This is a genomic window from Pseudomonas sp. LS_2 (assembly GCF_042709235.1).
In the GTDB taxonomy this organism is placed as follows: Bacteria; Pseudomonadota; Gammaproteobacteria; order Pseudomonadales; family Pseudomonadaceae; genus Aquipseudomonas.
In genome coordinates this window covers 57672-229115 of the sequence record NZ_JAVAYC010000007.1, presented here as the reverse complement: position 1 = coordinate 229115, position 171444 = coordinate 57672, and the positions used below count along the sequence as shown (strand labels likewise).

136 protein-coding genes and 1 pseudogene (1 of these 137 cut by a window edge) are annotated in these 171444 nt (G+C 64.3%); 56 read left to right on the top strand and 81 right to left on the bottom strand.

Going from position 1 to position 171444, the window contains the following annotated elements; translation table 11 throughout:
- Positions 1-373 precede the first annotated feature (373 nt).
- Positions 374-1261, top strand: a complete 888-nt coding sequence (gene rhtA, locus RAC97_RS09330; RefSeq protein WP_375100662.1) for a threonine/homoserine exporter RhtA — start codon at positions 374-376, stop codon at positions 1259-1261.
- Between the two features lie 185 nt (positions 1262-1446).
- Positions 1447-1728: a hypothetical protein gene (locus tag RAC97_RS09325; protein WP_375100661.1), complete on the top strand. Its 282-nt coding sequence runs from the start codon at positions 1447-1449 to the stop codon at positions 1726-1728.
- 45 nt (positions 1729-1773) lie between these two features.
- Here RAC97_RS09325 and RAC97_RS09320 read toward each other — a convergent pair whose 3' ends face one another.
- The 5 genes and pseudogenes from RAC97_RS09320 to RAC97_RS09300 all read right to left on the bottom strand — a co-directional run bounded on the left by RAC97_RS09320 (position 1774) and on the right by RAC97_RS09300 (position 8733).
- Entirely contained in the window at positions 1774-3582 is a 1809-nt protein-coding gene (locus tag RAC97_RS09320; RefSeq protein WP_375100660.1) for an aminopeptidase P family protein, read from the bottom strand.
- A gap of 105 nt (positions 3583-3687) precedes the next feature.
- A pseudogene (locus RAC97_RS09315) lies at positions 3688-3798 on the bottom strand (transporter); the annotation flags it as partial.
- Between the two features lie 81 nt (positions 3799-3879).
- Positions 3880-6942: an efflux RND transporter permease subunit gene (locus RAC97_RS09310; protein WP_375100659.1), complete on the bottom strand. Its 3063-nt coding sequence runs from the start codon at positions 6940-6942 to the stop codon at positions 3880-3882.
- Entirely contained in the window at positions 6939-8030 is a 1092-nt protein-coding gene (locus tag RAC97_RS09305) for an efflux RND transporter periplasmic adaptor subunit (protein ID WP_375100658.1), read from the bottom strand. The genes RAC97_RS09310 and RAC97_RS09305 overlap by 4 nt, the downstream gene beginning before the upstream one ends.
- Positions 8031-8094: 64 nt before the next feature.
- A complete protein-coding gene (locus tag RAC97_RS09300; protein WP_375100657.1) occupies positions 8095-8733 on the bottom strand; it encodes a TetR/AcrR family transcriptional regulator in 639 nt (212 codons plus the stop codon).
- A 77-nt stretch (positions 8734-8810) separates the two neighbouring features.
- Between RAC97_RS09300 and RAC97_RS09295 the strand changes: the two genes are divergently transcribed.
- Genes RAC97_RS09295 through RAC97_RS09285 form a run of 3 tightly spaced genes read left to right on the top strand, consistent with a single transcriptional unit; the run spans position 8811 to position 12247 of the window.
- Positions 8811-10319 (top strand): efflux transporter outer membrane subunit, encoded by a 1509-nt coding sequence (locus RAC97_RS09295; protein ID WP_375100656.1) that lies wholly within the window; start codon positions 8811-8813, stop codon positions 10317-10319.
- A 49-nt stretch (positions 10320-10368) separates the two neighbouring features.
- Complete coding sequence (locus RAC97_RS09290) at positions 10369-11493, top strand: DUF3182 family protein (RefSeq protein ID WP_375100666.1); 1125 nt, start codon at positions 10369-10371, stop codon at positions 11491-11493.
- Positions 11477-12247 (top strand): alpha/beta hydrolase family protein, encoded by a 771-nt coding sequence (locus tag RAC97_RS09285; protein WP_375100655.1) that lies wholly within the window; start codon positions 11477-11479, stop codon positions 12245-12247. The genes RAC97_RS09290 and RAC97_RS09285 overlap by 17 nt, the downstream gene beginning before the upstream one ends.
- On the opposite strand, the gene RAC97_RS09280 is transcribed toward RAC97_RS09285, so the two are convergent.
- Positions 12226-12606: an antibiotic biosynthesis monooxygenase gene (locus tag RAC97_RS09280; RefSeq protein WP_375100654.1), complete on the bottom strand. Its 381-nt coding sequence runs from the start codon at positions 12604-12606 to the stop codon at positions 12226-12228. The two genes, RAC97_RS09285 and RAC97_RS09280, sit on opposite strands and share 22 nt — an antisense overlap.
- An 87-nt stretch (positions 12607-12693) precedes the next feature.
- On the opposite strand from RAC97_RS09280, the gene soxR reads away from it, so the two are divergent.
- Positions 12694-13161, top strand: coding sequence for a redox-sensitive transcriptional activator SoxR (soxR, locus tag RAC97_RS09275; protein WP_375100653.1), 468 nt, complete (start codon positions 12694-12696; stop codon positions 13159-13161).
- 9 nt (positions 13162-13170) lie between these two features.
- Here soxR and RAC97_RS09270 read toward each other — a convergent pair whose 3' ends face one another.
- Positions 13171-14154, bottom strand: a complete 984-nt coding sequence (locus RAC97_RS09270) for a GlxA family transcriptional regulator (RefSeq protein ID WP_375100652.1) — start codon at positions 14152-14154, stop codon at positions 13171-13173.
- Positions 14155-14238: 84 nt separating this feature from the next.
- Between RAC97_RS09270 and RAC97_RS09265 the strand changes: the two genes are divergently transcribed.
- On the top strand, positions 14239-14796 hold the full coding sequence (locus RAC97_RS09265; RefSeq protein WP_375100651.1) for a cysteine hydrolase family protein: 558 nt from the start codon (positions 14239-14241) through the stop codon (positions 14794-14796).
- Between the two features lie 2 nt (positions 14797-14798).
- Here the strand turns inward: RAC97_RS09265 and RAC97_RS09260 are convergent, their stop codons facing one another.
- Positions 14799-15362, bottom strand: coding sequence for a helix-turn-helix domain-containing protein (locus tag RAC97_RS09260; RefSeq protein ID WP_375100650.1), 564 nt, complete (start codon positions 15360-15362; stop codon positions 14799-14801).
- An 85-nt stretch (positions 15363-15447) separates the two neighbouring features.
- Here RAC97_RS09260 and RAC97_RS09255 point away from each other — a divergent pair, with 85 nt between their 5' ends.
- The 7 genes from RAC97_RS09255 (at position 15448) to RAC97_RS09225 (ending at position 22597) form a co-directional block, all read left to right on the top strand.
- On the top strand, positions 15448-16398 hold the full coding sequence (locus RAC97_RS09255) for a DMT family transporter (protein ID WP_375100649.1): 951 nt from the start codon (positions 15448-15450) through the stop codon (positions 16396-16398).
- A gap of 150 nt (positions 16399-16548) precedes the next feature.
- Entirely contained in the window at positions 16549-19461 is a 2913-nt protein-coding gene (locus RAC97_RS09250; RefSeq protein WP_375100648.1) for a monovalent cation/H+ antiporter subunit A, read from the top strand.
- Positions 19461-19805, top strand: a complete 345-nt coding sequence (locus tag RAC97_RS09245) for a Na+/H+ antiporter subunit C (protein ID WP_375100647.1) — start codon at positions 19461-19463, stop codon at positions 19803-19805. The genes RAC97_RS09250 and RAC97_RS09245 overlap by 1 nt, the downstream gene beginning before the upstream one ends.
- Positions 19802-21478: a monovalent cation/H+ antiporter subunit D gene (locus tag RAC97_RS09240; protein ID WP_375100646.1), complete on the top strand. Its 1677-nt coding sequence runs from the start codon at positions 19802-19804 to the stop codon at positions 21476-21478. The genes RAC97_RS09245 and RAC97_RS09240 overlap by 4 nt, the downstream gene beginning before the upstream one ends.
- Entirely contained in the window at positions 21475-21963 is a 489-nt protein-coding gene (locus tag RAC97_RS09235) for a Na+/H+ antiporter subunit E (protein ID WP_375100645.1), read from the top strand. Before RAC97_RS09240 ends, RAC97_RS09235 begins: the two co-directional genes overlap by 4 nt.
- Positions 21960-22238 carry a K+/H+ antiporter subunit F gene (locus tag RAC97_RS09230; protein ID WP_375100644.1) on the top strand — a complete coding sequence of 93 codons (279 nt, stop codon included), beginning with the start codon at positions 21960-21962 and terminating at the stop codon, positions 22236-22238. Before RAC97_RS09235 ends, RAC97_RS09230 begins: the two co-directional genes overlap by 4 nt.
- Positions 22235-22597 (top strand): Na+/H+ antiporter subunit G, encoded by a 363-nt coding sequence (locus tag RAC97_RS09225; RefSeq protein WP_375100643.1) that lies wholly within the window; start codon positions 22235-22237, stop codon positions 22595-22597. Before RAC97_RS09230 ends, RAC97_RS09225 begins: the two co-directional genes overlap by 4 nt.
- A gap of 15 nt (positions 22598-22612) precedes the next feature.
- Here the strand turns inward: RAC97_RS09225 and RAC97_RS09220 are convergent, their stop codons facing one another.
- From RAC97_RS09220 to RAC97_RS09210, 3 genes are all read right to left on the bottom strand, one after another.
- Positions 22613-22816, bottom strand: coding sequence for a hypothetical protein (locus RAC97_RS09220; protein ID WP_375100665.1), 204 nt, complete (start codon positions 22814-22816; stop codon positions 22613-22615).
- Entirely contained in the window at positions 22816-23286 is a 471-nt protein-coding gene (locus RAC97_RS09215) for a hypothetical protein (protein ID WP_375100642.1), read from the bottom strand. Before RAC97_RS09215 ends, RAC97_RS09220 begins: the two co-directional genes overlap by 1 nt.
- A 448-nt stretch (positions 23287-23734) precedes the next feature.
- Entirely contained in the window at positions 23735-24139 is a 405-nt protein-coding gene (locus RAC97_RS09210) for a TraR/DksA family transcriptional regulator (protein ID WP_375100641.1), read from the bottom strand.
- A 361-nt stretch (positions 24140-24500) separates the two neighbouring features.
- Here RAC97_RS09210 and RAC97_RS09205 point away from each other — a divergent pair, with 361 nt between their 5' ends.
- Entirely contained in the window at positions 24501-29087 is a 4587-nt protein-coding gene (locus RAC97_RS09205) for a hypothetical protein (protein ID WP_375100640.1), read from the top strand.
- Positions 29088-29138: 51 nt separating this feature from the next.
- Here the strand turns inward: RAC97_RS09205 and RAC97_RS09200 are convergent, their stop codons facing one another.
- The 8 genes from RAC97_RS09200 to RAC97_RS09165 all read right to left on the bottom strand — a co-directional run bounded on the left by RAC97_RS09200 (position 29139) and on the right by RAC97_RS09165 (position 39580).
- Complete coding sequence (locus RAC97_RS09200; protein ID WP_375100639.1) at positions 29139-29912, bottom strand: enoyl-CoA hydratase; 774 nt, start codon at positions 29910-29912, stop codon at positions 29139-29141.
- A 13-nt stretch (positions 29913-29925) separates the two neighbouring features.
- Positions 29926-31053 (bottom strand): acyl-CoA dehydrogenase, encoded by a 1128-nt coding sequence (locus RAC97_RS09195; RefSeq protein ID WP_375100638.1) that lies wholly within the window; start codon positions 31051-31053, stop codon positions 29926-29928.
- Between the two features lie 8 nt (positions 31054-31061).
- Complete coding sequence (locus RAC97_RS09190) at positions 31062-32255, bottom strand: acetyl-CoA C-acyltransferase (protein WP_375100637.1); 1194 nt, start codon at positions 32253-32255, stop codon at positions 31062-31064.
- A 12-nt stretch (positions 32256-32267) separates the two neighbouring features.
- Complete coding sequence (locus RAC97_RS09185) at positions 32268-33035, bottom strand: SDR family NAD(P)-dependent oxidoreductase (protein WP_375100636.1); 768 nt, start codon at positions 33033-33035, stop codon at positions 32268-32270.
- A 13-nt stretch (positions 33036-33048) separates the two neighbouring features.
- Complete coding sequence (locus tag RAC97_RS09180; RefSeq protein ID WP_375100635.1) at positions 33049-33186, bottom strand: hypothetical protein; 138 nt, start codon at positions 33184-33186, stop codon at positions 33049-33051.
- Positions 33187-33273: 87 nt separating this feature from the next.
- On the bottom strand, positions 33274-37800 hold the full coding sequence (locus tag RAC97_RS09175; protein WP_375100634.1) for an NEL-type E3 ubiquitin ligase domain-containing protein: 4527 nt from the start codon (positions 37798-37800) through the stop codon (positions 33274-33276).
- Positions 37801-37840: 40 nt separating this feature from the next.
- A complete protein-coding gene (locus tag RAC97_RS09170) occupies positions 37841-38902 on the bottom strand; it encodes an AraC family transcriptional regulator (protein ID WP_375100633.1) in 1062 nt (353 codons plus the stop codon).
- A 117-nt stretch (positions 38903-39019) separates the two neighbouring features.
- The gene (locus RAC97_RS09165) at positions 39020-39580 is read right to left on the bottom strand and encodes an NADPH-dependent FMN reductase (protein ID WP_375100632.1); all 561 of its coding nucleotides are present in this window, start codon (positions 39578-39580) and stop codon (positions 39020-39022) included.
- Between the two features lie 158 nt (positions 39581-39738).
- Between RAC97_RS09165 and RAC97_RS09160 the strand changes: the two genes are divergently transcribed.
- On the top strand, positions 39739-39957 hold the full coding sequence (locus RAC97_RS09160) for a hypothetical protein (protein ID WP_375100631.1): 219 nt from the start codon (positions 39739-39741) through the stop codon (positions 39955-39957).
- 6 nt (positions 39958-39963) lie between these two features.
- On the opposite strand, the gene dnaQ is transcribed toward RAC97_RS09160, so the two are convergent.
- The 3 genes from dnaQ to RAC97_RS09145 are packed head-to-tail and all read right to left on the bottom strand — an operon-like array spanning position 39964 to position 42017.
- A complete protein-coding gene (dnaQ, locus tag RAC97_RS09155) occupies positions 39964-40719 on the bottom strand; it encodes a DNA polymerase III subunit epsilon (RefSeq protein ID WP_375100664.1) in 756 nt (251 codons plus the stop codon).
- A 45-nt stretch (positions 40720-40764) separates the two neighbouring features.
- Complete coding sequence (rnhA, locus tag RAC97_RS09150; RefSeq protein WP_375100630.1) at positions 40765-41211, bottom strand: ribonuclease HI; 447 nt, start codon at positions 41209-41211, stop codon at positions 40765-40767.
- Positions 41212-41258: 47 nt separating this feature from the next.
- Complete coding sequence (locus RAC97_RS09145; protein ID WP_375100629.1) at positions 41259-42017, bottom strand: class I SAM-dependent methyltransferase; 759 nt, start codon at positions 42015-42017, stop codon at positions 41259-41261.
- A gap of 87 nt (positions 42018-42104) precedes the next feature.
- Here RAC97_RS09145 and gloB point away from each other — a divergent pair, with 87 nt between their 5' ends.
- From gloB to RAC97_RS09100, 9 genes are all read left to right on the top strand, one after another.
- A complete protein-coding gene (gene gloB, locus RAC97_RS09140) occupies positions 42105-42884 on the top strand; it encodes a hydroxyacylglutathione hydrolase (RefSeq protein WP_375100628.1) in 780 nt (259 codons plus the stop codon).
- Between the two features lie 100 nt (positions 42885-42984).
- Positions 42985-44418, top strand: coding sequence for a transglycosylase SLT domain-containing protein (locus RAC97_RS09135; RefSeq protein WP_375100627.1), 1434 nt, complete (start codon positions 42985-42987; stop codon positions 44416-44418).
- A gap of 227 nt (positions 44419-44645) precedes the next feature.
- On the top strand, positions 44646-46472 hold the full coding sequence (locus tag RAC97_RS09130; protein ID WP_375100663.1) for an extracellular solute-binding protein: 1827 nt from the start codon (positions 44646-44648) through the stop codon (positions 46470-46472).
- Complete coding sequence (locus RAC97_RS09125) at positions 46469-48304, top strand: extracellular solute-binding protein (protein ID WP_375100626.1); 1836 nt, start codon at positions 46469-46471, stop codon at positions 48302-48304. Before RAC97_RS09130 ends, RAC97_RS09125 begins: the two co-directional genes overlap by 4 nt.
- Position 48305: 1 nt before the next feature.
- Entirely contained in the window at positions 48306-49379 is a 1074-nt protein-coding gene (locus tag RAC97_RS09120; RefSeq protein ID WP_375100625.1) for a microcin C ABC transporter permease YejB, read from the top strand.
- 1 nt (position 49380) lies between these two features.
- Positions 49381-50400 carry an ABC transporter permease gene (locus tag RAC97_RS09115; protein WP_375100624.1) on the top strand — a complete coding sequence of 340 codons (1020 nt, stop codon included), beginning with the start codon at positions 49381-49383 and terminating at the stop codon, positions 50398-50400.
- Position 50401: 1 nt separating this feature from the next.
- The gene (locus tag RAC97_RS09110) at positions 50402-52012 is read left to right on the top strand and encodes an ABC transporter ATP-binding protein (RefSeq protein WP_375100623.1); all 1611 of its coding nucleotides are present in this window, start codon (positions 50402-50404) and stop codon (positions 52010-52012) included.
- A gap of 326 nt (positions 52013-52338) precedes the next feature.
- A complete protein-coding gene (locus RAC97_RS09105) occupies positions 52339-52575 on the top strand; it encodes a hypothetical protein (RefSeq protein WP_375100622.1) in 237 nt (78 codons plus the stop codon).
- Between the two features lie 155 nt (positions 52576-52730).
- Positions 52731-53000 carry a DUF3077 domain-containing protein gene (locus RAC97_RS09100; RefSeq protein WP_375100621.1) on the top strand — a complete coding sequence of 90 codons (270 nt, stop codon included), beginning with the start codon at positions 52731-52733 and terminating at the stop codon, positions 52998-53000.
- A gap of 75 nt (positions 53001-53075) precedes the next feature.
- Here RAC97_RS09100 and RAC97_RS09095 read toward each other — a convergent pair whose 3' ends face one another.
- A complete protein-coding gene (locus tag RAC97_RS09095) occupies positions 53076-55280 on the bottom strand; it encodes a TonB-dependent receptor (RefSeq protein ID WP_375100620.1) in 2205 nt (734 codons plus the stop codon).
- Positions 55281-55516: 236 nt separating this feature from the next.
- On the opposite strand from RAC97_RS09095, the gene RAC97_RS09090 reads away from it, so the two are divergent.
- A complete protein-coding gene (locus tag RAC97_RS09090; protein WP_375100619.1) occupies positions 55517-58066 on the top strand; it encodes an HWE histidine kinase domain-containing protein in 2550 nt (849 codons plus the stop codon).
- A 141-nt stretch (positions 58067-58207) separates the two neighbouring features.
- On the opposite strand, the gene RAC97_RS09085 is transcribed toward RAC97_RS09090, so the two are convergent.
- A complete protein-coding gene (locus tag RAC97_RS09085; RefSeq protein WP_375100618.1) occupies positions 58208-59128 on the bottom strand; it encodes a LysR substrate-binding domain-containing protein in 921 nt (306 codons plus the stop codon).
- 195 nt (positions 59129-59323) lie between these two features.
- On the opposite strand from RAC97_RS09085, the gene RAC97_RS09080 reads away from it, so the two are divergent.
- The 4 genes from RAC97_RS09080 (at position 59324) to RAC97_RS09065 (ending at position 63325) form a co-directional block, all read left to right on the top strand.
- The gene (locus RAC97_RS09080) at positions 59324-60073 is read left to right on the top strand and encodes an SDR family NAD(P)-dependent oxidoreductase (protein ID WP_375100617.1); all 750 of its coding nucleotides are present in this window, start codon (positions 59324-59326) and stop codon (positions 60071-60073) included.
- A gap of 85 nt (positions 60074-60158) precedes the next feature.
- Positions 60159-61457 carry an MFS transporter gene (locus RAC97_RS09075; RefSeq protein ID WP_375100616.1) on the top strand — a complete coding sequence of 433 codons (1299 nt, stop codon included), beginning with the start codon at positions 60159-60161 and terminating at the stop codon, positions 61455-61457.
- Positions 61458-61481: 24 nt separating this feature from the next.
- Positions 61482-62330, top strand: coding sequence for a transketolase (locus tag RAC97_RS09070; protein ID WP_375100615.1), 849 nt, complete (start codon positions 61482-61484; stop codon positions 62328-62330).
- Entirely contained in the window at positions 62327-63325 is a 999-nt protein-coding gene (locus RAC97_RS09065) for a transketolase family protein (RefSeq protein WP_375100614.1), read from the top strand. Before RAC97_RS09070 ends, RAC97_RS09065 begins: the two co-directional genes overlap by 4 nt.
- 54 nt (positions 63326-63379) lie before the next feature.
- Here RAC97_RS09065 and RAC97_RS09060 read toward each other — a convergent pair whose 3' ends face one another.
- Complete coding sequence (locus RAC97_RS09060; RefSeq protein WP_375100613.1) at positions 63380-65233, bottom strand: ABC transporter ATP-binding protein; 1854 nt, start codon at positions 65231-65233, stop codon at positions 63380-63382.
- A 74-nt stretch (positions 65234-65307) separates the two neighbouring features.
- Complete coding sequence (locus tag RAC97_RS09055; protein ID WP_375100612.1) at positions 65308-66237, bottom strand: DMT family transporter; 930 nt, start codon at positions 66235-66237, stop codon at positions 65308-65310.
- Between the two features lie 137 nt (positions 66238-66374).
- Here RAC97_RS09055 and RAC97_RS09050 point away from each other — a divergent pair, with 137 nt between their 5' ends.
- The 3 genes from RAC97_RS09050 (at position 66375) to RAC97_RS09040 (ending at position 69731) form a co-directional block, all read left to right on the top strand.
- A complete protein-coding gene (locus RAC97_RS09050; RefSeq protein WP_375100611.1) occupies positions 66375-66863 on the top strand; it encodes an Lrp/AsnC family transcriptional regulator in 489 nt (162 codons plus the stop codon).
- Positions 66864-67161: 298 nt separating this feature from the next.
- The gene (locus RAC97_RS09045) at positions 67162-68352 is read left to right on the top strand and encodes an MFS transporter (protein ID WP_375100610.1); all 1191 of its coding nucleotides are present in this window, start codon (positions 67162-67164) and stop codon (positions 68350-68352) included.
- Between the two features lie 68 nt (positions 68353-68420).
- Positions 68421-69731 (top strand): ATP-grasp domain-containing protein, encoded by a 1311-nt coding sequence (locus RAC97_RS09040; RefSeq protein WP_375100609.1) that lies wholly within the window; start codon positions 68421-68423, stop codon positions 69729-69731.
- Positions 69732-69882: 151 nt separating this feature from the next.
- Here the strand turns inward: RAC97_RS09040 and RAC97_RS09035 are convergent, their stop codons facing one another.
- From RAC97_RS09035 to RAC97_RS09020, 4 genes are all read right to left on the bottom strand, one after another.
- Positions 69883-71235 carry a spinster family MFS transporter gene (locus RAC97_RS09035; RefSeq protein WP_375100608.1) on the bottom strand — a complete coding sequence of 451 codons (1353 nt, stop codon included), beginning with the start codon at positions 71233-71235 and terminating at the stop codon, positions 69883-69885.
- A 110-nt stretch (positions 71236-71345) separates the two neighbouring features.
- On the bottom strand, positions 71346-72599 hold the full coding sequence (locus tag RAC97_RS09030) for an OprD family porin (protein ID WP_375100607.1): 1254 nt from the start codon (positions 72597-72599) through the stop codon (positions 71346-71348).
- Positions 72600-72661: 62 nt separating this feature from the next.
- Positions 72662-73966, bottom strand: coding sequence for a CitMHS family transporter (locus RAC97_RS09025; RefSeq protein ID WP_375100606.1), 1305 nt, complete (start codon positions 73964-73966; stop codon positions 72662-72664).
- 155 nt (positions 73967-74121) lie between these two features.
- Positions 74122-75201, bottom strand: a complete 1080-nt coding sequence (locus tag RAC97_RS09020) for a 4-oxalomesaconate tautomerase (RefSeq protein WP_375100605.1) — start codon at positions 75199-75201, stop codon at positions 74122-74124.
- Between the two features lie 147 nt (positions 75202-75348).
- Here RAC97_RS09020 and RAC97_RS09015 point away from each other — a divergent pair, with 147 nt between their 5' ends.
- The 3 genes from RAC97_RS09015 (at position 75349) to RAC97_RS09005 (ending at position 79533) form a co-directional block, all read left to right on the top strand.
- Positions 75349-76242 carry a LysR family transcriptional regulator gene (locus RAC97_RS09015; protein WP_375100604.1) on the top strand — a complete coding sequence of 298 codons (894 nt, stop codon included), beginning with the start codon at positions 75349-75351 and terminating at the stop codon, positions 76240-76242.
- 103 nt (positions 76243-76345) lie between these two features.
- A complete protein-coding gene (locus RAC97_RS09010; RefSeq protein ID WP_375100603.1) occupies positions 76346-78031 on the top strand; it encodes a hypothetical protein in 1686 nt (561 codons plus the stop codon).
- Positions 78028-79533, top strand: a complete 1506-nt coding sequence (locus RAC97_RS09005; RefSeq protein WP_375100602.1) for a hypothetical protein — start codon at positions 78028-78030, stop codon at positions 79531-79533. The genes RAC97_RS09010 and RAC97_RS09005 overlap by 4 nt, the downstream gene beginning before the upstream one ends.
- Before the next feature lie 41 nt (positions 79534-79574).
- Here the strand turns inward: RAC97_RS09005 and RAC97_RS09000 are convergent, their stop codons facing one another.
- The gene (locus tag RAC97_RS09000; RefSeq protein ID WP_375100601.1) at positions 79575-80504 is read right to left on the bottom strand and encodes a carbon-nitrogen hydrolase family protein; all 930 of its coding nucleotides are present in this window, start codon (positions 80502-80504) and stop codon (positions 79575-79577) included.
- A 29-nt stretch (positions 80505-80533) separates the two neighbouring features.
- A complete protein-coding gene (locus RAC97_RS08995; RefSeq protein ID WP_375100600.1) occupies positions 80534-81856 on the bottom strand; it encodes an MFS transporter in 1323 nt (440 codons plus the stop codon).
- An 80-nt stretch (positions 81857-81936) separates the two neighbouring features.
- Here RAC97_RS08995 and RAC97_RS08990 point away from each other — a divergent pair, with 80 nt between their 5' ends.
- Positions 81937-82872: a LysR family transcriptional regulator gene (locus tag RAC97_RS08990; protein ID WP_375100599.1), complete on the top strand. Its 936-nt coding sequence runs from the start codon at positions 81937-81939 to the stop codon at positions 82870-82872.
- 88 nt (positions 82873-82960) lie between these two features.
- Positions 82961-83932 carry a D-2-hydroxyacid dehydrogenase family protein gene (locus RAC97_RS08985; RefSeq protein ID WP_375100598.1) on the top strand — a complete coding sequence of 324 codons (972 nt, stop codon included), beginning with the start codon at positions 82961-82963 and terminating at the stop codon, positions 83930-83932.
- 106 nt (positions 83933-84038) lie between these two features.
- On the opposite strand, the gene RAC97_RS08980 is transcribed toward RAC97_RS08985, so the two are convergent.
- Complete coding sequence (locus tag RAC97_RS08980) at positions 84039-85166, bottom strand: DSD1 family PLP-dependent enzyme (protein WP_375100597.1); 1128 nt, start codon at positions 85164-85166, stop codon at positions 84039-84041.
- Positions 85167-85304: 138 nt separating this feature from the next.
- Between RAC97_RS08980 and RAC97_RS08975 the strand changes: the two genes are divergently transcribed.
- Positions 85305-85934 carry a transcriptional regulator gene (locus RAC97_RS08975; protein WP_375100596.1) on the top strand — a complete coding sequence of 210 codons (630 nt, stop codon included), beginning with the start codon at positions 85305-85307 and terminating at the stop codon, positions 85932-85934.
- Positions 85935-85959: 25 nt separating this feature from the next.
- Here the strand turns inward: RAC97_RS08975 and RAC97_RS08970 are convergent, their stop codons facing one another.
- From RAC97_RS08970 to RAC97_RS08960, 3 genes are all read right to left on the bottom strand, one after another.
- Positions 85960-86925, bottom strand: a complete 966-nt coding sequence (locus tag RAC97_RS08970) for a threo-3-hydroxy-L-aspartate ammonia-lyase (RefSeq protein ID WP_375100595.1) — start codon at positions 86923-86925, stop codon at positions 85960-85962.
- A 20-nt stretch (positions 86926-86945) separates the two neighbouring features.
- Positions 86946-87917 carry an ornithine cyclodeaminase family protein gene (locus RAC97_RS08965; protein ID WP_375100594.1) on the bottom strand — a complete coding sequence of 324 codons (972 nt, stop codon included), beginning with the start codon at positions 87915-87917 and terminating at the stop codon, positions 86946-86948.
- Positions 87918-88010: 93 nt separating this feature from the next.
- Positions 88011-88943, bottom strand: a complete 933-nt coding sequence (locus RAC97_RS08960) for a LysR substrate-binding domain-containing protein (protein ID WP_375100593.1) — start codon at positions 88941-88943, stop codon at positions 88011-88013.
- Positions 88944-89107: 164 nt separating this feature from the next.
- Between RAC97_RS08960 and RAC97_RS08955 the strand changes: the two genes are divergently transcribed.
- Complete coding sequence (locus RAC97_RS08955) at positions 89108-89971, top strand: pirin family protein (protein ID WP_375100592.1); 864 nt, start codon at positions 89108-89110, stop codon at positions 89969-89971.
- A 10-nt stretch (positions 89972-89981) separates the two neighbouring features.
- Here the strand turns inward: RAC97_RS08955 and RAC97_RS08950 are convergent, their stop codons facing one another.
- The 13 genes from RAC97_RS08950 to RAC97_RS08890 all read right to left on the bottom strand — a co-directional run bounded on the left by RAC97_RS08950 (position 89982) and on the right by RAC97_RS08890 (position 103720).
- Positions 89982-90683: a response regulator gene (locus RAC97_RS08950; protein WP_375100591.1), complete on the bottom strand. Its 702-nt coding sequence runs from the start codon at positions 90681-90683 to the stop codon at positions 89982-89984.
- Positions 90680-93334 carry a DUF4118 domain-containing protein gene (locus RAC97_RS08945; protein ID WP_375100590.1) on the bottom strand — a complete coding sequence of 885 codons (2655 nt, stop codon included), beginning with the start codon at positions 93332-93334 and terminating at the stop codon, positions 90680-90682. The genes RAC97_RS08950 and RAC97_RS08945 overlap by 4 nt, the downstream gene beginning before the upstream one ends.
- A gap of 140 nt (positions 93335-93474) precedes the next feature.
- Positions 93475-94038: a potassium-transporting ATPase subunit KdpC gene (kdpC, locus tag RAC97_RS08940; RefSeq protein WP_375100589.1), complete on the bottom strand. Its 564-nt coding sequence runs from the start codon at positions 94036-94038 to the stop codon at positions 93475-93477.
- An 11-nt stretch (positions 94039-94049) separates the two neighbouring features.
- Entirely contained in the window at positions 94050-96101 is a 2052-nt protein-coding gene (gene kdpB / locus RAC97_RS08935; protein WP_375100588.1) for a potassium-transporting ATPase subunit KdpB, read from the bottom strand.
- Between the two features lie 10 nt (positions 96102-96111).
- On the bottom strand, positions 96112-97806 hold the full coding sequence (gene kdpA / locus RAC97_RS08930) for a potassium-transporting ATPase subunit KdpA (protein WP_375100587.1): 1695 nt from the start codon (positions 97804-97806) through the stop codon (positions 96112-96114).
- 9 nt (positions 97807-97815) lie between these two features.
- Positions 97816-97905, bottom strand: coding sequence for a K(+)-transporting ATPase subunit F (gene kdpF, locus RAC97_RS08925; protein WP_082421007.1), 90 nt, complete (start codon positions 97903-97905; stop codon positions 97816-97818).
- A gap of 194 nt (positions 97906-98099) precedes the next feature.
- Positions 98100-99149 (bottom strand): AI-2E family transporter, encoded by a 1050-nt coding sequence (locus tag RAC97_RS08920; RefSeq protein WP_375100972.1) that lies wholly within the window; start codon positions 99147-99149, stop codon positions 98100-98102.
- A gap of 13 nt (positions 99150-99162) precedes the next feature.
- Positions 99163-99954 (bottom strand): DUF4892 domain-containing protein, encoded by a 792-nt coding sequence (locus RAC97_RS08915; RefSeq protein WP_375100971.1) that lies wholly within the window; start codon positions 99952-99954, stop codon positions 99163-99165.
- A 106-nt stretch (positions 99955-100060) separates the two neighbouring features.
- Positions 100061-100915, bottom strand: coding sequence for an alpha/beta fold hydrolase (locus RAC97_RS08910; protein ID WP_375100970.1), 855 nt, complete (start codon positions 100913-100915; stop codon positions 100061-100063).
- Positions 100912-101703 (bottom strand): alpha/beta fold hydrolase, encoded by a 792-nt coding sequence (locus RAC97_RS08905; protein ID WP_375100969.1) that lies wholly within the window; start codon positions 101701-101703, stop codon positions 100912-100914. The genes RAC97_RS08910 and RAC97_RS08905 overlap by 4 nt, the downstream gene beginning before the upstream one ends.
- 128 nt (positions 101704-101831) lie before the next feature.
- The gene (gene sixA / locus RAC97_RS08900; RefSeq protein ID WP_375100968.1) at positions 101832-102290 is read right to left on the bottom strand and encodes a phosphohistidine phosphatase SixA; all 459 of its coding nucleotides are present in this window, start codon (positions 102288-102290) and stop codon (positions 101832-101834) included.
- Positions 102287-102634, bottom strand: coding sequence for a DUF4389 domain-containing protein (locus tag RAC97_RS08895; RefSeq protein ID WP_375100967.1), 348 nt, complete (start codon positions 102632-102634; stop codon positions 102287-102289). Before RAC97_RS08895 ends, sixA begins: the two co-directional genes overlap by 4 nt.
- A gap of 60 nt (positions 102635-102694) precedes the next feature.
- A complete protein-coding gene (locus RAC97_RS08890) occupies positions 102695-103720 on the bottom strand; it encodes an NAD(P)H-dependent glycerol-3-phosphate dehydrogenase (protein ID WP_375100966.1) in 1026 nt (341 codons plus the stop codon).
- 152 nt (positions 103721-103872) lie between these two features.
- On the opposite strand from RAC97_RS08890, the gene RAC97_RS08885 reads away from it, so the two are divergent.
- The 5 genes from RAC97_RS08885 (at position 103873) to fabB (ending at position 110786) form a co-directional block, all read left to right on the top strand.
- The gene (locus RAC97_RS08885) at positions 103873-106020 is read left to right on the top strand and encodes a TonB-dependent receptor plug domain-containing protein (protein ID WP_375100965.1); all 2148 of its coding nucleotides are present in this window, start codon (positions 103873-103875) and stop codon (positions 106018-106020) included.
- The gene (locus RAC97_RS08880) at positions 106017-106907 is read left to right on the top strand and encodes an ABC transporter substrate-binding protein (protein WP_375100974.1); all 891 of its coding nucleotides are present in this window, start codon (positions 106017-106019) and stop codon (positions 106905-106907) included. Before RAC97_RS08885 ends, RAC97_RS08880 begins: the two co-directional genes overlap by 4 nt.
- The gene (locus RAC97_RS08875; protein ID WP_375100964.1) at positions 106904-108832 is read left to right on the top strand and encodes an ATP-binding protein; all 1929 of its coding nucleotides are present in this window, start codon (positions 106904-106906) and stop codon (positions 108830-108832) included. The genes RAC97_RS08880 and RAC97_RS08875 overlap by 4 nt, the downstream gene beginning before the upstream one ends.
- A 206-nt stretch (positions 108833-109038) precedes the next feature.
- Positions 109039-109554 carry a 3-hydroxyacyl-[acyl-carrier-protein] dehydratase FabA gene (gene fabA / locus RAC97_RS08870; protein WP_042123398.1) on the top strand — a complete coding sequence of 172 codons (516 nt, stop codon included), beginning with the start codon at positions 109039-109041 and terminating at the stop codon, positions 109552-109554.
- A gap of 11 nt (positions 109555-109565) precedes the next feature.
- Positions 109566-110786 carry a beta-ketoacyl-ACP synthase I gene (fabB, locus tag RAC97_RS08865; RefSeq protein WP_375100963.1) on the top strand — a complete coding sequence of 407 codons (1221 nt, stop codon included), beginning with the start codon at positions 109566-109568 and terminating at the stop codon, positions 110784-110786.
- Between the two features lie 112 nt (positions 110787-110898).
- Here fabB and RAC97_RS08860 read toward each other — a convergent pair whose 3' ends face one another.
- A complete protein-coding gene (locus RAC97_RS08860) occupies positions 110899-111903 on the bottom strand; it encodes an amidohydrolase family protein (protein WP_375100962.1) in 1005 nt (334 codons plus the stop codon).
- 114 nt (positions 111904-112017) lie between these two features.
- On the opposite strand from RAC97_RS08860, the gene RAC97_RS08855 reads away from it, so the two are divergent.
- The gene (locus RAC97_RS08855) at positions 112018-112881 is read left to right on the top strand and encodes a pirin family protein (RefSeq protein WP_375100961.1); all 864 of its coding nucleotides are present in this window, start codon (positions 112018-112020) and stop codon (positions 112879-112881) included.
- A gap of 32 nt (positions 112882-112913) precedes the next feature.
- Here RAC97_RS08855 and RAC97_RS08850 read toward each other — a convergent pair whose 3' ends face one another.
- The 4 genes from RAC97_RS08850 to RAC97_RS08835 form a co-directional block, all read right to left on the bottom strand.
- A complete protein-coding gene (locus RAC97_RS08850; RefSeq protein ID WP_375100960.1) occupies positions 112914-113639 on the bottom strand; it encodes a dienelactone hydrolase family protein in 726 nt (241 codons plus the stop codon).
- Positions 113640-113711: 72 nt separating this feature from the next.
- Positions 113712-115619 carry a molecular chaperone HtpG gene (gene htpG / locus RAC97_RS08845; RefSeq protein WP_375100959.1) on the bottom strand — a complete coding sequence of 636 codons (1908 nt, stop codon included), beginning with the start codon at positions 115617-115619 and terminating at the stop codon, positions 113712-113714.
- A 111-nt stretch (positions 115620-115730) separates the two neighbouring features.
- A complete protein-coding gene (locus RAC97_RS08840; RefSeq protein WP_375100958.1) occupies positions 115731-116189 on the bottom strand; it encodes a PaaI family thioesterase in 459 nt (152 codons plus the stop codon).
- Positions 116186-116662 (bottom strand): PaaI family thioesterase, encoded by a 477-nt coding sequence (locus RAC97_RS08835; protein WP_375100957.1) that lies wholly within the window; start codon positions 116660-116662, stop codon positions 116186-116188. The genes RAC97_RS08840 and RAC97_RS08835 overlap by 4 nt, the downstream gene beginning before the upstream one ends.
- Positions 116663-116819: 157 nt before the next feature.
- On the opposite strand from RAC97_RS08835, the gene RAC97_RS08830 reads away from it, so the two are divergent.
- Entirely contained in the window at positions 116820-117110 is a 291-nt protein-coding gene (locus RAC97_RS08830) for a hypothetical protein (protein ID WP_375100956.1), read from the top strand.
- 67 nt (positions 117111-117177) lie between these two features.
- On the opposite strand, the gene RAC97_RS08825 is transcribed toward RAC97_RS08830, so the two are convergent.
- From RAC97_RS08825 to sdhC, 11 genes are all read right to left on the bottom strand, one after another.
- Entirely contained in the window at positions 117178-117927 is a 750-nt protein-coding gene (locus RAC97_RS08825; protein WP_375100955.1) for a DUF599 domain-containing protein, read from the bottom strand.
- A gap of 201 nt (positions 117928-118128) precedes the next feature.
- Positions 118129-119442, bottom strand: a complete 1314-nt coding sequence (brnQ, locus tag RAC97_RS08820; protein ID WP_375100954.1) for a branched-chain amino acid transport system II carrier protein — start codon at positions 119440-119442, stop codon at positions 118129-118131.
- A 344-nt stretch (positions 119443-119786) separates the two neighbouring features.
- Positions 119787-120671, bottom strand: a complete 885-nt coding sequence (gene sucD, locus RAC97_RS08815) for a succinate--CoA ligase subunit alpha (RefSeq protein ID WP_016393102.1) — start codon at positions 120669-120671, stop codon at positions 119787-119789.
- Positions 120671-121837, bottom strand: coding sequence for an ADP-forming succinate--CoA ligase subunit beta (gene sucC, locus RAC97_RS08810; protein WP_375100953.1), 1167 nt, complete (start codon positions 121835-121837; stop codon positions 120671-120673). The genes sucD and sucC overlap by 1 nt, the downstream gene beginning before the upstream one ends.
- Positions 121838-122008: 171 nt before the next feature.
- Positions 122009-123445 carry a dihydrolipoyl dehydrogenase gene (gene lpdA, locus RAC97_RS08805; RefSeq protein ID WP_375100952.1) on the bottom strand — a complete coding sequence of 479 codons (1437 nt, stop codon included), beginning with the start codon at positions 123443-123445 and terminating at the stop codon, positions 122009-122011.
- A gap of 95 nt (positions 123446-123540) precedes the next feature.
- Entirely contained in the window at positions 123541-124755 is a 1215-nt protein-coding gene (gene odhB / locus RAC97_RS08800; protein WP_375100951.1) for a 2-oxoglutarate dehydrogenase complex dihydrolipoyllysine-residue succinyltransferase, read from the bottom strand.
- A 42-nt stretch (positions 124756-124797) separates the two neighbouring features.
- Positions 124798-127629, bottom strand: coding sequence for a 2-oxoglutarate dehydrogenase E1 component (locus tag RAC97_RS08795; RefSeq protein ID WP_375100950.1), 2832 nt, complete (start codon positions 127627-127629; stop codon positions 124798-124800).
- A gap of 242 nt (positions 127630-127871) precedes the next feature.
- The gene (locus RAC97_RS08790; RefSeq protein WP_012315348.1) at positions 127872-128576 is read right to left on the bottom strand and encodes a succinate dehydrogenase iron-sulfur subunit; all 705 of its coding nucleotides are present in this window, start codon (positions 128574-128576) and stop codon (positions 127872-127874) included.
- Positions 128577-128587: 11 nt separating this feature from the next.
- Complete coding sequence (sdhA, locus tag RAC97_RS08785; RefSeq protein WP_375100949.1) at positions 128588-130360, bottom strand: succinate dehydrogenase flavoprotein subunit; 1773 nt, start codon at positions 130358-130360, stop codon at positions 128588-128590.
- A 3-nt stretch (positions 130361-130363) separates the two neighbouring features.
- The gene (gene sdhD, locus RAC97_RS08780; protein ID WP_375100948.1) at positions 130364-130732 is read right to left on the bottom strand and encodes a succinate dehydrogenase, hydrophobic membrane anchor protein; all 369 of its coding nucleotides are present in this window, start codon (positions 130730-130732) and stop codon (positions 130364-130366) included.
- Entirely contained in the window at positions 130726-131112 is a 387-nt protein-coding gene (gene sdhC, locus RAC97_RS08775; protein ID WP_375100947.1) for a succinate dehydrogenase, cytochrome b556 subunit, read from the bottom strand. Before sdhC ends, sdhD begins: the two co-directional genes overlap by 7 nt.
- Before the next feature lie 351 nt (positions 131113-131463).
- On the opposite strand from sdhC, the gene gltA reads away from it, so the two are divergent.
- On the top strand, positions 131464-132753 hold the full coding sequence (gltA, locus tag RAC97_RS08770) for a citrate synthase (RefSeq protein ID WP_375100946.1): 1290 nt from the start codon (positions 131464-131466) through the stop codon (positions 132751-132753).
- Between the two features lie 66 nt (positions 132754-132819).
- Here gltA and RAC97_RS08765 read toward each other — a convergent pair whose 3' ends face one another.
- From RAC97_RS08765 to RAC97_RS08725, 9 genes are all read right to left on the bottom strand, one after another.
- Positions 132820-133425 (bottom strand): START domain-containing protein, encoded by a 606-nt coding sequence (locus RAC97_RS08765; RefSeq protein ID WP_375100945.1) that lies wholly within the window; start codon positions 133423-133425, stop codon positions 132820-132822.
- Between the two features lie 32 nt (positions 133426-133457).
- Positions 133458-133712, bottom strand: a complete 255-nt coding sequence (locus RAC97_RS08760) for a YkgJ family cysteine cluster protein (protein ID WP_375100944.1) — start codon at positions 133710-133712, stop codon at positions 133458-133460.
- Between the two features lie 104 nt (positions 133713-133816).
- Entirely contained in the window at positions 133817-134284 is a 468-nt protein-coding gene (locus RAC97_RS08755) for a hypothetical protein (protein WP_375100973.1), read from the bottom strand.
- A gap of 96 nt (positions 134285-134380) precedes the next feature.
- Positions 134381-135823: a PLP-dependent aminotransferase family protein gene (locus RAC97_RS08750; protein WP_375100943.1), complete on the bottom strand. Its 1443-nt coding sequence runs from the start codon at positions 135821-135823 to the stop codon at positions 134381-134383.
- Between the two features lie 216 nt (positions 135824-136039).
- Positions 136040-136849, bottom strand: coding sequence for an OmpA family protein (locus RAC97_RS08745; protein WP_375100942.1), 810 nt, complete (start codon positions 136847-136849; stop codon positions 136040-136042).
- Positions 136846-137199 (bottom strand): DUF4398 domain-containing protein, encoded by a 354-nt coding sequence (locus tag RAC97_RS08740; RefSeq protein ID WP_375100941.1) that lies wholly within the window; start codon positions 137197-137199, stop codon positions 136846-136848. The genes RAC97_RS08745 and RAC97_RS08740 overlap by 4 nt, the downstream gene beginning before the upstream one ends.
- Positions 137200-137208: 9 nt before the next feature.
- Entirely contained in the window at positions 137209-138030 is an 822-nt protein-coding gene (locus RAC97_RS08735) for a substrate-binding periplasmic protein (RefSeq protein ID WP_375100940.1), read from the bottom strand.
- Positions 138031-138121: 91 nt separating this feature from the next.
- Complete coding sequence (locus RAC97_RS08730; protein ID WP_375100939.1) at positions 138122-139051, bottom strand: electron transfer flavoprotein subunit alpha/FixB family protein; 930 nt, start codon at positions 139049-139051, stop codon at positions 138122-138124.
- Positions 139052-139801 (bottom strand): electron transfer flavoprotein subunit beta/FixA family protein, encoded by a 750-nt coding sequence (locus RAC97_RS08725; protein ID WP_375100938.1) that lies wholly within the window; start codon positions 139799-139801, stop codon positions 139052-139054. It abuts the gene before it with no gap.
- Positions 139802-140330: 529 nt separating this feature from the next.
- On the opposite strand from RAC97_RS08725, the gene RAC97_RS08720 reads away from it, so the two are divergent.
- Positions 140331-141995 (top strand): electron transfer flavoprotein-ubiquinone oxidoreductase, encoded by a 1665-nt coding sequence (locus RAC97_RS08720; RefSeq protein ID WP_375100937.1) that lies wholly within the window; start codon positions 140331-140333, stop codon positions 141993-141995.
- Between the two features lie 84 nt (positions 141996-142079).
- Here RAC97_RS08720 and RAC97_RS08715 read toward each other — a convergent pair whose 3' ends face one another.
- On the bottom strand, positions 142080-143390 hold the full coding sequence (locus RAC97_RS08715) for an MFS transporter (protein ID WP_375100936.1): 1311 nt from the start codon (positions 143388-143390) through the stop codon (positions 142080-142082).
- Positions 143391-143456: 66 nt separating this feature from the next.
- Positions 143457-143942: a histidine kinase gene (locus RAC97_RS08710; protein WP_375100935.1), complete on the bottom strand. Its 486-nt coding sequence runs from the start codon at positions 143940-143942 to the stop codon at positions 143457-143459.
- A gap of 283 nt (positions 143943-144225) precedes the next feature.
- Between RAC97_RS08710 and RAC97_RS08705 the strand changes: the two genes are divergently transcribed.
- Genes RAC97_RS08705 through RAC97_RS08695 form a run of 3 tightly spaced genes read left to right on the top strand, consistent with a single transcriptional unit; the run spans position 144226 to position 148779 of the window.
- Entirely contained in the window at positions 144226-145404 is a 1179-nt protein-coding gene (locus RAC97_RS08705) for an efflux RND transporter periplasmic adaptor subunit (protein WP_375100934.1), read from the top strand.
- Positions 145405-147369: a MacB family efflux pump subunit gene (locus RAC97_RS08700; protein ID WP_375100933.1), complete on the top strand. Its 1965-nt coding sequence runs from the start codon at positions 145405-145407 to the stop codon at positions 147367-147369.
- A 3-nt stretch (positions 147370-147372) separates the two neighbouring features.
- On the top strand, positions 147373-148779 hold the full coding sequence (locus tag RAC97_RS08695) for an efflux transporter outer membrane subunit (protein ID WP_375100932.1): 1407 nt from the start codon (positions 147373-147375) through the stop codon (positions 148777-148779).
- 100 nt (positions 148780-148879) lie between these two features.
- Here the strand turns inward: RAC97_RS08695 and RAC97_RS08690 are convergent, their stop codons facing one another.
- From RAC97_RS08690 to RAC97_RS08675, 4 genes are all read right to left on the bottom strand, one after another.
- Positions 148880-150502, bottom strand: coding sequence for a twin-arginine translocation signal domain-containing protein (locus tag RAC97_RS08690; RefSeq protein ID WP_375100931.1), 1623 nt, complete (start codon positions 150500-150502; stop codon positions 148880-148882).
- A 121-nt stretch (positions 150503-150623) separates the two neighbouring features.
- Positions 150624-152024 carry an aspartate aminotransferase family protein gene (locus RAC97_RS08685; RefSeq protein WP_375100930.1) on the bottom strand — a complete coding sequence of 467 codons (1401 nt, stop codon included), beginning with the start codon at positions 152022-152024 and terminating at the stop codon, positions 150624-150626.
- Positions 152025-152296: 272 nt separating this feature from the next.
- Positions 152297-153613 (bottom strand): ATP-binding protein, encoded by a 1317-nt coding sequence (locus RAC97_RS08680; protein ID WP_375100929.1) that lies wholly within the window; start codon positions 153611-153613, stop codon positions 152297-152299.
- On the bottom strand, positions 153610-154293 hold the full coding sequence (locus tag RAC97_RS08675) for a response regulator (protein WP_375100928.1): 684 nt from the start codon (positions 154291-154293) through the stop codon (positions 153610-153612). The genes RAC97_RS08680 and RAC97_RS08675 overlap by 4 nt, the downstream gene beginning before the upstream one ends.
- Positions 154294-154483: 190 nt before the next feature.
- Between RAC97_RS08675 and dsbD the strand changes: the two genes are divergently transcribed.
- From dsbD to dsbG, 3 genes are read left to right on the top strand one after another with little or no spacing between them, the layout of a single operon-like run.
- On the top strand, positions 154484-156211 hold the full coding sequence (gene dsbD / locus RAC97_RS08670; RefSeq protein WP_375100927.1) for a protein-disulfide reductase DsbD: 1728 nt from the start codon (positions 154484-154486) through the stop codon (positions 156209-156211).
- Positions 156211-157047, top strand: a complete 837-nt coding sequence (locus RAC97_RS08665; RefSeq protein WP_375100926.1) for a prolipoprotein diacylglyceryl transferase family protein — start codon at positions 156211-156213, stop codon at positions 157045-157047. The genes dsbD and RAC97_RS08665 overlap by 1 nt, the downstream gene beginning before the upstream one ends.
- 1 nt (position 157048) lies before the next feature.
- A complete protein-coding gene (dsbG, locus tag RAC97_RS08660; protein WP_375100925.1) occupies positions 157049-157807 on the top strand; it encodes a thiol:disulfide interchange protein DsbG in 759 nt (252 codons plus the stop codon).
- 87 nt (positions 157808-157894) lie between these two features.
- Here dsbG and RAC97_RS08655 read toward each other — a convergent pair whose 3' ends face one another.
- Complete coding sequence (locus RAC97_RS08655) at positions 157895-170845, bottom strand: non-ribosomal peptide synthetase (RefSeq protein WP_375100924.1); 12951 nt, start codon at positions 170843-170845, stop codon at positions 157895-157897.
- Between the two features lie 360 nt (positions 170846-171205).
- Here RAC97_RS08655 and RAC97_RS08650 point away from each other — a divergent pair, with 360 nt between their 5' ends.
- Positions 171206-171444, top strand: the start of a protein-coding gene (locus RAC97_RS08650) for an RNA polymerase factor sigma-70 (protein ID WP_375100923.1). It continues 289 nt past the right edge of the window; the window shows 239 of its 528 coding nt (coding positions 1-239); its start codon is at positions 171206-171208; the stop codon falls past the right edge of the window.

Below are 171444 nucleotides of genomic sequence, written 5' to 3'. Positions count from 1 at the left end.
TTCCTCTAAGCCTGTCAAGTGTTTATTTTGAAGTTTTCTGCGAGAAACTCGTTCAACTTCAACCACTTGACTCGCTGCGATCGCTCGTAGCGGGAGGCGAATCATACAGCGTTACAACCTGCTGTCAACTGCCTTTTCACCGCTTCCGACTCCAGGATCGAAGCCCTTCCGATACCACCTGAAGCATTCAACTCATTGATATTCAAGAAGTTTTGCGCTTCGACTACGTCGGAAGTGGGGCGCATTATAAGGGCCTCAGAAACCCCGTCAAGCCTTTATTCCAAATAAAACAGCCGGTTGTAGCCAAACCGTGTGATTGCGCACTATAGTGCGCAACTCTCTCCCATTGCCTTTACAGGATCGCCGCGCCGAAATGAACACCCAGCCCCGCAGCCTGGCCGCCACGCTCTTTCCTATCGGCCTGCTGCTGATTGCCATGGCCTCGATCCAGTCGGGTGCCTCGCTAGCCAAGAGCATGTTCCCCCTCATCGGCGCCCAAGGCACTACTACCCTGCGCCTGGTGTTCGCCAGCGTCATCATGCTGTTGCTGCTACGCCCATGGCGCGCACGCCTGAACAGCAGCACCCTACGCAGCGTGATCATCTACGGCATGGCCCTGGGGGGCATGAACTTCCTCTTCTATATGTCGCTGCGCACGGTTCCGCTGGGCATCGCCGTCGCCCTTGAGTTCACAGGGCCCCTGGCAGTGGCGATATTCGCCTCGCGCCGGGCAATCGACTTTCTGTGGATCGCGCTGGCCATCGTCGGCTTGCTGCTGCTCATCCCCGTCGGCCAGACCGGCCAGTCGCTGGATCTGGTGGGCGCAGGCTATGCATTGGGTGCGGGCGTCTGCTGGGCTCTCTATATTCTCTATGGCCAACGGGCAGGTGCGGAAAACGGCATCCAGACCGCCGCCCTCGGAGTAGTGATCGCCGCCTTGTTCGTCGCCCCCATCGGTATCGTCCATGCCGGCAGTGCGCTGCTCAACCCGGCACTGATCCCGCTGGCCTTGGGCGTTGCCATCCTCTCCACCGCCCTGCCCTATAGCCTCGAAATGGTGGCCCTGACCCGCATGCCTGCGCGCACGTTCGGCACCCTGATGAGCATCGAGCCGGTCTTTGGCGCACTGTCAGGCCTCCTGTTCCTGGGCGAAGTGCTGAGCCTGACGCAATGGCTGGCGATCCTGGCCATCATCACTGCCTCGATCGGCGCCACGCTGTCCATGAGAAAGGAAGCCAACCCTCCCGTTGCTGCCGACTGATATGGGAAATACTTTCATTTACAGGAAAAGCAACCTTGTACCTGCCAGCCTGGCACCTTAAGCTGTCACAAAACCATAATCTTCAAGCTGTCTACTGACCCGACATGGACGCCGGAGAGATCAAGGAAGCACGAAGTGACTAGACCGGGGGTGAGCCCGTATTGCCCCTTCATTTAAGGACAGGAATGAAACGTATTTTTCTCATCCTGGCCATCTTGGCCATAGCTGGATGTGCCGCGACGGCCAAGACCGAGGTCAAGCGCGGCAAGAAGGGCCTGCATATCAACTGTTCGGGCCTCTCCTCCTCCTGGGACAAGTGCTACAACATGGCCGCCGCCTCTTGCGGCAGCAAAGGCTACAAGGTGATCGCGCGCTCCGGGGACAGCGAGGAAGAACCTGGCGATTACGTCTTCGGAATCAATCCGGCGGGCTACACGAGCCGCAGCATGATCGTCATCTGCAAGTGAATGAAAAAGGGCAGCGCGAAGCTGCCCTTTTTCATTGTCCATGGATCAAAGCGCCACGGTACGCTGCTCCAGCCAGGCCAGCGCATCCCCTTTGAGCAAAGGCGACAGGCGTTCGCGCACGGTCCGGTGGTAGTCATTCAGCCACGCGGTTTCCTCTGCATTGAGCCGCTCCGGCAACAAGCAACGGGTATCGATCGGGCACAGCGTCAAGGTTTCGAAATTCAGGAAGTCGCCGAAAGCGCTTTGGCCCAGCTCACGGTTGACCACCAGGTTCTCGATGCGCACCCCCCATTGCCCTGGACGATAGGTGCCGGGCTCGATGGAACTGATCATGCCCGCCTGCATCGCAGTCTGCGGGGTGGTCGCCGCCTGGTAGGCGATGACCTGCGGCCCCTCGTGCACGTTCATGAAATAGCCTACACCATGGCCCGTGCCATGCCCGTAGTCGACCTGCTCAGCCCAGATCGGCGCCCGGGCGATGGCATCGAGCAACGGCGAAAGGATGCCGCGTGGGAAGGCTGCCCGTGACAGCGCAATCATGCCCTTGAGTACCCGAGTGCAATCCTGTTTCTGCTCAAGCGTCGGCGTGCCGATCGGCACCATCCGAGTGATGTCGGTGGTCCCGCCCAGGTACTGGCCGCCGGAGTCGATCAGCAGCAAGCCGTCACCTTCGATCAGCGCATGGGATTGTTCGGTAGCGCGGTAATGCGGCATGGCGCCGTTGGCATTGAACGCCGCAATGGTCGAGAAACTCAGCGAGACGAAATCCGGGCGTCGGGCACGCGCGGCGCTCAACTGCTCATCGATGGTCAGCTCGCTGATAGGCTCCTGGCCCAGGCGGGCCTCCAGCCAGGCGAAGAACTCGCACAGCGCGGCGCCGTCCTGCTCCATCACCTGGCGGATGTGTACCAGGTCGTCTGCACCCTTGCGCGACTTGCTCAAGGTGGTCGGATTGAGGCCCTCGACCTTCTGCACCCGGCCATCGAGGTGATCCAGCAAACCACAGGTGACACGTGCCGGGTCGATCAGCAAGCGTGCGCCGGCAGCGATGCCCGCCAGCGCAGCGCCGACATCGGCGTAGTCGCGCACCTCGATACCGTCGATAGCCAGTACCTCGCGCAGGTGCGCATCTATCTTGTCGCGTCCGACGAACAGCAAGGCCTCATCCTGGCTGACCAGCGCGAAGGAAACGAACACCGGGTTGTAGGAAACATCGCTGCCACGCAGGTTGAACAGCCAGGCGATGTCATCCAAGGTCGCGATGAAGTGCCAGTCGGCGCCCTTCTCGCGCATAGTCCGACGCAACTCGGCGAGTTTTTCTGCACGGTTGACCGTGGCATAGGGTGGAAGGTGCTGGTAGACCGGGTTGCTTGGCAACGCGGGGCGGTCTTGCCAAACCTGGCCAAGCAGGTCGATATCGGTGCGCAAACTCACCCCACGCGGTTGCAGGCGCTCCCCCAGCTGGCGTGCCGAAGCGCTTGCCATCACAGCACCATCAACCGCGACTACGCCGCCCGCGCGAACGTGCTCGCCCAGCCACTCCAGCGCACCAGGCTGGCCCGGGATCAGCTTCATCAGCTCGACGCCACTGCCGGCCAACTCTTTATCGGCTTGTTCCCAATACCGGCTGTCGGCCCACAGGCCAGCGAAGTCCGCCGCCACCACCAAGGTACCGACCGATCCCTGGAACCCCGACAACCATTGGCGCCCCTGCCAGAACCCCGGCAGGTACTCCGACAGGTGCGGGTCCGCCGAGGGCACCAGCAAGGCATCCACGCCTTCCCTGGCCATGGCCTCGCGCACGCGCGCCAGTCGCGCCGGCACGGTTTCCAGAATGGGGGACTGACTGTTCATTCGCACTCCTGCGTTGAAATCTTCGGCTGTTCCAAAGCGCGGATAATGGAACAGCCCGCAGGCGCCAGCAATCCCCCGGGGTGATTACCCTTCCAGGGGTCCAGCGCGCGAACGTCGTGCCTGGTACAGCGCATAGCCGCCCACGCCGACCACCCAGCCATTGCCCAGCCCCCAACCGACGGCGTAGTCCAGGTGCAGTTCCCCGGACAGAACGTCTCGGAGGCGGCACGCCCGCTGGGCACGACTCGCCCAGCGCGGGCCTGCCGCCTGAAGAAACTGCCGGACGAGGCATGAGGTTCACGCTGTAGCCTTTGGCAACCCAATGCGGTACCAGATGGCATACAACGCCGGCAGGAACATCAAGGTCAGCAAGGTGCCGCCCAGGGTGCCGCCGATCAGCGTGTAGGCCAAGGTGCCCCAGAACGCCGACTGGGTCAGCGGGATGAACGCCAGCACCGCTGCCAGTGCGGTGAGCAGCACCGGCCGGGCACGCTGGAGGGTAGCCTCGACCACCGCGTCGAAGGGTGTCAGCCCGCTTGCCTGGTTGGTATGGATCTGCCCGATCAGGATCAGGGTGTTGCGCATCAGGATCCCTGCCAGGCCGATCAACCCGACCAGGGCGTTGAAGCCGAACGGCTGCTGGAACAGCAGCAAGGTCGGCACCACCCCGACCAAACCCAGCGGCGCGGTCGCCAGCACCATCGCCAGGGCCGACAGCGAACGCACCTGGAAGATGATCACGATCATCGTCAGGATCGCCATGATCGGGAACAACGGTGCCAGCGCCGCATCGGCCTTGCCCGACTCCTCGATGGCCCCGGCCAGCTGGATGCGATAGCCGCTGGGCAGTTGCCCGATCAACGGTTGCAGGTCCTTCCACACCTGCAGCGAGACATCAGGTGGTTGCAGGCCCTCGGCGATATCGCCGCGTACCGTGATGGTCGGTTCGCGGTCGCGCCGGCGCAGCAACGGGTCTTCGGCACGCACCTGGAGGTCGGCGACCTGCTCCAATGGCACGCGTCGACCATCGCTGGCCACCAGGCTGAAATCGCCAATACGCGCGGGGTCCAGCCGGGTATCGCCGCCGCTGCGGGCGATCACGTCGACCTTGCGAATGTCTTCGCGTACCTGGGTCACGGCACTGCCCTTGAGCAGGAACTGCAACTGCTCGGCCACCTGCGCCGAGCTAAGGCCGAACGCTTGAAGACGATCCTGGTCAAGGCTCAGATGCAGGCTCGGCACGCGCTCCATCCAGTCGGTGTTGACCGTACGCATGTGCGCGTTGGCCTGCATCTGCACGCGTACCTGCTCGGCGATCACCCGCACCTTGTCGGCATCCGGCCCGACCACACGAAATGCCACCGGGAACGGCGAGTACGGGCCGAACACCAGTTGCGTCACACGCACTCGCGCTTCGGGCGCCAGGCCCTGGGCCACCGCCTCGCGCAGGTTCAGCTTGAGCGTGTCGCGGTCCTGCTCACTCGCGGTAAGTACCACCACCTTGGCAAATGAAGGATCTGGCAGCTCCGGCGCCATGGCCAGGTAGAAGCGCGGGGCGCCCTGGCCGATATAGGAGGTGATGATCTGGCTTTGCGGCTGTTTCGCCAGCCATTTCTCCACGGTTTCGGTGGCCGCGCGGGTCTGCTCGATGGCGGTGCCGTAGGGCATCTGGATTTCCACCAACACCTCGGGGCGGTCCGAGGACGGGAAGAACTGCTTGCGCACCACACCCATGCCCAACACCGCCACCACGAAACTGATGACCACCAACGCCGCCACCCACCACTTGCGCTGGATCACCACGCCAAGCAGGCGCCGGAACCGCTTGTAGTTCGGCGTGGCGTAGATAGCGGCGTGGCCGCCTTCGACCGGCACGATGCGCGGCAACAGCTTGACCCCCAAATACGGCGTGAACACTACCGCCACCAGCCACGAGGCCAGCAACGCGAAGGCGACGATCCAGAAGATGTTGCCGGCGTATTCGCCCGCGGTGCTCATGGCAAAGCCCACCGGCAGGAAACCGATGATGGTCACCAGCGTGCCCGACAGCATCGGTGCCGCTGTGTGGCTCCAGGCGTAGGCCGAGGCGCGCAGGCGGTCGTAGCCCTCTTCCATCTTCACCACCATGGTCTCGATGGCGATGATCGCATCGTCCACCAGCAAGCCAAGTGCGAGAATCAGCGACCCCAGCGTGATGCGGTCGAAGTCCCGCCCGGTGGCCAGCATGATCACGAACACCGCCGACAGGGTCAGCGGCACGGCAGCGGTCACCACCAGACCGACCCGCCAGCCGAGGCTGAGCAAGCACACTGCCATCACCACGCCCAGGGCGACGAAGAACTTGAGCATGAATTCGCCCACCGCCTCCTGGATGTTCACCGACTGGTCAGTAACCTTGCTCAGCGACATGCCCAGCGGCAGTTCGGCGGTGATTCCCACTCGCGCCTGCTCCAGCGCCTTGCCCAGTTCCAGCCCGTTCCAGCCCTCACGCATCACCACGCCCAGCAGCAAGGCCTCTTCGCCGCCGTTGCGCACCAGGAAGCTGGCCGGGTCTTCGTAGCCGCGGTGCACCTGGGCGACATCCCTCAACTTGATGACCCTGCCATTGACCTCGATGGGCGTCTGGCGAATCTGCTCCAGGCTGTTCAGCGCGCCATCCAGGCGCACCTGCACCTGCGGGCCGTGGCTTTCGATGGAGCCAGCCGGGGTGACGGCGTTCTGCCGGTGCAAGGCGGCGAAGATATCGTTGGGCGACAGGCCAAGGGTGGCCAGGCGGTCATGGGAGATATCGACGAAGATGCGCTCGGGCTGCTCGCCGATGATATTGACCTTCTTCACCCCCGGCACGTGCAGCAGGCGCTGGCGCAGCGTCTCTGCCTGGCGGGCCAGCACCCGCTGCGGTTCGCCCGGTGCCTTGAGGGCATAGAGAGCAAAGGTGACATCGGAATACTCGTCGTTGATCTGCGTACGCAATACTCCGGCAGGCAGGTTCTGCTGTTCGTCGCGCACTTTCTTGCGCGCCTGGTAGAACTCCTGCTGCACCTCCTTGGGTGGCGTGCTGTCGCGCAGTATCAGGGTGGTGAAGGCCAGCCCCGGACGGGTGAAGGTTTCCGTACGGTCGTACCAGCGCAACTCTTGCAGGCGCTTTTCCAGCGGCTCGGCTACCAGGTCCTGCATTTCCTGGGCGGTTGCGCCGGGCCAGGCGGTGACCAGGGTCATCTGCTTGACGGTAAATGCCGGGTCTTCGGCGCGCCCCAGCTTGAGGAACGCCAGGGTGCCGGCCGCAAAAATAGCGAGCAACAGAAACAAGGTGACCGCGCGCTCGCGCACGGCCAGCGCAGAAAGGTTCAAGCCGGTCATGGTTGCTGCCCGTCCTGTACCCGCACTTGCTGGCCCTCATGCAACTGGTGCACGCCCAAGGCGACCAGCCGCTCGCCGACCGCCACGCCGTCGCCGACCAGCGCCTGTTCGTCCTCGATGCGCAGCAGCTTCACCGCCCGGTAATGCACGGTGTTGTCTTCCGACACCACCCACACCCCCGGTCCGTTACCACGGTCATGCAACCCGGCCAGCGGTACCTCGCGCACCTCGGAGGCACCCGCGATGGGAATGTCGATGACCACCGTGGCGCCCAGCGGCAACTGGCGAGTATCGCCTTCGAGCACATAGCGAGCGCGGTAGGTGCGGCTTTTCGGCTCGGCCGCGCCGGACAGCTCGCGCAAGCGTGCATCGAACTCGACACCCGCCTGGCCGAACAGCCGGGCACTGGCAAGCGAGCCCAAGGCCGGCCGCAGGTTTTCCGGCAGGTCCAGCACCGCCTCGCGGGGCCCCTCCTGAGCCAGCACCACTACCGGCTGCCCGGCGCCGACTACCTGGCCAGTGTCGGCCAGGCGCTCGACCACGATGCCATCACTGTCGGCACGCAGGTCGCCATAGCCCAGGCTGTTGCGGGCCAGTGCCAGCTGGCTGCTGGCGGCCTCCCAAGCGGCGCGCGCAGCATTGCGCGCGGCCTGGAACTGGTCGAAGTCCTTGGCGGAAATCGCCCCCAGCTCGACCAGCCCCTGCATGCGGGTGAAGTCCGCCTCGGCCCGCACCTTCGCCGCGAGGGCTTGGTCCAGCTGGGCCTGGCGGTTGCGCACGTCGAGGTCGAAATCACTGACGTCCAGGCGCATCAGCGACTGGCCTCGCTTGACCCGCTGGCCGACATCGACCAGGCGCTGGGCGACCTTGCCGCCGACCCGAAATCCCACCGGGCTCTCGACCTTCGCAGCGATCACACCGGTGAAACGGCGCTGCTGGGCACTGGTCTCGGCACTGACCCTGATGGTACTGACCAAAGGGGGGTGATCGACCCGAGGGTCGGGTAATGCCGCGTCGCCGCAGCCGCCAAGCAGCAGGCCGGCAGCAACGGGCGCCAGGATGACACGCAGATGAGCATAGGTTGACATGAACGCCTCCTCGTTTGGAGGCATTCTGTTTACAGGTTACGAATGTGTCAACATGAAAACAAAACTAAGGGGCCAGACTCCGCAACACCAAACCGGTGACAGCTTCCATTCCCGCCTCGAGTTGCGCGAGGCTGCGCTGCTCCATGCTTAAGGGGTGGGTGTAGGGAATCAGCGCTTCGTGGATACCCAGTACCACTTCGTCCAGGGGCGTCTTGCGCTCGAATTCGCCGCTGGCCCGACCCTCTTCGATGATCGCCTTGATCATGTCGTCCAGCGCCTCCCAGTGCCCGGTAGCGGTGCACCAGTGCTCCTCGGCGGCCACCGCCACCAGCTCGAACAGCTTGTTCTGGTTGATGAACAGGGCATGGCTCAGCAGCAGCGCCTGGCGGGTGAAAGCCCTGAATTTACGGGTGGCCGAGGGCTGTTCGGCGATCTGTCGGCGCAGCTCGTTATCCAGCTCGCCCAGTACCATGGCCACGATCGCCTCGCCAATCGACTGCTTGGACTCGAAGAAACGGTAGATGTAGGCAGTGGTGATGCCAATTGCCTTGGACAGGTCGGCCACGGAGGTCTTGCGATAGCCGAACTGACGGAAATGCTGGTCGGCCACCTGTAGGATCTGCAAGCGGCGGTCGTGGTCGACAGGGCCGCGCTGGCCGGAGGACGGCAGTTCGATCTCGAGCGGGTCGGTAGACGGGTTCATAGGCGGGCAGGTCCATTGACAGGCAAGTAACGATTTAAGAATACTGTAAACAAATTCGCTTTCCTGAGGATACGGCAATGACTCGACTGCGGTTCAGGCGCACGCACAGTGTACTCGTGCTTGCAGCGCTCGCGGGCATGGGCGGCTGCATGGTCGGCCCCGACTACCAACGACCCGAGGTGCAGCACAGCGAACGCTTCGTCGGCTCTCGCGCCCTTGAGGCACGCCACAGCCTGCCGTCGAACGCCCCGTTCGAGCGCTGGTGGCAAGGTTTTGGCGACCCGGTGCTCGATCGCCTGGTGGACACCGCGCTGCGCCAGAACCTCAGCCTGGAACAGGCCCTGGCTCGCCGCACCCAGGCCCAGGCATTCGCCCAGGGCGCCCGCGCCCAGTTGTTACCCGAGGGGCATGCCGACGCCGGCGCCAGCCGCGCGCGGCGGTCGCTGCAAGACCCGCAGGTGGCCACCGAACGTAGCGTGCTGCCTGGCTTCGAGCGCAGCGGCACGCTGTATGACGCGGGCATCTCGAGCCTTTGGGAGCTGGACCTGGCCGGCGGCCTGCGCCGTGGTGCCGAGGCCGCGCTGGCCGAGTACCAGGCGGCACAGGCCGACCAAGCAGCGGCACGCATCCAGGTAGCCGCTGGCGTCATCGATGGCTACCTGTTGGTCAGGCTGCTGCAAGCGCGCCTGGGTGTCGCCGAGGAACAGGTGGCCACCCAAGGCGCTATCTTGCGTTTGGTAGAGGTGCTGAAGAACCGTGGCCTGGCGCCCGACCGCGAGCTGCAGCAATCGCGCGCCGAACTGGCCCTGGCCCAGGCATCGGTCCCGGCGCTACGGACGCGCCTGAGCGCAGCGCGAAACAATCTGGACGTGTTGCTCGCACGCCTGCCCGGCACCCCGGACGCAGGGCTGGATGCCCCCGCGCCCCTGCCCACGGCACCGCGCATCGAAGCGGCCGGCGGCACTGCGGCCCTGCTGCGCGGGCGCCCGGACCTGATCGTCGCCGAGCGGCGCCTGGCAGCGGCCAATGAGCGCATCGGCCAGGCGCTGGCCGAGTACTACCCCAAGGTGTCGCTGTCGGCGCTGATCGGCAGCACCACCCCCCACGCCGGCGACCTGTTCAGCGGCGACAGCAAGCAGGCCGCCGCCACCCTCGGACTGCGCTGGCGCCTGTTCGACTTCGGGCGTGTGGATGCCGAGGTGCAAGGCGCCAAGGGTGCCTACGCAGGCCTTCTGGCCAGCTACCGGGAACAGGTTCTGGAAGCCAGCGCCGAGGTGGAAAACTCGATCAGCGCCTTGCTCGAAGGTGAGCGCCGCGCCCATCTGCTGGGCAACAGCGAACGCGCCAGGGCGCAGGCCCGAGACGCGGTGCTGGCCGGCTACCGCCAAGGCAATGCCAGTCATATAGAACTGCTGGAAACCCAGGCGCGCCTGCAACAGGCGCAGGCCGACCGACTGGACGCCGCCTATGACGCCGCTGCGTCGGCGGTCACCCTGTACAAGGCACTGGGTGGCGGCTGGAATGGCAGCATCGAGGCCGACACCACTACCTCGGGCAGCCACCACCGATCCATTGCACTGAACTAACCTCGGGCAGGCGGCTTCACAGTCCCATATACGCCACCAAGCGGACGGGATCACCATGGCCTCAGCCCCAACGCCGAAAGCCGCCCTTGTCCTGCTCGACAACCGGGAGCAGGTACCAGACCACGAGCGCGTCGCCCAGCGCAAGCTTGCCGAGCACCTGGCGCGCCTGCTCGGGCTGCCGCTCGCCGAGCTCGCGCCGGGCCATACGCCCACTGTCGACGACCACTACTATTACCTGCCCACGGAAACCCTGATCGACCCGTTGCGCTATGCATCGATGGGCATTAATGACGAGCACGACCTGTTCGGTGGCGTAGTCAGCGTGCCCTACATGGCTACCAAGGCGATCTCCCACCCGTTGCCCGCCGATGCCCGCTTTCCACCGGGCTGGACCGACGCATTCGCCCTGCAAGCCAGCGATGCCTTGCTGCGGGGCTACACGGTGTTCGCCAAGGACGACGCTCGACGGGCCGCCGAGCTGCTGCTACGCGGGGGCGCGGTCCGGCTCAAGCCGGTCCAGGGCCGAGCCGGACGCGGGCAAGAGGTGATCGAGCGCCTGGATCAACTGGAGCCGATGTTGGCCGCCATGGACGACCAGACACTGTCGTTGTGGGGGTTGGTGCTCGAGGAAGACCTGCACCAGGTCGAGACCTTCAGCGTGGGCCAGGTCCGCGTCGCCGGGCTTACATGCAGCTACTACGGCACCCAACAGCTGACCCAGGACCACCAAGGCAACGAGGTTTATGGCGGCTCCGACCTGGTAGTGGTACGCGGCGACTACCAGGCCCTGCTGCAATTGCCACTGCAAGACCCTCTGCGCCTGGCGGTCAACCAGGCCATGCTCTACGAGCGGGCCGCCGAACGGACCTTGCCCGGTTTCATCGCCTCGCGCCGCAACTACGACATCGCCCGCGGCCTTGACGTCCGCGGCCACCTGCGCAGCGGCGTGCTCGAGCAATCCTGGCGCCTGGGCGGTGCCAGCAGCGCAGAGATTCTCGCCCTGCAGGCGTTCGCCGACGACCCCGCGCTGCAGCGCGTGCGCGCCTCTACCCACGAAGTATTCGGCGCACCCGAGCTGCCGGACGATGCCACGCTCTTCTATCAAGGGGATGACAGTGAACTCGGACAATTCAGTAAATTCGCGCGGATACGCGAGCATGGCCATTCAGAGTGAAACCGTGGAATTGCAGGTGGCTGGCGAAAGCATCGCCGGCACCCTGGTCAGCCCAGGCAGCCGGATGCCGGGGATATTGTTCGTCCACGGCTGGGGCGGCAGCCAGCAGCGCGACCTGGCCAGGGCCAGGCAAATCACCGGGTTGGGTTGCGTGTGCATGACCTTCGATCTGCGCGGCCATGAAAAGACCGAAAGCCAGCGCCTGACCGTGACCCGCGAGCACAACCTTGCCGATTTGCTCACCGCCTACGACCGCCTGGTCGAGCACCCTTCGGTGGACCCTGAGGCCGTCGCCGTGATCGGCAGTAGCTACGGCGGCTACCTGGCAACCCTGCTCACCACCCTGCGCCCGGTGAAGTGGCTGGCCCTGCGGGTACCGGCACTGTACTGGGACGACGAGTGGGACAGCCCCAAGCAGGCCCTCGACCGCCAGCGCTTGAACGCTTATCGCCTGAGCCCCCTGGGGCCCAGCGACAACCGGGCGCTGGGCGCCTGCGCCGAATTCAGCGGCGACGTCCTGTTGGTGGAGTCCGAGCAGGACGACTATGTACCGCACAGTACGCTGATGAGCTATCGCTCTGCGTTCGTCGGTGCCCACTCGCTCACCCACCGTATCGTCGACGGCGCCGACCATGCATTGTCCAGCGAAGAAAGCCAGAAAGCCTACAGCTCGATACTCACCGCCTGGGTCAGCGAAATGGTCATCGGCGCGCGCCTGGACCGCTACCCGCATTATGCACCCTGGTATGCCTGAGCCCCGCCGACCTGGCAGTGCAAACCACCATCACGACCTCGCACCAGACTGCGCAAGGCCTGGTAGGCGGTGAAGTTGACACTCCGCGCCTGGTGCCGCTGCAGCAGCTCGAAAAACGGCTCCTCGGCGAAGCGTGGCGCCGCTGCAGCCCATTCGTGACGCGACCGCCATTGCAAACATTGCAGTACGCGGCTGCCATCCTCGCTGGCTTGGACGCTCACGCCCAGCAGCCCCTCGCAACGCGTGGCAATCTGCTCGGCGCGCAGCACCAGCGCATCTGCCAGCGCCTGCTGCCGGGTCGTCGGCACTTCGTACTCGATCATCTGGGTGAACCACAGGGATTGGGGGTTGGCTGGCATCGATAATCTCCTGAACGGCAGTTGCTTGCAGCGGGATGGCGAGCAGGGTAAAACCTCGAGTTAACTCAAGGTCAAGGAGTTTTTCCCATGCCTTCCAACGTACCGACAGCCAGCGATCGTCTGCTCAGTGTCGGCCAGCTGGCAGCGCGCAGCGGCGTGGCCGTCACGGCTCTGCACTTCTACGAAACCAAGGGGTTGATCTACAGCACCCGCAACGCCGGCAACCAGCGCCGCTACGATCGCGCGATGCTGCGCCGGGTGGCCGTGGTCAAGATGGCCCAGCGTCTGGGTGTGCCCTTGGCGCAGGTCGCCGAAGCGCTCAATACCCTGCCCAAACGGCACACCCCCACCGCCGAGGACTGGCAACGCTTCTCAGCGCAGTGGCGCGACGACCTGAGCCGACGTATCGATGAACTGTTGATGCTGCGCGACCAGTTGGACGGCTGCATCGGTTGCGGCTGCATGTCGCTCAAGGAATGCCCCCTGCGCAACCGCCAGGACCACCTGGCAGAGGAAGGGCCAGGGCCTCACCCACCCGACCAGCCGGCGCCTTGAGCAGGCCAGTCAGCCGCTGACGGCGAAGCGCTTGCGGTAGTCGCTGGGGGTTACCCCGGTCAAGCGCTGGAACACCTTGCGAAACGCCCCTGGGTCCTGGTAACCGACGCCCCATGCGATCTGGTCGACACTGCGCCGGGTGAACTCCAGCAGGCGGCACGCCCGCCCTACCCGCACCTGCTGGCAGTATTCGGTGGGGCGAAGCCCGGTCGCGGCACGAAAGCGCCGCAGGAAGGTGCGCTCCTCCAGGCCAGCGCATTCGGCCATGCTCGCCAGGCTCGCCTCGCGAGCGCCGCTGCCTTGCAGCCAATGCTGCACCTTCAGCACCGCTTCGTCGCCGTGGTCCAGGCAAGGGTTGAACAGTGCCCCCGGCAGCGCAGTCGCCACTGGCGCCACCGCCAGGTAGCGTGCGGTCTCGCGCGCGACGGTCGCACCCAGGTAGCGTTCCAGCAAACGCAGGCCCAGGTCGGTCCAGGCCATCAGCCCGGCCGAGGTCACCAGGTCGCCGTCGTCCAGCACCGGCTGGCTGGCCTCCACACGCACCCTGGGAAAACGCTCTGCCAGTGCCTGCGCGTAGTTCCAGTGGGTGGTGGCCGGGCGCCCGTCGAGCAGCCCGCTGGCTGCGATGAAGAACACCCCGATGCACACCGAGGCAAGCACTGTGCCTCGGCCGTGCCATTTGCGCAGCGGGGCGCGGTACAGCTCGAGCAGTTGCGCGTCCGGCGCCTGCCCAAGGCTTGGCGGCACCACCAGCACCCGCACGTCGTTGGGCGAATGCGGCTGGGTGTCGTGAATCACCTGCAACTGCCCCTGCACGTCGGCCTGCCAGTGACTGACACGTATCGTTGGCAACTCGTCCGCCCCGAGCTCGTTGGCCACCTGGTTGGCTATCGCGAACAGGTCGCTCAACCCGTGCACAGCCGCACTCTGCGCGCCAGGGTAGACCAGCACGCCAATCTCAAGGCATGTAGGGGTGTCAGTTTTTGCCGTCATTGTGTCGGTCGCGCCAATCCTCAAGCGGGTCGCCCAAGCCTATAACTATCTCCACACCACGACCACTGCCCGAGGAGGCACGCAATGAGCAAACAGGCCCTGATCATCATCGACATCCAGAACGACTATTTCCCAGGCGGGAAGTGGACCTTGGACAACGCCGACAACGCCGCCGACAACGCTGTCCGCCTGCTCGCCGCGGCACGCCTGCGCGGCGACCTGGTGGTGCATGTGCGTCATGAGTTCGCAAGCGAAACCGCACCCTTCTTCACCCCTGGTTCCGAAGGCGCGCGCATCCATCCCAAGGTCGCCCCGGCTGCCGATGAACAGGTGATACTCAAGCACCAGGTCAATTCGTTCCGCGAAACCGAGCTCAAGGCGCTGCTCGACCAGCACGGCGTGCAGGCGCTGACCATCGTCGGCAGCATGAGCCACATGTGCATCGACGCCGCAACCCGCGCCGCTGCCGATTACGGCTACCAGGTCACGGTGGCCCATGATGCCTGCGCCACCCGGGATCTGGAATTCAATGGCAAGACGGTACCTGCGGCACAGGTGCATACGGCCTTCATGGCCGCACTGGCCTTCGCCTACGCACGAGTGGAGAGTACCCAGGTACTGCTCGCCGAGTACGCGCGCTGAGCCTAGATCACTACATTGCGCACGAAGCGTGTCGGCACGTCGCCATCATTGCGATAGGCGTAACGACAATTGCTGGGGAAGATGTGGAACTCGCCGGCGTCCAGGCGCAGTTCACCCCCTTCGATGACCAGCGTCAGGCACCCTTCGGTGACATAGATCTGCTCGCTCCAGCCCTCGGCATCGGCTTCGCTGCGATAATGCTCGCCCGGGGCCAGAGTCCACGCCCACAACTCCACCTCACGCCGCGCCGGGCTGCTGCCAAGCAGCACGGCCTGGCTGTCAGGGTGCTCGCCGGCCCAGGCCAGTTCGTTGATGCGGCCTGGGTCGCGTTGGTCCGGCGCCTGGATCAAGGTGCTGAACGCCACGCCCAGGGCTTCGGCGATCAGGTCGAGGGTGGTGAGGCTGACGTTCTTTTCTCCCGCCTCGATCGCCACCAGCATGCGCCGGCTGACACCGGAGCGCTCGGACAACGCGCTCTGGCTCAGGCCTCCTGCCGTGCGCAGGCTGCGGATATTCTGGCTGACGTGCTGCAGCACCGAGGCACGGTGCGAGGAATCTTTGTGCACTATATTGCTCACTGGGTGGGGTTGCGCAGTATACTGCCCACATTTTGCGGCGATTGTGCGCCGCCCCTTCCGAGTGCGCAAGACCATGAACCAGTCCCCCCATCACCCTCGGCCTTCCGTTTCCTTTCGCCTGAGCAAGGCTGAACTGGTGCTGGTGTTCATCACCATGCTGTGGGGCGGCACCTTCCTGCTGGTACACAACGTCATGACGGTCAGCGGGCCGATGTTCTTCGTCGGCCTGCGCTTCGCAGCTGCCGCACTGTTCGTCGGCATCGTCTCGGCGCGCGCGCTGCCGGGGCTGACCTTCACGGAATTGAAGGCCGGGGTGGTGATCGGGGTGTCGATCATGCTCGGCTACGGCTTGCAGACCATGGGCCTGCAAACCATCAGCAGCAGCCAGTCGGCGTTCATCACCGCGCTCTACGTGCCGTTCGTGCCCCTGCTGCAATGGCTGGTACTCGGGCGCCGCCCAGGGTTGATGCCGAGTCTGGGTATCTGCCTGGCGTTCATCGGCCTGGTGCTGCTGGCCGGGCCTGAAGGCGGCGCGCTGCACTTCAGCGAAGGCGAGCTGGTGACCCTGGTGAGCGCGGTGGCGATTGCGGTTGAGATCATCCTGATCAGCCGCTACGCAGGCAAAGTCGATGTGCGTCGGGTAACCGTGGTGCAATTGGCGACGGCCTCGGCACTGTCGTTCCTGATGATCGTGCCAACCGGCGAGGCCCTGCCGGGCTTCTCCTGGTTGCTGCTGACCAGCGCCATCGGCCTGGGTGCGATGAGCGCGATCATCCAGGTGGCGATGAACTGGGCGCAGAAATCCGTCTCGCCAACCCGCGCCACCCTGATCTACGCCGGTGAACCGGTATGGGCCGGCATCGTCGGGCGCATCGCCGGCGAACGCCTGCCGGGGGTGGCGCTGCTGGGCGCACTGCTGATCGTGGTCGCCGTCGTGGTCAGCGAACTGAAGTTTCGACGCAACAGGGAACCCCTGCCAGGACTGGCAACCATGGACGCGGGCGAAGGCGAGCCGGGACGCTGAATACGTCGCCAGTGACTATGCTTTGAAAGAAGATGTTATAAAAAAGCCGCGTGTCACATCGTATTTGTAGGATTCTGCGACAGCTTGCGGGTTGGTGATCCACCCTGCGGCACGTATGATCCTTGGCAAACTCCCGCAGATTAGAACGCTATGTCATTGATAGTGCTATTGCTTCTGCCCTTCGTGGGCAGTTGCCTGGCAGCCGTCCTGCCGCACAACGCACGCAACACCGAGTCCATCCTTGCCGGGCTCGTCGCCCTGGTCGGCACGGTTCAGGTCGCGTTGCTGTACCCGCAGGTCGCCCAGGGCGGCGTCATCCGCGAGGAGTTCCTCTGGCTGCCAAGCCTGGGGTTGAACCTGGTGCTGCGCATGGACGGCTTCGCCTGGCTGTTCTCACTGCTGGTGCTGGGCATCGGCACCCTGGTGTCGCTGTACGCGCGCTACTACATGTCGCCACAAGACCCGGTACCACGCTTCTTCGCCTTTTTCCTGGCCTTCATGGGCGCCATGCTCGGCCTGGTGATCTCCGGCAACCTCATCCAGATGGTGTTCTTCTGGGAGCTCACCAGCCTGTTCTCCTTCCTGCTGATCGGCTACTGGCACCACCGTCATGACGCCCGTCGCGGCGCCTACATGGCGCTGATGGTGACCGGTGCGGGCGGGCTGTGCCTGCTGGTCGGCGCGCTGCTGCTCGGTCACGTGGTCGGCAGTTACGACCTGGACAAGGTCCTCGCCGCAGGCGACACCATCCGCCAGCACGCCCTGTACCCGGTGCTGCTGCCGTTGATCCTGATCGGCGCGCTGACCAAGAGCGCGCAGTTCCCGTTCCAGTTCTGGCTGCCCCATGCCATGGCGGCGCCCACCCCCGTTTCCGCCTATCTGCACTCGGCGACCATGGTCAAAGCCGGGGTTTTCCTGCTGGCACGCCTTTGGCCGGTGCTGTCTGGCAGCGAGGAATGGTTCTGGATAGTCGGCGGGGCCGGGGCCTGTACCTTGTTGCTGGGCGCCTTCGCGGCAATGTTCCAGAACGACCTCAAAGGGCTGCTGGCCTACTCGACCATCAGCCACCTGGGCCTGATTACCCTGCTGCTGGGCTTGAACAGCCCGCTGGCGGCAGTGGCGGCGGTGTTCCACATTCTCAACCACGCCACTTTCAAGGCCTCGCTGTTCATGGCCGCCGGCATCATCGACCACGAAAGCGGCACCCGCGACATCCGCCGCCTCAGCGGCCTGGTGCGCATGGTGCCCTACACCGCCACGCTGGCCATGGTGGCCAGTGCCTCGATGGCCGGGGTGCCGCTGATGAACGGCTTCCTGTCCAAGGAAATGTTCTTCGCCGAGACGGTGTTCATCAGCGCCACCGCCTGGGTCGAAACCGCGCTGCCGGTGATCGCCACCCTGGCCGGTACCTTCAGCGTGGCCTACGCTCTGCGTTTCACCGTCGACGTATTCTTCGGCCCCACCGCACAAGACCTGCCACACACGCCCCACGAGCCGCCGCGCTGGATGCGCGCGCCGGTCGAACTGCTGGTACTCACCTGCCTGGTCGTGGGTATCTTCCCCGCCCAGTCGGTCGGCCCGCTGCTGGCCGCCGCGGCCTTGCCGGTGGTAGGAGGCACGCTGCCCGAATACAGCCTGGCTATCTGGCATGGCTGGAATGCACCGCTGATCATGAGCCTCGTGGCCATGAGCGGCGGCATCCTGCTTTACCTGCTGCTGCGCAAGCAACTGCGCCTGGGACGCTTCCCGTACCCACCGCTGATCGAACGCTTCAACGGCAAGCGCTTGTTCGAACACGGCCTGGTGCGCCTGATGCTGCTGGCCAAGCGCATCGAGTCACTACTGACCAGCCGCCGCCTGCAAACGCAGCTGTTCATGGTGGTGCTGGCTGCTTTCCTCGCGGGCCTCACGCCGCTGCTGTACAGCGGCATCAGCTGGGGCGACCGCCCGAAGATCCCGGGTTCCGGGGTATTCGTCGCGCTCTGGCTGATCGCCATCGCCTGCGCCATCGGCGCCGCCTACCAAGCCAAGTATCACCGCCTTGCCGCGTTGATCATGGTGAGTGTTTGCGGCCTGATGACCTGCATCACCTTCGTCTGGTTCTCCGCCCCCGACCTTGCCCTCACCCAGCTGGTGGTCGAAGTTGTCACCACCGTGCTGATACTCCTGGGCCTGCGCTGGTTGCCGCGGCGTATCGAAGGCGTCTCGCCAGTGCCGGGCAGCCAGGACCGCGCCCGCTTGCGGCGCCTGCGCGACCTGCTGCTGGCGGTGCTGGTCGGTGGCGGCATGGCACTGATGTCCTATGCCATGCTCACCCGGCCAACCCCCAACGACATTTCATCGTTCTACTTGAGCCGCGCCCTGCCCGAAGGCGGCGGTACCAACGTGGTCAACGTGATGCTGGTGGACTTCCGCGGCTTCGATACCCTGGGCGAGATCACCGTGCTGGTGGCCGTGGCCCTGACCGTTTTCGCCCTGCTGCGCCGCTTCCGCCCGCCGAAGGAAAGCATGCAGTTGCCGTCTCAGCAGCGCCAGTTGGCCCCGGACGTGGTCACCGACCTGATCAACCCGCGCCATGCCACCGATACCGCACTGGGCTTCATGATGGTGCCGGCCGCACTCGTACGCCTGCTGCTGCCAATCGCCCTGCTGGTGTCGATGTACCTGTTCATGCGCGGCCACAACCAGCCCGGCGGTGGCTTCGTCGCCGGCCTGGTGATGTCGGTGGCGTTCATCCTCCAGTACATGGTCGCCGGCACCCAGTGGGTCGAAGCGCAGATGAGCCTGCGCCCGCTGCGCTGGATGGGCACCGGCCTTTTGTGCGCCACCCTGACCGGCATCGGCGCCATGACGCTGGGCTACCCATTCCTGACCACCCACACCGCGCACCTGGACCTGCCGCTGCTGGGTGACGTGCACGTGGCCAGCGCATTGTTCTTCGATATCGGCGTGTACACCGTTGTGGTCGGCTCGACCCTGCTGATCCTCACCGCCCTGGCGCACCAGTCGGTACGTGCCTATCGCCCGGGTCACCCGAAATCCAGCCAAGCAGGAGCCGCCTGATGGAAGAAGTCATTGCAGTCGCCATCGGTGTCCTTGCCGCCTCCGGCGTGTGGCTGATCCTGCGCCCACGGACCTACCAGGTGATCATGGGGCTGTGCCTGCTGTCGTATGGCGTCAACCTGTTCATCTTCAGCATGGGCAGCCTGTTCATCGGCAAGGAGCCGATCATCAAGGACGGCGTCCCGCAAGACCTGCTGCACTACACCGACCCGCTGCCCCAGGCCCTGGTACTTACCGCGATCGTCATCAGCTTCGCCATGACCGCCCTGTTCCTGGTCGTGCTGCTGGCCTCGCGCGGCCTGACCGGCACCGACCACGTCGATGGCCGGGAGCGTGAGGAATGAGCTGGATGAACCAACTGATCGTCGCGCCGATCCTGCTGCCACTGATCACCGCAGCGTTGCTGTTGCTGGCGGGCGAGAAACACCGGCATCTCAAGGGGCGCATCAACCTGCTGTCGACCTTGGCGGGCCTGGTCATCGCCATCACCTTGCTGATGTGGGTGCGCACCCAGGGCCAGGCAGAGTCGATCGGCGTTTACCTGCCAGGCAACTGGCCGGCACCTTTCGGCATCGTGCTGGTGCTCGACCACCTCTCGGCACTGCTGCTGACGCTCACCGGCATCATCGGCGTCTGCGCGCTGATCTTCGCGCGCGCCCGCTGGGACGGCGCCGGGGCCAGCTTCCATGCGCTGCTCCAGATCCAACTGATGGGCCTGTACGGCGCCTTCCTCACCGCCGACCTGTTCAACCTGTTCGTCTTCTTCGAAGTGCTGCTGGCCGCCTCCTACGGCCTGATGCTGCATGGTTCGGGACGTGCGCGGGTCAAGGCCGGGTTGCACTACATTGCGGTCAACCTGTTCGCCTCGTCGCTGTTCCTGGTGGGTGCCGCCATGCTCTACGGCGTGACCGGCACGCTGAACATGGCCGACCTGGCCTTGAAGATCCCCCTGGTCACGGAGGCCGACCGCGGCCTGCTGCATGCCGGCGCGGCGATCCTGGCCACGGCCTTCCTGGTCAAGGCAGGTATCTGGCCGCTGAATTTCTGGCTGGTACCGGCCTATTCCTCCGCCAGCGCCCCGGTCGCGGCTCTATTCGCCATCATGACCAAGGTTGGCGTGTATGCCGTGCTGCGCCTGTGGAGCCTGCTGTTCTCCGGGCAAGCCGGGGCTTCGGCGCACTTTGGTGGGGAGTGGCTGGTGTACGGCGGCCTGGTCACCCTGGCGGTGGCGGCCGTGTCGATCCTCGCTGCCCAGCGCCTGGAGCGCCTGGCGGCACTGAGCATCCTGGTGTCGGCGGGCACGCTGCTGGCCGCCATCGGCTTTGGCCAGCCCGTGCTGACCGGCGCTGCCCTGTTCTACCTGGCCAGCTCCACCCTGGCGCTGTGTGCGCTGTTCCTGCTGGCCGAACTGGTGGAACGTTCACGCTCGGCCAACGAAGCACCGCTGGACGATGAAGACGATGCGATTCCTTCGCCACTGGAGACGCTGCACCCACCCAAGGGCATCAACCTCGACGACGAACAGAAGGCGGTGATCGGCCAGATCATCCCTTGGACCATGGCGTTCCTGGGTCTGAGCTTCATCGCTTGTGCCCTGCTCATCATCGGCATGCCGCCGCTGTCGGGCTTCATCGGCAAGCTCAATCTCATCAGTGCGCTGTTCAACCCGCTGGGGCTGGGCGTAGCCGCCGAGCAGCCGCTGTCGGCGGCTGGCTGGGGGCTGGTGACGTTGCTGGTGTTGTCGGGGATGGCCTCGCTGATCGCCTTTGGCCGCGTCGGTATCCAGCGCTTCTGGAAACCCGAGGAGCGCCCCTCGCCGCTGCTGCGTCGCTACGAGTACGTGCCGGTAGCGGTACTGCTCGGGCTGTGCATTTTCCTCAGCCTGCGTGCCGAACCATTGCTGCGCTACACCCAGGATACCGCCGCCGGGCTGCAATCACCGGACACCTACATCGAGGCAGTCATGTCGACCCGTGCCCTGCCCGGCCCTACCACGCGGGTGGAGGTGCAGCCATGAAGCGGTTCTTCCCTGCCCCGCTGCTGTCGGTGTCGCTGTTCTTCCTGTGGCTGCTGCTGAACCTCTCGATCAGCCCCGGCAACCTGCTGCTCGGCGCCCTGCTCGGCGTGCTGGCGCCAATACTGATGGCACCTCTGCGACCGCAACACGCCCACGTGCGCCGCCCACTGGCCATCGCCAGGCTGATCGGCCGTGTCGGCATCGACGTGATCGCCTCCAACCTGCAGGTTGCTCGCACCGTGCTGTTCATGGGCAGCCACCCGCCGCGCTCGGCCTTCGTGCACATCCCGCTGGACTTGCGCGACGCCCACGGCCTGGCCGCGCTGTCGATGATCACCACGGTGGTACCCGGCACGGTCTGGTCGGAATTGGCCCTGGACCGCAGCGTCCTGCTGCTGCATGTATTCGATCTAGAGGACGAGGCGGCTTTCATCGAGCACTTCAAGCACACCTATGAACGTCCGCTGAGGGAGATCTTCGAATGACTGGGGTACTTGCCTACGCCATTCTCGCCAGCCTGTTCATCCTGGTCATCGCCATGACGCTGTCGCTGGTGCGCCTGTTCCGCGGCCCGTCCGCCCAGGACCGGGTGCTGGCACTGGACTACCTGTACATCCTGGCCATGCTGACGATGCTGATACTGGGCATACGCTATGGCAGTGATACCTACTTCGAAGGCGCCTTGCTGATCGCCCTGTTCGGCTTCGTCGGCTCGTTCGCCCTGGCCAAGTTCCTGTTGCGAGGGGAGGTGATCGAATGAGCGATACCATCGAACTGCCATTCTGGCTGGAGCTGGCCACCGCCATCCTGCTGCTCGTCGGCAGCCTGTTCGCCCTGATCGGCGCCGTAGGCATGCTGCGCTTGAAGGACTATTTCCAGCGCATGCACCCACCCGCCCTGGCCTCGACCATCGGCGCCTGGTGCGTGAGCCTGGCGTCGATCCTGTACTTCTCCTGGCTAAAGCAGGAAGCGGTGTTGCACGCCTGGCTGATCCCCATCCTGCTGTCGATCACCGTTCCGGTGACGACCTTGCTGTTGGCCAGGGCAGCGCTGTTTCGCAAACGCATGGCCGGGGAAAATGTACCTGAAGAGGTCAGCAGCGGTTGTGACAAAGGCTGAGGGGTAGCGCCAGCCTCAGTTGCCCGTCTGCGCAAGCCGTTGCAACTCACGCCGTACCATGGCCGCGAACGGCGCCGGCTTGAGCTGGTAAAGCTCGCCGGCCACCCAGCTGAGCCAAGCACCCTGCAATTGTTCACGCCGCGCCAGCAAGCGCTCTGCCTGGGCAAGCGCCTCGGCATGGTGCTGGCGATGAAAGGCCTCGCGGCCACGTTCGCCAATCACTCGCTGGCCTTGAAGGTGGTCAACTCGCCTTTACGCCATTTGGCGACCTTGCCAGTCACCGCCTTGAGCAACTTGCCCAGCCCCTGCGCCACCTGCTCGCGCGCGGCAAATACCAACATGACGCCGTGACCATCACGAAACACGATGCCGTCGCCTTCGGGTACCGAGACAAAGGCATAGTCACCAACGCCATAGACATTCAACTTGATCTCGCGAAAGCGCAGCTCCAGCTTGCCGCCTTCACGGCTCGGCAGTACCGCTGCCCGGAAGTGGTCGCCCACCTTCAGCTCCAGGCGCTGCTTGTCATCGACCACCAGCGCGCTGTCGGTGTCGATTTCGGCCATGTACAAGCCTTCAGGGTTCTGCTCGGTGACATAGATGAAACGGCCGTGGAACAACTTGACCAACCTGGCCCGCAAATCGCCCAGGGCGAACAGGGCATGGGTATCCAACGTACTGACTGCCAATGAAAGATCCTCAAACCGGTTAAACCCCCCGTCGCCAGGCGCCGACAGACGCAGGCCAACGGTTCGCTCAATGCGAAACCCAGAAAGGTTAATGAAACGCTGTACGAAGCGTCTGCGGAGGTTGGCGATGCAACAAACAGGAAAAGTGATTCCGGCTTGCCAGCCAGACCTCTCGACAGTTTCAGGCTCGGACCCCAATGGGGAAGCGCAGGCACCCTGAACCGTCGGAAAACATCCGGCAGATAACGTCAGGCCCAAGGGACAGGCAGGGCCCCGTTATTCAACCGCAGATTGCAAGAGGACGAATATGCCCGAAAACAACGAAAGCCGTCGAGAGGCGATACGTATTTCTTGCACATAAGACGTTACAAACATTCCGCCGCACCACCGTGGAAAACGCGAAAGGCCCCAGGAATCACTTCCTGGGGCCTTCTGCCGAGTTCGCGTGTCAGATCTGCCGCTGGTGGCGATCGAGCTGCTCGTGGCGCTCCTGGGCTTCGATGCAGTACTTGGTGGTCGGGCTGATCAACAGGCGCTTCAGGCCGATCGGCTCGCCGCTGTCGTCGCACCAGCCGAAGCTTTCGTCGCCAATGCGGTCCAGGGCCATCTCCAGTTGCGGCAGCAGGCGCTGGTCACGCTCGATGGCATTGACCAACCAGGTGCGCTCTTCCTCGACCGACGCCACATCAGCGGGGTCCGATGGGCTGTCCAGGCTCTCGATGGAGTTGCGGCTGAGTTCGATGCGCTCGTGCGTTTGGACTTTCATCTCTTGCAGCAGCTTGGTGAAGAACGCGAGCTGTTCTGCGTTCATGTAGTCATCGGCCGACATGGCCAGCAACTGTTCCTTGGTCATCGATTTCTCTATGAAAAATGTGCATTTGGGCGATTCGGGAGCCGTCAGCGAACAGGCGCCGCCGGCGGAATTCTTCAAGCGCCAACCGGCACTCTTTTACAGGGGGCGGAAGTCTAAGTCGCCACGCGGCATGGGGCAACCTAAATGACGGAGGAATTGACCGAAACCACCAGGAATCCGCCCGTCGGCGCCATTGCGCCTCTCCCAGTACAGGCAGCGGCGCAGTGCCCTAATATGCCGCAACTGCCGCCACCTCGCCAGTCTGCACGGATGTGCCGGTTGCCAGAAGGTGGCAGGCCGCTACCACCCATGCCCACGCGCCGAGGTGCCTGATGCGTTTTTGCACATCGGAGGCCAGGACATGGACCTGCATCAGAACATCGCCGCATTCACCCGTCTGGACTGCGTAGTCGCCCGGCGTTTCAAGGGCCGCCCCCTACTGTCCCAAAGCGCCAGCGACCTGCTCATCGAGCAATGGCACGCGCGCCACTTCGACAACGCGCTTGACCCAACCACCCTCTGGCTGGTCAGCCAAGGCCCTCAGGGCGCCCCGGCCTGGCTGCGAAGGTTGCCCGCCGCGCTGATCGAGCGCTACTGCCTGCGCGCAACGCTCAACCTCACGCCTGGGGAAGACTTCATCAGCCAGCGCGACGACGGCGACCCGGCCGGCGCAGTGGTCATCGACTTGCAGGCGATCGAATTGCTGATAAACGAATGCGGGCCCCTATTGCTGGAACGCTACCTGCAAGACCTGGCGGCCTACTGGAGCAGTTCCGACCTCAGTGGCCAAACGCCCTGGCAATGGTATGCCCAGTTCCTGCAGCGCCAATTCGCCACGGCGCTCGACATCCGTAGCAAGGACCACGGGCTCACGCCCCTGCAGATGGAAACGGCAGGCCACCTGAGAAACAGCGCCACCGCAGCCCCGCCAGGCACGCAGATGCCCTCGATCGCCCTGCTCAGCACCGATTTGTCGGCCAGTGCCAATATCGACATCGACCTGGCCAGCGCGCTGTTGATCGAGCGGGCAGCCCACTCCGATGGGCCTTCCGTGACATTGCTATACACCCTGCAGGGCAAGCTTCTGGCCTTCCCGTCGCGCCTGACCCTGCTCGGCATATTGGGACGGCTTTGGCCTCGGACACAGGTTCCCGTCGACCGCGAGGTGCACCTGGTCCCGCTCAACGACGGGTGGTTCCAGGCGCAGGCGCTGCAAATGCTGCACCAGCAAATACAGGTCGCCCGGGTCATCGCCGATGGCTACCAGCAACAGGACCAGGCAGCACTGCTTAGCCAGGACCTGGACCGCCTGACGTCGATGGTCGAACTGTGCGACCGTGAAGAGCGTACCCAGCGCCAACGCTTGAGCGAGCACCTTCCCGACTGGTTGCGCAACGCCGCGGCCAGCGACCAGCAGCTGTACGCAGGGATGCTGATCGACACCGCCCAGGGCTACCAGTCGTCGTCGGGCAGCGCCTGGCTGGACGGTGTCGAGACGGCGCAGGGCTTCGCCAACCGCCTGCTGACGCAACGCATGAGCGCCGACCATCCCGGCACCGTGCTGCTGCCCGAAGATGTGCGGGTACTTAACTTCCAGGTCACCGGCGCCGCCTCGGGACAGGACTCTCTGGTGATCAGCGGGGAGGAGCATCTGGTCGAGTACAGCCTGGCCGACATTGCCATCGGCAATATCGGCCTGCTCAGGCCAGGCAGGGTCGAGCTGCGCTCGCGCACAGACGCGCCCCTGCCGTCATGGATGAGCGAAACCTACCTTCGCACCCTGGCCAGCGAGCTGGACGTCGCCAGCGCCTACCCACGGATGCTGGAGGATAAACTGTTGAACGATCCCGACCAGAAACAGCGGCGACAGGAACTGCTCGGCACACAGCTGCGTTACCAGCTACCGGCCCTGGCCATGGAGCTGCATCTGCGGGGCGAAGGCCTGGACGAGCAGAGTGTGAAGCACCTCCAGCAAATACTGACCTGGCCTCAGCCACGCGATGAAAGCCGCTGGGTTATGCGTCCTCTCGGCCTGCTGCGGCGGCCCGACGCAAGCCCCGACCGGCCACTCAACACTTGGTTGTTCGAGGCGCTCCGGCCCGGCGCCGGCGCCTGCCTGCTGTACCGCCCACTGCATGCCCAGTCGCTGTTGCAGTTCGACGACCGTGTCGCGTTGCTCACCGCCCTCGCTACCCCAGGCGAGCTGCAGGACGATATCCTGCAACGCTTGCCCGAGGCGGATCGCAAGGTCTATGCCCACGGCGGCTTTCTCGAGCCCCACGTGTTCCATCCCCTGGACGACCCGTTCGCCGTACCGTTCGGCATTCCGCGCCCGGTGACCTTGAGCGTCGAGCCGGCCGAAGATGACATCGAAGAGGCGATCTACCTGGCCAGCATCCAGGAGTCCATCCAGCGCTTCCAGGCGCATGCCCACACCACCGCGCAAGCGCGCTGGGAAAGCTGGAAGGAACTGGGTTGGCTGTTGTTCAACACGCTGCTGCCACTGGGTGGCAGTACGCTGGGCAAGGTGGCCTGGTTGGTGCAGATGGAAGTCGCCCTGGCCGAATTCGTCGAGACCGACAGCATCCGTGACCCCGACGACCATCGCACCGCGCTGGTCAACCTGCTGGTGGACATCGCCCTGTTGCTGCTGTCCAACTTCACCTTGGAAAAGCCGCTGGAGGAAGGTGCCGAGCCTGCCTTGGCGCAGCAGGTCGTGATAGGACCCAAGCCACTCGAGTCTCCCCCCCTCCCGGTGACGGCCCTGCCATTGACAAGCCGGTTGGCACTCGACTGGGCCACCCCCACCCATACCTTGTCCGCCGCCCAGCAGGCTGCACTGGAGGCGCTGAGCGTCGATCGACTGCCGGGTGAGTTGGGTCCACCGATTCCCCACGGCCCGCTGGCGGGCTTGTACATGGCCGAGGATCAATGCTGGATCTACCTGCGAGGGAGGGTCTACAAAGTGCTGCTGGATGGGCTGAACGACCAGCCACGCATCATCGCCGACACCCCGCAAGGGACGCCTGGCCCCTGGCTGGTACGTGACGAGGCCGGCCGTTGGCAACTCGACCTGCACCTGCGCTTGCGTGGTGGCATGCCGAGCGGTTCACGCATCGCCAAGCTGCGCGAGGAGAGACGTCAGCGCATACAAGCGCTCGATGAGCAGATCCGCCAGGATTATGCCCAAGGCTTGGCGGCACTGGAGCGCATCAAGGTGCAAGTCGAACAGTTCGATGCCAACGTGTCAGACCGAGAACTGAGCACTCAGCGTGAAAGCGCCCAGGCTGCCGCTGCCCACTGGAAAAACCACTTGCAGCGCCTCAAGGAACGCAATGCCCTGGAACCGCTGGAAAAGTTCAAGCTCAGGCGGGCCAGCGCCCTTTGCCAGCATGCCTACAGCGAACAACTGGTCCATCTGGTGACACAACGTCGCTATGAACCCCGACGTGCACAACTCGAGCAGTTCCTGGCGCAATTCAAAGGCGAGAGCGGACGCCTCAAGGGGGACGTGAGCCAATATGAAGGCCAGATCTCGCCAGAGGACCTGAACGTGTACAAGACGCGCCTGGCCGCGCTGGCCTCGCTGCTGGACGACCAACTGCTCAACACCAAGGCCATGCTCCAGATCCGTCAGGAACTGGCGATGCTGTCCATCCGCGAACCGGCCAGTCTCAAGCATTCGATCGAGAAACTCCTCGGCGTCTTGCCCGAGGCAAATGCCCAGGAGCAACTGCACTACCGACGCCTGGACGTAAGCTTCAACCGCTTGTTCGCCCTGTACAGCACCGACGACGAGCCCGGCTCGCACTTCTTCTGGCTCAACCTGGCGAACAAGACCTACTACCGCGTCTACAGCCAGCGCAAACAACTGGCCGAGCTGGCCAACCCCAGCCAAGAGATAAGCGTACGCCTGCTCAGGGGTATCGATGACTGGCTGCGCGAGGCGAACCGCCAACTGCAGAATTTCGCCGCGCTGCTCGACGAAGCGCCGGCGCAAGAAATACTCGCCACGCTCAACGAAGACCTGGGCTTCATCCAGACCAGCGTGCGCAGCGAGTTGGCGCAATACCCGGACATTGCACCAACAGCCTCCTTCAAGCAACTGCGCCAGGAGGCCCCTGGGCTGATCGAGGTGGAGAACGAAGGCCTGCTGCTGGGCGTACCCAGCGCCGACGACGCGACCCTGGTGGTGATCCCCGACCACGACCCGAACCGGCCACCGAGGACCTTTCGTCAGCAAGACGCCGCCTGGGTTGAGCTGCCAATACCCCACACCGCCCCGCGGCACGCCAAGACCAAGCTCAAGCACTTGCTCAAGGACAGCGAGCAGCTCATGGCCCGGGCGCGACAGGCACTCGAACGCCTGGCACGTCAGCCCAACGACAGCTACCTGCCGGTGGAGATCCAGGAGCTACTGGCGTTCCAGCAACGCGACTTGCTCGAACGCTCACAAGCCATAGAGCGCCACCTGATTGCCGACAATGAAGTCGACGAAAACGCTGGCAGTCGTGATGCAGTGCTGACCAACCACAGGCTGGTCGAGCTGGCCGAACAGCTCGGGAGAGCCGGCATCGACCTGCGCATGGAGGCTGCACTGCGCCAGCCCCCCCGAATGGGCGAAGTGCAGTACCTGCTGGACAACCAACGGGTCACGGTGCATGCCCGCCCGCCTCGCACCAAGCTGGCGAAGATCAAGGGCCGCGCCGACGACTACCTGGACGAGTACGTCATCCGCCATCAAGGCCAGGACCTGTGGTACGCGCACTTCCACTACCCCGGTCCCGAGACGCCCAAGGACCAGTTCAGCGCGGGCCACCTGAAGACCCGCGCCCAGCGTCATGCCGCAGGAAGAACCCTGTTCGACCTCGCCACGGGCAAGGAGGTGGAGGTCTACCGAGCCCCCATCACCGTGGCTTCGGCCGTACGCTATTTTTTCACCGCCTGAACGAACGAGGGGCGCCGATATGGCGCCCCTCGTCGTCGTCCACGACTACCGTCAACGGTCCTTGAACTGCGCCTCGCGCTTGGCGACGAACGCCGCCATGCCTTCCTTCTGGTCCTCGGTGGCGAAGGCAGCGTGGAACACCCGGCGCTCGAAGCGCACCCCTTCGCTCAAGGTGACCTCGAAGGCGCGGTTGACGCTCTCCTTGACCATCATGCTTACCGGAATCGACTTGGCGGCAATGGTCGCGGCCACCTTCAGCGCTTCGTCCACCAGTTCGGCCTGCGGCACCACGCGCGCCACCAGGCCTGCGCGCTCGGCTTCCTCGGCGCCCATCAGGCGGCCGGTCAGGCACAGCTCCATGGCCTTGGCCTTACCCACCGCCCGGGTCAGGCGCTGGGTGCCGCCCATGCCCGGCAGCACGCCCAGGTTGATTTCCGGCTGGCCGAACTTGGCATTGTCGGCAGCGAGGATGAAATCACACATCATCGCCAGCTCGCAGCCTCCGCCCAGGGCGAAACCAGACACCGCCGCGATGATCGGCTTGCGCCGAGTGGCGATACGGTCGGCATCGCTGAACAGATCTTCTACATAGATCTGCGGGTATTGCAGCTCGGCCATTTCCTTAATGTCGGCGCCGGCGGCGAAGGCCTTGGCCGAACCGGTGAGCACTACGCAGCCGATGTTCGGATCGCGCTCGAGCTGGTCCAGCGCCTGGTTGATCTCGCCGACGATCTGCGCGTTCAGCGCATTGAGCGCCTGCGGACGATTGAGGGTGATCAGGCCGACCTTGCCGTGGATATCCAGCAGGATTGTTTCGAATGCCATGCAAGCTGCTCCTTCAAAGGTTGCGCGCAATGACCATGCGCTGAATGTCGCTGGTGCCTTCGTAGATCTGGCAGACCCTGACGTCGCGGTAGATCCGCTCCAGCGGGAAGTCCTTCAGATAGCCATAACCGCCAAGCGTCTGCAAGGCGTCCGAACAGACCTTTTCGGCCATTTCCGAGGCGAACAGCTTGGCCATCGAGGCCTCCGTCAGTGCCGGGCGCCCGGCATCGCGCAAGGCAGCGGCGTGCAACACCATCTGCCGGGCCACGGCGATGCGCGTGGCCATGTCGGCCAGGCGAAACGCCACGGCCTGGTGTTCGATCAGGGGCTTGCCGAAGCTCTGGCGTTCGTTGGCATAGTCGCGGGCGACTTCGAAGGCTGCGCGGGCCATGCCCACCGCCTGCGAGGCGATGCCGATGCGCCCGCCCTCAAGGTTGGCCAGGGCGATCTTGTAGCCCTGCCCCTCCTCGCCCAGGCGGTTGGCCAGCGGCACGCGCACATTTTCGAAAACGATCTGGCAGGTGTCGGAGGCGTGCTGGCCGAGCTTGTCCTCGACCCGTGCCACTTGGTAGCCGGGCGAATCGGTGGGCACGATGAAAGCACTGATGCCACGCTTGCCGGCGTCCGGGTCGGTGACGGCGAAGACGATCACCACCCCGGCGTTCTGCCCGGAGGTAATGAACTGCTTGCTGCCATTGAGCACGTAGTGGTCGCCCTCCAGCCGCGCGCGGGTCTTCAGGCTGCTGGCATCGGAGCCGGCCTGGGGCTCGGTGAGGGCAAAGGCACCCAGCATCGCACCACTGGCCAGCGGCGCGAGGAACTGCGCCTTCTGCTGCTCGCTGCCGAACTTCAGGATCGGCACGCAGCCCACCGAGTTGTGCACGCTCATGATGGTCGAACAGGCGCCGTCACCGGCCGCAATCTCCTCCAGGGCCATGGCGTAGGCCACATAGCCGGTGTCGCTGCCGCCGTACTGCTCCGGCACCAGCATGCCAAACAGACCAAGCCCGGCCATTTCCTCGATGGCCTCGCGGGGGAAGCGGTGCTCCTGGTCCCATTGCTCGGCGAAAGGCTTCAGGCGCTCCTGGGCGAAGTCGCGCACCGCATCGGCGATCTGTTGTTGCTCGTCAGATACCAGCATGGTTCACCTCAGTACAGGCACTCGACCGCCATCGCCGTGGCCTCGCCACCGCCGATGCAGATGGCCGCCACGCCGCGGCGCAGGTTGTTCTGGCGCAGGGCCGATAGCAGGGTCACCAGGATGCGCGCGCCGGAAGCGCCGATCGGATGGCCCAGGGCGCAGGCACCGCCGTGGATATTGACTTTGTCGTGGGGCAGATCCAGTTGCTTCATGGCCGCCAGGGTGACCACGGCAAAGGCTTCGTTGATCTCGAACAGGTCGACCTCGGCCAGGCTCCAGCCGGTACGCTGCATCAACTTGTCGATGGCGCCGATGGGCGCTGTGGGGAACAGTGCCGGGGCGTCGGCGAAGGCCGCGTGGCCGTGGATCAGCGCCAGGGGTTTGAGGCCACGCTTGCGGGCTTCGGAACGGCGCATCAATACCAGCGCGGCGGCGCCGTCGGAGATGGAGCTGGAGTTGGCCGCAGTGACGCTACCGCCTTCGCGGAAGGCCGGCTTGAGCTGCGCAATCTTGTCCAGGCGCGCCTTGGGCGGCTGCTCGTCATCCTTGACGATGCGCGTCTGCTTGCCCTCGGTGACTTCCACGGGGACGATCTCCGCGGCGAAGCGGCCGTTGACGATCGCCTCCTGCGCACGGGTCAACGAGGCGATGGCGAAGGCGTCCTGCGCCTCGCGGCTGAAGGCGCCGGCCTGGGCGCAGTCTTCGGCGAAGGTGCCCATCAGGCGGCCCTTGTCGTAGGCGTCTTCCAGGCCATCCATGAACATGTGGTCGACGAGCTTGCCGTGGCCCATGCGGTAGCCGCCACGGGCCTTGTCCAGCAGGTACGGGGCGTTGGTCATGCTTTCCATGCCACCGGCGACAATGACCTCGGCACTGCCGGCCAGCAGTTGGTCATGGGCCATGATCGCCGCCTGCATGCCCGAGCCGCACATCTTGTTGAGGGTGGTGCAGGTGGTCGTCTTGTCCAGCCCGGCGCCCAGGGCAGCCTGCCGCGCCGGGGCCTGGCCGAGGCCGGCGGGCAGTACGCAACCGAACAGCACCTGTTCGACGCTAGCGGCCTCGATGCCGGCACGCTCGACCGCGGCGCGAATGGCCGCTGCGCCCAACTGCGGCGCGGTGAGGCTTTTGAGGTCGCCCTGCAACCCGCCCATGGGCGTGCGTACGGCACTGACGATAACGATTGGATCGTTGGCAAGGGTCATGTTCGCTTCTCCTTACTTGGCAGCCATGCGCAGCGCACCGTCGAGGCGGATCACCTCGCCGTTGAGCATGCTGTTCTCGATGATATGGCGGGCAAGCGCGGCATACTCCTGCGGGCGCCCCAGACGGGGCGGAAACGGCACCCCGGCGCCCAGCGAGTCGCGCACTTCCTGGGGCAGGCCGGCCATCATCGGTGTTTCGAAAATGCCGGGGGCGATGGTCATCACACGAATGCCGAAGCGCGCCAGCTCACGGGCCGCCGGCAGGGTCAGGCTGGCGATCGCGCCCTTGGAAGCGGCGTAGGCGGCCTGGCCGATCTGCCCGTCGTAGGCGGCGATGGACGCGGTATTGATGATGATCCCGCGCTCGCCGCCCTCATCGGCGGAGCCCTCGGCCATGGCCGCAGCGGCCAGGCGCAGCAGGTTGAAGCTACCGATCAGGTTGACGTTGATGACCTTGGCAAAGCTGCCCAGGGCGTGCGGACCCTGCTTGCCCAGCACCTTCTCGGCACCGACGATGCCTGCGCAGTTGACCAGCCCGTGCAGGCTGCCGAACGCCGCCATGGCCGCGTCGACGGCGGCCTGCGCGGCGCTTTCGTCACTGATGTCGGCGACTGCGAAACGGGCCTTGGCGCCCAGCTCGCGGGCCTTGGCCTCGACGGCCTGGGCATTGAGATCGACCAGCATCACGCAGGCGCCGGCCTCGATGAGCATCTGTGCGGTGGCGGCGCCAAGCCCGGAGGCGGCGCCGCTGACGATGAAGTGTTTGTCATGGATGTGCATGGGTGGTTTTCCTTCAGGCACAGGCAGCCGGGTCGGCCAGTTGGCTGACACGTTCGGCTGGGTGGGAATAGACCGGGGTCGTGCGGCGCGGGCGCACAGGATCGCTGCTTGCAGGGATGAAGAAATGGGCAGCCTCGATATCGGCGCGCATCGTCAGACTCCTGGCTTCTTGTTGTTGGAGTTCCATGGGTCTGACGATGTTCGCGCCGGACGGCTCATCCGGCAATGGCCAAAGCTGTCAATCGGTCTGAGCGGATTCGCCGCTCACCAGCGTCTCTCCAGCCTTGGTCCTGCCCAGTGCCTGGCGGGTCAGTTGCAGGAACAGGTCGTGCTCGCGCTGCTCGCGTCGACTTTTCAGGAGATCCCACTGGCGCAGGTACGCGTCACTGGTGAGGGTCGCCTGGCTTGCCTCGAGCGCGTCCTGCTCAGGCTCCAGGTCCGTGAGCACGGCTGCGAAAAGGCCCGCGTGGCGCTTCTCCAGGTAGGTGCGCCAGAAATCACGCCCCGCGATGCTATCGGCCAACGCATCGCTGGCCTCACTTGCCGTGACCGCCAGCAGCGCCGCATCCCGGCGTGCGTCGGTGATGCCTGCAAGACTGGTGAAGCGCATGGTCTTCGGCTGGCAGGGAAGATCCAGCGCCGGGGCCAAGGCAATGCGGTAGCCAATCACCACCTCCAGCACGTCGACAGGCGCTGCCTCGCGCCTGCCCACCGCATCCGCCAAGGCCAGCTGTTCCAACTGCTCCAGGCGAAACAGCTGGCGTGCCAACTGCAACAGCGCATCGCCTTGCTGGCCTTTGGCAGCGTGCAGGTTGGCCTGGTGTACTAGCCGCTGCACCAGCAAGCGGCTGAAACGGTCGGCGACGCGGTCGACACAGTCGTCAGCCTCGCTCGAGTCGGCGAAGACCAGCTCGCGCAAGGCAGCGTCTTCATCGAGCGCGCGCAGCAGCTCCCACAACTGCCCAGCCAGGTAGTCGCTGGCCGCAGTGAAATCGCTGGTCTTGGTCAACTCCGCCAACAGCTTGAACAACTCGCCTCCCCCCTGCTTGGCCGCCAGGCGTGTCCACAGGGCGCGGTTGCTCTCGTGCTCGGCCTCGGGAGTGAGTGCGACCCAGCGCGCCTGGACGCCTTGTACCTCGCTGCTCGCCACTGCCGGGTGACGGTGCGGGCCGAGCCGGTAGAGGTCACGGCGTAACTGGGCCGGCAGCGCGTTGTGCTCCAGGCGCAAGCGGTAGCGAAACTCCACCGGCATCGCCAGCACCTCCTCCGGTACGCTCGAGATCTGGTTGCTGCTGAAATCGGCGAGGGACAACAAGCCGCAGTGATGCAGCCCGACAGGGGTGCTCTGCAACCGACAGCGGCTCATGTACAGACGTTGCAATTGCGGTATCTGGTCGAACCGCAGGCGCATCGTGCGAATTGGGTTGCGGCTCAGGTCCAACGTCGTCACTTGCCACAATCTCGCCAAGCGCCCTTCATCCGTATCGTCCATCTCGATGCGGTTTCCCGCCAGGCGCAGTTCGTCCAGGTGTTCGAGCTCGACCAGGCCCGGCGGTATCTCGACCAGTTGGTTGCCATTGAGGTTCAAGACCCGCACGTTGTCGAAGCTCGCCAGGAAACTCGCAGGTAGGTTGCGCAGGCCCATGCGGCACATCACCAAGCGGGTGATGTGCCCGAAGTCGACCCCGCCGGGCAACACCGGCAGCACCTCGACAGCACAATTGCTGACATCCAGGCCGCGGCCCGAGGTCTGGCCGTGGACATCGAAAAACTCCTCGCAGTGATAACGCCAGGCATTGCACAGGCGATGGGCGAACTCGCGTCGCGCCATGCGCAACGGCCCTGCAGCCGTTGCCTCCACCCAGGACATGACCGTACGCTCGAGCCGTACCAGCTCGTTTTCCTCGTGCAGTAGCGCCTGGAACGGCGATCGACCGTCCGGATCATGCTGCAGCTCCTGCACCTTGGCTTCGATCTGTGTATCGGTCAACGTCGGGTACAGCGCACGTACCCGCTGCCTGAGCACCCCGGTGGCGTCGCTTGCTCTGCCGCGGGAGGCGCCACCGCCCAGCCGGTAGCCGACGCGACCGTCTGGCAGGCGCTGGCCTGGGTTGAACCAGGGCGTGCGTGACGATCGCCAGCCCAAGCGCTTCAACAGCTCGCTGCGCTGACCCGGCAGTCGCGCCACCAGGGCCTGGCGCAATGACCGCGCCGAATCGCCCGGGTCCAGGGCCATGGCGGCCCGGCTGGCATCGTCGAGCAACGCAACCACGGCCTCGAATATCCCCTGTGGCGTCAGCACCTCCTCCTCGCGCTCATGCCCTTGCGTGTCGTACAGCCGGAACTGCCCATCACGCCGTACCAGCACCACCTGCGCATCGGGTGCGCCCTGCGGGTCGATGATCGCCAGGCGTCGACCAAACTCGCTGCCTTGGCGCAATTCGAGGTTGAGGCGGCTCGGCCAGTGCTGCAGCCGTCCGAGCTGCGCAAGCACCAACTCGCCCGTGGTGTCGGAATAGGCGCTTTGCAGGTACAGCCCCTCCAGGCCACGGTTGAGCCGTGCCAACTCCAGCAACGAACGGGCACGGGTAGCGATCGAGTAAGGCACCCGAGACTCGAGCCTGGCCATTGCCAGCAGTTCTGGCTCGGCACCGCGCACCACTTCTTCGACATAGGCGTCCGGCAAGCCGGGGAAGTCGCGCTTGACCAGCACGAACAAGGGGTTGTCAGGCGGCGTGATGCGCGCCAGGTGCTCCAGCAGCTCGCCTTGCAACTGGCCTCGACGCTCCTGCAACCAGAGCGCGGCGGCGCGGGCATCCTGGTTCGGTACGCCAGAGCGCGTCTGGCACCACCGCAGCACTTCGGTATCGGTCAAGGTCGCATCCGCTGCCTGGAGTTGCTCGAACAGCGTGGCGATTCGTGCGTCGGCTTCGAAGCGGCGCAGGGTATCGCGCAGGTTCACCGGCGCCGGGCGGTTCTCCACGAGGATGCCGCGCAGTTCATCCTGGTCGAGCCCCGCCACCGTCAGTATCTGTTCGGCACGCTCGGCATCCAGGGCGGGCTGGTGGGGCCACAACCGATCGAGCATGGCACACGTATCGTCCCACTCCACCGGGCGCTCCAGGCACACGCGCCAGAAGCGCTCGCCATTGTGCTCGAGACGCGGGCCGAACGCCTGTTCATCGCCCGGGTGACGCAGTCGCCACGCCTTGCCCGGTGCCTCTTGGGCGGCCTCGTAGTAACGCCTGTCGATACGCAGGTAGTAGCGCCCGCCGGCCTTGAACAAACCATTGTCCTGGCGCAGCGGCTGCTCGGGCATTACCTCGTAGGCTTGCAGGTCGGCGCTCCACAGGCGCTGCTTGTCGTCCTCCAGCGTGACCGGTTCAAGCGCATCGACGAACGTGCTCCCGGTGAAGGCACGTGCGACCAACGTGCCCACGGCCACCGTACCGGCAGCGGCGGCTACAGTCCTGGCCACCTCGAGCATGTGCCCCAGCGCTTCGTGCTGATGGCCTTCGTGCCAGTCCACCACCCCCGCATAGACCTCACCCAGGGTGTCGACCAGCATCTCGGCGAACAGCACTACGCCGATCGTCGGCACGGCCAGGCCCGCCAGGCCTAGCACCGTCAGGCCCACACCCTCCCAGAGCCTCAGGCGCTCCTCGGCGGCCTGGCGGTCGGCATCGGCCGAAGGCACCAACAACGCGCGACCGTCTTCCTTGAACCGCGCCACCTGGGCTCGCGCCAGGGCATCGAACACGTTCGCGCCGACCGACGTGCTGTCAGGCTTCAGGTCAGGGTGGTCGTCGAGCAGGCGCTTGCTCAGGGTAGTGCGGAACGTTGGCCGGTCATGCAGGCGAACGGCGTCGTACCAGCTTTGCAGGAAGGGTCGGTCGAGCAATGCCACCGACAGGTGGCTGGTCATCCGGCCAAGGGTTTCGAAACAGCGTATCGGTTGCCCATGGTCCAGAGGCAGGTACAGCACCACACCGGCGTCATCCCCGCTGGCGTTGCGCAAGCGGATCAACAGCGCATTGGCGATGGTGCACCCCAGCAAGGTCAACTGCCCGGCCTCGGCACGCAGGGTTGGGGGCGAGTCATCAGCCCGACGGCCACTCAAGGCCATCAGCGCGGCATGTTCGTCCGCCCCCAGATGCGCCTGCATCAAGGCCCGCTGGCAGGCCACCGCGAAGCCTGTGCGATGGTGGTCGGCCAGCAGCGCCAGCGTGGCGTCCGGGAACTGGCGATCAAGCAGCTCCTGGTACTGCTGGCCCGCATCCAGCGCCCGACAGCGCTCGGCGAATGCGCCTGGGGCGCCGGACAACACCCGGGTGCTACCAGGCAGCACCACGCCGGTGCCTTCGAAGAACGAACTGCTCGCAGCGAAGCCCTGCATCAAGCGCAATACCGCAGGAAAGCGCAGTTCATGGCGGACCGGCTCGGGAATGGACACGCTGGGCGGTGCGCCGTAGCGAATTTCCAGCCATTGCAAGGTGTCGGGGGCATGTGCGCCGAGGTCCAGCGTGTCCAGTATCGGCTGGAAAACCTGGCTGGCGAACTGCTGCGGCGACAGTAGCCCGCGGGTGGCTTCGGCCACGCGCTTGCCACTGACCTGATGGGCCTTCAGGCAAGCGCTGAAGGTGTCGATCTGCGGCACGCTGGCATGCCTGAGCCAGCCTGGCAATTGGGCAGCGATGAAGGCGTCGGTGACGGATTTGGCATCAGGCACCGCCACAGGCGGCTTGATTGTGGCTTTCTCGGTCATGGTACGGGCGTCCTGCGCTGGGAAGGGCGCTCGACACTAGTCAGTCGTCCGGCCGACTTTCAGAGGGAAGTGACACTGCCTGCGCCAAGACCGCCTCTTGCAGGATCAGGCTGCGGTAATGCCCAGGGTTGCAACCGAACCACTTCCTGAAGGCCTTGTAGAACGAGCTGCCATCGGCGAACCCAAGGCGCTCGGCGATCTGCGCGAGGCTGGCGTCCGCCTGGGCCAGCCAGGCAATCGCCAGCTCCCGGCGTACGCTGTCCTTCAACCCTTGGTAGCTCTGGGCTTCTTCGGCCAGGCGCCGGCGCAGGGTCGAGGCGGACATATGCAGGCCGCGCGCCAGGCCTTCGGCATCCGGCCAACGAGCGGGGTCGATGGCGCCAAGCTGGCGACGAATGCGCCGGGCAAGGCTTGCGGGGTCGCGGTATTTCACCAGGATATTGGCTGGCGCACCGGCCAGAAAACGCTGCAACTCCTCAGGGGTGCGGCGCAGCGGTACATCGAGGCAATCGGCGGCAAAGATCATGCGGGTACGTGGGCGGTCGAACTGCAGGTTCTCGGAAAACATCACCCGGTAGTCGTCGCAGAACGGTGGCTCGGTGCAGCGCAGCTCGATGGCCAGGATGGGAATGCGTCGCCCGGCCAGCCAGCAGGCCAGGCCGTGCACCAGCATCCAGAAGGTGAAATAGGTGAATGCGCGGCGCGGTTGTTCCCGAGGCTCGCCGATGACGATCTCGGCCAAGCTCTGCTGACGCACCAGGCTCGGTTGCAGGTCTTCGAGCATCAGCGCCAGGAAGCCGAGCGCGGTTTCCAGGCCCTGGCCCAAGGTGGGTTGCGCCATGCTCGCCCGGCACATGAACGCCAGGCTACCGTTACGCAGGCCGCGCGGGTCCATGGCGAAGAACTCATCGTTGCAACGACGCGCCAGCAAACGCCAGAGACGTGCATAGGCCTCGGCGCTTACACGGGCCTCGGGCAGGTCGACCTCGGCGCTGTCGATACCGGCACTCGCCAGCAGGTCGGTATCGACCTCACCGCCCGGGCAGGTTTGCAACAAGGCTTCGCGCACCAGTTGCATGGAGATGGTGTCTTTTTCGCTCATTGGCCACTCAAATTGCGTTGTGGCGGCCATCTTAGGGAGGCGGGGAAAAAATGCCAGCCTTGCAGGCGTGATCATCGGCCGGACCGCGCCCACACCCGCGCAGGCAAGACAGCGCCGTCAGACAGCCCGGTTGAGCTTCACCCAACTTGCGAAGCGATCGATGAAGCCTTGCAGGAACGGGCGGGTCTTGTCGCTGAGCTTGCCACTGTCGTCGAACAGTGCTGCTACCCCGCCAATATAGGCTTCGGGCATCTGCATGCATGGCATGTCGAGGAACACCAGCGACTGGCGCAGGGCATGGTTGGCGCCGAAACCACCGACAGCCCCCTGCGAAACGCTCGCCACCGCGGTCGGCTTGCCCCCCCAGGCGCTCTGCCCGTAGGGCCGCGAGCCGACATCGATGGCGTTCTTCAGGCACCCCGGTACCGAGCGGTTGTATTCCGGGGTCACGAACAACACCGCATCGCTACGGCGGATCTCGTCGCGAAAGCGCCTCCACGCCTCGGGAACCGCCTCGGCCTCGACATCCTCGTTGTACAACGGCAGGTCGCCGATCTCGACGATCTTCAAGGCGAGGCTGGACGGCGCCAGCTCGCTCAGGGCGCGGGCGACTTTGCGGTTGTAGGAATCCTTGCGCAAGCTGCCGACGACGACGGCTACGGAATAGACCTGGCTCATGGCGTGTGCAACCTCTAAGGGAAAAGGGAGAGTTGTAGTTATAGATGACCGATCCGCGATGCCGAGGTTTTTTTCCACCGGTAGGAAAACTTACTTCGGGCTTCGCTGGTCTATGACCTCAGAACAGTTCCCAAATATTTCAGAGGTTTCAACCCAAGATGGCAGCAGTAATGGTCGGCCAATTCCACGCCCGCGACGCCGAAGGCCGTGTCTACCCGGTGCATGAGTTCCAGGAATCCACCTTGCAGGCCGATGGCAGCATCAAGGGTTCGCCTGTCACCACCTATCGCCTGGCCATTGGCGACCGCGTCAACCACCTGGGCGAGGACCGCTTCGAGCTGGTCCAGAGTGGCGTGGAGATCATCCGCATCCCCTGAAGCAGCTCAGCCTGCCGATGGCTCGGTGAGCGTCTGCCACATCGCCGGAGCCCCCGCCGACTTGGCAATCGCCGCCAGGCGTTCGGCATGGGCCTCCAGTTCCTCGGCCGAAGCCAGCAGCACCGGCCCAGGTTGGCGTCCGACGATACGCCGGATCTCGCTGCCGCCACTGCCCTGCCCCGCGTCATCCTCGCCCCCATGCCCAGCCAGCGACAGGCTGGTCTGACCGCCGGTCATCGCCAGGTAAACGTCGGCCAGCAGTTCGGAGTCGAGCAAAGCGCCGTGCAGGTCACGGCCGGAGTTGTCGATGCCATAGCGTTTGCACAAGGCATCGAGGCTGTTGCGCTGGCCCGGGTGGCGGGCCCTGGCCATCATCAGGGTGTCGAGAATGGTGCAGTGCTGCGAGATGTCGGCGCGGTCGTGCTGGCCCAGCAGGGCGAACTCGTTGTTGATGAAGCCAACGTCGAACGCCGCGTTGTGGATGACCAGCTGCGCGCCCCGGATGTATTCGAAGAATTCCTCGGCTACATCGGCGAAACGCGGCTTGCCGACCAGGAACGCATCGGTGATGCCGTGCACGCCGATCGCCCCTTCGTCGCTTTCGCGGTCAGGTTGCAGGTAGACGTGGAAATTGCGCCCGGTCAGGCGCCGGCCAATGACCTCGACGCAACCGATTTCGATGATCCGGTGGCCTTCGCTGACCGGCATACCTGTGGTTTCGGTATCGAGGACGATCAGGCGTTTATCTTGCTGCTGCTCCACGCGGGCGGCTCCAACTGGCATCTGTGAAAAGGTCCGCAGTATACCTCAGCGCTTGCCACGCTGCTCATCGACACCACGGTTGGCCAACTGGTCGGCACGTTCGTTGCCCGCGTGGCCGATATGCCCGCGCACCCACTTCCAGGTGACCTTGTGGCGGTTGACCTGCTCGTCGAGCTGCTGCCACAGGTCGGCGTTCTTCACCGGCTCCTTGGCGGCGGTCTTCCAGCCGCGCTTCTTCCAGTTGGCCATCCACTCGGTGATGCCTTTCATCACGTACTGCGAGTCGGTGGTCAACACCACCTCGCATTCACGCTTGAGCGCCATCAGGCCCTGGATCGCGGCCATCAGTTCCATGCGGTTGTTGGTGGTTTCGCGCTCGCCACCCCACAACTCCTTCTCGACACCTTTGTAAACGATCAACGCACCCCAGCCGCCCAGGCCAGGGTTGCCCTTGCAGGCACCATCGGTGTAGATCTCGACGCTTTCGCTCATGTACCGCCTTCGTTCGCTTGCAGGTTGTTCGAGGTGTATGGCGGGGGTCAGAGCTCACTGCGCCGACGATTGACCTTGGCCAGCGGCAGCGGCAGCAGCTTGCCCATCGGCTCGCGCCGCTCCTGGCGCAGGGGCCGCAGACCGACCACCATCTTGCGCGCCACCAGCAGGTAGACACCGCCACCGGAGGTCTGCCAGCCCCCGGCCATCCGCTCCCAGCCAGCCAGGCGCTGTTGCCAGACCGGCGAGGCAAGCGGCGGACGATAGCACCCGAAGCGGCGTTTCTCCAGCGCGAAGCCCAGCAGGTTGAGCCAGTCGCCCACCCGCGACGGCGAGATGCAACGCGCCTTGCGCAACACGCCGCGGCCGAAGAAGTGGCGCATGCCCCAGCTGCTCCAGGGGTTGATGCCGACGATCAGCAAATGCCCACCAGGGCGCACGGCACTGGCCGCTTCGCGCAGCAGGCCATGGGGCGACAGGCTGAAATCCAGGCCATGTTGCAGTACCACCACGTCGGCGGCGTGCTCCGACAGCGGCCAGGCCTGCTCCTCGCAGACGATCTCCACGCCCGGCAACGGCGCGCCGAGGCGCACGTTGCGCTGCACTTGCGGCGCGTTGGGCGGTGGCTCGGCGCAGGGGCCATAGTGCACCAGAAAGCCGCCGAAGAAACGCGCCAGCTCCTCGTCCAGCAGCCGTTCCTCTTCCTTGAGCATGAGTTGCCCGATCGGCCCGTTGAACCAGTCACGGGCCAGGCTTGTCAGCTCGATCCACTCCGGGTCGGCCTGGGCGAAAGCTTGGTCAGTCATTGCGCTCTCCGTGTGAAGGTTTATCCGGTCGCGCCATCACGGCTAAGATGCATTCATGTGCCACGCTTGGCGACTCGGATCCGCATCATGATACAGATCGTTGCCCTTCCCGCTTTTTCCGACAATTACATCTGGTTGTTACAGGATACTGCCAAGCACCGCTGCGCGGTGGTCGACCCCGGGGACGCAGGGCCGGCGCTGAAGTGGCTCGACCAACACCGCGGCTGGGTATTGGAGGACATCCTGATCACCCACCACCACAACGACCATGTCGGCGGCGTGCTGGCCCTCAAGCAAGCGACAGGCGCGCGGGTCTGCGGTCCGGCCGGAGAAAGCATCCCCTGCCGCGACGTGGCGCTGGATGACGGCGACGCGATCACGGTGCTGGGCCTGGAGTACCAGGTGTTCGCGGTGCCCGGTCATACCTTGGGCCACATCGCCTATTACACTGCGCAATCAGCCACGCCGCTACTGTTTAGTGGCGATACGCTGTTTGCCGCCGGCTGCGGCCGCCTGTTCGAAGGCACGCCCGAGCAGATGCACGCCTCCTTGCAACGCCTGGCAGCCCTGCCCGAGCAAACCCAGGTGTACTGCGCCCATGAATACACCTTGAGCAACCTGCGCTTCGCCAAGGCAGCAGACCCTGAAAACCCGCATGTTCTCCAGCGCTTCGACGACGTTACCCAGGCCAGGCGCGAAGATCGCATCACCTTGCCGTCGAGCATCGGCCTCGAGCGTCTCACCAACCCCTTTTTACGCACCGCTGAAATATCCGTTAAACAAAAAGCAGACGAATGGAAGGGACATTCCAACGACACCCAAGCCGCTGTTTTTGCTGCCTTGAGGTCTTGGAAGGACCGCTTCTGATAACCCCAAGATATATCGCACGCCTAGCTCAATGGTTGACCCGGCCGGGACCGGTTTCTAGAATCGCCCAACTTTTTTGCCCGGAAACGCTTCCCAGCCGATGTCTTCCCTCAGCCGCAGAACCTCTCATTCCGTCGCCCTGAGGCGCCTGGCGCACGCCAGTGCGCTGGCCCTGGCCGCCACCTTGGTGGGCTGCCAGAGCACCCCTCGGGTCGACGACTCCGAACAGGTTCGCGCGCAGAATTACCAGGCTCGGTTCAAGTACAAGCCCGCACCGCTGGCAGCCAAGCAAGCGGAGCAGGCGCCGCAGGATGTGTGGGAACGCATGCGCGGCGGTTTCACCCTGCAGGGCAGCATCGACGTCAACCCGCGCATCGAACAGCAGCGCCTGTGGTTCGCCAGCAACCCGTCGTTTCTCGAGACCGCTGGCGAACGCGGCAGCCTCTACCTGCACTACATCGTCGAGCGCCTCGAAGAACGCGACATGCCGCTGGAGCTGGCACTGCTGCCCGCCATCGAAAGCGCCTACAACCCGATGGCCTACTCCCACGCCCACGCGGTTGGCCTGTGGCAGTTCATTCCCTCCACCGGGCGTCACTTCAACCTGCGCCAGACCAACTTCTACGACGGTCGTCGCGACATCACCGCGTCGACCAACGCCGCGCTGGACTACCTGACCCGCCTGCACGACATGTTCAACGGCGACTGGCTGCTGGCCCTGGCGGCGTACAACGCTGGCGAAGGCACGGTCAGCCGGGCTATCGAGCGCAACGAGCGCCTGGGCCTGCCGACCGACTACTGGAACCTGCCGCTGCCCCAGGAAACCCGCGACTACGTGCCCAAGCTGCTGGCCCTGTCGCAAGTGGTCATGACCCCGCAGGCCTATGGCGTAAACCTCAGCCCGATCGCCAACGAACCCTACTTCGAGGCCGTTGCCATCAGCGACCGCCTCGACCTGTCGCGAGTCGCCGCCTTCGCCAATATCGACGAAGACGAACTGATCCAGCTCAACCCGGCTTTCAAGAAGCGCATGACCGTGGACGGCCCCCAGCAGTTGCTGGTGCCGACCGCCAAGGCGCAGCTGCTGTCCAGCAGCCTGTCCAACCTCAAGCCCGAGGAACTGGTCAGCCTGCAGCCGCAAAAGGCCGTGTTCGAAGCTGCCCTGGCCGAGGCCAAGGCGCCGGCTGCCGGCACTCGCAGCTACAAGGTCAAGCGTGGCGACAACCTGGGCAGCATCGCCAAGGCCAACCGGGTGTCGGTCAAGGACTTGCAGCGCTGGAACCGCATTCCCGGCAACCGCCTGCAAGTAGGCCAGGTGCTTGCCCTGCGCGGCGGCAACGCCCCCAGCGCCGCCGCCAACCGCGTTGCCGCGGCCAAGCAGCGCGCTACCCAGTACAAGGTGCGCAAGGGCGACTCCTACTACCTGGTCGCCAAGCGCTTCAATGTCGAGATGCAACACCTCAAGCGCTGGAACCCACGCAGCGGCAAGGCGCTCAAGCCAGGGCAAACCCTGACTGTCTACCTGGCGCACTGAGCCTAAAGCCTCTGCGCCACCCCTATAGGCGCGGGCTTGCCCGCGAATACCGGCCACGACGGTGCCATACACTGCGGTGAGGGGTTGCGGGCAAGCCCGCGCCTATAGGGGTTGCGTTGTTCCCGAAGCCTTCGCTCCCCCTTTTGAACGGTCCCTTTTTCCATCCCAGACAAGCTGTTACTGTACCCGGAACCTAGCCCAACGCCCGGACCGGATCGCCAACTTTGATACGCCCCCTGCTCCTGTCTCTGACCCTGGCCTTGAGCTTTCCCGCAGTCGCGATGGTGAGCGAAAGCCACGGCTACGCGCAGTTCGGTACGCTCAGGTACCCGGCCAGCTTCACCCACTTCGACTGGGTCAACCCGCAAGCCCCCAAGGGCGGAACCCTGCGGGCCATGGCGTTCGGTACCTTCGATACCCTCAACCCCTACACCTTCAAGGGCACCAGCCCCGTCAGCACGCCGAACTTCCAGCAATACGGCGTGAACGAGCTGAACGAAACGCTGATGGTCGGCACCGGCCAATACGACCCCTCCGGCGACGAGCCCACCTCCAGTTATGGGCTGATCGCCCGCTCGGTGGAGTACAGCGAGGACCGCAGCTGGGTGGTGTTCAACCTGCGCCCGCAAGCGCGCTTTCACGACGGGCACCCGATCACCTCGGCCGACGTTGCGTTCTCCTACCGCACCCTGCTCAAGGAAGGCCACCCGATCTACCGCACCAACCTGCAGGAAGTGCAGCGGGTGGACATTCTCGGCCCCTTGCGCATCCGCTTCGTCTTCAAGCGCGCCGGCAACCCGCTGTTGATCCTGCGTCTGGGCGAAATGCCGGTGCTGCCCAAGCACTATTGGCAAGGCCGCGACTTCAAGGCCACCACTTTCGAGCCACCGCTGGGCAGCGGCCCGTACCGCATCACCCAGGTACAACCGGGGCGGCGCCTGGTGTTCGAGCGGGTCAAGGACTACTGGGGCAAAGACCTGCCGGTGAACCGCGGCAAGTACAACTTCAACCGCGTCGAATACGAGTTCTACCGCGATGCCGTGGTGGCGTTCGAAGCATTCAAGGCCGGCGAATTCGATATCTACATCGAGCACCAGGCCAAGAACTGGGCCAACGGTTACAACTTCCCGGCCATCCGCCGGGGCGAGGTGATCAAGGCGCAGATCCCGCACCGCATTCCTACCCAGACCCAAGGCCTGTTCATGAACACCCGCCGGTCCACCTTCGGCGACCCGCGGGTACGCCAGGCACTGGGGCTGATGTTCGACTTCGAGTGGACCAACCGCACCCTGTTCAGCGGCGCCTACCGCCGCTCCACCAGCTACTACCCCAACAGCGAATTCACTGCCAGCGACCTGCCTATCGGCAAGGAGTGGTTGCTGCTGGCACCGCTGCGCGAACAACTCCCGGCGAAGCTGTTCACCGAGCCCTTCAAGGTCAGCCAGACCGATGGCAACGGCATCGGCCGCAACACTTTGCGCCAGGCCCTGGCGCTGTTCGCCGAGGCCGGGTGGAAGCTCGACGGCCAGCGCCTGGTCGACGCCAAGGGCCAGCAACTGCGCCTCGAGCTGCTTCTGGTGAACCCGAACCTTGAGCGCATTCTCCAGCCCTACATGGAGAACCTCGCCAGCATCGGCATCGACGCCCGCCTGCGCACGGTCGACCGCGCCCAGTACAAGCAGCGCCTGGACCACTTCGATTTCGACATGATCCTGATGACCCTGGGCCAGACCCTCAGTCCGGGGCTGGAGCAATGGCTGTACTTCCATTCCAGCCAAGCCTCGATCAACGGCAGCAAGAACTACGCAGGGGTCAAGGACCCAGTGGTCGACCACTTGCTCGACACCCTGCTCGCCGCGCAAAGCCGCGACGACCAGGTCGCCGCCACCCGCGCGCTGGACCGGGTGCTTTCGTGGCACTACTACATGATTCCCAACTGGTATCTCGACAATCACCGCCTGGCCTACCGCAACCGGTTCGCCTTCGTCACCACGCCGCCCTATACCCTGGGCCTGAACAGCTGGTGGCTAAAGTCTTCGGAGAAAGCCAAATGATGCCACTGCACCGCCTGGCCGCGGGCCTGCTGTTCGCCTGCCTGAGCCTGCCCGCGCTGGCCGCGCCGCAACATGCCCTGACGCTCTACGATGAGCCGCCCAAGTACCCGGCGAATTTCAAGCACTTCGACTACGCCAACCCCGACGCGCCCAAGGGCGGCACCTTCCGCCAGTCGCTGTACGGCAGCTTCGACAGCCTCAACCCCTACATCAGCAAGGGCGTGCCGCCCGACGACATCGGGCTGATCTACGACACCCTGACGCGCCACAGCCTGGACGAACCCTTCACCGAATACGGTCTGGTGGCCGGGAAGATCGAAAAAGCTCCCGACAACAGTTGGGTACGCTTCTACCTGCGCCCCGAAGCGCGCTTCCACGATGGCCACCCGATGCGCGCGGAGGACGTGGTGTTCACCTTCAACACCCTCCTCGAAAAAGGCGCCCCGCTGTACCGCGGCTACTATGGCGATGTCGCCGAGGTGGTGGCGCAGAACCCTCTTACCGTCTTGTTCAAGTTCAAGCACAAGAACAACCGCGAGTTGCCGCTGATCCTCGGCCAGCTACCGGTGCTGCCCAAGCATTTCTGGGAAGGCCGCGACTTCACCCGTGGCAGCCTGGAAGTGCCGCTGGGCAGCGGCCCGTACCGCATCAGTGAGGTCAAGGCGGGCCGCTCGATTCGCTTCGAGCGGGTCAAGGACTACTGGGGCAAGGACCTGGCGGTCAACCGCGGCATGTACAACTTCGACGTGATGAGCTACGACGCCTTTCGCGACAACACCGTCGCCCTCGAAGCGCTCAAGGCCGGGCAATTCGACTTCTGGCAGGAAATGGCCGCAAAGAACTGGGCCAACGCCTACAACGTACCGGCGGTACGCGAAGGTCGGCTGATCAAGGAAGAAATCCAGAACGGCAACCCTACCGGCATGCAGGGCTTCATCTTCAACCTGCGCCGCCCGGTGTTCCAGGACGTGCGCGTGCGCCAGGCGCTGAGCCTGCTGCTGGACTATGAATGGACCAACAAGCAGCTGTTCAGCGGCGCCTACACCCGTACCGACAGCTACTTCGAAAACTCCGAGATGGGCGCCACCGGCCTGCCGACCCCCGATGAGCTGAAGATCCTCGAGCCGCTGCGCGGCCAGATCCCCGAGCAGGTGTTCACCGAGGTGTTCGCCAACCCGGTCAGCGACGCCAGCGGCATGATTCGCGACCAGCAACGCAAGGCCTATCGCCTGTTGCAGGAGGCGGGCTGGAAAATCGTCGACGACAGGATGGTCGACGCCCAGGGCAAGCCCGTGGCCATCGAATTCCTGCTGGCCCAGCCCGAGTTCGAGCGGGTGCTGCTGCCGTTCAAGCGCAACCTCGCCGACCTCGGCATCGAACTGACCCTACGCCGGGTAGACGTGTCGCAGTACATCACCCGCCTGCGCTCGCGCGACTTCGACATGATCGTCGGCAACTTCCCGCAGTCCAACTCGCCCGGCAACGAGCAGCGCGAGTTCTGGACCACCACCGCCGCCGACAAATCCGGTAGCCGCAACTACATGGGCCTGCGCGACCCCGCCGTCGACCAACTGGTGGAACAGTTGATCAACGCCGACTCGCGCCAGAGCCTGGTCGCACATACCCGTGCCCTGGACCGCGTACTGCTGTGGGGCTACTACGTGATTCCCAACTGGCACATCAAGACCTGGCGCGTCGCCTACTGGAACCACATCGGTCACCCGAAGGTCTCCCCGAAGTACGACATCGGCATCAACACCTGGTGGATCAAGCCCGACGTCACCCCCGCGGTGAGCGAGCCAGCCACGCCGGCCCAGGACGAGGCGAACTGACATGCTGGCTTACATCCTGCGACGCCTGCTGCTGATCATCCCGACGTTGTTCGGCATCCTCATCATCAACTTCATCATCGTGCAGGCTGCGCCCGGCGGGCCGGTCGAGCAGATGATCGCCAAACTCGAAGGCTTCGAGGGCGCCACCAGCCGCATTGCCGGTGGCGGCGCCGAGGTGTCGGTGGCCGGCTCCAACTACCGCGGCGCCCAGGGCCTTGACCCGGCCCTGATCGCCGAGATCGAGCGCATGTACGGCTTCGACAAGTCGGCCCCCGAGCGCCTGTGGATCATGGTCAAGAACTACGCCCAGCTGGACTTCGGCGACAGCTTCTTCCGCGACGCCAAGGTCATCGACCTGATCGCCGAGAAGCTGCCGGTGTCGATCTCGCTGGGGCTATGGAGCACGCTGATCATGTACCTGGTGTCGATTCCCCTTGGCATCGCCAAGGCGGTACGCCATGGCAGCCACTTCGACGTCTGGACCAGTTCGGCGATCATCGTCGGCTACGCCATCCCCGCCTTCCTGTTCGCCATCCTGCTGATCGTGCTGTTCGCTGGCGGCAGCTACTTCGACTGGTTCCCGCTACGGGGCCTTACATCGAACAACTTCGAGGAACTGTCGGCCACCGGCAAGGTGCTCGACTACTTCTGGCACCTGGTACTGCCCATCACCGCCCTGGTGATCGGCAACTTCGCCACCATGACCCTGCTGACCAAGAACAGCTTCCTCGACGAGATCAACAAGCAGTACGTGGTCACCGCCAAGGCCAAGGGCCTGAGCCGCCCACGGGTGCTGTACGGCCACGTGTTCCGCAACGCCATGCTGCTGGTGATCGCAGGCTTCCCCTCGGCGTTCATCGGCATCTTCTTCACCGGTTCGCTGCTGATCGAGGTGATCTTCTCCCTCGACGGCCTGGGCCTGATGAGCTTCGAAGCGGCGATCAACCGCGACTACCCAGTGGTATTCGGCACCCTGTTCATCTTCACCCTGCTGGGGCTGGTGGTGAAACTGATCGGCGACCTCACCTACACCCTGGTCGACCCGCGTATCGACTTCGCCAGCAGGGAGCACTGACATGGCCCTCTCTCCCCTGAACCGTCGGCGTTTCGAGCGCTTCAAGGCCAACCGCCGTGGCTGGTGGTCGTTGTGGTTGTTCCTGGTGCTGTTCGGCCTGAGCCTGGGCGCCGAGCTGATCGCCAACGACAAGCCCATCGCCGTGCACTATGAAGGCGAGTGGTACTTCCCCGCCTTCAAGCGCTACCCCGAGACCACCTTCGGCGGCGAATTCCCGCTGGAAGCCAACTACAAGAGTCCGTATATCCGCGAGCTGCTGGCGCAAAAAGACAGCACGGTGATCTGGGCGCCGATCCCCTACAGCTACCAGAGCATCAACTACGACCTCAAGGTGCCCGCCCCTGCGCCGCCCTCGGCGGACAACCTGCTGGGCACCGACGACCAGGGCCGCGATGTACTGGCCCGGGTGATCTATGGCTTCCGCGTGTCGGTGCTGTTCGCCCTGACGTTGACCGTGCTCAGTTCCATCGTCGGCGTCATCGCCGGGGCCTTGCAGGGCTTCTATGGCGGCTGGGTCGACCTGGCCGGGCAGCGCTTTTTGGAAATCTGGTCGGGCCTGCCGGTGCTGTACCTGCTGATCATCCTCGCCAGTTTCGTACAGCCGAACTTCTGGTGGCTGCTGGGCATGATGCTGCTGTTCTCCTGGATGAGCCTGGTGGATGTGGTACGCGCCGAGTTCCTGCGTGGGCGCAACCTCGAATATGTGCGCGCCGCACGCGCCCTGGGCATGAGCAACGGCCCGATCATGTTCCGGCACATCCTGCCCAACGCGATGATCTCCACCATGACCTTCATGCCGTTCATCCTGACCGGCGCCATCGGCACCCTCACCGCCCTGGACTTCCTCGGCTTCGGCCTGCCCGCCGGCTCTGCCTCGCTGGGCGAGCTGGTCGCCCAGGGCAAGTCCAACCTGCAGGCGCCGTGGCTGGGCATGAGCGCCTTCGCCGTGCTGGCGTTGATGCTTAGCCTGCTGGTGTTCATCGGCGAATCCGCCCGCGATGCCTTCGACCCGAGGAAATGACATGAGCCAAGACACCCTGATCGAAGTGCGCGACCTGGCGGTCGAGTTCGTCACCGGCGACCAAGTCAACCGCGTGGTCGACGGCATCAGCTTCGACATCCGCAAAGGCGAGACCCTGGCGCTGGTCGGCGAAAGCGGCTCGGGCAAGTCGGTCACCGCCCACTCGATCCTGCGCCTGCTGCCCTACCCGCTGGCCCGCCACCCTTCCGGTTGCATTCAGTACGCCGGGCAGGACCTGCTGCACCTGGGCGAGAAACCGATGCAGCGCATTCGCGGCAACCGCATCGCGATGATCTTCCAGGAGCCGATGACCTCGCTGAACCCGCTGCACAGCATCGAAAAGCAGATCAACGAAATCCTCCTGCTGCACAAGGGCCTGACCGGCAAGGCCGCCACCGCGCGCACCCTGGAGCTGCTGGCGCTGGTGGGTATCCCTGAGCCGAAGAAGCGCCTCAAGGCCCTGCCCCACGAGCTGTCCGGCGGCCAGCGCCAGCGGGTGATGATCGCCATGGCCCTGGCCAACGAGCCGGAGCTGCTGATTGCCGACGAACCGACCACGGCGCTGGACGTGACCGTCCAATTGAAGATCCTCGACCTGCTCAAGTCGCTGCAAGCGCGCCTGGGTATGGCCCTGCTGCTGATCAGCCACGACCTCAACCTGGTGCGCCGCATCGCCAACCGTGTGTGCGTGATGCAGTGCGGCAAGATCGTCGAGCAGGCCGACTGCACCACGTTGTTCAAGCAGCCCAAGCACCCCTATACGCAAATGCTGATCAACGCCGAGCCCAGCGGCGAGCCTGCCGCCACCGACATCGGCAAGCCGCTGCTGAAGGTGAACGACCTGCGCGTGTGGTTCCCGATCAAGAAAGGCCTGCTGCGCCGCACCGTGGACCATGTGAAAGCAGTGGACGGCGTGAATTTCAGCCTGCCCCAGGGGCAGACCCTGGGCATCGTCGGCGAGAGCGGTTCGGGCAAGTCGACCCTGGGCCTGGCGATTTTGCGGCTGATTTCCAGCCGGGGCGGCATTCATTTCCATGGGCACGACCTGGAAAGCCTGAACCAGAAACAGGTGCGCCCGCTACGCCGGGAAATGCAGGTGGTGTTCCAGGACCCCTTCGGCAGCCTGAGCCCGCGCATGTGCGTGAGCGAGATCGTTGGCGAAGGCTTGCGGATTCACAAGATCGGCACGCCGGAAGAGCAGGAAAAAGCGATTATCGCGGCGCTGGAGGAAGTTGGGCTGGACCCGCGCACCCGCCATCGCTACCCCCATGAGTTCTCCGGTGGCCAGCGCCAGCGCATCGCCATTGCCCGGGCGTTGGTGTTGAAGCCTGCGTTGATCCTGCTGGATGAACCGACCTCGGCACTCGACCGCACCGTGCAGCGCCAGGTGGTGGAGCTGCTGCGCTCGTTGCAGCACAAGTACAACCTCACCTACCTGTTCATCAGCCATGACCTGGCGGTGGTGAAGGCGTTGAGTCACCAGCTGATGGTGATCAAGCATGGGCATGTGGTGGAACAGGGGGAGGCGTCGGGGATCTTCCATGCGCCGCAGCATCCGTATACCAAGCAGTTGCTGGAGGCGGCGTTCCTGGAAGTGGAGCCTGCCGTGTAGCGGGTTACTCCGCCTCGAATGCGGGGCGGAAAATCGGATTTGTCCGCTTCCTTGTAGTACGTTTCCCAAACATTCTTCTACCGCCTTTTTTCCGTTGCAGCCGCTCTGGCACCGCTCTAGTCTCGGCGGGTCGCTGCTCATCAGCGATACAGCTTTGACAGGCTGTGACGGTAAATAGTGATGGCTAGCCTTTATGGCGGCTGTACGTGCGGGCACGCTTGCGTGCGCCGGGATTTAGCTATTTACCTCCGGTCTGTCAACCCACGTACAGCTGCCACCCTTCTGTTTGACAGCAGGTGGGCGGCCGCACTTGAAGGTAAATAGCTATGTTGAAGATTGTCCCCGATCCACCTCACGACCACCATTCCCTCGAAGACACCCTCATCCAAGCCACCGATTACGCCTTGTGCGCGCAAACCGTGGCTCATCAGGCGATGTTGCTTTTACCTAAATCCCCTGGCGCAATTTTGGTGATGGCCTCGATCCATGAGATCGAGTCGCTGCGGGTGTTGCTTGAGTCGGCGTTGATTCAAGTGCAGATGCCGACGCAGGCAAAGCACTAGGCCTCAAGTTTTGTAGTGGCTGAACTGGCCCTTTCGCGGGTAAACCCGCTCCCACAGGTTCACCACTGCTCTTGAGTACAGCACTGTACCTGTGGGAGCGGGTTTACCCGCGAAAGGGCCGGAACAGGCACCACACTTTTCAGGGAAAGATCATCATGCCAATAGACGACACCCCCACCAAAACCACCGTCGGCAAAACCAAGTTCTACCAAGGCGAAGGCCAAACCCACCCGCTGTTCTGCATCGAACCCGGCATCCCCTGCCAGCACGCCCGCGAGCAGGCCTCGGAACTGATGGGCTACGTCCGCGACATGACCCTCTCCGGCCTGATGGACGAGAACCCCCAGCTGATTTGGGCCTCGCACTACCTCAGCGCCCTGGCCAAGGCGCTGATGGACGATGCGGAACTCGGCATGTGCCATTAAGGGCCGGGCCAAAAAACAACGGGGGTGGCCTGTGAGACACATGCCACCCCCGTGTTGCCACCACCTCGACAAGAATCAGAAGTCGATGGTGCCGGAGAACTTCACCAGGCGCGGATCGCCCTGGGTCATGTAGCCGCCGTTGGCCGAGGCCCAGTAGTTCTTGTCGGTGATGTTCTCGACGTTCACTCGCAGGGTCAGGTCCTTTTCGGCCAACTTCAACTTGTAGCGTGCACCGGCATCGAAGCGGTTCCAGGTGGGCAGGCTGAGGTTGTTCGCCGCATCGACGTACTGGCCACCGGTTCGCAACATGCGCGCGCTGAGCGCCAGGCCATTCACGCCCGGTACGTCCCAGTCGACACTGGCATTGAGCTGGAAGGTCGGCACGCCGATAGCGTCGTTGCCATCATTCAGGCCATTGAGGGTCTTCTTCTGCTCCGAGCTCATGCGCGTGCCGCCAGCCATCAGGCGCAGGCCGCTGATCGGCTCGCCGTACACGCTCAGCTCGATGCCCTTGTTCACCTGCTCGCCATCGCGGATGAAGCGCGTCCCCTGGGTGTAGCCATCCGACGGTTTCTCGATACGGAACACGGCCAGGTTGGCACCGTAGGTCTGCTTGTCGAGCTTGATACCCACCTCAAGCTGCTTGGTACGACCCGGCGGGAACATCTCACCCGCGTTCACCACATTCGCTGGTGCAGTGGGGCCTTGGGCGAGACCTTCGATGCGGTTGGCATACAGCGAAACACTGTCGGTGGCCTTGAACACGATGCCGTACACCGGGGTGGTGATGCTCTCGCTATATGCCGGGCCGTTGCGGCTGCCATCCCGGAATGGGCTGGTGGGGGTGACCGGGAAGGTACCGTCGTAGAAGTAGTTTTCTATCCGCAACTGCTGACGGCGCACGCCGTAGGTCAGCAGCAGGCGGTCGTCGAATACGCCGATGGTGTCGGAAATGGCGACGCTACGGTTGCGGGTCTTGCCAGTCACGCCGGGGTCGCCCATGTCGCCGCCGGTCAGGGTGATGTCGGTAGGGCGTGGCAACGGCAGCGGGTTGTAGATGTTGCTGTTGCCTGGTGTGGAGCGATAGAAGATGTAGGCGTTTTCCGCCTGGGTCCACATGGTGTTCGCGCCAACGGCGATCTGGTGGCTGAGCGGGCCGGTTTGCAAGCGGCCATTGAGGCCTGCGCTGAAGCTGGTGTTGTCTTCGCCGTGGACGATGTCCGAGCCGCCCAGGGTCGCCGCGCCGCTGTTACCTACCAGCACCGGGGTGCCGTAGGTGCCGTGCTCGCGGGTATGGCGGGCGCCGCCGGCCAGGTAGGCAGTCCAGCTTTCGCTCAAGTCCCACTCACCACGGATCATGCCGAAGGTGTCTTCCGACTCGCTGTAGGACCAGTTCTGGCCGTAGTTGCGGCTGGCGTCCGGCGCGGTAGGCACCTTGGTAGTGAGGCCGGCGCCAGTACCTGGACGCACCGAGTTACGCAGATGGTTGATGCGCTGCTTCTGGTAGCCGAAGTCGGTTGAAACGCGGAAGTTGTCGCCGCGGTAGTCCAGCCCGGCAACGAACAGCTTGGTGCGCTGGTCCTGGTCGTCGACGGCGGTTTCGCCCTCGCGCTGGCTCAGGTTCAGGCGAACGCCGAAACGGTTGTCTTCACCGAAGCGCTGGCCGATATCCAGGTGCTCGCCGATCCGGCCATCGGTGCTGATGTCCTGGGTGTAGCGCCGCGTGGGGGTGTCCTGGGCGCGCTTGGGCTGCAGGTTGACGTTGCCACCAAGGCCCGTGCCGGTCGGGCTCACGCCATTGAGAAAGGCGTTGGGCCCCTTGAAGACTTCTACCCGCTCCACACCGTCGGTGGACATGATCTGGCGCGGCAGGATGCCGTACAGGCCATTGAAGGAAATATCGTCGCCGTTCAGCGGCAGGCCACGGATCACGAAGACCTTCGACTGGTTGCCGAAGCCGAACGACTCCCGTACCGATGGGTCGTTGGCCAGTACATCGCCGATGTCCTCGGCCTGCTGGTCCTCGATCACCTTGGAGGTGTAGCTGGTCATGGTGAACGGCACATCCATGTTGTCCTGGTTGCCCAGCACCCCCATCCGCCCGCCCCGCGCAACCTGGCCACCGGCGAATTCTTCGGTCAAGCCGTCGGTACGGGCCTTGATCGCGTCGGCATTGATATCGGTGGCATCGAGCTGGATAGGCTCGGCGGCGTGCGCCATGAAGCCAACGGAGCAACAGAACGCCAGCGCGGCTGGTCGAGAGGGGAAGCGAGACGACATTTGGCGAACCCTGACATGAAATGAAGATACGAAAAAACGCGCAAATGGTAATGCTTTGCATCTTCAAACGCCACTGAAGGTTGCAGCTTTTTGCCACCACCAAAAAATGTTACGTTTCCACCGGCTCGGCCTTCGAAGAGACCGCCCTGCTAGACTCACCTCACTCGCCTCGCCGCCTGCACACCACAGCCAACGCCTGCGCGCGTATGCACACTCATTCCCAACAGGCAGGGCCGATGACCTTCAGACACGGTGTCAACCTCACCAATTGCGACCGCGAGCCCATCCAGATTCCTGGCAGTATCCAGCCCCACGGTTGCCTGCTTGCCTGTGACGCCTACGCCAACCTCGTCCTGCGCCATTCGGCCAACACCTCGGGCATGCTCGGCTGCAACGCCGATATCAACGGCCAGAAGCTGCATGCGCTACTGGGCGACGAAGCCGCACACGCCATTCGCAACGCGTTGGCGCGCACCAAGGAAGCCTCTCGCCCCGCACTGCTGTTCGGCGTGCAGCTGGCATCGGGCAAGGTCTTCGACATTTCCGCCCACCTGTTCAAGGGCACCGCGATCATCGAATTCGAGGCGGCCGGAGCCAGTGTCGCCGAGCCCGTCGAGTTGGCCCGCGCGCTGATCGCCCAACTGCGCGAGATCGACCAGAACGCCAAGCTGTTCCGCGACGCCGCGCGCTTCGTGCGGGCGGTGCTGGGTTATGACCGGGTGATGATCTACAAACTGGACGCCGATGGCGCCGGCAAGGTGGTGGCCGAAGCCAAGCGTGGCGACCTGGAAAGCTTCATGGGGCAGTACTTCCCGGCCTCCGACATTCCCCAGCAGGCCCGTGCCCTGTACCTGCGCAACCCGATCCGGGTGATCTGCGACGCCGCCTGCAAGACCGTGCCGCTGGAGCCGGTGCTGGACCTTTCAGGCGAACCGCTGGACCTCTCCTACGCACACCTACGCAGTGTCTCGCCCATTCACTGCGAATACCTGACCAACATGGGCGTGGGCGCCTCGATGTCCATTTCGGTCATCGTCGACGGTGCTTTGTGGGGCCTGGTCGCCTGCCATCACTATGCGCCACGCGCCTTGCCCATGGGCCAGAGGGTGGCCGCCGAGATGTTCGGCGAGTTCTTCTCCCTGCACATCGAGCGCCTGCGCAGCCGCCAGCAGCTCGAGGCCGCCCAGCACGTCCAACAGGCGCTGGATACCCTGCTGCGCAACGCCAACCAGGCACCGGACATGGCCGAGTTCTTCCATGCCCGCCTGGGCGAATTCAAGGCCCTGGTGGCGTGCGACGGTATCGGCATGTCGTTGCACGGGCGCTGGTCCTCCTTGGGCCTTACCCCTCCCCCGGCGGCCATCGCCGAGCTGCTGGCCCTGGCGCAGCGCGTCGCCGAGGGCCAGACCTGGGCCTCCCACCGCCTTTCGACCGTGCACCCGCCAGCCCAGGCCTACGCCGCGCAGGTTTCGGGCGTGCTGGTCATTCCCATGTCGCAGCACCCTCGAGACTACCTGCTGCTGTTCCGCAAAGAGGTGCTGGAAACCCTCGACTGGGCCGGCGACCCGAACAAGACCTACGACACCGGCACCCACGGCGAGCGCCTGACGCCGCGCAAGAGCTTCGCGATCTGGAAGGAAACCGTGCACCAGCAGTCGCTGCCGTGGACAGAGCAGGACCGCCAGTTCGGCGAGGCCATTCGCACCGCCGTGGTGGAGGTGGCGCTGCACAACAGCGAATTGCTGGCCAGCGAGCGTTCCAAGGCCGACGTACGCCAGCGCATGCTCAACGAGGAGCTCAACCACCGGGTCAAGAACATCCTCTCGCTGATCGGTGCGCTGGTGGCGCACCCCACTTCCGAGGGCCAGCCGCTGAAGGACTACGTGGCCAAGCTCATGGGGCGTATCCAGGCGCTGTCGCTGGCCCACGACCAAGTGGTGCGCGGCGATGGCGGTGGGCGTCTGTCGGCGCTGCTGGAGGCGGAGCTTTCGCCCTATAGAGGGTCTGCCGAGGTGATCGCCCTGGCAGGGCCAGAGGTCATCCTCGATGCCCGTGCCTATTCGGTCATGGCGCTGGTGCTGCATGAGCTGGCGACCAATGCAGCCAAGTACGGCGCCTTGTCGCGGGCCGGTGGCAAGCTGACGGTCAGCTGGTCGCTCGACGCCGGCATGGCCTGCGACATCAACTGGGTCGAAAGCGCCGGCCCACCGGTTCGCGCCCCCAGCCGCAGCGGCTTTGGCTCGGTGCTGATCGACCGCAGTATTCCCTTCGACCTGGGCGGCACCAGCCATGTCGAGTACCTGCCAGAAGGCGTACGCGGGCTATTCCGGATTCCGGCCAAGCACATCACGGTGGCCGAGGCCGAAGCGCTCGGTGCCCCGCAGCCGCCTGCCTTGCCAGGCGCGGGCAGCTTCGAAGCACTGCAGCCTCTGGCCGTGCTGATCGTCGAGGACCAGCTGGTGATTGCGGTTGGCCTGGAGCAGATTTTGTCCGATGCCTTGATAAAGGATGTGCGCTCTGCCAGTTCCGAGGTCGAGGCCCTGCGCCTGATCGCCAGCCGCACGCCCGACCTGGCGGTGCTGGATGTGAACCTGGGCAGCGGCACCTCGGTGGCGGTGGCTGACGAGCTGGCCAGGCGCAGTATTCCCTTCGTATTCGCCACCGGCTATGGCGACAACGCGAGCCTGCCAGACCATTTGCGCGGTGTGCCGGTGGTGCGCAAGCCCTATGATGCCGTGTCCATCCTGTCGAGCTTGCAGCGGTTGGTTGCGAACGGCGCGCTGTAGGGCTTCGGTGTAGGGCACCGGCTGGGCCGGTGTTCACGGCCAAGGCCGCGCATACAGAAGTCGAGTTGCACTCGAAAGCCGCGCTGCACCTCTAGGAGCGTGCTTGCCCGCGAACCTGGGCGAACACCTGCCGCACACCGCTCAGTAATTGAGATCGTGCCCAAGCTGCCCCTGCACCCATTCGAGAAACAGCCGCACCCGCGGCGCCTCGGCATGCCCGCGTGGAAATACCAGGTGATGGGCACTCACAGGGGTCGCCAGCGCCTCGGCGAACACCGGCACCAGCTCGCCGCGGGCGATGTAGTCCTGCGCCAGCAGGGAGCTTTCCAGCGCAAAGCCATAACCATGGCCAGCGGCTTCCAGGCTCATGTACGAGCGGTCGAAACTCAGCGAGAACGGCGCCTGCGGCAAGGTCACGCCTTGCTGGGCAAACCAGTGGGGCCATTGCACCAGCGCAGCTTCCGAAAGAATCAGGTTCTCGCCGAGCAGGTCGCTGGGCTGGCTGATCTGACGACGCGCCAGCAACTGCGGCGAAGCCAGCACCGTCGCGCGCTCGTGGCGAATGGTACGTACCTCGAGGCTCGGCCAGTTGGGGTAGCCGTGGCGAATGTCCAGGTCGACCTGATGGCGGCCGAAATGCAGCGACTCGTACGAGCACGACAGGTTGATCTGAATTTCCGGGTGGCTGTTGCGAAAGTGCTCGAGCCGCGGCAACAGCCACAACAGGCCAAAACTGGGCGCTGAGTGCAAGCGCAGACAATCGAAGCCTACCGCGCTGCCTGCCCGTTCCGTGGCAATGGCCAAGCTCTGCAACACACCAGCGACCTCGCGCAGGTATTGCTCGCCCGCCGGCGTCAGCGATACGCCCCGGGCCTCGCGGATGAACAGCGGCCGCCCGATCATCGCCTCCAGGTTGGCGATCTGGTGGCTGACGGCCGACGGCGTGAGGTTCAACTGCTCCGCCGCGCGGGCAACATTTCCGAACCGAGCCACTTGCTCGAAGGATTGAATTGCTTTCAGCGCAGGGATCTGCGGCGGCTTGCGGATGCTGTCCTGATTCATGCTTGAACCCCGGAAATTCTCACGTGTTGGGCGTTTTTACGCCCACAGTCGCCCCATTCGCAAGCGAGGGCTGAATTTTTTTCAGCACCGGGTGAAGCGCACTGCGTTGCTGAACCCTCGCCCGCGCAAGAAAGTGTACCCATCGGACGGGTCGCGAACCGCCGCTCACAAGAACAATCAACTGGAGTGCCCCTCATGCTGCTCACAGACAAAATCGCAATCGTCACCGGTGCCGCCTCTGCCCGTGGTATCGGTCGTGCGACCGCCCAACTGTTCGCCGACCACGGCGCCAAGGTGGTGATCCTCGACCTGGATGCCAACGCCGCCACCCAAGCTGCCGCTGACTTGGGCGAAGGTCACCTGGGCCTTGCTGCCAACGTTGCCGACCAAGCCCAGGTGCGTGACGCCGTGGCGCAGGTGCTGGCCCGCTTTGGCAGGGTCGATGTGCTGGTCAACAACGCCGGCATCACCCAGCCGGTCAAGACCCTGGAGATCACCGGCAAGGACTACGACCGTATCCTCGACGTCAACCTGCGCGGCACACTGCTGATGTCCCAGGCGGTGCTCCCGACGATGCGCACCCAACGCAGCGGCAGCATCATCTGCATGTCGTCGGTGTCCGCCCAGCGTGGTGGCGGCATCTTCGGTGGGCCGCACTACAGCGCCGCCAAGGCTGGCGTGCTTGGCCTGGGCAAGGCCATGGCCCGCGAGTTCGGGGCCGACAACGTGCGCGTCAACTCGATCACCCCGGGCCTGATCCATACCGACATCACCGGCGGCCTGATGCAGGACGAGCGCCGCCACGCCATCATCGAAGGCATCCCCCTGGGTCGCCTCGGCGAGGCACGCGATGTGGCCAACGCCGCGCTGTTCTTGGCCAGCGACCTGTCCACCTACCTGACCGGTATCACCCTGGACGTCAACGGTGGCATGCTGATCCACTGAGTGGCAGCCGCGACCGTCATACGATGTTTTGCATCTGAGCCCTGCGCGAGCGGGGCAATCGATAACAACAAGAGATCAGATCGACATGACCACCCTAGCCCTCGACGCGGCTTCGGCCGCGCGCACCTCTGCCTACCGCAAGACGGCCTGGCGGCTGATGCCGTTCCTTATGCTGTGCTACCTCTGCGCCTACCTCGATCGCGTCAACGTAGGCTTCGCCAAACTGCAGATGATGGACGACCTGGCGTTGTCCGAAGCCGTCTACGGCCTGGGCGCCGGGATGTTCTTCATCGGCTACTTCCTGTGCGAGGTACCCAGCAACATCATCCTGCACAAGGTCGGCGCCAGGCGCTGGATCGCTCGGATCATGATCACCTGGGGCATCATCTCGGCGCTGTTCGCATTTGTCGAAACCGCCTGGCAGTTCTACGTCCTGCGCTTCCTGCTGGGCGTCGCCGAAGCCGGCTTGGCACCCGGGCTGCTGCTGTACCTGACCTACTGGTTCCCGTCGTATCGACGGGCCAAGATGACGGCATTGTGGTTCATCGCCATCCCGCTGTCGGGCATGGTCGGCGGGCCGCTGTCGGGCTGGATCATGGAGCGCTTCGCAGGTGTGCATGGCTGGGCCGGCTGGCAATGGATGTTCGTGCTGGAGGCGCTGCCCACGGTCGTGGTGGGCTTGCTGGTACTGAGCTACCTGAAAGACGGGGTCCACCAGGCCCACTGGCTCAGCGACGAGGAAAAAGCGCTGGTACGCAAGGAGCTGGCCGAGGACGAACAGCACAAGGTGCAACACAGCTCGGTGGGCGACTTCATCCGCGACCGCCGCCTGTGGCTGCTGGCGGGCATCTACTTCTGCGTGGTCATGGGGCAATACGCGATCACCTTCTGGTTGCCCACGCTGGTCCGCAACGCCGGCGTCAGCGAGCCACTGCACATCGGCCTGCTCACCAGCCTGCCCTACTGCTGCGCAATCTTCGCGATGCTGCTGGCCGGACGGAGCGGCGACCGTCACCGCGAGCGCCGTTGGCACCTGGCGATTCCGATGCTGGCCGGCGCCTTGGGCCTGAGCCTGGCGGCACTGTTCGCCAGCCACCTGAGCCTGTCGATTCTCAGCCTGTGCCTGGCAGCCGCCGGCATCCTGTCCGCCTCTTCGTTGTTCTGGATGCTGCCCACCACGCTGCTTGGCGGGGTATCGGCCGCAGCCGGGATCGCAGCGGTGAACAGCTTCGCCAACCTGGCCGGGTTCTGCTCGCCTTTCCTGATCGGCTGGGTCACCACCACCCTGGGCAGCAACGCCATCGGCATGTACCTGATCACCGCCGTGCTGATGTTTGGCGCGCTACTGGTGTTCCGCGTCCCGGCCAACCTGGTCAACCGTTAATTTCTTCTAGGTAGGAGCTCCCTCATGAACGCCGTACCCGCTACCCCGGGTGCGCGGCCACTGGCTGCGCGCGCCCACAATATTCGCCGCCATGCCCTGCGCATGGGTCAAGTCCAGGGCCAGGGCTACATTGGCCAGGCCCTGGGCGTCGCCGACGTGCTGGCGGTGGCCTATTTCCATGCCCTGCGCCTGGACCCGGCCAACCCCGAATGGGAGAAACGCGACCGTTTCTACCTGTCCATCGGGCACTACGCCATCGCCCTGTACGCCGCGCTGATAGAGGCCAAGGTCATTCCCGAGGACGAACTGGAAACCTATGGCAGCGACGACAGCCGCCTGCCAATGTCCGGCATGGCCGCCTACACCCCCGGCATGGAAATCACCGGCGGCTCGCTTGGCCATGGCCTGGGCATCGCCGTGGGCGCCTGCCTGGGGCTCAAGCGCAAGGGCTCGGCCAGCTGGGTGTACAACCTGCTGTCCGATGGCGAACTGAACGAAGGCTCCACCTGGGAAGCGGCGATGTCCGCCAGCCACTGGCGGCTGGACAACCTGATTGCGCTGGTCGATGTGAACAACCAGCAGGCCGATGGCCACGCCAGTGAAGTGCTGGCGTTCGAGCCGATCGTGGAGCGCTGGGCGGCATTCGGCTGGTTCGTGCAGCGGGTCGACGGCAACGACCTCGACGCGTTGGTCCAGGCCTTCGACCAGGCCCGCGCCCACACCGGGGCACAACCTCGGGTAATCATCTGCGACACCCGCATGGGCAAGGGCGTGCCCTTCCTCGAAAACCGCGACAAGACCCACTTCATTCGCGTGGACGACCACGAATGGGACCTCGCCTTGCAAGCGCTGGACGCTGGGAGCCAAGCATGAGCACCGTGAACGCACCAAAGAAACGCCTGACCACCTCAGCGATGATCGCCTCCATCGCCGCCGAAGGGCAGGCAACCCGCCCTGCCCCATTCGGCCACGCCTTGGCAGCGCTGGCCGAACAGCGCCAGGACATCGTCGGCCTGAGCGCCGACTTGTCCAAGTACACCGACCTGCATATCTTCGCCAAAGCCCACCCGGACCGCTTCTACCAAATGGGCATGGCCGAGCAACTGCTGATGAGCGCTGCGGCAGGCATGGCCCGCGAAGGCCTGACACCCTTCGCCACCACTTATGCCGTGTTCGCCTCGCGGCGCGCCTATGACTTCATCTGCATGGCCATCGCCGAGGAAAACCTCAACGTCAAGATCGTCTGCGGCCTGCCAGGCCTGACCACCGGCTATGGGCCCAGCCACCAGGCCACCGACGACCTGGCGATTTTCCGCGCCATGCCCAACCTGATGATCGTCGACCCCTGCGACGCACTGGAAATCGAACAGGCCGTACCAGCCATTGCCGCGCATCAGGGGCCGGTGTACATGCGCCTGCTGCGCGGCAACGTGCCGCTGGTGCTCGACCGTTACGACTATCGCTTCCAGATTGGCAAGGCGCAGGTGCTGCGCCCAGGGCGGGAAGTGCTGGTGATCGCCAGCGGGCTGATGACCATGCGCGCGCTGGAGGCCGCCGAGCAACTGCAACAGGATGGGGTGGATGTTTCGGTGCTGCACGTGCCCACCATCAAGCCTCTGGATGAGCAAACCATTCTTGCCGAAGCGCGCAAGCCGGGCCGCTTGGTGGTGACGGCGGAGAACCATTCGATCATCGGCGGCCTGGGCGAGGCGGTGGCTGGCGTGCTACTGCGCAACGGCGTGACGCCGACCTTCCGGCAGATCGCCCTGCCCGACGCCTTCCTCGATGCCGGCGCCCTGCCGACCTTGCACGATCGCTACGGGATCTCCACCGAAGCGGTGGCACGACAGATCAAAGCCTGGCTCTGACGCCTGGCGGTGAACGACCCGTGGGCTGCGCGGCAGCCCACGGTTGCCCGCGGCCTACTCCAGGGCCTCTACCACCCCGTGGTCCTCACCCAGGAAGCCACCACTCTGGTGCTGCCACAACTTCGCATAGGTGCCGTTCCTGGCCAGTAGCTCGGTGTGCGTGCCCTGCTCGATGATGCGCCCTTCATCCATCACCACCAGGCGGTCCATGGCCGCGATGGTCGACAGCCGGTGGGCGATGGCGATCACCGTCTTGCCCTGCATCATTTCATCAAGGCTTTCCTGGATCGCCACTTCCACTTCCGAGTCCAGCGCACTGGTAGCCTCGTCGAGCAGCAGGATCGGCGCGTTCTTGAGCATCACCCGGGCAATGGCGATGCGCTGGCGTTGGCCGCCAGACAGTTTGATGCCGCGCTCACCCACCAAGGTATCGTAGCCACTGTGCCCCTGCGGGTCGGTGAGTTGGCTGATGAAACCATCGGCCTGGGCGCTGATGGCGGCGTGGCGGATCTGCGCATCGCTTGCATCAGGTCGGCCATAGGCGATGTTGTCGCGGATCGAGCGGTGCAGCAGCGAGGTGTCCTGGGTCACCATGCCGATGGTGGCGCGCAGGCTGTCCTGGGTGACCTGGGCGATGTCCTGCCCATCGATGCGGATCTGACCGCTGTCGACGTCATAGAAACGCAACAGCAGGTTGATCAGCGTGGACTTGCCAGCACCTGAACGGCCCACCAGGCCGATCTTCTCGCCGGGGCGAATGTCCAGACTCAAGCCGTCGAGCACCTGGCGCTCGCCGTTGTAGTTGAAACTCACGTTGTCGAAGCTCACCGCCCCGCCGCGCGGCTCCAGCACACCGGCGTTCGGCGCATCCTGTACCTTGGGCCCGCGGGTCAGGGTGTCCATGCCGTCCTGCACGGTGCCGATGCTTTCGAACAACGAGGTCATCTGCCACATGATCCAGTGCGACATGCCATTGATGCGCAGCGCCATGGCGGTGATCGCCGCCACCGCACCGGCGCCGACCTCGCCCTGGTGCCATAGCCACAGGGCGTAGCCGCCGGCACTCATGATCAGGCCAACCACCAGCGCCTGGTTGACGATCTCGAACTGGCTCACCAGGCGCATCTGGCGAAAGCCGGTCTGCTTGAAGTCTTCCATCGCCGCACGGGCGAAATGCGCCTCGCGCTTGGAATGGGAGAACAGCTTGACCGTGGTGATGTTGGTGTAGGCGTCCGACACCCGTCCGGTCATCGACGAGCGCGCATGAGCCTGCTCCTGCCCCACCTTGCCCAGGCGCGGCACGAAATAACACATGGCCAGGCCGAACAGCGCGATCCAGGCGAGGAACGGCAGCATCAGTTTCAGTGCGAAGCCCCCGGCCAGGGCGATGATCGCCACGAAGTACACGCCGATACCGGGGATGATCTCGATCAGGGTGAACAGCACTTCGCGCACACCCAGGGCGGTCTGCATCACCTTGGTGGTGACCCGTCCGGAAAATTCGTCGGAGAAGAACGACAGGCTCTGGCGCAGCATCAGGCGGTGGAAGTCCCAACGCAGGCGCAGCGGCAGGTTGATCGCCAGTACCTGGTGCTGCATCACGGTACGCAGCGCCACCAGGCCGATGCTGGTGACCAGCACGATGCCCACGCCCCACAGTACCTGGCGCTCCTCCTCGCCGACCGTGTCGCCGGCCTGCCAGGTCGAGAGCAGGTCGACCACCTGCCCGAGAAAGGAAAACAGCCAGGCTTCGTAGATCGAAACGGCGGCGCTCAGCAGCGCCATCAGCAGGATGTAGCCGCGGGCACCGCGCGTACAGGCCCACATGAAACGTACCAGGCCCATGGGCGGCGGCGGTACTTCATCGGGGGGAAAGGGGTCTAGCCAGCGCTCGAATACACGCAGCATGGGAATCTCCATATCGATAGAACCTGGAGATTCTGCCACTTATCGCCGGGTTTGGCCCTCGCCGTGTCCGCCAGTCAGGCCCTGCGCACCGCCAGCGCCGCCAGCACGACCCCGGCCACCACCAGGCACAGGCCCAGGGTGAACACTGCGGTGATTTCCACATTCAGCACCAGTTGCGACAGTACGATGCCCACCAGCGGAACCCCCAGGGTGAAGTTCGACATTTCGAAGGTAGAGATGCGCCGCCCGTGCTCGGCCGAGATAACGAAGCATGCCGAGGTGGCGATCGGCCCAATGAACACCAGCATCTGCACCAGACTGGTATTGAACGCGATGCTCGCCGGGCTGCCCTCCTGCACGAAGGCGATGACCGCCAAAGGCACGCTGGCCAGCAGCATCTGCCAGGGCGCCAGCTCGATGGGCGACGAGGTCCAGCGATGACGCTTCACATGCAGGATCACCACGGCCCAGGCGATGGCCGCGAGCAACAGGAACCCTGCGCCCATCATCGTACCTTCGGCGCTCCAGTCCAGCTCGGCGGGCGAACAGATGACCGCGATGCCGACCAGCCCCACCAGCAATGCCAGCAACTGCAACTTCGACGGTTGTTCCTTGAACACCACCCAGGCGGCAAGCACGCACCACAGCGGCGTGGTGTAGGCCAGCAGCACCGCGCGGCTGGCGTCGATGTGCACCATGGCGATCATGCCCAGGCCGGTGAAGGTCATCATCTGCAACAGGCCGATGGACAGCACGATCGGCAGGTCTTTCTTCGGCGGCAGGCGCAAGCGGCCCTGCACGGCCAGGTAGACGAACAGGCAGGCGCCTGCACTGGCGAAGCGAATGGTGGCCAGCCACAGCGGCGGCACCTCGGCCAATGCCAGCTTGGTGATCGGCCAACTGGCGCCCCACAGCAGCACCATCAACGCAAGCCACGCATAGCTGTTGGACGGCAGATGCCGGGATTGTCCCAGGCTCGCACAGGCTTGATTGGATGCAGACATGAAAGGGCTCCAGCGTGTCGAATTCACAGTGCAAATGCTATTTCGACGCGGGAAGAAATTCTGTTCTATCTCGTCCACTAACCAGCCAGATCAGGTAAGGTTTACCGAAATCAAAAACAAAACAGGTAAATCTCACCATGAGCAGAGCCAAACTCGATGACGCCAGCCTGCGTATCCTCGATGCCCTTCAAGCCAACGCTGAACTGAGCAACGCGGAACTGGCCGAGCTGGTAGGGCTTTCCGCCTCGCCGTGCTGGCGACGTGTCGCGGAAATGAAGGAGGCCGGCGTACTGCGCGGCGCGGTGACCCTGGTCGACCCGGCGAGCCTGGGCCTGGCCATCAACGTGTTCGTGCACGTGACGCTGAAACTTCAGGACAAGAAGTCGCTGGAGGTGTTCACCAACTGCATCCGCGAGCGCCCCGAGGTGATGGAGTGCTACCTGATGAGCGGCGAGGCTGACTTCATGCTGCGGGTGGTGAGCCAGGATTTAAGCGAGTACCAGAACCTGTTGCTCGACTGCCTGACGGTGATACCGGTGGTGGCGAGCATCCGGTCGAGCTTTGCCTTGAGCCAGGTGAAGTACACCACGGCGTTGCCGACCAATCACTTGCGGGGGCGGGGTTGAGCTTGGGGCTTAGTCATTTTTGATGATTTTTTAGAGGTGAGAACCCATTCATCCGCGTGTATGAACTTTCTTACAGAATATTAAAGCCTAGACACAGCAACGCCTTGAAAATAGACATGCATCCATTTGGATGCATGCGCCCCCTTACGGTGCAACGCCATTCTTTTGCCCCCGAAGAGCGCACTGCCTGCTGATACAAAGAATTATGACAACCTCATGAAATGTCGCTTGAAAAGACCTCATCACTCCGGATAAGTTAGCCCACAGGCAGGATGCTCAAAACAAAAGGCGAAGGATGATGAGTCAAAGCTTTGCATCACGCACGTACACGTTTCTTCTATGGTCGGTTAACTTGTGCGCTATCTCGGCCTCTACGCTAAGTTATATCTACCTTTCCTATTACATCTACACCCAAACCGAAAACCTGCTGTACTCCCAGACCGTATTGTTCGCCCCAATGATTTTACCGGTACTGCTGGTTGCGCCGATTTATCGCCTGGCCGACCGCCTGGCCCCTCGCACCCTATTGTGGGGAGCCAATGTTCTGTCACTGGGTAGTGCACTGGTGACTTATCTTTTACTGCCGCATCAGCCCTGGGTAGCCATTGTTGGCGCGGTGCTCATCGGTACTTTGGACGCAGTGCAACGGGTGGGGAGAATCGTCGCCATCAAGTGCTATTTCCCGGGCGCACAAATTGCCAGCTCTGTGCCACTGACCCTCACTGCACAATTCATCGCTGGCGGCTTGGCTGGCATTAGCATGCTGCTGTTCAAGGCGAGCATGAGTCCAAACGTGGCTCTCATGGTGACGGCCACCCTCTTTCTGATCGCGGCTCTGGCAGCCTTCGTGCTGCCGACCCTGACCGTGCCGCCAGCGGCACATGCGCCTACACGTTTGATACCGGCGCTGTCCGAACTCATACGCAGCGCCCCTGCGCTGCGCCAAAGGCTTTACCAGTTCATACTCTTCGTCAGTCTTTTCCAGGGTTTCTTCAATGTCTCTCGAGTATTGCTGCCTGCACATGAATTAGGGCTGGGAGAGTCAGGCGTCGGCATGTTGCAGGCGGTCAACAGTGTGGCCGCGCTGGTCGGGGCAATTGTGTTCTACCGTCTCGCCAAGCGCGATATCCATCCCTCGCCGACGACGATGACTATTATAAGCAGTCTGTTCATGGCAATTGCCGCTTATGCGTTCAATGTCGAGTCTAGCTACCTGTCTTACTTCTTCTATATTTTCTTTTTTGAACTAGCTTTTTTCAGACTTCAGGCGGAGCTTGTCAGCCATACCCCTGCGCATGCTATGCCTCTTATGGCATCGGTACAATACGCAGGCGTGTACCTCGGCATGATCATTACCATCTTTATCGGTTCGCTGCTGGTCGAATGGATAGGGTTACTACAAACCGCACTAATCTTTGCATGCACTTATTACATCGCCACTTATCTAGTACGCCTGGATATCTCAGTTAGCGACAAGGCACCCGCCTAAGCAAATAAACCAAGAAAGTATTCAACTTCCTGGATGCTCAGTTTGCCCAGGGATGTCGGGAGGCTTACATGAAACACGTAGTTTTCGTCGACAGCACGGTCAGCGGCTTGCTCGCCTTCGAGGCGGGCAAGCGCCTGGGTTGCCATGTCACGTTCATCCATCAACGCGACGCCTCGTTCCTGAGCATTTCGACCAAGGATGACCGTTCTCGACTAGAGCCATACCTATCGCATGTGGATGCCTATATTCGAGTCGATAACCTGGAGGAAAGCGAATTCAGCCAAGTGCTCGATAGGCTGCACGCCGACAGGCCTATCGATGCCCTGATCACTACCTCGGAGGCTGCGATCGTACCAGTGGCACGCGAGGCCCAACGCCTGGGCACCCGATACCCTGCCTATGAGGCCTTGTGCGGTGCGGTGTACAAAAGCAGACTGCGCGAAACGTTACGCAAACACGGGTTGCGATCCCCGAACTTCGAGGTGCTGAGTGAACAGCAGTTGGTCGATGGGGTGGCTCCACGACTGAAACTACCCTTTGTGGTCAAGCCCACCCGCGGCTTTGCCAAGCAATTTTCCGCCATCTGCCACAGCCAGTCAGATTTCGACGCGTTCCTCGCCGAGGTACGCCAGGCCCGACGAGGCGCCGACCCGATGATCGATCGACTGGTGAGCCGCGATTACCTGATCGAGCAATACATCGACGGCACGCTACATTCGGCCGAGGTGATCGTTCAGGACGGTAAGCTTTCGTGCTACGCGACCACCATTCGTTTTCGCGCCGAATACAACGAAATGCTGGAAATGACCGCGACCATGCCATCGGGCTTGAACGAGGCCCAGCGCGAGGAGATCAATACCTACGTACAAGCCGTTTTCAGTGCACTAGGCCTGGATGTGGGCCTCTACCATGTTGAACTGTTACGTGATGCCGATGGCCCCTGTCTGGTGGAAATCAACGCAAGGATGATGGGCAGCGTCGCACCACAGATGTACCGGATGCTGACCGGCATCGACCCCTTCGAATTGTTGATCGGTCTGCACCTGGGCGAAACCATCGATATTGACGATTCGTTGCTGCGCAGCGCAGGCAGCGTGGTGACCATCGCTTCACGCCATGGTGGCCACATTGCTCCGCACTACGACCCTAAGACCTTGCAACCACTGCTGGACAAATACGCGATTCGCTTCTGCAGTGCGCAGGTTGCTCCCGATCAGGCAGTGAACGTCTACAGCGGCAATATCGGCACTATCGGCCATGTCATCGTCGAAGACCGCTGCCCTTACGCTGCCGCAAACAAGGGCAACCGTTTCCTGCGTGAACTGTCGGCACTCTACGGAGTAGAGCTGGCTACCTATAGCGGAGCAGAACTGGGCTAACAGCGGCTTACCGACAACTGCGCTTCAATGGGCTGACACATATGCGTTCATGGGCCTTTGTGGGAGCGGCCTTGTGTCGCGAAAGGACCGAGTAGCAGCCCTTTCGCGACACAAGGCCGCAGCAGCAAGGAGGGGCATTGTCGCCGACACCTCAAGCCTCAGCCACGCGCCCAGCCGCCACCTCACCCTCTCCCACCATCCCCTCACGCATGCGCTGCGCATCCCGGCTGAAGCAGCGCGATGCGCCCAGCAAGAACAGCATGGTCAGCAGCAGCGCCACCGGGATGAGGTACATCGCATCGTGCAGGCCCTGGGCCTTGAACGCCTCGTTCATCACCACCTCACCGGCCGCCAGCATGGCCTGGTTGGCGAAGTGGTCCGACAGCCCGCCTACCACCACTGGCCCCAGGCCGCCGCCCAGCAGGTACAAGCCGGCAAAGAACAAGGCCATGGCCGTGGCCCGCAGGCGCGGTTGCACCACGTCCTGGATGGCGGTGTACACGCAGGTGTAGAAGTTGTACGAGAACAACCAACCCACTCCGAACACCGCCACGAACACGCTCAGCTCGATACGCCCGGCATGCAGCGCCCAGGCTGTGGCCAGCGAGGCCACGAACATGCTGACCACGGCGAACAGCAAGCGGCCATTGGCCCAGCGCTGGTGCACCTTGTCCGCGACCCAGCCGCCCAGTGTCAGGCCGAACAGGCCAGTGACGCCGACGATCACCCCCGTGGACACCGCCGCCTGGTGCAGCGACAGCTCGAAGTAGCGTTGCAGCATCGGCACCATGAACGAGTTGCAGGCGTAGGACGAGAAATTGAAGGTCAGCCCCGCCAGCACCAGCCAGACGAAAGTCGGCACGCTGAGTACCCGACGTAGCGGGCGGTCGATCGGGGCCTGGGAAATGGCCACCGTCTCCGCCGCACCACGGGCCGGCTCGCGGATCATGAACAGGAACACGGCCAATATCATGCCCGGCACGGCGGCGATGAAGAACGGCGCGCGCCAGCTGTCGAACGCTTGCACCATGGCGCCAATGGTGAAGAACGCCAGCAGCAGCCCCAGTGGCAGGCCCAGCATGAAAATGCCCATCGCCCTGGACCGACGCTCGGCAGGGAACAGGTCGCCGATCAGCGAGTTGGCGGCCGGCGCGTAGCTGGCCTCGCCAATACCCACGCCCATGCGCACCAGGAGGAAGCTCCAGAAGTTGCCGACCATGCCGTTGACCGCCGTCAGCCCACTCCAGGCCATCAGCCCCCAGCCCATCAGCTTGGCCCGCGAGCCGTTGTCTGCCATGCGTGCCAAAGGCAGGCCGGCGATCGCGTAGACCAGGGTGAAAGCGGTGCCGATCAGGCCGATCTGGAAGTCGCTCAGGTGCCATTCCCGGCGGATCGGCTCGATGATGATGGCGGGGATGGTGCGGTCGAAGAAGTTGAACAGGTTGGCCAGGAACAGCAGGAACAGGATGCGCCAGGCGTTGGACACTTGCGGGGCGGTGGTCATGGGCGGCTCCCTCTTTATTGTTGTTAGGGCTTCCAGCATGCCCTGCGACTCTAGAGAGGGATGCGGCCAACGTCTGCCAACATTGACCGCATTGATATCGAATAATGGTGTTACCAGAGTGCGATGTCGTAGGTCAGGTAGATTCGGTTGCTGTCCCTGCCCCGGGCGAAGTCCGCGCGGTAGACATAATTGCGCAGCTTCACCCCCAGGCCTTTCAGCGGCCCGCCCTGGACGACATAGGCAAGCTCGACATCACGCTCCCATTCCTTGAGCCCGGCGGCCCCTGAGCGGCCGTTGTCGCCACTCAGGTAGCGGGTCATGAAGGTCAGCCCCGGCACACCGGCAGCGGCGAAGTTGTAGGCGTAGCTGGCCATCCAGGTCTTTTCCTCTTCCTCGATGAACTTGCCGATGCCGACATTGCTGAACGAGTAGACCGTCGCCCCACTGATGTAGGGCAGCCCCGCCTCGCCATCGAGTACCTGGTAACCCGCGCCTACGGTATGCCCCGAATGGGCGTAGGCCAACTGCCCGCTGAACATGTCGTTATCGATAGCTCCGCCATAGCCCGCACCGGTGTCGCGGCTGCGGAAATAGCGCAGGTCGGTGGTCAGTACTCCTCCGGCCACCGGCAACTCGTGCACCAACCCGGCGAAGTCCTGGCGGTAGAAGTGCTCGAGCTGGCCATGGAAGTAGCTCAGGCGCAGTTGTTTGCTGAAGGCATAGTCGGCGCCGGCGAAACTGAAGTCGCCGGACTCCCCGCCGCCGTAGCCATCCAGGTACAAACCGGTGCTGTCGGAAGAATCGCGCAGCTTGAAGCGCTCCAGGTGGCCGGCGGTCAGGGTCAGGTCGTCGATGTCGGTGCTGGTCAACTGCGTGCCCTGGTACGTCTGTGGCAGCAGGCGCGCATCGTTGTAGACCAGCACCGGGGTCTTGGGCAGCAAGGTACCGTGCTTGACCACGGTCTTGCCCAGACGCGCCTTGGCGGTTACCCCGGCGCTGGCGAACGCGTCCGCCGCACGGCCGTCATCGTGCACCGGCAGCAAGCCGGTGCCACTGCGGCCACGACCGGAGTCGAGCTTGAAGCCCACCAGGCCCAGGGCATCCAGCCCAAGGCCCAGGGTGCCTTGGGTAAAGCCCGACTGGTAGTCGAGCAGAAAGCCCTGGGCCCACTCCACGCGCTCGCTTTTCGCAGTAGCGGCAGCGCGGGCGCTCATGCCCTGCTCATCACGGAAATTCTCGTTGAAGTAGACGTTGCGCAGCTGCAATTTGAGCTTGCTGTCATCGATGAAACCAGCGGCGCCGGCAACAGGCAGCCAGCCGCAGAGCAGGCCACAGGTGGCCCCACGGAAAACGGGTCGGGACATGATCGGTACTCGGTTATTGTTCTTGAACGAGTAGCGGGCGCGCTAGCCGGCGCCCGGGAGGCTCAGACGACGAAGGACAAGGCTCCGGTGAGCAGCGCCAGCGCGGTGATTACCAGGGAGGTGAGCACCGCCCATTTGACGGTGGCCTTCTGGAAGTCACCGATATCGCGGTCGACCATGCCCACCAGCAGCAGGGTCGAGGCAACCAGTGGGCTCAGCAGGTGAACCGGCTGGCCAAGCACCGAGGCGCGCGCGATTTCGATCGGGTCGATGCCGTAGGCGGCTGCGGCGTTGGCCAGGATCGGCACCACGCCGAAGTAGTAGGCGTCGTTGGACAGCACGAAGGTCAGCGGCATGCTGGTCAGCGCCACCACCAGTGGGAACCAGTGGCTCCAGGACTCGGGAATCCAGTCCACCAGGGTCTGGGCCATGGCGTCGACCATCTTGGTGCCAGAGAAGATGCCCGCGAAGATGCCAGCGGCGAACACCAGCAGCACCACGGTCATGGCATTGCCCGAGTGGGCGAGGATGCGCTCCTTCTGCAATTCCAGCTGCGGGTAGTTGACCATCAGCGCAGCGACGAAACCGATCATGAACAGGATCGCGGCGTGCATCACACCCAGTACCAGTGCGGTCATCACGGCAACCACCAACACCAGGTTCACGTAGGCCAGGCGTGGCCGCTTGTGCGGCGCATCGCCGAGGATTTCCTTGATGTAGCAATTGCCGCCACCGGACTCCAGGGCGATGTTGCCGATGCGCCGACGCTCGGCACGGCCCAGCAGGAAGGCCGTGAACACCACCCAGGCCGCACCGCCGATCACGGTTGGCAACAGGGGAATGAAGTATTCGGTGGCATCCAGGCCCAGCGCGGCGATCGCCCGGGTGGCCGGGCCGCCCCAGGGGCTCATGCCGCTCATGATGCTCAACGACAGCATCGACACCGTGGCCAGAATCATCGGGTTCATGCCGATGCGCTTGTACAGCGGCAACATCGCCGCGCAAGTGATCATGTAGGTGGTGGTGCCGTCGCCGTCGAGGGCTACCAGCAACGACAGCAGTGCGGTACCGATGGCGATCTTCACCGGGTCGCCGTTGACGCGCTTGAGGATCTTGCGAATCAGCGGGTCGAACAGGCCGGCATCGATCATCAGGCCGAAGAACAGGATGGCGAACAGCAACAGCGCTGCCGAGGGCGCCACCATCTTCAGACCGTCGAGCATCATCTTGCCGAGTTCGGGGGCGAACCCGCCAATGATGGCGAAGACGACCGGCACCAGGGTCAGTGCAACGATAGGCGAGAGACGTTTGCTCATGATCAGGTAGGTGAAAGTCACCACCATGAGTAAACCCAGGAGTGCGAGCATGGTTGTTTTCTCTTGTTTTTATTGTGTGGCCGCCCGGCGGGCAGACGGCCCCCAGCCCCACCCGGCATCGTGCGATGCCTGGTGGGAGTTTAAGTCATCAAGGGGTGCGAAATGGGGCGCTCGGCAAAAACGCCCAGGCAATTCATGGGTCAGGCCTACCCGGCCAACCGACGCGGCGTAGGTGCGTAGACGAAACCGGAGAACAGCCGCCGGGCGGTGCGCACCACCGACGCCTGGATCGTCTTGCCCTCGGCACCGCTGCGCGACAGCGCCACGTCGATGGCACCGCTTGGGTGTTCCAGGCGCACGGCAGTCAATGCTTGGCCCGTCTCACCGAGCATCTGGGCGATCACCGTGCCGGGGCTGACGCAGGCAGTCGCCAGCCCCACGGCACCGGTGATGGCCAAGGCGCGGTGGCAGCTGTGCGGCATGAAGTAGCGCACCTGCACCGTGCCGTCGTAGCGCGGCGGGGACACCAGTACCGGCTTGGGAATCACCATGCCACTGACATCGCCAAGGCCCATGGCCTTGCCGGCCTTCAGGCGCAAGGCTTCCAGGCGTTGCAACAGGGCGCTGTCGGCATCCAGTTCGGCGGGGGTCGACGCGCCGTTCACCCCCAGGTCGCTGGCGTGCACGATCATCATCGGCATGGCCATGTCGATGCAGGTCACCGGCACGCCGTCGATCACGTCCACGGTGTTGCCCGTGGGGAACAGCTGGCCGGTCTTGCTACCGACCGCATCGAGGAACGTCAGGTGCACCGGGGCGGCGGTGCCTGGCACGCCATCGATCGCGGTGCGGCCTTCGTAGCGCACGATGCCGCCAGGGGTCTGGACCAGGGAATTGACGAAACTGTTGGTGTTGAGGTTGCGAATGCGCACCAAGGTCTCGCCGTCCTGGCCCTTGACCAGGCCCTGCTCGATGGCGAACGGGCCAACGGCGCAAAGCATGTTGCCGCAGTTGGGTGCGGTGTCGACCCGACGCTGGGCGACCATCACCTGAACGAACAGGTAGTCGACATCGGCATCGGCATGCAACGAAGGGCTGATGATCGCCACCTTGCTGGTCTGCGGGCTGCCGCCGCCGATGCCGTCGATTTCCAGCTCATGACCGGAACCCATCAGGTTGATCAGCAGTTCGTCGCGTTCGACCACATTGGCAGGCAGGTCCCAAGCGTGGAAGAAAGGCCCCTTGGAGGTGCCGCCGCGCATGAGTACGCAAGGAATTCGTTGCATGGTTTCGCACTCTTCTGAATCAATGGACATCATTGATGTTGTGAGCAAAAGAGTGACAGGGCTGGATAAATCAATCCAATGCAAATATCGTATCCATTATTGCGATTTACAAATAAATAAACCGTAGCGGCATGAGGGCAGCCCAGCATGGAATATGAGCTTCAAGATATCCGATCTTTCGTGAAAATCGCCGAACTTGGCAGTTTCCATGAAGCTGCCGAAGCCCTTCACTTGTCTCAACCAGCCCTCAGCCGAAGGATCAAGAAGCTTGAGGAGGGCCTCGGCACCTCGTTACTGGAACGCACCACCCGTCGTGTCAGCCTCACCAGCGTCGGGCGCGATTTCCTGCCTAAGGCGCGGCGTCTTCTTGACGACTTCGAAGACTCGATCCTGAGCATTCGTGAACTCGCCGAACGCCAGACCGGCCAGGTCACCCTCGCCTGTATTCCGACGGCGGCGTTCTATTTTCTGCCCTCGGTGATTCGCGACTACAACGCGCAGTATCCGAAGATCCGCATCCGCCTGCTGGATTTGAGCGCCAACGACGGGCTTGAGGCGGTATTGCGCGGCGAGGCGGATTTCGGCATCAACATGATGAGTGGCCAGCACCCGGACATCGAGTTCGTGCCCTTGGTACAGGAACATTTCGTCCTGGCCTGTCGCCGCGACCATGACCTGGCCAAACGCGACTCGGTCACCTGGACGGAGCTTGCCGACTACAGGCTGATCGGCGTCGGCCGCCTGAGCGGCAACCGCATGCTGCTCGACCACGCGCTGTCGGGGCTGGGCCTGCGGCCAAAATGGTTCTACGAGGTGCAGCACCTGTCCACGTCGTTGGGCATGGTCGAAGCCGGGCTTGGCGTATCGGCCATGCCGAGCCTGGCCATGCCCAACGCCGACCACCCTACCCTGGTCAGCGTGCCGCTGACCGAACCCCAGGTCACCCGCACGCTGGGCCTGGTTTACCGCCGCGGAGCCTCGTTGTCGCCGGCGGCAGAGAAGTTCGTGTCGATCCTGTTGGAGAAATGGCCGAACCGGTGAGCGTCGCGCTGTGCATGTCGTCAAAAAGCTTGGGTGGGGAAATGGCATTTGCTAGATTGGCTTGATATCAAAAAGCCACCAACGCCTTTCACAGGGATGTGCCATGACCAACATCAATGTTTTTCTGCGGGAAAACCTCGCAGGTATCTCCAGCAACATCAGCATCGCACCGCAAATCGACGAGAAAAAACTCAACAATGCCGTGAAGGCTTTCGCGTTCACCGGCAGCCCGTCCACCGTCGTGGCGCTGTTCGATAACACTTTGTTCGGCAGCGGCAAGGACGGCATCTTGTTCACTGGCGAGCAACTGATCTACCGCGGCAGTTTCTCCGAACCGGTCAGCGTGCCCTTCGCTTCCATCGAAGCCGTGGAGTATGTGGAGACCGTGACCGGCAGCAAGGGCGACAAGGTCGAAGTGTCGATGCTGATCCGCCGCAAGGACGGCGCGGCCCTTCCGATCACCGGCCTGCTCAGCTGCAACTACCGCAAGCTGGTGGACACGCTGCAGAGCTGCGTGCAGGACTTCACCGAGTTCACCGAAGAGCGCCAGCTCATCTCCATCGATGAACTGGGCGAACCACTCAAGGTCGCCTACGTGCAGGCGGTCATCAACATGGCCTACGACAACGACCAGGTCATCGATGACAAGGAGTTCGCCGAAGTGCTCCAGCTGATGACCCGCCTGGACCTCACCCCCGAAGCCCGCTTCATCCTGCGTGCCTACATGGCTTCCAGCAGTGGGCACCTCCCTCTGGCCACCCTGCTCGAGCGCATCAACGGCAACAGCCCGGCAGGGCAGGTCAAGGCGCTGCATGTATCGCTGGTCAAGGACCTGATCAATGTCTACTACAGCACCGGTGGGCGTGACATCGCGCAGTTCGCGTTCCTGCAGAACAACCGCGAGTTGCTGGATGTCAGCGACGAGGAAATCGAGCTGGCGGTCATGGCCATCAAGAATGACTACGACATGCTGCGCGACGACCTGACCGATGACCAGATCGTCTCGGCGCTGAAATTGCTCTCGGCAAAAGCCGCGGCGGTGGGCACGCCCCTGGCGGCGGTGTACCTGTCAGGCTCGGTGGTAGGCATGTCGGCGGCGGGCCTGACTTCGGGACTGGCGAGCCTGGGCATGGGCGGGCTGCTCGGTATGTCGGGCATGATGACCGGTATCGGCGTTGCCGTATTGATCGGTGTCGGTGCGTATGCCGGTGTACGCAAGCTGACCGGCGCCAACGAGCTGACCCGCTCCAAACGCCGCGAGCTGATGCTCAACGAAGTGATCAAACAGACCCAGCTGACCATTTCCCTGGTGATGAAGGACATCAATTTCATCACCGAAAAGCTCAACGAAGCCATCCGTACCCATGGCGTCCAGGACGCGCAGATCAAACGGCTGGCTGGGTTGATGGCGCAGATGACCGGCGCCGGCGCCGTGCTCACGGAGAAGACCAGCTCGGCCCAGGCCAGCGCCACCAAGTTGCGTTGCGCCCAATATCTGGATGAAAGCAAGCTGCGCGCCTTGACCCGCGAGCCGACCAAGGCAGAGCTGCACCCGTGGATCCTCGAGTTCTACGAACAACGCCCCGTGGTGGTGGGGCGTGACGAGGCCGGCGAAGAGAAGACCGAGATGAAGCTGTGCCTCAAGCGTGACCGCGACCGCAAGCAACTGGAGACCCTTGCCCGCGCCTTCGAAGCCATCGGCTACTTCAATGTCGGCGACGTGTTGCTGGGCACCGCCAGCGAGGCTGCGGGCAAGGCCCGTGAAAAACTGAGCAGCCTGTTCTCATGAGCACCAAGCCGCCGCTTTACGAGCAAGCCCAGGCGCTGGGTATTCAGCAACACCAGCTCGAGCAGAGCAATGCCCACCTGGACGCCATGCTCGGCACCCTCGAACAGATGGGCCATGACCAGCGCAGCAACGCCGACCTGCTGGAGAGCCTCCTGGCCCAGGCCCAAGGCGCCCTTGAGGGCCAGGACCTGGTGTTCATCGACTCCCATGAAACCCCTGTGTTCGAGCACGAGCTGCTGGCAGTACCGGTGGACTACCAGGCCACCTTGCAACCACTGCCGATGCTCGACGTCGTCGACATCGACGACGATGCGAACAGGCTCGACTGCCTGGCCCAGCTCGACAGCTATGCCGCACGCCAAGGGTTGGAGCGTTCCGAAGACCCGTTCCGCTGCCTGATGACCGACAGCCAGCGGGTAGTGCTGGAAAAACGCATCAAGGACGAGTTCGCGATCAAGGCCGCCGCCTGCGACCAGTACGATTACATGATCGCCGGGACCTGCGGTCTTATCGGCGGCCTGGTCGATGTGTTCTTCGTGGGCGTGCCGGGCAAGGGCGCCTTGGGGAAATGGGCCGATGAGCAGACCGACAACGCGGTCAAGGGCTTTGCCAAGCTCAATGGCTGGAAAGGGGCGCGGGAAGGCTCCAGCGAAATCGCCAGTGCCATCAGCTTTCTTGAGCAGAAGTTCCACATCAACTACGACCACGCCACCACCCATGCCACTGGCGGTGCCGTGAAAAACATGTCGATGAGCAACCATCATGTGAAAAGCCTGGGGCACTCACCGGATTTGCTCGGGCTGTTCTTCTCGATTCTCGACCAGTTCAGCAATACCGCCCACTTCGTCGACAAGGGCAAGCTGATCAGCATTGACACCAAGACCTTCGAACTCAGTGGCTCCAACCTGGTAGCCAAGGTGTTCGCAGGCTTCATGAACTGGCTGGGGCACCTGTTCTCTGACATGGCCGGTTCATCTGGTGGGCGGGGAAAGGTGAATGCCGGGCGTGGGTCCGGTATTCCGATTCCCTTCTATTCGCTGTTGCAGTTCCTCAACCTGGGTGCCTTCGGCCAGCATCGCCAGACCTTCGCCACCATCGCCGTGAAGGTATTCGAAGCCGGCTACGACCTGCGCCACGGCCTGGCCATGGCCATTCCGGTGCTGATCACCGAACTGCTCACCCGCATGATGTGGGTCATCAAGCAACGCTTCTACCACGAGCAGGCATGGCGCGACTGCATGCCCACGGCGAGCAACCCAGAGCTGCGTAGAATGTTGCTGATCGGCCATGGCACCTTGTGCCTGGTCGACGGTACCGATGCAGCGCTGCGTTCGGGGGGCAATATCGTCGCCTTCATGGTACGCAGCAACCTGATCGCATGGGCCCGCTTCGGCACCTTGGCGATCAAGGAGCTGAAAGCCTGCTACCTGGCGGGCTCGCTGGATGTAGAAGCGGTCGACGCCTACCTGGACGCCGAATACGCACGCCTGCTGGCGGCGTGAGCCTGGCTCGACCGCGCCAGCGAAGGCGCGGTCGAGCGGTTCTACGGTTGGAAGGTCACCGCCTGCAACGGCGCGGTATTGACCTTCAACTCGAACACATCCGGACGCGAATAATGCCCCGTCGCATCGAAGTCCAGGTTGCCCTGGCTGAGCAGGCTCATGTCCAGGTCGGCGTACAGTTCGGTCTCGCAATCGAACACCGGGCCTGCAAGTACCTCACCCAGGGGGCTGACGATCATGCTGCCACCGCGCATCACGTAGTCGTCTTCCTGGAAGTCCAGGCCGAATGCCTCGCGGTGCTGCGCCGGGAACTCGCCCAGGCGAATGGCCTGACAGGACGACAGCACGAACACCCGGCCTTCCAGCGCGATGTGCACCATGGAACTGGCCCAGCTGGGGCGATCATCGGCGGTGGGGGTGCAGTACAGCTGCACGCCCTGGGCGTACATGGCCTGGCGCAGTGCCGGCATGTAGTTTTCCCAACAGATTACGTTACCGATCACGCCCAGTTCGGTGCTTACCGGCTCCAGGGTCGAGCCGTCACCAAAGCCCCAGATCAGCCGCTCCTGTCCGGTGGGCATCAGCTTGCGACGGTAGTTGGCGATGCCTCGGCCCGGCACCAGGGTCACGGCAGTGCAGTACAGGGTGCGGCCAAAGCGCTCGATAATACCGACCACGGTGGTCACGCCGGTCTGCTCGACACTCTCGGCCAGCGCAGCCAGCTCGGGGCCGTCCAGTGTCACGGCACCCTCGACATAGCGCTGGTACAGTGCTCGCCCGGGTGCTGCGCGGTTGCCCACTACGCTGCCGAACGACACGCCCTTGGGGTAACCGCCTATGAATGCCTCCGGGAACACCGCAAGCCGGGCGCCCTGCTCTGCCACCCGGCCCAGGATACCGGCGGCTTTTTCGACACTGGCCATCGGCTGGTAAGGCACCGAGGCGGCCTGGATGATTGCTACACGGGTCATGATGACTCCTGTCTCTGCTGAAAAAGGGTTCAGAAGCGGGTGATATCGTTGTCGCGGGTTTCCGGCAGGGTCTTGCAGAGCACCACCAGGCACACCAGCGACACCGCCGCCAGGTAGACCGCCGGCAGGTTCGCGTTGCCGGTCATGCTGATCAGCGCGGCGGCAATGAACGGCCCGGGGCCGGCAAGGGTGGCCAGTGCCAGGTTGTGGCCCAGGGCCGCACCGGAAGAGCGGATGGACGCAGGGAACACTTCCACCAGCAGCACCACGTCCATCACAGCGGTCACGGCCACCAGCAGACCGAGCACGATCAACCCGGTGAGGATCACCACCGGGTTGCCGCTGTTGAGCATCAGGAAAATCGGGAACGCCAGCACGGTCAACCCAGCCGCCGCGCCCAGCAGCAGCTTGCGCCGGCCGATCCGGTCGCTGAGCTGGCCGACCAGAGGGTTGGCGATGACGTACACCAGCAACGCGATACTGCACAGCCACAGCGCGGTGCTGCGCGGCAGGCCGACGGTGCTGACCAGGTGGTTGTTGGCGTAGGTGACGAAGTAGTACAGCGACACCCCGAACAATGCGGAGAACGCAAAGGTGGTGATGAATGCACGACGACGCACGGCCTTGCTCGGTGCCTGGGCCTTCTGGCCATCGCGCTGGCGCACCATTTCCTCGTATACCGGGGTGTCGCCGAGCTTGCGGCGGATGAACACGGCAATACCGGTCATCACGATCGACACCACGAACGGCACGCGCCAGCCCCAGCTGTTCAACTGCGCCTCGTCCATGGTCGAGGTGAGGGTCGCGGCAACGAACGTACCGAACAGGAAAGCCAGGCCCGCCGTGCCGGTGATCACGCTGGCAGCGGTGGCGCGGCGGTTCGATGGCGCGCTCTCGACCATGTAGATACCGGCGCTGGACCACTCGCCCCCGACCATCATGCCCTGGATGAAACGCATGGCGATCAGCAGGATCGGCGCGGCAATGCCAATCGCCTCGTAGGTCGGTAACAAACCAATGATGGTGGTGCACACGCCCATGCCGAACACCGTGATCACCAGCACCGCACGGCGGCCGAAGCGATCGCCGATGGGGCCCAGCAGCAGCGCCCCGAGTGGCCGCGAAAGAAAGCCCACGGCGAACACTGCCAGCGAAGACAGCAGCGATACTCCCGGTGCACTCGAGGGAAAGAACAGCATCCCGATCACTGCGGCGAAGTAGCCATACACCGCGAAATCGAACCACTCCATGAAGTTGCCGATGCCGACCGCGATGGCCCGCTTGCGGATATCCACCTGCCCTTCGGTGGTATGCGTGTTGCTTGCACCCACGCTGTGTGACGTCGCGCCCATGACCTGCTCCTCGTGTTGTTATGCTGGTTGTAGGCGCCAGACTGGAACTTCATCGATCACGGGGCAAACGATTAGGAAATATGAGCCGGATTAACGTACGTAATATCTCGCGAGTGGACCTCAACCTGCTGCTCACCTTCCACTGCCTGATGACCGAGCGTAGCGCCACCCGCGCCTCGGCCATGCTGCACGTGACCCAAGGTGCGGTGAGCGCGGCCTTGCGCCGGTTGCGCGAGCATTTTGGCGACGAGCTGTTCATCCGCACCGCCTCCGGCATGCAACCCACGCGCAGGGCCATGGAACTGGCACCGCGGGTGGCCGAGGCGCTCACCTCGATTTCCGGGATGCTCACCGCAGAAGCGGACTTTTCGCCGCACGATTCCAGCTATGTGTTCAACATCGGGCTGTCCGACGACATCGAGGCGTACCTGGCGCCACGCATCATCAACGCGGCAGCCACCCAACAGCTGGGCGTGAGTTTTGCCTTCCACCAGAGCAACAGCCTGTTGTGGAAGCAGTCGCTGCAAGACCCGGACATGGACTTGGTGATTTGTAGCGAACCGAAGGATTTCAGCACCTGCTTCTCGTCCCAGGTACTGTTCTCGTCGTCCTATTCGTGCCTGTTCAACCCCAGCGCCCGGAAGGCGGACACGTCGATCAGCCTTGAGGACTACTTCCAGGCCAACCACGTGCGGATCTCCTACGATGGTCGGCGTGGCTTCATCGACGACATGTTCGAAGCGGCAGGCTATGCGCGGCAGGTCACGGCTTCGTTCACGCACTTCAGTGGTGCGCTCACCACCCTGGTGCACAGCGACGTCATCGCCACCATTCCCAGCTTCGCCGCCGAAAGCTATGCCGCCATGAGCGCGCTGACCGTGTGCCCGGTGCCGTTCCCGGTACCTTCGTTTCGCTGTTTCATGGTGTGGGACATGACCAAGCACAACAAGCCTCACCATGAGTGGCTACGCCAGTTCATCGGCGAAGTGACGCAGGCGGTGCGCCTGCACGAATGACTGCAAGGGTTCACGCCCTGGTGGACTCCCAAGCCGACCCCGGATTCAGCTATTGTCTGGCCTCCACTCCTGACCAGGGCCCTCCCCCATGCGCATTGTCATCCCCGACGACTACCAGGACGTTATCCGCTCGCTCGACTGCTTCCAGCGCCTGGGCGGGCACGAAGTCAGCGTGCTCCATGAATGCCACCCCGCCACGCTGGATGAACTGGCCGCGCGCTTCGCCGAGGCCGACGCGCTGGTGCTCACCCGCGAGCGCACGCGCATCGATGCCGCGCTGCTGGACCGCTTGCCGAAACTCAAGTTGATCAGCCAGACCGGCAAGGTGTCTGGACATCTGGACCTGGCGGCCTGTACCGCGCGCGGCGTGGTGGTGTGCGAGGGGCGTGGCTCGCCGGTAGCACCGGCCGAGCTGGCCTGGGCGCTGATCCTCAATGCACGTCGCCAACTGATACCGGCCATCGAGGCTTTCCGCCAAGGGCAATGGCAGGTCAACCTGGGCCAGGCGCTGGCGGGGCAAGTGCTGGGGATATGGGGTTACGGCAAGATCGGCCAGCGCCTGGCACGCTATGCCCAGGCGTTCGACATGCCGGTGCTGGTCTGGGGCAGCGAGACCAGCCGCGCCGCCGCACAGGCCGATGGGCACCAGGCAGCGGCCTCGCGCGAAGCGTTCTTCGCCGAAGCGGATGTGCTCAGCCTGAACCTGCGCCTTTCCGAGCGCACACGGCACCTGGTGACCCCGGATGATCTCTCACGAATGAAGGCCGACGCCCTGCTGGTCAATGTCAGCCGCGCCGAACTGATTGCGCCCGGGGCATTGCTCGAGGCCCTCGATGCCGGGCGGCCAGGCTTCGCCGCGGTGGACGTATTCGAGCAGGAACCATTGCTCGACCCCGGCCACCCGCTGCTGCGACACCCACGGATATTGAGCACGCCGCACCTGGGGTATGTGGAGAAGAATGGCTATGAACTGTACTTCGGCGATGCCTTCGACAACGTGGTGTCGTTCTTCGAAGGCGCGCCGAAGAACATCGCCAACCCCGAGGCACTGAAGCTGTAGGAGCGGGCTTGTCCGCGAAGGCAACACCGCGGTGGATGGCACCGGCCTTGCCGATATTCGCGGGCAAGCCCGCTCCTGGAGGTATGGCGCTGCTCTTGGGAAAATCTCACCAACCGTTTTCACGCGGCCACTGCCCGGCCTCGCCACTGCCCAGCAGCGCGACATACGCCGGGTACTGCGCCCCGGTCGCGCAAGCATGGTTAGGCAGGATGCGCAGCCGCGTGCCCAGGGCGAAGCGTTGCACCACATCCACCGCCTGACCGGCCTCGAACGACGCCACACCATGCTCCTGGTTCGCCGAGCGCAGCAGCAGGCCGTCGATCGGCACCCCATCGGCATCGCACACCTGCCCATAGCCGTAGTCGCACTTCTGGGCCTGGGTGCCACGATCGCGACTCATCGCCATCCAGCCGGCGTCGGTAATGATCCAGCCCTTCTCCGGCTGGTGCCCGATCACCGTGGTCAGCACGCTCAAGGCCAACTCGTCCAGGCCGCACACACCCACGTTATGCATCACCAGATCGAAGAACACATACACCCCGGCGCGCAGCTCGGTAACCCCTTCCAGGTGCGCTGCGCTCAACGCCGTGGGCGTCGAGCCTACGCTCACCTCCGTGCAGGGCAGACCCGCTGCGCGAATGACCTCGGCCGCTTTCACGCACTCGCTGCGCTCGAGCTCGGCAATGCGCTGCAAGGCTTCGGGGGTATCGAGCTTGTAGCTTTCGCCGGCATGGGTCATCACCCCCTTGAGCCGTGCACCGCCGTCATGCAGGGTCCTGGCGACCTCCAGCAGCAACGGGTCATCGCTGCGTACGCCGGAGCGGTGGTGGTCGCTGTCGATCTCGATCAACACCTCGAAGCGCTCGCCGTGGCGCTGGCCGAACTCGCAGATTGCCTTGGCCCCGGCAACGCTGTCGGTAACGATCACCAGGGCGCAACCCGCGCGACGCAGGGCCAGGGCCTGCTCTAGCTTGGTAGGCGCCATCGCCACTGCGTAAAGGATGTCGGTGACGCCCTGGGCAAAGAACACCTGCGCCTCCTTGAGGGTGGACACCGTGATGCCCTGCGCACCAGCGCTCACCTGGGCCTCGACTACCTGCGGGCACTTGCTGGTCTTCACATGCGGGCGCAGCTTCACACCCAAATGGTTCGCACGTTGCTGCATCCGCTGGATGTTGCGCTGCATGCGGGCAACGTCGATGACGGCGCAAGGGGTATCTAACGTGGGGTTCATGGGGCATCCTCTTCGCTGGAGCGTTTGCAACCTCTGGGTACAACGCTCTATGTTCTAGTTAATGTTTCTCGAAACGCTCATCAAGCCAATTTCAATGCTCGCCTTTGCCGACCTGGAACGACCGGATACCACCCCCCCATGCAGAACGTGACCCCCGAACAGCAAGCGCTGATCAGCCAGCTGGAACAGATCGCCGAAGGCCTGAGTCAGACCTTCAGCCCCTTCTGCGAAGTGGTGCTGCACGACCTGCGCGACCCACAACATGCCATCCTGGCGATCCACAACAACCTCTCCGGGCGCGAGGTGGGCCAGCCGGCGACCGAGCTCGGCCTGGCGCGTATCGCCGACCCCGATTACCCGCAAGTGATCGCCAACTACCCGAACCATTTCAAGGATGGCCGGCCGGTGAAAAGCACCTCCATCGGCATCAAGGATGCCAGCGGCCGCTATGTGGCGGCCTTGTGCATGAACGTCGACCTCACCCTGTTCAGGGGCCTGCAAGGCATGCTCGAACAGTTCGGCAGCTTTGGCAGCGAGCGCCCGAACGAGTCGCTGGAAAGCAGCGGCGCGGACAGCATTCGCGACCGTATCGACCAGTTCGCCGCGCGCCTGGCCACCACCCCACGCACCCTGAAGGCAGCCGACCGGCGCTTGCTGCTGCAAGAGCTGAAAGCGGCGGGAATGTTGGATATCCGCAAGGCGATGGATACTGTCGCGGCGCACCTGGGGGTCTCGCGCGCGACGGTTTACAGCGACAGCAAGGGCTGAGATCGGGGCCGCCTTGCGGCCCCGATTACGACTGAAGGAAGCGCCCGAGCTTGTCGATGTCGATATTTCCCCCGGTGATGATTACCCCAACGCGTTTGCCTTGCAGTTCATCCTTGAGCTTGCGCACCGCCGCCAGCCCCAGGCAGCCGGTAGGCTCGACCACCATCTTCATGCGCTGGACGAAGCATTTCATCGCCGCCACCAGTTCGTCGTCCGACACAGTGACGATGCGGTTCACCCCGTCGAGAATGATCGGGAAGGTGTAGTTCCCCAGGAATTGCGTCTGCGCACCGTCGGCGATGGTCTCGGGGGTGTCGATGCGCACGATCGCCCCGCTCTCGAACGAGCGCTGGCCATCGTTGCCAGCTTCTGGCTCTACGCCAATCAACATGCAGTCCGGCGCCAACGCGCGGGTCGATAGCGTGGTGCCGGAAAGCATCCCACCGCCGCCAAGCCCGACGAACAGGGCATCGAGCGCGCCGACCTCTTCGAACAGTTCCTTGGCCGCCGTTCCCTGCCCACTCAGGATATCGGGGTGGTCGTAGGGCGGGATCAGCGTCATGCCGCGCTCGGCCGCCAGTGCCCGGCCTATTTCAGCGCGGTCCTCGGTGTAGCGGTCGTACAGGATCACTTCGGCGCCATAGCCTCGGGTAGCCGCCACCTTGGTCGCTGGGGCATCGCTAGGCATCACGATGGCTGCCGGCATGCCGAGGATCGATGCGGCCAAGGCAATGCCCTGGGCATGGTTGCCCGACGAGAAGGCCACCACACCAGCCTGGCGCTGCCCGGCATCGAACTGAGACAGCGCGTTGTACGCTCCGCGGAACTTGAACGAGCCTGTGCGTTGGTAGTTCTCGCACTTGAAGAACAGGTGTGCGCCGATTTCCCGATCGAGGGTGCGCGATGTCAGCACCGGGGTGATGTTGGCAGCGCCTTCGAGCCGCTGCGATGCCGCGACGACATCTTGGTAGGTGGGCAAGGTGATGGGCATGACGTAGTTCCTCGATTCAATTACCAGGGCCAGGAGACGGCGTGGCCGATCTCTTCGTTTTCTGCCTGCTCGAACAGCATCCAAGCAACGGCCAGGTCTTGCAGCGCCAACCCGGTCATGTCGAACAGCGTGATGTCATGGGCGCCGCGCAGATGCAAGGCCTTGCCAGTGAGCACCTCGCCTATTTCCGTCACCGGCAATGCCGGCGCCCACTGGCTTTCGCCGACCTGGCGGGCTTGCAGCCGGTCATCGACGAACACCTGCGCCTTGGCCAGCAAGCCTTCCGGGGCTTCGCGCTTACCTTGGATATCGGCGCCGACGCAGTTGAAGTGGGTACCCGGCTGCACGGCATCAAGGTCGAACAGCACCTGCCGAGCGGGCGTGGCGGTGATCACCACGTCGCTGTTGGCCACGGCATCGTTGGCCGAGGCCCCCAGGCCGATGTCGCAGCGGCTGGCAAAGCGGGCTTCGAAGGTGGGCTTGGGCTTGCCGTCGCCACTGAGATAGGTCACCGAACGCAAGCCAGGCATCACGCGCAAGGCGTAGTCCAACTGGATGCTCGCCTGCACACCCGTACCGAACACCGTCAGGCGGGCGCTGCCTGGCCGCGCCAGCAGCTCCAGCCCCAGCGCCCCGGCAGCTCCGGTACGCAAGGTGGTCACGGTGTTGCCATCGATGATACACAGCGGGCGGCCAGTCGCAGGGTCGACCAGCACGATGGTGGCCTGATGCGGCTCGCCGCCCGCGGCGCGATTGGTCGGCCAGAAACCTGCGGCTTTGAACCCGAGTACATTCTGGCTGGCGATGCCACCGGACTTGATACCGAATATGCCGCCGCAGGCCAGGGCCTCGCGAACCATCGGGAATACCTGCCCTGCGCCGTCACTGTGCAGCTGGAAGGCTTCGCGTACCGCTCCCAGGACCTGCTCCGGTCGAATCAATCGGTTGACACTGTCGCGGTCTAGCAGCCTGAGGGTTTCCAGTTTGGCCATCGGGGTGCTCCTGGATAGAAAATCTATTTCTAGACACAATATCCAGAACAAGACAGTCTGTAAACACTCCTATCAATCCAAGGACGATGGCGGTCAGGGCTTGCCTGCCCCGCCGCGCGGCCGATCGACACGCATCAAGCCCTGCGCCTTGATGGTGCCCGCCGCAAACTCGATGAACGCTGCCACCGCCAGCGGCAGTTGACGACGGCTGTGATAGACCAGGTGCATCCCTAGCTCCCCGCAGCTGTACGCCGGGAGCACCTCCTGCAACTGCCCCGTCGCCAGGTGCGGCGCGCTGAACGCCGTGGGCAACAGGGCGATGCCCATCCCCGCCAGCGCACCGGCGAGCCGCGCCGAGGCGGTATTGGCCTGGAACGACCCGCTCACCTCGACGTGCGCGACGTTCCCCTGCCCGTCTCCCAGACGCCAGGTCGTACGCAGGCCTCCGCTCGAGGGGGTGGTAATGCACAGGTGCGTGGCCAGGTCATGGGGCTGCAGCGGCGCACCGTGGTTGGCCAGGTACGAGGGGCTGGCTACCAGCGTCTCGTGGCTGGTGCCGAGCCTGCGCGCGTGCAGCCCAGGGGCGAGGTTCCCTGCGCGCAGGGCAACGTCGATGCATTCGCCCAGCAGATCGACACGTGCGTCATTGAGCTCGAATTCCAGGCGCACCTTCGGGTGTGCCTCGAGAAAGCCCGCCACGGCCTGCGCTGGAAACCAGGCGAAGAAGTCGGCCGGCACCGCGATCCGCACACGCCCAGCCACCTCGCCCGACGCGCTGCTCACCTGGCTGGCGGTGCGTTGCAAGGCATCGATCTGGTCAGCCGACTCGCTGAAGAAATGGCGACCCGCATCGGTCAGCACCAGGCGCCGCGTGGTGCGCTGCATCAAGCGCGTGCCCAACGCCTGCTCCAGCGTCTGTAGCCGTCGGCTCACCGTACTGGGTGGCATGCCCAGGCGCCGACCCGCCTCGGCAAAGCTGCCGGCGCGCACTACCTGGACGAATAGCGCGATGTCGTTGAGGTCCATGAACGGTTCCTTCTCGGCAAATGGGGCGGTGCCAACCGCATTCCATTAGGTAGATTTTTGGAATGGTGCATCCCACTCCACCATATTTCCGAGCTATTCGCTATTCCCTACAGTGGGCACCAGGACGCAACCCGCGCCAACCCGTCAGAACGTAGGAGACCGTTATGTCCGCAGTCGCTCGAAGCACCCTGCAACTTCGCCGCATCGCACATCGCACCCACGGTCGCCGCAGTGGCCCGGTGACCCGTCTGATGAGCCCGGGCGACCTGGGGCAGCACCTGAAACCGTTCGTTTTTCTGGACTTCTTCGACATGCAGGGCCCACCCTTCGCAGGCGCCCTGCACCCCCACTCTGGCATCGCCACGCTGTCGTACCTGCTCGACGGGCACATGGACCTGATCGACCCGGACGGCAACACCGTCACCCTCAGCCCAGAGGGTGTGGAGTGGATGCAGGCGGGTCGCGGCATGTGGCATGGCGCCAGTGCGAGCAATGTGCCGAACAACCGCGTGCGCGGCTTCCAACTGTGGGTCGCGCTGCCGCCGAGCCTGGAACTGGGCTCGTCCGTGTCAGCGTTCCAGGCCAGCGAAGAGGTCGCTACCAGCGGGCCAGCGCGGATACTGCTGGGTGAATACGCTGGCGCTCGCAGCGCCCTGACTGCGCCCTCGCCGATGAACTACCTGGCGGTGAAGCTCAAGGCTGGCGAGCGCTGGACCTACACGCCACCGCGCGGCCACAGCGTGCTTTGGGTCTCCAGCGCCGAAGGCGAACTGCTTGGCAACGACGCGCCTTTGCAGGCAAGGGAGCTGGTTGCCTTTGAGCCGTCCGAGGAGGCGGTGCATTTCCTGGCGCTGACCGATACCGAATTCGTCCTGGGCTCGGCCGCCCCCCACGAGCACGACCTGGCGCTGGGCTATTACTCGGTGCACACCTCGCCCAATGCCTTGTTGCTCGGCGAAGCGCACATTCGCGAAATCGGCCAGCGCCTGGTAGAGGAAGGCCGCCTCGACCCCAGCGACATCTACTGAGGCAAGCCTCTCAATCGGCAGCAGGGACCACCAGCCGATACCCGACCCCCGGCTCGGTGATGATGAAGCGCGGCGCGGTAGGGTCGTCGCCAAGCTTCTGGCGCAGGTGCCCGACCACGATGCGCAGGTAGTGAGTGTCGTCCACGTGGGTCGGGCCCCAAATGTCCTTGAGCAGCTGCTGCTGGGTGATCACCCGCCCCGGATGCCCGGCCAGTTGCGCCAGCAGGGCATATTCCTTGCGGGTCAAGGCTACCTCGGCGCCGTCGAGGGTGACCTTGCGAAAAGCGAAGTCGACCACCAGCGGCCCGAAACCGGCGCTGGCCACCGGCACCACATCCGCCTGCGGTTTCTGGCGCAACAAGGCACGGATGCGTGCCAGGAACTCCTGGATGCCGAACGGTTTGGTCACGTAGTCGTTGGCACCGCCATCGAGGGCGTCGACCTTCTGCACTTCGCTGGCGCGCACCGACAGGACCATCACCGGTACCGCGCTCCATTCGCGCAACTCGCGCAGCACCTGCTGGCCGTCCATGTCCGGAAGGCCCAGGTCGAGCACCACCAAGTCCGGCTTGTTCAACGCGGCCTGGGCCAGGCCCTCGCCGCCAGTGCCGGCCTCGATCACCTTGTAGCCCTGGGATACCAGGCTGATACGCAGGAACTTGCGGATCTGCGGTTCGTCGTCGATCACCAGCAGGGTCGCGGCTTGGCTCATGGGGCTTCACTTTCGCTGTCGGGTTGGTGGGGCAATGGCAAGCATAGGGTGATGCAGGTGCCCTGGCCATCGATGCCCTCGCCGACCAGGATGCGCCCGCCATGGGCACCGATCATGCCCTGGCAGATTGCCAGGCCCAGGCCGGTGCCCTGCCCGCCCCGGTCACCGCGGGCGGCGGTGTAGAACATATCGAAGATCTTCTCCCGTTCAGCCACTGGAATGCCCGGCCCCTGGTCGCTGACCGCGAAGCACAACTGCTGCTCCTGCACCGACAGTTGCAATTGCAGACGACCGTTGACCGGCGAGAAGCGCGCGGCGTTTTCCAGCACGTTGACCAACGCCTGTTCGATCAGGGCGGCATGCACGTACAACAGCGGCAGCTCGGCCGGCACCTCGGTGTGCACCTGCAACGGCGCCAGCACCACACGCAGGCGGTTGAGCGCGCTGCCGACGATATCGGCGGGCGCTACCCAGTCACGGGCCAGCTTCAGGCCGCCATGGCCCAGGCGGGTCATGTCCAGCAGGTTCTGGATATAGCGGTCCAGGCGCTCGGCTTCGTTGCGCGTACCTTCGAGCAGCTCGCGGCGGTCGTCCGGTGGGATCGCATCGCCCAGGGCCAGCAGGCTGTCGATGCTGCCGCGCATGGCGGTCAGCGGGGTGCGCAGGTCGTGGGAGACGGAGGCGAGCAAGGCGCTGCGCAACTGTTCGGTTTCGCCGTGCAGGCGTGCCGCCTCCAGTTGCTCGCCCAGGCGCGCCCGCGCCAGCGCCTGGGCCAAGGGTTCGGCCAGGGCGGTGAGCAGGCGTCGGCGCGGGGCGCCCAGCGGCGCATCGGAGGTGGGGCGCACGCCGAGCAAGGCCAGGCTTTGCTCCTCAACGGCCAATGGCAGCCACCACCAGCGGCCATTGGGCAGGGTGTCGCTGCCGTGACCGGCGGCCTGGCCATGCTGCCAGGCCCAGTCGGCCGCGGCGCGCTCGTTGTCGGTAAAGCCCTGCGCACTGCCGCCGGCCACCAGCAGCTGACCCTCGCCGTCGCGTTCGAGCAGGCACACCTGGATGTCCTGCCAGTCGCCCAGGTGCTGGCTGGCGGCGCTGAACACCGCCTGGCGGTCGGTGGCAACGGTCAGGCGGCGCGACAGGTCGAGCAGTTGCCGGGTTTCGCCCTGGGTTTCTCGCAGCGCCTGCAACTGGCGACGCTGGCGAGCGGCAAGGTTGCCGGTGAGCGCCGCCATGAGCAGGAAGAACACCAAGGTCAGCACGTCTTCTTCGCGCTGGATGCTGAACGAGAAGGTTGGCGGGATGAACAGGAAGTCGTAGCTCAGGAACGACAGCACGGCGCACGCCAGCGCCGGGCCCAGGCTGCTGCGCACCGCCACCAGCAGCACGGCGGCGAGGAACACCAGGGAGATGTTGGGCAGCGCCAGCACGCCCGACACCGCCCAGGCCAAGCCCGATGCCAGCGAGGTGGCCAGCAGTGCCAGCAGGTAGTGGCGCCAGACCCACACCCGCCTGGCCGCCAGGCGCACCGGCGCAGGTTGGGCATCGCGGTCCAGCACATTGATCTCCAGCCCACGGCTGTCACGCAGCAACCGCGCCGCCACGCCAGCACCGAAGAAACGTCGGCGCAGGCGGTCGCGCGACTGCCCCACCAACACCAGGCTGGCGCGACGCTCCACGGCATGCAGCATGAGCGTGCGCGCCACCTCGCCAGCACGCAGTACCACCACTTCACCGCCCAGGCGTTCGGCCAGTTGCTGGGCGGCTTGCAGGCGATGACGCGCATGCTCGTCACGCAGCCGGCCATTGTCGACATGCACCAGGCTCCACGGCAGGTGGCGACGCTGCGCCACTCGACTGGCATGGCGCACCAGGCGCTCGGCCTGCTCGTCGCCATCGACGCCCACCAACAGCCGCCCGCGCAAGGCCGGTGCCTCTTCGCCGCGCTGGCGGTAGCCATGGGCGAGGTCGGCATCGACCTGGGCGGCGGCGGTCTGCATGGCCAGTTCGCGCAGGGCGGTGAGGTTGGTCTGGGAGAAAAACGCGTCGATGGCCGCGCGGGCCTGCTCGGGCACGTACACCTTGCCCTCGCGCAGGCGCTCGAGCAGCTCGCGTGGCGGCAGGTCGATCAGCACCAGCTCGAAGGCTTCCTGCAATACCCAGTCCGGCAGGGTTTCGCGCACTTGCACGCCGGTGATGTCGCGCACCTTGTCGTTGAGGCTTTCCAGGTGCTGGACGTTGACCGTGGTGTACACGTCGATGCCTGCGGCCAGCAGCTCCTGCACATCCTGCCAACGCTTGGCGTGGCGGCTGCCGGGTGCGTTGGTGTGGGCCAGCTCGTCTACCAGCACCAAAGGCGGTGCTGCCTTGAGCAGGCCGTCGAGGTCCATTTCCTCAAGGGTCACGCCGCGGTACTCGCTGCGCAGCAACGGTTGTTGCGCCAAGCCGCCCAGCAGCGATTCGGTTTCGGCGCGACCGTGGGTCTCGACCACCCCGGCCAGCAGGCGAATGCCCTGGCGCTGCTGGGCGTGTGCGGCTTGCAGCATGGCGAAGGTCTTGCCCACGCCGGGGGCGGCGCCCAGAAATACTTTAAGCCTGCCGCGACCGTTGCGGGGCAGGCTCGCCAACAGCGCATCGGCGCGGGCGGAGTCACTCATGTTTCGTCCTTCGGGTGTGCAGTGGGCTTGGGTGGGCCTGCGTTGCAAGGGCCTTTCGCGGGCAAGCCCACGCCTACAGGTACGCGGTGTCCTTGTAGGAGCGGGCTTGCCCGCGAAGGGCTTGCAACGCGGCCCCTGCCTCAACGGTTGGTGACGGGCGCCAAACGCTCCAACGCCTGGTTCAACGCCAGCACGTTGACCACTGGCGGGCCGATCAATGGGCGCAGGGTGGCGTCATTCACCAAGGCTTGCAAGCGCTCTTGCGGCACCTGCCGCGCCGCGGCCACGCGCGGCAACTGGTAGGCGATGGCTTCGGGCGACAGGTGCGGGTCCAGGCCGCTGCCGGAGGTGGTCAGCAAGGCCAGCGGCACCGGGCCTTGGCTGGCCTGGTAGAGCGCGGCGGCGTCGGCCTGGACCCGCTCGGCCAGTGCCGGGTTGCTCGGTGCCAGGTTGCTGGCGCCGCTGGCCACGGTGGCAAAGGCGCCGGCCGATGGGCGCGACTGGAACCAGGCGTCGCCCTTGAACGCCTGGGCGATCAGCGCCGAGCCACGCACCTGGCCCTTGTCGTCACGCACCAGGCTGCCATTGGCCTGCTCGGGGAAGGCGACCTGGGCGATACCGGTCACCGCCAGGGGGTAAAGGGCGCCGGTGACCACGGTCATCAGCAGCACCAGGCTCAGGGCCGGGCGTACAAAGGTGCTCATGTCAGTCTCCTTCAGACCAGATGCAGGGCGTTGAGCAGCATGTCGATGAGCTTGATCCCGGCGAATGGCACCAGGATGCCGCCCAAGCCGTAGATCAGCAGGTTACGCCGCAGCAAGTGCGCCGCGCTCGCCGCCTGGACACGCACACCGCGCAGGGCCAGGGGGATCAGCACCACGATGATCAGCGCATTGAACACGATCGCCGAGAGGATCGCGCTCTGCGGGCTGGCCAGCCCCATCAGGTTGAGCACGCCCAGTTGCGGGTAGATCGCGGCGAACAGCGCCGGCAGGATAGCGAAGTACTTGGCCACGTCGTTGGCGATGGAGAAGGTGGTCAGCGCTCCACGGGTCACCAGCAGCTCCTTGCCCACCTGCACCACGTCCAGCAGCTTGGTGGGGTCGCTGTCCAGGTCGACCATGTTGGCCGCCTCGCGTGCGGCTTGCGTGCCGTCGTTCATGGCCATGCCGACATCTGCCTGGGCCAGGGCCGGGGCGTCGTTGGCGCCGTCACCGCACATGGCCACCAGGCGGCCGTCGTTCTGCTCCTGGCGGATACGCGCCAGTTTCTTCTCAGGGGTGGCCTCGGCGAGCACGTCGTCCACGCCTGCTTCGGCGGCAATGGCCGCGGCGGTCAGCGGGTTGTCACCGGTCACCATGACGGTGCGGATACCCAGCTTGCGCAACTCGGCGAAGCGCTCGCGAATACCGGGCTTGACCACGTCCTTGAGGTGGATCACGCCCAGCAGGCGTTGGTCGACGCACACCAACAGCGGCGTGCCGCCGCTCTGGGCGATGCGCTCCACTTCACGGGCCAGCGGCGCAGGCATTTCCAGGCGCTGCATGCCGACGAAGTCCAGCACCGCATCGACGGCGCCCTTGCGATAGCGGTGCTGCATGAAGTCGATACCGGAGAGGCGGGTCTCGGCGCTGAAGGCGATCGGCGTGACCTGCTCGGCGGATGGCTCGCTGAAGTCGTGCAACTGGCGCAGGTACTCGACTACCGACTTGCCCTCGGCGGTGTCGTCGGCCAGGGATGCGAACAGCGCGCCCTCGCCCAGCTCGCGAGCCGTAATACCCGGCGCAGCGTGCAAAGCACTGCAACGGCGGTTGCCGAAGGTGATGGTGCCGGTCTTGTCGAGCATCAGCGTGTGCACGTCACCAGCGGCTTCCACTGCGCGGCCGGAACGGGCGATGACGTTCAGGCGCACCAGCCGGTCCATGCCGGCGATGCCGATGGCCGACAGCAGGCCGCCGATGGTGGTGGGAATCAGCGTCACCAGCAAGGCAGCCAGGAAAATCAGCGGCAGGCTGCCACCGGCGAAGTGGGCGAATGGCTGCAGGGTCACCACCACGATCAGGAAGATCAGGGTCAGGCCGATCAGCAGGATATCCAGCGCGATCTCGTTGGGGGTCTTCTGCCGCTTGGCGCCTTCGACCAAGGCGATCATGCGGTCCAGGGTCGACTCGCCGGGGTTGCTGGTGATGCGGACCAACAGCCAGTCGGAGACCAGCCGGGTGTTGCCGGTGACCGCCGAACGATCGCCGCCGGACTCCCGGATCACCGGCGCAGATTCACCGGTGATGGCCGCCTCGTTGACTGCGGCGATGCCCTCGAGCACCTCGCCATCGCCGGGAATCAGCTCGCCAGCGACGACCTTGACCACGTCGTCCTTGCGCAAGGCGCTGGCTGCAACAGTCTCGAAGCTGCCGTTGGCCAGGCGGCGCTTGGCAGTCAGGCCTTGGCTGCCCGCCTTGAGGCTGTCGGCGCGGGCCTTGCCGCGGCCTTCGGCCAGGGCCTCGGCAAAGTTGGCGAACAGCACGGTGAACCACAGCCATACGGTGATCTGCACGGCGACGCCGGTGCTCACACCGCTGTCGGGCACCAGGCACAGCACCGTGGTCAGCATGGCGGTGAGGGCCACCACCAGCATCACCGGCGAGCGCTTGAGCTGGCGCGGATCGAGCTTGACGAAGGCCTGCACCAGGGCCGGGCGCCAAAGCGCCGAGAAGTGGGTCTGGGCCACGGCGCGCGGCGCTTTGACTTCAGGAAGGGGCATGTTCATGGTTGGATCCTCAGAAACCCAGGCTCAGCTGTTCGGCAATCGGCCCGAGGGCCAGGGCCGGCAGGAAGGTCAGGCCGCCGACCAGCAGGATGGTCATCAACAGCAGGCTGGCGAACAGCGGGCCGTGGGTGGGGAAGCTGTTCAGGCCTTGCGGTGCGCTTTTCTTCGCCGCCAGGCTACCGGCCAGGGCCAGTACCGGCAGGATGTAGCCGAAGCGCCCGATGAGCATGGCCAGGCCGATCATCACGTTGTGGAACGGCGTGTTGGCGCCGAAACCACCGAATGCCGAGCCGTTGTTGGCCGTGCCTGAGGTATAGGCGTACAGCAGTTGGCTGAAACCGTGGGCGCCGGGGTTGCTCACCGAACCAACAGGGCCGGGAAGGCTCGCAGCGACGGCACCGAACACCAGCACACCTATCGGCATCACCAGCAGGGTCGCCACCAGCAATTGCACTTCACGGGCTTGTAGCTTCTTGCCCAGGTACTCCGGGGTGCGGCCAATCATCAGGCCGGCCAGGAACACTGCGATCAGCACGAACAGCAACATGCCATAGAGCCCTGCACCGACGCCGCCGAAGATCACCTCGCCGACCATCATGTTGACCAGCGCTACCATGCCGGTAAGCGGGTTGAGGCTATCGTGCATGGCGTTGACCGAGCCGTTGGAAGCCGCAGTGGTGGTAACGGCCCACAGCACGCTGGCGGTGGTGCCGAAACGGCTTTCCTTGCCTTCCATGGGTGCAGCCTGCTGCACCTGGGCGCTTTGCAGCGTGGGGTTGGCCTGGTGTTCTGACCACAGCGCCGCCGCGCCGCCGATCAGAAACAGGCCGAACATGCAGGCAAGAATCGCCCGGCTCTGGCGCAGGTCCTTGACGTAGTGGCCGAAGGTGAACACCAGCGCTACCGGGATCAGGATGATCGAAACCAGCTCGAACAGGTTGCTCCAGGCCGTGGGGTTCTCGAACGGGTGCGCCGAGTTGACACCAAAGAAGCCGCCGCCGTTGGTGCCCAGCTGCTTGATGGCGATCTGGCTGGCGGCCGGGCCCAGCGGCAGGGTCTGGTCGGTGCCTTGCAGGGTGACTGCGCTCGCGTAGTCGGCAAACGTCTGCGGCACGCCCTGCCACACCAGCAGCATTGCCAGCAGCAGGCACAGCGGCAGCAGGCCGTAGAGAGTGGCGCGGGTCATGTCGACCCAGAAGTTGCCCAAGCTGTGGGTCGAGCGCCGGGCGATGCCACGGCACAGCGCGACCAGAACGGCCAGGCCGGTGGCGGCGCTGACGAAGTTCTGCACATTCAGGCCGATCATCTGGCTCAGGTAGCTGAGCGACGCTTCGCCGCTGTAGGCCTGCCAGTTGGTGTTGGTGACGAAGCTGATGGCGGTGTTGAAGGCCAGCGACCACTCAAGGCCCGGCAGTTGCTGGGGGTTGAGCGGCAAGTGGCCTTGCAGCAGCAACAAGCTGAACAACAGGATGAAGCCAACCAGGTTGAAGGCCACCAGGGCCAGGGCGTATTGCTTCCAGTTCTGCTCCTGCTCGGCGCGCACGCCCGCCAGGCGATAGCAACCGCGCTCCACCGGGCCGAGCATCGGCGACAGCCAGGTGCGCTGGCCCTCCATCACCTTGTAGTAGAAACGACCGAGAAAAGGGGCAGGTATGAGTACCAGGACCAGGAAACCCAGCAGCAAGGCGAAATCGTAACTGTGCATGGCCACTCCCTAGCTGCGATCGGCGCGCAACAGCGCCACCAGCAGGTAAATGGACAACGCCACTGCCAGCAGCAGTGACACCCCGTCGAGCATGTTCATCTGTGAATCTCCCCGAATGGCGGCGGTTGGCCGCTTTGGGGAAATTGTCGGAGGGAGGGGCGTAAAGGGGCGAGGTAGAGGGGTGGGTCAGGGCATAAAGAATACGTAAAGATCGGGGTTGGACGGGGCGGGAACCGGCCTCTTCGCGGGCAAGCCCGCCCCTCCAGGTACTACGCCCGGCAGACGGCAGATCACTAAACCTGGGTGCCCTGCCCCGCCTGCCGGCTCCAGTCCAGCAGCAGGCTATACCCCACCGCCAGCAAGGTCGGCCCGATGAACAGCCCGATGAAGCCAAAGGCGATCAGCCCGCCAAACACCCCAAGCAGCACGATCACCAGCGGCAGGTTGCCGCCGCGGCTGATCAGGTAGGGCTTGAGCACGTTGTCCACGCCGCTGATGACGAAGGTGCCCCAAATGCCGAGGAATACCGCCATGCCATACTCGCCCTGCCACACCAGCCAGCCCGTGGCCGGTATCCATGCCAACGGCGGCCCCATGGGAATCAGGCTGAGCATGAAGGTGACCAGGCCCAGCACGATCGCACCGGGCACCCCGGCGATCAGGAAGCCGACCAGCGCCAGCAGGCCCTGGGCGGCGGCAGTGCCGATCACGCCATTGACCACCCGCTGCACGGTGCCGGCAACCAGGTCGATGTAGTAATCGCCACGTTCACCCACCAGCCGTTGCAGCAGGCGCTGCACGAAAGCCGCCAGGCGCGGGCCGTCGCGGTAGAAGAAAAACACGAAGACGATGCTCAGTGTGAGCTCCAGCACGCCGCTGCCGATCTGCGCGCTGCGCGCCAGGAACCAGTTGCCGACCTGGCCGAAGTACGGCTTGATCGTGGCGATCAGCGCCGCGCCCTGCTGGTCGAAGGACTCCCACCAGCTCACCAGGCGCTCGCCGACGAAGGGAATGCCGCGTACCCACTCGGGCGCATCGGGCAGGCCATCGACCTGCACGTCGCGGACGAAATTGGTGGCATCGCGGATATGGTCGGCCAGGTTGAAGCCCAGCCACACCAGCGGCAGGGCGACGACAAGAATCCACACGGTGGTGAGCATGCTCGCGGCCAGGGTCTCGCGCCCGCCGAGCCAACGCGTCAGCAGGCGCATCAATGGCCAGCTGGCGAAGGCCAGGATCGCGCCCCACAGCAACGCAGAGATGAACGGTGCCATCACCCACAAGCCGGCGCCCAGCAGCGCCAGCAGCAGGATCTGCACCAAAAGACGGTCATTGCTGGCCATGCTGGCCCTCGTGCTAACGAATCAGTTCCAGATGCAAGCCATCGGTGGGCGCCGTGCCGACTTCCAGCCGAGCACTGCGCACGCCGGCATCGACCAGTTGCTCGCGCCAGGCCTCGGCCTCGCTGCCGCTGAGGCTGGCGCGCAAGGTGCTGTCGAGGTTCAGGCTGCGTGCCAGCAGCGCTACCCAGGCCGCTTGCGGGCTACCCAGGTCAGGGTAGTCGAGCTTGCCGGTATCGCGCATTTCGCGCAGTACGGTGGCGGCGGTGGGCAGCAGGTCGCCCAAGGGGGCGCCTGCGACGAACTCTTCGACGTGCAGGTAGGCGCGGCGGTTGCCGCGGGTGACGCTGTAGAGCGCAACCAGGGTGTCGGCCTCCTCGGCCGAGCGGCGCAGGAGGATGAACGCCTGCTGCTCGTCGCCACCATTGAGGCGAGCATTGTTGAACACCTCGTTGCCCCACAGGCTGGCTTCGCCGCAATCACGGCCCTGGCACCAGAACAACGGGTAGCCGCCATCGTGTTGCAGCTGTTCGCGGGCACTGGTGAAGGCTTCGCGGGCAGTGCGTTCAGCGGGTAGCTCGTAGGTGATCGAACTGACCCGGCCACGGCTTTCGACTTTGTCCTCGACCCGCAGGCGGCCGCTGATCTTGCGCAATGGGCCCATCGGGTAGACCCGCTCCTGCTCCACGGCCGGGCGCTGGTCGACCACTTTGCCGTCTAGTGGCACCGGCAGGCTGCCGGCGAATGAAAGGCTGCTGGCGAAGGCGATACTGGCGATGCCGCCGCGAAGGAAAAACGGCGCGCTCATCGGCCACCCTGGCGGCAGGTGCCGTGGCAAGAACCTTGGATATCTGGCATGTGTACGGTTGTCTCCCTGGTCAACCCGCCAAGCCTCGACAGTTGTCCGGTGCAAGTCAAGCAAAGCCAAGGAAGCGATTGAAACAGTCTGCGACAAGGATCGCGCCCTGCTCATCGTTCAGGTGCAGATGATGGCCACCGGACAAGGTCACCTGCTCGAAGGGTAGCTGCTCCAGCAGCGGCGTGTGCCGCGCCAGCATGCCATCGGCGGCTACCACCAGACAGGCCGGGCACTGGATGCGCCTGACGAAGGCCATGGCCTGGGCCTCGTTCAGGCGCGTTGGCGAGGGCAGGGTCAGGCGGCTGTCGCTGCGCCAGCTGAAGCCGCCAGGTACCGGCATCAGGCCGCGCTGGGCCAGCAGCTCTGCGGCCTCGCGGCTGACCGCGACCATGCCTTTCATGCGCGCCTGCACGCCCTCCTCCAGGCTCGCGTACACCGACTTGCGCTTGCCATCCAGGCGCAACTGCGCTTGCAAGGCCATGCCCAGGCGCTCGGCGGCGTCTTGTTCGGCGATGGCGGGAGGAATGACGCCGTCGATCAGCGCCAAGTGGCTGACCCGCTCCGGCAAGGCGCCTGCGAGTTGCACCGAGATGACCGCCCCCAGGGAATGCCCCAGCAGGCCGAAGCGTTGCCAGCCCAGCTGTTCGGCGACACGCAGTACATCGTGGGCATAATCGGCCAGGTAATAGCTGGCGCCCGGCGGACGGTGCTGCGAATAGCCATGCCCGGCCAGGTCCAGGGCAACGATGCGCAACCCGGGTAGCCTCGGCGCCAGGCGGGCGAAGCTGTTGGCGTTGTCGAGCCAGCCATGCAGGGCAATCACCGGCAGGCCATCGGCGGGGCCGAACAGGTGCGCGGCCAGTTCGATATGCCCAAGGGCCAGGCGGATCTCTTCGACCTGGGCGCTCATGCCGGCGCGCCCCAGCGGTCGAACAGGCCCTTGATCAGGCTGGCGGTGTCACTGGGCCGCTCCAGCGGGAACATATGCCCGCCCGGTACGCTGTGGTACTCCCCCTGGGGCATGCTGCGCACCGCCAGGGCGTGATGCCGACGGATCACCCGGCTACGATCGCCACGCACCATCGCCAGCGGCACCTGCAGCTGGCGCGCGGGGGCCGGGCTGACATGCGGGAGGCTACGGTAGATGCTGATTTCGGTGATCGGATCGAAGCTCAGGCGCAGGCCTTCGTCAGCCGGTTGCAGGCCGTGCTCCAGGTAGGCTTCCAGGCAATCGGGGTCGAAATGGCGGAACAGGGTCTTGCCGGCAAAGTACCGGCGGGCGCTGTCGCGGTCGGGAAACGCATCGCGCCGCCCCAGCGTACGCCCGGCGGGGGTGATGCGGTCGATGAAGCCCAGGCGCTTGGCAGTGCGGATGAACCATTGGTCGGCGCGGGTCAGCACGGGCGAGTCGAGCATTACCACGCCCCGGTAGTACTGCGGGCACCGCAAGGCGGCATGCAAATGCAACACGCCGCCCAAGGAATGACCGACGCCCCACACAGGGCCGTCCTGCTGGGCCAGGTGATGCAGCAGTTCGTCGACCAGGTTCTGCCAGTTGTCGTCCACGGGGAAGCGTGGGTCGTGGGCGTGCTGGACCAGGTGGCGTACCTGGTAGTCCGGCGCCAGGGCGGCGAAGAGCTTGGCGTAGGTGGCCGAAGGAAAGCCATTGGCATGGGCGAAGAAGATCTGCTGCGTCATTGCCGCCTGGTCCGCTCGGGGGATGATGGCCTATTGTCGGCAAGGGGGCTGGCGAGGGCAACGTTCGGATAGGTCATCGCCAAGGGCGATCAGGTCATCGCGCCATCACTGCCCCTGCCAAGGGCCGCTCACTCGGGATGACGCAGCGCCCGCACGTTCATCAGCCCTGCCAGCGGCCAGTCACCCTCGAGCTCCGCCAGGCTGGCCGTGCTCATCGGCGCTGAGTGCTGGCCGTGGCCGTGTTCGAGCATGCTCACCAGCGTCCCCACCAACGGCTGGTGGCTGACCAGTAACACCTGCTCGAGCCCCAGTCGCTCGAGCTCGGCGATGGCCTCTTGCACATCGCTGTCCGGAGTCAGCCAGGGCACCGTGCGCACCGGCTCACCAAAGCCGAGGGTGTCGTGCACCAAGGCAGCGGTCTGCTGGGCACGCACGTAGGGGCTGGCGATGATCGCCTGCAATGGCTGGCCCAGCAGGTGCGCGGCACTGCGCAACACCTGCTCGCGGCCATGGGACGTCAGGCGGCGCTCGGCGTCGGTATTGGCCCGCGGCTCTGCCTCACCGTGGCGCAGCACCCACAGCTTCACAACTTCGGCTCCTCGTCACGCGCCGGGTGCGGCGCCGGCGCGACGGCATGGGGCGCCTCGCCTTCCGGTGCGCGCGGGGTCGGCCAGTCGGCGAACGGCCAGGGTTTCTGGTCGCTGTGGAAGCTGCCGAAGCGGCCGATCTGGGCCAGGAACTGGCTGAGGCTGTCACCGAAGTTCATCAGGCTGGCGCTGGGTGCGCCGTAGATCAGCCGGTAGATCAACTGCACCAGGACCAGGCCGCCCAACAGCAGCTCGGCAAGTTGCCAGACCACCAGGAACACCAGCATCCACAGGACCCGCAGGATGATCGACTCGCGCTGGGCGTGTTCGGGGGAATCGTTCATGTATCGCTCCTTGCTCTAATGTCAGGGCCACCAGGGGCTGTTGTAAAAGCCGCTGAAGGCTCAGTTGAAACCGCTGGTGGAGATGAAGTCGACGTCGGTCTTGGGTTCGGCGCGCATCAGGTGCTCGATCACCTGCGCCAGGGTACGGCCTTCGAACAGGATGGCATGCAACCCCGCCACCAGCGGCATGTACACATTCACTTCCTGGGACTTGGCCTTGAGCACCTTCAGGGTATTGACGCCCTCGGCCACTTCGCCCAGGCGGTTGACCGCCTCGTCCAGCGACAGGCCCTGGCCCAGTGCATGGCCGACCTGGTAGTTACGGCTCTTGGGCGATGAGCAGGTGACGATCAGGTCGCCGACCCCGGCCAAGCCCAGGAAGGTCATGGGGTTGGCCCCCAGGCTCACGGCAAAACGGGTCATTTCCGCCAGGGCACGGGTAATCAGCATGCTCTTGGTGTTTTCGCCCATTTCCAGCGCCACCGCCATGCCGGCGATGATCGCGTAGACGTTCTTCAGCGCCCCCCCCAGCTCGACGCCGAAACGATCGCCGCTGGCGTAGACCCGGAAAGTGCGTCCGTGCAACACGTCCTGCACGCGCTGGCAAAGGGCCTCGTCCTCACTGGCCACCACCGTGGCAGTAAGCGCGTGCTCGGCGATCTCGCGGGCCAGGTTCGGCCCGGACAGCACGCCGATGCGCGCCTGCGGGGCGATTTCCTCGAGGATCTGGCTCATCAGCTTGAAGGTGTGTGCCTCAATGCCCTTGGTCAGGCTGACCAGGCACTTGCCGCGAAGCAGCTCGGCATGGGGCGCCAGCACGCTGCGCAAGGCGCTGGACGGCAGGGCGACGAACACCAGGTCGCAGGCCTGCAGGGTGGCGAGCAGGTCGTTGACCGGCTCCACGCCATCCTGCAGGCGAATGCCCTTGAGGTAGCGGGGGTTCTCGCGGTTGACGCGCATCGCCTCGGCCTGGGCCGGGTCACGCATCCATTGGCGCACGGGGGTGCCGTTTTCCGCCAGCAGGTTCGCCACGGCGGTGCCGAAGCTGCCGCCTCCCAGAACTGCAACAGGTTGCTGTTCAGTCATATCCGATCCATTAAAGCCAATAAGTGAAAGTGGCGACCGGGGCATTATAAAGGCAAGCCACAAGCCTCAAGCTAGAAGAAAACCTCGATACAGATCAGCTTTTGCCTATCACTTGCGGCTTGCAGCTTGCAGCTTGGGAAAGGTCGGTTAACATGCCTGATTCATCCCTGAAACAAGGCCGTACCGTGTTCCCAGGCACGCCACCCTTCCCTCGCCTGCTGTTGCTGACTGCCCTGGTCGGCAGCCCGGCCCTTGCCGAAGACTTGTTCATCGACAACCAGGACCTGCCCCAGGTTCTGACCGCTACACGCCTGAAACAATCCCCGGCAGCGGTGCCGGGCAGCATGACCGTGCTCGACAGCGAGTTGATCCGCGCCAGCGGCGCCCGGGACATTCCCGAGCTGTTGCGCCTGGTACCGGGCATGATGATCGGCTATGGCGCAGGCAACCAGCCCACGGTCAACTACCACGGCAGCAACGTCAGCGATGCCCGGCGCATGCAGGTGCTGATCGACGGCCGTTCGGTGTACCGCGCAGGCCTGGCCACGGTGGACTGGAGCGACATTCCGGTGGCCCTGGAAGACATCGAGCGCATCGAGGTGTTCCGCGGTCCCAATACCGTCAGCTACGGCGCCAACGCGCTGATGGCGGTGGTCAACATCCTTACCCGCAGCCCCGCCGACAGCCATGGCACGCGCCTGAAGGTCACCCGTGGCCAGGATGGCATCAACGACTTCTATGCCAGCCAAGGCTTCGGTTGGGAAACCGGCGACCTGCGCCTTTCGCTTTCGGGCCAGCAGGACGACGGTTTCGACCAGAACCCGTTCGGCGAAAACTACCGCGACAGCCGTCGCCTGAGCCGCATCAACCTCAGCGCCGCCCATACCCTGGCGCCGGACCAGACCCTGGAATGGCAGCTGGCGGCCAAGGAAGGCAGCAACCAGCGGCCCTACACCTACGAGCCGGTGTTCCCCTTCGTCACCCAGCGCGGCAAGGACGCCGACGTCAATGCCAAGGACTACGCAGGCTCGGTACGCTGGAACATCGACTTCAACCCCGAACACAGCCTTTACGTACAAGGCTCGGCCCAGCATTTCGACCGCCAGCAGGTGTGGCGCGCCTGCGATGCGGCCTTGGCATTCAGCCCGGAGTTGACGCGGCTGTGGCAGTTGAACCCGAACTTCGCCGAACGGGTGGCGCGCAATGCCAACAACCCACCCAGCAGCAGCGACCCGGTGGAGCAAGGCCTGGTCGACGCCATTCGCGATCAGTGGAACAACCAGGGCGGCAACAACGTGGTGTGCGGCGACGTCGACCAGAGCACCCGCGAAACCCGCTTCGACCTGGAAATCCAGGATACCCTGAGCCTGACCGACAGCCTGCGCCTGGTCAGCGGCATGAACTACCGCTATGACAAGGCCGACTCGCAGACCTACTTCGATGGCAGCCTCGACGATCAGACCTGGCGCCTGTTCGGCCAGCTGGAATGGCGCGCCGACGAACACTGGATCCTCCAGGGTGGGGCGATGTTCGAAGACTCGCGCCTGACCGGCAGCTCGCTGACGCCACGGGTGGCGGTGAACTACCTGATCACCCCGCGCCACGGCCTGCGCGCGGTCTACTCCGAAGCCGTGCGTTCGCCGGACATGTTCGAGAACAACGTCAACTGGAGCTACACGGTCAGGAACCTCACCCCCAGCGCCTTTGGCCAGCGCAACGGCGAATACTTCGTCAAGACCCGCGGGCCCGGCAACCTCGACCAGGAGCGCATGCGCTCGCGCGAACTGGGCTACAACGGCTACTTCGCCGACCTCGACCTGAGCGTGGACGTGAAGCTGTTCTACGACGAAATCACCGGCATGATCAGCGAGCCGCTGCGCAACAACCAGTACATCGCCAGCAACGCCAACCGGTCGCGCTTCAGCGGCACCGAGACCCAGCTGGACTGGCGCCTCAGCACGCGCGACCGGCTGCGCCTGACCTACGCCTACGTCGATGCCTGGGCCAGCAACCCCAACGACCGCCGCCTCAGTGCGCGTAACAGCGGTTCGGCCGGCTGGCTGCGCGAATGGGGCCAAGGCTGGTCCAGCGGGCTGTTCTACTACGGCGACGATGCCCTCAACAGCTATCGCTACGAGCGCCTCGACCTGCGGGTAGCCAAGCGTTTCCGGGTGCAAGGCAGCAACCTGGAGCTGGCCGCCTTGTGGCAGCAGCGCCTGGACGACGAGCCCACCACCCTGGAGCAGAATCGCTATGACAGCCGCCACCGCCTGAGCGTCAGCGCGGAGCTGGAGTTCTGATGCGGCTGCTGCGACTTTTGCTGCTGTGCCTCTGGCCGCTGGGTTCGCTGTCGGCCAACGAGGTCCTGCTGGTCGCCGGCGATGACCAGCCGGGGGTGCGCAACTTCGCAGCAGCCCTGGAGGCGCACCGGGCCCACGACCAGGTCCGCTTCCAGACCGTCGCGCAACTGCCCCGCCCCAGCCAGCTGAAAGCCGAGGTCCGCCTGGTACTGCTGGACAACGCCGCACTCGAGTGGCGCATGCTCGAGGCCGCCGGGCCGCCTGCGCTGGCCTTGCGGGTGAGCCGAGTGCAGGCCGAGCAGCGCCTGGGAAAGTCGCGGCCAGGCTACCTGAGCCTGCTCTGGAGCGACCCGCCATTGGAGCGGCAATTGCGCCTGGCCCACTACCTATTGCCTCAAGCCACGCGGGTCGGCGTGTTGTATGGCGAACACAGCCAGTTCCTGATCGAGGAACTGCGCCGGGCGGCCCGCCAGCTGAACCTGGAGATCGTCGCCCAGCCCTGGTACGACCTGCGTGACAGCCGTCCGTTGCAAAACCTGCTGGCCAGCAGCGACCTGCTGCTAGGCATCGACGACCCCGACCTCTACAACTCCAAGACCGCCAAGAACGTTCTGCTGAGCAGCTATGGCCGGCAGATGGCGCTGATCGGCCCGAACGCAGGGTTCGTGCGCGCCGGCGCCCTGGCCAGTACCTACAGCGACCAGGACCACTGGCTGGCGGTGCTCGATCAATTGCTCGACCAGCCGCCCGCGCGCTGGCCTCGCAGCCTATACCCCTCGCACTACGGCGTCAGCGGCAACCAGCAGGTGGCACGCGCACTGGGCCTTGAGACCATCGACCCGCAAGCCGCCGCCCAGGCCCTGGCCGAAGGAGAGCCCACCCCATGAGCAAGCGCCTGAGCTGGGACATCCACACCCGCACCCAGATCATCAGCCTCGGCCCCGCCCTGCTGCTGACGTTGCTGCTGATCAGCTTTTTCACCTTCGTGCGTATCCAGGACCTGCGCCAGGAGCTCAACCACACGGGGCAACTGATTGCCAACCAATTGGCCCCGGCCTCCGAATACGGGGTGATCTCCGGCAACAACGAGGTGCTCGAAGGCTTGATGCGCGCCACCTTGAGCATTCCCCACGTGCGCTTCCTGGAAGTGCAGGACAGCCGCAACCACATCCTGGTGTACGTCGAACAGACCAGCGAAACCTCCAACCGCGCACAGCGCGTGGAAGTGTTCCAGGCGCCGATCCGCTTGCAGCAGATCCGCCTGGACAGCGACTTCCTGCAAGAAGGCAAGGCCCTGCCGAGCATCGGCGACGACTACCTGGGCCGGGTGATCGTCGGCATGTCCGATGACGCTTTCAGCCAGCGCCAGCAGGAAATCGTGGTCAAGGCCGGCGTGCTGGCGCTGTTCGCCCTGCTGTTCACCTTTCTGCTCGCTCGCCGCCTGGCGCTCAGCCTGTCCAAGCCGATCAGCGACATGGGCCATGCCGTGGAGGCGATCCAGCAGGGCGAGTTCAACGCCCCGCTGCCGGTGGTGGACGACAGCGAACTGGGCCACCTTGCGCGCCACATCAACAACCTGGCCAGTGCCCTGGACCAGGCCAGCAACGAGCAACAGCAGGCCATGGCGCAGTTGATCCAGGCGCGCGAGGAAGCCGAGCAGGCAAACGGGGCGAAGTCCGAGTTCCTGGCGATGATGAGCCACGAGTTGCGCACGCCCATGAACGGCGTGCTGGGCATGCTGCAATTGCTTGAAACCACCCGCCTGACCCCGGAGCAGGCCGAGTACACCTCGGTGGCCAGCGAGTCCACCGGGCACCTGCTCAAAGTCATCAACGACATCCTCGATTTCTCGCGTATCGAGCGCACCACCCTTGAGTTGGAGCATATCGATTTCGCCCTGACCGAACTGGTCAGCAGCAGCGTCCAGTCGTTCCAGCACAGCGCCCAGCAACGCGGCCTGGAGCTTCGCCTGCAACTACCGGCGGACATCGAGCAACTGCGCGTGAGCGGCGACCCGACGCGGATCCGGCAGATCCTGCTGAACCTGGTGGGCAACGCCCTGAAGTTCACCGAGCGCGGCCAGGTGGAGGTAGAAGTACGCTGGCAGCCACTCGATCACCAGCGCATCACGTTCATCTGCGCAGTGCGCGATACCGGCATCGGCATCGATAACGAGCGCCTGGAAACGATGTTCGTGGCCTTCCAGCAGGCCGACAGTTCTATTTCCAGACGTTACGGCGGTACCGGCCTCGGCCTGTCGATTGCCCGCACCCTGGCCGAGCGCATGGGAGGCCAGCTGCACGCTGAAAGCCGGATGGGCATGGGCTCGACCTTCACCCTGCAAATACCCCTGGCACTGGCCAACAAGCGGCTAGCCAAGCACGTGGAAGCCGAGGACGACAACGTACCTGCCGGCGAAGGGCGCCGCATTCTACTGGTGGAAGACAACCCGGTGAACCAGAGCGTGATCGAAGCCATGCTGCGCAGCCTGGGCTTTGAGGTCGGGGTGGCGGTAGACGGTGGCCAGGCCGTCGAGCTGGTGAGCCAGCAGCATTTCGCTGCCATCCTGATGGATTGCCGTCTACCGCTGATGGACGGTTATGAGGCAACCCGACGCATCCGCCTGCTCCCAGACAGCGCCCAACTGCCGATCATCGCCTTGACCGCGAACGCCTTGCAGGGCGACCGCGAACGCTGCCTCGCGGCCGGCATGAACGATTACCTGAGCAAACCCTTCAAACGCACAGACCTGCAGCGCATCCTGCAACGCTGGCTGCCCGGGCAGACAGCTGCGGCTGGCGATAAATGCTAAAGTGCGGCAGTCTTAAAGACTGGACAGGACCTTCGCAGGCCCGGAGAATAAAACTTTCAGTGCACACCTGTACTTCTTTTGCCGGGTGCACTGTGACTTTCACCACAACGCAATAGTCTATCTGTAGGCTGCCGCCCGGTAGCGAAGCACATCGGGCCGGACGGGAAGATTCATCCCCTGCCACAGGGGGTTATTGAGGAGCTCGCATGACCAAACAAAACGCCTTTACTCGGGAAGACCTGCTGCGCTGCAGTCGCGGTGAGCTGTTCGGCCCAGGTAATGCGCAACTGCCCGCCCCGAACATGCTGATGGTCGATCGGATCACCCACATCAGCGCCGAAGGTGGCAAGTACGGCAAGGGTGAATTGGTCGCCGAGCTGGATATCAACCCGGACCTGTGGTTCTTCGCCTGCCACTTCGAAGGCGACCCGGTCATGCCGGGCTGCCTGGGCCTCGACGCCATGTGGCAGCTGGTCGGTTTCTTCCTCGGCTGGCAAGGCCTGCCGGGCCGTGGCCGCGCCCTGGGTTCGGGCGAAGTGAAGTTCTTCGGCCAGGTACTGCCTGAAGCCAAGAAGGTCACCTACAACATTCAGATCAAGCGCGTCCTGAAGGGCAAGCTGAACATGGCCATCGCCGATGGCTCGGTCAGCGTCGATGGCCGCGAGATCTACACCGCCGAAGGCCTGCGGGTCGGCGTGTTCACCTCCACTGACAATTTCTAAGGGTTATTCGCATGCGCCGCGTCGTTATCACTGGTCTGGGCATCGTATCGTGCCTGGGCAATGACAAAGCTACCGTCACCGAAAACCTGCGTAACAGCCGTCCGGGTATCCGTTACAACCCGGAATACAAGGAATTGGGGCTGCGCAGCCAGGTTTCCGGGTCCATCGACCTCAACCTCGAAGAGCTGATCGACCGCAAGGTCTACCGTTTCGTCGGCCACGCCGCTGCGTACGCCTACCTGGCGATGCAGGATGCGATCAAGGACGCCGGCCTGACCGAGGAACAGGTCTCCAACCCGCGTACCGGCCTGGTCGCAGGCTCCGGCGGCGCATCGACCCTGAACCAGATGGAAGCACTGGACACCCTGCGCGAGAAAGGCGTCAAGCGCGTCGGCCCGTACCGTGTCACCCGCACCATGGGCAGCACCGTCTCGGCGTGCCTGGCCACCCCGTTCAAGATCAAGGGCATCAACTACTCGATCTCCTCGGCCTGCGCCACCAGCGCACACTGCATCGGCACTGCGCTGGAGCAGATCCAGTGGGGCAAACAGGACATCGTCTTCGCCGGCGGCGGCGAAGAAGAGCACTGGAGCCAGTCGTTCCTGTTCGATGCCATGGGCGCCCTTTCGACCAAGCGCAACGAAACCCCGGAACTGGCCTCCCGCGCCTACGACAACGACCGTGATGGCTTCGTCATCGCCGGCGGTGGCGGCATGGTGGTGGTCGAGGAACTGGAGCACGCCCTGGCCCGTGGCGCCAAGATCTACGCCGAAATCGTCGGCTACGGCGCCACCTCCGATGGCTACGACATGGTAGCCCCGAGCGGCGAAGGCGCGATCCGCTGCATGCAGCAGGCGCTGAGCACCGTCGACACCCCGATCGACTACCTGAACACCCACGGCACCTCCACCCCGGTCGGTGACGTCGCCGAAATGAAGGGCGTGCGTGAAGTGTTCGGCGACAAGGCACCGAAGATCAGCTCGACCAAGAGCCTCTCGGGCCACTCGCTGGGCGCTGCGGGCGTGCACGAGGCGATCTACTGCCTGCTGATGATGGAAAACAACTTCATCGCCGGCTCCGCCAACATCGACGAGCTGGACCCTGAGGTCGCCGACCTGCCGATTCTGCGCAAAACCGAAGAGAACGCCAAGATCGACACGGTCATGAGCAACAGCTTCGGCTTCGGCGGCACCAACGCCACCCTGGTGCTCAAGCGCTGGGAAGGCAAGTAAGCCGTAACGCATGAACGAAAACGCCCCGACTGGTTCGGGGCGTTTTCGTTTGTATCTGCGACCTCTTCGCGGGCAAAGCCCGCGCGTACAGGGTCGCTGGCGATCCTGTACATCACTTCTTCTTGGGCAATACCGCCAGGAAATTCTCCAGCGCTACCTTGCGCGCCACCGCTTCGGGCAAGGCATCCAGGAATGGGTCGAAGCCGTGCATCTGCTCCCCCACGCTGGCGAACCGCCCGACCACATCCGACCCCAGCATGAACCGGTCCGGGAACCTCTCCACGAGTTTCAACCACTGCTTGCGAGGCTCGCCCTGCTGGTCCAGCAAGTAGGGCCGCAAAACGCTCCACGACAGGTCGATGTACAGGTTCGGGTAGTCCTCCAGTAAACGCGTCACCACCGGCAACAGGAAGTCCATCTGCGTCTGGTGGCGATGAATCTCCATGCTCGCCCCGGCATGCGCCCAGATGAACCGGGTATGCGGGTGATTACGCAGCGGCTCTTCGAGTTCCGCCAGGTACAGGGGGTTACGCTCGCGCTTGGAAGTGATGTTGGAATGCACCAGCACCGGCAGATCGCGCTCGGCCGCCAGGTGGTAGATACGCGTCATTGCCTCGTTATTGGCCCGCGGTGTGTCGCCGCTGGTCAACGCGGTCAGGTCGTCATGCCGGGTGAACACTTCGCCGATGCCCTGCCAGAGCCCAGGGTAGAGCTCGAGCATGCGCTCGATATGGCTGACGGCATTCTTGTCCACCGGGTTGAAACCCGACAGAAACGGATGAAAGCGTCGGCGCTGTTCAGGCGGGAGCTTCTGTACGGCAGCGGCAACATGGATATCGGTGGCGCTGAACCAGTAGGCATCGGCATCGTCGCCAGCGTAATAGCGCGGACGCTTGGGCTCGTCCTCGTGCCATTTCTTCGCCACCGGAATACCGGAAATCATCGAGTGCTCCACCCCTGACTTGTCCATGGCCTCAAGCAACGCCGGCATGCCTTCGGTTTCCTGGAAAAAGTCGACGTAGTGCAGGTGGGCATCGCTGTAGCGGTAGTCACGCGCCTGTGCGGCCTGGCACAGCAGGCCTGAGAGCAACATGCAAGCCAGTATCCTGGCGGTCATGGGCAAGCTTCCTTATTCGAGTACGGACAGAGTAGACCGGTTGGCTCATCGAGCGGTTCAGCCACGGGCGCCAACCCGTTATGCTGTGACCATCTACCCATCCGGAGTCTGAACATGAGCAGTACCCTGGTCATCCGCCCACGCGCCGAATCGGTCGAGGGCCAGCCGATCCTGCGCCCACTGCCGTCCGCCCAATGCCGCAGCGTCGGCCCTTTCGTGTTCTTCGACCACATGCTGGCGACCGACTACGCGCCTGGCCATGGCATGGATGTGCGCCAGCACCCGCATATCGGCCTGTCGACCCTCACCTACCTGTTCGAAGGCGAAGTCCTGCACAAGGACAGCCTGGGCTCAAACCAGCACGTGCGGCCCGGAGATGTCAGCTGGATGACCGCAGGCCACGGCATCGCGCATGTCGAGCGCACACCCGCCGAGGCCGTGGCAAAAGGCTCGCGCCTGCATGGCCTGCAGGTCTGGTTGGCATCGCCCAGGGAGGCCGAACAGATCGACCCCAGCTACAGCCACCACCCGGCTGCCAGCCTGCCGGTCAGCGACAACCTGGGCGTGCGTATCTGCATGATCGCAGGCTCCGGGTTCTGCCTGGAGTCGCCCGTACCGGTGCTCTCCCCTACGCTGTACGCCCATGTGCGCATGCAACCGGCAACCACGTTGATCGTGCCGACCGAGCATGTGCAACGTGCCGTGTACCTGCTCGATGGCCAGCTGTCAGCGGATGGCGATGAGGTCGAAGCGCACAGCATGCTGGTGCTGCCCGAGGGCGAACAGGTCGTGCTGTATGCCGAGAGCGAGTGCGAGCTGGTGCTGGCCGGTGGAGCGCCGCTGGACGGCCCACGACGGATGAACTGGAACTTCGTGGCCAGCGACCCGGCGCTGATAGACCAGGCTCGGGCGCGCTGGTCGGCCGGAGACTGGCCGGTGGTGCCGGGCGAAACGCAGCGGATCGAACTGCCCCGCTGATGTGAAGGGGCCGCCTGGCGGCCCCGGCACCCTCACCCCTTGAACACTTCTTCCAGCAGGTTGTGCATCGCCTTGAAAGCGCGCTCGGCGGTGCGCCGGTCATACTGCATCTTGCCTGGAACATTGGCGCTAGGGTCGGTGAACGAATGCACCGCGCCGCCGTAGCTGAGCAATTGCCAGTCGACCTTGGCGGCGTTCATCTCCTCCTCGAATGCTGGCAATTGCTCCTTCGGCACCAACGGGTCGGATGCGCCGTGCAGCACCAGTACCGAGCCCTTGATCTGCCTGGCATCGTCAGCGTTCGGCGTATCCAGCGTGCCGTGGAACGACACGGCGGCCTTCAGGTCGGCACCCGTGCGGGCCAGCTCCAACGCGCAGCAGCCACCAAAGCAGAAGCCGAAGGTGCCGACCTTTCCCGGCGTCAGCAATGCCCTGGATTGCCCCAGCAATTGCGCCAAGGCTTCCTTCATGCGCTTGCGCAGCTCGCTGCGGTCGTTCTTCAACGGCATCATCGCCGTGCCTGCCTCGTCGGCGTTGGACGGGCGCACCGACTGGCCGTACAGGTCAGCGATCAGTACCACATAGCCTTTCTCGGCCACTTCCTTGGCAATGCGCTCAGCCCCCTCGCTGATGCCCATCCAGTTTGGCGCCATCACCAGTGCCGGCTGCGGTAACGCACCTGGCGCGTAGACCAGGCGGCTCTCGTAGGTTTTCCCGGACAGCTGATAGACCAGCGACTCGACGGTTACCTTGCTCATTGATCACTCCTTGGCTTTTCACGGACTACATAATGAAAAAAGCCCGCCGAAGCGGGCTTTTCATGCATCAACTCAAGCAGACAGTTCGACCAGCAGCTTGTTCAGGCGACGAACGTACGCCGCCGGGTCCTTCAGGCTGTCGCCGGCCGCCAGGGCCGCCTGGTCGAACAGAATGTGCGAAAGCTCCGCGAAGCGGTCCTCGCTCTGCTCGTGGTCCAGCTTCTCGATCAGCGGGTGGCTGGGGTTGAACTCGAAGATCGGCTTGGAATCCGGCACCTTCTGCCCGCTGGCCTCGAGGATCTGGCGCATCTGCAGACCCAGGTCCTGTTCACCGATCGCCAGGATCGCCGGCGAGTCGGTCAGGCGGTGCGAAACACGCACCTCGGCAACGCTGTCGCCCAGGGCAGTCTTCAAGCGCTCGACGAGGCCTTCTTTCTCTTTCGCCACTTCTTCCTGGGCTTTCTTGTCTTCTTCCGAATCCAGCTTGCCCAGGTCCAGGTCACCGCGGGCAACGTCCACGAACTGCTTGCCCTCGAACTCGCTGAGGTAGCTCATCAGCCACTCGTCGATACGGTCGGTCAGCAGCAGCACTTCGATGCCTTTCTTGCGGAACACTTCCAGGTGCGGGCTGTTCTTCACCTGGGCGTAGGTTTCGCCGGTCAGGTAGTAGATCTTGTCCTGGCCTTCCTGGGCGCGCGCCAGGTAATCCGCCAGGGCAACGCTTTGTTCGCCGCTGTCGTCCTGGGTGGATGCGAAGCGCAGCAGACCGGCGATCTTTTCCTTGTTGGCGAAATCTTCCGCCGGGCCTTCCTTGAGCACCTGGCCGAAGTTCTTCCAGAAGCCCTTGTACTGCTCCGGCTCGTTCTTCGCCAGCTTCTCCAGCATATCCAGCACGCGCTTGGTCAGGGCCGACTTCATCGAGTCGATGATCGGGTCCTTCTGCAGGATCTCGCGCGAGACGTTCAGCGACAGGTCGTTGGAGTCGACCACACCCTTGATGAAGCGCAGGTACAGCGGCAGGAACGACTCGGCCTGGTCCATGATGAACACGCGCTGCACATACAGCTTCAGGCCGCGTGGTGCTTCGCGCTGGTACAGGTCGAACGGCGCACGAGCTGGCACGTACAGCAGCGAGTTGTACTCGAGCTTGCCTTCGACCTTGTTGTGGCTCCAGGCCAGCGGGTTTTCGAAGTCATGGCCGATGTGCTTGTAGAACTCCTGGTACTCCTCGTCCTTGATCTCGGTGCGAGAGCGGGTCCACAGGGCACTGGCGCGGTTGACGGTTTCCCATTGCTGGGCTGGCTTTTCTTCGCCTTCGGCGGCTTCGGCCTGCTCCTGGGGCAGTTGGATAGGCAGTGCGATATGGTCGGAATATTTCTTGATGACGTTACGCAGGCGCCAGCCATCGGCGAACTCCTGCTCGTCCTTCTTCAGGTGCAGGACGATGCGGGTGCCGCGCTGCGGCTTCTCGACGGTCGCGACTTCGAAGTCGCCCTCACCCTTGGACGACCAGTGCACGCCCTCGGCAGCCGGCAGGCCGGCCCGGCGGCTGTAGACATCGACCTGGTCGGCGACGATGAACGCCGAGTAGAAGCCGACGCCGAACTGACCGATCAGGTGCGAGTCTTTCTTCTGGTCGCCGGTGAGGTTCTTCATGAAGTCGGCGGTGCCGGACTTGGCGATGGTGCCCAGGTGCGCGATCACGTCTTCGCGGCTCATGCCGATGCCGTTGTCTTCGAGGGTGACGGTGCCGGCATCCTTGTCGAAGCTCACGCGGATCTTCAGGTCGGCATCATCTTCGAGCAGCTCGGGCTTGGCCAGCGCTTCGAAGCGCAGTTTGTCGGAGGCGTCGGAGGCGTTGGAGATCAGCTCGCGCAGGAAGATCTCCTTGTTCGAATACAGCGAATGGATCATGAGGTGCAGCAGCTGCTTTACCTCGGTCTGGAAGCCCAGGGTTTCTTTTTGAGTCTCCACACTCATGTTCGTCAAACTCCAGTCTGATGGCAGTGGTCGCCAGCGGCCCGTTTGGCCTGCATTACGGCGGCGGATGTCCAGCAGATGGGGGCAGGCCCGAGTATTTCAAGGGCTTTTTTATTTCGAGGGCTTCTCGGGCTCGATCTTGAAATGCGCCCGCGCGGTGGCGATCGGCGCGGCGCGGTCGCCCTGCCAGGCGGTGATCGCCACGTTGGTCACCCGGCGGCCCTGGCGCCACAGCTGGCACTGGGCGTAGGTGTCGCGGTAGTGCCCGGCGCGCAGGTAGTCGATGGAAAAGTCGATGATCTTCGGGATGCTCGCGCTCTCACTGAAGATCAGCAGGTAAAGCGCCGCCGAAAGCTCCATGAAGCCTGCAATCACCCCACCATGGATGGCCGGCAGCAGCGGGTTGCCGATGTTGTCCTGGCTGGCGGGCAGGAGAAACAGCAGGTCGTCGCCCTGGCGCTGGCACTGGATACCGATCAGCCCGGCATAGGGAATCAACCCCAGCAGTGGCGCGTAGTCACCCCTGGCATGGGCCTCGTTGAGCTGCTTGCGCACGTCGGCGGGAATCATGCCCTGCCCTCCTTGAGCGCGCCGCCGAAGCGGATGCCGCCCTTGGCTTCCTGGCCCAGGCGCATGAAGGTGCCCACCACCTGGCAGATAGGCTGCTCGGGGTCGTCCTGGTAGGCGCTGCCGCGGGTAAAGATGACGTCGCGGGTGGCCCGGTAGCACTGGGCATGGCCGAAGATCTCCTTGCCGGGCTCGGCCGGGTGCATGTAGTCGATACGCAGGTCCAGGGTCGGGCACACCTCGAAGCGCGGCAGTACACACAGCGTGGCCATGCCGCAGGTGGTGTCCATCAGCGTGGTCAGGGCGCCGCCATGTACCGCGCCGGTCTGCGGGTTGCCGACGATGCCTGGCGACCAGGGCAGCACAAGGGTCATGCCATTGGCATCGGCGTGATGAACACGCATCTTCAACAGCTGGCAATGGCGCAGCGCCGACAGAAAACGTTCTGCCATTGAGACAAGGGCGATCTCGCTCATAAGGTCATGCCTTCCCTGCTGATGTTCACCCACGCACACGGCGCGGAAAAAGTCTATGTAGAACGGGGCGTTATATATCTTCAACAAATGTTGAACTTATTCCACCGCCTGGCGCTCGAAGGTTACAAGCACGTTATTCCACAAGGAGAAACACCCCATGCGTAAACCTTTTGCTTTTGCTCTGATGCTGGCTGCTGCCATGGGCCTGGCTGCTTGCGATAAAGCGAGCGAAGACAAAGCCCAGGACGCACAGCAACATGCCGAACAAGCCCAGGAAAAAATGGGCGAAGCTCAGGATAAGATGAACGACGCGGCCAAGGAAAACGCCGAAGCCGCCAAAGATCAGGCCGAAGCGCAGCAGAAAGCCGCTGAGGAAGCCGCGCCGGCAACACCGGCGCCAGGCACCGCACCGGCTACCACTGCTCCGGCCGAACCAGCCAAGCAGTAATCGGCAGTCAAGAAAAAACCGGCGAAAGCCGGTTTTTTTGTGGGCGTAACTTATTGACTTAAACGCTTCAGTTCGATGCAGGAGAAGTGTCCTTGGGTGTTTCGACCGGGGCATTTTCGGTGGGCGTGAATACCATCACCTCCAATACATCGGAATGGAACTCGCGCCGATACAGAATCAGCACCACCCCCACACTCATCAACATGAACAACCACGGGCTGATAAACCAACTGAGCATGGCCATGCCGAAGTAGTAGGCCCGCAGGCCAAAGTTGAACTGGTTGGCCGCCAACGACAGCACTCGCGCGGCCCTTGAAGCGAAGGCCTTGCGTTCCAACTCGTTCACCAGCCGCTCGCCGATCATCGGTGCCGATCCCACCAGCACGGCAGCGAAGTTGTATTGGCGCATGCACCAGCTGAACGTGAAGAAGGCGTAGACGAAGACCATCGCCAGGCACAGCAGCTTGATTTCGGAAATGGCCTGGGACGCCTGCTGAACCCACGGCAGGTCGGCCAGCAACGAAAGCGCCCGGTCGGAAGAACCGAGTACCGTCAGGATGCCGGCCAGGATGATCAGCGTGCTGGAAGCAAAGAACGAGGCATTGCGCTCAAGGTTGCCGATCACGCTGGCGTCGGCGATGCGGTTGTCGCGCAGCAGCATGCGGCGCATCCAGTCTTCCCGGTACAGATGCAGGACACTGGCCAGGCACGCGGTATCGCGCGCTTTCCAGGTGGCATAGCGGGTGTAGCCGCCCCAGCAGAGGGCGAACCAGGCAATCGCCAGCAGGTTGTCGAGGTTGGTTCGAATGAAATCCATGGGTTTTTCCGAGTGGTCCGGGCGCACAGAAAAGGTAGACCGGGTTTCGACGCTTGTACGTTGGAAAAGGCACTATCAGCAGGCTATTTGCGCGCCACAGACACAAAAAAACCCGCACGCTCATCGAATGCGGGTTCCGGGTGTCTCCGGGTTCGGGCGCCCTCGGCTTGTGGCCAGCGCCCGAGACGCGGTGTCACCTCGTCAGGCCAGCGCTTCGCGCGGCTTGCCGAGCATGCGGTCGCACAGCACGGCAGCGGCCAGGGTCAGCACCGATGGCACCAGCCAGGCCATGCCTTCTGCGCTGAACGGCAGGTGCGCCATGAACTCTGGCAGTACGTGGGCGATGCTGCTGCCCTTGATGGCATCGACGATACCGAACAGCAACGACACCAGCATGACCGGCGCCAGGATACGCGTCTGCGAATTCCACAGGTCTTTCACGAAGCTCAGGCCCACCACCACGATGCAAGGCGGATAAATGGCGGTGAGTACCGGGATCGAGAACATGATCAGCTTGGTCAGGCCAAGGTTGGAGATCAGCAGCGAGAAGCCCGCCAGGATCACCACCAGCGCGCGATAGGACAGCGGCAGCACCTGGCTGAAGTACTCGGCACAAGCGCAGGTCAGTCCAACCGCGGTCACCAGGCAGGCCAGTGCGATCAGCACGGCGAGGAAGCCGCTGCCGAGCGAGCCGAAAGTGTGCTGGACATAGGCATGCAGCACGGCCGCACCATTGGTGGCACCTGCGGCGATCTCGTGGCTGCCCGCCCCCAGGCGGAACAGGCTGATGTACACCAGGGCCAGGCCCACCCCTGCGATCAGGCCGGCGATGATGGCGTAACGGGTAATCAGCTTCGGCGACTCGACACCGCGCGAGCGGATGGCGTTTACGATGACGATACCAAAGACCAGGGCACCCAGGGTGTCCATGGTCAGGTAACCGTCGGAAAAGCCCTTGGAGAACGCGGCAGCGGCATACGCCGGCTGCGCTTCGCCGATGGTACCGGCAGGCAGCGCGAAGGCAGCAATGCCGAGGATGGCCAGGGCGAGGATCTTCAACGGCGCGAGGAAGCGGCCTACGGTATCGAGCAGCTTGCCGGGATACATCGACACGGCCAGCACCACGATGAAATACACCAAGCTGTAGAGGAAGAGTGCCAGTGGGCTCTCACCGGTCAGCGGCGCCACACCCACTTCGAAGGAAACGGTCGCCGTGCGCGGGGTGGCGAACAATGGGCCGACCGAGAGGTAGCACACCGCCGCGAGCAAGCCGCCGAAGAACTTGCCGATCGGGCTGCTCAGCGCGTCCATGCCGCCGCCGACCCTGGCCAGGGCGACCACGGTGATGACAGGGAGACCAACGGCGGTGACCAGGAAGCCCAGTGCCGCCATCCAGACATGAGGCCCGGATTGCAGGCCGACGATAGGCGGGAAGATGATGTTGCCGGCGCCTACGAAAAGCGCGAACGTCATAAAGCCAAGCGCCAGGATATCCTGGCCTTTTAACACTTTCATTTGAAGAAGTACCACACTGCTGAAATCGGGATTCGAGAGGGAATTTCCCAGTGGATGACGGGAAATGCTGCCCGGCTTGGTGAGCCAGACCCGTTTAGCGTGTCGTTCCCTTTTGGGGCACGGGCACAGAGTGGCGCGTAGGGTACCCAATTTGCCGGACAAACGCACTGCAACAGAGCAGGTTGTCCGATGTGCGTATAGGTTTGTCGTCTGGGTGACCGAGGCGTTGCGGGATTTTCCCAGAATGCCCGGCATCATCTGTAGGATTTGCTTTAATCGTCACCCTCTTGAAACGACAAAGGCCACCCGAAGGTGGCCTCTGTGCGCGTGGGGGGTGCAGCGTATTACTTCTTGGCTTCCCAGCCAGTCAGCTCGGCCAGGGCCTTGCCGATGTCAGCCAGGGAACGCACGGTTTTTACACCGGCGTCCTGCAGAGCGGCGAATTTCTCGTCCGCAGTGCCTTTGCCACCGGAGATGATGGCACCAGCGTGGCCCATGCGCTTGCCCGCAGGAGCGGTAACACCAGCGATGTAGGAAACCACAGGCTTGGTGACGTTGGCCTTGATGTAGGCCGCAGCTTCTTCTTCAGCCGAACCGCCGATCTCGCCGATCATGACGATCGCTTCGGTCTTCGGGTCTTCCTGGAACAGCTTCAGGATGTCGATGAAGTTGGAGCCTGGGATCGGGTCGCCGCCGATACCTACGCAGGTCGACTGGCCGAAGCCGGCGTCGGTGGTCTGCTTGACCGCTTCGTAGGTCAGGGTGCCGGAACGCGAAACGATACCGACCTTGCCTGGCAGGTGGATGTGACCTGGCATGATGCCGATCTTGCACTCGCCCGGAGTGATGACGCCTGGGCAGTTAGGACCGATCAGGGTAACGCCCAGCTCGTCGCACTTGACCTTGGCATCCAGCATGTCCAGGGTAGGAATGCCTTCGGTGATGCAGACGATCAGCTTGATGCCGCCGAAGGCAGCTTCCAGGATCGAGTCCTTGCAGAACGGAGCCGGAACGTAGATGACCGAAGCGTCGGCGCCAGTGGCTTCGACGGCTTCCTTGACGGTGTTGAACACCGGCAGGCCCAGGTGGGTAGTGCCACCCTTGCCTGGGGTCACGCCGCCAACCATCTTGGTGCCGTAGGCGATGGCTTGTTCGGAGTGGAAAGTACCCTGCGAGCCGGTGAAGCCCTGGCAGATGACCTTGGTGTCTTTATTGATCAGGACGCTCATTACTTGCCCTCCGCAGCTTTGACAACTTGTTGAGCAGCGTCGGTCAGGCTGGTTGCCGCAATGATGTTCAAACCGCTTTCTGCCAGTACTTTAGCGCCCAGTTCGGCGTTGTTGCCTTCGAGGCGAACGACGACCGGTACTTTGACGCCAACTTCTTTCACTGCACCGATGATGCCTTCGGCAATCATGTCGCAGCGAACGATGCCGCCGAAGATGTTGACCAGTACGGCCGCGACATTGCTGTCGGACAGGATGATCTTGAAGGCTTCGGTCACGCGCTCTTTGGTAGCGCCACCACCTACGTCGAGGAAGTTGGCTGGCTTGCCGCCGTGCAGGTTGACGATGTCCATGGTACCCATGGCCAGGCCGGCACCGTTGACCATGCAGCCGATGTTGCCTTCCAGGGCAACGTAGTTCAGTTCGAACTTGGCAGCGTGGGCTTCACGGGCGTCGTCCTGCGACGGGTCGTGGAAGGTCTTCAGCTTGGGCTGACGGTACATGGCATTGGCGTCGATGTTGATCTTGGCATCGAGGCAGTGCAGGTCACCGTCGGCCTTGATCACCAGCGGGTTGACTTCCAGCAGGGCCAGGTCGTGGTCCTTGAACAGCTTGGCCAGGCCTACGAAGATCTTGGCGAACTGTTGAACTTGCTTGCCTTCCAGGCCCAGCTGGAAAGCCAGCTCGCGACCCTGGAACGGCTGAGCGCCGACCAGCGGGTCGATGGTAGCCTTGAGGATCTTCTCGGGAGTGTCGTGAGCGACTTTCTCGATGTCCACGCCACCTTCGGTGGAGGCCATGAACACGATGCGACGGCTCGAACGGTCGACTACAGCGCCCAGGTACAGCTCCTTGGCGATGTCAGTGCAGGATTCGACCAGGATCTTGGAGACTGGCTGACCGTTGGCGTCGGTCTGGTAGGTCACCAGATTCTTGCCCAACCATTGCGCAGCGAACGCCTTGGCGTCTTCTTTGCTGCGAACCAGCTTGACGCCGCCCGCTTTACCGCGACCACCGGCGTGGACCTGGGCTTTTACCACCCACTCCGAACCACCGATCTTTTCGCAGGCTTCTGCGGCTTGCTCAGGGGTATCGACCGCGAAACCCTTGGAAACTGGCAGGCCGTACTCAGCGAACAGCTGTTTACCCTGATACTCGTGAAGATTCATGCTTTTTACCGTCTTCGTTAGGTACTGCGCTTCGGCGCTGCGCCATTGCTGGTGCCGCGCCACCTGTGACCGTTAACCCCGGATTTTTCCGGTGGCTCGGTCCGGCGGACGTTCCGCGGTGAGTCTTGCACGCAAGACCCACGACGGGCAGCCCGCCGTGGTTTCTTATAATTAACGCTTCTTACGGTTGGCCACGTGAATGGCGCCGCCATTCACAGCCAGCGCGGCTTCATGCAGCGCTTCGGACAGGGTCGGATGGCTGAAGACCATCATGCCCAGGTCTTCGGCACTGGTGCCGAATTCCATTGCGATCGCGCCCTGCTGCACCAGTTCGGCAGCCGATGGGCCGATCACGTGAACGCCCAGTACGCGGTCGGTCTTGGCGTCGGCGATGACCTTGACGAAACCACCGGTGTCGTTGGCCGCCATCGCACGGCCGCTGGCCGCGAACGGGAAGGTGCCCACGTTAACCTCAACGCCTTCGGCCTTCAAGGCCTGTTCGGTCTTGCCGACCCAGGCGATTTCCGGGTGGGTGTAGATGACCGATGGGATCAGGTCGTAGTTCATCTGGGCCTTGTGGCCCTTGATGCGCTCGACGACCATGATGCCCTCTTCCGAGGCCTTGTGCGCCAGCATCATGCCGCGCACCACGTCACCAATGGCGAAGACGCCCGGCACGCTGGTAGCGCAGTGGTCATCGACGAAGATGTAACCACGCTCGTCGATGTTCACCCCGCTGTCGGCAGCCAGCAGGTCGGTGGTCACCGGACGGCGGCCGACCGCAACGATCAGCTTGTCGAAGACGATCTTCTGCTCGCCTTCGGCGTTGGTGTAGGTGACTTCGACTTCGTCGCCGTTGACTTTCGAGCCAGTGACGCGAGCGCCCAGCTTGATGTCCAGGCCTTGCTTGGTCAGGGTCTTCTGGGCTTCTTTCGACACAGCGGTGTCGGCAGCCATCAGGAAGGTGTCCAAGGCTTCGAGGACGGTGACTTCAGCACCCAGGCGAGCCCAGACCGAACCCAGTTCCAGGCCGATGACGCCAGCGCCGATCACGCCCAGACGCTTGGGAACCGATTGGAATTCCAGGGCGCCGGTGGAGTCGACAATGACCTTCTGGTCGACCGGGGCCGGCGGAATGTCGATCGGGCGCGAGCCGGAAGCCAGGATCACGTTCTCGGCTTCGATGACTTCAACCGAGCCATCAGGCTTGGTGACTTCGACTTTCTTGCCAGCCAGCAGCTTGCCGTGGCCTTGGATCGAGGTAACGCCGTTGGCCTTGAACAGGGTGGAAACACCGCTGGTCAGGTTCTTGACGATGCCAGCCTTGCGGCCAACCATCGCGGCGACGTCCATCTTCACTTCGCCAGTGGAGATACCGTGGACGTTGAAGCTTTCTTTGGCTTCCTTGTACTTCCAGGAGCTGTCGAGCAGGGCCTTGGAAGGAATGCAACCCACGTTCAGGCAGGTACCGCCCAGGGCCAGCTTGCCCTCGGCGTCGGTGTATTTCTCGATGCAGGCGGTCGAAAGGCCGAGCTGCGCGGCCTTGATGGCGGCTACATAGCCGCCAGGACCTGCACCAATCACTACCACGTCGAATTTCTGGGTCATAAAAGATTCCTTTTAAGCTTCAAGCGGCAAGCTGCAGGCCGCAAGACGACACGCTTCGGAGCGAAGCCTGGCGCTTGCGGCCTGCAGCCGCGTCATTAGATGTCCAGCAGCAGACGAGCCGGATCTTCCAGCAGGTTCTTGATGGTCACCAGGAAGGTTACCGCTTCCTTGCCGTCGATCAGGCGGTGGTCGTAGGACAGTGCCAGGTACATCATCGGGCGAATGACCACTTGGCCGTTGATCGCCATCGGACGCTGGATGATGTTGTGCATGCCCAGGATCGCGGCTTGCGGCGGGTTGACGATCGGGGTCGACATCATCGAACCGAAGGTACCACCGTTGGTGATGGTGAAGGTACCGCCGGTCATCTCCTCGATGGCCAGCTTGCCGTCACGGGCCTTCTTGCCGAAGGTGGCGATGCCGTTCTCGATTTCCGCCAGGCTCATCGACTCGGCGTTACGCAGAACCGGTACCACCAGGCCACGGTCGCTGGAGACGGCAACGCCGACGTCCGCATAGCCGTGGTAGACGATGTCGTTGCCGTCGATCGAGGCGTTGACCGCCGGGAAGCGCTTCAGCGCCTCGGTAGCTGCCTTGACGAAGAACGACATGAAGCCCAGGCGTACGCCGTTGTGGGACTTCTCGAACAGGTCCTTGTACTTCGAACGCAGGGCCATGACTTCGGTCATGTCGACTTCGTTGAAGGTGGTCAGCATGGCCATGGTCGACTGAGCCTCGACCAGACGATCGGCGATCTTGGCACGCAGGCGCGTCATCGGTACGCGCTTCTCGGTGCGGTCGCCAGCAGCGACGACAACCGGGGCGGCGGCAGCAGCGGCAGCTGGCTTGGCAGCCGGGGCCGACTTCTTGTTGGCGACGGCGGCGACGACGTCTTCCTTGGTCACGCGACCGCCTTTGCCGGTGCCGGCAACGGTAGCCAGGTCGATACCGTTTTCTTCAGCCAGCTTGCGCGCGGCAGGCGCGGCGATCGGGTCGTCTTCGCCAGCGTCGGCAGCGGCTGGAGCTGGGGCTGCGGCAGCCGGAGCAGCAGCCGGCGCAGCGGCAGCAGCACCGCCTTCAACGATCGAACCCAGGACCTCGTCGGACAGGACGGTGTCGCCCTCGCCCTTGACGATGTCGCCCAGCACGCCGTCGGCGGTGGCCAGCACTTCCAGGACGACCTTGTCGGTCTCGATGTCGACGATCAGCTCGTCACGCTTGACGGCTTCGCCCGGCTTCTTGTGCCAGGTGGCAACGGTGCCATCGGCAACCGATTCCGGGAAGGTTGGGGCTTTGATCTCGATAGCCATTATCAGTGTTTCCTTAAATTCGGTTTCAAGTGCGCGAAGGCGTTAGACAGTGAAGGCGTCTTGCAGCAGTTTTTCCTGCTGTTCGGCGTGCTTCGATGCGTAACCACAGGCTGGCGCGGCAGACGCGTCGCGGCCGGCGTATTCCAGGACCAGTGCCTTGTTGTGGCGGCCCAGGATACGGCGCATGTGGTGCTGGCTGCTGTACCAGGCGCCCTGGTTCATCGGCTCTTCCTGGCACCACACCGCATGCTTGAGGTTGGTGTACGGCGCCAGGATTTCGACCAGGTCGTCCTCAGGGAACGGATACAGCTGCTCGATACGCACGATGGCGATATCTTCGCGGCCTTCGGCACGGCGTTTTTCCAGCAGATCGTAGTAGACCTTGCCGCTGGCCAGGATCAGGCGCTCGACCTTGGCCGGGTCGAGGGTGTCGACTTCCGGGATCACGGTCTGGAACGAGCCCTCGGCCAAGTCTTCCAAGGTCGAGACGGCCAGCTTGTGGCGCAGCAGCGACTTCGGCGTCAGGACGATCAGCGGCTTGCGCAGCGGGCGAATGACCTGGCGACGCAGCAGGTGGTAGATCTGCGCCGGGGTGGTCGGCACGCACACCTGGATGTTGTGCTCGGCGCACAGCTGCAGGTAGCGTTCCAGACGCGCCGAGGAGTGCTCGGGGCCTTGGCCTTCATAGCCGTGTGGCAGCAGCATGGTCAGGCCGCACAGACGGCCCCACTTGTGCTCGCCGCTGGTGATGAACTGGTCGATCACCACCTGGGCGCCGTTGGCGAAGTCGCCGAACTGGGCTTCCCAGATCACCAGCGCGTTCGGCGTGGTGGTCGAGTAGCCGTATTCGAAGGCCAGTACTGCTTCTTCCGAGAGGAAGGAGTCGTACAGGTCGAAGCGCGGCTGGCCCGGGAACAGGTTCTGCAGCGGCACGTAGGTGCTGGCGTCCTTCTGGTTGTGCAGCACCGCATGGCGGTGCGAGAAGGTGCCACGGCCGATGTCCTGGCCGGTCATGCGGATCGGGTGACCTTCGAACTGCAGGGTGGCGTAGGCCATGGTCTCTGCATAACCCCAGTTGATCGGCAAGCCACCGGCCTGCATCTTCTGGCGGTCTTCGTAGATCTTCGAGACCTGGCGCTGGACCACGAAGCCTTCCGGCAGCTCGAGCAGCTTGGCCGAGAGGTCCTGCAGGGTCTTGAGGTCGAAGCGGGTGTCGTGACGCGCGGTCCAGGCATGGCCCAGGTACGGACGCCAGTCGACGAACAGCTCGCGGTTCGGCTCCTTGACCAGGCTCTTGACCACGTGCAGGCCGTTGTCCAGGGCGTTGCGGTATTCGTCGACCTTGGACTGGGCGCCCTCGGCGTCGATACGGCCGGCCTTGATCAGCGCCTCGGCGTACAGCTCACGGGTGGTGCGCTGCTTGCTGATCTGCTGGTACATCAGCGGCTGGGTACCGTTCGGTTCGTCGGCCTCGTTGTGGCCGCGGCGGCGGTAGCAGACCAGGTCGATGACCACGTCGCGCTTGAACTGCATGCGGTAGTCGACGGCCAGCTGGGTGACGAACAGCACCGCTTCCGGGTCATCGCCGTTCACGTGCAGGATCGGCGCCTGGATCATCTTGGCCACGTCGGTGGCGTACTCGGTGGAGCGCGCGTCCAGCGGGTTGCTGATGGTGAAACCGACCTGGTTGTTGATCACGATGTGCACGGTGCCGCCGGTCTTGAAACCGCGGGTCTGCGACATCTGGAAGGTTTCCATGACCACACCCTGACCGGCAAATGCTGCGTCGCCGTGGATGGAGATTGGCAGAACCTTGTCACCCGAGGTGTCGTTGCGACGGTCCTGGCGGGCGCGCACCGAACCTTCCACCACTGGCGAGACGATTTCCAGGTGGGAGGGGTTGAACGCCATGGCCAGGTGGACTTCGCCACCGGTGGTCATCACGTTGCTGGAGAAGCCCTGGTGATATTTCACGTCACCGGAGCCCAGCTCGTTCATCTTCTTGCCTTCGAACTCGTCGAACAGCTCGCGCGGGTTCTTGCCGAAGGTGTTGACCAGCACGTTAAGGCGGCCACGGTGGGCCATGCCGATCACGACTTCCTTGGTGCCGTAGGAGCCGGAACGCTGGATCATTTCGTCCAGCATCGGGATCAGGCTCTCGCCGCCCTCCAGGCCGAAACGCTTGGTGCCTGGGTACTTGGTGCCCAGGTACTTTTCCAGGCCCTCGCCCGCTGTCACGCGCTCGAGCAGGTGGGTCTGCACGTCGGCGGAGTAATCAGGACGACCACGGACGCTTTCCAGGCGCTGCTGGAACCAGCTGCGCTGCTCGGAATCGACGATGTGGGTGAACTCGGCGCCGATGGTGCGACAATATGTCTTCTGCAGCGCATCGAAGATTTCGCGTAGGCTCGCTTCCTCTTTGCCGATGAACAGGTCGCCGGCACGGAAGGTCGTATCAAGGTCGGCATTGGTCAAGCCGTAGTGATTGATCGACAGGTCTACGGGCGCAGGGCGCTGCCACAACCCCAACGGGTCGAGCGTGGCAGCCTGATGGCCGCGCATCCGATAGGCCTGGATCAGTCGCAGAACTTCAACCTGCTTCTTCTCGTGTTCACTGCTCACGCTCCCGGCGGAAACCGGTTGGGCGCGGCGCTGGTTCTTTGCCAGCAGTACGAAATGGTCGCGGATTGTAGAGTGCGATACATCGGTAGCGGTGCTGCCGTCGGCGGGCAACTTCTGGAAGTAAGTGCGCCACTCTTCTGGCACAGCGTTAGGGTCGTGCAGGTAAAGCTCGTAGAGCTCTTCCACATATGCAGCGTTACCACCTGAAAGGTGGGCGCTTTCCCACATGCGCTGCATCACGCTTTCTTGCATGCTTGGTCACCCTCGTTCGGGGACGGATCGGCAAGTGCCCCAGCACACATGGAAAGCCCGAGAACAGCGACTGACCACGCCACCGAGGATCCTGCAGATTTTCCGGGTACCAGCCCGGAAGCCCCTGCTGGTCTCATATCTTCATAGGTAATGAGCTCGGGCTTTTTGGGCCCTTGCTCGGGTTTACCGCAGTGCGGGTTCGACACCCGCACCCCGGCTTGTTGCAGGTACAGCGTTTTGGATCAGGTGCCGCTTTGCAGCAGCATGTTGCGTACATGGCCGATTGCCTTGGTCGGGTTCAGACCCTTCGGGCAAACGTTCACGCAGTTCATGATCCCGCGGCAGCGGAATACGCTGAACGGGTCATCCAGGGACGCCAGGCGCTCCTGAGTCTTGGTGTCGCGGCTGTCGGCCAGGAAACGGTAGGCCTGCAGCAGAGCGGCGGGGCCCAGGAACTTGTCCGGGTTCCACCAGAACGACGGGCAGGAGGTCGAGCAGCAGGCGCACAGGATACACTCGTACAGGCCGTCCAGCTTGTCGCGATCTTCCGGCGACTGCAGACGCTCGATGGCCGGGGCCGGCGTATCGTTCTGCAGGAACGGCTTCACCTTCTCGTACTGCTTGTAGAAGATGCTCATATCGACGACCAGGTCACGGATTACCGGCAAACCTGGCAGTGGACGCAGAACCAGCTTGTTGCCCTTGACCACGCCGGACAGCGGAGTGATGCAGGCCAGGCCGTTCTTGCCGTTCATGTTCATGCCATCGGAACCGCACACGCCTTCGCGGCAGGAGCGACGGTACGAGAAGCCCTCGTCCTTCTCCTTGATCAGTGCCAGTACGTCCAGCACCATCAGGTCCTTGCCACCGGTATCGACGTCGAACGACTCCATCTTGGGCGCCGAGTCGGTGTCCGGGTTGTAACGATAAACTTCGACTTTCAACATAGCGGCCACCCTTAGTAAGTCCGGACTTTTGGTTCGAAGGCAGGAACGGTCTTCGGCGCAAAGTTGACACCGCGCTTGGCAACGCGCTTCTCACCCGGGTAGTACAGGGTGTGGCACAGCCAGTTTTCGTCGTCACGGTCTTCGAAGTCTTCACGGGCGTGGGCGCCGCGGGACTCTTTACGGGCTTCGGCCGCGATGGCGGTGGCTTCGGCGACTTCCAGCAGGTTCTGCAGCTCCAGCGCTTCGATACGCGCGGTGTTGAAGGCCTGGGACTTGTCGTTGATCTTGACGTTGGCGATGCGGTCACGCAGGCCCGCCAGCTGCTCGATACCCTTCTGCATGTATTCGCCAGTACGGAATACACCGAAGTAGTTCTGCATGCAGCTTTGCAGTTCGCGCTTGAGGCTGGCCACGTCTTCGCCGCTGGTACGCTCGTTGAGCTTGTTCAGGCGGTTCAGGGCAACGTCGACATCGGTATCGCTCGCGTCGCGGTATTCGACGCCGTCGCTCAGGGCTTTTTCCAGGTGCAGGCCTGCGGCGCGACCGAAGACCACCAGGTCGAGCAGCGAGTTGCCGCCCAGGCGGTTGGCACCGTGAACCGATACGCACGCCACTTCGCCTACGGCGAACAGGCCAGGAATGATCTGGTCCTTGCCGTCGGCGTCCATGGTGATGGCCTGGCCATGAATGTTGGTGGCCACGCCGCCCATCATGTAGTGGCAGGTCGGTACGACCGGAACCGGCGCGACCACAGGGTCGACGTGGGCGAAGGTCTTGGACAGCTCGCAGATGCCTGGCAGGCGGCTGTGCAGCACTTCCTCGCCCAGGTGGTCCAGCTTCAGCAGTACGTGGTCCTTGTTCGGGCCCACGCCGTTGCCGGCGATGATTTCCTTGACCATGGAACGGGCGACCACGTCGCGGCCAGCCAGGTCCTTCGCGTTCGGCGCGTAGCGCTCCATGAAGCGCTCGCCATGGGCGTTGATCAGGTAGCCACCTTCACCACGGCAACCTTCGGTCACCAATACACCGGCGCCGGCGATGCCGGTCGGGTGGAACTGCCACATCTCGATGTCCTGTACCGGCACGCCAGCACGCAGGGCCATACCGATACCGTCACCGGTGTTGATCAGGGCGTTGGTGGTGGAGGCGTAGATACGGCCAGCACCGCCAGTAGCCAGAACGGTGGCCTTGGACTTGATGTACATGGTTTCGCCGGTTTCGATGCAGATCGCGATCACACCGACGAACGCGCCATCCTGGTTCTTCACCAGGTCGACCGCGTAGTACTCGTTGAGGAAGGTGGTGCCTGCCTTCAGGTTGCCCTGGTACAGGGTATGCAGCAGCGCGTGGCCGGTACGGTCGGAAGCGGCGCAGGTACGGGCGGCCTGGCCACCCTTGCCGAAGTCCTTGGACTGGCCACCGAACGGACGCTGGTAGATACGACCGGTTTCGGTACGCGAGAAAGGCAGACCCATGTGGTCCAGCTCGAAGACCGCAGCCGGGCCTTCCTGACACATGTACTCGATAGCGTCCTGGTCACCGATGTAGTCGGAACCCTTGACGGTATCGTACATGTGCCAGCGCCAGTCGTCGTTCGGGTCGGCCGAAGCGATGGCGCAGGTGATGCCACCCTGGGCGGAAACGGTGTGCGAGCGGGTCGGGAAGACCTTGGTGACTACGGCGGTCTTGTGGCCACCTTGAGCCAGCTGCAGTGCGGCACGCATGCCTGCACCGCCACCACCGATGATGATGGCGTCGAAGGAAATCGTTGGAATGTTAGCCATGAATCAGATACCCCAGAGAATCTGCACACCCCAGACGAAGTAAGCGAACATCGCAACGCCGCATACAGCCTGGAACAGGAAACGGATCGCAGTCGCCGACTTGCCGAACGACATCGGCGTCAGGTAGTCGGTGGCGATGGTCCACATGCCGACCCAGGCGTGGGCGCCCAGGGCAACGAGGGCCAGCAGACTGAAGATCCGCATCGCGTTGTTGGAGAACAGGGCGTGCCACTGGGCATAGTCGATGCCCGGGTTCACCACGAGGTAGCCGATCAGGAAAATGAAGTAAGCCGCGAGAACGACCGCAGAAACGCGCTGCGCCATCCAATCATAGAGGCCCGAACGCGACAGGTTCGTGACATTGGTTACCATACCCAAACTCCCGCCAGAACGATCACCACCACGGAGATGACGATCACGATTTTCGAGCCCAGCTTGCCGCCTTCCAGCGTCTCACCGATACCCATGTCCATGATCAGGTGGCGCACGCCGGCCACCAGGTGATACAGCAAGGCGGACAGCAGGCCCCAGATCACGAATTTGGCCAGCGGGCTGGTCAGGCACGCTTTAACCTCGCCGAACCCCTCTTCCGAACCCAGCGACTTGCTCAGTGCATAGAGCATGATAGCCAGACCGACGAACAGGATGACGCCGGAGATACGGTGAAGAATGGAGGTATAGGCGGTGATCGGGAGTTTGATGGTCCTTAGGTCTAGGTTTACAGGTCGTTGGCTTTTCACGGCTTTTTTCACACTGAAGAGCCCCTAGCTAACAGGGCAAGGTTGTTGGTTAGTGTACTGGTCAGGTACCCACCACCCAGGGAACGGCGACCCCCAGCAGTTCGGGCTTGCAAGCCCCTGGCGGTCGGCTGCCGAGTATAGACAGTTAGGCTGCTTATGACAACGTGAAGGGCTCGCCCAAATAGCGCATTGCCTTTGGCGAGCAAAAGGCGTAAACGGGCGGAAATTTCTCGGAAAACCGTGGCTTGGAGCGGGTTTCAAGCAGCCTTTAGGCAAATTGACATTCGAATTTATCCCTCTATAGTGGTGCGGGCCCTGCGTGGGGGGTCTGTCTGATGATTTCAAGCATTAATAGGAGGCCACATGGCTGACAAAAAAGCGCAGTTGGTCATCGAGGGCAATGCCCCCGTAGAGCTGCCCATTTTAACCGGCACCGTTGGTCCCGATGTAATCGACGTCCGCGGGTTGGGGGCTACCGGTCACTTCACCTTCGACCCTGGCTTCATGGCGACCGCCTCGTGCGAGTCGAAGATCACCTACATCGATGGCGACAAGGGCGTGCTGCTGCACCGCGGCTACCCGATCGAACAGCTCGCCGAAAAATCGGACTACCTCGAAACCTGCTACCTGCTGCTCAACGGCGAACTGCCGAATGCCGAGCAGAAGGCTCAGTTCGTCAGCACCGTGAAGAACCACACAATGGTCCACGAGCAGCTGAAGTCCTTCTTCAACGGCTTCCGCCGCGACGCTCACCCGATGGCGGTGATGTGCGGCGTGGTCGGCGCCCTGTCGGCGTTCTACCACGACTCCCTGGACATCAATAACCCGCAGCACCGCGAGATTTCCGCAGTGCGCCTGGTCGCCAAGATGCCGACCCTGGCCGCGATGGTCTACAAGTACTCCATGGGTCAGCCGATGATGTACCCGCGCAACGACCTGTCGTACGCGGAGAACTTCCTGCACATGATGTTCAACACCCCGTGCGAGATCAAACCGATCAGCCCGGTGCTGGCCAAGGCGATGGACCGGATCTTCATCCTCCACGCCGACCACGAGCAGAACGCCTCCACCTCCACCGTGCGCCTGGCCGGCTCCTCGGGCGCCAACCCGTTCGCGTGCATCGCCGCCGGTATCGCCGCGCTGTGGGGCCCTGCCCACGGCGGTGCGAACGAGGCCGTCCTGACCATGCTCGATGAAATCGGCGATGTCTCGAACATCGACACGTTCATCGCCAAGGCCAAGGACAAGAACGACCCGTTCAAGCTCATGGGCTTCGGTCACCGCGTGTACAAGAACCGCGACCCGCGTGCCACCGTGATGAAGCAGACCTGCGACGAAGTGCTCAGCGAGCTGGGCATCAAGAACGACCCGCAGCTGGAACTGGCCATGCGCCTGGAAGAGATCGCCCTTACCGATCCGTACTTCATCGAGCGCTCGCTGTACCCGAACGTGGACTTCTACTCGGGCATCATCCTCAAGGCGATCGGCATTCCGACCAGCATGTTCACCGTGATCTTCGCCCTGGCTCGTACCGTGGGCTGGATCTCGCACTGGAAGGAAATGCTCTCTGGGCCGTACAAGATCGGCCGTCCGCGCCAGCTGTACACCGGCGAAGCACAGCGCGACATCGTCGACCTGAAAGACCGCAAGTAAGCCCGCGCTGAACGCATGGAAAAGGCCGCCCTCGGGCGGCCTTTTTTCGTTTTGCAGCAGTCAGCTTCAGGGTTTCTCAGCCAACGTACGCAGGCCTTTGAGCGTATTGAACGGCGCATCCACCACGAATTTGTTCGCCAGCCACGAAGGCACGCTGCCTCCCGGCTCGGTATGCACCTGGTAAGTCACTTCGGTGCTATCGCCCTTGGGCACCAGCTTCCAGAAACCCTGCACCTGGCTCACACGCACATAACCCTCGGTCTGCGGCAGGTATTCCGGAGCCTCCTCAAGCGTGCGCACCAGGCTGCCATCGGCCTCTTCACGGGTAGTCACGTGCAGCACCGAATCCCGTGGAGTCACCGGCCATGGCGTATTGAACTGGGTGTAGGTCCAGCTCTGGTCGCCTTCGTGCTTGAGCAGCTTCTGCGACTTGCATTCATGCACCCACTTGCACGCGCCCACCACGTCCTCCTGCAACGCCTTGACCTTGGCCAGCGGCGCTTTTATCACCGTTACGCCGCGGTAAGCCTTGTACTTGGAGCCCGGCACCTCGCTCAAGGACACCTTGATGCCCTCCTCGTCCTTGGCCACCTGCCAATTCTCGGCCCAGGCCGCCGGTGCCAGCACGACACCCAGGCCACACAGCAGTGCAATTCGCTTGATCGATCTCATCGTCTTGTTCCTTTTATCGAAGACCCAGCCCGTCACGCCGCCGTCATGCGCTCCAGCCAACCGATGATACGGATGGCTTCATCCCGGTCATGGCCACATACCTCCGGATCTGCCTTGAACCCACCGCATACGCTTGGCCGCTCGGGCTTGCCGAACAGCGCACAGAGGTTTTCCACGCTCAGGTGCAGGCAACGCTCACCGGCCGGCTTGCCCTGGGGCATGCCGGGAATCGGCGAACTGATGGATGGGGCAATGCAGCAGGCACCGCAGCCCTCGCGGCAATTCATGACAACAGGACCTCATGAAGGAAAGGTGACGAACCCCTGGATACTAACCGCTCAAACAGGCGTTTGAAATTGCCCTGTACAGGAAAGGAGCTGTGACCGAACGGTCAGTTGCGAAATTCGAAATCGATTGCCGCGCCTTCGACGTCACGACGACTGTCGTTACGCATCTGCAACTGCATTTCATTGCTGATAAGACGCCCGTTCAGCTGGAAGGGGCTGTCATCCTGCACCGGATTCTGCGGGAACATGGCAGGCAACAATGGCTTGCGCACCACAGGCGCATCACCTACATCCGGCTTGAGGTCGCCGACCATGTCGGCAGGCAGGCTGAGGTCGAGCTTGGGCGAGGGCAGCGGCTTGGCGACCGCCTTGCTGGTGTTTTTTTTCCCGGCGGGCTTCTGCTTGGCCTTGGGCTTGGCCGCGGGTTTCGCCACCGCCTTTGCCGGCGCCTTGGTCGACTTTTGCTGGGCGGCCTCGGCTTTCGGCTGCGGCTGCGCAGCTTGCACCCCGCCGCCCGGCAACCAGGACAGCGCGATGCACAGCGTCAGCGCTAATGGGCGAAGCAGGTTCATAAATATCGAGAGCAGGCCATAAAACGCAAATGCTCCCTTTTTCCCGGCCATCTGACAAGCCTAGGTATTGTATGAAAAATGTATCTCGAACAATTCCTAGAACAACGAACCTGCCGAGTCACGACACAATTGGTGCGCCAGCAACCCCAGGGTCATCACTGCCCGCTCGGCCTCTCGACTCCATGGAATGCCGCAATTGAGGCGGATGCAGTGGTTGAACTGCTCTGTGTTGCTGAAGATAAGCCCCGGCGCGATGCTGATACCCTGCTCCAGCGCGCGCACATGCAGCTCCTGGGTATTGACCCGCCCCGGCAAACTGATCCACAGGATGAAGCCACCGCTGGGCCGCGTCATCTGCGTACCTTCCGGGAAGTGCTGCTGCACCGCCAGCTGATAGGCACTGAGGTTCTTGCGGTATTCCTGGCGAATGTAGCGCAGGTGGCGATCGTAGCCGCCGTTCTCCAGGTAAGCCGCCACGGCCATCTGCGTCACGCTGCACGCTGAATGGGTGGTAAAGGTCTGCAAGCGCTGGATTTCCTCCTGGTAGCGCCCGGCGATCAGCCAACCGACCCGCACACCCGGCGAGAGGGTCTTGGAGAAGCTCGAACAGTAGATCACCCGGTCCAGCCGGTCGAAGGCCTTGAGCGCCTTGGTCCGCCCCTGTTCGAACATCAACTCGCCGTAGACGTCGTCCTCGACCACCTGGATATCGAAATCCGACGCCAGGCGCAGCAGCTGCTTCTGGCGCTCCTCCGGCATCGTGCCGCCCAGCGGATTGCTCAGCCGCGGTGTCAGCACCAGGGCCTTGATCGACCACTGGTTGGCCGCCAGCTGCAAGGCCTCCAGGCTAATACCGGTGGACGGGTCGCTGGGAATCTCGATGACCTTCAAACCCAGCAGGTCGGCCAACTGCAGCAAGCCGTAGTAGGCCGGTGACTCGGCGGCTATCAGGTCGCCCGGCCGGGTCAGCACGCGCAAGGCCATCTGCAGTGCGTCGACGCAACCATGGGTCACCACCACTTCCCGCGTATCGACCAGCACCCCGGCGTCGCGCATGCGAATGGCGATCTGCCTGCGCAGCGGCTCGAACCCAGGGCTGAACATATAGCTGAAGGCCCGCGGGCTGTGGAAGCGAGTGACCTTGGAGATTTGCTGGTGCAGGGCTCGCACCGGCAGGTAGTCCACATGCGGCACCGCAGCACCGAACGGGAATACGCCGTCACGACGGGCTTCGGTCAACACCTGCTGGATGATGCTGGCCCGGGTGACCAGGCCAGGGCGCTCGACGCGGGCGATATCCGGGGTTTGCGCAGTCAGCGCGGGCGTCTGGTGCACGTAGTAGCCCGATTGCGGGCGCGCTCGAATCAGGCCTTGGTCCTCGAGGTTGGCGTAGGCCTGCAACACCGTGGCATGGCTGACATTGAGCTGGGCGCTCATCTTGCGCACGGAGGGCACGCGCTCGCCTGGCTGGTAGACACCCTGACGGATGTCATCGGCCAGTTGCTGGGCAATGCGCTGGTACAACAGCAGGTTGGTCATGGCGATTCTCGAAACGCGAAGGCTCGTTGTTCTTGTCGGTGGGAACAGAATACCGTAACAGTTGCGAAGTGTACTGGGACAGATCCGAGAATAGTCGACATCACAGTGGCGTGTCAGCGTCTCTGTGAACAACGCCACATTACAGACGGCACAAGGCCGCCCCGCCAGGCATCCGCAGATGCCCGAGGGAGCGGCCTTGCGAGTCGCAGGCAGTGCCTAGCGTGGCGCTGCGAGCTTGCCTTTCTCGTCGGAGAAGACGATTTCCACGCGACGGTTCTGCGCCCTACCCCGCTCGGAGGCATTGGCTTCTATCGGGTACTGATCGCCATAGCCTACGACCTGGATACGCTTCTCGTTGATACCCAGGTCGACCAGCATGTCGGCCACCGACTGGGCGCGGTCCCGAGACAAGCGCAGGTTGTCTTCCGGGTTGCCGGTGCTGTCGGTGTAGCCTTCGATGCGCACCACGCGGCGCGGGTTGAGCTGGAGGAACTGCACCAACTTGAGCACGGTACGGCTCGCCGAGTTCTTGAGGTCGGCCTGGCCGGTGTCGAACAGCACATCGCCCAAGGTCATCACCAGGCCCCGGTCGGTCTGCTCGGAGGCCAGGGCCGCAATCTGCGACTCGACCCATTTGCCCTGTTGCTGCACGCTGGCAAGCTTGGCCTCGCGCAGCGCCAATTGCAGACGCTGGCGCTCCATCTCCAGCTTAGTCAGGCGTGCCTGGTTCGCCGCCAGTCTGGCGTGCTCGCCAGCGATTTCGCTGTAGCGCTGGCTGAGATAGGCGTAGTGCCGCACGTCGGCACCACTGCCCAGGTAACCCGCCAGCCGCTCGGCACGCCCCAGGGACTCACCGGCACGAATGACATCGCGTGGCGCGCTGCGCAGCACCTCGGAGTTGTCCTTTACCTTCTGGAACGCGGCATTAGCCTCATCCAACGCCGACTCGCTGCGCTGGCTGACACACCCCTGCAAGCCGACCAGCGCCAGCAATGCCAGGGCCACCATCGATCTACTGGGCGTCATGGCTGGGCCTCCAGCTGCTTGCGCAAGCGCTTGACCCGCGACTGCAACAGGTCAAGCTGCTCCTCGCTCTTCTCGGTCAGCACCCGCGCTTCGGCCAGGCGTGCGTCCAGCTCGGCCTGCTCGGCGCGCATGCGCGCATCACGGTAGTCCTCGGTGGCCAGGTTGGCCTTGGCGCGGGCGAACTTGTCTTCGGCCAGCTTCATCTCGGGCACCTGGTCGGTGGCACCGACCGCCTTGGCTTGCGCCAGGGCTTGCTCGGACAGTCGCATCTGCTCATGGGGCGCCGGGTCATTGGCGCAGCCCGCCAGGCCAAGCATGGCCAGGGCAAGGATCAGGGGTTGGGTTCTCACGCACTCTTCCTACTGTTTGGGGGCGTCCGCAGGCGCCTGCATCTGCGCTTTCCAGCGCTCGACATTGCGTTGCAACACGGCCTCGGACGCTCCGGAGGTCGGCAATTCTGTCAGTTTTTTCGCCAATTGCCCACGCAACCAGGCATCGTTACAGGCCGAGTTGTGCGAAAGCGCCAGGTACAGGCCCGGACGATCGACCGGCAAGCCCCGAGTGACAAGGTCTTTGCCTACGCCCAGGGTTTGTGCCATGGCCATTCCCGAGTAACGCCCGGCCAGCACGTAGTCGACCTGGCCCAGCACCAGTTTCTGGAAGGCCTGGGTCAGGTTCTGTGCCGGCACCAGTTTCAACTGGGACTTGGCGAACACTTCGAAGGCCGAGGTCAGCCGCGCCTTTTCCGAGACGCTGCCCTGGTAGCGGGCCAGGTCTGCCGGGCCGTCGAAGTCCAGCAGCGAGTCGTGACGGGTCCAGACCAGGTATTCGTTGAGCTGCAATGGCGGGTGGATGTAGTCCAGCGCGGTCAACTGGGTAGTCTGCAAAGGCGCGTCCAGCAGCAGGTCCATGCGCCCGCTGCGCACCTCTTCCAAGGCCTGGTCGCGGCGCCCGACGTGCAGCACCTCGAGTTTCAGGCCCAGCTCCTGGGCCACCTGGCGCAGCAGGTCGACATTGGCGCCGATCAGGTGCCTGGGGTCTTGCGGGTCTTGCCAGGAATACGGCGGCGCATCCGGGCTGCCGGTGGCCACCAGCTTTTCGCATTTGCCAGCAGCCATCGCGACTGGCGACAGCAGGGCCATCGACCAGGCCACAGCCCTGAGCCTTGCGCGAAATTCCATGGTTCACTCCTCGGTCCATACAACGGTCGACGCATAAAAAAGCCCGACCCCCTCACAGGGGCCGGGCTTCTTTATAAGTGAAGCAGTCGGCTCAGACCAGCTTTTCCAGCTCTGGAACCGCTTCGAACAGGTCGGCGACCAGGCCGTAGTCGGCCACCTGGAAGATCGGCGCCTCTTCATCCTTGTTGATCGCGACGATCACCTTGGAGTCCTTCATGCCTGCCAGGTGCTGGATCGCGCCGGAGATACCGACAGCGATATACAGCTGTGGCGCGACGATCTTGCCGGTCTGGCCGACCTGCATGTCGTTCGGCACGAAGCCTGCGTCGACCGCGGCGCGCGAAGCGCCCACGGCAGCACCGAGCTTGTCGGCCAGGGTGTAAAGGTGCTTGAAGTTGTCACCGTTGCCCATGCCGCGGCCACCGGAAACGACGATCTTGGCAGCGGTCAGCTCGGGACGGTCGGACTTGGCCAGCTCTTCGCCAACGAACGCCGACTTGCCAGCGTCGTGGGCAGCAGCGACCGCTTCGACGGCAGCCGAACCACCTTCTGCGGCCACGGCGTCGAAACCGGTAGTACGCACGGTGATGACCTTGATCGAAGCGCTCGACTGCACGGTGGCAATGGCGTTGCCGGCGTAGATCGGGCGCTTGAAGGTATCGGCCGATTCAACGGCGATGATCTCGGAAATCTGGTCGACATCCAGCAGCGCAGCAACGCGCGGCAGAATGTTCTTGCCATTGGTGGTAGCCGGGGCCAGCACGTGGCTGTAGCCCTTGGCCAGCTCGACGATCAGCGGGGCTACGTTTTCCGGCAGAGCGTGGGCGTAGGCGGCGTTATCGGCCACCAGCACCTTGGCGACGCCAGCGATTTTCGCGGCAGCTTCGGCAACACCCCCGACGCCCTGGCCTGCGACCAGCACGTGGATATCGCCACCGACCTTGGCAGCGGCAGCGACAGTGTTCAGGGTAGCCGGGGCAACGGCACCGTTCTCGTGTTCAGCGACAACCAGGATAGTCATTTAGATTACCTTCGCTTCGTTCTTCAGCTTCTCGACCAGTTCGGCCACCGACTTGACCTTGATACCGGCGCTGCGGGCAGCCGGCGCCTCGACTTTCAGGGTCTTGGTGGTGGAGGCGGTGGAAACGCCCAGCGCGTCTGGGGTGACGGTCTCCAGCGGCTTTTTCTTGGCCTTCATGATGTTGGGCAGCGACGCGTAGCGTGGCTCGTTCAGGCGCAGGTCGGTGGTGACGATCGCCGGCAGGTTCAGCGCGACGGTCTGCAGGCCGCCATCGATCTCGCGGGTGACGTTCAGCTTGTCGCCAGCAACTTCCACCTTGGAGGCGAAGGTGCCCTGGGCGTAGCCGGTCAGCGCGGCCAGCATCTGGCCGGTCTGGTTGTTGTCGCTGTCGATGGCCTGCTTGCCGAGGATCACCAGCTGCGGCTGTTCCTTGTCGACGATGGCCTTCAGGGCCTTGGCCACGGCCAGGGAATTCAGTTCATCGCTGGTCTCGACCAGGATGGCGCGGTCGGCACCCAGTGCCAGCGCAGTACGCAGTTGCTCCTGCGCGGCGGTCGGGCCGACGGCAACGGCGACGATTTCAGTGGCGACGCCTTTCTCTTTCAGGCGCACGGCCTCTTCCACGGCGATTTCGCAGAAGGGGTTCATGGACATCTTGACGTTTGCAAGGTCGACGCCGGAGTTGTCCGCCTTGACGCGAACCTTGACGTTGTAGTCGACCACTCGTTTGACAGCTACAAGAACCTTCATGGATTCCTCGTTACTCTCCGGTGAAAAGAATGTCGCCTGGGCAGGCCCGGCGAATGCGCGTGGGTACAAGGACACCTCTAAAAACGATGCGAGGCGAGGAAAATTTTCAGTGACCGATCAGTCTTGTCACGACTGCGCGGGCAAAAGCTGCGGGTCATTTCCTGTGGTGGCGTGTAGACTCCACTACAAAAGGCCCGATGGCTTGAAACTCCTGCTCTACGCCAGGTCTTTAGGGGTGCACCTGCGCCCGACGGTCTGCCTACGGCGAACGTAAAACCGCTCGTATCTTGACCGTAACACCCAATCCGGTCAATACGGCAAATCGGCCAGCCTTTGGCTCCCCTCCTGCGAGTTTACTGGGCTGCGGCAAATTCAAACAAACGTTTGTATTGGACCCGCCACCTAGTGTAGATATAATGCGCGGCCAAGATAAAACGGTGTAGTCCGTCCCCGGCACAGCTACAGCCGCGTACGTGCGACAGCACCCATAAGATCAGCAAAAGCGTGAGCCTTGAGTAGGAGAGAACCTGTGGAACGCGAATACATGGAATTCGACGTGGTCATCGTCGGCGCAGGCCCGGCGGGCCTGTCCGCCGCCTGCCGCCTGAAGCAGAAGGCCGCCGAAGCCGGTAGCGAGATCAGCGTCTGCGTGGTCGAGAAAGGCTCCGAGGTCGGCGCCCATATCCTCTCCGGCGCGGTGTTCGAGCCACGCGCCCTGAACGAGTTATTCCCCGACTGGAAAGAACTTGGCGCGCCGCTGAACACCGAGGTCAAGCGCGACGACATCTACGTGCTCAAGGATGCCGGCAGCGCCACCAAGGTACCGGACCTGTTCGTGCCCAAGACCATGCACAACCAGGGCAACTACATCATTTCCCTGGGTAACCTGTGCCGCTGGCTGGCCCAGCAGGCCGAGAACCTGGGCGTGGAGATCTACCCAGGCTTTGCCGCCCAGGAAGCGCTGTTCGATGAAAATGGCGTGGTGCGCGGCATCGTCACCGGCGACCTGGGCGTCGACCGCGAAGGCAACCCGAAAGACGGCCTGTACACCCCCGGCATGGAGCTGCGTGCCAAATACACCCTGTTCGCCGAAGGCTGCCGCGGCCATATCGGCAAGCAGCTGATCAAGCGCTTCGACCTCGACAACGAATCCGACGTGCAGCACTACGGCATCGGCCTGAAGGAAATCTGGGAAATCGACCCGGCCAAGCATGAGCAAGGCCTGGTGGTGCACACCGCAGGCTGGCCGCTGGACGTGGTCAGCGCCGAGAACACCGGCGGCTCCTTCCTCTACCACCTGGAAAACAACCAGGTGGTCGTCGGTCTGATCGTCGATTTGTCCTATGCCAACCCTTACCTGTCGCCGTTCGACGAGTTCCAGCGCCTCAAGCATCACCCGGTGATGGCCAAGTACCTGGAAGGCGGCAAGCGCATCAGCTACGGCGCCCGCGCCATCAGCAAGGGCGGCCTGAACTCGCTGCCGAAGATGGTCTTCAACGGCGGCGCGCTGATCGGCTGCGACCTCGGCACCCTGAACTTCTCCAAGATCAAGGGCAGCCACACGGCGATGAAGTCCGGCATGCTCGCTGCCGAAGCCGTGGCCGATGCGCTGATCGCCGGCAGCGAGGGCGGCGACCTGCTCAATGGCTACGTCAGCGCGTTCAAGGCCAGCTGGCTGCATGAAGAGCTGTTCGCCAGCCGCAACTTCGGCCCGGCCCTGCACAAGTTCGGCCCGCTGCTGGGCGGTGCGTTCAACTACATCGACCAGAACTGGTTCGCCGGCAAGCTGCCGTTCACCCTGCATGACACCAAGCCGGACTACGCCTGCCTCAAGCTCGCGGCAGACGCAAAGAAGATCGACTACCCGAAACCGGACGGCAAGCTCAGCTTCGACAAGCTCAGCTCGGTATTCCTCTCCAGCACCAACCATGAAGAGGAACAGCCCTGCCACCTGAAGCTGACCGACCCGAACGTACCGATCGCCACCAACCTGCCGCTCTACGACGAGCCGGCCCAGCGCTACTGCCCGGCGGGCGTGTACGAGGTGGTCACCCAGGAAAACGGCAACAAGCGCTTCCAGATCAACGCGCAGAACTGCGTGCACTGCAAGACCTGCGACATCAAGGACCCGTCCCAGAACATCACCTGGGTCACCCCTGAAGGCGCGGGCGGGCCGAACTACCCGAACATGTAACCTCGCTACTGCATGAAAAAGCCCCCACGGCCGCAAGGCCTGGGGGCTTTTTCATGGCGCACTGTCCAGCATCGCGCGGGCCGCTCAACAGCCGACAGCCCGCTCCTCCACCCGCAGCGATACCGCTTCGGCATACACCAGTGCGGTCAGCCACCCCACTCCCCCCATGATCGCGCAGAACCCCACGCACACCCATGGGCTCCAGGGCATCAGCGCGATCAGCGCCAACGGCGTGGTACTGGCCCACAGCGCGTAAGCGATGTTGTAAGTGAAGGAAATTCCGGATACACGAATCTCGGCCGGGAACAACCCCACCATCACCGACGGCACCACCCCCACCACGCCGCATGACAGCCCGGCCAGGGCATAGGCCAGCCAGGTCCAGCCCCACTGCCCGACCAGGCTGGCATAGAGCGCACCGATGCCCAGCGGCAGCACCAGGCTGTAGATCATCAAGGCACGCCAGGCGCCGATGCGGTCGACCAGCAGCCCCGCCAGCACGCAGCCGATATTCAGGAACACGATACCCACGCTGCTCAAGGCGAACGTGTGCGCCGCATCAATGCCAAAGCGCTGCTGCATGACGGTCGGGGTGATCACCACCAGCACCACCACTGCCGAGGTCAGCACGCAGGTCAGCAGTGCTGCGGGAATCAACGCCTGGCGATGGCGGCTCAGCACCTGGCGCAGCGGAAACGCCACCGGCCGTGCCTGGCGCTCACGCAGCGCCAGAAACACCGGCGTCTCGCTCAGCCAGCGGCGCAGCCACACACCCACCACCCCGAACACGCCGCCCAGCAGGAACGGGTAGCGCCAGGCATAGTCGAGGATTTCCTGCGCAGTGAACAACTGCGCCAGCAGGCTCGCCGTCAGGGCCCCGAGCAAGTAGCCGAAGGTCAGCCCGGCCTGCAAAAAGCCCAAGGCATAACCGCGCCGGCCAGGGGGTGCGTGCTCGGCGACGAAGGTCCAGGCACTGGGCACCTCGCCGCCCACCGCCGCGCCCTGCAGGATGCGCAGGGCCAGCAACAGTAACGGCGCGGCGTAGCCGATATCGGCATAGGTCGGCATCACCCCGATCAGCAGGCACGGCAAGGCCATCATCAGGATGCTCAGGCTGAACACCCGCTTGCGCCCCAGGTGATCGGCGAAGTGCGCCATCAGAATGCCGCCCAGCGGGCGCGCCAGGTAGCCGGTGACAAAGATGCCGAAGCTTTGCAGCAGGCGCAGCCACTCCGGCATTTCTGGCGGGAAGAACAGCTGGCTCAGGGTCAGGGCGAAGAACACGAAGATGATGAAATCGTAGATTTCCAGCGCGCCGCCCAGCGCCGCCAGGCCCAGGGTGCGGTGGTCGCTACGGCTGAAGCGAGACGCGCGGGCGGTAGTGTTGGCAGTCATGGCAGGTTCCGCGAATAAGCAAGGCGCAGAGGATACCAAATGCCTGCCGCAGGTGTCGGGCAAGCATCAGTTGGAGCGGCCGAACACCGTGTGCGCGAAGTTCAAGCGCCGGCGGGGGTAGCCTGCTACCGACCCTTGGCCTGCGGGCAGCGCCAGTTGCCCAAGCCGTTGTGGCGAGTCGATGATCGCCATGAAGGACTCCAGCGCCTCGCTGTCCGGCGCATTCGGCAGGCTGATGCTCACGGCCTGGCGCTCGGTCTGCGGCACGCTGGGCACCTTCAGATGATGGGAGTGATACAGCAAGGCGTGCTGGATCTGCGCACTGACCCGGCAGAACCGCACCAGGTCGACACCGGCATGGCTACCCAGCTCGATATTGCCCACCAGCAGGTGGAAAGGCTGCAAGGCGCACTGCACCAGGCGTTGCAGTTCGTCGAAAGTCTCCACCGGGGCGATGCGGTAGTAGCCCAGGCCATTGAGCATCTTCTCCAGCTGTAGCCGCTGGTAGGGGTGCTCGTCGGCGATAAGGATCCGCAGGGTCTTGTTCGGCATGGTCAGGGCCTGGCAGGAAGGTGTCGGGAAAATGCTCCTTGACCATACGGCGCCCATGTAGGCGATGCCGGGGCTACGCCTGGCGGGGGTCTTTGTTGATAGTTGTCGTGAAACAGCTGGAAATCAAGTGGCCAGCATGGGGAATTTTCACCTCTGTTTCACCCGCTTTTCACCCTGAGCGACTGCAACGCTAAATCCCCCCCGCCTGGGTTCGTCTACCTGTGGCCCCCGTGCGTGCCTCGATTGGGTAGCGCGCGCCCCTCACACCTGGCTGGAAGTCCGCATGAGACGCACATCCAACACCCCTCGCCGCCTGCTTATCGGTGGCCTGGGCCTGCTTTCCCTGGCTTGCCTGCTGGCCTGGAAAGCCCAGCCGTTCGGCGCCCCGCCGGTCAGCACGGTGCAGGTGACACGCGCCGACATCGAAAGCAGCGTCACCGCGCTCGGCACCTTGCAGCCACGGCGCTACGTCGACGTGGGCGCCCAGGCTTCCGGGCAGATCCGCAAGCTGCACGTGGAGGTCGGCGACCCTGTGCGCCAGGGCCAGTTGCTGGTCGAAATCGACCCTTCCACCCAGCAGGCCAGGCTCGATGCCGGGCGCTATTCCATAGAGAACCTCAAGTCCCAGCTCGCCGAGCAGCGCGCCCAATACCAACTGGCCCAGCAGCAATACCGTCGCCAGCAGGACCTGAGCAAGGCCGGCGCCACCCGCGAAGAGGAAGTGCAGGAAGCCCAGGCCCAGGTGAAGGTGACCCAGGCGCGTATCGACATGTACCAGGCGCAGATCCACCAGGCCCAGGCCAACCTGCGCAGCGACGAGGCAGAGCTTGGCTACACGCGCATCTACGCGCCGATGAGCGGCACCGTGGTGGCGGTTGACGCGCGCGAAGGCCAGACCCTCAACGCCCAGCAACAGACGCCGTTGATCCTGCGTATCGCCAAGCTTTCGCCGATGACCGTCTGGGCCCAGGTTTCCGAGGCCGACATTGGCCAGGTCAAGCCGGGCATGAGCGCCTACTTCACCACCCTGGCCGGCGGCAAGCGCCGCTGGAACAGTACCGTGCGGCAGATCCTGCCGATCCCGCCCAAGCCGCTGGACCAGACCAGCCAGGGCGGCGGCAGCCCGACCAGTGCCGGCAGCGGCAGTAGCGATAGCAAGGTGGTGCAGTACACCGTGCTGCTGGATGTGGAAAACCCCGACGGCGCGCTGATGGCCGAGATGACCACCCAGGTGTTCTTCGTCGCTGGCAGCGCCAGCCAGGTCCTCACCGCCCCCCTGGCGGCCCTGGACGAGGGCCCTGACGGCAACCTGCGCCTGGCCCAGGTGCTGACCCGCGACGGCACCATCGAGCAACGCAAGGTGCGCACGGGTCTGAGCGACCGCCTGCGGGTCCAGGTGCTCGACGGCCTCAGCGAAGGCGAGCACCTGGTGATTGGCGCACCGGGCGCCAGTGGAGGCTGAATGAACGCACCACTGATCGAGCTCGACGACATCCACAAGGTGTATGGCGGCGTCGACGCCCCCGAGGTCCAGGTGCTGCGCGGCATCAGCCTGAGCATCCGTCCCGGCGAATTCGTCGCCATCGTCGGCGCCTCGGGCTCGGGCAAGTCGACCCTGATGAATATCCTCGGCTGCCTCGACCGGCCCTCCTCCGGCAGCTACCGCTTTGCGGGTCGCGATGTGGCCGAACTGGACAATGACGAACTGGCCTGGCTGCGCCGCGAAGCCTTCGGGTTCGTGTTCCAGGGCTACCACCTGATCCCCTCGGGCTCAGCCCTGGAAAACGTGGAAATGCCAGCTATCTACGCGGGCATCCCCGCCGACGAACGCCATGCCCGCGCCCGCGCCCTGCTCGAGCGCCTGGGCCTGGCCAGCCGCACTGGCAACCGCCCGCACCAGTTGTCGGGCGGGCAGCAGCAACGGGTATCGATCGCCCGTGCGCTGATGAACGGCGGGCATATCATCCTCGCCGACGAGCCCACCGGCGCCCTCGACAGCCACAGCGGGGCCGAGGTGATGACGCTGCTCGACGAGCTGGCAAGCCAAGGCCATGTGATCATCCTCATTACCCACGACCGCGAGGTGGCAGCCCGCGCCCGGCGCATCATCGAGGTGCGCGACGGTCTGGTCATCAGCGACTCGGCCGCCGAGCCAGCGACCGCCGAGCCCGCCCCCGGCCTTCAGGCCGACGAGGTACGCCAGCGCCTGGACCGCGGCGCCAGCCTGCGCGGGGCCTGGAAAGGCGAGCTGGTCGAAGCGCTGCAGGCGGCCTGGCGGGTGATGTGGATCAACCGCTTCCGCACCGCCCTGACCCTGCTGGGCATCGTCATCGGCGTGGCTTCGGTGGTCGTGATGCTGGCCGTGGGCGAAGGCAGCAAGCGCCAGGTGATGGCGCAGATGGCCGCCTTCGGCTCCAACATCCTCTACCTCAGCGGCAAGCATGCCACGGCGCGCGAACCCGGCGGCATCGTCAGCCTCGACGACGTCGCCGCCCTCGCCGCCCTGCCGCAGGTGCAGCGCATCATGCCGGTGATCGGCGGCGAGCTGATGGTGCGCCATGGCAACAACAACCAGCAGTTCTACGTGGGGGGTAACAACACCGACTTCCCCCAGATTCTCAATTGGCCGGTGGTCGAAGGCAGCAATTTCACCGAAGCCGACGAACGTGCCGGCGCCGCCGTGGCGGTGATCGGCCCCAAGGTGCGGGAAAAGCTGCTCCCGCCGGGCGGCAACCCGCTCGGCCAGTACCTGCTGATCGAGAACGTACCCTTCCAGGTGATCGGCATCCTCGCCGCCAAAGGCGCAAGCTCCGGCGACCAGAACGCCGACGAGCGCATCGTCGTGCCCTATTCGGCGGCCTCCACGCGCCTGTTCGGCAAGCACGACCCCGAATACGTGATCATCGCCGCCAGCGACTCCAGCCGCGTAGCCGAGACCGAGGCGGCCATCGAACACATCATGCGCAAGCGCCACCAGGGCAAGAAGGACTTCGACCTGACCAACGACGCCGCGCTGATCCAGGCCGAGGCGCGCACCCAGAACAGCCTGTCGCTGATGCTTGGCGCAATTGCCGCGATTTCGCTGCTGGTCGGCGGGATCGGGGTGATGAACATCATGCTCATGACCGTGCGCGAACGTACCCGCGAAATCGGTATCCGCATGGCCACCGGCGCGCGCCAGCGCGACATCCTGCGCCAGTTCCTCACCGAGGCGGTGATGCTGTCGATGGTCGGCGGTGTCACCGGCATCGTTCTCGCGCTGGGCATTGGCGCCAGCCTGCTGCTGGCGGGCATCGCCGTAGCCTTTGCCGTGCCGGCGATCGTCGGCGCCTTCGCCTGTGCGGTGGTCACCGGCGTGGTGTTCGGCTTCATGCCGGCGCGCAAGGCTGCCCGCCTCGACCCGGTCAAAGCCCTTACCAGCGTGTAGCCCATGACATTGCCAAGACCCATCAGCCTGTTGACCCTGAGCATCGCCCTCGCCGCCTGCTCCGCCAGCCCGCCACCGGCCGCCGACCTCGACCCGCCGCCAACGTGGCAAGGCCCGGCCGATCAAGCCTTGCCCTTGCCAGACCATGACTGGTGGCGCGGCTTCGCCAGCCGCGAACTGGACCGCCTGGTGCAACGCGCCCGCGACAACAGCCACGACCTGGCGGCCGCCACCGCACGCGTGCGCCAGGCCCAGGCCAATGCGGTGATCGCCGGCGCCCCGTTGCTGCCCGAACTCCAGCTGGGCCTGGATGGCAGCCGCCAGCGCCTGCTGCGGGGCGATGGCAACAACCTGCTCGACGCCAGCAGCAGCGAACGCACCAGTACGTCGTTCGGCACCCGCCTGAGCGCGAGCTACGAACTGGACTTCTGGGGCGGCCTGCGTGCCGCCCGCGACAGTGCCCTGTTCAGCCTCGATGCCAGCCGCTTCGATCGCCAGACGGTGGAGCTGACCCTCACCAGCGCGGTGGCCGACAGCTACCTGCGCAACCTGGCCCTGATAGAGCAGCTGCGCATCGCCCGCCTGAACCTGGAAAATGCCCGGGACGTCCTCGGTCTGGTAGAGGCCCGCACCCAATCAGGCGCCGCCACTCGCCTTGAGCTGGCCCAGCAACGCAGCCTGGTAGCAGCACAGGAGCGCCAGTTGCCCTTGCTGGAGCAGCGATGGCAAGACAACCGTGTCACCCTCGCCACCTTGCTGGGCGACCCTGTCCAGTCGCTGGCCACCGCTGATGAGTCGATCGATGGCCTGCGCTGGCCGCAGATCGGCAGCGGGATACCCAGCGAGCTGCTCAGCCGCCGCCCGGACATCGCCAGCGCCGAGGCCCGCCTGGCTGCCGCCAGCGCCGACGTGCAGGTGGCCAGGTCAGCGATGTTGCCAAGGGTGGTGCTGGGCGCCGACCTGGGCAGTGGTGCGCGCACCTTCGCCAACCTGTTCGACAGCCCGTTCTACACCCTCGCTGCGGGGCTCACCGCGCCGATCTTCGACAATGGCCGGCGCCGTGCCGGGCATGAACTGGCCAAGGCCGTGCAGGACGAATTGCTGGAAAACTACCGCACCAGCATCGTGGCGGGCTTCGCCGATGTGGAGAAGGCGCTCAACGCCATCGCTGGCGTGGATCGCCAGCGCCAGTGGCAGGACGAGGAAGTGCGCCAGGCGCGCATCGCCTTCGCGCTCGCCGAGCAGCGCTATGCGGCCGGTGCCGAGACATTACTGATCGTGCTGGAAACCCAGCGTACGCTGTACCAGGCGCTGGACCAGCAGGCGCAGTTGCGCCTTGCCCGGTTGCAGGGCAGCGTGGCGCTGTACAAGGCGCTGGGGGGTGGGTGGCAGGTGGCTTCGCAGCACTAGACGCGGCGCCGGTGGCAGCCTCTTTGCGGCAGGCGCGCCTTCGAAGGTCTAGCGCTAGACTCGGGAACGGCGCGGTCCCGCGAAGAAACCAGAGCCTTGATTAGGAAACGATGTTCTTCAACGACAGGTGCCGCGCATACCACGGTCTGCGCGGCACCCGGTCGAGCAAGGGCTGGATACCGTCCTCATCGCCAAAGGTAATGCGCAACGCCAGCTTCATCACCTCCACGTCCATCTCCACCGTCTTGCCCGGCAGCGTGCCTGGCACGCTGCTGCACCCGTGGGTGTCCGGCCCCAACCACGGGTCGTCGACCTCAACCCAAGGCCCCGGCGCGAACCACTTCACGCCGCTGACCTCCAGGCGCTGCACCTGGCCTGGGTGGTGACGTTCATGGGCGCGATACCAGTCCTCGATGCGGTCGTCGATCCAGCCATGGAACCCCCAGAACACCGGGTGCACATGGGAGGAAAACGGGTCGCCGAGGAAATCGTTCTGCGGGCCGAACCAGCGGGCGGCGAAATCCGCAGGGTTGCGGGCGAACGGCAGCGGGATACCGTTGGACGGGTCGCGCGGCACCGAAGCCCAGCACATGTGCAGCCAGTCGTGCAGGTTCATCTCCAGTTCCGAACCCAACGCGCCCAGGCTCAGCTTCGACAGGTACGCCGGGTCCTGGTACTGCGACTCCCAGACCTGGAAATTGCCGCTGAACGTCTCGCCCGCCTTGATCGCCGACACCCACTGGCCATAGGCCTCGTCACCCGGCGCTTGCCAACTGGGCGGCACACAGCAGCCATCGTGATTGTCGTAGTAGCGGGCAAAGCCGACCCGGTCGAACTCCACGTTCGGTTGTGGCAGCGGAAAGTGCTGCCAGGAAGGCAGCGGCTGGAAGCTGCGTGCGATACCGAGCATGTGCCGGTGCATGAACAGGAAATCGATACCCGAACCGTTGCGGTGCTTGCGTGGGCCTCGGGCATCACGCTCGCGGTCACGCGGGCCAGGCTGCCAGCCCAGGCCACGCAAGGCATTGCGCTTGTCCTCGGGAATCTTGTGCCACTGGTCGCGGGTCGCGTGCCAGAGCTGGTGGAACAAGCGATGCTCGGGGCTCAGTACCCAGGCGTGCATCTGCTCGGTATAGGGCAGCCGGTCGCGGGCCTCGGGAAACAGGCGCTTGACCGCAACGAAACGGCTGTCGGGCAAGGTCAGCGTCAAGGGCCGGTCCAGGCGCGCCAGGCGGCCGCTCAAAGTACCGCTGCCAGCATTGGCGAAACTGCCCCACACCTCATCGAGACTGGCCACGCATTCGTAGCCAGGGCCGCCGCAGTTGCTCAGCAGGCGCCAGCGCACCTCGCTCGAAGACGCCCCGACCAGGTCCCCCAGCACCCGATAAGCCACTGGCCCTGCTTCGCGCAAGCGCTCGCCGGTATCGACGAAACCGCGCAGGCCACGGCCCTTGGTGGCGATATCGAAGAACACCTCGACGCCTTCCAGCGGCAAGCCTTCAAGCCCGGCATCCTTGCCCTCGAAACGGATATCCCAGACGCCTCGCAGGTTGTCGGCCAGAACCTGCCCGGCATAATCGGCCAACTCCACACTGGCCTCCCCTGGGGTGACGACATCGTCCTCCGGGTCATGGGTCAGTTCCTTGTGGGTGTAATAGGCAGCGGTGCCCGCAGCCCCCGCCACTGCCAGGCCTGCGATGAATCCTCGTCGGGAAATGCTCATTGCGCCTCTATCCGTTCCAGCCGAGCTGCGGCTTCTATCCCAGCTAGAACGTAAGCCAGCAGGGGAAATTTACCGGGTCCGGGGCCGCCGACTGCGTCGCGACCCCGGCAATCCGCAGGCCTCAGGCCGAGGCCACGGCGGCCTGGACTGCCCGAGCGAAGCGATCGGCCACTTCGTCCACCTGCTCGGCGCTGATGATCAGCGGCGGCAGGAAACGCACCACGGCGCCATGGCGGCCGCCCAGCTCGAGGATCAGACCGCGCTTGAGGCATTCGCGCTGCACCTTCGGCGCAAGCTCCCGGGACGCCAGTGGGTGGCCCAGGGCATCGCGCTTGCCGCTCGGGTCGATTAGCTCCACCCCCAGCATCAGGCCACGTCCACGGATATCGCCCAGCTGCGGGAAGTCCCGCTGCAAATGTTGCAGGTGGCCACGCAGGCGTTGCCCCATGGCTTCGGCATGCTCGCTGATGCGGTGCTCCACCAGGTAGTTGATCACCGCCGAACCCGCCGCCATAGCCATCTGATTGCCGCGGAAGGTCCCGGCATGGGCGCCTGGGGTCCATTTGTCCAGCCATTCGCGATAGACCACCACGGCCAGCGGCAGGCTCCCGCCGATAGCCTTCGACAGGGTCACGGCATCCGGCACGATGCCGGCGTGCTCGAAGGCGAACATCCGCCCGGTACGGGCGAAACCACTCTGGATCTCGTCGACGATCATTGCCACGCCGGCCTGCTCAGTGATGCGGCGCACCCCGCGCAGCCACTCGATGTCAGCCGGAATCACGCCGCCCTCGCCCTGGACCACCTCGAGGATGACCGCCGCCGGCAGTTGCACACCGCCTTCAGGGTCCAGCAGCAGGTTTTCCAGATAATGCAGGTTGGCCCGCACACCGGCCTCGCCGCCCAGTCCGAACGGGCAGCGGTAGTCGTATGGATAAGGCATGAACTGCACGCCACTGTTGAGCAGCGCGCCCATTGGCTTTTTCGGTCCCAGGCTGCCCATCAGGCTTAGCGCGCCCTGGGTCATGCCGTGATAGGCGCCCTGGAACGCCAGGACGGTGCTGCGACCGGTGGCAGTGCGGGCAAGCTTCAGCGCAGCTTCCACCGCATCGGTGCCGGTCGGGCCGCAGAACTGGATCTTCGCTTCGCGACGCAGTGCCTCGGGCAGCACACCAAACAGGTCCTGGACGAACTGGTCCTTGACCGGGGTGGTCAGGTCGAGGGTGTGCAGCGGCAGCTCGTCAGCCAGCACACGCTGGATCGCCTCGATCACCACCGGGTGGTTGTGGCCCAGGGCCAAGGTACCGGCGCCGGCCAGGCAGTCGATGAACTGGCGGCCTTCGACGTCCTCGACGTAGAGGCCACGGGCACGCTTGAGGGCCAGGGGGATGCGCCGCGGATAGCTGCGGGCATTGGACTCCTGCTGTTGCTGGCGCAGCAGCAGGGCTGAATCCTCGAAGTGGTACAGGGGCTGGGGCTCGCCCGCTGGACGGGCCTGGGCAAGGCTGGAAACGTTAGACATTGGTTGATCCTCGCAAGCAGAAAGGAATGCCCGCCACGTCCCTGTATCCGGAGGTGTGTCGGGGAAGTCATCGCTTGGAAAACGCTTGAGTGAGGCGAGGATTTAGCGCAGGGCGGGGTATTTGTGATGCAAGCGTGGCTGGAGTTTGCGGTGGCAGTACCGGCCTATTCGCGGCAAGCCCGCTCCTGCAAGGCCGGCGCCGACCTTGAAAGCGGCGCGGTACTTGTAGGAACGGGCTCACCCGCGAATAAGTCGGTACTGGCGGCAGAGGTTCAGGAACGCGCCGGCACCTGCAACCACACCCGCAGTCCGTCGCTGCGGCTGTCGAAGCGCAGGCTGCCGGCGCAGCGCTGGACGATCGCCTGCACGATCGCCAGCCCCAGCCCGCAACCGCCGCTCTGCTGGTTGCGCCAGAAACGTTCGGTAAGGTGCTCGAGGTCTTCTTCGGCGATCCCCGGCCCGTGGTCGCGCACCAGGAAACCGACATGGCCGTCGGCCATTTTTACCTCCAGCTCGACCGCTTCGTTGCCACCGTGGCGCAGAGCGTTGTCCAGCAGGTTGCGCAAGGCCGCCACCGCCAGCGGTGCCGGCATGCCGAGGTAGACTTGGGTAGCCTCCGGCGGCAGGCGCAGCACGATGCGGCGATTATCGCCACCACCGGCATCCTGCACCGCCTGCTGGGCCACCTGCTCGGCACTGCACTGCACGCCATCGTCGAACGACAGGCTGCCCTCGACCCTGGCCAGCATCAGCAACTGCTCCAAGGTGCGGTGCATGCGGTCAGCGCCCTGCTCGGCATGTTCGAGGGCCTGTTCACGCACTGCGCCGTCGGTCATGCGCGCCACCTGGAGGTGGGTCTTGATCGCCGTCAGCGGGCTGCGCAGCTCATGGGCGGCATCGTCGGTCAGGCGGCGCTCGCGCTCGATGGTCTGGGCGATGCGCAGGAACAGCTGGTTCTGGGTTTCCAGTAACGGCTGCAGCTCGCTGGGCATGCCCGCCACCTGCAAAGGTTCGACACTGTCGGCGCGCCGCCTGCGCAAGGCATCGCGCATGCGGTTGAGCGGTTCCAGGCCCTTGCCCAGGCCGATCCACACCAGGCCCAGGCTCCCGAGCAAGGCCACCAGCACCGGCGCCGAGGCTGCCAGCAGTATCGACTGGTTCAGCGCCTCGCGCTCCTGGTGGCGGTCGGCGGTGGTGATGCGTACGTCGCCATGGCTGTAGGTAAAGGTGCGCCACGAAGCGCCGTCGATGGTCTGGTCGCGGAAACCGCTGCGCTCATCGTCCATGCTGCCGTCGTGCTTGTGGTTGCTGGCCAGGATCTCGCCACGCAACGAGCTGACCTGGCAGGCCATGCCGTCCGGCACACTGAACTGGTCGGCCGAGAAATGCGCCTCGCGGCCCTTGACGGTGAGCGGCTGCGGCAACTGGTCGACCAACCCGGCGACCATTCGCGCCGAGGCCACCAGGCGCTGATCGAGGGAGAACATCATCTGCTGGCGCAGGTCGCGCAGCATCCAGGCCGCAGCCAGCGCCCAGATGAGGATGAAGGCACTGCCCAGGATCAGCGACAGGCGCACGCGCAGGCTCATGACGCGACCTCCTCCGGCGCCTGGGCCGGCCCCAGGCGATAGCCCAGCCCGCGCACGGTCTCGACGATACTGTTGCCAAGCTTGCGGCGCAGGTGGTGGATGTGCACGTTCAAGGCGTTGCTCTCGACCTCGTCGCTGAAGCCGTACACGCAGTCCTTGAGCTGTTCGCTGGACAGCACCCGCCCAGGGTTCTGCAACAGCGCCTGGAGCAGCGCCTGTTCACGCCGCGAGAGGTCCACCGGGCGGCCGGCCAAGGTGGCTTCGCAACTGCTTGGGTCGTAGTGCAACGGGCCATGCTCGATGAAGTTCACCGCACGCCCGGCCGCCCGGCGCAACAGGGTATGCAGGCGCGCCGACAGCTCGCGCAGGTCGAACGGCTTGAGCAGGTAGTCGTCGGCGCCGGCTTGCAGGCCATCGACTCGATCAGTGACCGCATCGCGAGCGGTCAGCACCAGCACCGGCAACGCATCGCCCTGCTGGCGCAGGCGTTGCAACAGTTTCAGGCCGTCTTCGTCGGGCAGGCCGCGGTCGAGAATCATGACGTCGAACTGCGCGACCTTGAGCAGCGCATGCGCCGCTCCGGCAGTGGCGACCCGATCCACGGTCAGGCCCTGCGCAGTGAGGCCAGCGCAGATGCCGCTGGCGATCAGATCGTCGTCCTCGCAGAGCAGTACGTGCATGGATGGGGTCTCCAGTGGGCAATTGGGCCATTGCAGCATGGGCTGATTAAGCGAGGATTATGAAGCATTCTATCGACCCCAAGGGTAATGCCGCCGCGCGGCGTAGGATACGATGCGTAAGACAGGGTTAATTTCCGGTTAATCGACCTGCCCCAATATGGCGCAATCATTGCACTACCAAGGCGTAGACATGCGTATCTTCTTGCTTCTACTGACATTCCTGCTCGCCGGCCCACTACAGGCCAACCCGTTCACCCCCAAATCGGATTTCCTGCCGGTGGACCAGGCCTTCGTACTGACGCAGGACCGTCTGCCATCCGGGCAGATGCGCTTGTATTTCCAGATCAAGGACGGCTACTACCTCTACCAGAAGCGCCTGAAGTTCGACGGTATCCCCGCGGCGCTTCACCCGCAGTTGCCTGCGGCGCTGAACCATCACGATGAGTTCTTTGGTGACAGCGCCGTCTATCGCACCGAACTCGAGCTGGTGCTGCCGGCCGACGCCCAGGGGCAATTGCGCCTGGGTTGGCAGGGCTGCGCCGACGCAGGGTTGTGCTACCCGCCACAGACCACGGTGATCGACCTGGGCGGACAAGCCAAGCCTGCGGCCACCGGCCAGGCCATCGAACAGGCTGCCGACCAGGCCCTTGCCAGCGGCCTGCAACAGGCCAGCCTGGCCTGGAACCTGCTGGTGTTCTTCGGCCTGGGCCTGCTACTGGCGTTCACACCCTGTTCGCTGCCGATGCTGCCGATCCTCGCCGGGCTGGTCCTGGGCAACGGCGCCAGCGCCCGGCGCGGCTGGTTGCTGGCGGGTGTCTATGTACTGAGCATGGCCCTGGTGTATGCCGCCCTGGGTGTGATTGCCGCGTTGCTGGGCGCCAGCCTGCAGGCCTGGTTGCAGCAACCCTGGTTGCTCGGCAGCCTGGCCGCGCTGTTCGTGATCCTGGCCTTGCCGATGTTCGGCGCCTTCGAACTGCAACTGCCCGCGGCCCTGCGCGACCGCCTCGACCGCGCCGGGCAAGGCGCCCGTGGCGGCAACCTGTATGGTGCTGCGTTGCTTGGCGTGTTGTCCGGCCTGCTGCTGGGGCCGTGCATGACGGCCCCTCTGGCAGGCGCGCTGCTTTACATCGCGCAGAGCGGTGATGCGCTGCAAGGCGGGCTGGTGCTGTTCAACCTGGGCCTGGGCATGGGCCTGCCGCTGTTGTTGCTGGTGACCCTGGGCAACCGCTACCTGCCTCGCCCCGGCGCCTGGATGAACCTGGTCAAGGGTGTGTTCGGCTTCGTGTTCCTGGCCATGGCCCTGTATACCCTGCGCACCCTGCTGCCCGAACCCCTGCTGCTGGCCCTGGCCGGCGGCTGGCTGATCGCCTTGGCCTGGGCCGCGTGGCCAGCCTTGCAACGCTTGCCCGCACTGCGTGCCCTGCCTTTGCTCGGCGCACTGTGGGGTGGCCTGCTGCTGGTCGGTGCCGCTGCCGGTGGCAACGACCTGTGGCAGCCGCTGCAACCGTTCACCGGTGGCAGCGCGACCCCTGCGCAGGCGAGCGCCCACGACAATGTGATCACCGTCGACAACCCGACCGACCTGCAACGTGAACTGGACGCCGCCAAGGCGCGCGGCCAGTGGGTATTGGTCGACTACTATGCCGACTGGTGCGTCGCCTGCAAGGTCATGGAAAAGCAGGTGTTCGCCCGCGACGACGTGCAGGCCAGCCTGGCTGGTGTGCACCTGCTGCGCCTGGATGTCACCGCCGACACCCCGGCCAGCCGAGAACTGCTGCAACGCTACCAGGTGCCCGGCCCGCCCAGCCTGATCTGGGTCGGCCCGGAAGGCGAGGAGCGCCGCGCCCGCCGCATTACCGGTGAAATCGATGCCGCCGGCTTCCTGCAACATTGGGCCCAGACCAGGAGCCAAGGCTGATGTTGACCGTTACCTTGGGGCCACTGACCATGGCCCTGAACCACCTGCTGCTGCTGGCCGCGCTGGGCATCGCCAGCCTGGTCGGCTGGCGCGTTGCCCGGCGCGGCGGCGAAAGCCCCGAGTCGGCACTGTTCAACCTGTTCCTGATTGGCCTGCTGTGCGCCCGCGCAGGCTTCGTCATCGAATACTGGTCGATGTACAGCGACGACCTGCTGCAAGTGATCGACATTCGCGACGGCGGCTTCCACCCCTGGAGCGGCCTGGCCGGTATCGCCGCCGCAGCCCTGTGGCAGGGCTGGCGCCGCCCCGGCCTGCGTCGCCCGCTGGGTTGGGCATTGTTCAGCGGTGCGCTGTTCTGGGGCCTTGCAAGCCTGGGCAGCCACCTGTACAGCAAGGGCACGGCCTTGCCGGAAATAAGCCTGAACAATGCCCGCGGTGAAGCCGTGGCCTTGCACAGCTACCGGGGCAAGCCGCTGGTCATCAATATCTGGGCGACCTGGTGCCCGCCTTGCCGGCGCGAGATGCCGGTGCTGCAAAAGGCCCAGCATGCCTACCCCCATGTGACGTTTCTGTTCGTCAACCAGGGCGAAAGCCCGGAGATGGTCAGCACCTTTCTCGCCACCACCGGCCTGAGCCTGAACCACGTGCTGTTCGACGGCAGCGGGCGCTTGGCAAGCCAGGTAGGCTCCATGGCCCTGCCCACCACTCTGTTCTACGACGCCGACGGCCGCTTGATCGGCAGTCACCTGGGCGAGTTGTCGCGGGCTAGCCTGCACAACGCCCTGGAACCTTTCGAACGGGCCGCTGCGCCCGCCGCTGCGACACAAGGAAATTGACATGCGATTGAATGCCCTGCTGCCCCTGACCCTGGCCTTGCTGGCCGCGCCGCTGGTACAGGCCGAAGCGCTACCCAAGGCGATCCAGCAACTGGAGGCCAAGGGCGCAAAGATCAAGGGCAGCTTCGATGCCCCCAATGGCCTGCGCGGCTACGCCGCCGAATACCAGAACAACGGTATCGCCCTGTACCTGACGCCCGACGGCAAGCACGTGTTGGTCGGCAGCCTGTTCGACGAACAAGGCCAGGACCTCAGCGCCGAGCCGCTGGAAAAGCTGGTGTACGCGCCGATGAGCAAGGAAATCTGGGCGAAGCTCGAGAAAACCGCCTGGATCGCCGACGGCAAGGCCGACGCGCCGCGCACCCTCTATGTGTTCAGCGACCCGAACTGCCCGTACTGCAACATGTTCTGGCAGCAGGCGCGGCCCTGGGTCGAGTCGGGCAAGGTGCAGCTGCGCCACATCATGGTCGGCATCATTCGCGAGGACAGCCCCGGCAAGTCCGCCGCGCTGCTGGCAGCGAAAGACCCGGTCAAGGCCCTGGAGCAGCATGAGAAAGCCGGCAAGGCCAGTACGCTGAAAGCGCTGGAGAGCATTCCGGCGGCGGTGCAGAAGAAGCTCGACGACAACCAGGCATTGATGGAGCAAATGGGCCTGGGTGCCACGCCTGCGATCTTCTATCTGGATGAGCAAGGGCAATTGCAGAGCCAGCAAGGTGCGCCGCGGCCAGAGATGCTTGGGAAGATTCTCGGGAAGCGGTGACAGCACTGGCTCTTAGCTGCCTGTACTGACCTCTTCGCGGGTTTTGCCCGCGAAGAGTCCAAGTAAAAACAACCTGTTGCCCGCGCCTTACAACCCCTCCAACTCCGCCATCAGGTCACTCAACCGGTCGACCTTCTCCTCATCCAGCACACTTCCCTGCAGCCCCTGCACATACGCCGCCAGCTCCTCCACCGTGCTGCACTCGAACATCGCCCGTAGCGGCACGTTCAGTTGCAGGCGTTTCTGCACCCGCGAGGCGATCTGCGTGGCCAGCAACGAATGCCCGCCCAGTTCGAAGAAGTTGTCGCGTACCCCTACCCGCTCTGCCTTGAGCACATCAGCCCAGATACCGGCCAGGGTTTCCTCCAGCTCATTACGCGGCGCGAGGTATGCCTGGCTGTGCTGGCCGCCAATGTCGATAACCGGCAGCGCCTTGCGGTCGAGCTTGCCGTTGGCGTTGTGCGGCAGGCTGTCGAACCAGCCCCAGTGCAGCGGCACCATGTACTCCGGCAGTTCGGCATGCAGGCGCTGCTTGAGCTGGTCGAGCAGGCCCGCGTCGGTGTCCACGCCCTGGTGCGCGACCAGATAGCCGACCAGGTGCTTGCCATTGACCCCTTCCTGCACCCCCACGGCAGCATCGCGGAGCGATGGCTGCTCATGCAGGCGCGCTTCGATCTCGCCCAGTTCGATGCGGTAGCCGCGAATCTTCACCTGGTGGTCGATACGACCGACATACTCGAGCACGCCATCCGGGCGTCGACGTGCCAGGTCGCCGGTGCGGTACAGACGCTCGCCCGGCGCGCCATGGGGATGCGGGATGAACGCCAGCGCGGTGCGCACCGGGTCGCCGACATAGCCACGGCCAACCCCGGTACCCGACACGCACAGCTCACCCACCGCACCCAGCGGTACCAGGGTCTGGTCCTCGCCGTACAGGTACAGGCGGTTGTTGTCGGTCGGCGTGCCGATCGGCAGGTAGCTGCCCCGGGTCGACTCGGCATCGACGCGGAAGAACGCCACATCGTCCGAACACTCCGCCGGGCCGTAGGCGTTCACCAGGCCGACCTGCGGGTAGCGCTGCAACCATTGAGCGGCCAGCTCCGGCGGCATCGCTTCGCCGGTCGGTAACATCCAGCGCAAGCCATCCAGCGCCTGGTGGTCGTTGGCCAGCATGCCCTGGATCAGCGACGGCACGCTTTCCAGCACGGTGATACCGGTGGCCTGCACGTGCGCCAGCAACCCTTGCGGATCATGGGCGATGGCATTCGGCACGATCTCCACGCGCGCACCGAACAGCGGTGCGGCGAGGAACTGCCACACCGAAATATCGAAGCTCTGCGAGGCGGTCTGGGCGATCACGTCCTGCTCGTCCAGCGCCAGGTAAGGCACCTTGCTCAACTGGTTGTTGAGCATGCCGCGCTGCTCGACCATCACGCCCTTGGGCAAGCCGGTGGAGCCGGAGGTGTAGATGACATAGGCAAGGTTGTCCGGCGCACTGTGGATGCCGGGGTTGCTGCTGGCTGCGTTGCTGGCCTGCACGTCCTCCCACACCAGCAGCCTGGGCCGCACGATGCCGCCGAGCTCATCCAGCAACTGGCGTCCTTGCTCGGCCGTCGCCGCACTGCACACCAACACCGGCGTGCGACTCAGCTCGATGATACGTTGCAGGCGCGCACCCGGCAGGCCGGGGTCCAGCGGCAGGTAGCCGGCGCCAGCCTTGAAGCTGCCGACGATCATGCCCAGCAGCGCCAAGCCACGCTCGGCGAGCAAGGCCACCGGCTGGTCGACCGCCACGCCCGCCGCCAGCAACGCATGGCCCAGGCGGTTGGCCGCCAGGTTCAGCCCGGCATAGTCGAACCACGCCTCCTGGCAACGCGCGACGATACGCCCAGGGTGCGCCGCGACGCGCGCTTCGAACAGCGATACGTAGCTCTGTTCCAGGCTGTAGGCGTGGTCGGTGTGGTTGCAGTCTTCGAGCAGGAAACGTTGCTCTTCGGCGCCCAGCAAGGGTAGCTCGGCCACCTCGTCTTCGAAGCCTTCCACCAGCGCAAGCAGCAGGCGCTTGAACTCTGCCAGCAGACGCTCGACGGTTGGGTAGTCGAAGTAGCGTTGGTCGAACGACAGGTGCAGGCCCAGGTCATCGCCGGGGTAGCACACGGCGGTCAGCGGGAAGTTGGTGTGGGTACGGCCCGAATCGGAGCTGGCGTTCAGGTGCTGGGCATGGTCGAGCACGGCGGTTTCCACCGGGGCGTTCTCGAACACGAACAGGCTGTCGAACAGCGCCTGGCCCTTGGGCAGTTCACTGCACTCCTGGATCGCTACCAGCGGCAGGTACTCGTACTCGCGCAGTTGCATGTTGCGGTCCAACAGGCCTTGCAGCCACTGGCGCACGCTCAGGCTGTGCCCCGCCTCGGGCAGTTGCACGCGCAGGGCGATGCTGTTGATGAACAACCCGACCGTGCGCTGCATCTGCGGCAAGCTCACCGGGCGCCCGGCCACGGTGACGCCGAACACTACGTCGCGCTCGCCACTGTAGCGTGCCAGCACCAAGGCCCAGGCTGCCTGCGCGAACGTGTTGACGGTCAGTTGGTGCGCTTGCGCCAGTTCACGCAGGCGCACGCCGTCGCTCACGTCGAGGCGCGTGTAGCAATCGCCGACCACCATGCCGTCGCCCGCGTGGTCGTGGCGCAGCGGACGGTCGCAGGGGATCGCCGTGGCGCGCTCGAAACCGGCCAGGTTGGCCTGCCACCAACCACGTGCCTCATCCAGGTCCTGGCGTTGCAGCCAACCGATGTAGTCGCGATAACGCGGCGGCACCGGCAGTTGCGCCTGGCGACCCTCGCCCAGGGCCTGGTAGAGCTCGAAGAAGTCGTTCATCAGCAGCGAGCGGCACCAGGCATCGATGAGGATGTGGTGGTTGCTCATCATGAACCAGTAGCGCTCGTCGGCCACCCGTACCAGGCGCAGGTGGAACGGCGCCTCGCGCAGCAGTGCGAAGCCGGCCTCGCGTTCGGCCTTGTGCAACGCTTGCAGGCGCGCTTCCTGGGCAGCGGCGTCGAGTTCACGCCAGTCCTGGTAGTCCACCGGCGTATTGCCCGGCTTGTGGATGATTTGCAGCATTGCCTCGCCGGCATTCCAGCTGAACGAAGCACGCAGGGCCTCGTGGCGCGCGACCACGGCCTGCCAGGCGGCAGCGAAGCGCTGCGGGTCGAGGGCGCTGTTGATGCGGTAGCGGTCCTGCATGTAGTAGATGCCGGTGCCAGGCTCCAGCAGCGTGTGCAGCAGCAGACCTTCCTGCATCGGCGTCAGCGGATAGACGTCTTCGATCTGCGCGGCCGGTACCGGCAAGGCATCGATCTGTTCCTGGGTCAATTGCGCCAGCGGGAAGTCCGACGGCGTGAAGCTGCCGCTACCCTCCGCCAGGCAGTGCTCGACCAGCGCCAGCAGTTCGCGGCGATAAGCCTCAGCCAGGGCGGCGATGGTCGCCACGGCGTAGCGCTCGGTGCTGAAGGTCCAGCGCAATTGCAGGGCTGCGCCGTACACCTGGCCGTCGACACTGAGCCAGTTGGGCAGCGGCGCGTCCAGGTCATGGGCAAGACCGGTGGGGGCGTCGAGCGGCTGGAACAGTGCCTTGGCGTCGAACTGCTGGTCGAACTGGCCCAGGTAGTTGAAGGTGATGCGCGCCTGGGGCAGCGCGGCCATGCGCTCACGCCCGGCGCTGTCGGCCAGGTAGCGCAGCACGCCATAGCCCAGGCCCTTGTGCGGCACCTGGCGCAGTTGCTCCTTGATGCCCTTGATCGAGGCGGCGCGGGCTGCGTCGTGGTCACCGGCCACCGGGCTCAGGCGCAGCGGGTAGGCGTTGGTGAACCAGCCAACGCTGCGGGTCAGGTCGATGTCCTCGAACAACGCCTCGCGGCCATGGCCTTCCAGTTGCACCAGCACGTCGCCGTGGCCGGTCCAGTGCCCGAGCGTGCGGGCCAGTGCGGTCAGCAGCAGGTCGTTGACCTGGGTGTGGTAGGCCGCTGGCGCCAGTTGCAGCAGCCGACGGGTCTGCTCGACGTCCAGGCCAATCGCCAAGGTACGGGCGTGGCGGTACAGGTTGCCGCCTTGCGGATGGTCGCAGGGCAGCTCGTGCTGCACGCTGGCCAGTTGCTCTTCCCACCAGCCCTGCTCGTCACGCAGCGAGTCGCTGCCGGCGTAGTGGGTCAGGCGCGCGGCCCAATCGCCCATGGCGTGGGTCTTGGCCGCGAGGGCTTCGCCACGGTACAGCGCCTGAAGGTCTTCGAGCAGTACCCGCCAGGACACGCCATCGACCACCAGGTGATGGATCGCCAGCAACAAGCGTTGTTCGCCCTGCCCGTCGCTGACCAGCAGGCCGCGCAGCAATGGACCTTCGACCAGGTCCAGGCTGCGCTGCACATCGGTGTACAGCGCCTGGCAATCGTCGAGGTCGGCGACCGTCGCGCTCCACAGCAGCGGCTGTGCGCCCGGCTGGCCGTAGTCGCCCTGCCAGCGGCCTGCCACCTGGGTGAAACGCAGGCGCAGGCTGTCGTGGTGCTGTACCAGTGCGTCCAGTGCGCGTTCCAGTTCGGCGGCCTGCACGGGTTGGCGCAGTTGCAGCAGCACAGCCTGGTTCCAGTGCTGTAGCTGGGCCACGTCGCTGTCGAAGAACCAATGCTGGATCGGCGTCAACCCGACACTGCCTGTGCGGGCGCCCTGGTCGATGCCGCTGGCTGCGGCTTCCTGGCGCACTACCGCCGCCAAGGTCTGGATGGTCTGGTGCTGGAACAGATCGCGCGGGGTGAACTGCAGGCCCAGTTGGCGTGCGCGGCTGACCACCTGGATCGACAGGATCGAGTCGCCGCCCAATTCGAAGAAGTTGTCCTGCATGCCGATGCGCGAAACGTTGAGCACTTCACGCCATACCTGCGCCAGGTGTTCTTCCACGGCGTTGGTCGGGGCCTGGTAGTGCTGGCGCGCCTGCTGCAGGTCCGGCGCAGGCAGGGCGCGCCGGTCGAGCTTGCCATTGCCCATCAGCGGCAGGCGCTCGAGCACCACCAGGTGCGCTGGCACCATGTAGTCCGGCAGGTGCTGGCGGGCGTGGGCTTTCAGCGCATCGCGCAGCAGTGCCTGGGCGCTGGCATCGGCGCAGGCCTGGGCACCCACCAGGTAGCCCACCAGCTGCTTGCCGCCTGGCAGGTCGAGCGCCGTCACCACTGCTTCGGCGACCTCGGGGTGCTCTTGCAGGCGGCTTTCGATTTCCCCCAGTTCGATGCGGAAACCGCGAATCTTCACCTGCTGGTCGGCCCGGCCAATGTACTCCACCTGACCATCGGCACGCAGGCGCACCAGGTCGCCGGTGCGGTACAGGCGCCCACCACAGTGGCTGAACGGGTCGGCAACGAAGCGCTCGGCGCTCAGCCCTGGGCGGTCGTGGTAACCCTGGGCCAGGCCCGCGCCGCCGATATACAGTTCGCCGATACCGCCCTGGGGCAGCAGCGCCAGGTCTTCGTCGAGGATGTAGGCGGTGCGGGCGCCAATCACCCGGCCGATCGGCACGCTGCCGGCCTCCTCGGGCAGGGCCTCGGGGGCCAGGCAGGCCAGCGGCATCACCACCGTTTCGGTCGGGCCATAGGCGTTTATGAACTGCTGCGGCGCGAAGGCTTCGCGGATACGTTGCAGGTGCTCGCCGGTCAACGCCTCACCACCGGTGATCACCAGGCGCACCGGCAACTGCTCGCCGCACCCGGCGAGGTATTGGGCGAGTTGGCTGCCATAGCTGGGGGTGAAGCCCAGAATGCTCACTTGCTGCTCGCGCACCAGTTGGCAGATTTCCTCGGCGCCCCATTGCCCCTGGCCACGCAACACCACGCGGGCACCGCACAGCAGGGGCGTCAGCAGGCGCTCGCTGGCGGCGTCGAAGTTGATCGAATAGAAATGCAGCTCGCAATCGTCGCTGCGCATGCCGAAGTCGGCGATGACTGCCTGGCAGTGCATGGCGATCTCGCCATGGCTGACCACCACGCCTTTGGGCTTGCCAGTGGAGCCGGAGGTGTAGATCAGGTACGCCGGGTGTTGCGGCAGGTTGAGGTTATCCAGGGGCGCGTCGCTGTACCCCGACAGTGCAGGCGTGTCGTCCTCCAGGCACCAACCCGCCACGCCCTTGGGCAGTTCACCCAGGGTATCGAGCAGCGCACGCTGGCCGATCAGCAGGCCCAGGCGACTGTCCTCGATCATGTAGCGCAGGCGGTCGAGCGGGTATTCCGGGTCCAGCGGCACGTAGGCGCCACCGGCCTTGAGAATGGCCAGCAGGCCGACCACCATCTCCAGCGAACGCTCCAGCGCCAGGCCCACCCGCACCTGCGGGCCAACACCTCGCTCGCGCAGGGCGCGGGCCAGGCGGTTGGCTTGCCGATCCAACTCGGCATAGCTCAGGTGCTGACCTGCGAACGTCAGCGCCAGCGCCTCGGGGCTGCGCTCGGCCTGGGCCGCGAACAGTCCGTGCAGGGTCTGGTCGAGCGCGAAGTCCTGCTCGCCTTGCAGCTGGCCAACCAGCACCTGCTGTTCGGCACCACTGAGCATCGGCAGTTCACACAGGCGCTGCTGCGGGTCGTCGAGCAGCCCCACCAGCAACCGCTGCCAATGCTCGGCCATGCGCGCGATGCGCGGCGCGTCGAACAGGTCGCGGCTGTAGGTCAGGCAGCAGCCCAGGCGGCCGTCGAGGTCGGTCACTTCCAGGTACAGGTCGAACTTGGTGGCGCTGGCGTCGTTGACCAGGTAGTCCACCTGCATGCCGGCCAAGCTGCGGCTTTGCTGGAAAGCCCAACGCTGCACGTTGCACATTACCTGGAACAGCGGGTTGTAGGCGCTGGAACGTGGCGGTTGCAGGGCGTCGACCAGTTGATCGAACGGCAAGTCCTGGTGCGACTGGCCTTCGATCGCGGCCTGGCGCACCTGCTCCAGCAACTCGGCGCCGCGCATCTGCCCGTCCAGCTCGCAGCGCAGCACCTGGGTGTTGAGGAAGGCACCGATCAGCCCTTCGCTTTCCGGGCGGATACGGTTGGCCACTGGCGCGCCGATGCGCAGGTCGCGCTGGCCGCTGTAGCGGTGCAACAAGGCGGCCAGGGTGGCGGTCATGGTCATGAACAGGGTCAGACCGTGCTGGCTGTTGAAAGCATGCACGCGCTTGACCAACGCCGGGTCGAGGTCGAAGCGATACAGCTCGCCGCGGTGGCTTTGCACCGGCGGGCGGGGGCGGTCGGCGGGCAAGGCCAGCACCGGGTGCTCGTCGCCCAGGCGGGCCTTCCAGTAGGCCAACTGGCGGGCGCCCTCGCCGCCCTCCAGCCACTGGCGCTGCCAGACGCTGTAGTCGAGGTATTGCACCGGCAAAGGCGCCAGCGGCGATTCGCGCTCGTCAACGAAGGCTTCGTACAGCTCGCCCAGTTCTCGGGCGAAGATGTCCATGGCCCAACCTTCGGTGACGATATGGTGCAGGGTCAGCACGAAGTAGTGTTCGCGCTCGTCGGCCTTGACCAGGCAGGCACGCAGCAGCGGGCCACGCTCCAGGTCGAAGGCCTGGTGCGCCTGTTCGTCGGCCAGTTGTTGCAGGCTTTGCTGGCAGGCCTCGGCGGGTTGGCTGCTGAAGTCATGCCAGGCCAGTTGCACAGGGGTGTCGTCGGCCACGCATTGGTATGGCACGCCGTCGATGCTCGGGAAGGTAGTGCGCAGGGTTTCGTGGCGCACCACCAAGGCCTGCAAAGCGCGCTCGAAGGCATCGACGTGCAGCGTGCCTTGCAGGCGCGCCATGCCGCCGACGTTGTAGGCCGGGCTGTCGGGTTCCATCTGCCAAAGGATCCACATGCGCTGCTGGGAATGCGACAGCGGCACTGCCTGGCGGCGGTCGACCCGGGCGATCTGCCCTTGCAGGTTGCGCTCGCCGTTGTCGCGGATACGCGCGACCTCGGCACAGAAGGCACCCAGCTCGCTGGCCTCGAACAGTGCCTTGAGCGGCAATTCCACATCGCAGGCCTGGCGAGTACGCGAGACGATCTGGGTCGCCAGCAGCGAGTGGCCGCCAAGGGCGAAGAAGTCGTCGTTCAGGCCGACCTGCGGCAGGTTCAGCACCTCGCGCCAGATCGCCGCGACCTGACGTTGCAGTTCGCTCTGCGGCTCAACGTGCTCGCGTTGCTGCCAGGCAGGCGCCGGCAAGGCCTTGCGCTCGACCTTGCCGCTCGGGCCCAGGGGCATCTGCGCCAGGTGGATCAACTGCGCAGGCACCATATAGCCCGGCAGTTGCGCGGCCAAGGTCGCCAGCAGCGCGTCGGTCTGCTCGACACCACTGTAGTAGCCGACCAAGTGGGCACCGACGGCGTCCTTGTGGATCAGTACCAGCGCCTGTTCGACGCCCGGCTGGGCCAGCAGCGCGGCCTGCACTTCCTCAGGCTCGACGCGGAAACCCCGCACCTTGACCTGCTGGTCGAGACGGCCGAGGTATTCCAGCGCCGCGTCGCGTACCAGCCAGCGTGCGCGGTCGCCGCTGCGGTACAGGCGCTGGCCGTTGCCATCGGGCTGCGGCACGAAGCGTTCGGCAGTCAGCCCCGGTCGACCCAGGTAGCCACGGGCCAGGCCCGCGCCACCCAGGCACAACTCGCCCGGCACGCCAGGTGCGCTCGGCTCGAACTCATCGTCCAGCACGCGGCACAGCACGTTACCCAGCGGGCGGCCTATCGGCGAACGCTCGCCGTCCTCGCGGCGGCAATGCCAGTGGGTGACGTTGATGGCGGTTTCGGTCGGGCCATAGCGGTTGTGCAACTGAACCTGTGGCAGCAGTTGCAAGGTGCGATCACGCAGGCGGGCCGGCAGCGCTTCGCCGCCGGAGAACAAGCGACGCAGGCTGCTGCAACCTGCGGCCAGGGGTTCGTCGACGAACGCCTGCAACAGCGGCGGCACGAAGTGCAGTGTGGTCACCTGGTGTTGCTGCACCAGCTCGGCGATGCGCTTGGGGTCGCGGTGCTCGCCGGGGCCGGCCAGCAACAGCTGACAGCCGGTGACCAGCGGCCAGAAGCACTCCCATACCGACACGTCGAAGCTGATCGGCGCCTTCTGCATCAGTACATCGCTGGCGTCCAGCGCATAGCTGGCCTGCATCCATTGCAGGCGCTCGGCCAGGGCCGCGTGGGTGTTGCCCACGCCCTTGGGCTGGCCGGTGGAGCCGGAGGTGTAGATCACGTAGGCCAGGTTGTCGCCATCGAGGTGCAGGCCTGGGGGCTGGGCAGGCCAGCTGTCCAGGTGAAGTTGGTCGAGGGCGATGGTGCTGATGCCCGGCACCTGCGGCAAGCGCTCCAGCAGCGTGCTGTAGGTGAGCAAGAGGCCAGCACCGCAATCGGCCAGCATGAAGCAAAGGCGCTCGGTGGGGTAGTCGACGTCCAGCGGTACGTAGGCGCCGCCGGCCTTGAGGATGGCCAGCAGGCCGACCAGCAACTGCGGCGAACGCTCCACGGCGATGGCCACGCAGGTGTCCGGGCCGACGCCCTTGTCGCGCAGGTAGTGGGCCAGGCGGTTGGCCTGCTGATGCAGGGTGGCGTAGTCGTACTGGCCGCCCTCCCACAGCAGCGCGGTGCTCGAAGGCGTGCGGCGGGCCTGTTCGTTCAGTTGCTCGACCAGCAGGCGCGGCGCGGCGGGCGCCGGGGCTTGGCCCCAAGCCAGCAGTTGCGCGCGGCCTTGGGCATCGAGCAGTTGCACCTCGCCCAGGGCCAGCTGCGGCATGGCGCACACCTGTTCGAGCAGCGCCAGCAGGTGGTTGGCCAAGCGCTGCACGGTCGCGGCTTCGAACAGCTCGGCGGCGTAGTCGAAAGCCAGGCTCAGGCGGCCCTGATGGTCTTCCTCGCTATGCAGTTGCAGGTCGAACTTGGCTTCGCGGCTGTGCCAGGGCAGCTCTTCGGCGAGCAGGCCCGGCAGGCGGCGCAGCGCCGACAGGTCGCGCTGCTGGTGGTTGAACATGACCTGGAACAGGCCCTGCTCGCGGGCATCGGGCAGGGCTTCGAGCAGTTGCTCGAAAGGCAGGTCCTGGTGCGCCTGGGCACCGAGGGTGGCGCTGCGAACCTGGGCGAGCAGTTGGTCGAACGGCAGGCGCCCATTGAGCTCGGCGCGCAGTACTTGGGTGTTGATGAAAAAGCCGACCAGCCCTTGGGTTTCCAGGCGCGGGCGGTTGGCATTGGGCACGCCGACGCGGATCTCGGTCTGGCCGGTGTAGCGATGCAGCAGGCCTTGCCAGCCGGCCAGCAGCACCATGAACAGGCTGGCTTGCTGCTCCCGGGCCAGATTGCGCAAGGCCTCGGAAAGCTTGCCCGGCACCTTCACTTGCAGGCGTGCGGCACGTTTGTCGCGCTGGGCCGAGCGCGGCTGGTCGCTGTGCAGGTCGAGCACGGGCAACTCATCGCCCAGTTGGGCTTTCCAGTATTCGAGCTGACGGGCAGCCTCGCCGTCTGCCAGCCATTGGCGCTGCCAATTGCCGTAGTCGGCGTAGCCCAGCCCCAGCGGCGCCAAGCTGGCTGGTTGGCCTTGGCAGTGGGCGGTGTACAGCCGGGCGAATTCGTCGAGCAGGATGTTCAGCGACCAGCCGTCGGCGACGATGTGGTGCAGGGTCACCCACAGTTGGTGCTCTTCGTCATCCAGGCGCGCCAGGGTTACTCGTAGCAGCGGGCCTTCGCGCAGGTCGAACGGTTGCTGCGCCTCATGTTCACGGCGGGCACCGACTTCGGCCATGCCCAGGCCTTCCACGTCGATGCGTTGCAGGGTCAAGGGCTGAGACGTCAGCACCTGCTGCATGGCCTGGCCATCGATTTCGCTGAACACCGTGCGCAGCGACTCATGGCGTTCCACCAGGGCCTGGAAGCTGGCCTCGAGCGCGGCTTCGTCCAACTCGCCACGCAGGTGCAGGCCGGCAGGAATGTTGTAGGCCGCCGACTGCGGCTCCAGCTGCCACAGCAACCACAGGCGGTTCTGTGCCAGCGACTGGGGCAGTGCCTGGCCCCGTTCGAGGCCGACGATGGCGCCTGCCCCGTTACCGCCTTCGGCCAGCACCGCTGCCACGGCAGTGCTGTATTCGGCCAGGGTTGGTGCCTCGAACAGCGTGCGCAGGGTCAAGGTGACGCCCAGCTCATCGGACAGACGTGCAGTCACCTGGGTGGCGGCGATGGAGTTGCCGCCCAGCAGCAGGAAGTGGTCGTCCGCCGCCACCGTCTCCACCTTCAGCAGCTCGCGCCACACCTGGGCGATGCGTCCCTGCAAACCGTCATCAGCAGCCTGCTCGAGCCTGGCCTGGGTATCGGGGAAGCGTGCATAGCAGTCCAGGCTACCGTCGTTCATACGCAGGCGGCAGGCCGAGCGCTGCAGCTTGCCGCTGGAGGTCTTGGGCAAGGCACCGGGGTTGAGCAACAACACCACCGCAGGGGCCTGGCGGCAGGCATCGGCGATGACCTGGCGCAGGGTGTTGATCAGGTCCTGAGGCTTCACCGCCTTCTGTACGTTACGGCTGATCTCCACCGCTACGCCAATGCCCTCCTCGCCCCGGTCATCCACGGCAAATACCGCCACCCGGCCTTTGCGCAGCAGGTCGACCTCACGTTCCAGGGTTTTCTCCAGGTCCTGCGGGTAGAGGTTCTGCCCACGTACGATGAGCATGTCCTTCAGGCGCCCGGTGACGAACAGTTCGCCGTCGCGCATGAAGCCCAGGTCGCCGGTGCGCAGCCAGGTCTGGCCGTCCTGCTCGACGAAGGTGCGGGCACTGGCCTCGGGGTTGCGCCAATAGCCCAGGGCGATGCTCGGGCCACCGGCCCAGATCTCGCCGACCAGGTTGTCACCCAGCAGCTCCAGACGCTGCGGCTCGACGATGCGCACCGCATGGCCGGGCTGCGGGTAGCCGCAGCTCATCAAGACGCTGCCCTTGCCGGCTTGCACGCGGTTGGCGGCGAAGGCCTCGGCGTCCAGCTCAAGCGCCGCGATACCCTGGCCACGGTGGCTACCACTGACGAACAAGGTGGCCTCGGCCAGGCCGTAGCTGGCGAAGAAGCTGCGGGTCTGGAAGCCGGCGGCGGCGAACGTATCGGCGAAGGTGGCCAGGCTGTCCTGGCGAATCGGCTCGGAGCCGGAATACGCCACGCGCCAGCGGCTCAGGTCGAGCCCGGCCAGGGCCGTCTCGCTGACCCGCTCGCTGCACAGGCGGTAGGCGAAGTCCGGGCCGCCGCTGATGGTGCCGCCGTATTCACTGATCGCTTGCAGCCAGCGCAACGGACGGGCGAGGAAGTAGCTTGGCGACATCAGCACGCAGGGCACGCCGCTGAAGATCGGTTGCAACAGGCCGCCGATCAAACCCATGTCGTGGTACAGCGGCAGCCAGCTGACGATCACGTCGTCGGGGTTCAGGTCGATGCCGAAACCCTGGCGGATCAGTTGCTCGTTGGCCACCAGGTTGCCGTGACTGACCTGCACGCCCTTGGGCAGTGCGGTGGAGCCGGAGGTGTATTGCAGGAAGGCGATGTGCTGGCCTTCGAACGCAGGCGTGCGCCAGGCATCAGCCAGGCTCGGTGCCAGGCCGTCGACGGTGAACAGCTGCGGGCCATGCTCGCTGGCCAAGGCATCAAGGCCCTGCAAAGTGCCCCGTAGCGCTTCCACTGTCAGCAGCAAACGTGGTTGGGCATCGTCGATGATCGACAGCAGGCGCTCCTGGTGGTGTTGGCGCGAGGACTCCGGCGGGTAGGCCGGCACAGCGATAACGCCGGCATACAGGCAGCCGAAGAACGCCGCGACGTAGTCCGGGCCACTGGGGAACAGCAGTACCGCGCGGTCGCCGAAATCAGCCCTGGCCTGCAAGGCAGCGGCGAGGGTGCGGGCACGCAAGTCCAGTTCGCGGTAGCTGAGCACTGCCTGGTCGCGAGGGTCGTCGGCCAGGAAGCGCAGGGCGACCTGGTCCGGGGTGCTTGCGGCGCGTTGCGCCAGGGCCTGGACCAGCGTGCGCGGGAGTTCGAAGGCGTCCGTCATGGGGTGTTCCTGCCAGTGTCTGGTGAAGCCGGGCCGGGGCGTGGCCTCGCGCAGGGGGCGGGCGGTGCTCGGTGGCCGGATGTACGCAGGGGAACGGATGGGCGGGGGAAATAATTAGAAACCTCCGGCGTGCAGAGGTCGCGCTCTTGAGGGTCTGCTCCGACAGAAATTTCGCTCGACCTTGAAGGAAAGTGCTCTGTACCCGTCACGTGACAGGCTGGAGGGCTTAGAACTTACCCGAATAGAGACTCACTCACTTTCGTATTTGACAATCATTATCATTCTGAATAGTTTGTCGCACGGCGCAGGACGCATCCTAGGTTGGAATGCTCCTTTCCTTACAGACACAAGGTGATTTCCATGGCGGAACAACTATCCACAAGTAAGTGCGATTCACCATTGCTCCAGGCATTCGTCGACAACCGCAGCATCCTGGTGAAGATCGCCGCGCGCATCACCGGCTGCCGTTCACGCGCCGAGGATGTGGTGCAGGATGCTTACTTCCGACTCAGTTCCGCGCCGCAGATCACCTCGTCGTTCAAGGCCCAGCTCAGCTACCTGTTCCAGATCGTGCGCAACCTGGCCATCGACCACTACCG

Coding starts and splice junctions, on each gene's coding strand:
- rhtA (WP_375100662.1), top strand. CDS start 374: ATGAACACCCAGCCCCGCAGCCTGGCCGCCACGCTCTTTCCTATCGGC.
- RAC97_RS09325 (WP_375100661.1), top strand. CDS start 1,447: ATGAAACGTATTTTTCTCATCCTGGCCATCTTGGCCATAGCTGGATGT.
- RAC97_RS09320 (WP_375100660.1), bottom strand. CDS start 3,582: ATGAACAGTCAGTCCCCCATTCTGGAAACCGTGCCGGCGCGACTGGCG.
- RAC97_RS09310 (WP_375100659.1), bottom strand. CDS start 6,942: ATGACCGGCTTGAACCTTTCTGCGCTGGCCGTGCGCGAGCGCGCGGTC.
- RAC97_RS09305 (WP_375100658.1), bottom strand. CDS start 8,030: ATGTCAACCTATGCTCATCTGCGTGTCATCCTGGCGCCCGTTGCTGCC.
- RAC97_RS09300 (WP_375100657.1), bottom strand. CDS start 8,733: ATGAACCCGTCTACCGACCCGCTCGAGATCGAACTGCCGTCCTCCGGC.
- RAC97_RS09295 (WP_375100656.1), top strand. CDS start 8,811: ATGACTCGACTGCGGTTCAGGCGCACGCACAGTGTACTCGTGCTTGCA.
- RAC97_RS09285 (WP_375100655.1), top strand. CDS start 11,477: ATGGCCATTCAGAGTGAAACCGTGGAATTGCAGGTGGCTGGCGAAAGC.
- RAC97_RS09280 (WP_375100654.1), bottom strand. CDS start 12,606: ATGCCAGCCAACCCCCAATCCCTGTGGTTCACCCAGATGATCGAGTAC.
- soxR (WP_375100653.1), top strand. CDS start 12,694: ATGCCTTCCAACGTACCGACAGCCAGCGATCGTCTGCTCAGTGTCGGC.
- RAC97_RS09270 (WP_375100652.1), bottom strand. CDS start 14,154: ATGACGGCAAAAACTGACACCCCTACATGCCTTGAGATTGGCGTGCTG.
- RAC97_RS09265 (WP_375100651.1), top strand. CDS start 14,239: ATGAGCAAACAGGCCCTGATCATCATCGACATCCAGAACGACTATTTC.
- RAC97_RS09255 (WP_375100649.1), top strand. CDS start 15,448: ATGAACCAGTCCCCCCATCACCCTCGGCCTTCCGTTTCCTTTCGCCTG.
- RAC97_RS09250 (WP_375100648.1), top strand. CDS start 16,549: ATGTCATTGATAGTGCTATTGCTTCTGCCCTTCGTGGGCAGTTGCCTG.
- RAC97_RS09245 (WP_375100647.1), top strand. CDS start 19,461: ATGGAAGAAGTCATTGCAGTCGCCATCGGTGTCCTTGCCGCCTCCGGC.
- RAC97_RS09240 (WP_375100646.1), top strand. CDS start 19,802: ATGAGCTGGATGAACCAACTGATCGTCGCGCCGATCCTGCTGCCACTG.
- RAC97_RS09235 (WP_375100645.1), top strand. CDS start 21,475: ATGAAGCGGTTCTTCCCTGCCCCGCTGCTGTCGGTGTCGCTGTTCTTC.
- RAC97_RS09230 (WP_375100644.1), top strand. CDS start 21,960: ATGACTGGGGTACTTGCCTACGCCATTCTCGCCAGCCTGTTCATCCTG.
- RAC97_RS09225 (WP_375100643.1), top strand. CDS start 22,235: ATGAGCGATACCATCGAACTGCCATTCTGGCTGGAGCTGGCCACCGCC.
- RAC97_RS09210 (WP_375100641.1), bottom strand. CDS start 24,139: ATGACCAAGGAACAGTTGCTGGCCATGTCGGCCGATGACTACATGAAC.
- RAC97_RS09205 (WP_375100640.1), top strand. CDS start 24,501: ATGGACCTGCATCAGAACATCGCCGCATTCACCCGTCTGGACTGCGTA.
- RAC97_RS09200 (WP_375100639.1), bottom strand. CDS start 29,912: ATGGCATTCGAAACAATCCTGCTGGATATCCACGGCAAGGTCGGCCTG.
- RAC97_RS09195 (WP_375100638.1), bottom strand. CDS start 31,053: ATGCTGGTATCTGACGAGCAACAACAGATCGCCGATGCGGTGCGCGAC.
- RAC97_RS09190 (WP_375100637.1), bottom strand. CDS start 32,255: ATGACCCTTGCCAACGATCCAATCGTTATCGTCAGTGCCGTACGCACG.
- RAC97_RS09185 (WP_375100636.1), bottom strand. CDS start 33,035: ATGCACATCCATGACAAACACTTCATCGTCAGCGGCGCCGCCTCCGGG.
- RAC97_RS09180 (WP_375100635.1), bottom strand. CDS start 33,186: ATGCGCGCCGATATCGAGGCTGCCCATTTCTTCATCCCTGCAAGCAGC.
- RAC97_RS09175 (WP_375100634.1), bottom strand. CDS start 37,800: ATGACCGAGAAAGCCACAATCAAGCCGCCTGTGGCGGTGCCTGATGCC.
- RAC97_RS09170 (WP_375100633.1), bottom strand. CDS start 38,902: ATGAGCGAAAAAGACACCATCTCCATGCAACTGGTGCGCGAAGCCTTG.
- RAC97_RS09165 (WP_375100632.1), bottom strand. CDS start 39,580: ATGAGCCAGGTCTATTCCGTAGCCGTCGTCGTCGGCAGCTTGCGCAAG.
- RAC97_RS09160 (WP_375100631.1), top strand. CDS start 39,739: ATGGCAGCAGTAATGGTCGGCCAATTCCACGCCCGCGACGCCGAAGGC.
- rnhA (WP_375100630.1), bottom strand. CDS start 41,211: ATGAGCGAAAGCGTCGAGATCTACACCGATGGTGCCTGCAAGGGCAAC.
- RAC97_RS09145 (WP_375100629.1), bottom strand. CDS start 42,017: ATGACTGACCAAGCTTTCGCCCAGGCCGACCCGGAGTGGATCGAGCTG.
- gloB (WP_375100628.1), top strand. CDS start 42,105: ATGATACAGATCGTTGCCCTTCCCGCTTTTTCCGACAATTACATCTGG.
- RAC97_RS09135 (WP_375100627.1), top strand. CDS start 42,985: ATGTCTTCCCTCAGCCGCAGAACCTCTCATTCCGTCGCCCTGAGGCGC.
- RAC97_RS09125 (WP_375100626.1), top strand. CDS start 46,469: ATGATGCCACTGCACCGCCTGGCCGCGGGCCTGCTGTTCGCCTGCCTG.
- RAC97_RS09120 (WP_375100625.1), top strand. CDS start 48,306: ATGCTGGCTTACATCCTGCGACGCCTGCTGCTGATCATCCCGACGTTG.
- RAC97_RS09115 (WP_375100624.1), top strand. CDS start 49,381: ATGGCCCTCTCTCCCCTGAACCGTCGGCGTTTCGAGCGCTTCAAGGCC.
- RAC97_RS09110 (WP_375100623.1), top strand. CDS start 50,402: ATGAGCCAAGACACCCTGATCGAAGTGCGCGACCTGGCGGTCGAGTTC.
- RAC97_RS09105 (WP_375100622.1), top strand. CDS start 52,339: ATGTTGAAGATTGTCCCCGATCCACCTCACGACCACCATTCCCTCGAA.
- RAC97_RS09100 (WP_375100621.1), top strand. CDS start 52,731: ATGCCAATAGACGACACCCCCACCAAAACCACCGTCGGCAAAACCAAG.
- RAC97_RS09095 (WP_375100620.1), bottom strand. CDS start 55,280: ATGTCGTCTCGCTTCCCCTCTCGACCAGCCGCGCTGGCGTTCTGTTGC.
- RAC97_RS09090 (WP_375100619.1), top strand. CDS start 55,517: ATGACCTTCAGACACGGTGTCAACCTCACCAATTGCGACCGCGAGCCC.
- RAC97_RS09085 (WP_375100618.1), bottom strand. CDS start 59,128: ATGAATCAGGACAGCATCCGCAAGCCGCCGCAGATCCCTGCGCTGAAA.
- RAC97_RS09080 (WP_375100617.1), top strand. CDS start 59,324: ATGCTGCTCACAGACAAAATCGCAATCGTCACCGGTGCCGCCTCTGCC.
- RAC97_RS09075 (WP_375100616.1), top strand. CDS start 60,159: ATGACCACCCTAGCCCTCGACGCGGCTTCGGCCGCGCGCACCTCTGCC.
- RAC97_RS09070 (WP_375100615.1), top strand. CDS start 61,482: ATGAACGCCGTACCCGCTACCCCGGGTGCGCGGCCACTGGCTGCGCGC.
- RAC97_RS09065 (WP_375100614.1), top strand. CDS start 62,327: ATGAGCACCGTGAACGCACCAAAGAAACGCCTGACCACCTCAGCGATG.
- RAC97_RS09060 (WP_375100613.1), bottom strand. CDS start 65,233: ATGCTGCGTGTATTCGAGCGCTGGCTAGACCCCTTTCCCCCCGATGAA.
- RAC97_RS09055 (WP_375100612.1), bottom strand. CDS start 66,237: ATGTCTGCATCCAATCAAGCCTGTGCGAGCCTGGGACAATCCCGGCAT.
- RAC97_RS09050 (WP_375100611.1), top strand. CDS start 66,375: ATGAGCAGAGCCAAACTCGATGACGCCAGCCTGCGTATCCTCGATGCC.
- RAC97_RS09045 (WP_375100610.1), top strand. CDS start 67,162: ATGAGTCAAAGCTTTGCATCACGCACGTACACGTTTCTTCTATGGTCG.
- RAC97_RS09040 (WP_375100609.1), top strand. CDS start 68,421: ATGAAACACGTAGTTTTCGTCGACAGCACGGTCAGCGGCTTGCTCGCC.
- RAC97_RS09035 (WP_375100608.1), bottom strand. CDS start 71,235: ATGACCACCGCCCCGCAAGTGTCCAACGCCTGGCGCATCCTGTTCCTG.
- RAC97_RS09030 (WP_375100607.1), bottom strand. CDS start 72,599: ATGTCCCGACCCGTTTTCCGTGGGGCCACCTGTGGCCTGCTCTGCGGC.
- RAC97_RS09025 (WP_375100606.1), bottom strand. CDS start 73,966: ATGCTCGCACTCCTGGGTTTACTCATGGTGGTGACTTTCACCTACCTG.
- RAC97_RS09020 (WP_375100605.1), bottom strand. CDS start 75,201: ATGCAACGAATTCCTTGCGTACTCATGCGCGGCGGCACCTCCAAGGGG.
- RAC97_RS09015 (WP_375100604.1), top strand. CDS start 75,349: ATGGAATATGAGCTTCAAGATATCCGATCTTTCGTGAAAATCGCCGAA.
- RAC97_RS09010 (WP_375100603.1), top strand. CDS start 76,346: ATGACCAACATCAATGTTTTTCTGCGGGAAAACCTCGCAGGTATCTCC.
- RAC97_RS09005 (WP_375100602.1), top strand. CDS start 78,028: ATGAGCACCAAGCCGCCGCTTTACGAGCAAGCCCAGGCGCTGGGTATT.
- RAC97_RS09000 (WP_375100601.1), bottom strand. CDS start 80,504: ATGACCCGTGTAGCAATCATCCAGGCCGCCTCGGTGCCTTACCAGCCG.
- RAC97_RS08995 (WP_375100600.1), bottom strand. CDS start 81,856: ATGGGCGCGACGTCACACAGCGTGGGTGCAAGCAACACGCATACCACC.
- RAC97_RS08990 (WP_375100599.1), top strand. CDS start 81,937: ATGAGCCGGATTAACGTACGTAATATCTCGCGAGTGGACCTCAACCTG.
- RAC97_RS08985 (WP_375100598.1), top strand. CDS start 82,961: ATGCGCATTGTCATCCCCGACGACTACCAGGACGTTATCCGCTCGCTC.
- RAC97_RS08980 (WP_375100597.1), bottom strand. CDS start 85,166: ATGAACCCCACGTTAGATACCCCTTGCGCCGTCATCGACGTTGCCCGC.
- RAC97_RS08975 (WP_375100596.1), top strand. CDS start 85,305: ATGCAGAACGTGACCCCCGAACAGCAAGCGCTGATCAGCCAGCTGGAA.
- RAC97_RS08970 (WP_375100595.1), bottom strand. CDS start 86,925: ATGCCCATCACCTTGCCCACCTACCAAGATGTCGTCGCGGCATCGCAG.
- RAC97_RS08965 (WP_375100594.1), bottom strand. CDS start 87,917: ATGGCCAAACTGGAAACCCTCAGGCTGCTAGACCGCGACAGTGTCAAC.
- RAC97_RS08960 (WP_375100593.1), bottom strand. CDS start 88,943: ATGGACCTCAACGACATCGCGCTATTCGTCCAGGTAGTGCGCGCCGGC.
- RAC97_RS08955 (WP_375100592.1), top strand. CDS start 89,108: ATGTCCGCAGTCGCTCGAAGCACCCTGCAACTTCGCCGCATCGCACAT.
- RAC97_RS08950 (WP_375100591.1), bottom strand. CDS start 90,683: ATGAGCCAAGCCGCGACCCTGCTGGTGATCGACGACGAACCGCAGATC.
- RAC97_RS08945 (WP_375100590.1), bottom strand. CDS start 93,334: ATGAGTGACTCCGCCCGCGCCGATGCGCTGTTGGCGAGCCTGCCCCGC.
- kdpC (WP_375100589.1), bottom strand. CDS start 94,038: ATGAGCACCTTTGTACGCCCGGCCCTGAGCCTGGTGCTGCTGATGACC.
- kdpB (WP_375100588.1), bottom strand. CDS start 96,101: ATGAACATGCCCCTTCCTGAAGTCAAAGCGCCGCGCGCCGTGGCCCAG.
- kdpA (WP_375100587.1), bottom strand. CDS start 97,806: ATGCACAGTTACGATTTCGCCTTGCTGCTGGGTTTCCTGGTCCTGGTA.
- kdpF (WP_082421007.1), bottom strand. CDS start 97,905: ATGAACATGCTCGACGGGGTGTCACTGCTGCTGGCAGTGGCGTTGTCC.
- RAC97_RS08920 (WP_375100972.1), bottom strand. CDS start 99,149: ATGGCCAGCAATGACCGTCTTTTGGTGCAGATCCTGCTGCTGGCGCTG.
- RAC97_RS08915 (WP_375100971.1), bottom strand. CDS start 99,954: ATGAGCGCGCCGTTTTTCCTTCGCGGCGGCATCGCCAGTATCGCCTTC.
- RAC97_RS08910 (WP_375100970.1), bottom strand. CDS start 100,915: ATGAGCGCCCAGGTCGAAGAGATCCGCCTGGCCCTTGGGCATATCGAA.
- RAC97_RS08905 (WP_375100969.1), bottom strand. CDS start 101,703: ATGACGCAGCAGATCTTCTTCGCCCATGCCAATGGCTTTCCTTCGGCC.
- RAC97_RS08895 (WP_375100967.1), bottom strand. CDS start 102,634: ATGAACGATTCCCCCGAACACGCCCAGCGCGAGTCGATCATCCTGCGG.
- RAC97_RS08890 (WP_375100966.1), bottom strand. CDS start 103,720: ATGACTGAACAGCAACCTGTTGCAGTTCTGGGAGGCGGCAGCTTCGGC.
- RAC97_RS08885 (WP_375100965.1), top strand. CDS start 103,873: ATGCCTGATTCATCCCTGAAACAAGGCCGTACCGTGTTCCCAGGCACG.
- RAC97_RS08875 (WP_375100964.1), top strand. CDS start 106,904: ATGAGCAAGCGCCTGAGCTGGGACATCCACACCCGCACCCAGATCATC.
- fabA (WP_042123398.1), top strand. CDS start 109,039: ATGACCAAACAAAACGCCTTTACTCGGGAAGACCTGCTGCGCTGCAGT.
- fabB (WP_375100963.1), top strand. CDS start 109,566: ATGCGCCGCGTCGTTATCACTGGTCTGGGCATCGTATCGTGCCTGGGC.
- RAC97_RS08860 (WP_375100962.1), bottom strand. CDS start 111,903: ATGACCGCCAGGATACTGGCTTGCATGTTGCTCTCAGGCCTGCTGTGC.
- RAC97_RS08855 (WP_375100961.1), top strand. CDS start 112,018: ATGAGCAGTACCCTGGTCATCCGCCCACGCGCCGAATCGGTCGAGGGC.
- RAC97_RS08850 (WP_375100960.1), bottom strand. CDS start 113,639: ATGAGCAAGGTAACCGTCGAGTCGCTGGTCTATCAGCTGTCCGGGAAA.
- htpG (WP_375100959.1), bottom strand. CDS start 115,619: ATGAGTGTGGAGACTCAAAAAGAAACCCTGGGCTTCCAGACCGAGGTA.
- RAC97_RS08840 (WP_375100958.1), bottom strand. CDS start 116,189: ATGATTCCCGCCGACGTGCGCAAGCAGCTCAACGAGGCCCATGCCAGG.
- RAC97_RS08835 (WP_375100957.1), bottom strand. CDS start 116,662: ATGAGCGAGATCGCCCTTGTCTCAATGGCAGAACGTTTTCTGTCGGCG.
- RAC97_RS08830 (WP_375100956.1), top strand. CDS start 116,820: ATGCGTAAACCTTTTGCTTTTGCTCTGATGCTGGCTGCTGCCATGGGC.
- RAC97_RS08825 (WP_375100955.1), bottom strand. CDS start 117,927: ATGGATTTCATTCGAACCAACCTCGACAACCTGCTGGCGATTGCCTGG.
- brnQ (WP_375100954.1), bottom strand. CDS start 119,442: ATGAAAGTGTTAAAAGGCCAGGATATCCTGGCGCTTGGCTTTATGACG.
- sucD (WP_016393102.1), bottom strand. CDS start 120,671: ATGAGCGTCCTGATCAATAAAGACACCAAGGTCATCTGCCAGGGCTTC.
- sucC (WP_375100953.1), bottom strand. CDS start 121,837: ATGAATCTTCACGAGTATCAGGGTAAACAGCTGTTCGCTGAGTACGGC.
- lpdA (WP_375100952.1), bottom strand. CDS start 123,445: ATGACCCAGAAATTCGACGTGGTAGTGATTGGTGCAGGTCCTGGCGGC.
- odhB (WP_375100951.1), bottom strand. CDS start 124,755: ATGGCTATCGAGATCAAAGCCCCAACCTTCCCGGAATCGGTTGCCGAT.
- RAC97_RS08795 (WP_375100950.1), bottom strand. CDS start 127,629: ATGCAAGAAAGCGTGATGCAGCGCATGTGGGAAAGCGCCCACCTTTCA.
- RAC97_RS08790 (WP_012315348.1), bottom strand. CDS start 128,576: ATGTTGAAAGTCGAAGTTTATCGTTACAACCCGGACACCGACTCGGCG.
- sdhA (WP_375100949.1), bottom strand. CDS start 130,360: ATGGCTAACATTCCAACGATTTCCTTCGACGCCATCATCATCGGTGGT.
- sdhD (WP_375100948.1), bottom strand. CDS start 130,732: ATGGTAACCAATGTCACGAACCTGTCGCGTTCGGGCCTCTATGATTGG.
- gltA (WP_375100946.1), top strand. CDS start 131,464: ATGGCTGACAAAAAAGCGCAGTTGGTCATCGAGGGCAATGCCCCCGTA.
- RAC97_RS08765 (WP_375100945.1), bottom strand. CDS start 133,425: ATGAGATCGATCAAGCGAATTGCACTGCTGTGTGGCCTGGGTGTCGTG.
- RAC97_RS08760 (WP_375100944.1), bottom strand. CDS start 133,712: ATGAATTGCCGCGAGGGCTGCGGTGCCTGCTGCATTGCCCCATCCATC.
- RAC97_RS08755 (WP_375100973.1), bottom strand. CDS start 134,284: ATGAACCTGCTTCGCCCATTAGCGCTGACGCTGTGCATCGCGCTGTCC.
- RAC97_RS08750 (WP_375100943.1), bottom strand. CDS start 135,823: ATGACCAACCTGCTGTTGTACCAGCGCATTGCCCAGCAACTGGCCGAT.
- RAC97_RS08745 (WP_375100942.1), bottom strand. CDS start 136,849: ATGACGCCCAGTAGATCGATGGTGGCCCTGGCATTGCTGGCGCTGGTC.
- RAC97_RS08735 (WP_375100940.1), bottom strand. CDS start 138,030: ATGGAATTTCGCGCAAGGCTCAGGGCTGTGGCCTGGTCGATGGCCCTG.
- RAC97_RS08730 (WP_375100939.1), bottom strand. CDS start 139,051: ATGACTATCCTGGTTGTCGCTGAACACGAGAACGGTGCCGTTGCCCCG.
- RAC97_RS08725 (WP_375100938.1), bottom strand. CDS start 139,801: ATGAAGGTTCTTGTAGCTGTCAAACGAGTGGTCGACTACAACGTCAAG.
- RAC97_RS08715 (WP_375100936.1), bottom strand. CDS start 143,390: ATGACTGCCAACACTACCGCCCGCGCGTCTCGCTTCAGCCGTAGCGAC.
- RAC97_RS08710 (WP_375100935.1), bottom strand. CDS start 143,942: ATGCCGAACAAGACCCTGCGGATCCTTATCGCCGACGAGCACCCCTAC.
- RAC97_RS08705 (WP_375100934.1), top strand. CDS start 144,226: ATGAGACGCACATCCAACACCCCTCGCCGCCTGCTTATCGGTGGCCTG.
- RAC97_RS08700 (WP_375100933.1), top strand. CDS start 145,405: ATGAACGCACCACTGATCGAGCTCGACGACATCCACAAGGTGTATGGC.
- RAC97_RS08695 (WP_375100932.1), top strand. CDS start 147,373: ATGACATTGCCAAGACCCATCAGCCTGTTGACCCTGAGCATCGCCCTC.
- RAC97_RS08690 (WP_375100931.1), bottom strand. CDS start 150,502: ATGAGCATTTCCCGACGAGGATTCATCGCAGGCCTGGCAGTGGCGGGG.
- RAC97_RS08685 (WP_375100930.1), bottom strand. CDS start 152,024: ATGTCTAACGTTTCCAGCCTTGCCCAGGCCCGTCCAGCGGGCGAGCCC.
- RAC97_RS08680 (WP_375100929.1), bottom strand. CDS start 153,613: ATGAGCCTGCGCGTGCGCCTGTCGCTGATCCTGGGCAGTGCCTTCATC.
- RAC97_RS08675 (WP_375100928.1), bottom strand. CDS start 154,293: ATGCACGTACTGCTCTGCGAGGACGACGATCTGATCGCCAGCGGCATC.
- dsbD (WP_375100927.1), top strand. CDS start 154,484: ATGCGTATCTTCTTGCTTCTACTGACATTCCTGCTCGCCGGCCCACTA.
- RAC97_RS08665 (WP_375100926.1), top strand. CDS start 156,211: ATGTTGACCGTTACCTTGGGGCCACTGACCATGGCCCTGAACCACCTG.
- dsbG (WP_375100925.1), top strand. CDS start 157,049: ATGCGATTGAATGCCCTGCTGCCCCTGACCCTGGCCTTGCTGGCCGCG.
- RAC97_RS08655 (WP_375100924.1), bottom strand. CDS start 170,845: ATGACGGACGCCTTCGAACTCCCGCGCACGCTGGTCCAGGCCCTGGCG.